Here is a 230,686-nt window from a genome sequence, read left to right as displayed (position 1 = left end):
CGCCCGCCGGAAACTGTCGCCGCGCTGGGCACAGTCGTGGAACTGATCGAAACTGGTGCCGACGGGGGCCAGCAACGCGGAGGCTCCAATCACGCTATCCAACTTGCCCAGTCCAGCCAGACGGCGCTCAAAACTGGTCAGCCAGTGCTCATCTTTCTCAGGGTTCATCATCAGTAAGAAGGTGCCGCCGAAGGCGCTGATGACGCCGTACTGACGCCGCCGATGCTGAAGCCGCACCACGTTGTGAGGATCAGGGCGACGGCGGTCACGAGGGAAGAAAAGCCAAACTCTCTTTGAATCACTAGGTTCTCCGTGGGATACAAACCAGAATTATTATTCTGCAGTTTGATCATTGATGCCGTGGTGGGGCACCTTTCAAGCTCCCGTACACCTTGCTCCGCTGAGGAAAGATCGAGATCTCGGGTGAACTGCATCCTGAAACCTGAAAACCAGTTCACCGGATACATCACGCTGGCGCGGGCGGCTCCTGCACAGGCGGCTCCTCTTTAGTCTTGATCAGGCTAACGATGACACCGCCGGCCAGCAGACTGAGGGTCACGCCCAAGCTGATAGCTGGGTCGAGCTTGCCCCAGATTTGCGAATAGAAGATTTTGAGGCCGATGAACACCAGCACCAGCGACAGTGCGGGCTGAAGGTACTTGAAGCGGTGAACCGCTGCCGCCAGCGCGAAGTACAGCGCTCGCAGGCCCAGGATGGCGAAGATATTGGAGGTGTAGACGATAAATGGATCCTGTGTAATGGCGAAGATGGCCGGAATCGAGTCCACTGCGAAGACTACGTCGGCAGTTTCTACCATGACCAGCGCCAGTAGGAGTGGCGTGGCGAAGGTCTTGATCTTGCCGCCTACGTCCTTCTTGACGATGAAGCGCTCGCCGTGCAGCTCCTCGGTGATCCGCAGTCGCTTTTTCATCCAGATCAGCAGTTTGTTGCTGGAAAAATCATGCTCCGCGTCGCCGTCTTTAAGCATTTTGATGCCGGTGAACAGCAAGAACGCGCCGAAGATCCACAGCACCCAGTCGAACTGCGTGACCAGCGCCGCGCCCAAGCCAATCATGATTGCCCGCAGCACGATCACGCCCAGGATGCCCCACAGCAGCACCCGCCGTTGCAGTTTAAGCGGAATGGCGAAGAAGGCGAATATCAGACTGATCACGAACACATTGTCCAGTGCCAGCGCCTTCTCCAGCGCGAAGCCGGTGTAAAAAGCCATGCCGGATTCGCGGCCCAGTGTCAACCACACCCACACACCGTAGATCAGCGCGATGGCGACATAAAAGGCCGAGAGTTTGAGGCTCTGGCCCACGCCCATCACGCCCTCGTCGTCCGGGGCCAAATTGGCCTTACGGCGTTTCTCCAGCACCCCCAAGTCGAAGGCCATTAGGGCGATCACCACTGCCAGGAACATCACCCACATCCAGGCAGGCTTACCCAACCACTCCGTTGCCGTTAGAAAAGATAGATCCATGTTGTCTCCTTGCACCGAAGACGCCCTGTTCAGGGAGAGAGCCGGGAGCGCAAAAAACGACCCGGCACGCCTTCGCGTGCCGAGTCTCGCCTTTTATGAAATGCACCGGGATGATTAGTCCGTATTGACGACACATTTCCCTGCTTTTGCAGGTAGCTACTCCCTCGTTACTCGACAGTGTAACTGAGCAAGTGACGTAAAACATGAGTTCAATCTTCATTTACGGCGCGTGCATGAGTGGAAAGCACTCAAGGGAACCGAGATTCCACTGGTCACGTCAGGCGATCAGGAGAATCCAACGCCAGTCAAACCCCAACTTTTGCATGACGCTTGCCTGCTTCATGCCCGCTAAGCTGCTTGACAGATGATCGACTGGATCCAAAACTTGGTGGATAGCCTGGGCTACCTGGGCATCGTGCTCCTGATGATCCTGGAAAACGTGCTTCCGCCAATCCCCAGTGAACTGATCCTGCCCTCGGCGGGCTTCGCGGCTTCGCGCGGTGACCTGAGTTTTGCGGGCGTGGTGCTGGCAGCCACCCTGGGCAGCGTGGTTGGCACGCTGCCGCTATATTTCATCGGACGGATCTTCAGCGAGGAGTGGCTGGTGGCTTGGGCTGACAGACACGGCAAATGGCTGGCCCTGAGCGGGAAGGACGTTCGCAAGGCTGACGACTGGTTTGACCGTCACGGCCCCAGAGCGGTGCTGTTCGGGCGTATGGTGCCCGGCATCCGCAGTCTGCTCAGCCTTCCGGCAGGCATGAGCGAGATGGCGCTGCCCACATTCTTGCTGTACAGCGCGATTGGCTCGGCATTGTGGGCCAGCCTGCTGACCGGGGCGGGCTACCTGCTGGGAGACCATTACGAGAAAGTGAGCGAGTACATTGGCTCAGCCTCCACCATGATCGTGGGTGGACTGCTGCTTGCCGTCGCGGTGTGGTTTGCTCGGCGCAGACAGCAGAGATTGTTTGTCCGGGGCAAACCCGGCACACGAGAGCAGTGAAACAGCCAGTCCTGCTGAGCGGTCAACACCTTGATGAAGTGCACCAGCGCACTTGGGACCTCAGGCAGATGGTAACGTGCATATTCCTGAACTGGTCACAGGATTGATCGGTGTAGTGTTTATTGCGGCTTGCATCTGATCGAGCCTGCGCGCGAACAAGCGCGAACGGCGCGAGGGCAAATCTCAACCCAACCGAACGCAGAACGGGTTAGGTTGTGGGGGAGGCATTCGCTTCCCCCACAACCCCTTTTAGTTTGATCCGCTTGAAGACACGAAGCCCCGTCAACGCCAATGCTTTTGCTTCCCACCTGTCCCGCAATTCATACGGATGAACTGACGTTCGTTCTAGTCCTGATCCTCGGCGATGCTGGCATCCTCACCCTGCGCGACCTTCTTCACCACTCCCAGCGTAAACAGGAACAGCAACGTCGCTCCTGTGGCCAGTACATACAGGTGCAGGCCACAGGCTACACCCACACCCGCCGTTGCCAGCAGACCCGCCGCCGTGGTCAATCCTTTGGCTTTCCGCCCCCGATCCGAGAAGATCGCCCCCGCGCCCAGGAAGCTGATCCCGCTGACCACCGCACCCAGCAGGCCGATCATGTCAAAGCGCACCCCGTCATCATCGTTGCCAAACGAGGTGATCAGTGTTTCGGCCAGCACCACGAAGAGGGCCGCACTCATGCCCACCAGCATGTGCGTTCGCAGGCCCGCGCTGCGGCCCATACGTTCCCGTTCCCAGCCAATCGCGCCACTCAGGACAAAGGCCACCAGCAGGCCCTGCATCAACTTCAGTTCGTTCCACAGAGATTCCATGCCAAGTAGTGTAAGCAGGCCTACCGGGATGGATGATCCCAGGCTGTGCTGCGGAAGGGTTCATTAACGCTTGCTAGGGTGAACCTCCTGATGACCTTGCCACCTCTGCCGCACGCGCTCCTCCGTTTTTTTGCTCTGGTCAGGGATGTGGTGCGTTGAGTGGCGGTCTAGTGGCCTTACTCGACGATGTGGCCGCACTCGCCAAGCTGGCCGCTGCCTCCATTGATGACATCGGTGCGGCGGCCAGCAAGGCAGGCGTCAAGGCCATTGGTGTCGTCATCGACGACACGGCGGTAACGCCGCGCTACGTCACGGGCTTCACCCCGGACCGTGAGCTGCCGATCATCTGGCGCATCGCTAAAGGGTCCCTCAAGAACAAGATCGTTTTCATCCTGCCCGCCGCGTTGTTGCTGAGCCAGTTCCTGCCGTGGGCGCTGAATCCGTTGCTGATGGTGGGTGGGGCCTACCTGTGCTTCGAGGGAGCTGAGAAGCTGTACGAGGCAATCTCGGGACATCATGAGATTGAGGGCGAGCAGGTCATCAAGCTGACCAGCACCGCCCACGAAGAAAAGATGGTTTCGGGCGCAATCCGCACCGATTTCATCCTCTCGGCGGAGATCATGGCGATCTCGCTGGCGGAAGTGGCGGCGCAACCCTTCCTTTCCCGCGCCCTGATTCTGGTTGTCGTGGCGCTGATGATCACGGTGCTGGTCTACGGCGTGGTGGGATTGATCGTCAAGACCGATGATTTCGGCGTGCGCCTGGCGTCCAGTAGCTCCAGTGCAGCGCAGGCCATCGGGCGTGGGCTGGTCAAGGGGATGCCCGTGGTGATGTCGGCGCTGTCGGTGATCGGCACGGCGGCCATGTTGTGGGTGGGCGGTCACATTATCGTCGACGGGCTGGATAAGTTTGGGCTGACTTGGCCCGCGCATACGCTGCACGATCTGGCCCTGGCGGCGGGTCAGGCCATTCCCCTCGCACAGGGCGTGGTGCAGTGGTTGGTGGAAACGCTGGGGTCCGCCCTGGTGGGCGTGCTGCTGGGCGGAATCATCGTGGCGGCCATGCATCTGCGGCCAAAAAAAGTTGCAGCACACTGAGGGCCAGTGATCCAGCACCATGGGTTTTTGCCAGGCCCAGAAGTTCGCAGACCATTCCTCGAACCGTTGTCTAGCACTGATTCCTGCTCCAATCCGGTTCCAGATGATGGAGAATAAATCCAGGTAATCTCAACGGCCTTCACAAGCCGCTCAAGCTGAAGCTGCCTGAGCCGCCTGGTGGTGAGGTCTATTAGAGCATTTTTCAAAAAAGACGCTTTTTTTTGACCGAGCGGGCAGGCCCGAGAGGTGCCGCTTTGCCCAAGACAGCGGGCAGGCCCGGTAGGTGAGGCCAAGCGTCGTCATCGGCGCTGCTCTGGTCAAGAAGCCGTTCTGCCCAAGAACCAACGGGAGTGGATTTGAGAGGATGGCTGAGCGTGCTTTTTGCCCAGCCATCTGTTCAGACAAATCCTCTAAAACCCCAGCGCCTCGCTGGACTGTGGCGGCAGCGTGCCGTACTGCTCGGCCCGCAACACGATGTCCTGCGCCCATTTGGTGTGGGTGGCGGGTTCGCACATCCGGCCATTCATCTTGAAGACGGCGGGCGCACCCGGTTCAAGGATGGCGTGGGCTTCAGCCAGGTCAGCTTCGGCCACGCGGTATCCGGCCAGCACGGTCTCAAGCTGCACCGGATGAATGATGGTTTTACCGCTCAGACCGTATTCAATGTCTTGCTGCACCTCACGTGCCAGGGTCGCCAGATCGTCGTAGACCTCGTACACCGGGCTGGAAAGCGCGAAGCCGTAAGGCTTAAACACCCCGATAAGCATGCTGATGACCCGCTCCAGTGGCCCCTCGTACAACGTGCGGCCGGGACTGCGGCGCACGCCCAGCGCGTTCATCAGGTCGTTGCCGCCGATTCGCAGCGCCAGAATCTGGGGCGGCCAACCTTCCTGAAACATCAGATCGCGCAGCAGTGACATGCGGTGTTCGCTGAGCGCTTCGCGGGTCTCCAAGGTCGGCATGACCAGCAGTTCGGGCCGATCTGAGAGCAGCGCCATATAAGCGCCCAAGTTGCCGTCATGCACTTTGGGCAGCACCAAGCCGCGCACGCCGCGCAGATCAAAGCCCAGGATGTCTTTGAGCACGCTCACGTCGCGCACCCGGATAAACCGCTGCGGCCCCGGCTGGCCGACTAAGGTGGGCAGCGCCGCTTCCAGATTGTGCAGGGCGGCGGGCACGTCTTCCTCGCGGATGGCGTCCTCGGTGCAGTAAATCAGGCTCCCTAGGTCGGGATAGCGGATGGTACCCAAGCTGAAGAGGTCAGGGCGGGTGGCGGGCGTGTACAGCGCCGGGCCGAGGTGGGGGCGGATCATCCTGTGGAGGCTCCGGGGGCGATGATGGCAGCGGCCAAGTAAGGCAGCGCCGGGTGAACGCTCACGGGAATGTGCTGCTGGGCGGCGAGTTCACGTAAATGTACGGTGTCTGGATGCTCGAAATCGCGCAGCAGCAGCTGGGTCGGGCAACGACGCAGGAAAACGCGGGTGGCCTCACCGACGCTGGGCTTGACCAGATTTGGATCAGACACGCCGAGGCTTTGGGCAAGTTCCAGCACCTGTCTGGCCGGAGAAACGGGTCTGTCTGCCAGCCGGGGAAGTTCAACTCCGTCCTCCTGCGCGGCCAGCGCCAGAGCTTCTAATGCGTCGACATACTCCTGGCTCACATCACAGCCGGCCAACTCGCTCTCTAGCCTTGCGCCGTGAAACCCGCCCTGACCTCGTAAAAAAGTGCGCGAGAGCAGTCCGCTGACGGTAGCGTTCAGCGCCGCGTGGGGCAGCAGCAAATCGTCATAGGTGGCGGTGATGTCAGAGACTCCGGCGGGGTCACTCAGCATGGCCAACGACCAGGCGAGGTCAGCGGGCAGCGAATCTGTCAGGGTTTGGGCGACGGCTCCCTTGCCGCTCCAGCCGTCAATAAAAATCAAATGGGCCTGCGGGTGGGTGCGGCGGATGAAGGCCAGCGCCGCACCGTCCAGCCCCACACCCCGGATGATGCTCACGCCGTAATGCGGTGCCCTGCGCCCTGCATGCCTTGCCAATCGGCGCAGCACGCAGCCCACAGGCAGGCCAGCGCGGGCCAGTGAGATGTAGACCACGTTGGGGTGTTCAAGCAGCCGGGCGCTGAGGGCCGTCAGCAGCCCGCCGATTCGGGCACCGCTGCGGACTAGAGCCTGCTTGTAGGCCGTTATCTGAATCTCACTGGGTGCAGTTTCGGGCGTCAGCAGCGTGCCGTAACTGCGCCCAGCACGAATGAGCGCTTCCTTACGGGCAATGTCCACCAACTCCACTTCACCGCCTTCCAGCAAAATAGTCACGTCATTCGCGGCGAAGGTGGACGTGAGCCGACTTGGTAAATGGGTCAGGGTCATGGGCGCTCCTTGAAGGTGTGCAACAGAGTACTGAATCTGGTAACCGTCACCGCTGTACCAACCCAGCCGCCGCCGCCGCGTTGAGCAACTGACCCCGTGAAGGTGTCAGCGCGAAGTCGCACGCTTGCAAAAATCCCAGATCGCTCACGCTGTCGCCGAGGCCAAAGCTGAGCAGGGCATCGGGAAATATCTTCTCGCGCAAGTACCGCACTGCGCCCGCTTTGCCCGGTTCACGCGGCAACACACTGACATTATTGGCGTTGGCAATCACGCTGAAGGCCGGACTGGCAGCGGCCGCCCAGTGGTGTTGCATGGCGGCCAGCGCATTCGCGTCAGCACCGGGGTGCTTGGCCACCAGCATCATAGGCTGGCCGTGCGCGGTATGAAGCCGGACGGTGCAGCCCAGCGTACCGGCCAGGGCCAGTCCGGAAGCGTGATGCATCCGCAATTCCCCCTGAAGTTCCGGCAAGGCCGCGCCGACTTTGCTGGCCCAAGGCTGATGCACCGCGCCGCCGGGTTCCAGCATGGTCGCGCCGTGGTCGAGCACCTGCCACGACGAGAAGGGCAGCCTGACCCGCGACATGGCAGCAAGGTCGCGCCCCGTGACCGCAATGACGGCGATGCCCGGTTGACTCAGCCAGTCCAGGAGCGCCGCCTGCGCCGGGGTCTGAAACGAATGCGGCTCGCCCCGCGTGTCCACCGTTGCCGGAGTCAGCACGCCCTCGTCGCCGCGCAGTTTGCGCCGGGTCTGAAACAGGGTATCGTCGAGGTCAGCGAAGACCACGATGCGGCAGTGTTGATCCATTCGGGCCGTCATGTCAGCTTCACGGCCCGCGCCCGGTCGCCCAGCAACTTCAGCAGGGCCGGATCAGGCTGACACTGGCCCTCATAGCCAACCAAAATCACGTCATAGTCGTCCGGAACAACGTTATAGAGGTAATTGGGGATGCGGTCGCCCACATTGTCAGTGAAGGTCAAGCGGTGCTCAATCGCCAGGCCGTCCAGAACCGGACTCCGGGTGGTGGCGCTCCAATAGACATCGTGGCCCTGGGCTTCCAGGTCAAGGGCCAACTGCGCGGCGGGAAACTGATATTCACCGGTGCCCAACACCAAAAGGCGCTGACCGAGTTGGAGGGTCAATTCCTGAACATCTGGCCGAACAAGGTGGCCCAGCCGGGCGCTGTGCTGCGCCAGCAAGGCGGTTTTATCGGCTCCGTTGCCCGTCACCGCCGGAAGTGGAGGCGGCTGCCAGGCCGGATCGGGGGTGAAGGTATAGGTGCCGCGCAGCAGCGAGACAAACGAGGTCGGGACGCCCAGCGCTTCGGCCAGCGCCCCGCGTCTGGGGCACCAATCGGTCAAGCTGACCAGCACCACACGCTCAAGGTGCGGATGCAGGTGTCGCCACTCGGCGGCGAGGTTTTGCAGGGTCGTCCCGGTGGAGAGTTCGTCGTCAACCAGCACCAACTCGCGGGCACTGCGGGCCAATTTTCCGGGGTCATAGAGCAAGTGGGCGGGCGCGTGCGAGTGCGGCTCGTCAAAGCGCAGCAGCAGCGGAACGCTAATGCGGTAGCGGGTGGTGTGCTGAAAGCTAGCGGGCACGTCGGGGTGCTGAAGCATCCACTCGCGGGCCACACCCTCGCCCAGCGCAGTGGCGGTCTCGGCCAGCCCGATGAAATGGGGCCGGGTCAGCGGGGGCAGTTGGGTTGCCAGCGCCGCCCAGCTTCGGCGGGCCAGTGCTGGGCGAACCGGAAGATGTTTGCCCAGCACACGGCTGACAAACAAGAACCCACGCTTCGGGTTGCGCCGCACCGCGTAACGCAGCAGTTCATTCAGCGGCCATCCGGCCTGCTCCACCTCCAAGCTGAGCGTGCCGCTGGGCAGCGTGACTTGTTCTAGAAAAGTATTCACCCCTGCTCCAGCGCTGGGCCAGCTTCCAGCAACGCTGGGCTGACGATACGGGCGGTCTTAGATTCGGCGACCAGCACACCCGTTTCACCAAAATCGTACCTGATATTGCCGACTGCCGCGTCCAGCAATAACGTGATACCGCTCACGCCGCTGCCACCCATTGCCAGATCGGTGCCGCCGGAAGCACGGGTGTTGATCTCCAATACGTTGGCCACACCTGGCTGGTCTTTCGTCTAAAACTGAAGTCAAAGGACTTACTTACCCGAACACGAACCGGCGAAGGCGACATGACGACATTCTAAGGAGCGCGGAGAGAAGTGGGCAGTGGAGAAAGTAGGAAGCGGGATTTGAGGGCAGAACGGCTTTTTGACCAGAGCAGCGCCGATGACGACGCTTGGCCGTACCTACCGGGGCTTACCCGGCCGTGGGTCGGGCAGCGCTACGGTCTATTTCGACTCTCCGGCAACGGCCAGTATTACACCACCGTAGTGATGTACCGCATGGTGCTGAGCAGTGTTCTCGTTGGTCGGACCCAGTTGGATCCGAAGCAGATCACTCTCCTCATCAGCCAGCCGTGACAGGAGCGCTATGTTGAACCGGACCATCGTTCGCCTGTTAACGCTGAGTACAGTTCTGGGTGGGTTGGGCGCCGCTCAGGGTGGGCGAGGTTACGCTCCAGACGCTGCGACCGCGCATAATCAGCTGAGGCTGATGACGCTGCTCAGCCGTCATTTTCATGCGTGGGTCGTCCCCTGTCACTCAGCTGTTAGCGCCGATGCCCTATGTGAAATTCTCCTGTTACCTATGAAAGGCCGTCCAACTCTCCCATTGAGCCGTGGCCTGACTCGCCCGAGTGCATGGCATCTGTTGAAAAAAAACACTTGGCTGACCGTGTTGTTCTACTGAGGGTATCCTCATGCCCTTGTAATCGGAAAGATCTCCCTTCCTATTAGTGAGAGCTTGACGCTGATAAGCCCATCCCCCCTGTAACACTGACTTTGGGGATTTCTGCTGAATGCCTGTCTGATGATCATCCTGAACCGTGCAGGATTCAGTTTTATCTTGCCCATGAATATTGTTTTTTAGCAAGCTATTCCAACTTTACTTAGAAAGCTTGTTGGATTCTACGCCCAAGAAAGTAATTAGGCCAGCGTCTGGAGTTACTTCTGCGTAAATACTATTACTTATAGAAAAACTTCCAATACTATTTATTTTTCCCGACGTAGCTATCAGATTCCAGCTATTGCCTTCTTTTTTCCAATCACCGACAGTATAACCTAGGTTTTTTAATTTCTCTTTCCAAACAAGACGCATTTTGGAATGATTTATAAAGTAATAAGCTGAGCATCTTACCAGTGTGGTGGCATCTGGACGCAACTTAAGCAACTCTGGTACTAGCATCTGCTTTGCGAGTGGGACAACTCTGGACTCACAATCTGTCCGACGTTCCCCGCCTAGCTGAGAAGCTATTCTGTTTTGGTCTGTACTAAGTCTAGTCGCGTACACCGTAGAATTGGATAGAATTAAGCCTGTCAAAAAAACGACCGAGGAAAGTTTCATTCCTACCACGAAACCTCATTTACACTCACACTCTTCTGACATGTTAGGTCTGGGGTTCAGTCAATTCTGCGCAGGTGGAGTTAAGCCCCGATCATAGGAGGCATAACCATGACACTCCGAAAACGTTGTCGTCGATGTGGTCAGCAAAATAGGTCTGTGTCCGATTGATCTGTGTTGCAGCCAAAACTCGCAGTACCGTTTTCGACTGACTCTTCGAGCTCTTCCTAACAGCTCAGAATCTCAAATTTGCCCAGTTTCGCGCAAGTCCTAAGCTTTCGTTTCCTGCTTGGGTCGTCGGTGGGAGTGAACGACCTGAGCCAGGCAAACGCTCAACCCGCACGAGAGGAAGTCAAATTCGTCAGCCTGGCCGGTTGGGCGGGCATCGCCAATCCGATGACATCCGGCAAGCTGGCCGCCGCCGCCGCAATGCGCTTTTGGGAGGTGTGGGCGTAGATCTGGGTGGTGGCAATCGATTCGTGGCCAAGCAGATCCCGCACTTCGTCGAGGCTGCGTCCGTTTTCCACCAGTGCTGTTGCGAACGAGTGTCTGAGCTTGTGCGGGCTGACCTTCCTGACGTCCAGCCCAGCACGCAGCGCCACCGCGTCCATCATCTTCTCAATGGTTCTGGCCTGCATCGGCTGACCAGTGCGTTTCCCACTCAGCGGCGACCAGACCCAGGCCGCCGTGGGATGGCCGTACATCTTGCGCTGTCTGAGCCAGCGCATTAAAGCTGTCTGGGCCGTTGGGCTGAGTGGAACGCGCCGTTCCTTGTCGCCCTTGCCGACCACCCGAATGGCGGAAGGCTGACCACCCTGATACTCGATGCTCTCGAAGGTGAGCATCAGCATTTCCGAGATCCGCAAGCCGGTGCCGTAGAGAAAGGCAATGATCGCCCAGTTGCGCTCTCCCCGGCTCAGCGAGGCGTCATGGTGAGCGGTGCTCAGCAGCAAGGCCACCTCCTGAAGACTCAGCGCCCCCGGCAGGCGTTTGGGCAATTTAGGGCGCTTGAGTTCATCCGGGCCAGCTTGCACGCCGGGCATTCGCTGGACGTCTCTGAGGAACTTCCAGAACGAGCGCCATGAACTGACCAGCCGGTGGTGGCGGCGCGGCGCGGGGCCAAGCTGGGCCAGGAAACTTCGCAACTCGCGGGCACCGATGCTGACCCACTGCCAGTCCGGTTGGAAGTGGGGCCGGGCGGGCTGGTCGAGCCAGTTCATCAGGAGCCGGAGGTCTTTCGAATATTCCTTGACGGTGGCGGGGGAACGGCCCTCTTCACTGGTGAGGTAGTGGGTTCAGGCTTGAACGAATTCTTGGTTCGACATTTGATTGGCCTCCGGATGGCTGAAAGTCAGCCAGTGGAGATTAGTATGGCGGAAAATAATCTTTTTCCGTATATGAGGAATTGGACGGGGAAGTGGGGTTGGTGCCGCTCAGCACGGGAAAAGTCGGCTCTTCGGTGGGTTCCTTTGAACGGTAAGGATCGGGAGAAGTACGGAAAACTAAAGCGTTTTACGGAAAATATGGAGTTTTAGAGTTGCGGATGGCACTACAAATCCACCGACCAACACGACCGGAATACGCACTAATCTCCATCTGCGCATTCTTAGGTCACCCTCAGACCGTCTTTGGGTATGGCGATTGTCAGTCGGGTGTCACAGTCGTGCGCCTACTCTCAACTCGGGTAAGGTGCCAAGTGTCATCAGGACCGGAAGCAACCTCCCCGCTCACTGTTCAATTCCTGAGAGGTTTCCTTGTCCGTCTCACGGTTTGCCCAACTCAACCTCTCCCGTCTGCACCCAGCCTCGCTGTACGTGCGTTCGGCGGCGTTGCTGTTGCTGACCGTGTTGGCGCTTCTCAGCGTAGTGTCATTCGCCCGCGTGACTGGGCGTGTCGAGACTCAGCAGCGCGACGCCCAGCTCATCAATGTCGCGGGGCAGCAGCGCATGCTTTCTCAGCGCATCGCCCTGCTGGGGCAGCAGCTGGTGCTGTCCCAGACTAGCCAACGCCAAAGTCTGCGCGAAGACCTGTCTAAGGCGCTCAACCAGATGGCAGAAGCGCATAAGAAATTGATTGATGTCGACTCCTCGCTGTATCCGCCACAGACCCCTGCGCAGGACGTGAGAGACTTATATTTCGGGGCCTCGGCCCTCGACGGGCAGGTTCGGGCCTTCCTGCTGGCTGGCTGGAGACTTCAGCAGGCCCCGAATCGCCAGCTGACACAGCTCAACGCTGATCTCGTGACGCTGCAAATCGCCGCCCAGGGTTCACTGCTGCCCGCCCTCGATGTGGTCGTGACCATCGACGGGATTCATGTCCGGGAACGGCTGTTCCAGCTCGACAGCGTGGCACTGGGCTCGCTGCTGCTCACGCTGGTGACGCTCGGTGTGGTGGGCCTGGGCCTGCTATTTCCCATGATCAGGCGTCAGGAACAGGCGGTGGCCGACCTGGAACGCGAGCACAATTTCGTGCAGCAGGTGATGAACAACATGGGCCAGGGGCTGGGCATCACTGGCCCCGACCACCTGTACCGGTACGTCAATCCGGCTTACGCCCGGATGGTGGGGCGAACTCCAGAATCGATGATTGGCATGTCGTCGTTCGAGCTGATTGAGCCAGCCGAGCACAACGGGCTGATGGCCGCTAGAGCCGAGCGCCTCGCGGGCCGAGCGTCCCGGCAGAACATCACGTTTCGGCGTCCTGACGGCCAGAGCGTTCCGACCCTGACGGTGGTGGTTCCCTACGAGACCGGTGAGGGTGTCGGGGGGATCGCGGTCATCACCGATCTGAGCGAGCGGATCAGGGTCGAACAGCAGCTGCGCCAGCGGGATCGCCTGTATCACACGGTGGCCGCCAATTTTCCCGACGGCACCCTGATGCTGTTCGATTCATCGCTGCGCTACACCCTGGTGGACGGAACCGGTCTGAAATCAGTCGGCCTGAGCGCCGAATTGCTGGAAGGCAAGACGCCCAGTGAGGTGTATTCGCCCGAGGTCGCGGCGTTGATCGAAGCAGACTACCGTGCGGCGCTGCTAGGCCAGGTGACCGAACGCGAGATGGTCCGTGAGGGAGGCATTGATCTGATCCGGACACTCCCGCTGAGAACTGAACCGGATCCGGCGTCACCTCAGAGCGAGGCCGCCTCAGGCGAGGTGTTCGGAGGAATGTCGATTACCCAGGACATCACCCTGCGCCGACAGGCCGAGATCGACCTGAGCCGCGCTGCGACATACACGGCGGCCCTGCTGGAAGTTTCGAAGCTGGCGCAATCCGAAATGTCGCTGGAGAAAGTGGCCATTGATGCGGCTAGGGTGGTTGGCAAAGCTGGAGACGTTGATTGGGGCAGTCTGGTGGTCAAGGAAGGTGACCAGCTGAGGATCGTGGCGGCCTGGGACAAGACTGAAAAAACCCAGGAGATTGACCATTTTGCCGTGATTATGGAAGAGGGCTTGACCCGTGGGCAGGGCCTGATCTGGAAGGTGATGCAGGGGCAGGAGGGGCTGTTCATCGATGACTACTGTTCGCAGTCGGGAGCTCATGAACCCTTCGTGCAATTCGGCGTGCGCAGCGTCGCTTTCGTGCCGCTGACTACTCTCGGGGAGCAGCAGTTTCTGTACGTGGCTGTGCGACGCGGAGAACGGCGTCCCTGGACCACCGAGGATCAGGCCCTGTTTCAGGCTGCCGCCAGCAGCGTGCGAATCAATCTGGAACGCCAGCACTACCTGCTGGAGCTAGAACATGCCGCACTGATCGACTCGCTCACCGGGCTGGGCAACCGCCGCGCCTTCGAACAGGATTTGGCACGAGAACTGGAGCGCCGCCGCCGCAGCAAGGATCCGGTGGGTGTGCTGATGGTCGATGTGGACGGCCTGAAACAGCTCAACGACTGCGAAGGCCACGAGCGCGGCGACGCCCTGCTGGTGACCTTTGCCGGGACACTGAGTTCCAGCCTGCGCGCCGAGGACCGGGTCTATCGGCTGGGCGGCGACGAGTACGCCGCCATTCTGGTACGGGCCTCCTCTTCCGGGTGCGAGACTTTGATGCAACGGGTACGGAATGCAGTGGCCAAGACCCGGGTCGCTGGCTTTCCGGAGGTCGATGCCAGCGCGGGACTGGCCTTTGCCGAAGGTGACGACGATCAGGGCAGCGACCTGCTTAATCTAGCCGACGAGCGGATGTACTTGGAGAAGCAGGAGCACCGGCGGTTGAGGACGGCCGCTGCAATCAGATGACTGTCTCCAACATTTGAGAACCTTTATGCCCCAGACGAAGCCATCTCCTTGCTGTGATTCGGGCGGTTTGCAGCACCGTTTCGCTGGACTAAACGCCCGGCGGCCTTGCAGATCACCGAGACGGCGAGATACACAAGCGTTTGTTCGAGGCGCAGAGCGACAAAGTTTTAGAAGCGTTCCTCGCCTCCGCTATCGTCCATCTATCTCTCAGTGTATTGACCGGCAAGTCAAGTCAAGGACGCTCACTCTGAATTCAGGGTGAGCGTCCTTGACTTGGGTGTTAAGAATCAGGAACGTACGGTGTCGCGGGGATCAACATGAACCACGGGGGGCTGACGTTTAAACAGTCCCGCCAGCCCGAGCAAGCCCAGCAGTCCCCAGGGGAACTCGCGGGTATCGGCGCGGCCATTGTTGTTGGTATCGACCACGCCGTCCCCATTGGGGTCAAGCGGTGTGGTCGTCGTGGTTCCCGTGGTCGTGGTGTCGGTCGTTGCGCTCTGTGCCAAAGCTACGGGAGAAACGGACAGGATTAGTGACAACAGGAGAATTTTCTTCATAAGAGACTTCCTTTTAAAGCTCGCATTTCGATCATTGAGTTTCACACTCTTTCTGCTCAACCCATCTGCCTTATGCGTATGACAGAAATTTAAATGTCAGGACGGCGCAAATCATTTGATTTATTACAATTAAGATTCATGAAGACGAGCGGATAAGTGAGAGCACAACAAGAGATGAACGTTAGATTTACAGCGCCACTTTTATGGCACGGTGTCTGCTCTGGATATCCATTCACACGTCCAATCGCTTATCCCTCGTTCACCGAAGTGGTCGGCCCTGGTTCCGAGACGACGTGAGAAGTCACACTCGTGCACCAACGCGATTGGCCCTGCCACAATTGTCAATCAGCCTGTTCAGTCAAGTGAATGCCACCCAACCACCGCTGTATCTGCTCAGTCACCGCATCGGCGTTGGCATCTGTCAAGGCGTGCGGCGCTCCTGCCAGCTCAACTACCTGAAGATGAGGCCAGCCCCCGGTCAGCCGCTGCAAGGCTCCCGAAGACACCACCGGATCGCGAGCGCCGCCAATCAGCAGCACCGGGCAGCAGATCAGCACCAAGAATGGGAGCGCACTTTGGTGCTCAACCGCGCGTGCAAGCCGGTAGAAGCGTCGCCCCCCAGTCCGGAGGTAAGCAATCAGGGACAGCGGCAAAAAGGCCAGCCGTTCTCGGGGGATGTCCCGAACCAACCGCCGCATCTGCTTGAGGAGGCTGGGATTCTCGGGAATGCCGGTGGGTGCTACCGCGATCAACGCTCCCGCCAACTGGGGATACCGCACGGCGAGCTCGATGATTACTTCTCCACCTAGGGAATGACCAAGAAGCACCGGACGCTTGAGCTGCTGCGCCTCCAGCCACATCGCCAGGTGATCGGTCAACTGCTCGGTAATGACTGGATCGTTCCGGTGACCTCGGGAGAGCCCGTGCCCCGGAGGATCATAGAGCCAGACGGTGTGGTGCTGGGCGAGCAAGCGGGCGAGCCGAAGATACATCCATGAAGCGCAGCCGAGCCCCGGAACGATCACGATGGTCACTGGATGATTTCGCCCGTAAACCCGTGCGTGCGTACGCAGGCCCCGAACCGTGCAGTACACCGCCTGGCCCGTGGGCACCGACTGGCCTGTTGACGCCGCCCGTTTGCCTCTAACCATGCGGGAGTCCCGGTCCGATTTCAGACTGGATCTCCCGCACTTGAACACAAGGGCAGGGGACGCAGAGTCTCATGTCCACGGCGTCTTCAGCTGAGCAGCACCCGTGGTGCTGCTCATTCGATGATGATTTTGCTGGGATCGAAGTCCACCTTGGGAAACTGAGGATTCATATCGTTGAGGGTCTCCAGCAGAATATGCATGATCAAGTCGTTCCTGAACCACTTGTGGTTAGCGGGAATGATGTACCACGGGGCGGTGGCGGTACTGGTGGCGCTGAGCGTGTCCTGATAAGCCTTGGTGTAGTCGTCCCAGAGGGCACGCTCATCGAGGTCGTTCTGGCTGAACTTCCAGTGCTTTTCAGGATCGTCCAGCCGATCCTGGAAGCGCTTTTTCTGTTCATCCTTGCTGATGTTCAGATGAAGCTTCAGGATCCGGGTGCCACGGTTCTGGAGAGAAATCTCGAAGGCGCGGATCTCGTCATACCGGCGCTCGACTTCCTGCTTGTCCACCTCACCGTGAACCCGTGTCACCAGCACGTCCTCGTAGTAAGAGCGGTTGAAGACGCCGATCATTCCCGCGACTGGTGTGTGCGCGTGAACCCGCCAGAGGAAATCATGGCTCAGCTCCAGCGGGGTCGGCTCTTTGAACCCCGTGACATTGACGCCCTGCGGATTGAGCCCGGTGAAGACGTGCTTGATCGTCCCGTCTTTGCCGCCAGCATCGCGGGTCTGGAGTACCACCAGCAAGCTCTGCTTTTCTTCGGCGTGCAACCGTTCCTGAAGCTTGACCAGGTGCAGCTGAAGCTGAGGTTTGCGGACGGCGGCCTCTTCCTTGGTGACGCCTGTGGTCTCGTTGGGGTCGTACTCCTTGAGGCTCAACTTCTTGCCCTCACGAACCTGATATGACTCCGTTTTCATCGGCGCAGTGTAACACCGGATTCTATTTGGTCTCCTTTCACAGACATTTAACAACCTATAGAGCGGGTGGGCGGTTGCGTTGGAATGCGATTTGGCAATCACCGACAGAATCGGTGATGTTTGGATTGTGGTCTTGCGTCTGACAGCAGTGGGTCGGCCTCCAACTCCACGTGTCTACTCTCAGATCAGGGCGAGACCTCTTGCAGAAATCAAGTCGTCAGATCCTTCAAGGCCGCTGGTGTAAAGTAGCGAACTGCTCCTGGAAGCACCCTGGCTTTCAAGACCTCAACGTCTCCTTCAAGGGTTTCCCCATCATACTGCGCGGGTAAGGCTTGACTGGCCTGCACGCTGACCTCTGCGGCATCGAATGTTTCCAGACTGTCGCCGAGATCAGCGTTCCCCAGATGCAGTTTGGCCCGGAGACTACCGAGCAGCGTCGGAAGCAGGCTCGTAATATTGCTGCCCTTTAGGACGATTACCGTCAGCTTCCCGTCTGCGGGACTCACATCGCCAGTGATCGGCACCCGGTAATTGGCCATCCCGAAGTTAGCAACCATCACGCCCATCCCCTCGACCTGATGGTCTTTGCCGTCCAGCGTCAGCTTGAAGTGGGCGTGCTGGGGACGGAGCTGCTTCAAGGCGCTCGCTACGTAAGCGGCCACACCCAGGCGATCTTTGGTGTGTTCACTGTCGCGGATCATGGCTGCGTCGAGTCCCAGCCCTGCCAGCATGGCAAAACCGTGAACCTTGCCGTCCACCTCAAGCTCAGCCAGGTCAAGCACCACGGTCCGGCCGGATAGGAACAGGTCGGCCAGCTCACGCGGGTCTTTGGGCAGATCGAGATTCTGGGCGATCAGATTGGCTGTGCCCGCTGGATAGGGCAAATACGGCTTATTAAATGACCGGGCAGCGTAGGCCAGGCTGCTGACGGTTCCGTCCCCGCCCGCGCCGACCAGGGCGTCGAAGTTCTCTAAATCCCGGACATAGTCGTCCGGCGTCCCGTCAGCTGTGGTTTCACGGATTTCGACACGCACCTGGGCGTCTTTGAGGTACTGGGCGAACTGCTCGACGCCACTCTCTCCCTGACCGCTCTTTGGATTGACGATGATCAGGGCACTCTTGAAGGGCATTGAAGATTCAGAAGTCATAAAAGCAATTAAAACATGAGATGCTGATTCCAGTCGCCCGGAAGGTTCTGACAGATGAGTCGGGAGCCGTTCGCGCCCGTTGGCGCGGACGGGACGAACGACTCCCAACTGGATTGTTCTCGGGCATGCCGGTCTCCGTTGTGACCGGCAAGTGTCTCTTCGGCTGTCCCCCAGTCTCTAGATGAAGCGCCGAAGGTGACACAGCTTCACCCTGCAGGCACGGTGCGATCCGATTTCGAATTACGCCACTGGATATGATCCCAAAAACCGACGGCTTGAGTTCAACTCAACGGCCCGCCGGTTTTGCACTCTCAACCTGCTCGACGACCTGTTCTCACTCGGCGTCAAGGCAGCCCGAAACTTCACTGAGGACTGCGGAGAAAAGGAAAGTTCCTTCCTAAAACATTAGCGAGTGGTTTTGGGATCGGTTGCGGCAGTCTGATGGCCTTCTAAACGCACCTCTCCCGTTTTTGTCACGTCCAGAACCTCCCTGCCGACGGTTTCCGTGACTGTCTGGTTATCGGTCACGGTACGTTTGCCCACACCGATCTCCTCGGTGACGTACGCTTCCTTCCCGACGTTGGCACGCTCAGCTTCGAGGTCTACCTGGATGGTCTCACTGGCTGCGCCCAGCACCGTGCCCTCAGCAGCGGCGCGAACCTCGGTGACCGGATGACGCTCGATGACGATTTCCTCGCGCTGCAAAGCCACATTGACCTGCTCCTGACGGGTTTCGACGTGTTTGCTGATCTCCACGCTGCCAGCCACGAAGCGGTCTTTGTTCACGACCAAGCGCTCTTCGAGCAGCCGCAATCTATCTGGTGTGCGCTGCGCCTGCTGACGGTAGCTGGTCTGGGCCTCGTCCTGGATGACGGGGGGCGTGCCTTGCGCACCTGGCTGAGCAGCATGGAGGACGCGTTCACCGGTCGTCTCCGTCGTGTGCGCTCCGCGCAGCACGCGCTCATCGGCTTCCTGCGCTTCTGGGCCGTAACCCTCTTCGAAGCTATAGCTCCGCATGTGGCCAACCTGTTCATTGGTGAGCTGATCGAAATATACACCCTGGTCATCCAGTCGGGCGTTGCCGACTGGAATCAGCACCTGCTTAGCATTGGCGTCAACCAGAAAGTAGCGGATGAGGCCGGTGTCGTACTCGACCAACGCGTCCCGAACGGTGCCGATTTTCTCGCCGTTGCTGCCGTAGGCAATGTCACCGGTCGGATCGTAGACCCCATCAGCACTGGTGTTATCGCTCTGGTCGCGGGTCAGGTCGGAGAGGCGGACAAAATCATGTTCACTCATGGGAATCCTCCAAACAGCGACCGATCGTGCGGCGCTTTTGTGGCTGTAGTGTGCCGACTCTGAACGTCCTTGAGCTGAAGTGAAGGAGGAGCATTTCTATATTCAGCCTTAGCTTTACGATCATCTTCAGTCCAACCTCTTGACGCCTCCGGCAGGTTCGTGGCAGTGAGGCGGGTCTCCTAAGTTCCCTCGCTCCCGTGGAGAAGTAAACCTGCAAGCGGTACCGTCGGTTGAAGATACTGATGCAGTGCGTATGCAGATGGGAACGGTCAGTTCAGCGCATGCCGAGGTGCTTCGGCAGTCCATGAAAGCGTGACACCACTGGCGGCGACGCTCCGAGTTGCTGGGCCGCTTGAGTGCCGTAGCCTCAAAGCCCGCCGCAATTCACTTTGAGATCAAAGCCGAGTTCCTCAGCTTCAGCGCTGAAGGTGGTCGTCACATTGAAAGCCGTGACTGAGAGGCCACGCTGCTGGATTTGGTAAGTGGTGCATCGCTGCCCCTGTTCCTTCTCTCAGAACATACAGACGCTGATGAAGATTCGGCTCAGCGTGCGGCCTGGACGGTATGCCCGATGCTTGAGAGGTTGCGGTGAGAGGAGAATAGGTAGGCTGCATTCCGAGGTATGTTTGATGTGACCAAGGTGCGCTCAGTGAAAGATCTCGCCGACTCTTCCTCGCCCATTCCATCTGAAATTGCACCCTCCATGCCGATTCTCAGTTCTGACTCCCCTCTCCTCTCCCTGGACCAGATCCGGGCGCTGCTGGATACGAGCTGGTCCTGTCGGCGCAGCGCTCCGCAGGAATGTGTTCGCGTCTCACATCTCCTGTTGGAGCAGCCCTTAGACATCGCTGAATTGGCCCGTGCCACCCTTTATCTCGGGTATGGACTGACGAATCAGGGAAATTTCAATGGGGCGGAACCCGAACTTCAGCGGGCACTGCACCTCTACGTCGAACTGGCAGATCAGAAGGGCCAGTGCGACAGTCTGAACGTACTGGGGATCGTCAAGGCCCGCCGAGGCCGTCCCGTCGAAGCGCTGGAACTCTTCTTGCAGGTCAGGCAGCTGAGCGTGACCTTGAAAAATGTCGAAGGCGAGGCCAACGCGCTCCTCAACATCGGGGCGACCTACAACAACATGAGTGATCATCCCAATGCACTGCATTACCACCTTCTGGCTCTGGGACTGAGTCGGCAACATGCTCTGCCCTCCGTAGAACGGCGCACCCTTAACAATCTCAGTGTGTCCTACAATGGGATAGGGGGGCACGACGACGCGCTGGAGGCCGCCGTCGCTTGTCTGAAGGTGCACGATGAAGACGATCCCATGCTGGACGCCTTGGCGCTCCGGAATGCCGGGTACGCCCATTTTGGACTCAAGCAATTCCCGGAAGCTCAGGCCATGTATCTGCAAGCCCGCGTGCTGATGGAGCAAGCCGGAGACCAGGCCGAGATTTCCAGTCTCGATCTGCTCCTAGGGCGGGTAGAGCAGCAGCAGGGGAGACTGGAAGAGGCGCGGCACCTGTTTGAACGGAGTCTGGAGATCTCCCAGACCATTGGAGATGAGGGTGTAGAGATCGAAAGCCTGCTGCGTCTGGGCGAACTGCTGGGAACGTCGGGTCAGGTGCAGGATGCATTGAGCGCCCTGAACCGCGCACGTACCCTGGCTGAACACGGTCAACTCCGCAGTGAGCTGTGCGAAATTGATCTGGCGCTGTCAAAGCTTTACCGGCGGGCAGGGCGCTACCAGGAGGCGCTGACTCACCTTGAACAGCATCTCCAGCTCAATAAAGAGCTGTTCAGTGCCGCTTCCGATCAGCGGCTTCAGAGCTTGAGAGTACAGTTCGATCTGGAGCAAGCTGAGCACGAACGGCAGGCGGCGCAGCACCTGAACGCCAAGTTAGAGGAAACCAACCGTGATCTGCAGGCGGCCCAGGCCCAGACCGCCGAGTTACTCACGCGGCTTGAGCAGCACGCCAATGAAGACGCGCTGACCGGGCTGCCCAACCGCCGGGCCTTCGATGTCGCCCTGACCGGATTGTCGCCGGATCAGCAGCTCGGCATCGTGGTGTGCGACATCGATCACTTCAAGTCGGTGAATGACCGCTTCTCCCACCTGGTCGGTGATCAGGTGCTGCGTCAGGTGGGTGTGCTGCTCAAGAGCCAGTTGCGCCGGGGCGATCTACTCGCCCGCTACGGCGGTGAAGAGTTCGTGCTGCTGATGACCGAGGCCAATTCTCCAACAGCCCTGAAGGTCTGTGAGCGTCTGAGACGAACGATTGAGGCCGTCCTCCTGACGCCACAAGGTCACCCCCGTCAGTGCCTTGACTGAGCCTTGTACCAGCTGATCCAGAAGCTGCTGCTGGGACTCGGCGACCGCGAGAGTCAACAACAGCGCTTCGTGATCTGCTCGGCTCCACATTCACTCACGTTACTTTGCGGCTTGCCTGCTTGGATAAGTGACACGTGATCTCCATGAAGTCACCGTGGATGGTCGTGTTCCGAGTCGCCGGGTCACTTGAGAACCGCAATCTCAACGCACACCCTTGAATTCCAGCATCGGCGTATTTGCGGCAGCAGACTCGACAGGGTGGGTCACCGGGCGATCCAGATCTCGCATCCCTGTGAGACCAAAACCGAATTGATGTACGAACAGCGTTATACTCAGGGATGCGAAAGACCCTCTCCAGACTCGGCAACAGTGAAGCGCTCGTCATCACCAGGGAGATGAAGGAACTGACCGGCATCGGCAGTGAGGTGGAGATCGAGATTCAGGGCAACGCCATCGTCATCACGCCCGCCCAGACCGCCACCCTTCCCGCCCAGCTCGAGCGTCAGGCGAAGTTCGCGGCGGCCCGAGACCAGATCCTCACAGAATACGATGACCTCTTCCGGCGGCTGGCGGATGCCTGAAGGATTGACGCTCGCAGAAGTCATTGACCTTCACGAGCGTCAACTCACGCGCTACGGGGGCGGAGCGGGATTGCGGGAGCCTGGGCTGCTTGAAAGCGCATTGGCGCAGCCGACTCAGGAGATCTTCGGGCAGCGCCGATTCCCCAGCGTACCCGCTCAAGCGGCGGCTTACCTTTATTACGTCTCACGTGCTCACGCTTTCATCGATGCGAACAAACGAACCGCTTTGAGCTGCGCCCTAGTGTGGCTGGCCATGCATGATCTGCGCCTCACCCTGAGTCTGGATGACCTCTTCGACCTGACGCTGAACATCGCTCAGGGCCGGACGCCGTTGGAAGAGGCTGTTAGCCAGTTCGAGGTAGCAGCTCAGACGGTGGATTGAGCTGCATTTCAATGATCCGTTCCCGAACTCATACTTCTGAGCAGTACGTTTCTGACCTGAGTCGGTTGCCACCGTTTGCCCATGACCGTGCGGTGGCCTTCGAGATTGAGGCGCGAAGCAATTTTTTGCAACGACAGGCCCTGTGATCTGAGCAGCTGAATGTAGCCGCTGACCAGCCGGTACACCTCGATGGCCCGCTGCCGCCCGGCCTGTGAACCGCGCTGCCTCGCTTCTGAGGTGAGATTCCCTGGCGTGCCGAGTTTGACGCCCCGCATTTTGGCCGCCTGGAGTGCATCTCGGGTGCGCGTCGAGATCATCTTGGCTTCCTGTTCGGCCACGGCGGCAAGGATGTGAACCGTCAATGAATCCACTTCCGGCAGATCGACGGCCGTGAATTTGACCTTGCTCTCCATCAAGCCGGAGACGAAATGGACGTTTCTAGCAAGTCGGTCCAGTTTGGCGATCAGCAGTTCAGCCCCTTCCCGTCTGGCCTGCTCGAGGGCGCGGGCGAGTTCGGGCCTGTGACGCTTGTTGGTGCCAGTCTCAATTTCCGTGAATGAGGCAATCACTTCGTACCCACGTGACCGGGCGAACCGGGCGACATTGGCTTGCTGGGCTTCGAGGCCGAGACCGGAGGCGGCCTGTTTCTGGCGGGAGACGCGGTAATAGGCGATGGCGTGCATGAATTGGCCAAGTATAAAGGGTGTTGAATGGTCGTTTGTGTCCCTTTATGCCCCAGCTCAAGCCGCCGCTTGGATGGCCTCTGTACAAGACTGCCCAGCTCACCACATAAATTTACTCACCAAAAACATGTCGGGCAGTGTAGGTGTGCTCTGTGGCATTTTGAACAAAAAATAAATTTGCAAGAGCTGATTCCTATAGTTCACTCATTGAATACAGCTTCATCCGTGAGTATGACTCACCCAAAGAACCATCTGAAGTTGCCACTCGCGCTCAAACCCAAGACGCCATCTCACACGTCAGCAGTCACAGGAGACTTATGAAAAAGATCATCGCTATGCTCGCCGCCCTGACCCTCACCACCGCTCTGGCTGACGACGTCAGCACCACCGTCACCATCAATGCCAGCGTTGCCAACAGCTGCGTCTTCGACACCGCAGCCACCACCGCCGCCAGCTTCAATTACGTCGCGGCCACCGGCTCCTCTATCGTCGCCAACGGCACTGCCACTTTGTACTGCAACAAAGGCACCCTCGCCCTGTTGCCGACCGGCGCAGCCGTTCTGACCAGCCCCGTCACCCTCACCAAAACCGGCGGCGACACCCTCAGCGCCACCGTCACCCTCGGCACCAGCACCGACACTGTCCCCGTCACGGGCGGCACCTACGCAGGCGGCGACCGCCGTGTCTACAGCATCGTCCCCAGCGCCGCAGCCGACCAGTGGAGCGCTTCCTCGGGCAGCTACACCGGCAGCACCACCATCACCGTCACGTTCTAAATCCATTGCGCTGGGCTGTCGGCACTCCCCTTGCCCGCAGCCCGCATTTGGTTTCACTCTCTGAACACGGTCTCTGCCGACCCCGAGGAACAACATGCGCTTACACCTGATCTTGCCAACTGCCGCCCTGCTGCTCACCAGCCTCGCGTTCGCTGCGAATACCAGCACCCCCGTCCCCGTCAACAGCACTGTCCTCAACAGCTGCGTTTTCACCGGCGGCCCGGCCACCATCGCCATTCCCACCTACAAAGCGGCTGAGGCCCAACCGCAAAGCGGTCAGACCGATGTCTCGGTACTGTGCAATACCGGCACCCAGCCGTTCACCACTTACTGGGCCAACGAACCCGATCTGTCCCTGGCATTGACTGCCGGAAACGGTGACGTGCTCAACGTCGCTCTCGGCTACGGCGAAGATCCCACCACGCCCACCACTGGACCGAGCGGCGGCGACGTCTGGATCTACACGCTGACCGCCACCCCATTGCCTGGGCAGTACGGTGCCTCCAGCCAGAACAACTACACCAACACCGCCGATTACATCGTCGCCTTCTAAGCACCAACTCCCGAGGAGCGACATGAAAAAGTACGTTGCGTTTGCCTTCTTGACCCTCAGTCTAGCCGCTTGCGGTCAGCAAGCAGTCCAACCCGCCGCACAATTGAGTGCCATCCCGATAGGTCAAGGGGGTCAGACTTATAGCACCACCTCCGAAGCCCTGGAAGCTCAGGTCATGGCTGATCTGAACCGGCGCGGGTTCGGCGACACTCTGAGTGCCCAGGGCCTCGCGCCGCAGGTGTACCTCAACGTCCTGCCGGTGCCGACCAGCGACGACAGTGTGCGTGCGTATGTCAAGAGCAGCTTTACTAGCCCAGTCACCTGCTCGGTGACTTGGGGCGACGGCAGCACCTCGACCAGCGTGGCGTCTCCTACGGTAGGCCGCATCGAAACCAAGGATCACGCGTACGCGACGTTCGGCACGTACACCATCACCACCACCTGTGTGAACGGTGCAACCGTCGTCGGCACCCAGAGCGTCACTGTCCAAGCGGGTAAAAAAGCTACGGGTGTGATTATCGACTTCGAAAATCCCGTTGCGCCCCTACCAGCTCCTGGCTACCTGTTGTTCGCCAGCTACCAGGAAAAAGGCTTCACTTTCACTACCCAACAGCCTGATTCTTCCAGTCTGGTTGTTTTCGCACCGAATGGCCCTTTTAGTTATTATAACATTAATACACAGGGTCTGAGCAGTAACTATGGTCCGCCTGATGCAATAATAATAAAAGCTGCTAACAATGCGCCATTCAGTCTAATGAAGTTTGACTACCGCAAGTTACAATTCCTCAGGGGCGGAACGTTTGGAGTAACGGTTACTGGTTATAAGTCAAACAACACCATTGTTACCCTACATTCGACCACGAGCACCGACAACAACACCACAGTCACCCTCGACAGTAACTGGACTGACCTCACCCGAGTGGAACTTCTTAGTGATAGTGCATATTTGATCATCGACAACGTCAACGTCTCGAAATAATCAACTCCGTTTGAACAAGCGGCGCGGCACAGTTTGAATGCTGGCCGCGCCGCTTCTCAATCCCCAGAGGTCACCTCATGAAAAAGTACGTTGCGTTTGCCTTCTTGACCCTCGGCCTGGCCGCCTGCTCTCAGCAAGCGGTGCAACCCGCTCAATCTGCCGCACAATTCAGGACGCCGCCGATAGGTCAAGGGGGGCAGGCCTATAGCACCACGTCCGAGGCCCTGGAAGCTCAGGTCATGGCTGATCTGAACCGGCGCGGGTTTGGCGACACGCTGAGTGTCCAGGGCCTCGCGCCGCAGGTGTACCTCAACGTCCTGCCGGTGCCGACCAGCGACGACAGTGTGCGTGCGTATGTCAAGAGCAACTTTACTAGCCCGGTCACCTGCTCGGTCACCTGGGGCGACGGCAGCACCTCGACCAGCGTGGCGTCTCCTACGGTGGGCCGCATCGAAACCAAGGATCACGCCTACGCGACGTTTGGGACGTACACCATTACCACCAGCTGCGTAAACGGTGCAACCGTCGTCGGCACCCAGAGCGTCACTGTCCAGGCGGGTAAGAAAGCCACCGGCACGATTATCGACTTTGAAAATCCTGTGGTAAGCGACAATCAAGTTCAAATCTACTCCAGTGAATATCAAGAAAAAGGCTATAGTTTCACTATGAATGTGCCCGATGGCATTTATCAATTTGGAAAAGGATCGCCCTTTAATTTTTACACTTTTAATTCGAGTCAGACGCTTTGTAGCTGCGATAACACCACAAGCCTTATCATGATGGGAGTTGTTCCCTCTGACCTCTTTACTCTAACTTCCTTCGACTATAAGCGCCTAGAGTCAACATCAGCGAATTTTGTTCTGACGGGTTACAAATCGGATGGGAGTAGTCTCTCTGTAGCTCTCTCCGATTCTGGCGATCAAATGCAAACGTACCAACTCGGTTCAGCTTGGACCAATCTTACCAAGGTCACCTTTGGCAACGATACTGCTAATCGTAACTGGCTGCTGGTTGATAACATTCACGTCTCAAAATAAACAATTCCGTCTAAACGAGCGGCGCTGCACGGTGTGAATGATGACCGCGTCGCTTCTCAGTCACTGCCCTGATTTCAGAGGTCACATCATGAAAAAATATGTCGCGTTCGCCTTCTTGACCCTCAGCCTGGCCGCCTGCTCTCAGCAAGCAGTTCAACCCGCTCAGCCTGCCGCACAATTCAGGACGACCCCGATAGGTCAAGGGGGTCAGACTTATAGCACCACCTCCGAAGCCCTGGAAGCTCAGGTCATAGCCGATCTGAACCGGCGCGGGTTTGGCGACACCCTGAGTGCCCAGGGCCTCGCGCCGCAGGTGTACCTCAACGTCCTGCCGGTGCCGACCAGCGACGACAGTGTGCGTGCGTATGTCAAGAGCAGCTTTGCCAGCCCAGTCACCTGCTCGGTCACCTGGGGCGACGGCAGCGCCTCGACCAGCGTGGCGTCTCCTACGGTAGGCCGCATCGAAACCAAGGATCACGCGTACGCGACGTTTGGGACGTACACCATCACCACCAGCTGCGTAAACGGTGCAACAGTCGTCGGCACCCAGAGCGTCACTGTCCAAGCGGGTAAGAAAGTCACAGGTGTCACGCTCAATTTCGATACTCCGCCTGTGGCCAGTAGGGATGTTCGCTTCTATCAGTCTTATCAGGAGCAGGGCTACCAGATCTACGGAACGGGAAATCAAGATGTGGTTCAGCCTTCCAAAGATTTCGGGAATGGCTTTCACCCTCGGCCCAGCCAACCCATCGCCAATCTCGACGCTAGCGTGACGCTGCAACTCGCTTCCATCGATCAGGCCCCTTTCACGCTCAAGTCTTTCGATTTTGCTCCGGCCTTTGGCAACGAGGTCGGCTTCACACTTACTGGGTACAAAGCGGACGGGAACACTATCACCGCCTCGCTTGACAACCCGGACGTGGCGTATAAGACCATTACGCTGGACAGCAGTTGGACCAACCTCAAGCGCGTCACCTTCGGGAATGTTACCGGGTCTGCGAATTACGTTCTCGACAACATCAGCCTCTCGAAGTAACCCTTTACTCCAGCAGCCAGAGTCACGCACCAGGCGTTTCTCTGGCTGCTGGCATTTCCCGTCAGCTTCCCGTGAGACTGCCGTCGCTACAGTATTCTCAACGCCCCCACCATCCAAGGAGTTTTATGCCCCGACTGCACCCGCTCGCGCTCCTGATCAGCCTCACCTCCGCTGCCCTCGCCGCTCAATCCAGCACCACCATTCCCCTCAATGTCACCACCAGCAGCAGCTGCGTCTTCGATCAAGCCAACAGTGCGCCGACCATCGACCTGTATCCCGAGTACAAAGCGGGCAGTGTCACCAGTGGCCCCCAGGGACAGGTGTCCGTCTCGGTCTACTGCAACAAGAACACCCCCATCTCCCAGCGCACCCTCATCGGCACCACCTCCACTTCCACCCCCGGCGCACATGTCACTGCTGTCCTGACGCAGTTTTCACCCGGTACCACCGATCAGCTCAACGTCGAAGCCTGGTTTGTCACCGGTCCCAACTCACCTGTCATCAACGGAACGTACCGTGGTGCCACCCGCTCCGTTACGCTGGTCAATGCGGGCTGGCCCTCGGCACCGCAGTTCAACGCGTCCAGCGGGTTTTACACGGGTAGCGTGTCGCTGGTCATCAGCTTCTAACGTTCTTTCCTGGAGCCTCATGCGCCGACTCACCTTCATTTCCTGCCTGCTGTTCTCCAGCGCCCAAGCGGCCTGCGTGGTCGGTTCTGCCACGCTCAGCAGCCTGGGTACTTACACCTATCAAACCGACGCGGTCATGTCCGCTGAAGTGCCCCTGCAGTGTGATCCCACGGATCAGCCGACCCTGACCTTCAGCGCCGCTGGCGGTCAGTTCGATATGACCGCCCAGCGCTACGTGGGCGTCCTCAAAGCCGCGAATGGAGATCAGTTGCAGTACTTCATCCCTGACGTTGCTGGCACGTCCCTCGATCCTGCCAAAACGTCGTTCCGCTTCCAGATTACCGTGCCGCGCAACCAGTGGGGCGCGTCGAGCAGCACCTACACCGGTGCGCTGACCATCAACGTCACCTTCTAATCCGCCGCATCTGCACGCGTCACTTCCTGAGGAGTTCACCATGCCTGTTCGCCGTTTTCTCTTCGCTTCACTCCTGAGCCTGTTGACCCAGGCAGCGGCGGCCACCCTGAGTATCACGCCCGTCACACTGGAGATCAATCCGCAGCGCCAGCTGATGGCCGTCACGACCCTCACCAATCAGGGCACCACACCCATCGAATTCAATGCCGCCCTGATGCGCTGGACGCAGCAGGATGGCCAGGACGTGACCGTTCCCACCCGCGACGCCGCCGTCAATCCCGTCCGTTTCACCATCGCTCCTGGACGCTCTCAGGTGGTACGCATCGGTCTGCGGACCCGGCCCAGTGCGCTGCAGGTCACCTACCGCCTGTTGCTCCGGCAAATCGCGCAAAGTGCTCCTGCGCCCACGCCAGGAACCGATCAGGTGCAGGCGGCCATCGTGCCGACCTACGTGTTCAGCCTGCCGCTGTTCGTGACCCAGCCGAGCGCTCAGGAGAACGTCAAAGCAAGCCTCGAACGCACAGCTGGCGGCCTGACTCTGGTCCTGAACAACACAGGCACGGCCCACGCGACGTACCGCAACATGACCACTTTACTGAATAGTGAAGCGCTGAATCTCGGCAGCGTCTACGTCCTGCCTGGCTCGACCATGCGCGTTTCCCTGCCGCCCACGCTGAGCACTGCCAAGACGCTGGTGATTCACTCGACAGACCGCGCCCAGCAAGACCACATTGAGACGCTGGATGTCCCGACACCTTAACTGGACATTCCTGGCGCTGCTGACCAGCCTGGCCGCTGCGCAAAGTACGCCGCCCGCTGTTCTGCCGGTGGACGCGCCCTCAACGGCACTTCCAGCGGCCTGCCCGCCAGACGAATCGTTCGTGGAAGTCCGGGTCGCTGGCCGCTCCAGGGGCGGCTACTGGCTGCGCACTGGCGCGGCTGATCAGCGCACCTGGCTGCAACGCTCGGCCATTCGCAGTGGAGAAGAAGCTTACTTCGATGCTCAGCTGACCTGCGACGACATCGACCTTGTGCGGCTCCGATCCGAGTTGCCGCTGAAAATCGATCCCGAGCAACTCACCCTCAGCTTCGACCCCCTGCCCCAATTGCTGAGCACGGGAACCCTGGCACTGGCCGTCCCGCCCGTGCCGCGCTTACCGTCTATTCCCCTGTTCAACCTGGAATACCATTTCGGGGCCAGCGGAAATGTCTTAGCCGGGGCGTTCAGAGGAGCGCAGTTCGACACCCGCGCCGAATACCTGAAGGGCAACTTCTCCAGCTTCATCGGGATACGGCAGCTCTATACGACCACGCTGCAATCTGGGCCACTGGGCCTGTACAGCCGCGTGCGCTACCAACCGAGTGGAGACCGGTACGCGCAACTGATCTACAACCTGCCCAGCACCCTCAACTTCTGGTCTGGGCCACTGCAAGGCGCTCAGGGCATGATCCGTGGGGGAAACGTTCGCTACTGGCCGTCACTGAGCTTCGTGCTCCCCCTGGGCTCGGACGTGCGGGTCAGCGTGGACGGAACGGAACTCGCCCACGCCCAGGTCGTGCCGGGCACCATCACGCTGCATGACATTCCTCTGCGCCAGAGCAAAGGATCCATTCTGGTCAGCATCGAGGACGAAACCGGAACACGTTTTATCTCACAGGACTACAGTTACGCGCCGGAACTGCTCGCGCCGGGTGGGTATACCGTCACAGCAGAAGGCGGCGCACTGGCCGGTCAAGCTTACGTGGGGAGCGCTTTGCAGTATGGCCTCACGCCAAGTGTCACCGTGGAAGCGGAAGCGGGCCTCAAAGCCGGACAGGGCATCGCCAACGCCTGGGTGGTGCTCGCCCCGCCGCAACAACACCTGCGGTTTGGAGTGGGGATCGACACCACCGGATCCGCACCGGTCACGGCCCTCAAAGCGCAGTACATCTTCATAACCGGCGCATTCAACGTCGGTCTGTCCACCCAGGTTCCCCTCGGAGACCTGAGCGGTACGCAGGTGGACGCCGCGCTGCGGTACGCCTCGGCACCCTTGAACGTGAATCTCAGCGGCGGGTACAATCTTGCTCTGAACGGCTGGTACGCCCAGGTCGACGGCAGCGTCCGGGCTGGACCTCACCTGAACGTCCTCCCGTTCGCTGCGGTCACGACACGCGGAAGCCGTTTCGGCGTCGGTGTGAGTTGGACGCCACAGCCGAATATTCAGGCTCAGGCTGGCGTGAGTGGCAGCCCGGGCAACCCGCTGGGCTTCGGTGCAGCCATCAGCGACCAGCTCACGCCCTCCAGCCGCGTGAGCGCCAGTACGGATCTGCGCAATCTGGCACTCGATTACCAGTTTCGTGGACATACCGAAGTGGAGGTCGGTGCCAGCACCAGCGGCAACGTGAACGCACAACTGCAAGGCCGCGCGACGCTGGTGGCCGGTAAACTCTCCTTCAGTGCCAATAAGGGCAGCCGCCGGTTTGTACTGCTCAAAACTGGCATTCCTGATCTCGGCATCTCCGCCGAAGGAGCGTATCAGGGCCGGACCAACGCTGCGGGAGACCTGGTGCTCTCGCTGGAGTCCGGCTCCGGCAGTCAGGTGCAACTTGACCTGACCACCCTGCCCATTGAAATTGCGGTGGAGTCTGAGACGCTCAATCTCACGCTCCCCACCGAAGGGGCAACAGTCATCGACTGGCGGGAGAACTTCACCCGGTCACGTTTTGTGACGTTTGGACTGGACGCTCAGCATCTCGCGGCGGGTGGACAGGTGCGCTGGGACGGGCAAGACCCCATCGACCTCGACGATCAAGGCGAAGGCCTCCTGCCTGTGCTGAATCAGTTCGTCACGGGAACGCTCACCTTCGCCGATGGCCGGGAATGCGCCGTGCGGATCAGCACTGCGTCACAGGTCTTCTGCACGCCTGCAGCCCCTTGAGGAAGCTTGTGAGAGGAGTGCCAGTGTCAGCAATGGGTCTTAGACCTTGAGCCCGGCGGGAAAATGGCTGGGTTTTTTGCCGTGTTCATCGCAGTTTTGAGCTTCCAATCTGACGTCAGGTTGAGGTATACCCTAGGTTGACAGCAGCGTTACTGCAAGTTTAGAGGCAGCCAGAAGTTGCAGCGGTGGTCATTGGAAAACAGAAGGCTTGGCTGCACCCCGTCTGGCCTGAAGACCTGCACATTGTTCTGGGCCGGATCAAAGGCCTTCCAGTTCGTCGAGGCTGGTTCACCGGTCTTGATGAATGCCACCCACGCCGCGCTGAAGGCATCTGAGAGCTGGCGCTGCGCGGGGGTGAAGTCGGCGGAATTGGCCAAACCGTCCACCTTGCTCTGAAAGGCGTAGGCCAGGCTACTGGAGTGATGTGCGCCAAGACTCGGCAAATCCACTGGGGTTTTGACGATGGTAACAGCGTTCGGATCGTTGAACTCGAAGGCGTAGACAGGAACATATTTCGACAGTGCGGCGTCTACCCGCAGGGCTGGGCAACTGAACACTGCGTCCGTAAACATGGTGGCAAAAGCAAGCGCGGGTGTGCCGAAGCTACGGTACGGGTACTGCCTCAGCACCTTGACCGTGTTCGCGGCCCCCACAGTCAGCCCCGTACCGCCCCAGTACACCACTGGGCTGATTGGCTTTCCATCTGGCGAAGCGACCGAAACGAATAGCCGTCCCTCGTCGTGGTTGGTGCCGTTCATGACCGGCACGCGGTTGAATTGCCCGGTTTCAAAGGCCGCGCGCAAGGTCAGGGGCAGCACCGCCGAGGCGTAGACCGGAGACCACACCAGATTAGGCGCAGGACGCAGCCCCGGCACTTTGGTGTTCAGCAGCTTCTCCACTGGTGCGGCGCGTAGGCAGGCCAGATCAGCGGCCTTGCAGCCCAGATTCGCGGCGTACTTCTGGTTGCGGCCCTGCGCGTCGGCTAGGGTCACGCTATTGCCGGGACTGGTGCACAGCCCACTCTGAATGATCACGCCCCGAAACAGTCCGGCTGAGGTGGGCGAGGCCAGGTGCGCACAGTTGCTCATCCCGCCCGCCGATTCCCCTGCGATGGTCACTTTGGCCGGATCACCGCCGAAAGCTGCGATGTTGCTTTGCACCCACTTCAGTGCCGCTTGCTGATCCAACAGACCATAATTGCCGGACTGACCATCGCCCGCCTCAGCCCCCAACGCGGGGAGCGACAGCCAACCCAGTGCGCCCAGACGGTAGTTGATCGTGACCACCACGATGTTGTTCTTCTCAGCCAACACGCTGCCGTCGTACCCGCTGCTCGATCCAGCCGTAAAGGCACCACCGTGAATCCAGACCATCACGGGCAACTTGCTGTCTGGCGCGGCACCGTTGGGCGTGTACACGTTTAGAGAGAGGCAGTCCTCCTGACCCTTGACGGTGCCAGGGGTTTCACCAGGTAGGAGGAACAGCGCCAGCACAGCCTGGGGGCACTGGCTACCGAACTTCGTGGCGTCGCGCGGCGTGTTCCAAGCGGCGGCAGGTTGAGGCGGCTTCCAACGCAAGTCACCTATGGGCGGCGCGGCGTAAGGAATACCTAGGAAGATGCGAACCTCGGCTTGCTGGCCGACAACGGCACCTTGTTGTGTCTGCACGGTGACGGGCTGTTGCGCGTGGGCCATTGAAAAAGAGGCAAGGGCCGACAGAACCAACGTTTGAAGCGGACGGATCATGAATCGGACCTCCAGGTCAAGGGGCGGCGCTCTACGTGAGACGGGAGAATTCTCCCGCCAGTATAGATCGCCCACCATCTGCCCTTCTTCAGTTTTCTAGCCTCAATTCACCGGACGCGCCAGCGTCAGTACCTTGCCGGACGTGGTGGTCAGTTTCAGCATCGAGCCAGCCACTTGGTAACCCGTCACTTCCGAGAGGTCTTTTAGGAACGTCTGTTCCTGTTCGGCCAGTGCGGGATCGGTGCAAGCGCGGCGGGTGGTTGCCAGCGGCCCAAAGGTCAGTTGGCCGTCCATCACGTTGTAGGTGCCCATCAGGCTATTGCACCCCGTGGTGCCGCTGACGTGCCCGTCCTCAGCGAAGGTTACGGTCAGAGGCTCATTGCTCTGGCCACCTACCAGTCGCCAAGTGGCCTTGAGGCGCGATTCCATGACGCTTCCCATTTGATAGACCGCCTTCGACGTACCAGAGGTCAGGATCAGCGTGTCGCCCACCCGCACGAAGGCACGGGCCTGCGCGAGGACGTCCAGGTAACGCTGCTCCAGGATCATCTGTGTTTCGGGACACAGCTTGCGCGTGGCCGCGATGGGGCCGAGTTTCAGGGTGCCGCCCATCTGAAGATTGTTGCCGAAGAGGCCGGACGTGCTGAAGACATTACACCCGGTAGAACCGGAAACCTGCGTGCCCTCAGCGGTAGAAATACTGGTGCCCAGCAGCTTCAGCGTGGGCGCATCCAGGCCGCCCGTGGAGATGGTGCCAAGAGTGTCAGTCAGGCGGATGAGCGTCCAAGTGCCGTCGGCGATCTGTGCAGCAGAGGCGTTGGTCAATGTTAGGGCCGCGCAGAGGGCCAAGATAGTTCGGTTCATAGGGTCTCCAGCTTCATGCAAAACATGTCGGCGATATTCTGTCCCACTGAACTGATGGGGGCGTGACTGTGCGCAACGGGGTGGGTAAATTTGTTTTGACCCCGCGAGGCTCTAAAGAGAATAGGCGTCAGCCGCACCTTACCTTTCGGTAAGTGGACTTACCAGCGGGTTTGGGACAACTGTCAACAGCGTTTCTCAAGAATGAGTGACCATGAGGCCAAGGTTGGTTAGCTGCTTGGGCTCGAACACAGGTAAACCCAAGCCGTCATGCAGACGAGGCAGGTGTTCGTCTTTGCTGATGAGGGCGTCCGCACCGGAGGCCATTCTCGCCGTCCCTCACAACCGGCGCGCGAGATAATCGGCCATCAGACGGTAACTGCGGGTCTTTCCAGCAATGTCGCCCGCGCCGTGCCCCTCGTCAGCAAACTCGACATACTCGAAATCGCGTCCTTCCTTGCGTCCGTTCGCCGTCAGTGCATCGCGGAAACCGCGTGCCTGATTGACCGGGCAGCGCGGATCGTTGGTGCCGTGCATCATCAGCAGGTGCGCCTTCAAATCGGCGGCGTGGGTGATGGCGCTGCGGTCACGCCACAGTTCGGCGTTCTCCACTGGGTCACCCATCATAGTCCGGAAGTAGTACCCCAGTTGCGGCATCACGCGGGAGTTGTCCTCGTACAGTTGAGGCAAGTTGGTGATGCCCACAATAGGCACGCCCACCTTGAACAGCTCCGGCTGCTTTACCACGGCCATGTAGCTGAGGTAGCCGCCGTAACTGCCGCCGAAGATACCCAGGCGCTTCCCGTCCACTTCCGGCAAAGACTTCAGGTACTCGGCCCCGGCGGCGATATCGGCCAGATCGCGCCCACCCCAGTCCATCAAGTTGGCGTCGCGCCAAGTTACGCCGTACCCGCTGCTACCGCGAACATTGGGACACAACACCAGGTAGCCCCGGTCCGCCAGAAACTGCGCCTGTGCATCGAAGCCCCGGAAGAACTGCGCGGTGGGACCGCCGTGGGCGTGGATCAGGGCTGGGTACTGCTTGCCCTTCTCAAGCTCACGCGGGCGGTAGAGGATGGCGGGCACTTCGAGTCCGTCCGCCGCCGGATACCGGAGGTACTCGCCCGGCACGAAGTCGGTGGGATTCACATCACCGTACTCGGCGGGCAAGAGCACCTCGAAGGTGTCGTCGGCGAGATTGTACAGCAGCACTTCCAGCCGGGTCGTGGACGTGATGAACTGAAACAGCATCCTGCCGTCTCGGGTGAATTGCGTTCCCAGTGCCAGGCCGGGCGGCAATTTCAGCGTACGCGCCCTTCCTGTCGCCGTGTCGTAGAGCACGGGCGTCAGTGGTACTGTCCATATTGCGAATGGCGCTGAGCCAGCGGCCATCCGGCGAAAAACGCCCCATGTCTTCCTCGATGCCCTCCTGCTGGGGAGTCAGCCACTGCACCTCGCCCGTTTCTACAGTCAGCAGCCCCACCCGGTGGGTTCCGTCCGCGTCGCTGCTGGCGGCCACGCGTTTTCCGTCTGGATGCCACTCGCCCACGCTGTCCTGACTGCCTTCACGCACACGCAGAATGCGGCGCAAACCAGAGCCGTCGGCATTCATGACGTAACCGTCGGTGTTGCGGAGGTCTGTGCTCTTGTTGGTGGTCAGGGTTAGCCACGCACCGTCCGGACTCCAGGCGGCGGCTTGAGTGGCGTTGGGAAGCGTGGTTAATGCTGTCCAGGACGCCTCCCCTTCCTTCGACAGGTTGTAAACATGCACGTTCATCTGCCCACCGCGCGTGCTGTTGACCAGCAACCTCTGGCCGTCCGGGTGGGCGTCCACGGCGTAATCCATACTCTGTGGCGCGTGCTGAAGGACGCTTACGTCGCCAGAAGCCAGATTCAAGTCAAACAGCGCCTGCCGCTCGTCACCGTTGTGATCCCGACTAAATAGCAGGCGCGAGTCGTCTGCCGACCACACAAAGCCCGCCCGAACTGCCTTGGGAGCCTGACCGTCTGTGACCTGACGGCGCTCACGGGTGGCGAGATCGAGCGTATACAGCTCGAAATGACCTGTCCAGTCGGCGTAGAAGGCCACCTGATCGCCGCTGTGAGAGATGTTGAGCGCCGCGACTGTAGGCAGGGCCGCCAGGGCTTCCAGGGAGAGGCGTTCTTGCATAGGGTCAGTCTTCCACAAAGGTCTACAAGACGCGAAGCCCTGACGTTCTTCAGGTTGCACCGTAATCCACGGACTGGCCTGGAGAACACCGACACGGTGAACTGCGAACGGCTGCACATCTCTGCCGCTGAGTATGCCCTCACTTCTTAGAAACCATGGAGCCTGTAGAGGATTCGAAGGTGATGGTGGACGAGTTTCCAGGCCTGGCGATTGGATGCATTTGTCAATATAAGGTGTACCCCAGACTTACATTTTACTGGATCAGGTTAAACTCATCCTCCACGAAACTCTTGCGATTTCACCCCTTTCCTTCGAATCATCAGTTAGTCTGCGTTGATGACGCGGTTGCGGCCCTCGCGTTTGGCCCGGTACAGCGCCAAGTCTGCGGCCCGAACCAGTCCCGCAAGCTCCCGGCCGTGCTGCGGAAACGTCGCCACTCCCATCGAAGCACTCACACCCTCCAGAATTTTGCCCTGATTCATGATCTTCAACCTGGTGATCGCTTCCCGTATCTGCTCGGCCCGGTCGAACGTCTGCTGCTGGGTGGCTCCGGTCAGCAGCAGCGTGAACTCCTCCCCGCCGTACCGGCACGCCACATCCTCCGCCCGGATGCTCTCTTTGAGCAGGCCACCCAACGCCTTGAGCAGTGCGTCCCCAGCCTCGTGCCCATGGGTGTCGTTGAATGTCTTGAAGCGGTCGACGTCAAGCATGATGATGCCGATACACTCGCTTTTGCGCTCCGCCCGCCGTAACTCACGCTCGAACGTCTCTTCCAGGTAGCGTCGGTTGAACAGCCCCGTCAGCGGATCGCGAATCGACTGCTGCCGCAGCGTCTCGCGCAGACGCAGGTTCACCATCGCGAGTGCAACCGTCTCCGCCACCGTCTGAGCCAGGCGTTCCTGCCGTTTCGAGAAGCCCGCTTCATTCCCTTCGAGGTACAGCAGGCCGACCGTTTCACCTTGAGCCAACATCGGCACACACAGCGTCGCTCCGGTGGCCCGGTGATGCTGACAGGTCAGTCCACCGCCCGCTGAAGCGAACAGTCGGCCGCGTCTCAATCCCCAGCATTCTTCGGGTCCGAACAGGAAGGCGCTCGTGGACTGACCATTCCAGGCCACCAGTTCCTCCAGACCGTTCTTTGAAGCGCCATATGCGTAGAGTTTCCCCGGTATGCCGGGGAACAGCTGAGCAGCATGCTGGGCGACCACCTGCTCGACTTCGTGGAAGGTGAAACACGCCTGCAGCATCTCACTCATCTCGCTCAGGACCTTAGCTTCACCGTTGCGCAGTTCGAGTTCCTGTACCTGCACCTGAAGTTCCTGGCTGAGCCGCTGAAGGTCGCCTGTCCGCTCTTCGACACGGCGCTCCAGATCGTCACGTGCCGCCCGCAGGGCAACTTCTGCCTGCTTGATATCCGTGATGTCCTCGACCACCTTGATGAAGTACTGCGCTTCACCGTTGCTGTCGCGCATCAGCGAGCCAGTGATGTTCACCCACACCAGACCGCCACCCTTGCGGTAAAAGCGTTTGCGCATCGAATAGGTGCGGATGTTCCCCGACCGGAGCTGATCAACGTACTCCAGATCCTCTTCCAGGTCGTCTTTGTGGGTCATCTCCGGGAAGGACAGGGTCAGCAGTTCTTCGCGCGAGTACCCGACAATGTCACACAGCCGATCATTGACACTCTGCCAGCGGCCATTGAGACCCACGTGTGCGATTCCGACCGCCGCCTGTTCGAATGTGGTCCTGAAGCGCGCTTCACTCTCGAGCAGTGTCTGTTCAGTCTGGAGGCGTTCGGTGACGTCCCGGATCACCGAGGTGAGGAGCCGCTGCCCCCGGACCACCACCTCCGAGGTGGTTTCTTCGACCGGGAAACTCGTTCCGTCCGCGCGCTCAGCGAACATCCGGTGCCCCGCCGTTCCGACCATGCTGGACGCCGCGAGTTGATTGTCTGGTAGCGGGGAAGGCCGGAAATGCTCCGGGGACTGCCCGAGCGCTTCAAAAGCGCTCAGCCCGAACATCTGCTCGGCGGCCGCGTTGAACACCACGATCAGGCCCTGCTCATCGGAGGTGATGACCGCGTCCGTCACCGTGCCGATGATGCCCGCGAGCCGCGCCTCTCCGTCCTGGGCCGCCGAGAACAGCTGAGCGTTCTCGATGATGCCCGCAGCACGCCTGGCCAGTTCCGCGGCGAGTTCCAAGTCCTCTGGCCCGTACGCCTTCTCGGCATTCGACGAGGCCAGGGCCATCGCGCCAATCACCCGGCCACGGGTCGTGAGCGGAACAGTCATCAGTGACTCCAGCCTCATGGCCCGCAAAATCTCGCGTTTGCCGACGTCCGGAATAGCGTCGATCACGGTCACCGCTACGGCCCCCACCAGCGAAGAACGCCCGGTACGGTAAACCTGCACCACGCCATGCTGATCGTTCATGTTCAACGGGTAGTTGTCCATCAAGGCGTTCAGCAGCGGCAGGTGATCAGGGTCGCGGTGAACGGCAGTTGTCAGCTGAAGGTGACCCGTTTCGTCTGCCAGGAAAATCGTGACCCAATTGGCCACGTTCTCGACCGCCAGCTGACCCAGGCGCTGGAGGGTGCCGTGAATGTCGAGGGAGGAGGACAGTAGGGCGCTCGCCGCTGCCAGGAACGCCAGACGCTCACGGGATTCTTCGATCACCGCCCTGCCCCGCACCCGTTCCAGCGCCTGGGCACACTGCAACGCGAACGCCAGCATGAACGCCTGCGCCTGCTGGCCGAACGTCTGCTCCGTCTGGAAACTCAGCACCAGAACGCCCAGTGCCCGCTCTTCGACCAGCAGCGGTAGAGAGGCCAGACTCTGCGTCCGTGCCGAACGAATCTCCGCACGCCCGACATACCGCTGATCGAGCGCTTCACCGAGCAGGAACACCGGTTTGCCTGTCCGCACCGCTTCGCAGGGCGGGAAATTCTCAGCCAGCGGAACATATTTCGCGGTCGCCCGTAAGGTCTCGGGATACCCGACATCGCCCACCAGCTCCAGGTTCTCCCCGGACAGGTCCAACTCGAATACGGCCCCCAGGTACGCGCCCATCGTCGAGACGGCCTGCAACAGCGTGACCTCGATGACTTCGTCCGGGGTCGTACACCTCGCCAGGGCCGTACTGACCTGCTGCAACTGCATCATCCGGTTGAGTTCCGTGGTGTCTTTGATGTGAATCACCAGATTGTCTTCCACTGGTGTGAGGAACAGCCGGAACCACCCAGCCAGCGCGACGTTATGGAGTTCGTACTCCACGGTCCGCTGTTCGCTGCGGGCCGTCTGACACGCCTGATCCCACTGCGCTGACAGGAATTGCCCGAACTCCTGGGCAATGTCGCAGCCGAGCACCGATTCTGGGCTTCTACGCACCAGATTGGCCGCCAGCGCATTCGCGTACAGCACCCGTCCATCAGCGTCCAGCACAAAAAGCGCGGAGGGCACGCTGACCAGCAGCGTTTCCAAGGTCCTGGGAGGCAAAACAGGGGACAACGAAGTCATGGACATTCCTTCAGTCGTCACTCGACCATGCTGCAAACGTCGGTGGAGAGGGTGGGCGATGGACTGGACAGCTCAGCATCTCAAGGAAGTGGCTCCGGGCGTCCGAACAGGTAGCCCTGGAAGTAAGTGCATCCCACCTTCAGCAGGAGGTCCGCCTGCTCAGGTGTCTCGACGCCCTCCGCCACCGTTGGGAGTCCAAGGGCGTTGACGAGCGTCACGATCCCGCGCACCACCTCCAGCGCTCTCTTCCCAGCAGGCGTGTCCTCGCCGATCGGCGCAGTGAAGCTCCGGTCGATCTTCACCACCTGCACCGGCAGATTCGTCAACGCCGCCAAGCTGCTGTAGCCGTTCCCGAAATCGTCGAGGGCTGTTTGCACCCCCAGCGCGTTGATCTCCTTTAAGACGGCGGCGAAGCGTGGTTCCAGCAGGCTGCTCTCCGTGAGTTCCAGCAGGACTCGCTGGGGCTCGACACTGCTCTCCATCAGAATCCACCGCAGATGCTCCATGAAGTCCAGTTGCCGGATCTCCAGGGCACTGATATTCACCGAGACCTTCTGAAGCTGCCCTGTTTTTACAGCATTGACTGCCTGCCGCAGCACCCAGCGGCCGATCGGTACGATCAGCCCAGAGGTCTCGGCCAGTGGGATGAAATCCAGCGGGCTGACGATTCCGGAAGGCCTGATCCAGCGCAGAAGCGCCTCATGCGCCACCACAGCCTGACTCCCGGCCTGCACGATCGGCTGAAAGTACAGCCGCAACTCATCTTGTTCGAGTGCCCGGTGCAGCGCGGTCAGGCGCTCCACCTGAAGGGTGGTCCGCTGATCCTCTTGCCGCTGAAAGGCCGCGTGGCCTCCCCCAGCCCGCTTGACCCGGTACATGGCCGCGTCCGCATGGCCCAGCAGGGCGTCCAGTTCCTTTGCGTCGTCCGGATACACGCTCAAGCCCAGACTCCAGTGGACGAACACCTCCTGACCTCCCAGCAGGAACGGAACCGCGAAACTGTCTTCCAAGCGCTTGGTCACCAGAGCGATGTCCGCGACCGAGCGAACATCAGCGAGCAGCAGCACGAACTCGTCTCCGCTCATCCGGGCCACCACGTCGCTGGTCGCCGTGGCTTCTTTCAAGCGGCGCGCGATGTCCTTGAGAAGACGGTCCCCCTCAGCATGCCCGAAGGTATCGTTGATCAGCTTGAAGCGGTCGAGATCCAGGAGGCCCACCACCACCTTCTCCCCGGAGACGTCGGCACGCCTGCAAGCTTCAGTGAGTTGCTGGCGGAACTGCACCCGGTTCGGGAGACCTGTGAGCGCGTCATTCATCGCCATTTGGCTCAGCTCATGCAGGGCCTGGCGCAACTTCAGCTCGGCCATCGCCATCTGCGCGAAGGACGCGAGGAGCTCCTGTTCTTTCTCGCTAAACGCCCGAGGTTCCGTTCCGATGACGCAGAAGGTGCCGAGCTTGTGCCCATCGAGCGTAATCAGGGGCGCACCTGCGTAAGACCGGATGTGTGGCTCACCCAGCACGTTGGGATACGTGCGAAATTGCTCGTGCTGGGTGGCGTCGGGAATGATCATCACGCCGTCCTGGGCAATGGCGACCGAACAGAACGACTCGCTACGCGGCCCCTCTGACATTGCAAGGCCATGGTTGGCCTTGAACCACTGCCGGTCCTCATCAACGAAAGTAATCTGGGCCATGGGCATGTCGAAGACGCGGACGGCCAGCTCCACCAGATGGTCGAACTGCGGCTCCGGGGGCGTGTCGAGGACGGCAAAGCGGTGGAGGGCAGCCAGCCGTAACTGTTCATCAGTGGAAAGGGCGACCTCCGTGGAGCCGGTGGGATCTGTACCACGGGTGGGAATCATAAGGCACCCTATTGGATGTTACTTTATACTTTCCTTACATTAAAATGGACTCATCCAGACCCGACTTGAGCATGCAGTTAGTCTCTGCTATTACCGATGTTGCAAGAACCAACCTTGTGAAAGGTCGGTTCAGTGCGGCGCGGTGTTCCTCGAATCGGGTCGCTGGGCGGTATCCCAGGCCGGAATGGCGGTGAGCTGCCGAAGGCATCTGGCGACATGCTCGCTGCTGGCGCGCGAATTCCCAGTGGCACCGAGTTCGCGCGTGAGGTTGGCCAGATACTGCGCGTCATCCGCGCACTCCTCCTGCGCCCAGAGCTGCGCCCTAACCGGGCCCTCCTCTCAACAGTACGCAGACCTTGCCCGAGAACCGGCGGGGCTTCACGGTGCGCTCTGCTCAAGCATCTGAACGAAGATCTGCACCACTGCCGGATCGAAGTGAGTGCCCGCACTGCTCTGGATGTGTTCAATGGCCCGCGCTCTACTCCAGGCCTGGCGGTACGGTCGGTCACTGGTCAGCGCGTCGTAGACATCCACCACCGCAAACGCCCTGGCCGCTCTGGGGATGGCCTCCCCTTTCAAGCCCAGCGGGTAGCCGCTGCCGTCCCACTTCTCGTGGTGGTACTCCGGGATGTCCAGTGCCGGGCGCAGGAACTTGATCGGCGAGAGCAGATCCACCGCATAACGCGGGTGCTGTTTCATCTCCACCCACTCCTCGTCGGTGAGCTTGCCAGGCTTGAGTAACACCGCGTCCCGGATGCCCATCTTGCCGATGTCGTGCAGCAGCGCCCCCCGGCGAACATGAACCAACTGCTCGGGTGAAGCGTCCAGACGCTGACACAGCGCCACCGTCATCTCGGTGACGCGCCTGGAGTGGCCCTCGGTTTCTCGGTCGCGCAGGTCCAGCGCCCGCGCCCAGCCTTCGATGGTCTCGTCGTAGGCCAGACGCAACTCCAGATTGCTGCGTTCCAGCTCTTCAAACAGCCGCGCGTTGTCCACGGCGATGGCCGCCTGACCCACCAGGGTCTCGAGCATCTCCAGCCATGGGGGAGAGATGGGCAACGCTTGGCGGTTCAGTACCTCGATGACGCCCAACACCTGATTCTTGGCGATCTGCGGCGCAGCGTAGTATGCCGTGAGGCCTTCTTGCTCAATCACTTCGCGCCAGTCGGGTAACACCAGGACGCTGTCGAGGTCCGGCACGCTGAGCGGTTGTCGGCTCAGCGCCACCTGACCGGCCAGTCCCACACCGAGCTTCACGGCTGTGCCCTGCAGGATGCTGGCGCTGAATCCCCGAGTGGCGGCGTAGTCAAGATTTAAGGTCTCAAAGTTGAACAGGAGCGCGGTGGCCGCGTCCACACCGAGTTGCTGACAGATGTTGTCGAGAATCAAGCCCAGGGTGATACTCGGATCGGCACTCGACGCAATCGACTGGTCGATCGTGCGCAGGCTAGTGACGTAGTCGACCTGCCGCATCAGGTCTTGGTTGAGCGCCTGAATCTCGCGCTCCGCCGCCTGACGTGCGGTGATGTCCTGCGCGACCTTGGAGATGCCGATGACCCGGCCAGCCACATCAAGGATCGGCGACACCGTAACGAACACCGGGATGCGGTGACCATCTTTGGCGATCCGGACCGACTCGAAGGGTTCGACGCGATGACCCTGCCCGGCCCGTCTCAGCATCTCGAGTTGCTCAGCGTGAAGCTCCGGCGGGACGACCAGGGTCATCGGCTGGCCGAAGGCTTCAGCCGCCGTGTAGCCGTAGAGCTCTTCGGCCCCCGCGTTCCAGGAGCGGATGGTGCTGTCCAGCGTCACACCCAGGATGGCGTCGTGGCTGGCGTTGACGATGGCCGCCAGGAACGCCTGATCTTCCTCAGCGGCCCGGCGCTCGGTGACGTCGCGCGCCACGCAGTACGTCAACGGCTCGTCGGGCAGGCTCACAGCTGCCCATTCCAGCCAAACCACACGTCCATCCTTGTGGAGGTAGCGGTTCTGAAAGCTGGTCGTCGGCTGCCCTGCGGTGATCTGGTCGTCCTCCTGCACCGTGATGGCCCGGTCATCTGGATGGACGAAGTCGAGGTAACTGCGTCCGATCAACTCCTCAGGTGTGTAGCCGAGGATCTGCTGGCAGGCCGCGCTCATGGTGACAAAGCGACCCTCGGCGTCAATCGAGTTGATCAGGTCGAGGGACAGGTCGAGCGTCCGTTGCAGCTGGGTCGCGATCTGGCGGTGGCGCTCCTCGCTGTCTGCCAGAACCTGCTTCGATTGCTTTTCCAGGGTGATGTCGCGCATCAGCATCACCGTGCAGGCTTCCCCACCGATCATCACCGGCACGATGGACACGAGCGTATCGGACACCGCGCCGGACTTCCCGCGGAACTGCACTTCACGGTTGACGACCTTCCCCTCTGCCTGAAGCGTTCGCCCGACATCGTCGCGTTCCAGCGGGTTGACCCAGACGTCAAGATGAGACGGCGTGCGCCCGATCATCTCCTCGCGGCTAAAGCCGCTCCGACGCAAAAACTCGGCGTTGGCGTCGATGCATTGGCCAGTACTGACCTGGAAGACGACAATGGCGACTGGAGAAGCGTCAAAGACCTTGGCGAAGCGCTCCTCGCTGGCTTGGAGCTGATCCCTGACCCGCTTTTCCTCGGTGACGTCTCGGATCAGCGTCGTTGCACAGGCTTCCCCCGCGATCATTACTGGAACCACCGATATGACGGTGTCGGCCACCGCGCCAGACTTCAAGCGGAACTGCACCTCACGGTTGAGAACCTTGCCCTCCTCCATAAGGCTGCGTCCCACAGCTTCAAGGTCGAGGGGACTGACCCAGAAGCCCAGATCAAGCGCGGTGCGTCCGATTACTTCCTCGCGGGTGTAGCCACCCTGACGCAGAAATTCGGCGTTGACATCAAGGTACTGGCCGGTGCTGAGATTCGAGACCGTCATGACGATTGGGGAGGCCTCAAAGACCTTGGCGTAGCGCTCCTCGCTGACCCGGAGCTGATCTCTGGCCCACTTTTCCTGGGTAACGTCGCGCACGAAACCGATCACGCAGGCTTCACCGGCCACCTCCATCGGAGTAATCGACAGCACCCCGTAGACCTCCTCTCCGGTCTTGCTGAGGAAGAGAATCTCCCGGTTGACAGCCGTGAGAACGCCGTCGACCATACTCCAGGCGACCTCACGGTTCGCCGAGTTGTCCCACAAACCGAGGTCTTGAGAAGAACGGCCCAGGAACTCCGCGCGGGTGTAGCCGCTCTGACGCGAGAACTCAGCATTGACCTCGATGAAGTGATTGTCGCTTTGGCGGGTGATGAAAATGGCGATTGGACTCGTCTCGAAGACCTTGGAGAAACGCTCCTCGCTGATCTGATGCTCCCGCTGCGCTTCCCGGCTCTCGGTCACATCCCGCACGAACATCGAGACGCCGTCCTCGCCCGGATAAATGGTGATGTCCGTCTGCTTGCCCATGGCCGAGTAATCCAAGACCTGTTGGACGCTCTGGGTTTTCTGGGCCTGCTGGAGGGCCAGGCCAAGCGGCGAATGGGTGGACAGCGGCGACAAATCGAACAGGTTCTGGCCGAGGGTCTCACTGGGTTGACGGGCGGTCATGTTCGACATCGCCTCGTTGACGTACGTGACGTTCCAGTTCTGGTCAAACGACACGAAGCCGTCGGTGATGCGCTCCAGGGTGGACGTGAGTTGCTGCTTGGTGCGCTCTTCTTGCTGCCTAGCCTGCTCACGCGCGGTGACGTCGTTTTGGAAGCCCACGAAGTGGGTGACGGTGCCTGCCACGTCACGGATGGGACTGATGGTCAACTCGTTGTAGAACAACGTTCCGTCTTTGCGGTAGTTGCGCAGCACTGTGGTGACGTCCTGCCCCTGTGCCAGGGCGAGACTGATCTCACGCCGGGCGTCCTGATCGCGATCCTGGCCTTGCAAGAAGCGGCAGTTGCGCCCGATGATCTCGGCAGCCGGGTAGCCGCTGAGCCGCTCGAAGGCGGGATTGACGAAAATGATCGGTAGATCGGGATGCCGTGCATCGCTGATGACGACGCCGATAACGCTCACCGCGAAAGCTTGGCGCAGGAGCTGGGAGTCAGGTACGCCGAACTGGTCGATGGCTGGTTCCTCCATTATCAGCGTGACTTGAGGCAAATTCTACAAGCGAGATGAGTCATATGAATGTCATCGGTCTGGTTGTTTTTCCTCGACCGGGCTCATGATAGACGGCGTGCGAGGTTGTTCTGAAGATCAAGTCACTCTCACCACGAACATGGACTGGGCCTGCCCCGTTTTCGCGTAGTTGAAGTTAAGCGGCTGTAGCTTGGCGTTCGAAGTCGGCGGGTGTCAAGTAGCCGAGTGTGGAGTGACGGCGCTGGCGGTTGTAGAACACTTCAATGAACTCGAAGATGGCGTGTCTGGCATCGGCGCGGGTTTCGAAGATCGTATCCTCGATCAGCTCCCTGAAAAGGGAGCTGAAAAAGCTCTCCACAACAGCATTGTCCCAACATTCTCCTTTTCGGTTCATGCTGCACCGCGCCTGAGTCTGGATCAGGGCGGCTTGAAAAACGTGGCTGATATATTGGCTGCCTTGGTCGCTGTGGTGGAAGCCGGGCGGTGGATCACGACGCTGAACGGCCATCTGTAAGGCAGCTAGGGCAGGGTGGCGGGCATCTGGGCGTCCATGGCGTAACCAACGACTGCTCGTGAACACAGGTCGAGTGTGACCGCGAGATACAGCCAGCCTTCCTTCGTGGGAATGTAGGTCAAATCAGCGGCCCAGACCTGATTGAGCTGCTCAACGTTGAACTGACGATCCAGCAGGTTGGGAGCAACCGGGTCATGGTGATTGCTGTCGGTGGTACGGACCAAACGACGCTTGCCTTTCGCGCGGAGACCGTCTACCCGCATCAGTCGGGCAACGCGCTTTCTGGATACTGCGACTCCGTTGGCGTGCAGTTCTGCGTGAATGCGTGGGGCTCCGTAGCGCTCTTTGCGATGGTGATGAATCTCGCGGATGCGCTGCTGGTGATTGGAGATGGGCCTTCTTCGCCAACTGTGATACCCGCTCACGGAAACCTCCAACACCCGGCAGCGGGCAGGCGTGCTCAAGCGCGTCCGTTCTGCCCAAGAACATGATGTCCAAACGGAACTGGGTGCGGTGCTCGTGGATAAACATGAATCTCAGCGTGTAGTTTCTTTGGCAAAGAAGCGGGCAAGCCCCATACGGGAGGAGTGGCGTCCATCTGGGCGTCCGTTCACGACGAGGGTGCTGTTCTGCCCAAGACAGACCGTGGCTTTTTTTAGTATTTCCCGCTCCTGGCGCAGAATTTCGACTTCCTTGCGAAGCCGACGCAGCTCCTGTTGATCCGCACTCAAGACCTGTTGACCCTGACCAGGGAACGCCGCCTGGCCGTCCTTCTGCTCCGCCGTTGTCCACTTGCGAAGCAGAGAGACATGGATCCCCAGATCTCGGGCGGTGCCGGAAATAGTGCGACTCGTGCGGGCGAGCTGCACAGCATCGCGTTTGAATTCGGTGGTATGGACTTTTCGGGTCGTCATGATGGTGCCTCCTATTGTCGAGGCTTATCTCCATCTACGCAAAACTGGGTCACCCTCAGGGCATCATTCCCCCTGTATACAGACTTTTGTCCGGATCTCAATCCGAGTACGTTGACTTTCCCGCTTGAACATGATTCAATTCATTTGAACGTTCAAATGAGCCAAGTAAGGAGGTGTCCATGACACGTGCCACACTTCGGGATGTTGCCGCCCACGCGGGAGTCTCCTATCAGACGGTTTCCAATGTCCTCAACGACCATCCCTCGATCCGCCCCACAACCCGTCAGCGCGTGTTGGATGCCATCCGTACCCTGGACTACTACCCCAACCAAGCAGCCAAGGCACTGCGTGAGTCACGTGTAACCACGCTTTGCTGCGCTTTCTACGGCCACTCGGCCAGTGACATCAGTGATCCGTACCGCAACCTCATCCAGTCGGCATTCGTGGCACAGAGCAATCAAAGCGGTTACGACATGACCACGGCCTTTCTCAGTCATGGGCAGCCCCAGAGTTTTCAGACGCTCAAGAGCAATTTTTTGCAGCAGCGCTTCGCGGGTGCGCTGGTGGTGGGATCCAACCTCACGTCCCAGGAGGTGCAGATGTTTCGGGACTGGAAGATGCCGACAGTATTCTTCGATCATACGGTTCCGGCCCTCGATATGCCCAGCGTGACCGCCGATTACGCGCAGGGGATGGTGCAATTGGTCACCCACCTGGCCCAGCAGGGCCGCCGCCGCCTGGCCCTAATTATCCCCAAGGACGATCAGGGCAGCACCGCCGCCGCGCGCCGCGAGAGCTTCACGCAGGCCGCTGAGCAGCATGGCCTGGCTCATCAGGTGGTGCAGGGCGACTGGTCATACGATTCGGGCAAGGCTGCCTTTGAAGCCCTACATGCCGGTTCTTTCGCGCCGGACGCGGTGCTGGCGGGCAATGACCGGATGGCGGCTGGAGCACTCAGGGCGGCCCACCGCTTGAACGTCGATGTTCCTGGCGACGTTACGATCAGCGGCTTTGACGATTTCGAGTTCGCACTGTTCACCGCACCGACCCTCACAACCGTCCACGTGCCGTACGGCGAGATGGCCAGAAAAGCGGTGGAGCTGCTCCTGACGGAAATCAGCCCCGGTTCTAGCCAGGCGGTGCAGTTGAGTTTGCCCACTCAGTTGATCATCCGTGAATCGGCCTGAGCATTTTTTGCATCGTTTTTTGAACGTTCAAAAGGAGTTGCCATGACGACCCAGACCACCACCCAGCTGCTTGTGGCCACCGCCCGGCCCAAAAAGCCCCAGCGCCAGGCCTGGATCGGCTACCTCTTTATCCTGCCCGCCATCATCGGCTTCGTGGTGTTCTACCTGTATCCGGCGCTGCGCGGTCTCCAGATCAGCTTCACCGACTGGAACCTGCTGAGCGATCCCAAGAACGTGGGCCTGGCCAATTATGACGAGGCCCTCCACGATCCCAAGTTCTGGTCGGCGCTGTGGATCACCGTCAAGTACGTCCTGTGGAACATCCCGCTCCAGACGCTGCTCTCCATTTTGCTGGCTGTGGCGATGGACCGGCTGGTCAAGAGCATGTTCATCAAGGGCCTGATCATCTTGCCGTACCTGCTCTCCAGCGTGCTGGTGGCCATGATCTTTTTATGGATGCTCGATCCGCTGCTGGGCATCATCAACCAATGGCTCGACGCCACGCCCATCGGCAAGCAGGCGTTCTTTACTTCCACTGATCAGGCCATTCCCACCATCGCGCTGATCAATGTCTGGAAGTACATGGGCTTCAACGCGCTGCTGTTTTACGCCGGACTCCAGGCCATTCCGCGCACCGTTTACGAGGCGGCGTCCATCGACGGAGCCACGGAATGGACGGTGTTCTGGAAAATCACGCTGCCGCTCTTGAGACCCGTGTCGGTGTTCGTGCTGGTGACTTCGCTGATCGGCTCGTTTCAGATCTTCGACACGGTGGCCGTGACCACCCAGGGCGGCCCGGTGGACTCCACCAAGGTGCTGGTCTACTACATCTACCAGAACGCCTTCTCCTTCTTCCGAATGGGCTACGCCACCGCCATGAGCATGCTGCTCTTCGGCCTGCTGGTCGTCTTCACCTTGCTGCAACTGAAGTTTTTGCGGGCCAACGAATCCGATCTGGACTGATGAACGTCCCGCCTTCCCCGACTTCAGTTGCACAGGAGACGTTATGACTACTTTGCCCAGTACCGACCCTATCCCGGCCTCCCGCAAACCCTTTCCCTTTGGCCGTGCCCTCGCCTGGGCCGGACTGCTCCTGATCGTCCTCATCTCTGTGTTTCCAATCTTCATCGTCCTCAAAACGGCGCTGACCAGCAACAAACAGCTTTACGCCGAGGCCGCCTCGCTGTGGCCTTCAAAGCCGACGCTCATCAACTTCGAGCGGGTGCTGGGCATGGTTTCGCCCGAACAAGCGCAGGCGGCGGGCGGGTCGGGTAGCTCGGTCAGCTTTCTGACCTCCACCAAGAACAGCGTGATCTTCACGGCCCTGATCGTGGTGTTCCAGACCCTCTTTTCGTCAATGGCCGCCTACGCCTTTGCGCGGCTCAAGTTTCCGGGGCGCGACACCATTTTCACCGCCTTCCTGATCGCGCTGATGATTCCCGGCATCGTGCTCTCCATCCCCAACTTCATCACCATCAAGAATCTGGGCTGGCTCAACTCGATGCCCGGCATGGTGGCCCCCTTCTTCCTGATGTCTCCGTTCGCGGTGTTCTTCCTGCGCCAGTTCTTTCTGTCGCTGCCCAAGGAAACCGAGGAAGCCGCCTTCCTGGACGGCGCGAGTCCATTCACCATCTTCTGGCGCATCACCCTGCCGATGAGCCAGGGACCGATCATCACCCTCGCCATTCTGACCACCATCGGCATGTGGAACGAGTTTCTCTGGCCCTTCCTGATCGCCAAAGACGAGGCGTCCTACACCCTGCCCGTCGCCCTGCAAGTCTTCAAGACCCAGACGCCCCAGGGCACGCCGGACTGGACGGGCCTGATGGCCGGGACCTTTATCGCTATCATCCCGGTTTTTCTGCTGCTGATCGCGCTGGGCCGCCGTGTGGTGGAGTCGCTGGCCTTCAGCGGCACCAAATGAGGTCTGCGCCTCTGTCGTCCCCCCTGCTCCCCTGCCTTCCTTGCTCCGCCCTGCGGCCCTCCGCTTCTCACCCAAGGAGAACCACCATGAAAAAAATGCTCTCATTGACCGCTGCCCTCTCCCTCCTCGCTGGCCCGCTCGCCAGTGGCGCTCAGGCGGCCACCACCCTCCAGTACTGGCTGTGGGACAGCAACCAGCAGCCTGTCTACCAGCAGTGCGCCACCGCCTTTACCAAGGCCAACCCCGACATCAGCGTCAAGATCACCCAGAAAGGCTGGGGCGATTACTGGACGGCCATTACCACCGGCTTCGTCTCGGGCACCGCGCCGGACGTGTTCACCGATCACCTGGCCTACTTTCCCGACTTCGCCACCAACAACCAGCTCGTCGACCTGGCTCCCCTGATCGCCAAGGACAACATCACCACCAAGTACTACCCCGGCCTCAAGGAGCTGTGGGCCAAAGGCGGCAAGCAGTACGGTCTGCCCAAGGACTGGGACACCGTGGGCATTTTTTATAACGCCGACCTGCTGGCCAAAGCGGGCCTGAAACCCGCCGACCTCGCCAACCTGACCTGGAACCCCACGGACGGCGGCACCTGGCAGTCCACCATCGCCAAGCTGACCAAGGACAAGAGCGGCGTTGCTGGCACGTCAGCCAAGTTTGACAAGAAAAACGTGGCGCAGTACGGCTACGAAACCGGCTACGGCGCGGGCTTCAACGGCCAGACCGAGTGGTCCTTCTACGCCGCCACCACCGGCTGGAAGTACAACAACGGGCTGTTCGGCAACAAGTTCTACTACGACGACTCGCGCCTCGCGTCCACGATTCAGTGGCTGGCCGATCTCAACCTCAAGCACGGCCTGATTCCCAGCTTTCAGGACGTGACCGCCAGCGGCGGCGACTCGCTTTTCCGGGCAGGTAAGGTCGCCATGGTCACCACCGGCTCGTGGCTGATCAACGACTACACCTCTACTCTTCCCTTCAAGGTCGGCATCGCGCCGCTGCCCAAGGGCGTCAACGGCAAGCGCATGAGCATGTTCAACGGCCTGGCCGACAGCATCTGGGTCGGCAGCAAGAACCAGGACGCCGCCTGGAAGTGGGTCAAGTACATGGCCTCCCCGGCTTGCCAGAACGTCGTCGGCAAGACCGGCGCGGTCTTCCCAGCCATTCCCGCCGCCGCCGCCATGTCCATCGCCTCACACAAGGCCAAAGGCGTGGACGCCACGCCCTTCATCAATCAGGCCAAAGCGCCGGGCGGCACCTTCTTCTTCCCGATTTCCGACAACACTGCCAAGATCAACGACATCCTGACCAGCGCCATGCAGAGTGTCTTCCTCGGCAAGACCAAAGCCGCCGACTCGCTCAAGGACGCCAACGCCAAGGTCAACGCGCTGTTCAAATAAGCCCTCAACGAAGGCTGAACAATTTCATTTCGTTCAGCCTTCTTTTCAGTCTAAAATATTGAACGTTCAAATTCACTTCTCGAGGGGAATACCATGACCAATCCCAAAATCGCGTTTATCGGTGCAGGCAGCACCGTCTTTGCCAAGAATCTGCTCGGCGACATCCTCAGCTTTCCCGAACTCGGCGGGGCCGATATTCGCCTCTTCGATATCAACCAGGAGCGCCTCGACGTGACCGAGCAGGTGGCTGGACGGGTCGCTAGGACGGTGGGCGCAAACCCCCGCGTCACCGCCACCACCGACCGTGAACGTGCCCTGGACGGAGCCGATTTCGTCATCAACATGATTCAGGTGGGCGGCTACAAGCCCGCCACTGTCACCGACTTCGAGATTCCCAAGCAGTACGGCCTGCGCCAGACCATCGCCGACACGCTCGGCATCGGCGGCATCATGCGGGCCTTGAGAACCGTGCCGGTGCTGCTCGACATGAGCCGCGACATGGAGCGGCTGTGCCCCGACACCCTGCACCTCAACTATGTCAACCCCATGGCCATGAACATCTGGGGCCTGGCCCGCCAGACGAAGATCAAAACCGTCGGACTGTGCCACAGCGTCCAGCACACTGCTGAGGAACTCGCCCACGACCTGGGTATCCCGGTCGAGGAGATCGATTACCTGGCCGCTGGCATCAATCACATGGCCTTTTATCTCAAGTTTGAGCACCAGGGCCAGAGCCTGTATCCCCGACTGATGGAACTGGCCAACTCAGGCCAGATACCGGAAGGCAACCGGGTGCGCTACGAGATGCTGCGGCGGCTGGGCTACTTCGTGACCGAGAGCAGCGAGCACTTTGCCGAGTACGTGCCGTACTTCATCAAGGCGGGCCGTGAGGACCTGATTGAGCGCTTCAATGTGCCGCTCGACGAGTACCCCCGGCGCTGCGAGTCGAACCTCGACGGCTGGGCCGAACTCAAAACGACGCTTGAAGACCCCGAGGCACCGCTGGAGGTCAAGCGCAGCGTGGAGTACGGCTCACTGATCGTTCACAGCATGGTGACCGGGCAGCCCCGGGTGGTCTACGGCAACGTGATGAACAGCCCCAATGCATTGCAGGGCGGCGGTGCGGGCAAACTGATCAGCAACCTGCCCGACGAATGCTGCGTGGAGTTGCCGTGCCTGGTCGACCGTCAGGGTGTGCAGCCGACCCGCATCGGAACCTTGCCGCCGCAACTCGCCGCACTGATGCAGACCAACATCAACGTGCAGGCGCTGACGGTGGAAGCGCTGGTGACCGGCAACCGCGAGCACATTTACCACGCGGCGATGCTCGACCCACACACCGCCGCCGAGCTGGATTTGGATCAGATCTGGGCACTGACCGATGAGTTGCTCAAGCAGCACGGCGATTTCGTGCCCAGCCAGTTGCAGGCGGCGGACTGAGGGAGAGGTCGGGTGTAGAGGCTGGGAATTTTTCCGGTTGTGTTGCCTTAACTTGCCCCGCGGCAGATGGAGGGCAGGGGTGGCCTGAGGTTCAGGCCACCCCTGCCGCGACGGTTAACCACGTCTGGAACGCTCGTTGCTGATTGCTTCTTGGGCAGAACGGACGCCCTTGAGGACGCCTGCCCGCTTCTTCTCACTGCGGCACAAACGCTGGTACGGGAATGACGGTGGAGATTGGTGATCCGGGCATGCAAAATCAGGAATTCTTGAGCGCGTTTCTGTCGTCTGAAGCCCTGATGACTTCGCTCTTGTCGTCGTGTGGACCGGTGTTCTTGCTCAATAATATTGTTGCACCGGGCTGTGGAGATGACGTGCTGATGGTCGACGTCAGTCAGGCCCGGAAGCTCCCGGATGGCCGCCCCGTAACTCTGGAGCTGATCAGTATGAATGACCTCTGGAACGTCGTATTCACCGAGCAGACGAATCAAAAATGTCTTTGCGGCCTCGGTATCGCGGTGACGCTGGAGGAGGATGTCGAGCACGAAACCGTACTCGTCTACTGCTTTCCAGAGTCAGTGTCGGACGCCGTCGACCGTCGTGCAAACCTCGTCTATATACCATCGGGAACCCCGGCGGGGTTCCCGATGGCGAAGATGTTCAGCGAAGAGGGGACCAAACTTAATGCACCACTCGCGGAGGGTCTCATGACTGACCTGGATGCCGCGCTGGTGCAGCAATTCCTGGACGTCCCGGTAACTCAAAGGAAAGCGATGGTAAAGCCACACGGCGTGCTGGATGATAGACATCGGGAAGCGGTGGCGGTAGGGCGTTCCATCGGTCACGCTGATCAGCCTACCCAAATCCGATTAAGGCAACACAACCGTTTTGACGAATACGGCGGGATCAAAGGGCTTGGAAAGAAAGGCGTCTCCCCTGGACTGGCGGTGCTCGACGGTGTGCTGCTGGACCATGCTGCTCATGACGAGAACGTTCGTGGCTGACCGGTTGACATGGTTGAGAAGGTCCAAGCCGTGCCCACCTGGGAGGTTGAGGTCAAGAACGATCACGCCCGGAGTAAAGCGGCTCAGGGCGGACTCGGCTTCGGGAAGATCGGCGCACTCGAGGACCTCAAGACCGACTCGGTTGAGCAAGAAGCGTTGGAGGGTGCGGGCGGCGGTGAGATCTTCGACCAGCATCACGGTTCCAGGCAGAGGTTGAGGGGAGGACGTGATGTACATACTGTAGTGTCCTCTGGAGGCTCTATCAGAACACTGACCGTTCTGCTGACAGCCTGATAACAAGCTAACTGTGACGTGCCCGGCAGCTCGTAGACCAGTGTGAGGAGGGCGCACGCCGTATCTTGACTGGGTGAAAGGGCTGTAGGCGATCACCACAACGTCCACTTTTTTACCTTGCTCCCGTCGACTTCGCCAGGCTCCAGCCGCCTCCCCTCCAGACGGCAAACGCGGGGCCAGCCCCACCAGCAGATGACTTCCCTGTTCCTTCCTCTTCCCTGGAGTCTCTGCGATGCCCGAAAAGCACATCCACCCAGAAACGCCCTCCGTCAGTCTGGAGCACCTGCCAGGCGACACCGCCATTCACCCAGCGCCCCCCCTGGCGGTGGTCGGCATCGGGGGATCAGCGGGCGCACTCGACGGTTACGAGCGCTTTTTTCTGGGGCTGCCACCCGTCACGGGCCTGGCCTTTGTGGTGGTGCCGCATCTCGATCCTGGGCACCGAGGACTGATGCCGGACATTCTGAGGCGCTGCACCAGCCTGCCCGTGCTTCAGATCGAGGACGGCATGGTCCTCCAGGGCGACCAGGTCTACATCATTCCACCTGGGTTCAGTCTGTCCATCCTGAACGGCGTCTTGCAACTCGGCGACCTGGCGGACGTCAAGGGCAGTGTGATCGACACTTTTTTTGCCGCGCTGGCCGCCGATCAGCGCGAACACACGGTGGGTATCGTGCTCTCAGGTATGGGCACCGACGGAACGCGGGGCATCCAGGCCATCAAACGCTGGGGCGGACAGGTTCTGGTGCAGGACCCGAGCACGGCTGAATACGCTTCGATGCCCAGCAGCGCCGTCGCCACCCACCTCGCGGACGCCGTGTTGCCGCCCGACGACCTCGCGGCGCGACTGCTGAGTCTGACCCAGCAAACCTTGAGTCTGAACGCTGGGGCTCTGTTGAATGACAGTGACCCGGCAAGTGCGCCGCTCCAGACGATCCTGCGGTTGGTGCAGCAGCGCACGGGCCACGATTTCAGCCGCTACAAGCGCCCGACCCTCATTCGCCGGATCGAGCGCCGCATGCTGGGCTGGCGCATACAGGACGTGTCTCAGTACCTCAAGTTGCTGGAGGAGATGCCCAACGAGACCGAAGCGCTGTTCCAGGACTTCACCATCAACGTCACCAGCTTCTTCCGGGACACCGAGGCCTACGCGGAGCTGAAGGAGCATCTGCGCACCTACCTCCAGGCGAATAAAGAGCCGCAAGGTACCCTGCGGGTCTGGGTCACCGCCTGCTCGACGGGCGAGGAAGCCTACTCGGTCGCCATCGTGCTGCACGAATTGACCGAGGAGATCAGCGAGGATCAGCAGATCCGGGTGCAGATCTTCGCCACCGACATCGACCGGGCGGCCATCGACCAGGCACGCCGTGGCCTGTATTCCAGGGAGATCGCTTACGTCATCTCGCCGGAGCGCCTCCGCCGCTACTTCTCGGTCAAAGGCGACCAGTATCAGGTGCGGGCAGATATCCGTGAGAGCGTTGTTTTCGCCACCCACAACACCTTCGGCGATCCGCCCTTCACGCGCCTGGATCTGCTGTGCTGCCGCAACATGCTGATCTACATAGGTCCTGCCTTGCAGACCCAGATCCTGGCGCTGTTTCGCTACGCGCTGCGGCCCCAGGGGCTGCTGTTCCTGGGAACCAGCGAGTCGATTGGTGCCCAGCAAGATCACTTCGGCACCCTCAGCCAGCACTGGAAGATTTACCAGCGCGGGGAGGGTAAGGCGGCGTTGCCGCCAGTGAGTCACACGGCAGTCTCCACTCAGCTCAATCAGGAGGGCGTGGGCCAGGCCGGGCAGCAGTCCAGACAGGACAGGAGTCACCGCCCGGACACAGCTCAGAAGGCCCAGAAGGTGCTGCTGGCCGAGTACGCACCGCCCGCCGTGGTGACCGATAACCAGGGCGAGGTGCATTACGTTCATGGACGCACGGGCCGCTATCTGGAGCTGTCGCCGGGCCGGGGGATGAACAACGTGTTCGAAATGGCGCAGGGGGAGCTGCGCTACGAACTCCCGGCGGCGGTGCGTCAAGCCCTGACCGAACGCCGAAAAGTGGTTCGCAGTCAGTTGCATGTGGAGGTCGAAGGCTTTACCCAGACGCTTGATCTGATCGTGACTCCGCTGACCGGGCCGTCCTCGGGGCTGGTCATGATCGTTTTTCAGGAACGTCTGGACACTCAAGGCAGTGTCAGCCAGGGTGCCAGCCCGTCCCGTCCCGAAAAGACCGATCAGGTGGTGGCGCTAGAGTCGGAACTGCACCACAGCCGGGAGACCCTGCAAGCCACCGTCGAAGAGATGGCGGTCAGCCTGGAGGAGGTCAGGAGCACCAACGAGGAACTTCAGAGCACCAACGAGGAACTCCAGAGCGGCAACGAGGAACTGATGACCTCGAAGGAGGAACTCCAGTCGCTCAACGAGGAGTTGACCGCCATCAATGCCGAGCACCAGCTGGTGATCCGTGATCTGGCGCTGGCCAACGACGACACCAAGAATCTGCTGGAGGGGGCAGGCACCGCCACCGTCTTCCTGGACAACGACTTGAAGATCAGGCGCTTTACGCCGTTCATCAGCGCCATCATTCCTTTGACGCTGTCGGATGTGGGTCGGCCCATCACCGACTTTCACTTCAACCTGCGCTACGACCACCTGATCCGGGACGTGAAGCGGGTGCTGAAGACGCTGGAACCCTTCGAGATGCAGGTTCAGACCTCTGGGGCCGCCAGAGACGGTGGCGGCCAGACAGATGGGGCAGGTGGGGCAGACGGGGGCCGGTGGTATCTGATGCGCCTCAGTCTCTACCGGACGACTGACAATTACATCGGCGGCGTGGTCGTGGCCTTCACCAACATCGACCTGATCAGGTTCCAGGGGACGACGCCGGACGTGTGACAGGGACGGCCTGGGTGGCTGGAGCCTGATCCGGGCCGCTGACCAGGTGGCGTGAGGAGCCATGCCGCGTGGGGCGAACTTTCAAGGGCGACCCACAGCACCGCCTTCACCGCTCCTTGCTCACGTCGTGGTCGAGCTGCTCGGCACTCAAGCTCCTGTTATCCACGATGTCCTGGAAGATCAGTCGCGTGCGGGCCTCCATCTCTGCGGCTTTGCGGCTGTATTCCTGGGCCAGCCAGGTATTCCCAGCCGCCGCGAAGTTCTGGCTGGTGTTCTCCAGCAGCATACTGGCTTCCTCCAGCGCCCGCATGGTGCGCCACAGTTTATTCTCGATGGCCTCGGTGACGCTCACCAGCAAGCTGTCCCCGGTGTAGGCGTGGCCGGTGTGGCAGCGGTAACGGGTGAATCCCCCTTCCTTGATCTCCACCAGAATGCCTCCGCATTCCGGACAGGTCTGCGGCGTGACCTTCCCGAAGGCCATCACCCCTTTGCGGAAGGCGTGGGCACTGCTGGCAATGCTGACCTCGACCTCCACCCGCTGGCGGTCTTCGTCACTGGCCATGGTCTCCCCGGGCTCCTTCATCGGCGCAGCGACAAGTTGAATCAGTAACGCCGCGAGGTCGTTCGCACACACCGTGTGGTCCACCTTGACCTGACTGACGGCGCTCTTCGGCATCGAGTCGTACTCGGCGTCCTGGGGATCTTGCACCACAGCCACGCCGCCGAAGTGCTTGATGGTCCACAGCCCCGAGGTGCCGTCGTCGAGCAGTCCAGAGAGCACCACGCCGATCACGTTGGGACCCTCGCTGTACGCCGCCGAGCGGAACAGCGTATCGACGGCGGGACGAACACGGTTCTCCTTGGGACCCTTGGTCACGTTGAACTGGCCATTCTCGATGAGCAGGTGGTGATCCGGGGACGCGCAGTAAATCCGCCCCGGCAGAATTGGGTCGCCATTAGCAGGCTGTGACGCTGGCAGCGGCCCAGCCCGGCCCAGAATCTCTGCGAGGTAGCTGGGGGCGTAAGCTGGGATGTGCATGACGATGCAGATGGCCGCCGGGAAGTCGGCGGGCAACCCGGCAGCCAGGGCGGTCAGTGGCGGCAGGCCGCCCGCAGAGGCACCGATGACCACCAGTCGAAAAGGAAGCATGGCTACAGAATGCACTGAGCGGAGGTCAGTTCCATACCGTCTTCCTGAAGCCGTACCCAGGACAGCGAAAGACTTCAGGCTGGCTGCGGAGAAAAGTTCCCCCTCTGTGTCCAGCGCTGGGCCTTCGGCGGTCACCACTTCATCACAGTTCACATCCTTCATCTGACCTAAAGTTCAGTCACCTTCAGCCCAGCGTGGCTCATCTCGCTCCTCGTGTGAAGTAGGTTCAGCGGATCGTCCCATCCTCCAGAGGGTGCTGCCGTCTGAATGACCAGATCAGGAGCCTCCTTGCTTACATTTGATGACCTCCAGCAGCGCTTCAATCATCAGGAACAGGAACTGCATATTCACCAGGCCGAGCTGGAACAGCAAAACGAGGTGCTGCGGCAGATCAATCTGGAGCTGGAGCAGGCCCGCAACCGCTACGCCGACCTGTTTGAATTCGCGCCGGTGGGCTATGTGGTCTGTGACCAGGGCGGCCTGATCCAGCAGATCAACCAGACTGGGTGCCTGCAACTGGGTGCCGCGGGCGGCGACTTGGTGGGGCGGCAGTTCTCACTCTTCATCGGGGACGGCCAGCACGTCGCCTTCGCCGAACTGCTCCGCAGCGCACTTCAATCAGCTGAAGACGCCGAACATCACCGGATGGACGTCAGGATGCCTCGCCAGGGTGGTCACGCCTGGGACGCGCTGCTGGAATGTACCGGGCTGGCGGGGCCGTCGACTCGCCTGGTCCGGCTGGCCCTCACGGACATCACAGCGCTGAAAACGGCGCAGCGCGAGACCGAGCGGCGCACCCGGCAGACCGAGCAACTCAGTGAGGAATTGCAGACCTTCCTGCATTCCATGACGCACGACCTGAGCGCCCCCATGCGGCAGGTGAGCGGGTTCGCCGAGTTGCTGGGCCGGACCCTCCAGGCCCCCGATGAGCACAGCGCCCGTCTTCTAAAGGATCTGCTGCGAGCGGCCTCACGTATGAATGAGCTGATGACCTCGCTGACCCTCTTTTTCCGGACGGGCCAGCCGTTCAGCCGTCACCAGACCGTGGACCTCAACCGGCTGGTCGATCAGGTGTTTGCCGAACTGGGGCCTGAGCGGGCGGGTCGGCAGGTAAGACTCACCCACGACGCTCTGCCCACCCTTCAGGCCGATCCGCTGAGCTTGCAGATGATTTTTGGCAACCTGCTCTCGAACGCCGTCAAATTTACCCGTCCCTGCCCCGAGGCCCGGATTCATGTGGGTGTGCAGGAGCAGGAGGGGACATTTTTATTCAGCGTCCGCGACAACGGTGTGGGCTTTGATGCCCGGCAGTCTGGGCGGATGTTCGGCGTGTTTGAGCGGCTGCACAGCGAACGGGACTTCGAGGGTCAGGGCTTGGGACTGGCGCTGGCCCGGCGGATCGTGCAGCGCTTGCAGGGCCGGATCTGGGCGGAGAGTGTGGCGGGCGCGGGTTCAGTGTTCTGGGTGCAGCTGCCCCGCGAACTGGTGGCTGTGCCGGGTGGTTCAGAAGTCAGCTGGTGAGCGCGGCATTCGCCCGCAAATACGCCTCAATCTCTTCGGGAGGCAGCGCAGCCGAGAACAGCCAGCCCTGGGCGACCTTGATTCCGAGTTCCAGCAGGTTCTGCTGGTGCGCCTGCGTTTCGACGCCCTCGGCCACCACCGTCAGTCCCAGCGCCTCGCCGATCAGCACGGTGGCCCGGATCAGGCGAGCGTTCTCGCCAAGCGCCGCCACAAAGGAGCGGTCGATCTTGAGCATCCTCACCGGAAAGCGGTGCAGGGCGCTGAGTGACGAAAATCCCATCCCAAAGTCGTCGAGCACCAGTTCCACCTGGGCCAGACGCAGGGCGTTCAGGGTGGCCGGGTCGCTGGCCTCGTGGGAGGTCAGGACCCGTTCGGTGATCTCGATCAGCACCCGCCACGCGGCTGGGCAGGCGTGCTCCGTGAGCTGATCCGTGACCTGGCGAATCTGCTCCAACTGACGGGCTGAGACGTTGACGTTCATCCAGAGCGGCTGGACTCCAGTTCGGTCCAGGTGCCAGTGCGCGGCCTCACGCTGGGCCTCCATCAACACCCAGCGGTCGATCTGGCCGACCAACTCCAGCTCCTCGGCCAGCGGGATGAACACGCCGGGCAGCAGCAGGCCCCGCTGCGGATGCTGCCAGCGCACCAGGGCTTCGAGGCCCAGCACCTGACCGCTGGCCAGCGCCACGATCGGCTGGTAATGCACGACCAGTTCACGGCGCTCCAGGGCAAGTCGCAACTGGGCTTCGAGTTCCAGCCGTTCCCTGGCTTCCTCCCGCATGGAGGACACGAACACGGCTGACCTGGCTTTCCCGCCCCGTTTGGCTTGATACAGGGCCAGATCCACATCGCTGATGACCTCCTGGGCCGTGTGGTAGCCGTCCCTCACCAGCAGAATGCCAACGCTGACCGTCAAGCGCAGCTCCTGGCCCTCCAGCACGAACGGTTCCTGCACCGCCGCGTCCAGCCGGGCGATAACGCTGGAGACGCTGCTCGGGTCGGTGACGTTGTGCAGCAGGACAGCGAACTCGTCCCCTCCCAGCCGGGACAGGTGATCCTCGGGCCGGGTCATCCCGTGCAGACGCCTGGAAAGTTCAATGAGCACCTGATCCCCAACCGGGTGGCCCAGGCTGTCATTGATGACCTTGAAGTGGTCGATATCGAAGAACAGCACGGCAAAATCCCGACCATGCTGGTGCAGGCTGTCCAGTGCGCCTTCGAGTGCGTCCGCGAAGGCCGCCCGGTTGGGCAGGCCAGTCAGGAAATCGTGACTGGCCTGGTGGTGTAAGCGGGCATTGAGGTCGAGCAGTGTCTGGGTACCCTGGCTCACCCGCTCTTCGAGCGTGGCATTCAGGTGTTCCAGGTGGGCTTGAGCCTGCGAGAGGGGCGTGATGTCCATCAGCGCGATCAGGACGCCGGGCTGATCACGCACCGAGGTGGGCAGGGTCAGTCCCTGAAGCTGCACCTCAAGGCGTGCGCCGCCCCGCCGCTCGAGTGTGAACAGGTGTGTCCGCGAGGAGTGAACCTGCTTCAAAGCATCCAGAACGTCCCTGAACTCGGCCCGCTGCTCTGGAGCGATGAACAGACCAAAGGGCCGCGTGAGAAGCTGACCCCGCTGAAAGTCGAGCAGCTGACTGCCTGCCAGGTTGACGTCCAGAATGTCTCCAGCGGCGTTCAGAGTGAAGTAGGCGGAGGGCGCGTGTTTATACAGGGTGCGGTAGTGCTGGCGTTCAAATTCGAGGGCGGTGACGCTGTGCCCAAGCTCTTCGTTTTGCAACTCGATCTCGGCCTGCTGGACGCGCAATTCATGAATGAGCGCTGCGGCTTGCCAGCCTTCCCAGGTTTCGAGCGGCTTCAGGCTGAACAGGCGGCGCTCGGCCTCGCTCCGCAGCGCACGCGCTTCAGGAGAGGAATGCTCCGGCGTCACCGGACTCTCCATGAGCGGATCACTGAGGCACGAATGTTCAGCGGGTCGCCGGACGCGCAGATGGGGGGGACATGCTGCATAGTATCCCTGAATTCAATCAAGGGGCGTGTGAGCGCTCCCAAGGCGGTCCATGCACTCAGCAGATGCCTGCCGATGGTGGTCTAGATCAACACCTTCCGGAGTAGTGACGACCGAATCTGTGTGACATGTCCGAGGCTCAATCCGTCACGAAACTGTTTTTCCCCTGGTGTTTGGCAGCGTACATGCAGCGGTCCGCACGTTCCAGCAAGGCAGCTGCATGCTCGCCAGCGACGTGCTGGACGAAACCGAGACTGGCGTGGACGGTCACGGTCGCGGCGTCCAGCACGAATGGCCGCTGAAACGCGGCCAGCGTGCGGGATCCGATCCGTTCAAGAACATCTCGGGACGCGGTTTGCCTTAGCAGCAGCACGAACTCGTCCCCGGCCAGCCGCGCGACCAGATCGGCTCCCCGGACGACGCCCCTCAAGCGTGCAGCCACCTGGATCAGCAATTCATCTCCGGCCTTGTGACCGTAAGAGTCATTGACTGACTTGAAATCGTCCAGATCCACGAAGCCCAGCGCGAGGTGACCTTGCCGGTCGACCAGACCAAGCTCGCGTTCCAGCTCATGCATGAACTGCGCCCGGTTGGGCAGGCCGGTGAGCACATCGGTGAAGGCGCGTTGCTCCAGTTGCTTTTGAAGGTCGATGCGTTCGGTCACGTCGGTCTGAACACCGATGAAATGCGTCAAGGTTCCTTGGGCATTGTGGATCGGTCCGATATTGAGGGCATTCCAGAAGGGCATTCCGCTTTTCTTGTAATTCAGAACCACGAGTTCAGTCGCTGCTCCGGCGTCGAAGGCCGTCCTCATCTGATGGATGGCCTCAGGATCGGTGCCCTCACCCTGAAGGAAGCGGCAGTTGTGGCCTACGATTTCGCTGCGGGTGTAGCCGGTCAGCTGTTCAAACGCCGGGTTGCAGTAGACAATGGGGCGTCCCTTGACGTTGGCACTGATGACAATTCCATTGGTGGCGTTGGTCAGCGCGACGACGAGCATCGACAACCATGCAGGCTGATCACTCGGTAGGAGATGGGCGGTGAAGAGGAAAGGCGCTTGCGCGTCTGGATTGGGACCTTGGAGATCAATGGGACGCAACAACTCGCCCTCAGGTGACGGCGTGCTTGGCATACTTGAGACTAGGTCGAGCCGCCTGACATGTTTATCACGCCCGTGAGGCGAGGTGCGCGGATTGAACTTGGGGATTGACGATACGTGATCAAGCCCTTCACCCTACGCGCAGTGGTGACCCGTGTACGCGCTTTGCTGCACCGTGCTGGCATGCGGCGAACTGTTTTTGGATCTGCGTCTTCACCCTGAAACTGCTGGAAGCCCGCCATCACTGAGAAATTTTCAGTTCACAGGTCTTTTTTCGGTTATGTTGCCTTAATCGGCGTGGGGTAAGCTGACCGGCCATGAACAACCCGAAGCCCTACCGCCACCGGTTCCCCATGACCATCATTCAACACGCTGTCTGGCTGTACCACCGCTTCCCACTCAGCTACAGAGACGTTCAAGAATTGCTGCACCAGCGCAGCATCCAGGTTAGCCACGAGACAATCCGCGAATGGTGTATCAAGTTCGGTTCTCTCTTCGCGGCAGACCTTCGTCACCGTGAACCCCGCCGGGGTTCGCGGTGGTATCTGGATGAGATGTGCACGACGGTGGATGGCGTTCGACACTGGCTTTGGAGGGCTGTGGACGAATACGGCTTCGTACTCGACATCTTGCTCCAGCGACACCGAGACACGGAGGCGGCAAAGACCTTCCTGACAAGGTTATTGTGTGAATATGACGTCCCAGAGGTCATTCATACCGATCAGCTGCGCAGTTACGGGGCGGCCATCCGGGAGATCCCGAGCCTGGCCGACGTGGATCACCAAGAGGTGATCTCCACCGCCAAGTGTAACAACGTTATTGAGCAGGAACATCGATCCACACGACGACAAGAGCGCAGTCAGCAGGGGTTCAGACGACGAAAATGCGCTCAGGAATTCCTGAGTTTGCACGCCCGGATGACTAATCTCCACCATCATTCCCGCACCAGTGTTTGCGCCGCAGTGAGAAAAAGCAATCAGAAACGGGCGTTCCAGATGTGGTCAACCGTCGCGGCAGGGGTGGCCTGAAGTTCAGGCCACCCCTGCCCTCCGACTGCCGTGGGCCAAGTTAAGGCAACATAACCCCTTCAAGTGCAGGGACTGTCAGGGAAACACACCGATTCGTTTGAACTGCACGGAATGCCGGGGGCAGCAGCGCACCCGCAAGTCAGGGCAGCAGTTCTTCGCAGAGTGCGCTGGTTGCAGGACGTCGACGCTTTACTTCACCAACGGTTGGTCGCGGCTCAGAGTGTCTAGACCTCTGGGAAACAGCGGCAGCTGTGCCCCAGATATGGGAGCCACAAGCTGATTCTGGACACTCAAGCCCAGCAGCCGCACTGCTCGGCCCGCCAGCAGTTCAGGCGTCAGCAGTTCGTAGGCCAGAGTAAGCACCTTCGCCGCGTCTAACAGCGGCGCAGCACTGGTCACTCGGCGCGTCAAAACAGTTCGGTCGGCGAACTTGATTTTCAGCACCAAGCTGCGCCCGTGGTAATCGGCCCTCGTCAGACGCGGCATCAGCAGCTCGACCAGACCCGGTAGAGCGGCCTGCGCCTCGGCGAACACGCTCAGATCATCTTCGAAGGTGCGCTCCACACCGACACTTTTGCGTTCCCGGTCAGGATCGACGGGCCGCTCGTCGATTCCGTGGCTGATCCGGTGAAAGTGTGCGCCTTGAGCACCGAACCAGTGGGTCAGGTCACTCAGGGATTGGCGTTTGAGATCGGCTCCAGTGAACAGTCGGCGGTCATGCATTCGGCTTTTGGTGGCTGGGCCGACGCCGTGAAACGCTTCAACTGGCAGAGCGGCGATCAGGGCGTCCGCTTGCTCAGGTCGAATGACAGTCAGGCCGTCGGGCTTGTGCATATCCGAAGCGAGCTTTGCCAGAAACTTGTTGAAGCTCACCCCAGCTGAGGCGGTCAGCCGAGCCTCGCGCTGGATGTCGGCTTTGATCGCTCTGGCAATCAGCGTGCCGGACGGGTGCTGGCTGACGTCCAGATACGCTTCGTCCAGCGAGAGCGGCTCCACCAAGTCGGTGTACTGGAAAAACACGGCGCGGATCACGTCCGAGACTTGCTTGTAGACGTCCATGCGGGGTGGCACCAGCGTCAAGTGGGGACATTTTTGCAGCGCCAGGCTGGTGGGCATGGCGCTGCGAACACCGTACTGGCGGGCTTCGTAACTGGCCGTCAAGACGACGCCGCGTTTGCTCTGGTGGGCAACCGCGACGGCTAGACCGATCAGCTTGGGCTGATCGCGCACCTCGACGCTGGCGTAGAAGGCGTCCATATCGATGTGAACGATGCGCCGCACCCCGCCATTATCGGGTGGGACGAGTCAGCGCGTCAGTGAGCCTGCTTGCGGCTTGACGCTGATCTGCCCACTTTTCCAGGCGACGTGGTCACGGCTGCCCCAGTGGCCCCAGAACTCCTGTGGCACTTTGCCGGGGATGTCGTAACGAAGGTACAGGTAACCCGCCTCGGTGTCCTGCTGGCCCGCGTTGACCTCGGCGCGGCTGAGTATGGGCTTGTCCGACACCTGGAAGTGTGGGTCTTTGGCGAGAAGGCCTTGCACAAGTGTAAGGAGTTGCTGATCCTTTTCGCTCGGTGCGGCACTACTGCCGTCGGCCTGGATTACGGTTAAGGTCACGTCGATCATTTCTTAATCCCTCGGTAGCCTGCGGACTGCGCAGCTGACGCACTGGTAAAGCAACTCTTGGCCTTGGTGCGCTGATAGTTGCCGTCGCCGGTGGGCAGGTGATAGATACCCGCTGAGCTGACCTTGATAGGCGCAGTAGTGGGACAACTCCCGTCGGCATTCGGCGTGGTGGTCCCGGTGGCAGTGCCACTGCCCTGAGCGGTGCTGCTGATTGGCACTGGAGCGGGAGTCGGTAGGGTCGGGACGTGCGTGATGGGTGCGTTGCCGTTAACAATGGGCTGTGCGCCCCCCGGCAAGGGGCCGACGTACTTGACGTAGGCGGTCGTCCAGTTGCTGGCGATGGCCTGCTGCGCTTCTTGCATGGTGATCTTGCCGCCGCACGCGAGGGCGTGGAGCTTGTTCTCCAGCGAGTCTTTGACGTGAGCGTTGAGCGGTTGGGTTTTGTAGCTTTCGGGGTAGAGGTTTTTGATGCTGTTGGAGCCGCCGAGTTCGAGACTGATGATGTGGTCGACCTCGTACTCGCCGGACTCGCGTGAGGCAATTCCGTAGGAGCGATAGACCTGCTCTTTGAGGGGTTGCGGAACGTTCCGCACCGTCTTGGTGTATCCCGAGACGCAGATGATGGCGGTGTCGGACGTCAGGACATCGCCCGGCGATAATCTAGGATCGGGCAGGATGGGCGCGTTCTGGTTGTAAGCGAAGCCAACGCCCAGACTTGCCAGTGCGAGGGTCAGCAGGAGCGGTTTCATGAAGTGAGTCTGGCAGACTGGGTTGACGGGAGACTGAAGCTGTTCAAGGATCAGGCTGTTCGCCTACGGAACTACGACTCCGCTCGCTAGATAATAAAGCTATGTCGGTTCTGTCTGCATCTAACTCGGTTGCCCAGTCTACACAGCTCGTTTGGTTCAAAAAGGATTTGCGAATCAGCGATCACGCCCCGCTGGTACACGCCGCCGCCCGCGGGCCAGTCGTACCGCTGTACATTTACGAACCGGAGCAATTCACGCACGAGGAATTCGCCGGACACCACCTGACCTACCTCAATGCCTGCTTGCAGGAGTTAAACGAGCGGCTGCGCGAACTCGGCACGCCGCTCATCGTGCGGGTGGGTGAGGCGGTCAGCGTGCTGGAAGCGCTGCGCGAAGAAGTCGGCATCGGCAGTATCTGGGCACACGAAGAAACCGGCAACGCTGTGAGCTACACCCGTGACCGACGGGTACGGGCTTGGGCACGGGAGCGTGGCATTCCCTTTCACGAGTTGCCGCAAAACGGCGTGGTGCGCCGGATGACCAACCGCGACGGCTGGGCTGACACCTGGGAGGAGCGCTTGGGGTCGCACCCGCTGCCGCCGCCCGCCCGATTGCGCGGCACGGCTGTCACTACACATGACTTGCGAACCCACACAGAGCTTAGCGTCGTGCCCAGCCAACAAACGATCCTGCCCGGCGGCGAACAGGCAGCCCGCACTACCTTGGACAGCTTCCTAGCGGTGCGCGGCGTGAACTACATGCGCGAGATGAGCAGCCCGCTGAGTGCAGAGACCGCCTGTTCGCGGCTGAGCGCTCCGCTGGCCTTCGGTACTCTGTCGCTCAGGGAGACGCTGCATGCCACCCGGCAGCGTTTGGCCGCCGTCAGCGGTGATGCGGCAGCCGACCCGCGCTGGGTCAGGTCACTCAGGAGCTACGAGAGCCGCCTGCACTGGCACTGCCATTTCATCCAGCGGCTGGAATCTGAACCAGAGATGGAATTTCAAAATCTCAATCGGGCCTTTGACGGCCTGCGCGAACAGGATTGGAACCCTGAGTTTTTTGACCGCTGGGCACACGGGCAAACCGGCTTCCCACTGATCGATGCCTGCATGCGGATGCTGAAAGCCACCGGTTGGCTCAACTTCCGGATGCGGGCCATGCTGGTGAGTTTCGCCTCACAGCACCTATGGCTGCATTGGCGGCCCACCGGTGTATTTCTGGCACGGCAGTGGCTGGATAATGAACCTGGCATCCACTGGTCACAGATGCAGATGCAGAGCGCGGTGGTGGGCATCAACCGCGTCCGCATCTACTCGCCCACCCGTCAAGCCAAGCAGCAAGACCCGTCAGGGGAGTTCATCCGCCGTTGGGTGCCGGAACTGCAGGACGCACCGATAGATTTCATTCACGCCCCTTGGGAGTGGAGCGGGTCGAGCCGCTTGAACTACCCTGCCCCAATCGTGGACGAAGGTAAAGCGGCGCGGGCCGCCAAAGCCAAAATTATGGCGGCCCGTAGTCAAGCGCATTTCGAACTGGAATCAAAGCGGGTCTACGCCCTGCACGGCAGCCGCAAGAAGGCAGTCATGCGGGCGGAGCGGGTAGCGCGAGGCTTGCCGCCCAAGCCCATCAAGGTGACGTCCAAACCGCCGAAACCCATGCTGGTCAGTGCCGCTCAGCCCGCCCTCTTCGGCAGCGCTCAAATCGGCGCAAAGCCTATCCACATTGCGGGCCTGCCGGGCTCTTGGCGGGACGCGCTCGCCGCCGAGTTCTGCGCACCGTACTTCCATACTCTCAAGGACTTCTTGGTGCGTGAGCGGGCCGAGCATACGGTCTACCCACCCGCGCCAGATGTATTCAATGCCCTACGGCTGACCCCATTGGAGGAGGTGAAGGTACTGATTCTGGGACAAGATCCCTACCACGGACACGGCCAAGCTCAGGGCCTGTCATTCAGCGTGCGGCCCGGCGTGCAGGTGCCGCCGAGCTTGCAGAACATCTACAAGGAGCTTCACGACGACCTTGGCATCCAACCTCCCCGAAACGGTGATTTGACGCCTTGGGCCACTCAGGGCGTGCTGCTACTCAATGCCGTGCTGACGGTGCGGGCAGGCCAACCCAACAGTCACGCAAGTCAAGGCTGGGAGCCGCTGAGCGACGCGGTGATTCGGGCGGTGAACGCCCAGCCGCAGCGGGTGGTGTTCGTATTGTGGGGCGCGTATGCCCGCAAGAAGGCAAAGCTCATCACCGCCCCGCAGCACGTCATTTTGCAGTCCGCTCACCCTTCGCCGTACAGCGCTGAGCGTTTCTTTGGTACTCGCCCGTTCTCGCGGGCCAATGCCGCACTTGAGGAGGCCGGACGCGAGTCGGTGGCGTGGCCTCTCTGAGTAGGTCGCGCTGGCCTCGGTTCTCAGCTTATGACTTGGAGCTGGAACACAAATTCCCGCTGAGAGGTTCAATGTTGCTCGCTAGCATCTGTCTATTTGGGGTAGGCTCAGATCCTCTCTAGCGGGTTCACTCCATCTGTCCTTGAGCTGAGCATCATAGAGTAATAGGCTTTACTTCCACGAACGGGCTTGGTTGCCATGCTGGAAGGCGTGATTTCCCTCAAACATCTGTTGCTCACCAGCAGCCTCGCCCTGAGCCTGGCTGCTGCCCAGACTGCTCCGTCCACCCCCCAACCGATCACGCCGCCGGAACCTGCGGCCACCGCCACTGTGACCCGCCTGGAGCCGGTGGCACTGGAATTTAGTGCCAACCAACTCAGCCGCCTCAAAGTGCCTGCCGGATTTCAGCTCAAGGTCATGGCAACGGGCCTGGGCAACGCCCGCAGCCTCCTTGTGATGCCGGACGGCGGCATCTACCTCAGCCGCATGAAACAGGGCGACGTGTGGTACCTCAAAGACGTGAACGGCGACGGCCAGATCGAGAACGTGGAACGCAAACAGGTGGCCCGCAACATGAGTTCGGTGCACGCCATGTCGGTGCGCGGCGGCAAATTATACGTGGCCGCCGAGAAGACCATCTGGGTGATGGACATGGCCAAGGACGGCAGTTTGAATGTGCCGCACGTGTTCGCAGACGGCTTTCCCGATGCCGGGCAGCACGGCGCGCGCGGAATGCACTGGGGACCCGACGGCTACCTCTACGCCGCGTTCGGCAGCACCAACAACGATTCGCGCACGCCCAACCCTGAAGAAGCGACCATGCTGCGCATCAGCCCTGACGGCAAGAGCCGCGAGATCTATTCCAGCGGCCTGCGCCACACCATCGGCTTCGGCTGGCATCCGGTGACCGGCGTGCTCTACGGCTTCGACCAGGGCAGCGACTGGCACGGCGATAACATTCCGCCGGAAGAGCTGAACGTGATTGAGCGCGGCAAGGATTACGGCTGGCCTTTTTGCTACGGCGACAAGAACCCCGATCCTTACGTGAACCTGAGCGGCATGCCCGGCAAGGTCACCAAGGGCGAGTACTGCGCCCAGACCCAGGGCAGCCTGCTCAATTACACCGCCCACGCGGCGGCCATCGACGCAACTTTTTACACCGCCAGTCAATTTCCTGCCGACTACAAAAACAGCATGTTCGTGGCGTACCGGGGTTCCTGGAACCGCAGCGAGCCGAGCGGCTACCAGATCGCCCACGTGGCGTTCAGCAACAACCAGCCCACCACCATCACCCCATTCGTTTCGGGCTTCGTATACCAGGACGGCGACGCCTGGAAACAGTTCGGGCGGGTGGCGGGCGTGGCCCAGTACACCGACGGCTCGCTGCTGTTTACCGATGACCAGAGCGGCGTACTTTACCGCGTGCTCTACACCGGAGGCCAGAAGTGAACGGGACTGCGATAAAACGCGCCGCCTTGATCGCTCTGCTGGCCCTCGGGCTCGCCTCGGCGGGCGGAGCCGGGATGAGCATGAACATGCCAGCTGCCCCCGCGCCGCTGAGCGCCACCGCCGCGCTGAGGGATTCGGCAGGTCAGGTTCTGGGACAGGCCACCTTCAAACAGACGGGCATGAACGTGCAGATGACGGTGACGGTCAGCGGACTGACGCCCGGCCAGCACGGTATGCACATCCATGAGTACGGACGCTGCACCCCCGGCGTGGACGCCGCCACCAACACGGTCGTGGCCTTCGGCGGCGCGGGCGGGCACTTCGACCCCGGCATGAGCCGCAACCATGACAGCCCCGCAGCGGACGACAAGTACGGTCACGGCGGCGACCTGCCGATGATCACGGTGGGCGCAGACGGCAACGGCTCGGCCAGCTTCATGACCCAGAAAGTCAGCCTCACCAGCATGACGGGGATACTCAACCGCTCCATTGTTGTTCACGCCATGGCCGACGATTACAAATCCGATCCGTCCGGTATGAGCGGGGCGCGCGAACGCTGCGGAATCATTACACGTGACAATTTTGCCGCCCGCGATTACCTGCTACCGGGGGCCCAAGACTTTCCCGAGGGCATTGCTTACGACGCGGCGCGCGGCCTGATTTTCACCGGCAGCGCGGCCAACGGCGACATCTACGCCGTGAATGCCCAGAGCGGCCAGACCAGTCTCTTTTCCAGAGGCGGCGCGCTGGGACGGGCCTCGGCGTTGGGCATGAAAGTGGACACGCAGGGCCGACTGTGGGTGGCGGGCGGCGCGACTGGCGCGGTCAGCGTGCTCTCTCCCGACGGCTCGCCGGTTGCCACGCTGATGACGCCGCCCAGCCCCAATCCGTACCTCAACGACCTCGCCGCTGCGCCCGACGGCAGCGTCTACGTGACCGACTCGACCCGGCCCATGCTGTGGCGCGTCAGGGATATGAAGATCGAGCCCTGGTTGGATCTGGGGCAGACGCCGATCAAGTACGGCCCCGGCATCAACCTCAACGGCATCGTGGCGACCCCGAATGGGCGCTACCTGCTGACGGTGCAGCTCAATACCGGCGAGTTGTGGCGCATCGATACCCGCAGCAAGGCCGTAACCCGGGTCATGGGCGGCCTGATGCATGGCGACGGTCTGCTGCTCGACGGACGCACCCTGTACGTGGCCCGCAACGCCGATCAGGTGGTGAGTAAGGTGCAGCTCAGCGCTGACTACGCCAGCGGTCAGATGATACTCGAGGAACCGGCACGGGGTCTGCGTTATCCCAGCACCCTGATCATGGTGGGCGGCGATCTGGTCAGCACCCAGAGCCAGCTCGACAAACTGACGGGCGGCACGCCGGAAACGCCCTTCAAGCTGACACGCTTCAGGAAATTCTAGCCGCTGGATCGGGAGCAGGATGACCGGCGTCCTGCCCTTTGCTCTGTACCAGCGTCGCGAAACGATCTTGCTCCGATTTTGTAGCGCTTGCACGCTTTGCAGAAAAGATCTGCCAATGAGGGACTGCACTCCGCTGGTAGGTGCTGCAGCACGCGGGCCTGTTTTGCCGCTGTACATTTATGAGCTGGAGCAACTGGCCCATGACCTCACTGTCACGCTAAGGGGATAAAGTTCGTCCTCACAGGAAGGCCGTGAAGGGGCCTCCAAATGTTCTTGAGGGCTAAAGTACCCGTCCGATTTGGCATTCTGCAACTTCCTGAGATACGTCGTTGTCCTACACCGTAACATGCAGGCGCGTGGTATCCAGCGAAACGTAGGCCAGAAGCAGCCCCATCTGCATGAAATCCTTCGGTACACCCAAGTGCCAGAGTGTTTCCGTGCGGCGTTAATAGCCCTGTCAGCAGTGAAGACCTTGAGGAGGCTGTAGGTGGCCGAGCCGTAATGCCAGTTGAAGGAATGGTCTGCTGCGTCAAGGATGGAGAGTACAAGTTCTTGCGCCGAGCGCCGAGAGGCACCCGCCGCACTTTGCTGCCCTTGCCGTAGATGACCAGCGTCTTGCTCTACATATCGCTCACCTTGACGGCTGGCGCTTCGCTGACGCGCAGGAAAATCAGGGTGGCGAGCGTCGCGCAGCAGTGTGGGAGAACGAGATCGACTTCGGCGAGGTGCGGTAGTTTCTTAACGATGCCCGGGGTGGGATCACTCGTGACATAGACTTCCCCGAACGGCTGAGCTTCGGTAGCTTCACGTTCAAAGGTTCAAGGCACTTATTTTGCTCCTTTCCAGAGAAGTGGCTTGACTCGTGGAGTGTTGGGTCGTTCAGACGATCTGATTGCTTTTCAGGCATAATCGTCCTTATGCCTGAAAGAATACCCGAAGATCAAAACTTGACCCTCGACCTCTACCGAGGCGATTTGCTGGCCCTCACCAAACTCTGGACCGGTCTCCACGACGACGAACTCAAAAGGCGAGCCGTCAAAGCCGCTGGAGAAAAAGACATCACCGCCCTCGTCTCCCTCACCACCGCTTACTTGGGTCACGCGGGCGGCAGCGGCGTCCTCACCAGTCCCCACACGGTACTTGCTTACGAACGCGGCGTCCGGCAGTTCCTGACGTGGGCCACAAATCAAGCCGTAGGACTTCTGCGCCCCGGACGCCACGACGCTCAGAGTTACGTCAATGCGTTGCTCGCGGCGGGCCGTGCGCCATCAGGCGTTTCGCTCCGGGTCGCCGCCGCTTCTTGCCTGTACCGAGCGCTGCGCTGGGCTGGGGCCACTGAAGCCAGACCCTTTGAAGACGTGCGCGTCCCCAAAGACCCAACCCCAGGGCTGGTCAAGCGCCCGCCCTACACTGAGGACGACCTCCACGACGTCTTAAAGGTAGCGGACGGGCAAGCCCGGTTTCTGATCTTGCTTATCAGTCACGCTGGCCTCCGCATCAGTGAAGCCTTAGCCCTCAAATGGCCCGATATCGACGAAGCCGCTCGGCGCTTAACCGTCACCTCCGGCAAAGGCCGCAAAGCCAGAATCGTCGCCATGAGCACCTCACTCGCCCGCGCCAGCCGCGACTACCGGGCCATCTACGGTCCCGGCGGCACCGAACAAACCGACGGCCAACGCACCACAACACTCGATCACGTCTTCCGCTTCTCCGATACCGAAACAGCCCGCTATCACATCGTCAAAGCCTTCAAACTCGGCGGCGTCAAATTCAGAGGCTTCCATCCCGGACGCAAGTACGCCGGAACGAAACTCCTCACTCAGATCAAAGACTTCGGACGGGTCGCCGCGCACCTTGGTCATGAGAGTGTGGACACCACTCGCAAAGGCTACGCCGCACTTCCAGTGGACGATCTCAAGTCTGATTTGTCGGGTTGGTAAGAGCCGACTCAGCGACAGAACGGCTGCTTTAGAAAAGAGGATTGTCTGACCTGAACGCAAGCGAACCTAACGCAAAAAACTTGCACTGAGACGATAAAATCGCTATTCTACCTATGTCCCGTTTGGGACGCGGTGCATGAAAACTGGGGCAGAGGGGTCAACTCTATCGCGCGTAAAAAGCGCCTAGAGTTCACAGCTCTAGGCGCTTGAAGGGGGTGATATTCCTATGAATCAACGTCATAAGAATACGCCAAACCGCCGCAAAAAGCCAATCAAACCTGAACTCATCGTCAAGATCATCTTGGCCCTGAGTTCGCTGATGATGGGCTTAGCGGCACTCCTGACAGCCCTGAGACACTAAACCCTCGCGCCCAGTCTGCACCGTTGACCCCGCCCTCACCTTGAGAGCGGGGTCTTTCTATAATCGGTCGGATGATCTTCTCAACCACAGGTGCCTCAATATGCCAAAGCAAAAGACATTGATCCGGTGAGCGACCTGCATTTCATGGGCCTCGGCGGCACCGATGAAGTCGGAGCCAGCTCGTATCTGTATGTCCTCAAAGAAGGCAATCTGCTGATTGACGCGGGCGTGCGCCCCGGACGACTCGGTGACGCCGCCCTCCCCGACTTTACCCCACTCGCGGATCTCAAGCCTTCAGCGATGATCCTCACCCACGCCCACCTCGATCATTTAGGCGCACTTCCCGTCGTCACTTCCCGTTTCCCAAAGATGCTGGTCTACTGCACTCAAGCCACCGCCCGCATTGCCAATCTGGTGCTCGGTGACACGCTCAAGATCAGCACCCAGCAAGGCGTCCCACTCTTTAGCGCCGGTCAAATGATGCAGGCGCTCGAACGCCTGCGGATCATTCCTTACTTTGAAACCATCACCGATCATGGCTACAGTTTCATGCTCATTCCCAGCGGGCATTTAATCGGGGCCGCCAGCGTCCTGATCAGTAGTGGTGGGCGTGAGGTGTTCCACACGGGCGATGTCAGCAATATTGCCACTCCGGTCGTCAACGCCGCCCACATGCCCGCCGAACCCATTTCAGTCAGCGCCGTGGTCAGTGAAAGCACTTACGGCGATACCTTACTCCCTAGCCGTAAAGAGCAGGTCAAAACCTTTGTCACGGCGATTGGTCAAACCTTGCGCGGTGGCGGTCGGGTACTGATCCCCTCGTTCGCGTTGGGCCGCGCTCAGGAAATCACCCAGGTCTTATTGGGGGCCATGACCAGCGGCCTCATTCCAAAGGTGCCGCTGTACTTAGATGGTCTGACACGCGGGATTACTGAACTCTACGAGGACATGCTCGACGAACTTCCGGACGGCCTGAACAACTTCAAGCGCAGCAGCGGACAACCCGCCTTTCTACGTGAGCCGCTTCATCTGGTCAAAGATCGGTGCGAGCGCGAGCGGATCATCCACTCAGATCGCCCCGCTGTCGTGATCGCCTCCAGCGGAATGCTGCACGCCGGAGCGAGTCCGCAGTATGCCCGTGCTTGGCTCCCCAGCGCTGACAATGCACTGTTTGTGGTGGGGTATCAAGACGCTGAAAGTCCAGGACGGCGGCTCTTGGAGTTACAGCAAGGCGGGGAGGTGATGCTGCCCAACGACAAAGGGAATTTGGAACCCGTCTCGGCGTACTCACGGGTAGAACGCTTTTATCTCTCCGCCCACGCTGATCGAGGCGGCTTGATCGGACTGATCAGCCGTTATCCAGCGGGCCGCATGATCTTGACTCACGGCGAAGTCTCGGCACGAAACAACCTCGCGGGCTATCTGAATACCAAGATGGACGTCAGTCTGCCCAAAGCCGGTGATTTGGTCGCCCTGAAGGACGGTGGGCATCGGCGCGGGGCCTTTATTCAGGCCAGCACCAAGAAGTTAGCCGCCACCAAAGAGCGCCACGCCCGCGCCAAAGTAGAGATCAGCTATGACGCTGAGCATCACGTCCTGGTGGTGGAATTGCCAGACAAGCTCAGCGGCGAGTTGTTTCAGAGCGGTGAATATTCGCTCGAAGTTCTCAAGGGCAAACTCACCAAGATCAAATTGGTGCAGCGAGACACAGACACGGATCAAGCCGGCGTAGAGATTGACCCGCCGATTGAAGCCGAGCTTTCGTGACATGACCTTTGACACGCAGGCCCAGCGGCACGCGGCCAGAGCGCGGCTGCTGAGCTGGCTGCTCAAACCGGCAGATGATTTCGGCGCGGCGCTGCATTGGTTGGCGCAGGTGGATCAAGTGTGCAATGAGACTGAAGTGGCTTGTCGGGTGTGGCAGGCGAATGCTCTTTCCCTGAATCAGCGGGAGGCGTCTGGGCGTGAGGTGCGGGCGCTGCTGGGTTTAGCGCAACAACTCCGTGAGCAGTGGAGGGTGAGGGCTAGAGCGTGGCGGACAGAAGCCTTGACGGGCAACGAGCATGCTTGGCACCTCTGGTTGAACTTGATCCTCTCTGGGCCACTCGACACCCCTTCCCCTGAGCGCACGCGGCAACTTGATGCGCTCTGGCGGGCTTATCAGCGTCGGCAACCCTAATCCATTTGCCAGGCTCTGCCTCTCGTGTTGGAGGTTGACCCGGTCAAAGTCAGACCTCGCCGCTCAGCATTTGCGGGAGGAGAGCCCTGCGCCTGCGAGATCGAAGTACCGGGCGTGGTGACTCAGTTCGCCATTGCGGGGAAGCACCATGCTTTGGTCAGGCCCGTGACCTCCCTTCACTTGGCCCCCATCTTGCGAGCACGGCCAGCGAAATCTTCGTTGTATGGCGCGGAAATTGCCACCCGGCCTTCTCCCTTCTCCATCAGATGCAACATATTCCTTCCTCCTGTGCTCAAAGAATATTGGGGGTGTGCGTCATTCAAAGACGCGCCTAGATGGGCCACACGTCAGCCCTGTACTTGCCCAGAGTGCGGGAGATTCAGAGATGGATTCACTTCGGCGGTCGTCAAGGTCCGTGCCAATGCCAAAAGATATGCCAATCTATGAAAGATCTCATGCCACTGCGTGCTTTGCTGGGTGAAAAAGAACTGGTCAGCATCGACTTACCGCCTGACACCTTTGAGGCGTTGCGGGGTCAGCCAGGCCTGCGGATGGCGTGCTGCGAGACCAGCGCTGTTCCGAAGCGCAGTGTCCTGGGCTTACCCTTCTTTGCCCATGCCAAAGTTGGTGAGTGCAGCAGCGCCCCTGAAACGGCGTTCCATCCCCAGGGCAAAGCCATCATGTTGCGCGCTGCTCGGGCTGCTGGGTGGGACGCTAGGGTAGAAGCGAGTGGCCGCACCCCCTCGGGAGAGCGGTGGCGATCGGATGTCCTGTGCCTTCAGGGCAAGAAGTGGGTGGCCTTCGAGCTTCAACACAGTGGCATCACCTTGGCGACACTGGCTGCTCGGCAAGCCCGCTACCGAGCAAGCCATGTGCGGTGCTTTTGGTTCATGATTACGCACGAACACCGTCTCGCTCAGGCACAACCCTGGCAACACGACACGCCTGCACTTTATTTAAACGATCAGCATCATGTTCCTGCGCTCAATCTGAATCTGGGTCAGACGGTAGAGGCAGCGCTGGGCGGCCAGCTGGCTTTATTCCCCCAGGTGGGGCGCGTGGTGCAGCTCACGATCATTGCCCAGGAGACGTCTTGTTACCGGTCCGATTGCAGGGGACGCAGTGGGGTTCTGGAGGCCGTGTTGGTGTCGCCACCAGGTCTGCCGGAGTTGGCTGTCATAGTGCCGGGAACCACGACTGGCCTCGCAGCATGGGTTCACTCGGTCCTGCCGCAGTCTGATTCGGGAAACATGCGGCGCTTTACTGAATGGCCGACAAATAGCACCCGCCTCTACAATTGTCCTGGGTGTGGTCGTATTGGCTCAATGTCCCGGTTTCAGTCGAAGCTTGATAGTTGGCGAAGAGAAGCCGAGCGGAGCGGAATTGGTCAGCCAGATGTCCGTTGGATGTTTACCTGGCCCAAAGGGCGCGTGGTGACGGTTAATCAAGTGCTCAACCAAGAGCAGCATGCCTGGTTGATACAGGAAGTGGGTCAGCGCTGGATACTTCAGAATCTGCTCGACTGATGACGGGTTTTCCAATACGCATGCAGAGGCTAGAACCTGAGCTTGGATTACTGAGATATTTGTGTGTTGAGCCGAGTCGTGGGAAGCTGGGCTTGTCACACCCTCGAGCCAACAAGCCCGTTGAGATCTTTGATCTTCCAAGATCGGACTGCAAATATGGCCGGCTCGAGTCCCTTCGTTCAGGTGCAACAGTATTCAAGGCCATCAAGCCTGCACACAAAATTTCGCCGACCGAACGGGGCTAGTGACGATGCTTTCCCTTTGTAGGAGGGGTTTATGTTTGTGCTTGGACTCGATGTCGGCCTTAGTGACCTGTACGCCCGTCTGCTCGACGTTCCTACGCAAGGGGTGCCCGTGGCGCTCGGGGACGTCCGTGTGTTCTGCAACTCGCCTGAAGGCCATCAGGCGCTGTGCGCGTGGCTGGAACTGCACAGGGCTGTTCCAGCCCTGACGGCGGTGGTGATGGAGTCCACCGGCGTGTACTGGGAGCGCATCGCGGTGTGCCTCCATACCGCTGGATTTGCCGTGAGCGTCGTCAATGCTGCACAGATCAAGTACTTTGCTAAAAGTATGCTTCGACGCGGCAAAACGGACAAGATGGATGCCGAGTTGATTGCCCGCTATGGGGCCACCATGCGTCCAGCGTGCTGGACGCCCACCGATGCCTGTGTCGAATCCCTCCGTGCCCTGATTCACGAGCGAGATGCGGTGGTCGAGCTGATCACGCTGGAGAAAGGTCGGCACCATGCACTCGACCACCGCCATACGGTGCAGGACGTGGTCGTACGGTTGTGCGATGAACGCCTAGCATTGCTCACTCAGCAGCGTGATCAACTCAACACAGCCATCCAGGACACCATTGCGCTTCCGGGTCGACTGCACGTTCAGATCGAGCTGCTGGCATCCGTGCCAGGCATCGGGCAGTTGACAGCAGCGGTGCTGCTGTCAGAAACCGGACATCTGGACGAGATGCACCGCTCGGAGCAGTGGACCGCCTACGCTGGCTTATCACCTGTTCCACGTCAATCCGGAGCGATGGTTGGGCGTTGTCGTATCTCTAAGATCGGGAATGCGCGTCTCAGACGCGCGATGTACATGTCGGCTGTGACAGTCTCGCGCCTATCAAACCCACTCGGAGCGTATTACCGACGCTTGGTTGAGCAGGGCAAACCGAAGAAGATGGCGTTGATCGCGCTGGCACGCAAACTCCTGCGGATCTGCTTTGCCGTCTTGAAGACCGCCCAGCCGTTTGACCCGGCCTATCAGCGTCCTCTGAAGGCGGCTTGACAGCCTATGATCAACACAGTATTTGCGGTTTACGAAAAAGCTGTCCAGCACAGCTTTGCCCCTCAAAATGAGGGTATGAACCCAAAGCAAACACGTGCTGGACAGCTTTAAAATCAAGTTGATCAAGCGCCAGATGTACAGGCGGGGATCATTTGAAACGCTCCGCCAACGTGTTTTGTTCGCGAGCTGACATGCTGCACGGAATCAACGGAAGAACCGCAAAACTGGGTCACCCTCAATATCCAAGACGCCCTCTAAGAACACGTGGGTTCACGTATCAAAGCATTCCTGGACGAAGTGTTCATGTTGAGCGACCAGGGAAGGTGCTGATTAAGGCAGACAGATCCGTATTCCCTGGCCTTCCAGTCTCCAGTTCCCGCAGCACTGCCTGCACACCTGGATCGTGTCCTGCCCGTAGGAGGCCTGCCACATCTGTCCATTGATCAAGGACAGATCCTGAGGTGGCCAGGTGCTTCTTGGATCCTCCCGCCCTCTGCCAGACGCGTGCTGGTCCGTCGCCAACGATTTGAGCCGTCAACTCTGGGAAGGCTCTCCACCAGGTCGCTTCTTCCAGCTTGTGATGAAGCCGGGCAGCAAGACGCACCTGTTCCGTAGGGGACAATCTGACGCGGAAGAGCCATAAAGCTCTGTCACCCATCTGCGCGAGCAGTCCCGTTCGCTGTTGTCCGTTGTTCCACTGAGGGAGATCCTCGACCAGGTCAACAACATCTCGGGAGAAGGCTTCACCGAACACGCGTGTCAACATTCCCACCTCATCGCCTGCCAACACGCGTCCATGGTCGCGCAGCAGGCGCCTGGCCGTTGCAGGCGATATGGCTGCGCCCTTCAAGCGGGCCTGGAGCGCTCTGAGCAACTTCGGGAACGTGGGGCCTGGATCCTTTGCGCTCCTCAGGAACGCCGCGACCGTTTCGTCATGGAAGCCCGCTGGCAGAGCGTCCCAAAGCTGTGTCAGCCCTGAGTACCCGAGAAGATTCGCCTCAGCGGTACGACTTAAACGCTGCAGCAGCATGCCTGGTACAGATTGACCCGAGATCACGACATCCAGCAGGTTTCGCATCACGACCGTCGGCTGAGGGACTTCAACAAAAGGATCGATCAGATGCTCGAGCGCAGCCGCCCAGACCTCCAGCCAACCGGCCTGACCGATGTCCAGGCCCGCCATCAACGTGTGGTCTGATGCCACTGCGTGTGCAGCAACGGTGTGTGCTGCTGTTGAGGTTGTTGTGACAGCCCAGCCCAGGAACGCTTCGTCTCCGATCACACCGCGCGCGACCTCGAGGGTTGCGGACAGTTGGGGGGAGGGCGTATGCGCCAGAATGGCGTCCAGAGCCCCGGCCCCCTGCTTGGCCGCCAGGGCCGCATGTAGTTGCCACAGCTGCCGTCGTCGGGCCACGTCCTGAAGCTCATGGGCGTCTTCGATGTCACTCCTTCCAACGACACTGGCGAGTACAGGGTCCCACGCTCTGGGCAGAACCTCAAAAATCCAGCGGGCCTCCACTTCATGGCTCCACCAAGCGATCAAGCGTCTCGCCAGAGCAGCATCAGCTGTCAGGCCAGCAACGCCTTTTCGTACCGCTACCTCGAACCATCCAGCTGGGTGTGCGGCGAGGCGGAGCACCTTCACGATGTCTGCTTCGCCCGGCGCACGCTGCGTGATCCAGACTTGGATCGCCTCTGGGAGCCCTTTCAGACGTGGTAACTCCTGAAGAGGCAGCAGAGCGTCTGGCGCCGCATCAGGAAGCAGCCGGATAATGCTCTGCCGCAGGGCCTCTACGGTGGCAGACTGGAAATCGGGCCGCAGGGAAAGAGCGGGCAGGAACCTCAGGGCGTAGGCAGCATCGATGATACTTCCGTGCTGCTCAAGACGTTCCAAGGCAGAGGCGACAGCGTGAGCACGATGCAAGTCGCGGATACTTCCTGTCATTGCGTGAACGACACCATCCGCGGGTCCCGGAGTGACCTGAATCAGTGCCTCAAGCACGGGAATCGCGGGCATGTTGACATCAGCATGGAAAGTCCGTAACGACCACTCAGGCGTCTGCCACACAGGCCCAACCTGCGCAAGCACAATCACATCCGGCGGCTCATGGGCGTCGGGGAGTACCTGTGGCGTCAGATAGGGGCGGAAGCTGAGCATGCTGCGCGCTTCCGGCCACAACAATGCCCACAGAGAGGGCAGTCGGTCGTGCCACAGCTCAACCGACGGCACCACGATGCGCTTCCCCCTTGTCGAGACGAACAACGCGGCGACCTCAGCCCCCTCTTCGAGCGAGAGAAGCTCACCCTGCTCCGGTTCAGGCAGCTCGAGCGGCTCACCTGTCGAGGCATCGAACGCTGCTGACTCGCGGAGCAGGGTGAGCAGGGGACGCAGATCAGCGAGTTCGCCAAACAAGGTCTGCGGCGCGGAGAGCAGGCGCGTGATCACGCTCCCCGCCCGCTTCGCCTGGGGCTCTGGTTGTGTGAACGTCAGGACATAGCGGCCGCCGATTGGACGAGCAGCGAAGTAAGGTGTCCACTCGCCCTGCTCCGCGTAGTGGGGGGTAAGGTCCGTGAAGCGCTTGAGCTGCGCGTCATCTGTGGACGTGAGGTTGGATGGAGTGAGACTGCCACGCAACCACCCATGACCGCCTTGGCTCCGGTACCCGTAGACCGCCCAATCAAGCACCATGGGCCCGGTCCAGAAGCCAGGCAATCGGTAGGGTCAGGTCCGGGCTCCGGTCACCGTTTCGAGTGACCACATACCCTTGACGGCTGGGATCGGCGTCCACGAACCTTTCGTCGTGGCCGTCCGTACCCGGCTGCAAGCGGCGTTCTGTGGCGCTCAGACCGAACACCTCCACGTCGACTGCCGACCAGGTTCCCTTCAGGAACATGTGGAGCAAAGGGTAGCGGTCGGCCAACATCTGTGGGGGCGAGAGGCGGCCATCGGGATCGACCTCATCCCAGCAGCTCAGGACCACAGCCAGCGGCCAGCGCACCCTCGCCTGCCGTGCCCAGCCACGGGCGAAGAGCATCAATTGCAGTACCTCGACGTACTGGGCGTCTGGGGCCAAGACGGTGGCCGCGGGTTGCTGCGTATCTGTCCCCGGGGTGCGTTCAGTGACCCCACTATTCGTCGCACGCACCCCGGGTGCCTCACTCTCAAGCGAGGGACGGATCATCAGGAGCGCACCATCTGCTCCAGTCGTGCGCTGGACCCACGACTTGGACAGGTGGCGTGCGTCAACGACAACGTCCTTGAATGCCTCTCCAGCAAACTCCGGCCACAGCATGTCGATGGCCCGCTCAGAGCCGTCCACCAACGGCAGGCTGATCGTCTCCTGCGTATCGTAGGCAGTTCGCACGGGGTAGCGTCCCTGCTGCAGGGCCTCCTGAGCTGCCTGCAACGCCTTGAAGCTTTCCGGGGTGTCCCGGAGTCGCAGGGCCGTGCTCACGTCTGGGTTCTCGAACCTCCCGAGGAGCTGCGCGCCATAGACGGTCTTTCCCGCATCACTCACTCCCAGCAACAAGACCTCACTCATGCGCCTTCCTTTATGAACCTCGCCAGACGAGCCTCCCGGTCACCTGATGCCGACACGTGAACCCTTGGTGCAAGGATGGCCTCAAGGATGGCTGCGACGCTCTCTAGAACGCCGGTGCCTGCCTCGCTGCCCTGCTCGAACGTGGACACAGTTTCAAAGGAAGAGTGATTCGGGAATCGGGATTCCAAGGCGTCCATGACGTCTTGGATCTCCTGCCGTCTTTGTGTGCCGACTGGGATGGCATCCGATTTGGTGTAGACGGCAACGAGTTTGGCAGGAGGGCCGTGGCGCTCGGCATTCGCGAGCCGCCCCGCCAAGCGTTGAAGCGTGCCACGTGCGATCAGTCGCTGAGGCCCCGACAGTTGCGTGGGATCGATGCACAGCAGAATGCCGTCCGCATGTCGTAAAGTGTCGCGCGCGCCTTGCGCCGCTTCAGCGCTTGCGTCTTGCGCCCACTCCTTGAACCATTCCCCGGGCGTATCCGCAATCAACAGATCCAGGAGGCGGTCGTCCTGACCGCGGAATGCCAAGTGCAGGTAGCCAGGTTCACGGCGGTCACCACTGGTCCGTGGCGGATACGCCGGCGGCACGGGTCCCTGCCACGTCAGAAAGCGGGCGAGCTCGGCCCAACCATTCAATGTGTAGGAACCAGCAAAGTCACGTCCACCGAGAGGCTCACGCCTGATCCGGTCGTAGAGGGAGGTTAGGAAGCTGGTTTTCCCAGCATCTGGCAACCCTGCCAGGGCAATCACGATAGGACGAGTGCCTCCCTGTAACATCCTGGCTGTATGGGGCGTCAGGGTGTGGCCGGTCCATGTGGGGTACAGCACCCCATCCTCCGGAAGGCCGATCTGGGGTTGCGCCTTCATGGCTCGTTTCAGCGCCGGCGCGTACGTGGGGCAAGCTTCCAGCGCCAACCCGCGCATGCAAGCGCCCTCATGCGCGTTGCAGGCGAGTTCACTGCACTCAGGCAAGGAGGTCCGTGCCTGGCCAGGGCCGCTCATTTAATGAAAGCCTTGATTTGCCAGTTGCGGAACATCCAGACGGCCAGTTCTGTCGGCGTGAGCTGGGTCGTCCCTGGCACACCGACCCGGGCGTCCCAGTCGACGGCTTCTCTTGTGTCACCAGCCTGGAATGCCTCAAGCAGCAGCACACGGCCATCCGCCTGTGGCTCAGACGTTGGGGCTGATTCCAGGACACCATCGTCTGCAAGCTGCTGCATCACTTCCGCTAGTGAGCCTTGAGCGTCTCCGCCTGCTTTATTGGCCAGGTACCAGGCTTCGATCAACACTGCCTCCAGCTCATCAGTCGCCGGGACGGAGACGATCATGGCCAGGTCGTGTGCCATCTGTACGGCTGCTGTCAGCGGAGTGAGCGTTCGGTAGGCCCGCTGTAGGGGTTGGCTGTAGCGGGCTTGCATCCACCACATCACGTTCAGGCGCCTTTCGGCGAGGCCAGTGGCGGCCGCGGCCTGTTGGCTGACAGCCGCTACTCGTGCTGCGTCCTTGAGGACGGGACCTAGCGTCCCCTCGATAAGGTTCAGCGTGTTTTGGAACAGGGACGTCACACCCTTGGCGGCTTCGTTGCCGAAGTGCTCCGCCCACGCTTCGTTCACCGTTGGTTCTGTAATGGACAGGTAACTCCCTGAAAGACTGACCACGGCAAGTGTGTTGCTAGCTGCGTCGGACAGGGCAGTTGCGAGTGCCGGCTGCGCATTCGCTGGGAGGCTGAGCTTCAGGGCCTCGACCTTGGTCACGGCCTTACGAGGCGCTACCCCTTCGCCGTCCCATATCGCCTTCGCGTAAGACTCATAAATTTGCCTGAGGTCACGCAGGACCCGGGCTCGCAAGTCCGCCTCGATGCCTTCGACCTGACGCTCGAGAGGATCACGCAAGGCGAGGTACAGGACGCTCCCAGCCTTGGGGTCTCCCTGAGCGGCCTGCATAAGTGCCAGAATCCCCACGGCACGTAGGTACGGGAGGCCGCCGCCTTTGACCTCTGAGGTCAAGGTTTCCCACTCTGCCGTCAGTGCCTCGCGCACTGGCGTGAGCGCAGATAAGCTGCCTTCTGGAATAAAGGCACTGAGGGCTAGAGAAACGATCAGCCTCCTGTCCTGCGTGACAGCCTTCTCTAACGATGCGGCGGCTTTGCGCAGGTAGCCCAGTCGTTCCTTATTTACCTCGATGCGCCCCATGACGCCTGTAAAAATGTCGTCAAGAAGGTTTGTCTCAGTCGATCGCGACGAATTCAATTTTGCGTCTCCCCCGTGAGGTATCGGGTCAGGAGTGTGAAGCCGAGGGTGGTCGCCTGTGTGCCGACGTTGGTGAGAACCGTTTGGGCTGACTCGAGCCACCCGCTTTTCGCCTTGTCCGCCTTATCTGCCTCCACGATGAGGGCGGCTTGCCCTTCCGGTCTTGCAAGCACCGGCGCCAGCAGTTCCTCAGCACGTTCGGCCTGAATGCCGGGCAAGGCCGTCACTTCTTGGAGCACCATGCCGACCTGCTGGCGTAAACCCTCCGGGAGCTGGGCCCGCAGATCAGCGAGGAGGGTCTCATTGCGAGGCAAGCGTTCGAGAGCCGCCAACGTCAGATTCACGCGCACGATCGCGCCGTCGTCGGCCTTGCCCACCAAATCCGTCCAGCGGTCCAGCGAATTGTCCTGATCGTGCAGTTCTCCGGGATCTCCACCTGCGCCTTGCCAAAGGTTTCGAGCTGCGTTATAGGTTCCGAAGCGTGCTGCGAGGAGACGCACGAGGTCACGATTCGAGGGCATAGAAGTATTCTAGCCGCGCCAAGTGCCCTCAGGTTGGCTACAGCGCTTCGCTTCAGTCGGCGGCGACAGGCACGCCCATGGTCAGGTCGAGGCTGCTCACCCGTGCCGTGAGCGCTGCTTCGAAGCGTTCCCTGATGCGGTGGAGGTCATATCACCCGTGGGTGTAGTGCAGTGGCTCGTCTGCCAGCGGTATCGCAGTCTCCCGGCGCGACATTCCGTGCGACCGAAGCTGGATGCCGGGCCCCACATGGGCAGTACCACCGGCAAGGATTTGAGTTCTCCGGCGCACAGCGTCTGGCTGGTCAGAATGAGGTGGTCATCGTCATGGACGGCTCGGACCTCCGCAAACCCCACAGTCAGGCGCTCGAACATCTCTCGACGGTCCGCTCGCTGGACGGTCATCTGGTCTCGGGCTATCCGACCCTGAAAGCCATTGGCCTGACGCCCGATGGGCGTCGGACGTTGCTCTACCACACGCTCTACAGCCCTCAAGCGCCAGGCTTTACCAGCGCCAATACGGTGATCATCAACGCCATCAAGCGCATTGTGCAGGCGCTGCGGGCCGCAGGGGTCGGGCAGATCGTCTTCGTGCTGGACCGGGGCTTTGACGACCTCAAGCTGATCCGGCTGCTGGTGCGGCTCAAGGTTCAATTTGTGATTCGGGTCAAGCATGCCCAGCGCACCACCCGGTTGACTCCGACCAGCCTTGAACTCCCCCTGATTGATGCCGCCGGTCACGCCAGCGTGCAAGACCAGTTCGAGATGAAGCGGCCCGTCGTGACCGACGGCAAGGTCAAGTGGCGCAAGACGCCCGCACAGGTCCGCAGCCGTGAAATGTTCATCGATGGTGGACGCCTGAAGCTCAACGTGGTCAGACTAGAGTTCAGCGTGCCACTCAAGAACGACCAGGAGCAAGGTTGGCTGCTGCTCACCAACACCCCCACCGATGCGGTGGGGGCTGCTGGAGCTGTCGTGCGGCTCTATCTACAACGCTGGAGCATTGAAGAGGTCTTCTCGTGGATCAAATCCGCGCTCGGCTGGGAACAGGTCCAAATACTCGACTTTGACGCCTTGAGAACCCTGGTCGCGCTGGCCTGGATTGCGGCCTCGTTCGTATTCGATCTCAGCGAGTCGTTTGATGACACACAACTTCAACTGCTGGCTCATCTGGGCGGCTATGTCCCCCACAAAAACAGACCGCCAGGCAAGAAGATCCTGCTCCTGGGGCTGCTCCGACTCGCCAATGCATATTTGGTCGCCCATTCACAGCCAAAAGATGCGCTGCCTGATCACGTTGACGCTCTCCTACACAGCCTTTTTACCCGCCGCTGACTTTTGTCCGGTTCCCAACCAGAGTGCCGCCGCATCTCAGGGTCTGCTGGTCTTGCGCTTGCAAGACCAGCGTGCTGTTCAACTGCACCCACGGCACGGGTTTCTGGACCCATGATCGGTGGGTACGGTCCTATCTCGGACCGTACCGGGCCAGATTGGTGAAGTTGTGCTGCCCCGGAAGGACCAGCCAGAGGGTCAAGAGCAGCCGAAGGTAGACCTGCTGAGTGCGGCGGAGTCCAGTATGGCTGAGGGCAGCCGCGAGAATCTGGTTGGGAGTCGTTCGTTTGGTGCGCACACACTGACGAGAACGCCTTCCGTCTCATTTGTCAAAAACTTCCGGACTACTGACCGAGTAACGCCCGCATATTCCAGTCAATGCGGCAGTAAGTATTAACGGTGCGGTAACGCTCGATGGTGCAGGCTGACAATCAGCGCCATTCAGCGTGACAGCTTACCTTTACTGTTTTTTGACATATGGCTTTGAGGATAGAGGAGATGGACTGATGCATCCCCAGGATTTGACCTTCGTGCATTTTCCGCTGGCTGCTCTGATCTGGCCACTTCAGCCGTCTACCCTGGTTGACCTGCCAGTCTCCAACGAGGTATGCACGAATGCGGCATTCCAGCGCGAATTCTGCCTTGAATCGCTGCCAGATCTCGCCCTACCGGATGGTGCTCATCTGATGCGCCTGAATACCCGCACAGGCACGCAGCGGGTGTGCCGGGTGCAGTTATGCGTTCTACCGGATGGCCGCCGCCTAGGTGTCATCGAGGATCTGCACGTGGAGTGAACCCAAAGCGCAGGACCAGCAGGCAAGTCACTTCTAGGCTGGATGATAGCGGGCGGCGAACTCGGCAGGTGGGACGTAGCCGAGACTGGAATGCAGGCGTTCTTGGTTGTAAAGCTTACCGATGAAGTGGTTCACATGGCGCTGTGCATCGTCCAGATCAGCATAATCTTGAAGATCAACCTCCTCTGTTTTGAGAGTTTTGTAGAAACTTTCCATGCGAGCGTTGTCGTAGGGATTGCCTCTTCTGGACATACTTGGCGTGATACCCATCGCCCGCAGGCGGGCGATATAGAGCCGGCTGGCATATTGGACACCTTGATCAGAGTGATGAAGGAGTCCAGGTGCTGGATTGCGAGCAGCAAGCGCGTTATTCAGCGCGGCCAGTGATAGGTCGGCGTCGATAAACTTTGACATTGACCAGCCCACGATCTCACGCGTGAAACTGTCCAGCACGCATGCCAAGTAGACGAAACCCTGCTTCACCCTCACATACGTCAGATCAGCTTGCCAGACCTGATCTGGTTGGGTTGGAATCACTTGTGGGAGCAGATTGGGGAAGCGTTTCTCGCTGTGAGTGGAATCGGTGGTGCGCTGGTAACGCCGCTTGGGTCGACACAATAAGCGATGTTCCCGCATGACCCGCAGAACGCGTTTGTGATTGATGGACTGCCCGCTGCGTGCCAGTTCGCGAGTGACCCGCCGATACCCATAGCCGTTCCACTTCAGCACCACTGCTTCAATGTCAGTAGCGAGTCGTTGATCTTGGTCGATGACTGCGCGGTTTCGTTGACGGAGGTACCACGACCGACTGACCGCATGCAGCTCACACAGGCGACGCACCGACACCGTGGGATGCGCGTGTCGCGCATCCGAGATCATTTGGTGCCTTTGTTCAAGCGGTACGTCGCCAGCGATTTTTTCAAGATGGTGTTTTCTAAGGCAAGTTGGCCGCAATACCGCTCCAGCTCAGCAATCCGCAGCTCGGCGCTGCGATCTGTGGCCACGCCGTCGGTGAAGGCGGCTTCTCCGCGCGCCTCGACCTCTTTGCGCCAACGGTGGATCAGGCTGGGCACTAAACCATGTTCCCGGCTGAGTTGAGCGGTCGTTCGCTGGCTTGAATTGATTTGGTTGACGACCTGAAGCTTGAATTCACGGCTGTGATTGCGTCCTGGCATGAATGCTCCTTCGCGCTGTGATCAGCCTAACGGCTGGTCGGGGCAAAGTGGCTTGGCCGTTGGTCCTCTCTAGGGGGTTCATTCCAACGCCTATCATCTCGATGCCCTGACCCAGTTGAATGACCGCCGGGCATTACTGCTCGACGCTGGACGGCCGTTTGAAATCCGCTCACTGGTGCTGCTGGATATTGACGGCTTCAAAGCCGTCAATGATGCACTCGGCCATGCAGCAGGTGATGCAGCACTGTGCATGCTGGCTCGCCTGCTGGAAAGTGCTGCTCACCGCTGGGGTGCGCGCGCCTATCGGCTTGGCGGTGACGAGTTCGTGCTACTGAGCAGTCTGCCGCTGAATGCCCAGCAGCTCATACCGGTGCAGGCTCACTTCAAGCAGGCACTCAGGACACTGGGCAGCGTGGAGAACGGCAGTTTCTCATATGGGCTGGCGCAGGCTCCATTCGATGGCCAGACTCTCACAGCCCTCTTGCGCCAGGCCGACACACACCTGAGCACTCACAAGACCCGCAGATGCGGCGAGGGAACCGGGCCGCTCAGGCAACTGCTCGGCTTGCCTCTTGACGCTGCTGGGCAGGAACACGGCGGTCGAAGGTGCGGCGCGTGAAATCGAGCCACCGCTCCACCGAGTATGCAAGTCAGAAGCATGCCTTCTCTTCTCGCCAGATCTGCTTTTTCGTGAGCAACCTTAAGGCCAAGAAATACCGTTCCAGACGAATTTTTCAAGAGTTAACGCTGCGGTAACGCCATTCAAAATAAGATTTCTGTGAACCAAGGGAGGGAACAATGAAAAAATTGACTGCAAGTCTTCTGATGCTCCTGGGATCGCTCGCACTGGCCGAAACCCGTACGGCCAGCACCCAGGTCACACTGACCGTATTGCCAGACTGCTCAATCAGCGCCACCGACATGGACCTGGGTGTGTACAACGCCCGCACCGGTGCGGCAGGCACCGCCACCGTGCGCGTCAAGTGCAACATCAACGCCGACGTGACGTTTGCGCCTAACCGAGCCGACAACAGCAAACGGGTCTTGAATGGTCCAGGCGGCAGCCAGATTCCTTACCGGCTGCAAGAAATCCTACCGCCAGATCAAAACGACATCGGCTTCGACAACCCTTTTGCCAATGTCGATTTCAGCAACACCGACACCACCGGCAGCTTCACAGTCAAATCCACCTCGCAAGGATCGTCCTTTTTGCTGCGCGGCACGGTTGCACCAGGACTTTGGAAACCTGCCGGGCAGTACACCGACCTGATCACGTTCACTATGACCTACACACCCTGAACGACCGCTGAACTCTGACCCTTCGCCTTCATTCCGCCTTTACAAGGAGAATCACTATGAAACTGCACACCCTATTCATTGCCGCTGCCCTCGCCGCCTCCGCCGCCCTCGCAGACACCAAGACTGCCAGCAGCCAAGTCAGCCTATCGGTGCTGCCTGACTGCACCATTAGCGCCACCGACATCGATCTGGGCGTCTACAACTTTCGCACTGGGGCTAGCGGCTCGGGCACGGTGCGGGTCAAGTGCAACGTGTCGGACGCGCAGCTGGTGTTCGGAACCACACCGCCTTCGGATAGTGCCGCGTTCGGCAGTGGCACCTCTATGACCGTCAACCGCACGCTAACTGGCCCAAGCGCAGCTACTATTCCCTATCAAGCCAAATTCAGCTTCGCTCCCAATGTCCCTGGTCAGCAGCTCATCAATTTTGAAGGGGTCTCGGTTAAAGGTGTCGGCTCTTTGGGCTATCTGGGCCTTCACAATGATCTCAACAACATTGATCTCCCTGTCGTGGCCACCGTAGCTCCCGGTCTGTGGAAACCTGCCGGACAGTACACTGACCTGATCGTCTACACCCTGAATTACAACATGCCCACCTTCTAAGCTGTTTCAGGAAACCCATCATGCTGACTCGCCGATTTGCCCACCCAATTGCTTTGCTGGCGCTGCTGCCCTCCCTAGCGCTCGCCACCATGCTGCCGGACCCCACCAGCACGCCCGTCACGGCCCAGTACCTGCCCTCATGTGGCCTGAGCGCTACTGATCTGGATTTTGGGATTTACAACAGTCGCGTGGGAGCGTCGGGCATGGCCACCGTCCAGGTCACCTGCAACACCAGTTACAGCGTGACGTACAGCGGCTTCAGCGGGCAGCTCAAGCGGGGTGGCGAACGAATCGGCTACACCCTTACAGCCCAGAAAGTCGGCGGCCTGGGCGCGGCCCTCACCCTCAAGGCCAACTGCCTGGGCCTGTGCGACCTGGTCCAAACCAGCAGCGCCCTGACCGGCAACGGCAGCGCCCTGTATGACCGCTACACCCTGGTCGGCGCGGTGCCTGCTTTGCAAACGGCCCCGGCAGGAACTTATAGCGACACCGTGACATTCACTCTGAATTACAACCCGGAATAATCGACTTGTTTTAAAAGCCTGATTGCCCCGAACCTGCCGAACTGAAACGTGACCACCTGAACAATGCTATCGCTGCCTGGAGCTTCCCGCTCAGCGGCCCACCGACCCTGTGACCCGGCTTCTCCGGGTGACGTCCTTCCCTTTTGGCAATGGTTGTCGCTTGCTCCTGGAGACCACATGAACCCGTTACGCGCCTGCCTCGCTTTGACCCTGGCCCTCAGCCTCGCCGCCTGTAACATGGCCAGCACACCGCCCAGCCCGGCGGCCTCAACCCCAGCCACCGCCGAAAAGGCCCCAACTCAGAGCCATCCCCTCATCACCGCCCAGTCGCTAAATGTGCCACCCGAAGCGCAGACGCTGGTCAACAGCCTGGTCTCTCAAGGCCAGTCAGTCCAGGACGTGGCAGCAACGGTGCAAACCCAGTTTCACTTGAGCGCCTCGCTGCTGGCCCAAGCCCTGAGTACGGCCCACCTCAGTGATCAGGACATCGTCTCGGCCCTCAAGGCCCAGGCCTTCAGCTTGCTGGACGCGGGGGGAGCGTTGCAGTCGGTTCTGGGCAAGAATGCCACTGACGCCTTGGCGCTGCTCAAATCGGTGGCTTACCTGAATCTCAATACGCCTGCCCAATGGCCCGCCATCAGCGATATGCTGCGCCAGATCTATAAGTACAAGCCCGACGACTTCGTGTCGCTACTCAAATCTAGCCGCCTGCTCAGGTCGGTGGTCAGCTTCGATCTGTGGAACAATCTCGGCCTGACACTGGGCGGCACTTTTGGTCAATCACCTGTGGCAGCGTTGCAAACCATTAAGAATTCAGGCTTCTACACCATCACCGACCCCAATGCGGTGAAGGGCTTTGGCTATTTTCTGCATGACGGCCTGAAACTGAGCGCAGACAAAGCAGTGGCCGCGCTGGTGCAATCCGGCGTGGTGCAGCTCGGTGATTCGGCCACCTATCTCAACGTGGCGACGACCCTTAAGGATGTATTCGGCAGCAGCGCCGCGCAGGTCGCCCAAGCGTTTAAGGGAGCCGGATATGCCGTGGTGGACACCGCCAACGTGCTCAAGGCCCTCTTTTCATCTACCGCCTCAGACGCGGCCAGCGCCCTCAAGGCAGCGGGCTACAGCGTGGTGGACGTGGCGCTGGGCCTGAAAACTATCTTTGAGCAGACGGCCAGCCAAGCGGCTAGCACCCTGAAAGGGGTGGGCTACAACATCGCGGATGTGGCGTTGGGCCTGAGAACCACTTTCGCCCAAACCGCCAATCAAGTTGGCAGCATCCTTAAAGACACCTTTTCAGCGGGGGCCAGCGCGGTGGCCGGAGCGCTTCAAAGTGCGGGTTACGCTATTGATGACGTGGCTAGCACCTTGAAGAACGTCTTTTCGTCCAGTGCCAAGGATGTCGCCAGCATCCTTAAGAATCTGAAATACGACATCAAAGGCATTGCCCGCACCCTCAAGTCAGTGTTCAACTCGTCGGCCTTGCAGGTCGCAGGCTTCTTCAAAGACTTGGGCTATACCTACGTCGATATCGGCTACGCTCTCAAGGACGCCTTCTCGTCCAGCGCCAACGATGTGGCGGGCATCTTCAAGAGCCTGGGTGTCAGTATCACCGACATCGGCAACACCCTGAAGAACGTCTTCTCGTCTAGCGCTTCACAAGTAACGGGCATCTTCAAGAACCTGGGCTACAACATTCAAGATATCGCCAGCACCCTCAAGTTGGTCTTCAACTCTTCGGCCTTCCAAGTAGCGGGATTTTTCAAAGATTTGGGTTACGGCTATGTTGAGATCGGTAATACACTTAAAAATGTTTTCTCTTCCTCTGCCTCGCAGGTGGCGGGATTTTTCAAAGACCTGGGTTACGGCTATGTTGAGATCGGCAATACGCTCAAGAATGTTTTCTCTTCCTCTGCCTCGCAGGTGGCCAGCATCTTCAAAGGTCTGGGCTACAGCTTTGATCAGATCGGCAGCACCCTCAAAAACGTCTTTGGCAGCAGCACCAGTACCGTGGCAAGCATCTTCAAAGGGCTGGGAGCCAATGCGACGGACGTTGCCAACACCCTCAAAAATGTCTTCAGCAGCAGCGCCAACGATGTGGCGAGCGTGCTCAGATACGCTTTTGGCAGCGGCGCGTCCGAAGTGGCGGGCGTGCTGAAAAATGTCTTCTCAGCCAGTGCAAACACGGTGGCTAGCACCCTCAAGAGCGTCTTCGGCAGCGGGGCCAGCGACGTTGCCAGCGCTCTCAAGTCAGCGGGATACGCTCTCAAGGACATCGCTTCGACTATTGAAAGTGTCTTCTACAAGTCAGCCAACGATGTGGCGGCCATCTTCAGCGACGTGCTCAAGGTGTCGACAGATGAGATCAAGAGCACTTTCAGCTCGCTCGGTCAGGACATCGGCGATTTTCTCAAGAACATCGGCGACACCATCAAAGACGGTTTTTGCAGCATCTTCCATTGCTGAGCGCTTGCTCATCCTGAACTGAGCCGGGCCAGTATCCCCATGTGAGGGCTGGCCCTCAACACAGACAGCCTCAACGCATACCCAGCCAATGGCCTCCTACACTGGAACCTTATGAAACAATACCTGAACCCTGTTCTCCGTCTGACGCTGGGCGCTTTCCTTCTCCTCAGCAGTGCGGCCCTAAGTGCCCAGGCCGCCTCGCTGCAAATCAGCCCCACCAGCCTGCGCTTCGATTTGCCGCAGCCCCGCGCCGGATCGCTGACGCTGAGTAACCCCTCGAGTGAGCCAGTGACAGTCAGCGTAGAACTATCTCGCTGGACACAGACGGGAGGCGAGGATCAGTTTGCGCCGACCCAGGACGTACTGGTCAATCCGGCGCGGTTCGTGGTGCCGCCCAACGGCTCGCAGATTATCCGGGTGGGCTGGCGCAGCAAGGCGCTGCCCGGCAGTGAGCAGGCCTATCGGATGACGGTGCAAAATGTGCCGGGGCCGTCATCAGCGGGTGAGGGGATCAAGGTGCAGGTGGTCTTGAAGATGAACGTGCCGCTGCTTTTCACCTTGCCCACTGCCCAGCCGAAGGTGAGCTGGACATTGACGCGCCAGAGCGACCAGGTACAGCTCAGCGTTCAGAACAGCGGCGCACATTTTGCCAGTTTCAACAATGTGACGCTGATCAGCGGCGATTACAAGGCCAGCGTCGGATCGTTCGCGGTGCTGGCGGGAGGCCTGCTCAGCTTCACGTTACCTAGCGCAGTAGCGGCGCTGACGGGCGGCACTGCTGCCCAGATCAACTACGATGCTCAGGATAAGAGCAAGGTGGGAGAACGTGAAACGCTCACGCTGGCGCTGCCTTAGTCTGTTGCTGGGGCTGACACTGGGGCAGGCCAGTGCCCAACAGACCAGCACTCAACAGGCCCAGGGCGAATTGCCGGTCCAATCGGCCACCTGTCCCGCTGTGGACGAGACGCTGATCAGCTTGCAAGTCGGCGACGACAACCGGGGTGATGCCACCGCGCTGATCAGCGGCGCGGGCATTCTGATTTCAGAAGGTGGTCTTCTGCCCGAGGAAGCGACCTACATTGCCGAGACGCTACTCTGCGCAGGTAATTCATATGTCCGGCTCAAACCCCAGGTCGGGGTGGTGTTCTCACCAGGCAACCAGCAGATCGTGGTGACACCTGCGCCCTTGCTGTTGGGCCAGCATGATTATGATCTGGCGACAGGCAGTCTCAGCCCCAGTACCCGTCTGCCGGTGCTACGCCTGACCTATCAGGTAGGAGGGCGTATCGGTTTACAACTTGCCACCGCACAGACCGAGATCAGCCCTGAGGTGCGGCTGGGCAAGGCTACGGCGGCGCTGCGACTACGCGGCCAGTACGATTCATCCCAGCCTCAAAGCACCGCTGCGCAGTTGGGTTTCCGGGCCAGTTATCCGCTCACGCGGGCGCTGGACGCCGAAGTTCTCTACCAGGAAGATAGGAGCGTGACCAGCAGTGTCAGCGGCGCAGCCAGCGGCTTTAGCGGCCTTCGCCTAACTTACCACCCAGCACAGGTCCCACAGCTCAAGAGCCTCACCTTTTTACTACCGACCCGCAACACTCTAGAAATCTACGACAACGGTTTCCTGATTCAGAGCGTGGACGCCCTGCCAGGTCGGGTGAATCTGCAAAACATCCCGCTGCACTATCAGAAAGGCGAAATCAGCGTGCGGGCAGTCAGCGGCGCACGCGAGGTGGCCCACATAAGTTACGATCTCGGCAGCGCACCCGTTTCAACGGGGCCACAGCTCCTGGCCGAGGGCGGCTGGCTGGATCAGCACGCTTACGTGGGCACCCAGCTCAACTGGGCGATTAATCCGCACTGGGCTATGACGGGCGCGGCGAGCTGGCAGGACCAAGTCGGTGCGCAACTCAGCGCGGGCGTGAGTGCCAGCTTCGATCCCGTGTCGCTGAATGCCAGCATCAGCGCTGTACTGGATGCCCAGAACAAATTGCAGGCAGCCCTCAACGCCGGGATCAATTACACGCTGGGCGACTACGGGGTGGGCGGCGTAGTCAGTCTGCCGCTGGACAACCTCAAGGCTTTTCAAGTCAGCTTCACGTCCAGCCTCAACCGAAGTGGCGTCAACGTGACATCCAGCTTCGGCTATCAGAACAGCAGCCAGCAGTTCAGCGGAGCACTCAGCGCCGGATGGCAGGTCAGCCAGCAGCTCGCCCTTCAGAACTTCGTCAGCGTAACCGGCGAGAGCAGCCGCTTTGGAATCCGCGCCACTTACACCCCCGGCCCCAACGATACGCTGAGGACCGAGGCGTCGGCCAGACCATCGGTCAGCTATACCCACGCCTTCAACGACGCCACCTCCGTAAAGCTGACCACCGACTTCAGCGGCGCGCAACTGGAATACCGCTCCCAGTCGCTTGTCGACGCTTACCTACTGGCCGACACCAGCGGGATGGCTGTGCTCAACGTGCGTGGGGCACTGACGCTGGTGGCTGGGCAGCTCTCGGCAGGGCTGAACAACGCGGGCAATATCTTGGTGGTCCATACCGGCGTGCCGAACCTGCGGATCAGCCTCAACGGGCAGCCGCAAGGCCGCACCGACGCGGCGGGCGATGTAGTGCTCAGTGGCGTGGACGCGGATGTGCCGCAACTCATCCGCTTTAATCTGGATGATTTACCGCTGGAGGTCAGCGTGAAAAACAATGAATTCAGTGTGCGGGTAGTTGAAGCGGGCGTCTACGAGCTGGACTTGCGTGACCAGTTCACCGTCTCACGCCTTATAACCTTCAAATGGAAGAACGGTCAGCCCGCCGCTGAGGGCCGCCTTGTCGTTGGGCGCAAGACGTATCTGCTTGACGCAGACGGCTCGGCTTTCGTGGATAGCGCCAACCGCGACCTTCCTGCCGAATTGCAGTTCGGCGACGAGAAATGCAACGTGTTGCTGCGGCAGCTCAGTGAGGTTACATGTCAGCCCTAAGCCGCTTAATCTCGCCCGGAGCGCTGCGCCGCTGTCTGCTGCTCAGCTTGCTGTTCGGCGGCGCAGCACAGGCCCAGGAGGCGCAGTCACCGCCGTACACCTGCACGGTGGTGCTACCCGCTGGCCTGGATTTTGGCCCTTACCGTTTCTCGCAGGGCGTCACCCTGGCCAGCGGCCTAGTGGTGACATGCAGCGCCGCTGCAGTGGGGGCCGGGCCGCTGCATGTCTCGCTGAGTTCCAATCTTTACGTCGGTGGTCAGTTGCCCGCGCTCACGCTTGGAAGTGAGCGCCTGAGCTACATGCTCGCCATCGGTCCCGGCAAACTGCCGTTCGGCCCCACCGGATTTCCGCTGACTTTCGATTTTTCGCGCAGCCGTAGTCCGGCACCGCTGAGTGTGCCGCTACTGGGCCAGATTCCTGCTGGGCAATGGAAGCCCGCCGGGACGTATCAGGGAAATCTGGAAGTGACGCTGAATTTCTTACCCTGATTTGATCTGCCAGGGACCAAAGTAGCACTGTGCCTGAGTAAAGTTTCTTGTACCAGGAAGATGCTTGCAAATGGATCATCCTGAATATGACTAATCGGTTATTTAGATAAATGTGAAAAACTTATCATAGCGAAGGCGTGTATTTGTGAAATTATCAACCTGTGCAACTTCTGCTGCTGGGAGGATTCTGGTGGACGTCACTGGATGAAGCGGAGCGCCAGCTCCTCACGCCGAATCTTAACGCCTGGGTATGCGCCATCCTGGCAACCAGCGAACAACCCGTCACCCGTGAATATCTGGCTGACCTGCTGTGGCCCGAACTTAATGCTGGTGCCTCGGCCAACTCGCTGCGCCAGCGCCTGCACCGGCTCAAGCAGACGCCGTTAATCGCTGGTCTCAATGTGGGACCAAAACTCCTCAAGTGGACCGGCGACTCGGACGTGGCCGCCTTTCGCCGCTGCTGCACGTCAGGCGACTGGCTGGGGGCACTGACGCTTTATGGGGGGCCTCTCCTTCAGGGAGTGCCCTTCGCGGCTCACCAGCCGCTCGAAGACTGGCTGGAGCCGCAGCGCACCAAGCTGCACGGCGCGTACCGGCATGCACTGTGGCAGCGCACCAGAGAGCTTCAGGCCAGCGGCGAGCGTCAGGCCGTGGTGGCACTGCTGCACCAGGCCACCCAACTCGACCCGGACGCCTCAGATGTGGTGGCCGAACTGGCCCGCAGTTATCTGATCCTGCGCGAGCCGCTCAAGGCGACTCAGGCCATCGGGCAGCACCAGGCTCACTTGGAGCGCGAACTCGGAGAAGGATTGCCCGCTGACTTGGAAACCCTGCTAGCCGAAGCGCGGGGTGCGCTGGGCACTGCCGACGCGCCGACCTTGTGGGGTTTACCCACTTTCCTGACCAGTTTTGTGGGCCGCCAGATCGAGCAGCAGACGGCTCTTGCCCGCCTCACTGCCGGTCCGGCGCACCGCTGGTTGACCATTGCCGGTGCGGGCGGCGTGGGTAAGACCCGGCTGGCCACCGAACTGGCGCGTGTCTACGCTGAGCAGACCCGACACGGCGTGTACTTCTTCTCGCTCGCCCCACTATCCGAGGAAAGCCAAGTCGTTGAGGCGATCTTGCAAGCGTTCGGTGAACCACTCGAAGGACAATTACCACCGCGAACCCGCTTGTTCCGGGCCTTGGAGAGGCGCGAGGTGTTGCTGGTGCTGGACAACTTCGAGCACTTGAGTGGGATAGCAGATCTGCTGCCCGCCCTGCTCTCAGCCTGCCCGCAGGTGCGGCTTCTGATCACCTCGCGCCAGCGTCTACATTTTCAAGCCGAGGAGGTGCTACGGCTGGGACCATTGGGAGGCGAGCAAACAAATGCCCCGGACACCAGTAGCGTGCAACTTTTCATCGACCGGGCCAGCCGGGCCGACTTGTCCTTCGACACGGCGGGATCACAAAGCACCATCAGTCGTATCGTCGAGCGTTGTGAGGGGCTGCCGCTGGCCATCGAACTGGCCGCCGCCTGGATCGGCGAGTACAGCCCCGAAGTGGTCCTGAGTCAGATGCAGCAGAGCTGGGACTTTCTGCAGACCTCGCTACGCGATATCTCCGAGCGCCACCGTTCGCTGCGGGCCGTGTTTGAGTACTCCTGGCAGGTGCTCCCGCTAGGATTGCGGGCCGCTTACACCTACCTGGCTATATTCCGCTCACCGTTCAGCGCTGCTGCCGCCGCTGCGTTGGGCGTGAGCGAACCGGAATTGCATCTGCTTGAACAGCGCTCGCTGATCAATGCGGCCAGCGGCGGGCTGTTCGTCTGGCACGAGAACCTGCGCACGTATGCGCTGGAGCAGCTCGGCGATCAACTCACTGGGAAGCTCGATTTACACCTGGATTATTTTCTGATGCTGGCCGAGGTGGCGGCCCCGCAACTCAAGGGCCGCGAGCAGGCCCGCATTCTCAGCGAGCTGGCCGCCGTCTACCCGGACCTTCGCAGTGCGCTAGCTTACGCCGTGCGGGCTGGGCAGATCGGACGCGGACTACGGCTTTCCGGGGCGCTGCATTGGTTCTGGTACGTACGCGGCTTTCTGGAGGAAGGCCTGAGTTGGCTCGATCTGTTTCTGGATAAGGCCGAGCATCAGTCGCACCTCAATGACTCAGCCGCTTACGCCCTGGCCCTACGCTGCGCTGGTGGCCTCTCCAAAGACCGGAGCTTGTTCGAGATTGCAGCGCAGCGCTTTGTTGGAGCCATGCAGCTTTACCGCTCCTTGAATGACCTCACTGGGCAAGCCCATACCGCCCACATGCAGGGCGTGCTAGAGCGTGATCTGGGGCATTACCCGGCGGCCCGGCAAGCCTTTGGTGAAGCCATCAGCTTGCGAGAGCAGGAAGGTGACCAGCAAGGGCTAGCAACCACTCTCAACGATCTGGGTATTCTCAGCGCCTACGAGGGTGACCGGGCCGCCGCCCGCTCCTTCTTTGAGCGCAGTCTGGTGCTCAAGCGCGAGGTGGGGGATATCCAGGGAGTGGCCTACGCCCTGAACAACATTACGAATGTCATTGATGATCTGGACGAGATTTTAACGCTGAATGCTGAGAGCCTGCGGCTCAAACTGGAACTAGGCGACGTGCAGGGCAGCGCGGTGAGCTACGTCAACTACGCTCATAACTTCATTGAGCTCGGGCGTCTGGACGAGGCGGCGGCGCAGTACATTCAGGCGCTGCGGCTGTTTCGTCAGCTGGGCAGTTTCAGCGCTGCCGCCGAGCTCCTCGGCTCGGTGGCCCACGTTGCCCTGGAATATCACCAGTTTGTTGCAGCGTTGGAATTCGCCGATGCGGCGTTGCATATGGAAACCGTGACAGGTGTGAAGATGCTTACTTCTGTCCGCGCAGGAGCTGTAGAGGTTCGTCGACGGGCACTGGAACACGTGACTGTACGTCCACTTCCCGAATGGGCCGCTGATCCGGCCCACGCGCTGGAAATGGCATTGCGGTTTCTGGAGGAGAACCTGACGACCAAATCTACGGGCCTAGGCCAACTCTATGGCCTGGCGAGAACAAGCGCCTGACGGTCTGACGTAGCCCTCCAGAGTCAGAGGGTGACACTGACCGGTATCACGTGCATCTATTCTGAGTTGCGTGTTCGGAAGTCAGACAGCGGCGCAGTGCTCCGTGGTTCTGACAAGTTGTTGGCGTAGGGTGAGGCTGTGCTGACCGACCAGAAGCTTTCAGGGTACCGATTCCCGCTTTCGGTCATAGGCCATGCCGTCTGGCTTTACCAGCGTTATGCCCTGAGTTATCAGGATGTCGAAGAGCTGCTGTTTGAGCAGGGCATCGAGTGTCCCGCGAATCTATCCGCACCTGGTGCATCAATTTCAGTGGTGAATTCGCTCAAAACTTGCGCCATCGGGACGAGATGCACGTGGTCGTGGTGGGGTGACCCATTGGCTGTGGAGGGCTGTCGACGAACACGGAACCGTGCTCGACGTATTCCTCCAGCGGCACCGAGACACTTCAGCGGCGACGTCGTTTTTCCAACGTCTGGCGGGTGAATATGACGTCCCAGAAACAATCTGCACTGACAAGCTGGCACGCTATGGGGCGGCTATCCGTGAGCTTCCGTTACTGGACGACATCGATCATCGGTAGGTGATCTCGACAGCCCGGTGTAACAATTTGATTGAACAGCGGGCAGGTGTCCATCCGGGCGTATCGTCGTGAACGGAGCGGCCAGGCCCCATACGGGTGCCGTTCTGGACAAGAACACCCGTGTGGGGCCATTCCTCCCATTCTGCCCAAGACAATCTCATCGTCTTACACGACGTCAGGAACGGAGTCAACTGGGATTCCGGCAGGTCAAACGGGCCCAAGGTTTTCTCGACCTACACGCCAGAATCGCTAATCTTCACGGCTCTGCCCGCTCAACCATCATTGCCAATGACCGACGATCTTCCCTGAGTGCCGCGCTGCAAAGCTGGAAGGCCGTTGTGTAGCAGGTGGCCTGAAGTTCAGGCCACCTGCTACCGTTGCTCCTCGGGTCTACCTTGTCGGCAACAACTTGCCAGAACCCTTTGGGTAGTTCAGTTGTAGATGCGCTTGAGTTGCACCGTGTACCGGGCCAATTCGTGCGGTGTGCCGACGACCTGCGCCGCATTCACCCTCAGTTGCAGCACACCCTGGTCGTAAGGATCGAACTTCAAGTACTGATTGGCGAGCAAAATCACTCGCCGCCAATCCCCCGACGCTTCAAACCGGGTGAGCTGCACGCGCAGCTCCAACGTGAAGGTCAACCAGAGTTCTTCGCGGATCTCCTGCACCCACGCGCTATCTTGGATGCTGGGCATGAACTCACCCCGGTACAGCGCCAACATCCGCGCCGCCTCACCCCGGTCTGCCGCTTGCCGGAAAGCTGAGACGTCCAGCTCACAGTGAACCAGCCTCCCGAGTCGGTAGACCGGAGCGTTCTTCAAGCCGGTGAAGACCACCACCTCCCGGCCCAGCTGTTCACGTAACTCAGCGATCGCGCTCCGGATATACCCACTGCCGGTCTTGGGGTCCTTATCTGGGTAAAGGGCCAGTTGAATCTCAGCGCGGGTTTTGCCTGGATGCAGATGCAGGTACGCCAGCAGCAGCGCACTTCCTTTCAGCGAGAGCGGCACCTCGGTGTGGTCTTTGAAGACGCTGACGCGGCCTAAAGTGCTGATCTGCAACGACATCAAGCTGTCTTCTGGCAGGCGCGGCGAGCCGATCAGGTGCGCTAAGTTATCCAGTACTGGCTCTAACAGCGGAGCCGTTTCTGGTTCCAGCAGCGCGTAATGCACCAGTTCTTGCAGCTCGTCGAAGTCGGGCTGGAATGCCGTATGAAGCTTGAGGCGCAGCATCTCGAACAGCGCTTCCCTGAAGTGCGTAACGGCCAGTTCGCTGCGCTGATCACTGAGCGCGGCGGCCCCGGCGTGCATCAGCACTCGAATCAATTCCGGGGCACGGCCCTGCTGACGCAGCTGCTGCGCGGCCCGGTGAAGGGCATCTTCCGCTTCTTTTGGTTGATGGCGTCGGCGCAGCAGCATGCCGAACGCAGCCCAGAGTTCTGCGGGCCACTGCTCTTGAGGCGTGCCAAACTCCGCTAACGTCCGCAACCCTTCCCCGAAGCGTTCCAGGGCGCTGTAGCGTTCGGCCAGCTTCGCAGTAGCCCAGACGCTCAGTTCGTAATCTTCGAGCGCCCCGGCTCGCAGGGCCACTTCCTCCAGATGCTCGGTGTAGCGCTCAAACTTGCCTGTCAGGCGCTGCAACTCACAGCGGGCAATGAGCGCGAGGGTATGCTCCCGCACAGCGTCGGTGTAACGCAGCGCTCGTCCCACCAGTTCTAGCGTCGCTTCCGCACCGAGGTAGTCTCCTTGCTGAATCTGCAATTCCAGCAGGCCGTGCAAAGCGGTCAGGCGCGGCTGCGGGAGCGGCTGTTCAGGGAGTTGACGCAACGCTTCTTGGAAGAGGTGTTTAGCTCGGCTGTGATTGCCAGTCCGTAAATATGTCTGCGCCAGCGAACTGGTGACTCGCGCCGTGAGTTCAGCGTCGCCAAACGCGATGTATCCGTACCACGCCCGCTCCAGGCGTTTGATGCCCGCTTCAATATCACCGTGCTGGAGTTCAGTTACCCCCCACCACCGCAAGCAGCGCAGACTCAGTTCACCGTGCAAATCTGGGTGTACCGAAGCGAAATGACGGCAAGCCTCTTCGAATCGGCCAGCGAAACGCAAGTAATTTCCGTACTCGACGCTCGCTTCTGAATCGCCTTGCAGGTGGGCCTGAAGAAGCGGCAGCTCCGCCAGTTGAGCTTCGCCGCTGCGGAGGTACGCCAGGCCCAAGAGTCGCCACGTAACCGGGGTGTCGGCTGCGCTTTCAAGGGCTGCAATCACCGCCTGGTATTGACCGAGTTCGAGTTGACTTTGAAGCTGTTCCACGGCGCTTTTTCCTCGTGCTTGCAGCACAGCGTTTATTGTAAGTCCATGAATAATACCCTGTCTGCCCGGAAAGTCATGATCATGGCCCTCGCTGGACTGATGCTCAGCGGCGCAGCGAGTGCTGGCCTGATTCTCCCAGGGAACTCTGGCGTCCTGTCTGCGCCGCACGTCGGCAAGTGAGCGTCCCCGCGCCCACGCCCGTTCCGCACCCTGCGCCGATGCAGCCTTGCCCTTTGCCACTGCCTGAAACGCGGCGTTCAGCTGTACGGACTTTACCAAGCTCCTTCGGTGTGCTGTAAACCCCCCCCCCAGTTCCCCCAGCATCTCCCACTCCAAGCCCGGCAGAAATGCCGGGTTTTTGATGGTCCGTGACCAGCAGCCTGACATACTGAAGGGGCGGCCTGAACGCTGCGCCGAGGAGAAACGTGTTTCCAGACGACGACCTGCTGATGCCCAAGACGTTCCCGCTTGCTCAAGAGCGCGGGCCGGTCAGGCCAGCAGCGTTGACGAACGCGGCGCTGCTCATGAGCGAGCAGCCCACGGCGCTGTTCTTACTCGACCAGTCCGGGCGGATTCAGAGCGTCGGCGGCGCGTGGAACGCTGTGACGGAAACGGTTCCTGAAGACATCATTGGCACCCCACTCTCGCTGCTGCTGCGCCTGCCGGTGGACGCCTACCCGCAGGGCATGCTCAGCGCGAGTGGCCAGACCACGCAGGCGTGGGTCAACACCCGGACCGGACAGCGCCGGATCTTCGCGTCGTGGCGGCATCACGGTGACGTGATCGCCGGGCATTTTGAACGGTTCGGTAGCGGTTACCTCGAGCGGGCCAGTTCAGAAGGGCAGCGTCTCCAGAGTGCCCTGGATGAAGCTGTCTACTGCATGGGCACCACCCTCGATACTGGGAGTGATGATCATGTTAGGCGGATGGTGCAGCTCTCGACTCGCCTGGCTGAGATTTTGCAGCTCAGTCCCGATGAGATCAAAGCCGTGCGCTGGGGCGCGGCCCTGCATGACGTGGGAAAGTCCCGCATTCCGGTTGAGATTCTCCAGAAACCCGGCCCGCTCAACGCCGATGAAATCAAGCTCATCCAGCAGCACCCGGCCTGGGGCGTTGAGATTTTGCAACCGCTGACGTTCCTCACGGACGGTGTCCTAGCAGCGGTGCTCCATCACCATGAGCGTTTCGGCGGTGGCGGCTACCCCACCGGCCTTGCTGGAGCAGCGATTCCGATCACCGCCCGCATCGTCGCGGTCGCCGATGTCTTCGATGCCCTGATCAGCTCCAGACCCTACAAAAAAGCTTGGACCTCTCAGGCGGCCACCGAGTACTTGATCGCTGGAACTGGCACGCAGTTTGATCCGGAGCTGGTGCGGGCTTTCACCACTGAGGTTCTCGGCTTCCCAGCTTGCAAACACTGCACTTGATGAGTTGCGAGATCTCCCGCGAATGTTTTGGGCAAAACGGCACCCTCGCTGTGAACGTACGCCCGGATGAACGTCACTCCTCCCGGATGGTATGGGGCCTGCCCGCTCCGCCCGGTCTATCTGAAGATGTCTGTTGTTGTCTTTGGTACACCGTTCCCAGTCTGATCCTCAGTTCGTGAATCAGCGTCGCCTTTTTGTGACCGTCCTGAAGATAAGCTCCGAACTGCTCTACCTCAACTCAATTGGGAATCGTTTTCTAGATGTTGCGGATGCTCTTTTTAGCAAAAGCGGTTCCTTTGCACCGGCACTCATCACAACCCAACAGAAGCAGGCGGCCGTTGAAGGACCAGCAGCGGTTAAGGCAGGGTAAGTGGGACCCTCAGAGTTACAGTGAGCAGCTATAACGCGAATGCTCGACGTGAGGGAAATTTGGTCGTTCAGGCGATTCGAGGGAATTTGGAACCTGTCTCGGCGTACTCGCGGGTAGAGCGCTTCTACCTCTCCGCCCACGCGGATCGGGGCGGCCTCATTGGACTGATCAGCCGTTATCCAGCGGGCCGCGTGATCTTGACTCACGGCGAAGTCTCGGCACGAAACAACCTCGCGGGCTACCTCAATACCAAAATGGATGTCAGTCTGCCCAAAGCCGGTGATTTGGTCGCCCTGAAGGACGGTGGGCATCGGCGCGGGGCCTTTATTCAGGCCAGCACCAAGAAGTTAGCCGCCACCAAAGAGCGCCACGCCCGCGCCAAAGTAGAGATCAGCTATGACGCTGAACATCACGTCCTGGTGGTGGAATTGCCAGACAAGCTCAGCGGTGAGCTGTTTCAAAGCGGTGAATATTCGCTCGAAGTCCTCAAGGGCAAACTCACCAAGATCAAACTCGTACAGCGAGACGCAGACACGGATCAAGCCGGCGTAGAGCATGACCCGCCCATTGAAGCGGAACGTTCGTGACATGACCTTTGACACGCAGGCCCAACGGCACGCGGCCAGAGCGCGGCTGCTGAGTTGGCTGCTCAAACCGGCGGATGACTTCGGCGCGGCCCTGCATTGGTTGGCGCAGGTGGATCAGGTGTGTGCTGAGACTGAAGTGGCTTGTCGGGAGTGGCAAGCGAATGCCCTTAGCCTGAGTCAGCGGGAGGCGTCTGGGCGTGACGTGCGCGTGCTGCTGAGTTTAGCGCAGCAACTCCGCGAGCAGTGGGTGGTGCGGGCCGGAGCATGGCGGACAGAAGCCTCGACGGGGAACGAGGACGCCTGGCACATCTGGTTGAGCTTGATCATGTCGGGGCCACTCGGCACCCCTTCCCCTGAGCGCACGCGGCAACTTGATGCGCTCTGGCGGGCTTATCAGCGGTCTGCAAAAATCGACAGTGGCACGGTCATAGAAGAATGAGTGTGCGTCGGCTCTAAGCTGGAGCGTGTTTGCTAGCAGCGTATGCCATCGCTGCCGCAGGATAAACGCGTCGCAGGCTGGCATCCACCTCGTTGAGCATGTAGATCTTCCCACCAGATGGGCACACCCGTGAAGTCACGTTCTTTCTTTGCGGCCTTGATTGACAGGAGATCAAGATCCCGGCGGTGGACTTCGCCCCCCTCAGGCGTGAATACGGCGTCCGGGGCTACAGCGCGAACCTGCGGTTCTCCACCGCCACGGAAACGGACGCGCCCGTTGGGAGGGCAAGCACGGTGACTACCATGATCAGTCTTACATCCCTTCAGCGCGTTCCCTGAGAGATCAACGTGCCGGAGTAGGGCGAGGTTCCAGCGATGATCAGGATGCCGAGGCGGTCGCGGCCATCTTGCTTGAACGTCCAGATGGAACTTGATGCCGTGGACACGTTCGCCTGGGTTACCAGCGTCCAGCCCGCCTGACGAAGCTGCGCGGCGTAGTGGTTTATCACCTCCTGACGGCTGAGTTTGGTTTCGATCCGCGCGTTCTGGGTTATGCCATCACTGCTGTTGCCCGTTCCAGATAAGTTCACGGTGCTACCTTTGGGCGCACTGAGCTTGGGCAATGTCAGAAAGCCCGGCGGCAGCGGTGGGGGCGCAGCCAGGTAAGGAATGGTCTGCTTGACGTTCTCGTCCTCTTGTCGACTGAGGCTAACCTGAGTCACAGCGCCGACCACCTGCGTCGACACCCGCAAGATCTGTGGCGGCGTCGTGCGGTAGAATGTAGTCTGGGTGATCTGGGCACTCTGCTGAAAGCCGCCCTGCGCTTCATACGGCGACAGCGTTCCGGTGGCCTGCTTCCAGGTTGGGCCCAGCGTCGCGGCGAAGCTCTTGACGACCTGGCCCGGCGGTAGGGACGAGTCGAAGTAGACCGTGGTGTTCCCGCCTGGTCCACGGCCAGGTAAACCAGGGTAGGTGACGGTGCCGATCACCCGACTGCCTGGAGGAAGGGCCTTGAGCAGGTCGGCGGGTGCGCCGCCAAGCTGGACAACCGGCCCCTCCTGACCGCCGCCTGTGACGCGCTGGAGCAGCTCCTGAGCTGACGGGTCCAGCGTGGAAGCGAACTGCGCCTGGGCAATACCAAGGAGCAGCGCTCCAGCCAGAACCAGCTGTTTGAGTGACATGCTTGATGATGCCGGGGCGGTGCTGACGGGTGGTGAGAAGTTCAACTCGGCCTCGTAAGGAAAAGTTCTTCCAGGCATGCGGAAAACTGTCACCAGGCGATTTCAATACCAAGCCGCGCTCAAAGTCTCCAATCTTGCCTGCCATCCTTCGAATTGAAGTCGAGCGTTGGCATCGTCATCTCTACCCATGGCTGTCCAGGGTACCGAGGTGTACGTGGGCAGTCCAGGAAGGCTCAGAGCGTGTCCATCCCGTGGATGCCACAGATGTTGCGCAGGCAGGTTCGCCTGCTTGCGGCGCTCCTCAACGCGTCTACTCAACGCCGTGGCCTGCCACGCCTGATCCTGCTCGCCGCTGACCAGCAACACCGCCCCGTCGATACGCTCGACCGGAATCGTGGCCGCCGCAACCTCTTGGGGAGAGGCCGCTGCAACGGCCTCCCAGTGCGCCGGGGTCATGCTGAAAGGGCCTGGTTCCGCGAACAGAGCATCCCAGTCGGTCCGGTAAGCGAGGTAAGGCAGCGGCTGATCGTCCAGAGACCACGACGACATCGCCTGTCCAGCGGGGAATGTGCCCGTGCGGTCAATGCCCTCAAAGATTAAGCCACTCGGCGAGAAGGCGGCGACAGCGCCAATGGCGTCTGGAAAGGTGGCGACGATGAGAAGAGCGGCTTCACCGCCTTTGGACGCCCCGGTAATCCCGACGCGCCGCCCTGCCACTTCCGGCTGCGCTTGCAGGAAGGCCAGAGCCCGCTGAAAGTACTCCAGCGGAATGTTGATCAGCTGATTGGGCAACTCCGTGTCTGGAACGCCGAAGTAGGCGAGACTGAAGACCATGAAGCCCTCGGAGGCCAGGTGAGCGCCCTCCGTGTCGTACAATCCACCCTCCGAGCCGCCCAGGCGGATACACGCTCTCCGCAATGTTTGGGCGCTGGGCGGGCGAAACAGGGTGCCCACCAATTCCCGCTCGCGGACAGACGCTTTATGCAGGTCTGGACTACACATCAGTCGGTGTGTAGAGGTCTGGGAAAGCAGCGCACCGCCCAATGTCACGGAGACTGTAACGTCATAACCGCCAGGGGATGGCTCGAAGTAAGCGGGCGACAGGTCCGGGCGGGGCCGCAGGCTACACAGCAGTCCGCCGGGGTCAATGCCACGGTAGCTGCCGCTGAGGGGGGCTTGCCGACCTAAGTTCAGATGACCATCGGGCGTGGTTATGAACGTTACTGATGACCGCCAGCGCTCTCCGTACTGGTCAACCGCATGGGCCATGACCTGAACCTCATTGGACGGAGTCCACCAAGGCATCTCCATAGATCAGCTTGCTCTTTTCGGGCACCAACGTTGAAGCAGAACCGAGATTTGGGGGTCACGTCAAAACCGCTTCAGCAGCTATCGACCTAGCTTAAGTACAAGTTGTGAAAATCTTCTGCATCCTCCTTCAGAACACCACCAACCCTTTTGCACATTTCTACTAGCTTCTTTGCGGTATTTAAGTTTTCTGATGACTTCCATGAGACGTCTTTCTGGTAGAGGCGAGAAATCGCCGTCATCAAGTTTGAGAGCGTATTAAAATCTAAATACTTGAGGTGGTTGATCATTGGAAAAGCCAACGAATTTATTTCACTCGACGCTTCAGAGTCAGCAAATTTTCCTGATAGCCCACGCAGAAGGTAAATATTGTCTGATTCTGCAAATTGGTCAACGATTTCTTGCAGCTCTCTAGCATCATCCAGATTTGCTAGGGCAAGCATGATCTCCCCACACTGCTCATCAAATTTTCTGACTTCTCCGATATTTATCGAATTCATATAAATGCCTTTCCTTCTAAAACTTCAATATCAACACGGGCGCTTCCCATTCCTTTGGGAAGATTGGCATCCTGAAAAGTTTTTCTGTAGATAGCAGAAACCCCACCTGTTGATTGGAAATAGATGATTCGCGCTTCGGCTTTTGTAAAAGCGTCAACTCTTAAAGCGAGTTCACGTTTACCCAGTTGTGATTTCATAGCCGCCAAAGCAGCAACTGCTTCTACCGCTGTTGGTGGGGTCGGCTGTGTCCATGCCCATGAGAGTTCGCCGTTAGGGAAGCGGGCCATGTCGCTTCCTTGGACTTGAAGTCGTCCACGGTGTTGCTGCGCTTTATTGTCTTGAGTTGTCGTCGTAGCAACACTGATGGGCGGCGCTTGCGTCTCCGTTCTTGACCGTTTCGCCATCATGACAACATTTCCAACCGTAGCAACTGCTGCATCCACATTGCCCTGAGCAGCATTCCAAGCAGAGCGCTGAGTTTCAGTCGAGGACGACATCAGATGACCGATTAACAACAAGCCCCCTGCGGCCAGCCACACAAAGGGCAAGGCCACATCATCGGCCACGCCGATCACGGTCACGTCATCACCAATGAGCACCGCGCTTCCGCCGCCACCCACAATACCTGCCGCCGCCATCACTGAACTTCCTTGTCCGGCAACCCTTTCAGCTCGGCGAACCGCGCTATTGGCCGCAGCAAGGCTTTGTTCAACTTGGTGACGCTGGACTGGCGTGATCTTGCCCGCTTGAACAAGCGCTTTGTATTCGGTCAAGACGCGGCGAAGTTGAGCGAGCTTGGCTTGATCAACGGCGGGGCTGGCTGTCGTTGGAGCGGCCTGCCGCTGTACTGGGCGCTGCATGGTGTTGGCCGCACTGGTTGGCTTGACTGCATTCTTCTGAGGTTTGGCTTCAGATTGATTGGCCGTTTGAGCGTGTTGTTTGCCAAACTGCCTCGCTTCAGCTTCTAAACCTGCATCGGGATCAATGCCCGTTCCGACTTGACCTTTGGCTTGCTGCACCGTATGAGCAACTTCGTGCGCCAGCAGTTCAAGCTTGTTAACCGGATCAAATTCACCGGACTGAAAGTAAACGTCTTTGCCACTGGTAAATGCCACCGCGTGCATTTGTTTAGCAATGAGGTCGGCTTCGCCGTCGGTATGCAGCCGCACGGCGGTGAGGTCGTGGTTGAGGCCGAGTTCCAATTGCTTGCGAACCGCTGCTGGAAGCGGTTGACCGCCGCCTCTGCGAGCTTCAATCCGTGCTACGGCGTCGCCTTGCTGGGCGGCGTGTTGCTGCTCGGTTTGCTGAAGTTGGCGCTGGACGGCGGCGTGATGGGTGAGCAAAGCGTGGTCGCTGTGTTCTTTGGCTTGGCGCTGCTCGACTTGCCGTTGCGCGTCGATGGCTTTCTCGGCAGCTCGGTGGGTGGCGTCATCGGGGGCACGTTGCAGCATCACGGCTTGCAGAGGGGCGGCTTCTAGTCCTTGAGCTTTGAAGCGCTGCACGACTTGGTTGGCCACGTCCACTCGCGTAGCAGGTGGCAGATACCTTGCATGACTGGTCAGGGCTGAGCCGATAGTGTTGCTGGCCGTTTCGGTCAGAGCTTGGCGCTGAACCGGCGTCAAGTGAGGTACAGCAGCTTCTGGGGCAGGAATGGAGCGCTGCAACTGATGTTCGGGCTTGGGTTCGAGTCCGTTCAGCTTCAGAACGGTTTGGCTTTCCTGCATGGCTCGCCGCTGCACCGCTAAGCGCTGGGTGACTTGTTGAGTGGCCACTTGGTCAGCGCGGCTGAGTTGGGCGGCCTCTATTACCGGCTGTGCAGCTTGGCGCTGGGCCGTTACACCTGTCATCACGCTTTGGGGCGTCATCTGGTAGGCAGCGGGGACGGTGGGCGCTGCTTTGGTCGCTAAAGCCGCTTGCCTCACTCTCTCAAATTGAGCAGGCGCAGGCTGGGGGGCACGCCGTATCGGCTGAAATACCGCTGTACTTTTGGCTTGAGTCGCTTCCGGCAACTTGGACTTGGTGCGGCGCTCGTACTCAGACATACGGTCAGTTTAGCGCCTGCGCACGGCTAAGGTCATGGGGCAGGTAGGCCCATTGCGCTCCTGTTCGGGCGACCCAGAGCAGGGCATTGAGGACGCCTCGGATGGGTATTTCCGCTGTCTAGCATCTTTTGGGCTGAGTAAGAGGTAAGGAAGCAAGAAGAGATACGTGTCGTCGTCGACATTGCTGGGATAGCCGCGTTGGGTCATCCGGTCATTCTGCTGTGCACCGAGTCTGTACTCAGAACTTCAAACCGGTGCTTGGCAGCTTCTAGATTTGCTGCGCTAGCCGGAAAGTCCGAATTCGTCACCAGTATCGATCTTGAAATGACCCCTGTTTCGTCACGAGAAGGCGATATTACTTAACATGACTTCATTGTAAAACCGCCAAAATGAAGTAAAGTGATTTATTGGACAGTTAAATTGATAGGAACATTTGGAGTTAAACATTCTAACCATAGCTGGTCAAGCCAACACAATCCATAAACTAGGAACCGAGGCCAGCGCGACCTACTTAGGTAGACCACGCAACCGACCCGCGTCCGGCCTCTTCAAGCGCAGCATTGGCCCGCGAGAACGGGCGAGTACCAAAGAAACGCTCAGCGCTGTACGGAGAAGGGTGAGCGGACTGCAAAATGATGTGCTGCGGCCCAGTAATCAAGTTGGCCTTCTTACGGGCATACGCACCCCACAGCACAAAGACCACACGCTGCGTCTGAGCGTTCACCGCCCGGATGACCGCGTCGGTCAGCGGCTCCCAGCCTTGACCCGCGTGGCTATTGGGTTGGCCCGCCCGAACCGTCAGCACGGCGTTGAGCAGCAGCACGCCCTGAGCAGTCCAAGGGGTCAAATCACCGTTTCGGGGAGGCTGGATACTGAGGTCGTCCTGAAGCTCCTTGTAGATGTTCTGTAAGCTCGGTGGCACCCGCACGCCAGGCCGCACGCTGAACGACAGGCCCTGAGCTTGGCCGTGTCCGTGGTAGGGATCTTGTCCCAGAATCAGCACCTTCACCTCTTCTAGTGGGGTCAGCCGTAGGGCATTGAATACATCCGGCGCGGGCGGGTAAACGGTGTGCTCGGCCCGCTCGCGCACCAAGAAGTCCTTGAGGGCCTGGAAGTACGGTGCGGCGAACTCGGCGGCAAGCGCATTTCGCCAAGAGTCCGGCAGACCGGCAATCTGGATGGGCTTACCGCCGGTCTGAGCGCTGCTGAATAAGGCGGGCTGATTGGCGCTCACCAGCACAGGTTTTGGCGGTTTGGACGTTGCCTTTATCGGTTTGGGTGGCAAGCCTCGCGCCACTCGCTCGGCCCGCATGACTGCCTTCTTGCGGCTGCCGTGCAGGGCGTAGACCCGCCGCGATTCAGGCTCAAACTGGGGCTGGGTACGGGCTGCCATAATTTTGGCTTTGGCGGCCCGCGCCGCTTTACCTTCATCCACGATGGGAGCCGGGTAGTTCAGGCGGCTCGCCCCGCTCCACTCCCAAGGCGCATGGATGAAATCTATCGGCGCGTCCCGCAACTCTGGCACCCAGCGGCGGATGAACTCACCTGCTGGGTCTTGCTGCTTTGCCTGGCGGGTGGGCGAGTAGATGCGGACGCGGTTGATGCCCACCACCGCGCTCTGCATCTGCATCTGCGACCAATGGATGCCGGGTTCGTTGTCGAGCCACTGCCGTGCCAGAAACACTCCAGTAGGCCGCCAGTGCAGCCACAGGTGCTGCGAGGCGAAACTCACCAGCATGGCCCGCATCCTGAAATTGAGCCAGCCGGTGGCCGTCAGCATCCGCATACAGGCGTCAATCAGGGGGAAGCCGGTTTGCCCGTGTGCCCAGCGGTCAAAAAACTCAGGGTTCCAATCATGCTCGCGCAAGCCGTCAAAGGCCCGATTGAGATTGTGAAATTCCATCTCCGGCTCGGATTCCAGCCGCTGCATAAAGTGGCAGTGCCAATGCAGGCGGCTCTCGTAACTCCTGAGTGATCTGACCCAGCGTGGATCGGCTGCCGTGTCTCCGCTGACGGCGGCTAAGCGTTGCCGGGTAGCGTGCAGCGTTTCCCTGAGCGACAACGTACCGAAAGCCAGCGGAGCGCTCAGCCGTGAGCAGGCGGTCTCTGCACTCAGCGGGCTGCTCATCTCGCGCATGTAATTGACGCCGCGCACCGTCAGGAAGCTGCCGAGCGTATCGCGGGCGGCCTGCTCGCCGCCAGGAATGACAATTTGCTGGCCAGGCGCTACACCAAGCTCGGCGTGGGTGCGCAGGCTCTGCGAAAACAGGGCAGTGCCGCTGAGTGTGGCGGGCGGCAGCAGCGGGTGCGACCCCAAGCGCTCCTCCCAAGTATCAGCCCAACCGTCGCAGTTGGTCATGCGGCGCACCACCCCGTTTTGCGGCAACTCGTGAAAGGGAATGCCACGCTCCCGCGACCAAGTCCGCACCTGCCGGTCACGGTCGTAGCTCACAGCATTGCCGGTTTCCTCATGTGCCCAGATGCCGCCGATGCCGACTTCCTCCCGCAGCGCTTCCATCACACTGACCGCCTCACCCACCCGCACGATGAGCGGCGTGCCGAGTTGCCGCAGGTGCTGATCGAGTTCTTGCAAACAGCTGTTGAGATAGGTCAAATGATGACCAGCAAATTCCTCGTGCGTGAATTGCTCCGGTTCATAAATGTATAGCGGCACAACTGGCCCGCGTGCAGCGGCGTGAACCAGCGGGGCGTGATCGCTGATTCGCAAATCCTTTTTAAACCAAACGATCTGGGCATGCTGGGCAACCGAGTTAGATGCAGACAGAACCGACACAGCTTTATTGTCTAGTAAGCGGGATAGCAGTTCCGTAGGCGAACAGCCTGATCCTTGAACAGCTTCAGCCATACGTCAACCCGATCTGCCAGACTCACCTCATGAAACTGCTCCTGCTGACCCTCGCGTTGGCGAGTTTAGGCGTTGGCTTCGCCTACAACCAGAAAGCCCCCGTCCTGCCGGATCCCAAGCTCTCTCCCGGCGACGTTCTGACCTCAGACACGGCCATCATCTGCGTCTCCGGCTACACCAAGACCGTCCGCAACGTTCCGCAGAGCCTCAAAGAGCAGGTGTACAAGGAATACGGCATCACCTCCCGTGAGTCTGGCGAGTACGAGATCGACCACATCGTCTCGCTGGAACTCGGCGGCTCCAACAGTGTCCGCAATCTGTTCCCCGAATCGTTCAAGACCATGCCGCTCAATGCCCACGTCAAAGACTCGCTGGAGAACAAGCTGCACGACTTGGCCTGCAGCGGCAAGATCACCATGCAGGAAGCGCAAACAGCGATCGCGTCCAACTGGACGGCGGCGTATGTCAAATACGTTGGTCCACTGCCCGGCGGCGCGCAGGTCATTGGGAGCACCGCCTTGACGGTGAAGGTACCGGTGCTCCCGACGCCTTCACCCGTCCCAATGCAGAACACCGCACAGGGGAGCGGCAGCGCGGCGGATTCGGCGCTGCCCAATGCGGACGGCAGTTGCCCCAACACGTCACCGATCAAAGTCAGTAAAGCAGGCATCTACCATCTGCCCACTGGCGACGGCAATTACCAGCGCACCAAAGCCAAATCTTGCTTTGCGAGTGCAGCGGCGGCGCAGACAGCAGGCTACCGGGGGATCAAATGAGTGATATCCAGATGACCGTGATCAAGCCCGACGGCAGCAACGCTGCGCCGAGCGAAAAGGACCAGCAGCTTCTTGTTCAGGTGCAGGCTTTGCTCAACGCGGACCCGCACTTCCAAGCGCTCCAGAACCCGACACTCAGCCGCGCTGAGGTCAATGCGGTGCAGCAGGAGAGCGAGCCGGGCTACCTGTACCTGCGCTACAGCATTTCCGGCAAAGTGCCGCAGGAGTTCTGGGGGCACTGGGGAAGCCGAGACCATGTCGCTTTCAAAAGCGGACAGGTCACGGTGAAATCAGTATCCCCACTGGTGAGCGGACAGATCTGATACAGCATTCTCTTTTCTGATTCTCAGGTGGTCGTAAGCGGTTCGCCCGTGACAGCTCAACACGAGGAGAGGACCTTGTGCTGAGCTGTCACCAGTTTTCACTCTACCTTCAACTGTTCTCCATCCGGCTTTAACTTTACTGGAGCGTATGGATTCTGTTGGAAACATTCTTTACTCTGATCTCCGGTCTCCAGAAGGCATGCCCGCCACACCAACATGAACGGTGAGCAGACCAATCCTTATGAGGAGTGAAACTTGAATCATCGCTGTACCTGCCACGCTATCCAGCCGGCCGCGCCGTCTCCCATCACCTCACTTGCTATTCACTCGTCATCCCATTCCCTCCGGCAGCGCCTGAACATTTTGCTTCATACCCATGACATTGGTATGTACCCCGGCGATGCAGACGACGTTCGGATTGTGGCCCCTGATTTCCCCCGTCTCGTTCATCTGGTCGGCGGCCTGACCGAAGATGACCGCCTCGCACTTCGCGCAGTGCCCTGTACCGCTGCAGGCCCGCTGATCTGGGACATGCATCCTCTGCACATCTGGGCAGAGCGACTCGACAGCCACTGGTTCGAATCTGCAACCCAAAATCTGGTGTTTTACGGGCAACCGATCGTCGAGGTGCGTACCGGAGAGGTGGTGGCCTACGAGGCCCTCGTCCGCGCACGCCTGGGTCAGGAACTGATCGGGGCCGGACCGTTGCTGAAGGCCGCTGTGGCTCACGATCAGTTGCGCGCCTTCGACGCCCTGGCAAGAACGACTGCGATTCGGCAGCTCTACGGAAAACTGGAATCCTCGCAGTCCTTGTTCATCAACTTTTCTCCTGGCGTCATCTACAACCCGGACATCTGCCTGCAGACGACCTTCCAGGCCTGCCGTGAGGTGGGCGCAGATTTCTCCCGGCTGGTGTTCGAAATCACCGAAGGTGAGGATTTCCCGGATTTGCAGCTCCTACGATCGATTCTTGAGCGCTACCGCAGAGAAGGAGCCCGGGTCGCCTTGGATGATCTGGGCTCCGGGAGGACCAGCCTGTCGTACCTCGCCGAATTGAAGCCGGACATCGTCAAGCTCGACCGTGCACTGATCCAGGGCCTTGAACACTCGACCCCAGCGTTCAGGCTGGTCCGGTCACTGGTCGAGTACGCGCACGATCTCGGCATTCAGGTGGTGGCCGAAGGCATTGAGGAACCCGAGGAACTCGCCGCGGTACGGGAGACGGGAGTGGATCTGGTCCAGGGATACTACCTGGGACGCCCGGCTGAACTGCTGTCTGGCCTTTCCCTGAAAGCCACCGACTGGTGGAGCGCTCAGGTATGACTGGTGTATTCGACCTGAACGTGGAGGACGACCCGGCCTTACTGCGGCTGATCCTTGCTCAGGTGCACCTGGGTGTGGTGGTGACCAATGCTCGCAGACGCATCGTTTACGTCAACAGCACGTTCACTCAGGAAACCGGCTATACGCTCGCTGAGGTGGCTGGAAGATCATGCAGTTTACTGCAAGGCCCAGGCACTGACCCCGCCGACGTCCAGGCCATCCGCGACGCGCTCAACGCGCAGGCACCAGTGCAGCGGACACTCCTGAACTATAGAAAGAATGGTCAAGAACTGCTGTACCGGGTGAACATCACGCCTGTGTTCCAGGACGGTGTGCTGCGGTGTTTCATTGGCATTCAGCAGGACGTGACGCTGTTGCATCAGGTGCAGCAGGCGCTGGAACGCGCGGCGCTGACCGATAGCCTGACGGGTTTGAGCAACCGCCGGGCCTTCGATGTGAAGCTCGATGAAAATCAGAAAGCACACAAGCCGTTTGCGTTGATCGTGGCGGATCTCAACAACCTCAAGCAGGTCAATGACCGGCAAGGACACATCGCCGGTGACGAGTTGATCCAACGGCTGGCCCGGCATCTGGAAGACCTGTGCGACCCGGGCGACCGGGCGTTTCGGCTCGGAGGTGACGAATTCGTTGTCCTGATCAACTGTGAAGGACCAACCGTTCTGGAGGCCCGAGTCACGAAATGGCAGATGAAACTTGCTGAGCTGCAGCGAAGCGTGCCGCTGAGTGTCGGGATGGCGTGCTTTCCTGACGACCATCCCGATGTCTGGGGCGTATTCCGTGAAGCAGACCGACGTATGTACCTTCACAAGGCCAGTACTCAGGGGGCGCTGTCAACTCAACCGCGGTAGGTTGGTCGTTCGTGACTCCGACCACTCCCGTTTTCTCGTTACGGCTCTGGCAACTTGGCAGTTCAGCCGGGTCTTGGGCTGATTCCTTCTCCGATTGAGCGCGAGAACAATGGTGCGGGTGTGCTGGTGGAGATTCAGACCGTCCAAAACGGTCTGAATCTCCTTGTAGCGGGTTCCCGGAACACTCACCTGACGTTCCTAGGCCACTCCTTCCGTTCACAACGAGGTTGGTCCTTGCCTCACCTTTACCTCGCTTTCGCCGTGACCTGGGCAGGACGATCTCGATGATGTTCTGCTCGGTGTCGCAGGCGGTGAGGGCCTCGGTGATCTCCTGAAGGTAAGCCGAGAGCTGGTTCGCAGCTCCCAGATCGGTGCCTGACAGCGAGGCCATGCTTCACCTGACTTTTCGCTGCAGATGTTGCTCCCACATTCTTGAGGTGCTTCAGGAATGGCCGCTTGAACAACGGTTCTCCCCTGACAGCTTGGGTATGGCTGTCATGGTCTGAGCGAACTGTTCTTGGGCAGGGTAAAGCCGAAGGTGGCACCCTCGCCCACCTGGCTCTCGGCGAAGACCTCACCGCCGTGCTTGAGGATCAGCCGCCGGATACTCGTCAGCCCCACACCTGTTCCGCTCACTTCCTGCACGCTGTGCAGCCGCTGAAACAGGTTAAACTGTCGGTCCTGATACTTGGGATCAAAACCCAGGCCGTTGTCCTGCACGAACACGCTCCACGCCTCCCCCTAGTCCTCGGCCCAGACTCTGATGACCGCGGGATCACGGCTGCGGGTGAATTTTACGGCATTCTCAGTGAGCTGAGTCAGCACAGCGCTGCGGGCGTCCCTGTTGGGCGCGTCGTCGCCTTCAACGCCGCCCGTCCGGCTCAGAATTGCAGGCGAGCCTCATTAAGCAGGCGTCTGAATGCGTTTTGCAGCGCCGGATCAGCGGGCCAGGCATAACCACTCAGGAGCCGGCGTTTGAGAACCTTTATGCCTCACTGTCCAGCTCGCAGTCTCAGCCGGTGCCGGTGCCCGCTGTGTTGCTCGGCTGGCTGCTGAGACTGCTGAGGGGCTAAGAAACGAGCAAACTTCAGCCCTTTGAGCTGGCTACTTGATATGGACTGCGCTGGGATTGACTACCGTGTAGGCGTCGTCTCCAAAATGGCCACTGAGTTCCAGAATCAGCGCTGGGGCAGGGTGGGCGGCGTCCCAGTAGGCGACTGGGGCCGTGGCAATGGTGCGGTAAGGATCCAGTGCGGCCTGAAACTCCCTGACATTGGAATACAGTTTGAACGGCTGCTTGACGTCACTCACCTGAAACGCAACGCTCCCTGTTTGAGCCTGGTTGACATTACTGTTCAAGATGACATATCCATCCTGTGGGCCATTACTCGATCCTTGCGAAGTCCAATAGGTCAGCTCCGGGAGCACCAGCGCATACACGCCCCCTTTCTTAAATTGTCCAGTGAAGCCCAGTGCTTTTCCGGCGACCTCATTCGAAGCAAGACCCCAGCTGATGCCGTCACCCCTAAAAGCGATGTCTCCGATGAGCGTACTGGTGTACAGATTACTCACGACCCGCTGATCATCCGTCTCAAATTGGATATCAGCTTTGCCAGCTCTCAAGGTGAGATTTTTCCAACCCAGAATCCGCAAATCTGCACCGGAGCTGAGGATGCCACCAATGAGGGTGTTGGTGCTGAGATAAGTTCTATTCCCTTGCACCAGAACCGTTCCCGGCCATTTCGTGATGCTGAGCGGATAATGGGCACGCGGCGCACCTGGCACCGTGATCACGGCATTGTCTGGTTTGCCGACGAGTTCCCCACCCGACTTCTCGATGGCCGCCTTGAGCTGTTCAAAATCCAGATAGCTGCTTTCCCCAGTATTCGGGAAACTACCGTAAATGCCCTTCACCTGTGCCAAGCTCTGCGGCACCGTCGTCATTAGCGTTGTCGCCAGCAGGAGGGTCAGTGCCCCGGCCTTGCTCAGGGCGGGGAAGGTATGCACGCCCAGCATCCCGCTGCTGACCCGTTCGGGCGTGCCGAGTTCGCGCAGCGTCTGGCGCTCGGCTTCCTCTGCACTCAGCCCGCCCAGCCGGAACTCGGCCACCCGCTCGTTAATATGGCCCTGCAATTCGGTTCGTAGTTCGTGCCGCCCCCGGCCCCACAGTCCCCGCGTGGCCGCTTTCAAGTACCGCTCGGTCTGTTTCATTGAATGCCTCCCAGTTGCCATAACTTGCCGAGTTGCTGTGTGAACGTCTTGAACTCCTGTCGCCGCGCCTCCAGTTCCTGGCCGCCGCTCTCGGTCAGGGCGTAGACCTTTACTGGGCTGCCGCTTCGGGGTGCACTCTGAAACTCGCCGCGCACAAAACCGGCTTTTTCCAGGCGGTGCAGAGCCGGGTACAGGCTGCCTACCTTCAGATCAAAGTAGCCGTCTGTGCGCTCCTGCGCTTGCTTACTGATTTCCAGACCGTATTTCGGTTGGCCCTGGATGATGCTCAGTAGGATCAGATCGAGGTGGCCACGCAGCAGATTGGCGTCGGGCGAATCGGGTGCAGGTCTGGACATGGGTGGGTCTCCTTATATCGAAACGCTCTATCGAGTTCCTATATATTGAGCCCCAGAACCAAGATTGTCAATGGATCTGGTCAGTTCACAGGCCAGTTCGCGACTTAGGAGTGCTAGACGTGGAGGAACTTGACTTCTTATACCTTGTGTGGCTATATATAGCCACACAAGGTAGTAAAGGAGCACTATGGATCAGAACACCCTGCGCGGCCACCTCGACCTGATTCTCCTCGCCAGCCTCGAGCACGCCCCGCTTTACGGCGTTCAGCTCATCCAGCACGTCCACGCGCTCACCGTCGGTCACTTCCACTTCAAGGAAGGCACGCTCTATCCCGCCCTTCACCGTCTTGAGAAGCAGGGTCTTCTAACTGCCGACCTCCAACCCAGTCCGACCGGCGGCCCCCCCCGCAAGTACTACCACCTGACGCCAGCCGGCCGCACGGATCTCGCCCGCCGACAGCAGAACTGGCAGGCCTTCGCCGCCGCTATGCAGCCGTTCGGCGGTCAGGCATGAGCCGCGCCACCGACCGCTACCTCCGGCAGGCCACACGCGGCCTTACCGGTTCGGCTCGCAACGCTGTCCGAGCTGAACTGTCAAGCCACCTCTATGAACGCATGCGCCAGCACCAGGCGTTCGGACTGAGCGAAGAGGCAGCCGAAGCCCGAGTGCTTGCCGAACTCGGCGCGCCAGCCACCGTCAATCGCGGATTGCTGCAGGTTCATACCGTTCCGTGGCTCACGCCGCTGGGCCTGCTCGGCATGCTCGGTGCCACCCTGATCCTCACCCTCCCTCACACCCAGGCGCAGGTCGAGGGTCCAGCCTCGTCAATCCCAGAGCTCAGCTTGCAGTACGTCGAGGTCAAGAGTCTCAAGGCTCAACTCCAAAAGGAAGGGGTCAGCGTGCAAGGGCCCGTCGATCACTGGACCTTGACCTTCCCGAACGGCAAGCGCCCGGTCACGATCTACCCGAATCTCCCGATCTCCGGCCTGCTCCCCACGTTGTATCCGAACACCACCAACCACAAGACCTACCTGGATGCCAACCTGCTGATCAAAGCAGCCGACGACGCAGGCCTCTCCGTGCAGTTGGAAGGCTGGACCAATCCCATCCTTCACCTGGGTGCAGTGGCGCTCCAGCTGGGCACCCCAGTCGCGCCAACCGACGCTTATAACATCTATGCTCAGTTCATCGGGCCCTTCGTCGTGGAGGTACTCGGGAATCAGCCGGACCGCTTCTATATGAGCAATCTGCGCTGGTATCCCTCTGCCATCCGCAGCCACTATCTGCTAAATGGCGTAGGCCGATCTGGGGAAGTGTATGCTCTGGTGACCACCCACAAAGAACAGGGCCATCTGGTCTTCGATTTCGATGTGGCTCCGACTGACGCTCAAGGGAAGCTCACCTTTAATCTGCAATATGGGCTGAACCGCTTGCAACTCGTCCCGAATATGACGGCGTTCCAGCAGCTGAAAGGACGCGATGAGCGGGGCACGGCAGCGGCAGTGCTCCTGCGGCTTCCGAATGACAGCAGAAACGGAACACGCTATGTCGTGCAGCCCCTCCACCAAGTGGTGGAGAGCTTAGTCGAATAGCCCGCCTCTGGTACAAATAGGGTCTTAGACCTTGATTGGGGCGTGTCTAAAAAATCTAAAACCAACCCTAACCTGACACAAGAACACCTGAGAGTGGCCCAGTTTTGCGTAGATGGAGATAAGCCTCGACAATAGGAGGCCCATCATGACAAACCGCAGAATCCATACCGCTGACTTCAAACGAGACGCCGTGCAGCTTGCCCGAACGAACGGCAACGTCTCCAGTACCGCCCGCGACCTGAGCGTCAGTGTTTCGCTCATCCGTAAATGGATGAGCGCTGAGCAAGAGGTTGGCCATGCCGCATTCCCCGGTCATGGTCAGCAACTACTGACCGCCGACCAACAAGAGATTCGCAGGCTCCGCAAGGAAGTTGAAGTCCTGCGCCAAGAACGTGAAATCCTGAAAAAAGCGACGGCCTTCTTTGCCAAAGAAACTACGTACTGAGATTCCGCTTCATTCATGACTACCGATCCCAGTACCGCTTGGACATCATGTGTCGGGTGCTGGAGGTTTCAGTGAGCGGCTACCACAGTTGGCGAAGAAGGCCCATCTCCAATCAGCAGCAACAGGACGCGCTGCTGAAGCAGCGCATCCACGATGTCTACCACCACCGCAAGGCACGCTACGGTGCCCCACGGATTCATGCGGAGCTGAAAGCCGAAGGATTGTCGGTCTCCAAGAAGAGGATTGCCCGTTTGATGCGTATTGGTGGGCTGCGAGCTAAAGGAAAGCACCGCTCAGTACGCACGACCAACCGTAATCACAGCGATCCAGTCTGCCCAAACCTGCTTGATCGCCAGTTCAACGTCCAGCAGCCCAACCAGATCTGGGCCGCCGATTTGACCTACATTCCCACGAAAGAAGGCTGGCTCTACTTGGCTGTCACCCTCGATCTGTTTTCCCGAACGGTAGTGGGGTATGCAATGGATGCGTACATGCCTGCAACGCTGCCAGTGGCAGCGTTGCACATGGCTGTCCAGCGCCGAAATCCACCACCAGGTTTGCTGCATCACAGCGACCAAGGAAGTCAGTATACGAGCCATCTGTTTCAATCTGCACTCGCACAGATTCAGGCGAAGTGCAGTATGAGCCGCAAAGGGGAATGCTGGGATAACGCCGTTGTGGAGAGCTTTTTCAGCTCCCTGAAACGGGAGCTGTTCGAGGAGACGATCTTCGAGACCCGAGCAGTTGCCAGACAAGCCATTTTCGAGTTCATTGAGGTCTTTTATAACCGTCAGCGCCGCCACTCGTCTCTAGGCTACTTGACACCCGCTGACTTCGAACGCCAAGCTACAGCCGCTTAACCTCAACTACGCAAAATCGGGGCAAGCCCAACCTTTAGCTTAACAGTCAGATTAAGGTATACCCTAACTGGACAGATATTCCGGTCAACGGACGCCAGTCATCAAGTAATATTGAATCTATGGGTCCACTTGAACTGATTTTGATACTTGTCGTGGTTGTTGTTCTGCTCGGTGGGCTTTTCTTAGTACTCCGGGTTATCAGCCGGGTTTGGAGCGGTGGACAATCTCAGCGAGTGCATGACCTCGAGCAACGAGTGCAAGACCTGGAACGGCCTCGCTAAGAACAGGGCACAGACACCTGATCTGCTCAGAAGTGTTACACCCACGAACGCTCCGTTGACCGGTGTAACGGTGCGGCTTCGTGTCGCTCCTTTACCATCCATGACCGTTCTTGGAAGCACCTCAAAGCTAAGATTTGGAGTGCAATTGGACTAAACCGACGGCAGGGGCAACCTCATGCGCTTCGCCTACCAGCCGAATGATTAACCTGACAGAACCGTTCCGAGTGCGGGTGCAGTGCCGATTAGCTAGGGCGGGACAGCGATCACCAAGAACTAGCGAGATCCCCTTTCATCCGCCGATGGCAACACTACCGCTTAAGCGCTTTCAGCGAGGCGTTGAGTTGCCGAAATTGCTCTACGCTTAGACCCAGTGCTTCGGCCTGCTGACGCTCCTTTTCTGCGCTAGGTACACTAGGGAGAGTATGACGCATCTGGTCGAAGCGTTGAATATGCTCAACGTCGCTGTCACTGATGGGCACACCGTTTATGCCGTAAATAGTCATACGCATCCATCCAATCTATTCCAACTTAAGGCGATTTGTATCTGATTACCGGGTAGGGACGGGGTGAGTTGCTCCCAAAAACCCGTTCTGCTTCAACCTTGGTGCTCGAAGGCAAACAGGATTCTGCTTCGCAGGGTGCAGAAGCCTGCCCGGCCACACATCTGCCACTTAAACCACGTACAAGAGCTGGCACATGTTGTTCGAGCTGATGGTCGTCTTGACCCGCTATTTCGAGCTAAAGCACGTGCGTCTGGTCGTTTGGTTTGGTTAGGTGAGCCACCAGGGATCGCTCGTGCCCCTGTCATTTAGCACTCACAGCTTTTGGTGCTAAAACGGGCGACGTGAAAAACGTTGTACTGGGAGACCGTCGTCTGAATCAGCCAAAAACATCAACTGTATCTTGACCCAGTCTGGCGCACACTCTAGATATGCCTTGGTTTCGGTTCTTGTACAGAGTTGGAAAGGCAATCAAAGATATATCGCTGCCCCCGACAGTAGAGGTGCTGGAGCTGCCCGACGCTGACGCGGCGCGGCAGTATGCCGTAGCACTGCGAGACCGGCACATGCGTGAGCGTGGCGCAGCTTGGATTTGGTACAAAGAAGTAGAAGGGCTATAAAGGTGCTCGACCGACCGACTCAGGTCCGAAATGTGCTGCTGCGCCTTCATTGACGTCAACTGCATAGAAAAGCAATCACTGCAATAAAACTTTTTCGTGCCTCCTCAGTACGAGATCAAACCTCGTGCCGAGGAGGCACGAATTCAGAGTCGTATTATTACTTCTCACATGCAGATGAAACAGAAGTTTTCCTGGTTTGTAACGATCCTGCTGTTTGGGTCTTCTGCCCCAGCCATCAAGAACACGCCTACATTCACGCCCACAGCCTGTCAATTCGGTACGGCAATGCCTGCGATCGGCGGCCGTACGCTGGTCTGCGGTGTGCTTGATGTCCCCGCTCATTACGCTGACCCCTTGGGTCCACATTATGCGTTGCCAGTAGGCGTTTACCGCGCGCCAGCAGCGTCTCGAATGCTTGACCCCACCATCATTCTCAACGGTGGACCGGGCCAGCGTACAGCGTCGCTTGCGCCGGTGTTAACCACCTTGGCCGCTGTCTTGGCACCTCATCGCGATTTGATCGTATTTGACCAGCGTGGGGTAGGAGAGGTGCGCCCAAACTTGGCCTGCCCCGAAGCCGTGCTTCACATGAGTCAGAATTTTACACGTACAGTCAATCAAGGTACTGAGCAGCTTACGCAGGACATCCAGGCCTGTTTTAAGCGTTCCCAAACCCAAGGTGTCCAGCTGGATAGCTTCAACTCCCAAGAAAGTGCCGACGATGTGGCCGCACTCGCCCAGGCACTTGGCGCAACCAAAATCAACCTTTACGGTGGATCCTACGGTTCCCGCTTAGCCCAGGAGGTGATGAGGCGTCATCCTGACCTCCTTCGAGCGATTATTCTCGACGGCGTGGTCACGACCAATGTCAACTATCTTCAAAATCGTCTGAGCACCGCAGACGCTGCATTGCGCGCTCACCTGACGTACTGCAAGAGCGATCCCGCTTGCAACCGTGCCTACCCTCAACTGAGCGAGCGCTTAGAAGCTCTGGCGTCCAGGCTGGACCATCATCCCCCGCAGATTGCTGTACAGGACGTGAAGTCTAACCACCCACTTCAGATTCCGCTGAACACCGCGAACTTCGGTAACCTGCTCACCTTGTTTCTTTACTCAACTGCGCTGACACCCTCCTTGCCGGCATTTATCGACACTGTAGATAAGGGCCATTACGAGTCGCTTCCTGGGTTGTTCGAAGTGCTCCAAGCGCTCGGGGCGCTGAACACCCTAGGAATGCAATTTGCTGTTGGATGTAACGAGGTTGTGCCCTACGGTCAACCTAAGGACCAGGTGTCGACAGGCGCGACTCGCGTCATGACAGCAGTGTTTGACAAGGCCCTTGGGATGTACTCGGCCGCCTGCGTAGGCTTCACATGGGCCCGTCTGCCGGCAACGTTGCGCCAACCTGTAGATAGCAACGTACCGACCCTGATGTTATCGGGCCTGTTCGATCCAGTAACACCTCCAGCTTATGCACGAGAGGTCGCTGCTCACCTCTCGCAGGCACAACTTGTGGAATTTGTAGATGGTGCTCACGGACAACTTGACTTGAGCGGGTCCCACGCCTGTGCCAATGACCTGATGACATCGTTTATCACCGACCCCCTGACTCGTGTCAAGCCTGACTGTGCCTCCATACCACGGCCGTTCACGCTTCCTTACAGTCCGTAAAGGACTCATGCTGCAAATTGACCGTGCCATGCAGGCTGATCACGCACCAGGGCATTGAGAGTGTGGGCCTGACAAATTTTATGAGCGTGGACGAAAAACGAGCTGCCAGCCAAATTCCATTGTTCTTCGAGGATCGGCTGATAGCATTTTCGTCCACTCGACGGCCCAGGATCAGGTGATGGTGACGCCGGTCGATGTGCACCATGCTCAGCAGATGCAGGTGGCGGAAACGCTGTATGCGCAACTGACCGCAGCTGGGATAGAGGTGCTGTTGGACGACCATTCGAGAACCTTTATGCCTCACTGCCCAGCCCGGAGCCTCAGCTAGTACCAGTGCCTGTTGGGCCGCTCAGGTGGCTGCTGATGTTGCTGAATGGCTAAGAAACGAGCAAATCAGCACTTTGAGCTGGCTACTTAATGTGGACCGCGCTGGGATTGACCACCGTGTAGGCGTCGTCTCCGAAGTGCCCGCTGAGTTCGAGAATCAGCGCGGGGGCGGGGTGGGCAGCATCCCAGTGAGCGACAGGTGCAGTGGCAATGGTGTGGTATGGGTCCAGTGCGACTTGAAAATTCCTGACGCTGGAATAAAGTTTGAACGGCTGCTTTAAGTCATTCACTTGAAACGCAATGCTCCCTGTTTGAGCTTGGTTGACGCTGCTGCTCAAGATGATATATCCATCTTGCGTACTGTTGTTCGATCCTTGCGAAGTCCAATAGGTTAGCTTCGGTAGCACGAGCGCATACACATTACCTTTCTTGAATTGCCCTGTGAAATTAAGGGACTTTTCTATGGTTTTATTTAAATCAAGGCTCCATGCGATGCCATCGGTGTTAAAAGTCTTATCCCAGTTGAACGTCCTGGTGTACAGATCTCTGGCGACACGCTGATCGTCGGTTTCCAATTGAATATTGGCTTTTCCCGCTCTCAAGGTGGGATTTTCCCAACCTACGATCCGTAAATCTGCACCAGAACTGAGGAGGCCCCTGACAAGAAGACCGGTATTGAAATAGGTCTTGTTCCCCTGCACTAACACTGCGTCCGACCATTTGAACAAGTTGAGCGGGTAATGGGCACGCGCCGCACCTGGCACCGTGAGAACAGCGCTGTCTGGCTTGCCTTTGAGTTCCCCACCCGCCCTCTCGATGGCTGCCTTCAACTGTTCGAAGTCCAAGTAACTGTTTGGCCCAGTATTTTGGAAACTGCCGTAAATGCCCTTCACCTGTGCCAAGCTTTGCGGCACCGTCGTCATTAGCGTTGTCGCCAGCAGGAGTGACAGTGCTCCCGCCTTGCCCAGCGCGGGGAAGGTATACACGCCCAGCATCCCGCTACTAACCCGTTCGGGCGTGCCGAGTTCGCGCAAGGTCTGGCGTTCAGCTTCCTCCAGGCTCAGGCCACCCAGCCGAAATTCTTGAATGCGCTCATTAACGTGGCCCTGCAACTCGGTTCGCAGATCGCGCCGTGCTCGGCCCCACAGCCCCCGCGTGGCCTGTCTCAAATACCGTTCGGTCTGTTTCATTTAGATGCCTCCCAGTTGCCACAACTTGCCGAGTTGCTGTGTGAACGTCTTAAACTCCCGCCGCCGCGCCTCCAACTCCTGACCGCCACTCTCAGTCAGGGTGTAGACCTTCACTGGGCTGCCACTACGTGGGGCAGTCTGAAACTCGCTACGCACGAAGCCAGCTTTTTCTAATCGGTGCAGTGCTGGGTACAGGCTGCCCACCTTCAGATCAAAGTAGCCGTCTGTGCGCTCCTGCGCCTGCTTGCTAATCTCCAGACCGTATTTGGGTTGGCCCTGGATGATGCTGAGCAAGATCAGATCGAGGTGGCCGCGCAGCAAATTGGCGTCGGGTGAGTCGGGCGATGAACTGGGCATGGGTAGACCTCCTTATGTCGAAACACTCTATCGCGTTCCTATATATTGCATTCGCCTGTTCCAAATGTCAAACGACTTCTCACCCGTAATCATCAGCACCAAGGGCTGCTTAGCCTGTTACACCTCTTGAAAAGAACAGGGTTTCAGGCCCAAAATCTCCCTGGCATAAGCGGCCTTATGCCTCAAAGAATAGACGAAGAGAGGCCTCTGATCCTCGACCTGGACCGTGGCGATCTCCTGGCCCTCACCAAACGCTGGACCGGTCTCCACGATAACGAGCTTCGGCCCACGCAAGAGCGGCGAGATCTACGGCGATACACTGCGGGATGTCCCAGATTGAACTTCGCCCCCATGGCCCCAGCAGCTTTACCGTCACCATCGATGGCAAGCGCCACCCCGTGTTTTGGAGCGTTGAGGAACTTGGGGAGGACCGATTCCGCTTCGTTCCGGTCTTCGCGGTGGGTGGTCACCAGCCGTTCGAGCTGCAAGGTGAACTGGTGCGACAGCCAAGGCGGGCACAGTACGTATTCTGGGAAGGCGGCGAAATCAAAGAAGTCATGGTCAACGTCCAGGGGAATATTTAGAGGCAATATTCAGAAAACCCCCACCCAAGACAGCGGGGGTTTTGCTGAAGTGGCGACTCAGCCCTGCTTCAGTCGATGACCACCTTGTTCTTACCACCTCGTTTGGCGTTGTACATCAATTGGTCCGCTCGCGCCAGCAGCGCTGTGGACGTCTCATCCGGTGTATGCCGCACAAATCCCAGGCTGGCCCCCATTAAGACTGGCCCGCCCTGCAAGGCGTAAGCGGACTGAAAGACCTCCAGTGCCCGCTGGGCCACAATCGCGAGTGCTTCGTCACTCTCGACGCCCGGCAGCAGCATCACAAATTCGTCCCCTGCCAGGCGGGCCACAATGTCCATGCCGCGCACCGCGCGCTTGAGTCGCTGGCCGACCTGGATCAGAAGCGCGTCGCCCGCATCGTGGCCGAGGGTGTCGTTGATGTTCTTGAAGCCGTCGAGATCGATGAACCCCACCGCGAACTTTCCCTGGGCAACTGGGTCAGTTGCCGCGCGTTCAAGTTCGCGCATAAAGTGCGCCCGGTTCGGTAAGCCGGTCAGCGCGTCGGTCAGGACTTGGGCTTCAAGTTGACGTTGCGTTTGAACGCGCTCAGTCACGTCGGTTTGAACACCGATGAAGTGCGTGACCTGGCCTTCCTCGTGCCGCAGGGGGCCGATGTTGAGCGCATTCCAGAACGGCGTGCCGTCTTTCTTATAGTTCAGGATGACGAGGTCAACGGGCTCGCCTGCGGCGAACGCCGTGCGCATCTGCGCCCTTGCTTTGGGATCGGTGTCTTCGCCTTGGAGGAAGCGGCAGTTGTGACCGAGGATCTCCTCGTTCGAGTAGCCCGTAAGCTGCCTGAAGGCGGCGTTGCAGTACACGATGGGCAACTCCGGGGTGTTCAAGGAGATCACGATGCCGTTGGTGGCACTGTCCAGCGCAAAGGCAAGCAAGCGCAGCCAGGACGTTTCGTCCTTGGGATCAAGGTAAGCCGTGTACGGAATGGATGGAAGCGCAGGCTTCATAGAAAGCGCTGAACCACGCGGACAGTCATCCAGTAGCGGATGAAGACGTCCATCTGCTCGACGAACGCTGCAAAACTGGGCACCTTCATCATGTACGAACTCGCATATAAGGCATACGCTGCTGAGACATCGTGTGCTTCTCCAGAGGTGGCCAACATGACGACCGGGATGAGGCGAAGCCTGGCATCGGCTTTCAGCAGGTTCAGGACCTCAAAGCCGGTCATCTCGGGCATGTTGATGTCGAGCAGGATCACATCCGGCAGGACTGCGTCGGGTTGCTGCATCGCTTCTATAGCGCTCATCCCAGTCAAGTACCCGGTGAGGGTCGTAGGATGATCAAAGGCGGCAAAGCTTTCCTCTGCGAGCAAGATTTCTGCAGGGTTATCGTCGATCAATACAACCTGTAAGGGCCTACGCATTTGCACTCCTCAGCACGCTCCATATCCAGCACCCTCACGTTATCAGGCTGGTTGACTGCTCAGAGCTTCCTGCGCTCCCGTTAGGCTGTTCTCGCAGCGAGGGCGTTGACGTCGGCGGTCAAGCCGTGCTGTTCGAGCAGCTCGACGACCATGGCCGCGCGTTCCAGTATCGGGTGCGAAGCGGGCGAACGCGGGTCGCTTGTCCGGGTGATCTCTAGGACTTCGATGCGTTCATCTTCTTGGAGGGCGTCCAGCCAGCTGGCGGGGAAGTCGCGCAGCAGGATTTCGGTACCGCCACTGACGGTGCTGGTCCAGTGTTTAACGCTACCACCAGCGCCGATCTCGCCGGTGAGGATGCTGACGCCCTCACCGGGGCGTGCGCCGCTGTCTCTGCCGCGTGCCACGGCGATCTCGTAACCGAGCAGCAAGGCAGGCGCAGCCGCTTGGCTCCACCCCGCATCGTCGTGGACCTTGACGCGCACGGACATGCAGCGTGGCTCGTCTGTGGTAGCGGGCGCAACGCCAAAGACCTCCACAGCCGCCGCAACCGCTGCCGCATGGGTGCCTTCGGGGAAGCACCAGGCTTTACGCAGGCCCGTGACCTCCCTCCACTTCGCCCCCATCTTGCGAGCGCGATCAGCAAAATCCTCGGTGTAGGGCGCAAAAATCGCCACCCGGCCTTCTCCCTTCTCAATCAGATGCAACATAGTCCTTCCTTTAGAGCGAGAATTTTGACGCACGCTGGCCGCATATGCTCAGTATTCCTCAATACAGTAGTCCGGAAGGTTTTGACAAATGAGACGGAAGGCGTTCTCGTCAGTGTGTGCGCACCAAACGAACGACTCCCGACCAGATTCTCGCGGCTGCCCTCAGCCATACTGGACTCCGCCGCACTACCTTCGGCTGCTCTTGACCCTCTGGCTGGTCCTTCCGGGGCGGCACAACTTCACCAATCTGGCCCGGTACGGTCCGATCTCGGACCGTACCCACCGATCATGGGCCCAGAAACCCGTGCCGTGGGTGCAGTTGAACAGCACGCTGGTCTTGCAAGCGCAAGACCAACAGACCCTGAGATGCGGCGGCATTCTGGGCGTCGACGCCGTGTTCATCCCGAAGTATGGGAATCACACCCCTGATCTCGCCTCGTACTGGTCCGGGTGTCAGGGCCAGTCGGTGCGGGGTCTAGAAGGCACCTGCGTCACCTGGATTGATCCTGCCACCCATCAACCCATTCCGCTGTCCATCACGCAAACCCCCGCAACGCTGCCTGTCGGTCAGAGCCGGGTCGACTTTTACGCCACCGTCACCCTCAACACCATCGCGCAGCTCCCTGACCAGCTCAAGAAGCAGGTCCAGGCGGTCGTGGGAGACGCGTACTACGCCAAACTGAACTTCGTTGCTCGCGTGGTGGACGAAGGGCAATTGCCCTTCATCGGCAAGATGCGCAAGGACGCCAACCTCAAGCACCTCTTCACGGGACCCCGGACCGGCAAGCCGGGTCGACCTCGGCAGTACGATGGCAAGGTCAGTCTCTGCGACTTCTCCCGCTGGGACGCGATCCCCTGGGCGGACGAGTCCATGGTGTATACCGTGGTCGCTTACTCGGTCAGTTTGAAACGTCAGGTCCGGGTCGTCACCGTGGTCTGGCCAGGGTCAAGCTCACGCCGGATGGAGGTGCTGTTCAGCACCTCCACCACCATGACAGCAGCGACGATCATCGCCCTCTACCGTGCGCGGTTCTCGATGGAGTTCCCGTTCCGAGATGCGAAGCAGTTTGCTGGGCTCAGCGGCTGTCAGTCGCGGCAGGTAGAAGCCCTGCATTCCCACTGGAATATGGCCTTGATGGCGGTCTCGGCAACTCGGTTGAGTCAGTTGAAACACCAGCGGGCCAGCCCGCTGGTGTTCAGCATGGAAGACGAGAAACGCCGCGCCTACAACGCGTTTTTCGCGGAGAGAATTTTGAGCATCTTGACGCAGGAGCAGACAGAGCAGAAATGCGAAGATCTGCTCGCCGACCTGCTCTCACTCGGCGTCAAGGCTGCCTGAAACCTTCCGGACTACTGCAAAACAGACTATCCAGGAAAGGTCGGATGGCTTGGTAGAGTTGGGAGACGTCTCCGAAGGCATTTTCCCATTCCGGAGACGTCTTCTCATCAAATTTGTCAGGCTGTCAGCCCTCGGCAGTGTGCTCGTGTTTGCCAGCTGGCATGTCAGTCCCCAGTGTCAACCAGACTGAACTCCTCCTGCACAACACCCTGGTAAGATCGGTCACAACATATCATCTAAAGTCCAGTGCTGAGTCCAGCGAGCATCAATCTCGTCACTGACATTCTGATAGCGGATATCGGTGGACAACCGCAGACGACAGGGATCGGTGTTGGCTGTTGCCGCGTGAATCATGTAGGGGCTGTGGAGCATCACATCGCCCGATTCGTAATCAGCGTACAACCAGCGGCTGCTAAAGCGCTCGGCCATGTCCGGCAGGTCCTTACTGACCCAGCCACCTTTTGTCATGTTGCGGTTGTAGGCGCTGATCCGCTCTTCTGGTGAGAGCGCAGCATTCATGGCAGAAAAATCTGCTTCCATCTGGCGACCCACTCGGTCTGAGCCTTCCAGATACACCAGACCGCCCATGTGAGCCGGAATATCCCCGATGGGAATCCAGGCAGTGACGACCCGGTCGGTCCCGCCGCGCAGATAGATCAGGTCATAGTGGGCAGGGGTTCCGTTCGGCTCTCCCGGGCGGGTGAAACGGATGATTTTTCGCTTGTGCAAATACGACATGCCACCGAGAAAGCAGTCCATGAAGCGGTAGAGGTTAGGATGAAGACAAAACGCTTCGTAAGCCGCGGTCCGGACGAGTTCCATGAGCCGCTTGTGCGAGCGCTGTGTCTGCTCCTCGTCCGAGAACAGGCCGTCCACGGGATCAGAGCCGGGTTTCAGCAGACCGGTGTCCTGCATGGCGCTGAAGAAGTGGTGGCGGAACGCGAAGACCTCATCGCGGGGCAGGAGTTGCTTGAGCCACAGGTAGCCAGCGTCTTGATAGTGGCGTTGCAGTTCATCCATCGGGCTGAATGGATCACTCGCGTGGAGTGGGGCCAGTCGGTGGGGAGCCGAACTCAGGACCTGCCCATAACTCTGCAACTGCGAGAGAATGTTCGTCATCTTCAGTCTCCAATACGCTGTGGAACTTGATGAATGTCAGATTGATGCATTCAGCTTATGGCCGGTCTGAACTCTGCATCACAGAGAAATCCCTTAGCCTGGACGCTTCACTTATTGATAACGGGCTTGACTCTTTCAGATCTGATCCCAGGTAGATGATTGGCGACAACACTTAGGAAACTGTGGTGGGCCGGGATGACCACCGAGCTTTATCCAGAGGTCTTCAGCCCGATTTGGGCGAATGATCCTTGAGTCGCCAGCACAAACTCTGCAAACAAGCTGTTGGCCCACGCGAACCAAGGTCGGGTGAAATGGGTCGGATAGTCGGGATGAAAGCTTTCGTGCATGTAGTGTGTACCAGCTGTAGTCGCGGTCAAGGTGGCTAATAAGCGGTGTCGCTCGTCAGGCTCGGTCGAGGTAAGTCCCTGCATGGACAACGCAATTGGCCAGATCAGTCCGCCCGGTGTATGTGGACTGCCTACTCCTGCTGCATGTCGGCCCGAAAAATAATAAGGATTGTCTGCGCTGAGAATAAATTGCCGGGTGCGGCGGTAGAGAGGATCATCTGCTGAGCGGTAACCCAGGTACGGAATAGAGAGCAGGCTCGGTACATTGGCGTCATCCATCAGCAGGTGGTGGCCGAATCCATCCGTTTCATAGGCGTAAATTTGGCCATACGCAGGATGCTGGATGACACCGTACGTTTGGATGCCCTGTTCTATTTCATCACGGAGCGCTGCGGCAGATTCTGCCAAGGCAGCGTCCCCTAGGACAGCCCGCGCCATCTCTGTCAATTGGCCCAGCACTACCACTGCAAACATATTGGCTGGAATCAGGTAGCCGTACGTACAGGCATCGTCACTGGGGCGAAAGCCTGACCACACCATCCCAGTATAAGTGACTGGTGTGCCGCGTCCGCTATTCACTAGGGTGTCGCTTGGCAAGAGGGGATCAGGGCGCTCAAAGGTGTAGGAGGACTCCTCAAGGTGACGCTGTTCGGTACGCATGACCTGTACCACCACGTGGAGCATCTTCCGCACTGCTGTAGTGAAAATTGTTTCATCATTGGTAGTCTGCCAATAGCGGTACAGCAGCGACACTGGATAACACAGGGAATCCAGTTCAAACTTCCGTTCCCACACCCACGCTCCCTTCCGGGGGCGGTCGCCTGAGTGACCACTGCCGTCCGGCTCGGCATTAAAGGCGTTAGCATAGGGGTCAATCAGCAAATATCTCGCTTGCCGTTCAATCAACCCAGAAATCAAGCGGCGCAGCCCCGCATCATTGGCCGCTAAGGGCAGGTAAGGGCTGACTTGTGCTGAGGAATCTCGTAGCCACATGGCCGGGATATCACCCGTAAACACGAAACTGGTGCCGTCATCCAGCAGGCGAACCGTGGTTTCCAACGTATTGGGAAAGCAGTGAGCGAAGGTCTGGGCAAGATCAGGTCGGTCGCAAAGGCGAGCTTGCATTTCGGCTTGCAGGTGATGAATAGAGGTATACATCATGAACAGGCTCCTCGACAAAAAGGCACAAAGAGAGCGTAGACCAGGGTAGCTCACCGTTGTAGAGCTTCTCCTGGCAGTCTCCCAGTCAGGTGTTAAGACAGTAGGCTCTGGCGCTCCAGCGTAGCTAGAGCTTCGAGCAGCATGAGACCACTTTGCTGTCCACTCAACGACACACGATCCTGAGGACGCTCGTCCCAGGACAGACCCATCAGATCGGTGTCTAAGTCTCGCCCAGCCTTCCAGAGCACGTCCGCATTGTGCTGCAAGATTGCAACCAGATCCGGGCGGGGGACGACCTGCACCAGAAGAGCGAGGTAGCGCACGAAGATACCTTTGAACAGGCCCCCGTCGCCATCACCCTCGTAAGGCAGCAGGCCGCTGGCTGCATCAATCAGGCGGATGAGGGCCGCGTCTGCCGTGCGGAGCGCATCTTGCAGGTACGTCTGCTCACCCGTGGCCTCAAACAGCGCCAGTCCTGCGCCTAGATAGGCACCCTGGTTATAGGTGAAATGCCATTCATCTTCGAGTCGACCGTCGCCCAAGCGGTTCATGCCGTCCCAGACGAAGCCTGTTGCAATATCAACTAAATGCGTTTTATTCCAGGTATAGATGCGCCTCGCCCAGTCGAGGTCTGCCGCGCGGCCCAGCACCTTATAGAGCCGGGCCGCCAAAATCGCTGCCGGGGCATTGGCTGGCGTGTTCTTGTAATCCAACTGATCCTTTTTCCAGGCGATGCCGCCGCCGCAGTGATCATTCCAACCACCCTGTATGTCGGACCACAACTCCTGTGCTCCTTCCAGGTATCGATTTTCACCCGTGGCTTCGTAAGCCCGCAGCAGAGCCAGCGCCATCCACTGCATATCGTCGTACCAGTTGTGTAGGAGGGTGCCGCCGTTGAGGGTACGCGCTCCTTCAAACGCTTCTCCGATCCGTTGGGTGTAACGGGGGTCGTTGGTGCGGATCAGGCCATCGACCAGAACGTCAATGGTATGGGCATGCCACCAGTAGACGTAAGGGGCGTTGCAGGTGCCGTCGTCGCAGGGTGCGTATTGATTCATGATCCGTTGCGCCGGGTTCCAGAACTGGGTGGAGAGCATCTGCTGAGCCATCTCCGCCCGGTCAGCCCAGAAGGATAGGTCAAGAGGATCAGTCATAGATTGACTCACCGACTCACGACCACGTTGTCAAGATTGAGGTAATTGTTGCTCCCTTTTGCACCATCGAAAATGACTGAGAGAGTGTTGGTGCCGCTGTTGAGGTTGACCCCAGACACTGTGACAGTCTGATAGCTTTCCCAATTCCCAGTGGATGGGAAATTCTGGTTATTGACTACCCCCGCACCATTGACGTAGAGATAACGGCTGGCGTTGCCTGCTGCCGCTGCATAACGCAGGGTCAAGGTGTACGTCCCCGCCGTAGGTACCGTGATCGGCAGATCCACCCATTGACCGCCAGTATTCCAGCCCGCCACATAGCCGCTGCCGGTATAGCCCGCATATGCACTTTCAGAGTTGAGGTTATGCAGCGTTCCGTTCTCAGCTTCCAGGGTCGTCGAGAAGGACGATGTACTCGATACATTCAGACGATCCAGATTGAGATAATTGGTGCTCCCTGTGCCGGAATTGTAGCCAAGCGAAACGACATTGGTGCCAGCCATGAGGTTGACATTCGTTGTGGCCGTGGCCCAGGTGCCCCAGCCCCCAGTGCCGCTGAAGTTTACATTGTTCCCCGATCCACCGTTCACTTTCAGCTGCCGGGTGGCATTGCCAGCACCGGCGGCATAGCGGAAGTCGAGGCGGTACGTGCCGGCGCTCGCAACGTTGACGGGGATATCAACAGATGTACCGTCGCTGTTCCACCCCGCCAAGTATCCTCGCCCGCTGTATCCCGCTTGAGTATTTTCATTGTTGATGCCGTTGCGACGGGCATTTTCGGCCTCGTAGGCCCCTGTACCCACGACCACACCTGTCAACCCGTCCGGGGGCGTAAGTTGCAAGACAGACGCCCCCGCTGCCGCCGCAACGCTCTGGATGTAACCGCTGCCTGGCGTCTGGGTCCAGTCGGGACCGATGATACCGTCGGACATGCGCCGATGGTTCCAAGCTTGGGTTCCATTCTTTTGTAAAAAGCCCAAATACTGCGGCTGATTTCCCACCACCCGCAGCGTGTTGAGGTTCCGGGCAAAGATCATCTTGAAGGCGGGTGTATCGTCTTCACCTTCATATAAAAGAGTACCGTCCAGGGTCATGCGGTTGACCACCCAATCGGCGGCCGCTTTAGCGTCATTGAGGTAACTCACCTGATTGGTTTCCCGGTACATCTCTAGTGCCGCTCCCAGAAAAGTTCCAAAGTTATACGTGTATTCCCAGGTGGCCACGGTACCGTTTCCGCTGCCGCTGACATTGTCGTACACCAAACCGCCTCCAGCGTACAAGCGGCTGCGCACCCAGGAAAAAAGGTTTTGTGCTTTGGTCGCGTAGGAGGGATCGTTGAGCGCCCGCTTAAGCCGCATGGCAATGATCGCAGCAGTGGCGTTGGTGGCTACATTTTTTTGCATCAGGAAATTGATGCGGTTCCACCAGATTCCGCCGCCGTAATCGCTGGTGTAGGCACCCGAATTGTAAATAAAGTCAAACATCTCCTTGGCCCTTGTCCGGTAGCGTACATCTCCGGTGAGTTCGTAGGCCCGGATGCTGCCGAGCGCCCACCACCCGATATCGTCGTTAAAAGCATTGTCTGACCAATTGGGATACGTAGCGAAGAAGCCGTCGTAGATGTCCGAGATCATCTGTCGGTAGGTGGTTGAGCCAGTGCGCTCGTATGCGTCCATCACTGTTTCCCACAGCTGTGCTTCCCACCAATAGTCGGTGTAAAGTCCGCCATTGGGACCTGAGTTATGGCTGTGAATCTGGCGGTCAGAGTTGGTGTAAAAGTATTTTTTGGTGGGATCCCAAAAGACATTCACAAAAGCATTCATGGCGGCGTCTGCATTGGCCGTGGTGGCCTGAGCCTCTAGGCGTGTTGTGTGGGCTGGCACTCCAGAGACCTGCCCATGAGATTCTGATGCTGGTAACACAGAAGCGGTATTACAAGAGACGAGAAGAGCTGGTATCAACAACAAAGTTAACCAAGAGGTAGGACGCATCAGGATAACTCCTTTTATATAAATTTCAACGGCCAGACAGCGAAAGATTGTGTGTTGAGACGATGTATCCTCCGTATCGTGGCACCATGAAGTCGCTTCAGGGCACGTAATGCAAAAAGCCAACGTTCAAGCTCCAAGGCATAAGTAAAATGCAGGCGACTTCAACCTTTAGCTCCAGTAAACGAAATGGACTGGGTAAAGTAGCGTTGGGCGAACAAGAACACGATGAGTACAGGCAGCGAAACCACGACGCTGGCCGCCATCAACGGACCGTAATCGGTCTGATGGTTGAAGCTGAACGCTTGCAGCCCCATCTGCACCGTGGACATCTTTGGGTCATTGAAGACAATCAAGGCCCATAGGAACACATTCCAGCCTGCCTGGAACGTGAAGATACCAAGGGTCGCCAGAGCAGGGCCACACAACGGCAAGTAGATGCTCCAGAAAATACGGAACTCGCTCGCTCCGTCCACGCGGGCGGCGTCCATCAGGTCATCGGGCAGCGTGCGAAAGAACTGGCGCATGAAAAACACGGCGAACGCTCCTGCCGCCCCCGGTAGCACGATGGCCCAGTAGGAATTGAGCAGCCCCTGCCCCCCGTGCCCCAACAGGTCGTTCCCGCCCACCAGTGGAAAGGACTTCAGGATAATAAAACTCGGAATCAGGGTCACGACCCCTGGAATCAGGAGTGAAGCGAGCTTCATCTTGAACAGGCCCTCACGGCCCCGGAAGCGCATCCGGGCAAAAGCGTACCCGGCGAGGCTGCCCAGCACCAGATTGGCCAGCACGCCCAGGAGCGCCATCACCGTGGAGTTCCAGAAGTAGCGACTGAACGGCACTAAAGTAAACGCCTTGACGTAATGCTCGAAGGTAAAGCGCTGCGGAATCCAGCGAATAGGTTCACTGAAAATATCGGTATCAGGTTTGAAGGAGGTGACGACCATCCAGTAAAATGGCAACGCCATGACGACGGCGACCCCCACCAGAAGGGCGTAAAACAGGCTCTCGCGCAGCACCACCCACGGCGTCCATCGAAGGTTACGGTTCATCACGCTCCTCAGCCCAGTCCAGAATCGCGGTTCAGGCGCATGCTGATCAACGAAACACACAAAATGGCCACAGCCAACACAAACGCCTGTGCGCTGGCGTAACCCATTCTGAGTTGGGTAAAGCCGTTGCTGTAAATTTGATACACCGCCGTTGTGGTGGCATAACCGGGGCCGCCCTGCGTCATCACATAAGCCTGATCGAACAGTTGGAACGCGCCGATCAACGACATGAACACCACAAAAAAAGTGGTGGTGCGCAGGGCCGGAACGGTGATGTAGCAAAACTGCTGCCACGGACTGGCTCCATCGAGCGCCGCCGCTTCGTACAAAAAGGTCGGCACGCCACTTAGCCCCGCGAGGTAGATGATGATGTTGCTGCCCAGTCCTTGCCAGAGCGTCACGATCACGATGGCGTACATGGCGCTGTCGCTGCTGGCCAGCCAATTGGGACCCCGAATACCCACAACATCCAGCGCCTGATTCACGACCCCATAATCTTTCTGGAACATCCACGTCCAGACAGTTGCTGCCGCAATGCTGGACGTGACGGCAGGCAGGTAAAAGAGTGTGCGAAACAGGGCCATGCCAGGCCGCTTGCGGTTGAGTGCCAGTCCCAGCGAGAGGGAGAGCGCGATCATTAGGGGCACGTACAACAGCGCGTAGTAAGCCACATTCAGCACGCCACGCCGAAACAGATCGTCGGTGAGTAACCGCTCGTAGTTGGCGAGTCCCACCCACTTGATCGGACTGAGAATGTCGTAATTGGTAAAACTGAGGAAAAGGGCGAATACGGCAGGCAGGAGGGTGAAAATCAGGAACAAACCCATCGCCGGAGTGATAAAGGCGTAAGCCATCCGCGATTCGTGACGCAGCAGCCGGGAACGATAAGGTGGAGCGGGGACCGCACGCGTGGGCGCGACCGGAGGGTTTCGCAACATGGATGCACCTCGGAGCAAAGAGAAGAACGCCTAAAGTCATCTCCGTCAGAGCGACGAAAATAGCGGGGCAGTCGCAGGTCAGGCGGAATTCAGGCTGGCGGCGAGCCGGTCGAGCGGCCTTGCACCAGCTCAAAGGCCACATGCCTGCGGGTGGCGTCTGATTCACCGCGCAGGCGGGCCAGAATCTGCTCGACCGCCAGACGACCCATTTCCAGTTCGTTCTGGTGAATGTGGGTGAGGTCTGGCAATCCATGCGGCGAGGTCAGGGGAACATGAGGAACGTCAAAGCAGGCCACCGACATGTCATTTGGAATTCTTTTTCCTAATGCCTGGAGGGTCGAACCGAGTTCGAGTGCCAGGTTGTATTCGGCACAAACGAAAGCGGTCGCGTCCATGCTCCGCACGAAGGCTTCCAGCAACGTCTGGTCGGCAGCGATATTGTCGGGCCGGAACTGGGTTGGCAAGGTGGAAATCAAGTTACTCAGCACCAGTTCGGGGCGGGAAAGCAGACCGTGTTTGGAGAGCGCCGAACTCCAACCTGCAAAGCGTTCTTCGAGGGCACTGGTGTTTTCGACGGGCGGAGAGACGAAAGCGATCTCGCGGTGGCCGAGATCAATGAGATGCTCGGTCAAGGCGGCGGCGGCGGCGTGATTGTCGGTCACCACCGCCTGCGCCGGAATCCCTTTGAGATACCGATCGACCAGTACCAATGGAAATTTATCCAGCACGATTTTGAGCAGCACCGGGTTGTAATGCTCGCCGTGGACCGGAAAGACAATCAAACCGTCGACGCCCCGCGCCACCAGCCCTGCAATCGCGCGTTCCTCATTTTCCCTCAGGCCGTACGTGCGCTTGAGAATCAGATCGAGCCCCTTCTGGGTGCAACTTTGCTCAACCGAATAGACCAGTTGAAGGCCATAGCTGTCATTGAAGTCGGGCAAGACCAACCCGATCAGCCCAGACCGAACCCCCGGCACAGTCGGCACGGCCTCGGCGAGATCGGGATTGATGCCCAGACCCACGCCGATCCGCGCCAGATCAGGCAAGTCGTCCACCACAAAGGTGCCCCGGCCCTGAGCGCGCTTGACCACACTGGCCTGCGCCAGCACTTCTAGCGCCCGCCGGGACGTGATGCGGCTCACCTCAAAGCTCTGGGCGAGGGCATGCTCGGACGGCACACGGTCACCGGGACGAAGACGGCCTGCTTTGATGTCGTCGAGCATGCTGGCGACAATACGCTCGTAGAGGTGGGGGGTCACACTCAACATAACGTACTCCACTCCATGCTCAGACGCGTCATGAATCTGGCCTCAAGTCTTCCGGAGCCGGGTTGAGCGCGGCCATCTGTTCAAAGAGCATGACGCCGGAGAGAGCGGCAGTCAGCTCTAGGGGAAACTGCGGCAGTGCCTGCCACGACCGTCCAGACAGACCGGAAGCGGCGTCACGGTACGTCCAGGCGGCGTTTGCGTTCGTTGTCAACCAGCGCCGAATGGATTCGTTTCCGGTCACCTGCACCAGTTGAGCGAGGTAGCGCACTAGAATACCTTTGAAGAGTCCCGCGTCGCCGCCGCCCTCGTCAGGCATCACCTGTGTGACCGGATCGGCTAACTGGGTCAGGGCCGCCCCGGCAGTGCGGTGCGCCGCCGCCAGATATTCGGGTTTCTCTGTGATGTGATGCAATTCAAGCGCTGCTCCTACCACGACACCCTGACAGTAGGTGAAGGTCCAGTCACGGTCGGTGGTTGCGTCACCTAGCCGGTTCATGCCGTCCCACACGAAGCCGGACACGGGGTTGATCAGATGGGCTTCCAGCCAACCGAAAATGCGCTGTGCCCAGGCGAGGTCGGACGCATCACCGAAGCGCGTGTACAGCCGGGCCGCCAGGATCACTGCGGGCGCGTTGGCGGGTGTATTCTTGTAGTCCAGTTGCGGTTTGCGCCAGGCGATGCCGCCGCCGCAATGCTCGTTCCAGCCGCCCTGAATATCAGCCCACAGGGTCAGCGCGGCGTGCTTGAAGACCGGATTCTGACTGGCATCCCACGCCCGCAGCGCCGCCAGGGCCAGCCATTCCATATCGTCGTAATAGTCATTGGTCAGGCTGGCGTTTTGCATCTGGATGCTGCCCAACAAACGCGCCGCTCGCTGGAGATGCAGAGCATTTCCGTCACGCCTAAAAGCGTCGATGAGACTGTCGAGTGCGTGGGCTTGCCACCAGTAATGAAACGGGTCGCTGGGCAGGTCATGCTCAGCGTGAACGACCGGCACGCGGATCTTGAAGAGGCCGGTCGGCTCATCCCAGTAGTGGAGCATCAGGTCGTCGAAAGCTTGCTGGGCGCGGTCAGTCGTCAGTGTCGTTGGAACGCGGAGCGGTACACTCATTTCAAATCTCCAAGCGTCAGACGATCCAGGTTCAGCCATCCCCGGCTGTTCATTTCGCCGTCAAACGAGATCCGGATTCGGCTGGAGCCAGCAGGCAGCTCGATCGCGATGTCCAAGTCACGCCAGGTAGCCCAGTCGGGAGTGGGAGGAAGGGTCAGCTTTCGGGACGCGCCGTTGACCGTCAACGTCCGCCTCGCCTCGCCGCCGCCTGCGCTATAGCGCAGCTTGAGGAGATAGCGGCGTGCCTGCGGGACGTTCACGTGAAATTCCACGAACTGCCCACTTTGAAAGAAGGTGTTGACGTAGCCGCGCCCCGAAAACCCATCAGCCACAGCGCTGGACTTCACGCCCTCGAGAACGCTGTTTTCTGCCTCGTAGCGTCCATCACCAACCACGATTCGGGCGGGCAGGGACGGTGAGGCGAGTTGAAGGGCTGCCACCCCAGTGCCAGCGGCCAAACTCTCGATCACATCGCCTTCGTGCGGCGCTGACCAGTCTGGGCCGATCAGTCCGTCGGCAGCTCGGCGCTGGTTCCAGACCTGGGTCGCTTGATCCCGTAGACTCTGGCGGTAACGTTCCTGGACGGCGGCGTCCAGTCCCGGCGTCTGGGAGAGCGTGTGTAGCGCACGCAACAAGACGCCCTTGAAGCCGCCACCATCTCCAGTGCCCTCGTTTAAAAAAATACCTGCATTGGTCAGGTTGTCCAGTGCCCAATCGGTAGAGTCGGTGGCCCTCTGGAGCAATTTGGCCCGCTCTGTCGGGTCGAGACTGACTTCCCTCAAGGCCAGGGCCGCCAGCACGAAGTTGCCAACGTTATAGGTGAAATCCCAGCGCCGTAGCTCTCCGTTTTCGATATTGTCGTAGACACGCGCCTGACCGTCCGTCAAGTGGCTGTCCACAAAAGCGTAGAGTTGCTGCGCCCGCATCAAATAATGCTGTTCGCCTGTGGCCTGATACAAGCGCACTGCCGTGACGACCAACGGTCCGTTGGTAGCCACGTTTTTCTGATTGCTGCCGCTGCGCCGCCAGAGAACACCACCCCCCGAAGCGTCCGTCCAGTACGGCCAGATCGAATCGAAGAGGGTGGCAGCCTGCTGGAGATAGCGGGGATTGCCTGTTAAACGGTAGGCGCGCATGGAAGCCTGCGCCCACCAACCGAGGTCATCGTTGAAATCATTGCGCCAGTCTGGGTAGGCCCTCACGAAGCCGGTGTAGACGTCGTCAATCAGACTGCGATACATCGTATTCCCCGGTTCCCGCTCAGCGGCGTCCAGCACCAGATCCCACAGTTGAGCTTCCCACCAGAAGTCGGTGTATTTACCGCCTACTGGGCCGCTGCCGCTGGGCCTGGCAAACGGAGCGCTGCGGTTCCAGGCCAGAAAGTAACCTTGGTCAGCGTCCCAGTACGCCTTCAAGAAATCCTGCATGGCCCGGTCTGGATCCGGGGCAGTGAGGACCGCCGGTGAAGGCACCGCCCGACCCGAGGGGGACGCGAGGAGAGTGAGCGGCAGTGTGAGTAAAAGTAAGGCGGTACGTCGCATGCTCCCCCAATATTCAGACATATCCAGCAGGTGTGAGAAAAGTGCTTTATTAAAATGGGCACATCGAGAGACTCTAGTTGCTGGCGTTGTCCTCCAGAATCCGGTCTCCAGCAATCTGGGCTTTTTGCAGCGTCGTCTTCGCGTCCTGTTTGCCTTCGAGAAACAACTGGATGTTGGGAATCAAAGCCTGACCTTCCATCGGCGGATACCCGGCAACGGCAGGCCGGATGGTAGCGAATTTCAGTGTGTCCGTGATGGGTTTCCAGAAAGCGTCTTTTTGAAAGTAGGCATTGTTGACGGCAATGAGGTTGCCAGGAATGTTGTTACTGGTCTTGCCCCAGGTCAGCGCATTGGCCGAGTTGTTCAGCCACCACTTCATGAATTCCCAGCCCGCATCTTTGTTCTTGGAGGCCTGGGTAAGCGCCAGGCCAAAGCCTCCCATCACTGCGCCCCGCGCCCCGGTGGGTCCGGCGGGCGGCGGCACAATGCCGAAATCCAGCTCCTTGCCGTATTTTTTGTAGGCATTGATGTTCCAGGGTCCGTTGTAGCCCATCGCGATTTTGCCGGTCACAAATGGATCCTGGGCGTTGCCTTCTCCCCGGCCAAAGCCCGTTTCGTACACCTTGTCTTTGTTCAGCAAGGTGTCCCAGAATTCGAGCACCTGTAGACCTGCCGGACTGTTGAAGGCCGTTTTCTTGCCGTCGGGGGTCAGCATGCTGCCGCCAGCTTGCTTGAGCCACATGCTGAAAAGACCAACATCGTCGAGGGCAAAGCCGGAGACCAGCAGCTTCCCGTTGGCGTCGCGCTTGGTGAGCTTGATGGCAGCGGCCCGCAATTCAGCCCATGTTTTGGGAGGTTGAACGCCCGCCGCTTTCAAAAGTTTCTTGTTGTAGAACACGGCTCGGGCGTCCACCGTGAGTGGGAGGCCGTAAATGTTGTTGCCCACGCTCAGTTCTCGCAGGGCCTCGCTGTAAAACCGCTTGGGATCGATCTTGTCACGTGTTAGATAGCTGTTGATAGGTGCCAGGACATTTTTGGGCGCGTACAGCGCAGTTTCGAAGCGGTCCCAGATCATGACGTCGGGGGCGTTGCCCGCTGCTGAGGCCGTGAGAAACTTGGTCACTGCATCTTGCTGCACCACATACTTCACCCGGATCTTGTTTTGCGAGGCATTGAACGCGTTGACCATGGTGAGGATCTGCTGCTCTCCCTCGCCTGACCAACTTCCCCAGAACACCACGTCGGTCGGACCGGAAGCTTGAGCGCTCACGAAACGTGTGGCTCCCGCCGCCAATACTAGGGCTGCGGTCACAGAAACAAGTGCCTTTGTGCGGTTGATCTTCATAACTGCCTCCGAGAGAATTCGACGGGCCGGAATGCACGTAACCCAGTTGAACATCTCTACCGCATGCCCAAATTGGGTGTCGGCTTTGCCGGATGCGTACTACTAAGGCGCATCAAAGGGAGAGTTTGGGTCTCTTGAGTGTAATGAGATGAATTGGCATAAGTCAATATAACAACTTCAGATATAAGTAGTACAACTTTTTGAAATAGAGCATCCCGCACGTAGACGAAAGAATAGAGGGTGCACAGTACGGTTCTGGCAAGTTTGTGTGTTGAGCTGAGCTGTGGGAAACTCAGTTCGTCACTCCCACTCGAACCAATAAGCCTGCTGGCAAGTTCGATCTTCAAAGATCGTCCAACAAATCCTGGCTGGCTCGAGATCCTTTCGATCAGGCGCAACAGTATCTGAGGCCATCCAAGCCTGCATACAAAATCCCGCCGACCGGATTCGGGTGGTGACCAGCTCTTTTCCTTTTCGGGGGTTTTTTATGTTTGTGCTAGGTCTCGATGTCGGCAAAAGCGAACTGTACGCCTGCTGCGTATTCTGGTGTGATCAGCACCCAATGGCTCTCCCGCAAGCCGCGTGCAACTGGCCGGAAATGCCCGTCAGGCCAGGAGGATGCGAGTCCGCAGGAGATCGAACTTGGCCCGTCCGTACATCTGCCGTTTCAGCAGCTTGCTGCCTAAAACCTTCCGGACTACTGTCAATAGACAACACCCGACTTGTTGACCGTCGGCGAATTCGATGAGACCGTTGCGCGGGTTCTTGCGGGCGATGATTCGCACAGTGCAGGATTCGGCTCGGCGGTCATCGAGGCCCGTGTCGGGGCGGGGCCGATACCGATCATCGTCGCCGAGCCGAATCCAGGTGAATTTAGTTGACGATAGCGTTGGTTTGGGAAGATTCAGGTTGAGGTTGGGGCGACGAGAAGATCAGCAAAAGCGCCTCGTCAGCACGGGCCATCACCTTGTCCATGGTGAGGTTGACGTGCTCGGCATTGCTGAGCAACGCAGCGACGAGCACGGCTTTCAGTTCGGGATTTGCCGCGATCACGCGGCGGCACGTGCGCTGACCGTCCGCTTCGGCATACGCCTCAGCACGATCACGCACTAACAATTGCGGTTCACCCTGAGCGGGAGACCACTCCACCACCTTGAACAACGGAACAAACTCCCCTCCATTTTTGAGCACGTCGCCCAGCTGATAAAACAAACCTTCTGGCCCAACGCTACTGACCTGAACCCGACCATCCTTTCCTTCGTGCAGCAATCCCAGCTTTTTGCCCTCCAACCAGCACACCGTCAGCTGACGCTTCTCCGTATGCACCGTCGCTTCGAGATCAAAATCAGGACGCTCCCAATCCCGCTGATCCCGCTCACCCTGATGGAACGGTTCAAAGTGTATGGCGTTGATCTCGAAGTCCTGCTCAGTCAGCCCCGCACGGATGAGCGCATCACGGAATTCGTCCCGCTCTTCTTGAATAAGCTGTGCGGTGCCTTCCTGATCCTTTTGTTCCAGGGCTTCAGCAGCAGCATGAAGGAGCTGCGTCAATTCGGTGGGTCGGGTTACTTTCATGGTATTCTCCAGGGCGAAGGGGCGAAGGGTCGTGAAGCCAGGCGGCATGGCGTGCCGGACTTTAGGATGGCCGGGGTCAGGGTGGAACGGGGTCATGTCGGCTTGCGCGAGCCTCAAACGTGCAAGCTCAGCACTTCATTTGGCTGGAGCGCAAGTGGTCGTTGAGGGCGTGTTGCAGTCCGGCGGCGCTGGTGCGGATCTCTAGGCTTTGCGAGCCGCGTTTGCCGGTCAGGACGATGGCGGCGGGTTTCAAGGCGAGCAGTTGGCTGTCTCTCTCGCTGAGTTCTGGTGGCTGGACGCTGGTGACGTAAACGGCATTGATGCGCTTGCCATTGATCCGCATGGGCGGGAGTTTCTGCCCGGTATGTAGGGCAAGCTCGGCCCAGGCTCGGGCTTCTGCGGCCATCTCCTTGACGCGGGTCAAGAAAAGCCGCGCGAAGTACACTTCGGTGCCGAATCGGCTGTGCTCCAGCCGCTCCGGGTCGTCCTGTGGCAGCCCCAGGGCGTCACAGATGGCCCGGTTCACGTCGGTGTTGTAGAACAACCCGGCGGCTTCGGCGGTGCGGGCGAGATTCACTAGGGTCGCTCGCCTCGGATCGCTGATCGGGTCGATGCCGCGCTCAGCCAGGGGTTCCCAGGCGTCCGAGATGACCGAAAACCCCCCCTGGGGCGCGCACGGCCCACTGAAGCCGGGGATCACGTCACTCGGACGCGGCAGGGTATCCGGGTCGATGCGGTGCATGGTGGAGCCGGGGCCGAACAAAAAGGTCGGGAAGCTGCTCCAGGGGCGAATGGGGCGGGTATCGTTCAGCTGGGCTAAGACAAGGGTCATGGGGTCTCCTGAGCGGACGGATTTGGTGCCGTGTTATGGAAACGCCCTCGCTGAGTCGTGCCCAGCGGGGGCGTTTGGGAGAGGGGTTTTCCCGATGGGACAGCAGTGGGTTGAGGTGTTCAGCGCCAGTGGTCGCTGTCTCGGTGGGCAATCGCCTCGGCATCGTAGGCGCTCTCGTAAGCGTCCTCATCTGCACGCATTTCGGCCTCGTCGTCCAAGCGAAGTTCACGCGCTTCAGGCGTTTCCGGCGCTCTGGGATCGAAGTTCGCGGCACGCTCGTACATGGCTTTCTTGCGGGCCGCCTCGCGTTTCAGGAAGGCGTTTATCTCCAGGTATCCCACGCTTGCTCCTTTTGGATCTGCGTTGCGCCGCACCCGCCTGGCGGGTGAAGGGCCGGGCGAGTTCAGTACCGGGCGTCGCGTTCGTACCAGCGTTCCTGTTCTTGTTCGGCGAGGCGCTCGTCACGTGCTTCAGCCTCGTCTTCCAGGCGCGCTTCGCGTTCGAATGGCGTTTCGCCTTGATCGAGTTGGGCGAGGGCGTGCGCTTCGGCGAGGCACTGCGCGCGGGCCGTGCGGGGTGGTCTGGTCATGATCGTCATGCCGCCCCGTTCTCCGCCCGTTCTCCGCCCGTCGTGTGGGCGGAGGAAGGGTCTGCCCACACGTCATCGTTCTCAGGCTGCTCAACGACAACCCAAAAAGGCCCCCCCTGCATCCGCTTCGGTGGTCATGCAGGGGGGGCTTTCGTTGAGGACTTGTGGTGTAAATGACCTGCGACTTGCGCAGAATGAAACGTCCCGTCGTCCCCTGATCGGGCACCCGCCCCCGCAGCGCCGTGATGCGTGAGGGCAAGCAACCTGACCGCGCCTGCGCTTTTTTTGTTCTTCCTTGAGCGTGGTCCTGGGTCAAGAGCAGCGTTTCTCCAAACTTCTGTTATGATTCACTCACCCCGGAGGTCACCGAGCAATCGACCAACGGGAAACCCCCCGCGCAGGTTAGTAGCCTGTTGTTCGCAGAGGGTGTCCAGTCCGTAAAACCCAAATTGTTTCCTACCTGGCGAGGTAGGAGGCTTTCGCCTACACCCCCACTTTACTCGTGGGAGCGTCTCCGGTCAACTGCCCGGAGAGGGTTTGGCATACCCCAGGCATTTGCCCGGAGACCCACCGTGAGTACCGAACCCACGCTCGACGTCCGTCTTGCCCAGGCCCGCGAGCAACTCAAGCACTGCACCAGCGCCTACGACATCGCCCAAGTCACACTTGATCTGCTCGGCATTGACCGTTGCGAGGCGTACCAGGCCCTGCCTTCCATGAAGGGCCGCACCCTTCGGCGGGTCATCTCCGCCTTGCCTGTGGTGGCTGTCCCGGATGCTGTCCACATGTATTTGACGGTCGTACAAAAACAAAAAGGACAACTACATGTGGACAGTAACCATTTGACCCTCCCAGACGTGGAGCGCATCGCCGCCGAGACCTTCCTGCCCGTGGAACTGCAACCCGTTGTCGCGGCAGCGGTGGCGGCACGGGTCAGCCCGACGACGGCCTTAAAAGCAGTCGTGAAGTACCGTAATCCCGTCGAACTGGTCACCCAGCGCCTGCGAGACATGAAACGCCTCGCGCAGCACCGGATCATCACCAACCCCGGCGGCTTCTTCACCCACCTGATGCGCCAGAACAAGGACGTCGAGCTGCCCGGCATCGAGCTGGCCAAAGAGGCTGTCCCGCGTGCGCCGAAGGAACAGAAAGCGCCGGTCAAACCGCTGGAAGTCGGGGACATCGTCAAGCTCTACAACGCCCTGTGCCGGGTGATTCGGGTGGGTGCGGCCCGCAGTGATATCGAGCATCCGGACGGGTACGAGATGGGCGAGAGCAACGAACGGCTGCTGGTCTGCCGAAGCCTGGTGACCTGAGCGCACACCACTGGGGAGGTTAGGGCCGCCCGTTGACGTGCGGCCTCAAGAGCGCGTCAGGGCTGATCGAGCGTCAGGGGGAGGTCTTCCAACGCGCGAAGAATCTGCTGCAACGTGGCTGAAGAGAGATCGAACCTTGTGCGGGTCGCCCGGGCGGTATCGAGCCACGCCCCACGGCGTAATCCGGCCAACGACGTTTTCGAAACGTGCACGCCCTGAGCGCCCAGCAGCTCAATTACGGTCATTAACGGGTATGGGATGGCCCGCAACTGAGCTTGCAAGCGGCGATAGAGCGCGAAGGAGACGTCCCAATCCGACGCGGGCGGCCCCCCCCGGCGCACGCTCAACGTGACAGGCAGCAGTCGCTCGCGCTCAATCACCCGCAAGGCTTCAAGAACCTGATTCAATCGCACATCACCGATGACGAATCGCTGCCTCGTCTTGACGCCGAACATGCAGCGAATCGCCGCCCCACTCGCCAACATCCGCAGCACCTCAAGTGCAATCTCGACCCCTTGCGCTGCCAAGGCTGTGACCAATTGAGGCCGAGTATGCGGAAACGCATCGATCAACACATACACCTCGACCAGCGACCTGACCCGCTGATCGAACGCGGCGACGGAAAGATAGGTCGAAGAGCGCTGAACACCTGTTGAACGTCCCTCGTCTTGATCCGCAGGACTCAGGGCCACAGTCAACGCCTGGAGCGCACCGATCAGGTCATCTAACCGGCGAAGGCTGAGACTGTTTCTGGTCTGACCCGACAAGATCTGTTGCCGAAACCACCCGCTCCTCACCCCCGACAACCGGGTTTCCCCCAGCGGTACACCCCGTTCGGTCAGGGCGATGTTCAGCTGTTGCCGGGTATACGGGAGGGATTGGATGAGTTGCTGCGCGTGTTCGAGTTTCGCGGCACGGACTTCCCGATCAACTTGCGTCAACGTCACGCCACCCCGCTTTGGTGAGGCCGCTTGCGCCCCAGCAGACGGTGTGTGGCCTGTCGCCATGCTGATGTCTGCGGGCGGCTTGGACGGGGTCGGCATCGTCCAGGCCGTCGTCTTGGTGCGGAGCTTGAGCAGCTTGAGCAACGCTGGCTTGTTCGCGGGCAAATCATCCAGCAGCCGCAAGAGCTTGTGGTGACGTTCGTGGTGTGCCTGCCACAGCACGCCACGTCCCGCTGGACTGGGTGGTGCTGAAGATGACTTGGCATCCTTGTTCAAGACGCGCTCCTCGTGCCTGCGTTTTGGCTCAGTGCGGCGCGAAGGCGCAAGCCGATGGCGTCCTCAATCGGCCACAGACCGCGCGTCCCAACAGACGCAATCGGCTCAACCGGCGTGACAGCTGAAAGAACCCAATGGTACTGTCCCGGCGCAGCCCACGGGGACGGATTGACGATGTGGTGTGCAATCCAGTCCAGATGCTGCCGGAAGTCGTGGGCTTGCACGGCGTTGCCGTCCAATTTTCTGGGTGGCTGGCCGCCGTGAATGGCGAGCAGCATGCCGACCTCGCCACCCCACTCTTGAGGATGCCACGTGCGGTTCTCGACGTCTTTCCCAAGTTGCTGGATGCACAGCGGCCAGGGCTGATTGAGGGTCAGCCCAAAGAGGGGTGGGGTCAGGCAGTCCATGGTCCGTTCAGGGCGCTCAGGCGGCAGCACGTGTTGGCGAGTTTCGTCTTCCAATCCCTTGAGCTTGAGTGGTCGTGCAGTCATGCCTTCAGTGTGTCGGGGGTCATGGCCGAACCAGCATCCCCCCCCATTTCTTCTCATCGGGGGGCAAACGGAGGGGGGAAGTTGACCCCATCAAGGTCAGACCTTGCCGCTCAGCATTTGCGGGAGGAGAGCCTCGCGCCTGCGAGATCGAAGTACCGGGCGTGATGACTCAGTTCGCCATGTCGCAAGAGTTGCCATAGCAGATCCAGCGCGTGCGTCGCCACCATCCATCCCACGAACAGAGCCTGCTTACTCAGTGCCTCAATCGCTGAGCAGCTCGGCGTGTCATCCTCCGGCATCGTGGTGTCCATCAGTTCCGGATGCAATTGGGTCGCGCACAGCAGGCCGCGTTTGAGTTCGCTCCCCGCCCGCCGGGGCGTGCCGAGGATGACCTGGCCGCTTTTCAAGTCGTTGCCGCAATCCAGCCAGTATTTCCACAGGTGAAAGCCCTTTGAGAACGCCGCGCGGTGCAAACTTGATCGTGCAGCCCTCGTGTCGACGCAACTGATCACGATGTCCCATGTCTCTTTGCCGTGAACGCTTGCGAAGCGCTGTGGGACGGCCATCCAGTTGAGGCTGCACGCCAGGGTGAGATACACGAAGAGTTCAGAGATGCCAAAAGCTCAGCTACCACAGACCCCGGCACTCGGTTTCTACTGGCCAGCGTCTCTGCGGCCATTAGAGGGGTAATGACCAGCGGTTGACGCCGCAGTCCAACCACTATTCCTGTTGGGGAGACAACCTGAGATATGGCAAGCCCTGACTGCACTAGGGCCTGAAGAGCGGGCAGGTGGGCCGCCCGGCCCCAACTTCGGTCAGGATTGTCACCGATCACGCCCATGCAAACAGGGGTGTTCATAGAGATCCTCCAAAGTGGGCGCGAGAACGGAATAACCGACCTTCACCCTAATTCACGGTCGTAGCGGAAGCCCTGCCCATTTGATCAACACGCTTGACTGTTCGTCCGGGATACCACCGCCTGATGCAAATGACTCACTCAGCGCCGTTTTCGGGACTCTGGGGACTCAACTTCCTGGCCCGGTGGCGAGCTGTGGGGAAGGGTTCGTCAGGCATGTGCGGCCCATAGCTCGTAAAGCGGCCACCGACTTTCTCAGATGCGCCGTGTTCCAGATGGTAAAGGTTGCCACCAACAGATTGATGCCGCTGACTCGGTGACTCAGGGTCTCGGTGGAACGGCCAGGTAGTCCGCCGGGGCGGTGGCGTGCGAGTCCGTTATCCTTGCAGTAGGAGGTGGGCATGCACTTCGTGTTAGAAAGTCTGGAGTCGGGTTCCCCCCTGGTTGAAGCGGTCTGGGCGGGCCAGAGTAAGCGGCCTGGTTCCTTCACCTCACTCGCGACGAGTCGATCCGAACTGATTATCACCCGTTCCCGAGGAAGGGCGAGCGTCGTGCTGCGTGGGCCGGAGAGCTAGGCGACCGTCGCGGACGTCCCACAGGACGCAGAGTTCTTCGGCATCACCTTCCGTCTGGGCGTCTTCCTCCCCTCGCTGCCTCCCACACATCTGCTGGATCGGCACGCCACTCTGTCCACCACGGGGGAGTCGTTCTGGCTGCATGACAGAGCGCTTCCCATTCCAGGTGCAGGGGACGCCGACGCCTTTGTCGAACGTCTGGTCCGCCTGGGACTCCTGCGCTCTGAACCCATCGTCGAATCTCTCCTGAGCAACGAACTGATTGAGCGCTCAGCCACCGTCCGCACCTTACAACGCCGTTTTTTAAAAGCCACCGGGCTTTCTCAGCGTGCAGTCCTCTCCATTGAGCGGGCGCGGGAGGCGGTGGCGCGGCTTCAACTGGGCAGCTCCATTCCGGATGTCGTTCACGATCTGGGGTACACTGACCAGCCGCACCTGACTAGGACGCTCCGGCACCTGACGGGCCGCACCCCCGCACGCATCGTTCGCGAGGTCTGGGCGCACTCACCCCTTAGCGTCCGGGAACTGGAGTCGTAAGATCCGAGCCGAGGCAGATTGCGCACGCGGAGAGTCGGCTTATCGTGCTGCGGCCCGTCCCATCTACTGGTGGAGCAGCGGCGTCAGTACGGACGCCGTGTCGTTTCGATACAAGACGTCAGTGGGACATTTTTTTATACTTTTGCCGTGGTGCAGGGTCTGTCCTGAGGGACATGGCCGGAGCAAAGGAGAATAAACTATGCGTAGGATTGTCGCGGTGGAGTATTTGAGTCTGGACGGCATCATGAGCAACCCCATGTGGACGGCTCCCTATTTCAGCGAGGAGCTTGGCACACTGCAAGACACGTGGATCACCGGGAGCGACTCGCTCCTGCTCGGACGGGTGACGTACGAGGGCATGTCGACGGCGTGGATAGCGAACACCGACGGCAGTACGTTTACTGAGCGCATCAACGCCTTGCCCAAGCACGTCGCCACCCGCACACTGACCGACCTCGCGTGGAACGCAACGCCCCTCTCACACGATATTGTCGAGGAAGTCCGAGCACTCAAGCAGGGCGAAGGCGCAAACGTTTTGATCTACGGCAGCGGCGAACTGGTGCGCTCATTGCTGGAGCACCACTTGATCGACGAGTTTCATCTGATCGTCTGTCCGGTTGTGGTGGGTGAGGGGCGTCGGCTGTTCTCGGAAGACAGCCGGGCCGCGTTGCACTTGGCCAGCACCCACGCGACCACCACCGGAGTGATAGTGCTAAGTTACCGAACCGAACAGCCCAGCAATCCAGATAAATGAGTCGGGGCGGAAGTGAAGTTGCTACGGTTTGGTGGCTCTTACATGCTTTCGGTGCAACGCGTCTGGATGTGCTGATATAGAGCATGGTGACCCTTCCCAAGTGGTGGACTGCTCTGTTGTTCCCAGATCGGCCCCTGGAGATCATCGCCGTCACTTCCAATGCTGAGCAGCTTCTGGTGACCGCCGAGACCTCTGGAGACTCGACACCGTGTCCGTCTTGCCAGACCGTTTCCCGCAGTCTCCACAGCCACTGCGCGCGAACGTTAGCAGATTTACCCTGCCTTGGACATACTGTCCACCTTCAGCTCCGTGTCTAAAAATTCCGTTGTCGAGAGAAAATCTGTCTACGACAGGTTTTCTGCGAACGACTTCCCGGCATCGCCATGCGGTCTGCTCGCATGACTGAGCGCCTCACCATCACTCTTCAGGACTCAGCACTTCAGGGCGGGGCAAGCGTCAGTCAGCGTATCGGTCGGGCCTGGGGCATCCAGCGTTCCTGCACCACCTCTCTCCGGGTCATGCAGCGCATGACCCCCACTCAGCCCCCGCATTCACTCAAGCGCGTTGGAGTCGATGATTTTGCCTTTAGATGGGGCACACATTACGGCACACTCGTCATTGACCTGGACGCTAGCAAGCCAGTTGACGTGCTACCTGACTGGACAGCGACGACCCTGGCCAGCTGGCTTCGGGATCATCCCGAGATTGAAGTGGTGGCTCGAGATCGGTCCACCGAATATGCACGGGGGTCAGCGGAGGTGCGCCACAGGCTCAGCAGATCCTGGATCGCTGGCATTTGGTGAAAAACCTGCGTGAAGCGCTGGAACGTCAAGTTCAACGACATCGTGAGTACATGTCTCTGGCGCTCGGGCTGGAGGGAAAGCACGGTGTGCTCTCCCTCCAGTCTACCTCAGCAGAACGGTCAAGCCAGGAGGCCACGGCACGCAGACAAGCGCAATATGCCGAACTCTATGCACTGTCCCAGCAGGGTCAAAGCATTGCCGCGATCGTCCGAACCGCAGGCGTCCGTCGAGCCACGGTTCACCGCGCTATTCGCTGTCAAGGGCAGATGGATCGGAGGCGGCATGCCCGACCTTCAGGCATCCTGACGCCGTTTCAAACACTGTTGACAGCGCGCTGGGAGGCGGGCTGTCAGAATGCCAGTCAGCTCTATCGTGACCTCGTTCAAGCCGGCTACGTGGGTTCAAAGCGCCGAGTCAGTCTCTGGGTTCAAGAGCGGCGTGAAGTCCCTGCACCGACGACGCCCGGTTCATTCAAAACGGGCTCAGCGTCAGGGTCGCTGCCGTTTCGCGCCATCACAAGGCGCATGGTTGACCCACTGATTGCGGTCCCTAAATTTGAGCGCAAGAATCGGATGGTCTGACCAGAGCGTCTGGGTCTACCCTGCGACCAGGAGGCCAACCCTGTGTCAGATCCTGCATCCCCATCTCCTTACGATCAGCGGTGGCAGCTCGTCCTGGGCCGTGAGGCCACCCACGACGGCCAGTTCGTGTACGCCGTCCAGACCACCGGCATTTACTGCCGTCCGTCGTGTACTTCCCGGCGTCCAAAGCGCAGCAACGTCGAGTTCTTCGAGACGGGTGTTTCGGCCCGCGCGGCAGGATTTCGGCCCTGCCGACGGTGTCTTCCGGATGAGGTGGACGCCCGGAAGCAGGCCGTCGCCCAGGTACAACATCTACTTTGACGAGCGACGCGAATTGTTGAACGACAGCGCGGTGGTGCCACAATCGATTTTGTTTGCGACCTTAGCCTGAGGTCTCCGAACCCAGCATTTCCCGACGCTGAGGAGCTGCTGGCCACCCCGCAGCGTGACAGGCTTTCCATTCACTGACAGAGTCCTCCATCGCTAGAAAATCTCAGTCAAGCCCACAAAGGCCATCTGGGACAGCCTTCATTGACCAGACTTTCGAGCTCGGCATCCTACGGTTCGCTCGCAGTGTGCGGACAGCATTGACGCGTCCTCTACTCTGTGATACAAGCTAGTGGTACTACGTAATACATTATACCTGGCAAACCGGTCAGGAAGGGAGGGATTACCCTGGACAACCTGACGGAGATGTTGAAAGGCGTCCTCGAGGGCTGTGTGCTTGAGATTATCAGCCGTGGTGAAACCTACGGCTACGAAATCGCCTCTTCTCTGCGAACACTCGGCTTCGCAGATGTGGTGGAAGGCACCGTCTACACCATTTTGCTGCGGCTCGAAAAGAACAAGCTCGTCACCATTGAGAAAAGGCCATCCACCATCGGTCCGCCCAGACGGTTCTACTCGCTGAACGAGGCGGGACAGGCCGAACTCGCGGCGTTCTGGGCGAAATGGGCGTTTCTCTCCCTCAAGATCAACGAACTCAAGGAGAACCATGATGGAAAACTTCCTGAAGAGAATTCTCGGAGACAAGAAGGAATGGAAGGGCATGGAGGCGCGCGCTGAGGTGTTGCCCGGCGACTACCGGATCGTGTACGGCGAGATGCAGAAATACATGTGGAGGCTCACGGGCGGCGACGGTCTGGATATCGTGGCGATTCTGAAAGACCTGCTTGGACTGTTTGAAACCGGCGCGGCAGACGGCAAACGCGCACTGGAAGTCACCGGCGAGGATGTGGCCGCGTTCTGCGACGAACTCCTGCGAAACGCCAATACCTACACCGAGAACTGGCGTGAGGCGCTGAACCGCGATGTGATGAACAAGCTTCAAAGCGAGGAGAAGAAGAAATGACCAACATTGCTATACAGACGAACGGCCTGAAGAAGGCTTTCAAAGAAACACGCGTCCTGAACGGTGTCGATCTCGAAGTGCGGCGCGGCGAGATCTTTGCCCTGCTCGGCTCGAACGGCGCGGGCAAGACCACGGTAGTCAACATCCTCTCAACGCTGCTCAACCCCGACAGCGGCACGGCCAGCGTCTGCGGCTTCGACACGCAGCGCCAGCCGGAGCGCGTGCGCGAGGTGATCAGCCTGACCGGGCAGTTTGCCGCTGTAGACGGCATTCTGACGGGGCGGGAGAATCTGGTGTTCATCGCCAGACTGCGGGCCGTGCCCGACCCGGCCCAGGTGGCCGACCGACTACTTGGGCAGTTCGGGTTGAAGGGTGCGGCGGAGAAGCGGGCAGACACCTATTCCGGCGGCATGACCCGCAGGCTCGATATCGCCATGAGCCTGATCGGCACACCTGCTGTCATCTTCCTCGACGAGCCGACCACCGGCCTTGACCCGGAAGGACGGCTCGAAGTCTGGACCACCATCAAGACGCTCGCCCAAGGCGGCACGACGATTCTGTTGACCACGCAATACCTCGACGAGGCCGAACAGCTCGCGGACCGAATTGCGATCCTGCACGAAGGGAGAATTATCGCGGGCGGCACTTTCAGCGAACTCAAACGGCTTTTCCCGCCTGCAAAAGTCGAGTACATCGAAAAACAACCGACGCTGGAGGAGATTTTTCTGGCCATCGTCGGCAACAAAGACGTTAGTAACAAAAAACTGGAGGTCGCAAGGTGACTACATTACGAGACACGGGCATCCTGGTCGGACGCTCCATGCGCCACATCCAGCGCAGCCCGGACACTATCATCACGGTTGCCATCATGCCGATCATGATCATGCTGCTGTTCGTCTATGTGTACGGTGGCGCGATCAAGACCAGCACCGGCACTGGCAACTACGTGAACTACATGCTGCCCGGTATCCTGCTGATCGCGGTCGCCAGCGGCGTCGCTTACACCGCCTACCGGATCTTCCTCGACATGCAGAAGGGAATCGTCGCCCGGCTCCACTCGATGCCGGTTTCACGCTCAGCGGTGCTGTGGGGGCATGTGCTGACTTCGCTGGTGTCCAACGCGGTCTCACTGGTCGTCATCGTTCTGGTGGCCCTGGTCATGGGCTTCCGGTCCAGCGCAGACCTGGGCGCCTGGCTCGCGGCGGCAGGCATCCTCGCGCTGTTCACCCTGGCCCTGACCTGGCTGGCGGTGATTGCCGGACTGACGGCGAAGTCCATCGAAGGTGCCTCTGCATTCTCCTACCCGCTGATTTTCCTGCCGCTCATCAGCTCGGCGTTCGTCCCAACCGACACTATGCCCACCCTGGTCCGCGCCTTCGCGGAACACCAGCCGGTCACCGCCATCGTCAATACGCTCCGTGCCCTCCTGGGCGGCCAGCCGGTGGGGAGTAGCATCTGGACTGCGCTCGCCTGGTGCACAGGAATAACCGTCCTCGCGTACGTCTTTGCCATGAGAGCCTACAAACGGGTCCCGTAACCAGACCTTGGGATTGCCACGAAAAAGTGGACCTGAAGCCTCATGGGAGGAGGCGCCCTACGGATAAAAACAAGCTGGAAGCCTTTTCGGATGGGGTCATCGCCATCATTATCACCATCATGGTGCTCGAACTTAAAGTCCCGCACGGCTCAAGCTGGGAATAATTGAGGCCGTTGTTGTCCGTTTTCTTGAGTTACGTACTCAGTTTCGTGTTCGTGGGCATCTACTGGAACAACCATCACCACTTTCTCAAGACCGCTGAGCGGGTCGACGGAAAGGTGCTGTGGGCCAATCTGCACCTGCTGTTCTGGATGTCTCTGATTCCCTTTGTGAGCGGCTGGATGGGTGAAAACAACTTCACTTTCCTGCCAGTGGCGATTTATGGTGTAGTGATGGTGATGAGCGCATTGGCCTACACCTTGCTGGTTTTTAGACTGATTTCGCTGCACAGCCCAGACTCCAAGCTGGCCAGCGCCGTCACCAGCGCCGGCAACATCAAAGGTCGGGTCTCGCTGGTGTTATACCTCTGTGCCATTCCGCTGGCATTCTGGAACGCCGGTGCAGCGGCTCTGCTGTACGTGGTGGTGGCCGCACTGTGGTTTGTCCCAGACCACCACACCGAGAAGCTGCTGGCCAACTAAACGACCCTGCACTAAAAGCGCAGGGGTTTGGTTGCGACTGAAAGTCGCCGTCAATCTGCGAGCAGAAACGTATCCTGGTCTTGGTTGGAACTGGTGCGATGATGCTCAAGATAGTCCTGCACCATTTCTTCGGTGATATTTCCAGTGCTCCAAGCGCCGTACCCAACGCCCCAAAAATGCTGCCCCCAGTACCGCTTTTCCAAATGCGGATACTCCCGTTGCAGTATCCGCGAGGTCCGGCCTTTCATCCGCTTCACCAAATCGCTGACTGAGATGGATGGTGGATACTCGACGTGCATATGGACATGATCCTGGCTCACCACGCCTTTCAGAATACGCATGTCCTCAGCATCACAAATTTGGATCAGGAGTTCACGGCATCTCGGCTTCACTTCACCAACCAAGACGTGGTAGCGATATTTCGTCGCCCAGCGGCCAGGCCCCTGCTGGGGGTCCGTTCTGGCCAAGAGCACGATATGCGCCTGAGGTGCTCCCAAAAACCGATCCGGGTCAGGATGGAGTCTCCGGCGGGCGGCGAGTTGAGGCAAACTGCGCTGCGAATGCTCCTGGAGCGAGATTTCCCAGTGCCGAGTGCGGCCTGATGTCATTATAGTCGATCCTCCACTTCTCAATCTTCTCAGCGGCGTCATCCAACGACAGAAACCAGTGGGTATTCAGGCACTCGTCCCGGAAACTGCCATTAAATGATTCGATGTATCCGTTGTCTTGAGGGCGTCCTGGACGGGAAAAATCAAGGGTGACTTGGCGCTGATACGCCCACAGGTCTAGCGCTTTGCTGATGAACTCACTCCCATTGTCGACTCGGATCTTGCCAGGGGCCCCACGGCCCCTGGCGGCCTCGGTCACCACTTCGACCACCCGCTCGGCTTTGATACTTTGATCGACGTGGATTGCCAGGCACTCCCGTGTGAAAATGTCGATCAAGGTCAGGGATCGAAAGCGTTTACCATTAAATAGTGCGTCTGAGACGAAATCCATCGCCCAGACCTGGTTGGCCTGGATAGGTTCTTCTCGCGTCGCGCGATGCGCGGCACATACCCGGCGTCGAGGTCGCTTCATCCGCAGATTGAGCCCAGCTTGTTTGTAGAGCCGGTAAATTCGTTTGTGATTGATCTTCCAGCCTTCACGGGCCATCAAGACATGAATACGCCGGTAGCCATATCGTACCCGCGTCTGGGAGATCTCGGTCATCCGCTTCAGGATGACTGGCTCCTGAGTGTCCACCAGCGGTTGATACCGCTGGACGGAACGCCACACCTTGAGCACCCGACACGCTCGCCGCTCGCTGATCCGATACGCCCGCCGCAGATGAGTGACTAAAACGCGCTGCTGGACGGGCTTTAGAGCTTTTTTGCAATCACATCTTGGAGCATGGCTTTGTCCAGACTCAGGTCGGCGACCAACGCTTTGAGCTTGCGGTTCTCCTCTTCGAGCTGCTTCAGACGGCGTAACTCACTCAGACCCAGACCGCTATACTTCTTTTTCCAGTTGAAGAACGTCGATTCAGCGACGCCCATTTTCCGACAGACTTCACCGATAGTAACACCGGTTTCTACTTGTTTGAGCGCGAAGCTGATCTGTTCATCGGTGAACTTTTTTCCCTTCATGCTGACCTCCGGGGACGTCGTCCCTCAGTGTGCCAGATACTCCATTCTCATATGGCTCGGTTTTCCGGGAGCACGTCAGGAACGGAGCAGGTTGGTGGACTGGGTGATAAAGGAAGACGCCATCAGCTCAGGCTACCTGAACTTTTTGGCCAGCGGAATACTTCCGAGAGTTCCACCACCAGGCCGCGTGTCACTTGCGCCCGCATCACCGACTGGGGAGCGCTGCACCGACGTGAATGGTTTCCTGCTCCCTCATCCCTCGGGAATTCTGGAGAAGCGCGCAAGATCGGTGGAGGTACCATGAGACGGGGCGACGATACTTGCTCCCAGAGATTAGATAGATAAGCCAAGGCCGGGTTGCCAGGCGGTGCGTGGCTAATGAGAATGCCCTCCAGTCTGACGTCGCCGCTCTGGGCCAGCCGCCCCGGATCCTCTTCTGAGCGCTCAGTCAGCGCTAATATGAGCGCCTTGCCGCTCAGCCCATCGGCCATCAACCGGCGCAGCGTCAGCAGACTCAACAGATGCAGCGTCCATACCGGGCCTCACGGCCTTCGCGGCGCGGGCAGCAACCCCTCCGGTGAGTCGGGCATTGACCTCGTCCTTGGGACGTGGGGCCCGGTCGAGCGGCAACACCTCAGCCAGCCGCTGATTGGCTTCCTCGATGCCACCTCCCCAGTCCTGCGAAATCCCCAACATGCAGGCAGGGGAGCAGAGGAGAGCGGGTCTCTCCTGGCTTTCACCCTCTCCCGTGTTCTAACAGCTGTGCACCTCCGAGCGCGGCGGAAGAGAATGCGTCCTCTCAGTTTGCTGCCATTTCCAACCGGCTTTGGAATGCCCGGCGCAGCGCCACGAGCGCGTCCAGGCTTTTCCAGAGCACGCTGCGCCAGGCGTCCTGGTTGGGCAGCAGGTGCGTCACCTCGATATTGACGTGCGTTTCGAGAACGATCAGACGGCCCACCCGGACCTGCTGCTGGGCGTAAGCAACCGCTTCATGCACCAGCAACCGGGACAGGTTGCCTGGGATGAAGAAGAGCGGCAGATGCACCAACTGAAACGCTTGGGCATCCGCTGTGTGGGTGGCCAGCACGTACAGTTCATCCTCATGCCTGAACAACACGTCGGCTTCCTCATCCAACCAGGGCTCCAGACCCTCTTCGATCAGAAAGGACATCGCGGCGGTGGCGTAGCTGTTCCAGAGGACATGCGTTTCGGGGCTGTAAGGCAGCAAGTCATCCATGGGCGTCTCCTGAAGCTGTTGGCGGAGAAAGGGTAATGGGCCGAAACGTCATGATTGGTGTGTGGCACTGATGACTCAGCAGAGGTCACAGGGACAAGACGTACCTTTTGTGCTGCGCTTATCCGCATCAAATTGAGCGGGCACCTTTCAACCCCGGTGCCCGCTCTTGTCTGGTGTTGCCGGCCTCGCAGCCTGGCGGTGACGCTGCCGAGGCGCTCCAAGCCTCGTCCCCGGAGGGAAAACCTCAAAAGTCCAGGATTCGGCCGAGTCCTCACGCCTTCACCCTGCGGCCTGCTGAAACTCAGACCTGATCCTTCATCCCTCAGTCCTCAAGCCTGAGCACTGAGTCCTTCCGTGGTCCGCGCCGCAGCGCGGTAAACGTTTCAGGAGGGTTCAACACCCGGAGTCCGGGGGAGCTGTTTCGCAGCGTCTTCGCGCGGACGGCAACGCCGTTCAGATTACACGCTGGCTGGCACCTCGATGAAGGTCGTGGCATTGCGCTCGTCAATGATCCGGTCCACGCTCGAGGCGAACTCAGCAGCCTGATCGCGCAGCTCAAGCAACTGGGTCGCCAGATCCAGCGGATCGTCGATGACGGGTTCGTGACGGCTCCAGAACAGTGTGGTGAGACTGTCAGCGTCCAGTCCGGCGTTTTCACTCCGACCTGCGTCATTGCCGAGCAGACTCTGAAGCTGCACCTGCAACTGACCCTCGAGTTTGAAGCGCAGACTGGTCTGCTCCCGTACGGCCTGACCGTACTGCTCGCCGAGTAGATTCAGGAGCTGCTGATCGCTGCTCTTGCCCAGAGTTTCGGCCCGCTTGCGCTCCACGGCGGCGGCCAGGGTCATCGTTTCGCCCGCGATTTCCACTGAGGTGGTGGCGTTGGCCTGCACCAGAGCGGCCTTGATCTGGCTGCGGCGCACACTGAGTGCCCGCAGCGAGGTGAACGATGAGCGGGCGCGCTCAGCGAAGGCGGCCTCGCTGAGCCCACCCGGCTGACTCTGAGTGGGCGGGCGCACCCGGACCGCCTGCACCTCGCCGAGCCGCGTGCCGATCTTGTGCTCCAGCAGTTTGAGTTCCTTGAGGGCGTGCGTCAGGCTCATGCGCTGAACGCTGCCGTTGCGGACTGAGTCACGGCGATCTGGCGCAGGGCGGGCAGCGGACGTGCGGGCAGGGCGGTCACGTTTGGTCATGCAGTCTCCGGCTTTTGAACGGAAGCGGAAGCGCACCATAACGCTCAGCGTGAAGCCGCGTCATCCGCCACACGGCCTACCCCACCGGGTGGGTCGAAGCGCAAGATACCCGGTGGGGTCCAAGGGTGACCACTGATGTACTCGGCGAATGTGCTGCTTCAAAGGCTGCTCAGACTGGCGTCATGGCGTTTCTATCTGCGTCGACCCACTCCTGATCGCGTTAAGAAAGTCCCGCTGGCACATTCCCCGGATCCCATACAGGTGGGTGATACTGCACATCTGACTGGTGGACTGGGCGGGTTGCTTCTTGTACAAGATGCCCGTGTGCTTGAGAGCAAGGATTGAGAGAGGTCACGTAGCCCCAGCTCACGGCTGTACTGCCAGCATTTCGGCCACTCCCTTGCCTCCTCAATTTCAACTCAACAACGGGTGCAGTTTTTGCTCAGCAACGAGCGCCAGTGCATGCATCCCACGCGATGTACTCACATACAAAAGTCTCGCTTCATATTCCACCTCCGGGTCATAATGACCCGCATCTGCCCCAGCGACAATGCAGCCGTCGAACTCCAGCCCTTTGGCCAGATTCACCGGCATCACCACCACCTGACCCTGATACCGCGCCTGCTCATTGACAATCGCCTGCGCGTCCACATCGTGATACTGCAAGTCCGCAGCCAGCTGCTCAGCCTCGCTCACCCGCCGCGTCACCACCGCGATATTGACGTGCCCTGCCTGCTGCATGGCTTTCACCGCCTGAGCGCACAGCGCGGCCACCGTGTCTCCGGTCAGGCGAAGCACCGCTTCCCCATCCCGGTCTACGCCCACCACCGCTCCAGTGCGGTTGTACGTCTGCGCGACCTTTGACGACAATGCTGTGATCTGCCGGGTCGAGCGGTACGTTCTAGACAGCGTCATCAGCCTCGCTGACCCCAATGCCGCCTGCATCTCCCCGAAATCCGCCACGCCCTTGTACCCGTGAATGCCTTGATTCTTGTCACCCAGCGCGGTGATGTGACCTGGGCGGGCCGCGCGGGTCAGCAGGGCATACAGCAGCGGCGAATAGTCCTGCGCCTCATCCAGCGCCAGATGATCATAAGGTTCCAGTTCACGGCCCACCCGCCTGCCCAGGCCGTCCAGCAGCGCCGCCATCGCCAGCATGACCGGCAGTTCCGTGACATCCGCGTAAGACCGCCTTGGCTTGGACACCGCTGCCAGCGGGTCACTCAACAGCACTTGGATCGTCCGTTCCGGCAGTATCCCCGCTGCTGCCTGCCGCAGTACCGCCTCGTCACTCAGCAACTGCCGGGCACTCAACACCGGTAAAAGGCCCGTCACGATCTTGCCGGTGAGTTGTGTGATGTCCGCACGCAGTTGCCGCCGCACGGTCGCCCGCTCGTCTTCGTCCAACCGGACTTGCGCGAAGAGTGCTTCCTCGATCTGATGGCGGATCGCGCTCCGCAGTCCTTCCAGCGGATCGCGGGCCAGCACCCCCTCGACCAGCGCTTGCAAGGCAGGTGTATCCAGCGTTAAGGTCGCTGTGCCCCGTCCCGGCAAGCTCACCTCAGCACGGTACTTCAGTTGGGTGGTGTTCGCTCTGACCCGCTGGTGGAGGTACTGCCGGACGACCCGCAGCATGCTCAGATCGCCGAGCGCTCTGGCCCTGCGCCACGCCGCTTTCCTGCGGGCTTTGCTGGTATCCGTCAGGAGCAGCGTCAGGGTGCGGTCTACGACCTCCAGCTTCTCCAGCCCCAGAAAGGACGTTGCCCACGCTTCGGGCGTCGTGACGGTAACGCCTTCCAGATGCAAACTCGGCAGAATCCGCGCCGAGTAACGTGCCAGCACCTGATTCGGCATCAGCACCATGCAGGCCTCCGGACGGGCGCGGTGCTCGCGGCGTTCCGGGTGCAGCAGCCATGCCAGCCGGTGGTACAGCATGGTCGTCTTTCCGCTCCCCGCCGGTCCCTGGATGCACAGATGCTCCCCTGCACTCGCGCGAAGAATCTCGTTTTGCTCCGGCTGTAACGTCTCGACGACATTGCGCATGCCTGCGGTGGCCGCCTCGGACAGCCGTTTGAGCAGCACCGCTTCGCGTCCCCCCGTCTCGCCGGTCGCCGCGTCATAAAGGTCGGTCACGCCATGCAAGGCCTTGTCCCGCACGTCCAATTGCCGCCGCCGGAGGATCGTGCCAGTCAAGCCACGTGGCGTCTGCCAGTTCAGTGTTTGTGCGTAGAACAGCCCGCCCACTTCGGATTCCCAGGACAGGACCGAATGCGGCCCCTTCAGATCTTTGAAGGCATGATTGCCGACGTACAGCGCTTGCGTCTTCCCAGCGATCCGCACGGTCAACGCCCCAAAAAAGGGCTGGGAAACATGAGGGCTGAGCATAGCAGCGTGCTCTTCGGCGGTGTCCTGCATGACCATGCTCGTTTCGAGATCCGCGCCATTGGTTCGGTCGCGGTCTTCCCAAGCATCGATCTGCCGGAGCATGGCGCTGACGGTGCCTGACAGGTGGCTCGCTTCCGCTTCAAAGTCGGGGTGGATGGTGGGCGGTGGGGCAAGCCTGGTCATGCCAGGCCCGCCGTCGAACGCAGGCCTTCGTGCAGCAACGTGTCAATGTGGCTGTCACTATGGGTTTTGTCGTGCAAATACATGATGAGCAGCTTAATGCAGTTGCCTAAGGTGTCGTGTGGGAGGGCGTCGTGCTCCCAGGTGACGTTGAGGTGGCCGTGGATGAGGTGGCCGCGCAGATGACACAGGGCCGTGATGATCTGCTGCTGCGTGGGCGCTGACGGTCTGCTTTGGAGGCTGAGGGCGGCGTCGATGAAGCTTAGTGCTTCGTTGTCCAGATCGAGCGTGATACTCAGGGCGGATGGGGCGGGGCAGGGTTGAGTCGCGGGCATGCTGTTCCTTTGGGCGCGGATTAGGCGCTGTGCTCAAAGCGCTGTGAGCACTGGATGGCGAGTTGATGCAGGATCTGACGGGGGTTGTAGCCGCCGGGCAAACTGACCGCAGGGATGCCTAATGCCCAAGCCCGGTTGCGAATGCTGCCGTGCGCGTGGGCCGCCCAGCGCAGCGCAAACACCACAGCAGCCACGTTGGGATTTCGCAAGTGAGCGTCCATTTGCAGGCCGTGATCGTACTGACCACTGGAAATCCAGTCCACGTCCTTGAGACCGAGCCCTTCAATCAGCCGTCGTTTGCTGTTCGGCTTAGGAATACCGCAGAGCAGAACCAAGGTCTTGCCCGCAAGGGCGTTCAGCACGCTGGCCTCCGCTCCGTTTTGCGCAGTGAGACGCACGGGAATCAGCGTCGCCAAATCGTCATCAAGCGCTTCCTCTTCGTCTTCGGCTGCTTTCGTGTGCTCGATGGTCGCCGTGTCCCAAGTTGTCCCCATCACCTCTTCAAAATGGACTTCAGGTAAGGTGTGCCGCTGCGGATCAGTCAACCAGCTGAGGCGCTCTTCCCAGGCGATTTGCTCGTCGCCTTCTGGCCCAGTGTTAGAAAACAGCCACGCCACGACAGGGCAACCTTCTTGTCGCCAGAGTTGCTTGAGCAGCTCTTCCATCAGCCGTTTCGCTCGGCTGATGGGCACGCCCATCCGCACCGCTTTTCGGAGCGGCCCGATGCCAGTGGCGGCGGCCGCAAGCAGTTCACGCCGATCTACAGGTTGGACGCCTTGCTGTTCTTGCAGCCGAACGAGTGCGGTGGCAGCCAGAAGCGCATGGCGAATCAGGGGTAAAGCGCTGAAGAACGTGACCAGATCTTCGGTTGGCCGCTTGGTAAACACTTGTTCGTCGAGGCGATGCATCAGCGTGTCAACGTCCTGGTGCCATTGCCAAGGGGGGCCACTCAACGCCGCTTGGGTGAAGATGAGTTGCATGACCAGCCGCTGACTGGGGAGGTGTTCGTCGAGCAGCAGCACGCTTTCAGGAACGGTGACGCTGCTCTGGTGGGAGACGGCGGTGAGCCATTGCAGGGACTTGGTGTTGAGTCGGCGCAGCTTGGCCCAGTCGCGTTTGGGAATGACGCCCTGGGGTAAGAGGGGAAGCCGCTGCGTCTTGGCGTTTTGGCGGCGAGCGTAGGCCAAGAGGTCGTCTTGGAGGTGTTTGGTGGCTTGGCGCAGGGGATGGCGTGCCCCAAGTCCATCACGCCCGATGCGCCAGGCGCGGGCGGCGGCAAGAATCGTCTGTGCATGCGGCACATTGCCCGGCAGGAAATGAGGATGCAGTCGCAACCGGACGCACTGCTGCAAGTCGCTCAGTGCTTCTTGTTCCTCCGGCGAGGTGGGCTGAGCGCACAGCACTCGCCGCATGGCTATGAGCGTCTGGTCGCTCACATCAGAAAAAGTGCGCCCTTGCTCCAGTGCCGCGCTCAGCGCCTTGACGTCGCGGCCTGCCGGGTCGACTAAGAAAATCTCGTCTACCGAAACGCTCAACAGTGCGCCGTGCGGTGTGGTCTGGAAAAAGGTACTCAGCGCCATGCGGCACTCCGGGACAAAACAAGCCGCTTGTTCAACGACCTCGGCACTACTCAGGTGAGGCTGGCCACAAGTCTGAACGTCTGTCGCCAGTACCCCGATGTCCTCATTACTACTCCCACTGATGACTTCTTGCACAAAAAGTGTGAAGACCGTCTCCGCCAACACGTTCAGCGGCGGAATCTGCGTCAAACTACCGGGGCAATGCTGATTGAGCAGCTGAGCCGCCAGCAGCAGCAGACCCACATCCAGTTCCAACTCTAACCCCGGCTCACTATCCAATAAAAACACTCGCCACGCCGATTGCTCCGCTTCGCTCAAGCGCTCCTCGCTCCTCGGCGTTTCGCTCGCGCTGATCAGATTCAATCGACGCAACAGCAGGCGGCTGATGGTGCGTTGCCACACTGGAACCTCAGCAGGCCACACGAATGGCACTTGGGCCTGGTCGTTTTGTTCGCTGATCTCCAAGCTCATTTCACTGCCCGTTTTGAGCTTTTCTTGGTTGCTGTAGGCCCAGTAGTCGTTCGTTTTTTGCTGCTGACTGCCCCACTGGTGCGTTTGGGAGTAGGCGATTTAGCCTTGGGCGAGGTAAAAGTGCCGCTCATCAGCGCCGCGACCGTCTGCGCCGTCAGGTCTTCGGGCAGCACGTTGTCCGGCAAAGCTACACCTTGACCACTGACCACCAGCCCCGCAATGCCACCGCGTACTTCCAAGACCGCGTTCAGTTGCGGCAAGGCGTAACGCGGGGCGGTGAGTTTGGCCGCATGGATCGCCGGATGAAGGGTGCCTTTCCAGATGGTGTCCAAATACGCCACGCGGCTGAGTTGTCCGCTAGCAATCTTGTCCAGATCCCCTTCCATCTGGGCCGTGAATTCCGCATTGACCAGTTGCGGCACTTGCTTCATCAGGTAACTGGCCACCAGTAAGCCGAGCGGCGTGACGTGCAGTTGCCGGTTTCGCAGCGCCACGTAGTTGCGTTTTTGCAACGTCTCCAAGGTCGCGCCATACGTGCTGGGTCGCCCAATCCCCGCTTTCTCCATGACTTGCACAAATTTGCCTTCGGTGAAGCGTCCCGGCGCACTGCTTTTCTTCTCTTCCGCTTTGGCGTCTTTGAGGGCAAAGCGCTCGCCCACCTGCAATTTAGGTAAAGTCTGTTCCTCTTCGCTGCTGTCCTGATCGTCATACAAGGCCGTGAAGCCTTTCTCCGTCAGCACCACGCCGGAGGCGTGCAGCGTGACCACCCCTGCCGTCAACGTCACGGCGGTCTTCTCCCCCACCGCGTCCCGCATCTGAGAGGCCAGCGTGCGTTCGTACACCAGACGGTACAGGGCGAGTTCGTCACCACTCAGCCCAGTCTGTTCTGGGAGTGCGAATTTTCCCGCCGGGCGAATCGCTTCGTGAGCTTCCTGCGCGTTCTGATTTTTGGTGGCGTACTGACGGCCCTCTTTGGGTAAAGCAGACGGCCCAAAACGCGTGGCGACTGCTTCTCGGGCCAGCCCAATCGCTTCATCCGAGAGATGGGGACTGTCCGTGCGGATATACGTGATCAGCCCTTGTTCATAGAGCGTCTGGGCCAGTTTGGTGACCTGGGCCGCGCCAAGTTTGAGTTTGGCGTTGGCGGCCTGTTGCAGTCCTGAAGTCGTCAGCGGCGGCGGTGGACGGCGAACGACTGGACTCAGCGTGACAGCACTGACGACGGCTTGTTGACGGTTGAGGTACTCCACCAACTGCGCGGCCTTTTCTTGATCGAGTTGCGTGACATTCAGACCCGGCTTGAGTTGGCCTGAAGCCGTAAAACTGGCGGCCGTGGCCAGCGCTACGCCTCTGATCGCCGTGACCTGGGCTTTGAAGGCGGGTTGACTTTTCACCGTCACCCCCACCCGCCAGAAGGCCGAAGGAACGAAACTCAGCCGCGACTGTTCACGCTGCGAGAGCAGCATCAGGGCTGCCGACTGGACCCGGCCTGCCGACTGCGGGCCGCCCACCGCTTTCCACAGCAGCGGACTGACGCCGTATCCAGCCAAGCGGTCGAGAACGCGCCGGGTTTCCTGAGCGGCGACCAGGTTGAAATCGATGGTTCTGGGGTGGGCGACGGCCTGCCGAATGGCCCGCTCGGTGATTTCTTGATACGTGACTCGCAGAGCGTCCTTGCCCAGTCCCAGGAGCACGCTCAGGTGCCAAGCGATGCTCTCGCCTTCCCGGTCCGGGTCAGCGGCGAGGTAGACCGCGTCAGCAGATTTGGCCGCGTCTCGCAAATCCCGGATGGTCTGGGCTTTGTCCTTGCGGGCCACGTAGATCGGGGCGTAGTTGTTGTCCACGTCAATGCCGAGTTTGGCAAATGGGGCGTCTTTGTACTTGTCGGGCAGGGTGTCGTCTTTGGTGGGCAGGTCACGGACGTGACCGAGGCAGGCGCGGACTTGCCAGCCTGCGCCGAGGTAGCTCTGGATCTTCCTGGCCTTGGCAGGAGACTCGACGATCAGCAGTTTCACCTTCGACCTCGCTTACAGCGGTACATACGGGCCAGAAGAACAAGCAGCGGGAGGGCCAGTACCCCTAACCAGGCGCGTGGCTGTGAGCGGGAACGGCGGGGTCTGAAGCCGGATTGGGGCCCGTGGAGTGGAAGAAACATGCTGACCTACCTTGTCGGGGAGCGGAGCTCAGAAGGTTCGCCTCTGAGTGAATCGGGATGACGTTATTCTATAGGCAACAAAATGAATCGGCGGGAAAGATCTGGGGATGTTAGTTAGTTTCGCTGGCGTTAAAGGTCAACGCCTTGCCCTTCAGAACAGGGAACTGACGATGCCCACGACGGGGCCAACGAGCTGAACGATGTCGCTCGGCAAGGTGTATTCCAGCTGCCCAGAAGCGTCAAGGAAGGTACTTTCCAGCACACCGCCCATCCGTAAGGTGCGGTACCTGCAACGTCTCAGCAGGCGGCCCGATCCAAGCAAGGTGGCGCGTGAGGTCGCGGAGCGTGATGTGCGAGCCGCTGTACGTCAGAAAATGTAGAACGGCAGGTGGCCTTACGTGGAGCGAATAAGCGTTTCAGCATTGACGCGCCTGAGCAGTGGTGGATTCGTGATTCAAGAACCGGATGGCTTCCCCGAGAACGCGGCGCAGGTGACAATGGAACAAGGCAAGCGTCGTATTCAGGCCGTCGTCAAGTTCAGCGTGGTCGGGCTGAAGGCTCAGGCGTCCAGCGTTGTGAGGCGTGAGGATCAGGATGGTGTTGGGCTGCTGGAGGAACTGCCAAGCGATGACGTCGCGTTTGTGCTGGATGACGACCGCGCTGTTGACGGCCAGGTGCGTGAGGATCAGCAGCCGCCGGGCCGCGAAGTGACCGTCCGCTTGCGCGGCGACGCGGCGTAAGGTGCCGTCCTCGTTGTGCTGGGTGTAGGTCAGCGAGGTTGAGCTGTACGCGATTGACACAGAAGTGGACTTTTTGAAGTGGAGGGGCCGGGAACCGTTCATCCCTCTCAGCATGGACGGGGGGAAGGTGGGACTTCATATCGAGCGTTAAGACTTGATTAAGAAATGGGTGGCTGTGCTTACTCGGCCTGTCCTGTCAGCACCGTGACCGGGCGGGCCATGAACAACACCTCACGCCGAGGATCAATCTCCTCAATAAAGACGTGGTCGTAGTGGCCATCCTCAGCATGGCGCTGAACCCCGTGGCGCAACTGCTCTTGCTGCGCTTCGCTCAGGGGCGTGGTGCTGTTGATGTGGTGGACGGTAGAGGTGTTCCTGCTTGGGCATACGGGTTCCTTCAGGCCACCGCCGCGCAGGCAGGTGGCCTCTTCTCTTGTCTGGTGTGGGTCAGTCAGCGGCGTTTTGCTGCACGGCATTCAGTGCGTAAGCCGTCAGCTTCTTCCCTCCGCCCCGAAAGGTCAGCAGCGTCACGTACTGAATGCCGCCGTCCTCGCCTTCCTTCACGTGCGGGAGGTCGGTGGGCCGAGCGCCACGCGAATACTTCACGATTTTCGGCAGGCTCATCTTCTTGTTCTCGACGGCTTCCAACTCCCGGCGCTTGTAACTCTGGCCTCTATGCATGATGCACGCCTCACCTTCTTTGTTGATGTACGGGTGAGCGCCAATCAGGGCAAAGTCAAAGTCATCCGCATTGGCCAGGGGAAGCGAATGCCCGCCGCTCGGTACCTCTCCACTGGTGTAGCCGAGCTTGCCGTACTGCCGCACGGTCGGGAGGATGCTCGCAGCGTTTTCGACAGCGACACTGATCGCTGTGCCGATGGGCGATGTCAGGTGAATCTGGATCATGATGGTTCTCCTTTGGTTGAGAGCGGAAGAAAGGGTTGTCAGACGCGGTCAATCGTCGTCGTCAATGTTCAACTCGTTGAGTTCGTCTTCTGCTTGCGGCTCCTCGTTGTCTTCTTGGTGGTCGTTGTGAATGTCCCAGTCCTGTCCATGCAGGTCTTCTTCGGTTCGTTCGTCGTCCATCTCGTTCTCCTTCAATTCAGTTCGTCCGGCGGCGTCAGGTTCCGGGCGATGTTGTTGATCGCGCGGGCCACATTGGCGGCCACCGCGTCGTCCAGTCCGAACAGCCCGATGCGGTTGCGACTGAAACGGTGAATGTGCGCCAAACGCATCAACTCCTGGTACGCTTCGCCCTTCTTTTGGTAGGCGCGGCGCAGATACGTCAGGTGCAGTTCACCCAGTTGCTCAGGCCGCACCCGTTGCCAGCCTGCTTTGGGCTTGGGCTGGCTGGTACAGAACGGGCCGCCCAGCAGCGTGCCGGGCCGCACGTTAATCTCCAGATGCACGTCTGCTTCGACGTAAGACGGAATCTGGATAGGCGGTGGATTCGGAAACTTCAGCTCATGGACTTGTGTCATGCAGGAAGCTGCACGCCGCCGATAGGCGGGGTGAGGGAAGAAACGCTCCCTCCCTCCCCCAACCCGTCAGCTCAGTTCAGGCGGCGTGTGCCCGGTCCCGGATGGCCTGTGCGCCCAAGGCCACGGCGGCGATGTCCAGCAGCCGTGCGCGGAACTTTTCGGACTGCTGGGCTTTGGTGCTGGCCTCCACCGTGGCCGCGTCGTCACTCAGCACCGCCACTTGAATGACACTCAGGTGCTCGCCGTCCGACTTGACCATGAAGTGCATCACCACGCTGCCCGTGACCAGCAGTGACCGGACCAGGTACTTGTCCGGCTCCGGGTGCAGCCGCACGTCGCCGTTCTGGACGCTGACCGTCACGACCGCTTGGGGGTCTTTGGGCAGCGGATTGACCCGACGGGCATCCAGCACATGCACCGCAACCGACACGCCCATGCTCAGGGTCGGCACGCTGAACGCCGCCGCTTCGACGAACTGCGTGGCGTCCTGAGACACCTGGAAGTCATTGCCTTTCGTGACATCCCACAGCGACAATGCCGCGCCCGACCCATCGTCAAACAGGAGGCTCACCACCTGGTCTTTGATGTCGGTAATGCTGCCCCACTCGCCGTCGTGCTTCAGCCGCATGCCCCGGTGCAGCGGCAGCACCCCCACCCAGTGAATGGTGCCCTGGTAATGGATCAGCCGCGCGAAATCCCACTCGCCGAGCATCTTGACCTCCTGCACCATGCGCTCGTACACCTCCTTGCTTTTGCTCAAGAGCGCGTGATCGTTGGCCGTCCAACCTTTCTCACGGGCGCAGGCACGCTCCCGGATGCTGTGGACGTGCTGCCGGGCCATGAACAGGCGGCTGAGCACGTCCAGTTTGCGTTTCAGGCCCGCCCTGCCGGTCAGTTCAGCGAGTTCCTGCTTGCGCTCCAGGATTTCTTTGCGAGTGCGCTCCGGATCGTCACTCATCAGCAGCGCCATCTCCTCGCCGTTGAAGTCCGCGCCGGTGTTGCTGAGTTCGTCCACGTCCTGCCAGAGCTGCGCCAGCCAGCTCTTCTTGCCGCTCATGATCGTGTACGTGATGCTGTCGAAGCTGCCGCGCATCAGCAGGTACACGTTGCGGACCTTGCTGGCCGTATTGCCCTGCCGTGCAGCCCGACCCACCCGCTGGCGAATCTCTTCGTAATTCCAGGGCATGTCCGCGTTGATGGTCAGCGTCGTGCCGTACTGCAAGTTGAAGCCCTGCCCCAGCACGTCCGTCCCCAGAATCAAGGTCAGGTCACCGAAGTTGAAATCATCCTCCAGATCCTGGCGCTCGACGCTGGATTTGTGGGTGTGGCTGCTGACGATGGCAATCTCCTGCGCGGGATACCCGGCGGCCACCAGAACAGCTTTGAGGCGATCAAAGCTGCCTTCGCGCTCCCCGATGCTGAGGAAGACGATGCCCTTGCCGCGCTGGGCACGGTTCTCCAGGGCCAGCGCGGCGATCTTCTCGAACCTCGGGTTGCGGCCTCCGACGCTTTTGAGCATCGGGTCCACCGTCAGTTTCCGCATCTCCCAGAGGATACTGAAGGGGTGGTTTGGCCCTTTTGCCCTGGCGTCTGCGTTCCGAGCACGCTCGCGCAGCACTTTGTAGAGATCTTGCTGCTCGTCGCTCATGTCGATCATCACTTCTTCCACCACCGCTGAGGGCACTTGCAACGGCGAACCATCCCGCATGACCACCTGTGGGTCACCGTAAGTGCGGGAGATGACGTGCGCGAAGATGATGCTCTTGAGTTCCTTGAGTCGCCGGAAGCCCACCACGCACGGCTTGACGTCCACACTGCCGTCCATGCCGGTCACGATCTGCGGCTCAATACGCAGGTACTGCTCCATCAGCGCTTCTTGTGTCGGCAGCCCGTACCCGGACAGGGCGTCGGTGACCTGGGACATCATGCTGTACGCTTCCATCGGACTGTTCTTTACCCAGGAGGCCGTGAAGCCGTAGGTGTACCCACCGCGCTCGCGGATGAAGCGTCCCTTGTGCAGTGCGTCCAGGGCACGCTGGCTCTCCCCTCCTCCACCCAAAAAGCGTGGCGTCTCACCAAACGTCGTCGGTGACGCGAAAAGATTTTTTAGACCGTGCGCCTCATCGGCTGCCACGAAATCGCAGCCGAGCAGCTCGAAACTCAGCTCGCCCGGCGCAGCAATTTTGGTGCGGGCAATCATCGCGCCGTACACCCCGAGTTGCTTGACCAGTTCGGCGTGCTTGCCTCTGGCAGGGCGGCCCGTTTCCATGCGGTCCTGGGTTTCCAGGTTGCGCTGGTACTGCGGGTCGGTGCGGATCAGGCGGTCACGGGTTTCTCTGAGCATCGGGATGCTGGTGTAACTTTCGCGGCTCATGATGATCAGGTCCACGTTCCCGGCGCTCAGCAACGCGATCTTCTGACGCTTGGTTTCTGGGCTGTCCTGCACCCACCGCTCAATGCGCTTGCCACTGGCATCCAGCATTGGTGAGCCGTCCCGTTTCGTTTTGTACAGGATGTTGCCAGCTTTGTCTCTGGCGACGCTCATTCCGACGGTCACGACCCGCCAGCCGGGCAGCGCTTCGGCGGCGTTGGTGGCCCAGTTGCTGACCAGTCCGGCGGGCACACTGATGATCGGGCGGCTGATCTTCCTGCACGCCTTCAAGTACGCAATGAGCAGCAAGCACGTTAATGTTTTGCCGAGCCCGACGTCGTAATTGTTGATCATGCCGTCCACGGCGGCCATCGCCCGCACGTCCATCGCCTGAAACGGGTGGGGGGCTTTGCCTTTCCAGTCCGGCAGGTTCAGGGGCCGGGTGCTGCCTTCGGGCCGCAGCACCGCGCCTCGCGCATGGGTGTAGGCCTCCTCGATGATCTGCACGAATTCGCTTTGCATCAGCCACGCGCCAAAGTGCGACATGAACTGCTCTTCGGTGCTGGCCGCTTCGCTCACCGCCAGGGCCCGCTCAGCTTTGTACTGCTCGCGGCTCAGTTCCTTGGCGTTGCGAACCTGCGTGACTTCGGTTTTGTGGTTGAGGTACGCTTCGAGCGCTCTGGCTTTGTTGGCGTTGACCTGGTTGCGTGCCCGCAGGCCGTTCTCCCCCGCCCCGCCGCGCAGCCGGAAGCGCACCGCGCCGTTCTCCCGCCGTACCGCGAACAGGGGCTTGCCGTCCTGGCGGCTGGCGAGGTAATCGTTGACCCAGTGTTCCAGCACCACGTCCGGAATGATGGCGTCGCGGGGGCTGAGCCGCAGATCACTCAGGGACACGCGCTTGACTTTGCTGATGAACAAGTCCGCCTGGTGCAGCAGGGCCACACGGCGGTGCCCGCTTGCCTGCTCGGCCTGGCGGTGGGCCTGTTCCGCTTTCTCGAAGGCGTGCCCGACGTAATACGCACCCGGTTCTATCCACAGTTCGCCGTTGAAGGCGTAATGGGCGGCGAGATGCACGGCAGCTTCGTGTTCGCTGCACCCGGCGTAGTCCATCAGGGTGTCTTCGGTGAGGGCCAGCAGGTCACTGAGTTGCTCGGCAATCCCCGCCAGATCATGGGCCGTGATCGGGAGCCGGGCGGGCGCTTCTTTCTTGAGCTGCACCGCGCCCTGTTCGTCCAGGTGGGCGAGGAGCACGGCGAACAGGCTGTAGCGGGAAATGAGACGCGAAAAGCGGGCGCGATCGTAGCCGCCGTGCAGGGCGCGGTACTGCTGATCGAGCACCAGGGTGTGCGTGCGGCGCTTGCTGGCTTCCGGGCGGCTTAAGGCTCTGGCTTCCAAGTACGCTTGGAGTGCCTGGGCGACTTGCACGGCAGCGGCGACTTTGGGGGCGGCGAAATCATCCGTGACGACCCATTCCCCGAGGGTGAAGACGTACCGCCGGTCCGCGCTGAGGGTGCCTTCGCGGATGGCGTGCAGGGGCGCACCGTGAGCGGCTTGCTCAGCTCGTTTGGCGGCCTCGTCCCCTTGTTGGTCGCAGGGTAATGCTCCAGAAAATCCTTCAAGCGGCGTTGCGAGCCTTTGCCGTCTCAAGCAGCTTAGCCCAGGGACAGGCATAGCCCAAGGCGGAGTGCAGTCGAATGCAGTTGTACCAGCCCAAAAATCTGTCGGCTCCATCCCGTAACTCCTGAATATTGCGGAACTCCTCGCGGAAGACGAACTCGTATTTCAGCGTACGGTTGGTGCGCTCTAAGATTCCCATCCCGCCCCGCTGAGAGACCTTGGCCCGCACCCAGCCACCGAGGGCTTGACAGGCATCCTGAAAAGCGCCGGACGTGAAGTCCGAGCCGCCATCGGTCATGATCAGGATCTCGTCGTGGATGCCTTGAGCACGGAGCGTTGCGATACCCGCCCTGAGTGCGGTCACCGCGCTCAGGGCGGAGAGACTCCGAATCACGTGAATGTGCAGGACGGTGCGGGTGTCGACGTCGAACACCAGATACGCCCAACACACGCCATCCGCGAGGGTGAAGCGTGTGGCGTCCATCTGGATCCGGCGGCCCGCTGGCCACAGCGTCTCGTGTGCGGCTGGAACAGCTTTTTTTCGACTTTTTCGGGGCAGTGGTGGATTGAGGTTCAGGGCACCCAGCGCCAAGCGCACCGTGTGCTGACCGAGCAGACTGAACGTTGAAAGCTCGCTGGCCGCCGAGCGCAGCACCTGATGAACCCGCCGATAACCGTAGGTCGGGTGAGCGAGTGCCACTGTACGCACCTGTTCGAGGACGCGCTGCTGCTCGATGTCGCGTTCCTGCTGACGGAGAATCTGCTGGCGAGCATCCCGCAGCGTCCAGGCAGGAACACCCGCTTCGCACGCGAAGCGGGCCAGACTTAGCTGTGGTTGGTCTCTGAGCAGCTCTTCGTAGATCACGAGAAGCTCAGCCGGACTCAAAGACCCCGTGCTTTTTTTGCGATGTGCAGCGCCAATTCCTTCTCGCCCACCAGCACCTTCAGGCGTTCATTCTCGCGTTCCAGTTCACCGTGACGGTCATCCGTGTGGTCCCCAGCCAAGCGGCCACGACCTGCTTCCAAGAATTGAGCTTTCCAGGTGTGAATCAGGCTTTCATTGACACCATGCTGCCGGGCCGCCTCTGCCACATTGAGCTGGCCGCCGAGCACAGACAGCACGATCTGCTCTTTGGTATCGGTCGGCCACTTCTTTCGCTGTTTTCCCATAATTTCCCTCCAGTGTGCCCTACCCTCGCAAGTGGGCGGACGTTTTTGGAAGGATTTCCTGGAGCATTACCCAGATCGTTTCGATAACGGTCTTGAAGACCACTGGCTGGCTTTTCATACCGCAGGCCACTTGATCGTGGAACTGGCTGAGGCCGCCCTGCTTGAGCGGGCCTTCCAGCAGGGGGTTGCCGTACCGCCCGACACTGAGCTTGGTGTTGGCGCACAAGCAGTAGGCGCTGTACGTGAAGCGGAGCTTGTGGGTCCAGTTGCCGTCACTGCTGGAGGTCTCGATGAGGCTGCTGCCCTGTTTGAAGTGGCGCAGGAGCTGGCGGTGCCACAAGTCACTGGCGTACTCGAACAGCACATCGGTCACTTGCTCGGCACTCAGGGTGCTCAAGGCTTCAGCCACGCCGTGATCGTGACGGCGCAAGATCAGCAGCGCCGTGGTGACGCCCGCTCCAGCGTCTTTGAAGGCCCCAGTAGGGATGACGGCGGCATGGATGGGCAGGGCCTGCTTGAGCAGCGCTTCACGCCAGCTCTGGTGAGACGCGCCGTGCAGCAGGGCGATGGGGATCAGGACGCTCACCAGCCCGGTCTGGAATTGGGTGCGGGCCAGGATCTGCTGCATGAAGTAGCGCTCGCTGCGGGATTCGCCCTGCTCGTGCAGGTCACGGGTTTCGCCTCTAGAACCGTAGGGGGGGTTGGCGATGACGACGTCGAAGAGCGCCTCGCTGCTGCGTTTGGCGTACCGCTCGAACGGCATGCTGTGGACAGCGGCGTGAGGGTGCAGGAGTTGGGCGGCTTTGGCAGCGGTGGGATCGTATTCCACGCCCGTCAGGAGGACGCCTGCGGGGGCATGGGTGAGCAGGCTGCCGTTGCCGCAGCTGGGTTCGAGGGCGCGGATCGGTTTCTTTTCGTCGTCCAGCTTCAGGTATGGGGTGACGGCGTCCCACAGCAAGGCCCCGAGGCGGGCGGGGGTGTAGAACTGGTTGGCGCTCTCTCCGATCCCGCCGCCGCCGCTGTACGCCCGCAGCAGCGCAAGGTCAGGGAGAGGCGCGAGAAGGGTCTGCTTTGCGGCAGCGTTGGCGGTGAAGCGGGCGGTGTCGCTGGAGCCGCTGACTTCAACGCCGTACAGCGCGTGGGCCGCTTCAGGTGCAGCGGTCGGGGTGGAGCGGACGTCGTGGTCATCCTGGGCGAAGAGGTTGCCGTTGAGGGCCAGGGCATTCTTGGGCAGCCCGCGCACTTTGCTCAGCCGCACTCGGGGGAAAGGGTTGGCTTCGTTGAGGCCGAAGAGGGCGAGCAGGCCAGTCACTGCCAAGAGCGCAAAGGAATTTAACATACCCGCGCTGCACGCCGGTGCGCGGCAGCGCTCGGCGTGAGGGTCAAAAAGGCTGAGACACACTGGTGGTGTTCGGGCGGGGCGTCCTCAGCCAAATTTCGCTGAACCTGCTACTTCAGCAACTCAAGCAAGCTCTTCAACACGTCTTCTTTTTGGTTCTGAGCGGTCGCGCGGCTGAGACCACTGGCCAGTTCGGCGGCCATCAACTGCCCGGATTGGCACCGCTCCGCCAGCCGCTCAAATTGCTGAGCGCTGAGCGCGGACTTGAGGAGGAGTTTGAGCGTGGCTTTGCTTTCTTCCCACTGCACTTGCGGCTCCAATTGCAGCAGCATCTGGTGGCGTTGCCGGTACGCTTCTTCCGCTTTGGCCTCTTCTTCGAACGGACGCCGCTGGGGGCTGACGGATACCCTCACAGGAGCAGTCGCCGCTTCAGGCAGCACGTATTTGTCCGGGTTGGTCAGGATATCCGCTACCAATCCGCCGGGACTGCGAACCTGGTTGGTCTTCTGGCGCTGCTGGACGTAGCGGACGGCCAACTCCACTTGTTTAGGGTGGGCGGCGGCGAGTTGCTCAGCCCGAACGGCACTCACGCCAACGTCGCGCAGCAAGCGCACCAGACTGGGGTCGGCGCTGCCAGCACTGCGGAAATGATAGTTCAGTACCTGGGCGCTGCCCCGGCCTTCAACTTCAATGCTGTCAAGGTAGTTGTTCGCCTGCAATTCTTCATGCGCGGCTCCCAGAACCCGCCTGATTTTGTCTGTTTCGGTACTCGTGATGCCGCAGGCCGTCGCCCAGTCCGTCAATGCCACCCGTAACGGACGCCCATCTTCATGCCGGTGAGCCTGCTGAAGCCGGTACAACGCGCGGGCGGTGGGTTGCTCCAAGCTGGCGAGCAGTTCACGGTTCAGGGTGTGGGTAAAGCCCGCCCGGATACTTTGTGCATACGGCTCAGACAGTTGAATCACCAGTTTCCCGGCAGGCACGAGTTCGTCCAGTTCACGGGAGGCTTTCTTTGCCCCGGCACTCCAGAACCGGATGCGGGCGATCAAACTCAGGGTTTCGTTGAGGTACAGTCCCCAGGGACTCTCTGGCTGGTAATGGGCCTTCTGAACGATGAAACCGACCCGCCACAGCCGCATTAGACTTTCACGCAGTTTGAGGTAGTTGGTGCCCTTATCGGTCATCAGGCACGCTTCGCGCAGCTCGTAAGCACTGACCGTCAGGGTGTCGTCACTCGGACAGCCTTGCAAGTGGAACAGCGTCTCAATCGCAATCTGGGTGTCAGTGTCAATACCTCTGGGCCGTCCAAAATCTGCTGCGAAGCCGTCGAGGTGATAAGGGACTCCGTCCACCATGAACTGGCTCGTCCACCGCTTGGAACTTGACTGCTGGGGATCCAGCCGGGACTGCACACTCACCAGGCCGAGCTTGGCAATGAAGTGCTCGTCAGTGAAGTTCTGAACGGGAAAGATTCGCTTGCTCACGGCTCCTCCTGGCTGACCTTGAAGTGTTGTTTTTAAAGATCTTTATAAAGATTAAAAGAAAACAACAACAAGGCAAAGGACTTAACCTCGTCTGGAACAGCATTTTATAGCGTCTTTCCCCCAAAGGGGTCGGGGAAAGACGCTGATTTCCCCCAAAAAGGTCGGGCTTTGTGGGACGTCTTCCACCAAAGGGGTCGTTGATTCTGGGGAATGAAGTCCGGGGAGGCAAAAGGAGAGTTTTTTATGCTCTGGGCGCAGCTGCCGAGCTGCTTCCCCCAAAGGGGTCGGGCGAAGCGTGAATGGCTGTTCCGCCAAAGGGGTCGGGACTTTGCCCCAAAGAGGTCGGAACACCTGAAGGTCGTACTAGACGCCCATTTGTTATTTCCCCCCAAAGAGGTCGGATGGGACGAGCGTTTGAAATGGCAACACGCTATCTGGAATCCAGCGCTCTTTCCCCCAAAGAGGTCGGGGAATTGACAATCCCACTGATGAATCAGTGGGATTCTTGAGCAACGCATGGGCTAGAAATCCCTACGTTGACGCTCAAAGGGCCTGCCCGGCCCAAAATGTTGACAGCCGCGTTATGGTCAGCGTTCATGGTATGCCCGCAACTCCGGCACACGAAACGGGACTGACTCACTCGGTTGGCCTTCTCGGTGTGCCCACACTTGCTGCACGCTTGCGACGTATAGCGCGGGTCAACCGCTATCACTCGTTTTCCGGCGCATTCTGCCTTGAAAGCGAGTATCTGGAAGAACTGACTCCACCCAACATCATGGATACTGCGGGCCAGATTCCCGCGTCCCATCCCACCGACGTTGAGGTTTTCGTGTGCAATCAGGTCATTTTCATTGACCAGTTTGCGGGCTGCTTTGTGATGAAAGTCCAGACGTTGACGCGCCACCTTGCGGTGCAGCTTCGCAACTCGCTTCACCGCTTTTCTGCGCGTGTTGCTGCGATTGCTCGGTTTGCGGGCAACGGCACGTTGCGCGACTCGCAGTTTCTTCATGGCGTTCTGAAAGTGACGGGGGTTGTCTACAAACTCCCCATCGGAGGTGATTAAGAAATGCGTTGTCCCCACGTCAATCCCGACGCTTTGCCCCGTGCTGGGCGTCAGCCGAGATTCAACCTGACAGATGTAGCTGACGTACCATTCGCCGCAATCGTGAATCAACGTAGCGGTTTTCAGCTTGCCTTCCAGCGGTCTACTCAACCGGATACGAACGTTCCCAATTTTGGAGAAGTACGCCGTGCGTCCATCCTGAGCCACCGTGAAGCCCGACTGCGGGTAGGTAAAGGAATCGTAGCGGTCACGTCCCTGGAAGCGTGGGAAGCCTGCTTTCTGGCCCGCTTTGACCCTGCGGAAAAACGCCTGATACGCCTTGTCCAGCCGCTTCAAAACATCTTGCAGCACCTGAGAGTAGACGCCTTTGTATTCCGGCAACGCCTCTTTGACCTCACCCAGTTTATTGGCCTGGTCGTAATAGTTCAGCGTCTCTTTCTTTTTCTTGTACGCTCCAATTCTTTCCTCCAGTCCAGCGTTATACAGGTTGCGACAAAGGCGCAACTGATTGAACAGCTCAGTTTCTTGCGCTTTGGTAGGGCAAAGACGGTATCTGAAGGCTTTAAGCATTCAATCCCTCGTCTTCTGTTCTGCGATGTACTTCTGAATGACTTCTGCGCTGACGTTGCCCGCCGTGCTAGCCCAGAAAGAGCGAGTCCACAGCGACGGGAGCGTGTTCAAGCTTGGGTATTCCTGCCTGAGAATCCGGCTGGTGTACCCCTTGAGGGCGTGCATGACCTGACTGGGCGAAACATCCGGCCCCGTGCTGATGAACAGGTGAACGTGGTCTGGCATGACTTCCAGCGCCACAATCTCCCAACCCAGCGCGGCGCACTTCTCGCCCAGCAGCACTTTCAAACGATCAGCCACGCCATTCACCAACACCTTGCGCCGCCGTTTCGGGCAGAACACGAAGTGGTAGCGCAGATGCGTCACCGAAGTTTGTTTGTGGAGGTTGGCGTTAGGCACAAACACAGTCTAGCGGTTCGGCGTGTCTGTTGCAAGCTACAACAGACACCGAGTAGACTTTCGGTCAGGCGCTCGGCTTTAGCTTCCCGCCCTGCGGGTGGCTGGGCCATCCATCCCACGGCTAAAGCCCTCATCGTTACCCACAAGTGGCGCAAACTGAAGAATGGACACCAATTGGTTGGATGCCCGGCAATGGGCGGAGGAGCAATGGAGTTCTCTCGACCTTGGGGATAGACGGCGAACAAAGCGAGCTGTCAGCTTAGGGGCGGCACTGGCACGGTTTCCAGAGGGCTCCCTGCCGCAGCAATGTGGTTGCTGGAGCGATGTCAAAGCGGCCTATCGACTGCTTGACGAAGAGCGCTTGAGTCATGAATTGCTATCAGCCGTTCACTGGCAACATACCCGACGGGCAGCGCAGTCTGCGCTGCCCGTCCTCTTCATTCAGGACACAACTGAGCTCGATTTCAGCCCACACGTCGCCACGACTGGTTTGGGTCATATCGGTGACACACGCGGGCGCGGATTTCTGATGCATTCAGCGCTTGCAGTCACACCGACATCCAGTGGAGCCAGCGTCCTCGGCCTAGCGTGGCAGCATGTCTGGACGAGGACAGAGCGACACAAAGGACATGAAACCCGTACAGAACGTGCAGGACGACATACGGAATACGATGTCTGGGCTGATACTGTACAGGCGATCGGCGGTGTGCCCCCTGGTTGTACTTGGATCAGTGTGGGGGATCGTGGCAGTGACGTGTTCAGTTACCTACGGATCGCACGGAGCCTCCAGTGGCAAGTGGTCATGCGGGTGGCCCAAAACCGCTGCGTTGAAACCAATGAAGGTTCACAGCGTCTTATGGAGTGGATGCGGGCAAAACCACCGGTCACGACCACACTGCTGAAGTATCGAGACCCCAAAACCCACGTCGTCACGCCTGTTCAGCTCGGTATCGCCTTTGACACCTGCCAACTGTGTGCGCCCAGAAATGGCCCTGAGCGGGGGTTCCCCGCTCAACGGGTATGGTGCGTTCGTGCCTTTGACCTCGCAACTTCGGGCGATGCCGTGGAGTGGCTTCTGGTCAGCACGCTTCCGTGCCTCACGGTGGAAGCTGCTCTGGAGCGCCTCTCCTGGTATTCGTTACGCTGGAACATCGAGGAATATCACAAATGCCTCAAATCAGGCTGCCGAATGGAAGCCCGGCAACTCCGTTCTGGGAAGCGTCTTCACAGGTTGCTGGGCTTCCTCGCCATCGTCGCTGTGCGTTTATTGTGGCTCCGGAATGCTTCACGTGAAGATGGGGATCAACTGGCTCGCCAGTTGATCCCTGAACCACTCTGCCGAGTAGTCGCCTATCGACTTCATCAACCTGCAACATCCCTAACCTTACGTGTCTTTTGGCGTGCTGTAGCAAATTTAGGAGGGTTTCTGGCACGTAAGAGTGACGGAGAACCAGGTTGGCAGACGTTGTGGAGAGGTTGGATGCGATTGCTTGATCTTACCTGGTGCCCCCCTGCCCCCTCACCCTAATTTGTGGGTAACGATGAGGGCTAAAGCCGGTGGGTTTTCCGCCCAGACCCTTTTCTATAGAAGCGCTTTTAATGCTATGGGCGCTGAGTAAGGTCGGTTCAGATTCAGGAACATTCAGCGTTGATCTGACTTGGCTGCCTGCTTGGCTCGTTGAAGGGCGAGTTGGCTCGGATGGTCGGATGGGTCGGCGGTCACGAAGACAGGCGTCGTACGCGTGGACGCTGGCGACAGTTTTCAACCGAACCGGATGTTTGGGCGTGGGGTTTGCTCATTCGCGGTTGGGATTCAGGCGCTGGATCTTCTGCGCTCGTTGGTGAGGCAACGCTTGAGCGTCAAGGCGATGTCATCAAGGGCCAGGACAGGGACGGCGGTGCCGAAGAGTGATTTCCAGGTTTCGGTGGCTCCCAGCCCTTCACCGATGAGCAGCGGGAAGAGGGTGGGTGGGGTGGTGCGTTCGCGGCGCAGGGCGTCCATCAGGGCCGTGCAGCGCTGAATGTCTCTGCTTTTGAGGTTGCCGTCGCAGATGATGCCGATGACTTCTTTGTGGGTCGGTGGTGGGCGGTAGGCGCGGGCGAGTTCCAGCGCCGGAGCGAGGTTCGTGCCACCACTGGCCCGGAGGTGAGCGAGCTGCTGAGCTTGAGTCCAAGGGGTGTGCAGGGGCACCACTTCTTGAGCATCAAAGTTGAAGGTAATGACCCGCACATCGCTGCGGGCCAGGAACGCCGCGCGGCACAGCAGGAGGGCGGCCTGATGCGCGGCAGCCAGCCGTGGGCCGTCCATGCTTCCGGACGTGTCGACGAGGAGTTGCAAGACGAACGGGGCAGGTTTTTCCTCTCCCACGCGGCGCTGGAAGTACCGCTCGGCTCCGGTCACGTAGCGGTCGTAGCGGAATCGGCCTTTCGAGCGGCTGCGCTGTTGGTGGGCGGGTGTGCCTTGCGGCGCGAGAACGCTGCTCAGACGGCGGGCGTGGGCTTCGAGTTCAAACACCGCACTGTCAGGCCAGAGGTCTTCTTCCGGCGCACTGGGCAGCGGCAGGCCGTCCCCCGCCCCGCCTGCTGGACTGGCCCAGTCCTTCCCTGCTGATGGGTTCGTTTCTGCCTCACCTTTGCCTTGACCTCGCGTGTTCCCTGTGCCCAGCGTGTCCTGAGTACCGGACGGATCGCCTGGCTCGTCTGGCGTGCTCCCAGCTGTTGCGGGATCGTTAGACGTCGGGCCGTGATCGTCACTGGAGGGGCCGCCTCGTCCCGCCTGGTCGCCTTCATCCGTTGCAGGGGCGTTGGCGCTGTCCTCACCGTCGCTGGAGGGGCTGCGCTGTGCGTCTTGAGCCTCGGTGTCCGCAGGATCGTCAGCCGTCGTGTCCCCATCACTGGACGAGCCGCCTTGTGCGGCCTGGTCGTCTTCATCCGTGGCGGGATCGCCCTGCTCTGAGCCGCCCCTTCCCTGAGTATTCGGCTCACCCTGCTCGTCCGGAGCACCCTCCTCTCCTGCACCGGCGTCTGAGCGATCACTCTTTTGATCGGACGAACCCTCTGGCCCATCCTGAGCACCCTCGCGCTGTGCGTCATTGCCGGAATGGTCTTGTGGCGCTGCGCGAGGTGGTGCAGGGGGGGTTGACCCGGTTTCGGTCATGCCTGCGCCATCGGCACTCAGCGCGGCTCTGGGCATCTCACTGCTCGCAGCAGCTTCAAGGAGCGCATTCAGAATCTGCTGGGCGATCCCCGCAACCTCCCCAGCTTGCGCGTCCCAGGCCGCCTCGACCAGCGGACGAATGCAAGTCATCCAGCGCTCCTCGTCTTCAGGCTTGACGAGAAACGGCAGATCCTGACGGTCATGTGCCCAGCGCCAGACCAGGCAGGCGTTGAGCAGATCAAGCTCACCACCTGGCCCGTTGAGCATCATGGCGTCACCCAGGAAGGCAAAGTCGCTCAGCAACTCCGGGTGCCTGCGGACGACCAGGCGCTCCATGCGCTCGTCTTCCAGGGCATTCCACACCCACCCGAGGCGCGGCTGAGCAGGCTTGGGGGCACTGAACGCCACGTGGCCCGCTTCGTGCGCCACGATAACGCGCAGCAGCATCACGCGCCGCGCATGATCCGTGCCCGGATCAAACCGCACCTCGGCGTCGGGAATGGGCATCAGGGCCGGGTTGATGATCAGGCGACGAGATTCAGGGATGACGCCGGCAATGAGGTCGCCGCTTCGGAATTCGCAGGTGAAGTTCATGCGGCGGCTGATCAGCGCGAAAAGTTGGGTGACGTACTTGCGCCACCGGGGCTGTTGGTGCCAGGCGGGCGTGGTGACTTGCTTGGGCAGGGTGAGCATGTCGCCTTTCCTCCCCGTCAGGGGGAGGGAAAAGTGGTCCTGTCCGGGCGGCTTACCCGCCGCAGGCCAGCACCTCTTCAATGACGCGGTTTCTGAGCATGTTCACGGCGGCCTCGTCGAGTTGCCCGGCCATGTCACGCGGGCAGCAGTGCGGGAAGATCACCACCGGCAAGGCACATTCGAGCGCTACCAACCGAGACAGGCCGTCCTCCTCCATGATGCTCAGCGTTTCCTTGATCAGCGCCAGAGTCTTGCGGGCGTCGGCTGGACGGATCAGCAGCCCGCCGTCTACATCGGCTCCCTCGCGGGTAATGAGTTCGATCTGGTACGCCAGGTCAGCCAGTTCACGGTCCCCACCCACCCGTTCGTACAGGGCGCGGGCAACCTGCTCATCGGGGTAGAGGAATTCGATGACCATGTCGATACGGGACAGCAGCGCCGCGTCGATGCGGTCCGCCGTCTGGAGGTGATCTTCGCCGAGGTTGGTGGTCATCAGCCAGGTGAGGTTCGCGGCGGGGCAGCACAGGTGCTCGCCGTTGGGCAGCGGGAGCAGGTAGAAGCGCTCGCCCACCAGGCTGCTTTCCGGCAGGCCGATCTTGAGCGCTTCATCACGGCTGACGCTGTCGAGTGCTCCGATCAGGACGTTGAGCGCTTCCGGCTGGTAACGCAGGATCTCGTCGATGAGCAGCACGGTCTTTCCGGTTTGGGCGAGGACGAAGGCGCGGCTGATCGGACCGTCCACCCATTGCGGGCCGTTCGCGGTGGGGTAGACGCCGCCGAGGAAGTCGCGGTCTTCAACGCCGGGCGCACCTTTGGCCAGGACGAGCTGCACGTTGTTCTCAACGGCGCAGCGTTTGGCGGTTTCGGTTTTGAAGGTGCCGACGAGGAGGGCTGCACCGCCGCGTTTGATGAGGCGATTCAGGCGGCTGATGGGCGTGAGTTGCGGGGTCTGTGGACGTGGAGGGTGGATGAGGGTGGCAAGGTTGACTTCACGCGCGGTACGGGCCAACTCCAGCTGCTGGGTGCCGAAGTCCTGGCAGCAGGATCTGAGGCGACCCTCTTGCAGATCGAGGCGCACTTCGGCGTCGATGGTGTCACACAGCCGCCAGAGCGCTTCACGCACCGGCACGGAAAGGGTGGCACTGGGCAGGGGCATGCCGGTCATGGGGTAATGCAGATTGCCCGTGCTGGTCAAGATTTTGATGAAGTGACGCAGGGCAACGCGGGTATACGGCAGGAAGTCAGTGGTGAGCGCTTCGGTCATCGCCATCAGCGCAACGGTGGACGGCAAGGTCGTGAGCAGCGTGGTAGAGAACCAGATGCGGTGACCAGAGGCAGCGAGATCACTGATCATCAGGTGGGAACTGGTGTTACTGAGACTGAGCATCACGCCGGGCTTGTGGTCGAGGCGCACTTCGCCGCGAAGCAGTTGGGCGACGGCGCTACTGATGCTGGGGTTCGGATGGGAGGCCTGATCGGGGCGCAGTTCACTGCGGCAACGCGGTGGAAGTTCATGGTGGGGATGGAAGAATTCGAACGGGCTAGTGTGGGAGAAACCATTGTCGAGGGCGGCGATGATGCGGTTCTGGTCGGTGGTGTGCGTCATGCCGCACGGTCTGCCCGGTGTCGTAACCGGGCGAGGGGTGAGGTCAGTTGAGCCAGGCGGCGTGCCCAAAAACCCCGCCAAACCCACCGTCGCCCCATCTGGGTTGTTGCTGGTGCTGGTATGGTTCAGTTTTATGGACAAAGCTGATTAGAGTCCCGTTTCATGGTGAGTGTAGTGCCGTGGTCGAAGGTTGAGTTGCCGAGTGAAGTGCAGCAAACTCGTCGGGCGTCCGATACTGCAACGAAGAATGCGGCCGAATGCCGTTGTAAAAGGCACGCCAGACGTCAATAACCAGTCTTCACTGTTCTGGGTGCGCGTGACCTCGGCGTAGGTGTAGTCACTCGCGCCCAACGTGGCGACAAAGACCTGGCCCGGGTGAACCCCCCAGTCCTAGGATCGGTGAGGGCTAAGGTCAAGCCAGCGTAATCGACGAACAGCTTTTCGTCCGCCTGGTGAACCTGTCGCATCGAGAGGCCAGCCTGCGCCTTCCACTGGCAGTACTGTTCGGCAAAAGTTGAGTACTGGACGCTGCCGGGGTACTGACGATGATGTTCCTCCCACAACAACTGCCGCGTCACCCCTTTTCGGCGCAGTTCGCGGTCGATCTTTGCCCAGTCGGGTCTTTCGAGCATTCCTGGCGTTGTTCGGTCCACGGGACCGAACAACGCCGCTTCGAGTTGCAGGTCATCGAGATCGGGCGGAAGTGGCCAGGTCAACCCCGCATCCTGCGCACGTCGAACGTATTTCCGCATTTCGGGCCACCCTGACGCTCTGACTTACCTGTTGGTCGCTGTAGCCCAGATCCAGCTTGAGTCGAAGGACTTCTCGGATATTTCGCATGGCAACACGCTTCTTGGTCATCCTTCAGGATGACGGTGGAGTCTCGTGGGCCGGGAGAAGCTGCTGATCAGCAGAACAGGGTGGCGTAGACGTCCGGAATCGACTGGCGCATTACCTCGGAATCACGTGGCGCGTACGGTCAGAATACGCACCGCGAGAGCAGGCCATGATTTAACTGTCACTTAATGCACAGTCTGCCCGAAGTTCAGGTGTTTTGTGACGTGGTGGTTTAGGCAGCTTGTAGGTAGGGATGAAGAGGAAGAATCTCAGTCTCAATTAGCGGGTGTGAGTCTCAAATAGCGATTGTGGTGCCACTCACTTCAGCCGCCGTTAAACCCAGTTTGAGAGAATTGCAGGGATTGGTGTGAGGTGCGAACTGGGAAGCGGCCTGATGCCTCAATGCTTTGGATGTATGGCAGGGGGTTTGAAAGCCATAGCCTTGAAGGTCGGTAGGCCAGCGAAAGGACAACTTAAATCGTGTCTAGGGGTAGGGCTTGATCGGCGCTTCGTTTCAAAAACGGTGGGCTGCACTCTCACTTCCACTGTGTCCAAGCACGATTCGGCTCCGTGCGGCGGGCTTTGCCGTCTTGAGCGCTGGGTATTTTCTAATCTATTTTAGTGCTGATTTTCCCCTTTAGCACGGCAAAATATGATCTGGCCAGCAAATGTTTGATTGTCCAAGCGAATTCAGGTATAAGCTTCGATTGAATTCAGCCTGCTTCAGTATCCTCATTACCCAGAAACTCAGATAAGATGGCTAAGTATTCTTTGAGCTTCACTTTCTGAAGATACTGCTCGTCAATCTCACCACCAAGTGCTAATGGAGGTAAGAATGCATAGCATTCATCGCAATTAAGTTCACCAAAGCGCTCAAGTGCGATTTTGAATAGATGATGGAAGTGGGAATCATTCAAGTAATCTTCTTCTGCTAAAGACCTGTTGAGATAACCATTCAAGCTTATATTACTACCGCCATTTGTTACAACACTTATTTCACCATAGTCAGTAGAATCAAAGTAAAAAACATCTCCGAAGGCAGTTCTCATAAATGGGTAAGTCGTCTCTGCCTTGATATAGCCTTCCGTTCTAGCTAAGTAGTTAAACCAAGGTTGATAATCTTCCTTCGTTTCAATGGGATCGAGTACCCATAAAAAACCTTGATCTAAGCTTGACAATCCGTAAGTATCAAATAACTGCTTAAGTTCCGCATGGATAGTCTCTGGTAAATCTATTTTATGATGAGCGTAAGATTTTCGGCTATCTAAGTAAAGTGAGTTGAATTTCGATAAGTCGAGAGTCATATCCTGCTCCTTAAGTTTTGATAACAGTGAGGCTGATAGGAGTCAACTTCGTCATTGGATAATTCTTTGTGCTTATATTCTTACGGATATGCCCCTCTAAACCGGATAAGCGATCTTTCTGTAACCAAGAACCGCCAATGGAAAAATCTACACGAGCATCTCCGTAAGCATCTAATCCCTTGCCAGCCAATTGCGAAGGCAAACCACTTGCGACTTGATCAAGACTGTGAAGAACAGTTAGACAACCTAAGATACTTTTTGCCGCAGATTTGGTTTTTCCTGCATCCATATTACTTGAAGCATTACTAAGTGTATCCATACCGTCACTTATTTTCAAGAGTTGTCTGCTGAGCTTGGCCTTTTCATCAGCCTTTTTCGTATTTTTCAACTTGTCGACAGTTGAAAGGCGAACCATTTCCATCAGTGATTGAATCTTGTTGACTTTAAGAGCGACAATCGCAGAACCATTGGGGTCAGATAGAAAATCTTGCAATTCTTTGGCGGCTTGAGCTTTGGCTTGTGACATAGCAGGCTTTTCGTGATAGTCATCGCGCCCGTTCTGACTCTTAACGCTCAGTTTACGTTCCACTTTTTCCTGTGGCACTACAAAATTAAACTGTGCTCGCCGTTTGAAAAATTCTTCGGCTGACATTCCTCTGAGTACGGCTTGCGAAATGCCGAGTTGTCGCTTGTATTCTGCAAAATCCAACGATGGTTTGCACTCAAATGTAACCGTGTGTGGAGGTAAGACGCTGCCTTGACGCGCTGTGCCCGATTCGGCCAAATCAAATAGCTTTTGAGCGATGGGTGCAAGCTGAGCAGTGTACTGTGCCGAAAGCTTGGTGAGGAAAATCTTGGGGTCTGTTTTTGCTTTGGAGGGCTTCCCTGTCGCTGCTGACGCCGCTTTTTTCAATTCGGCAATCCCCTGAGTCACCACCGCTTGGCCTTGAGCGAGATGGGTATCAGCTTCATTTTTCTTGCTCGCATTGCGCTCAAGAGCTTCGGTGTGAGCATAGTGGAGTTGAACGCGGGCTTCCCGTGGCGTGCTGGCCAACATCAGCGTTGGGGTGTTACTCTTAAAGTCTACCCAAACGCTGTGCTGCTCTTTTTTGGTTTTGAAACTCTTTTTGCCAAAAATGCCAGAAATGAATGCTTTAGCCTTCTGTGCAGTATTAGCGACCCCAACTTTGAGCTTTCCAATCAGTCCTTTAGCCTTAAGCACCACTTTATCGACGACTCTATCCAAGCGAGCTTTGACTTTCGCGAAGGTGTTTTTGATCTTGCCGCCCAAATTGCCGATCCCCACCAATTTCGCCACGAAACCCAATGCCAGCGGTATAGCACCCGATAAGCTGCGTTCCACCAAGTTGGCCGCACCGCCGATATTGCCCGCCGCAATTGCCCCCACGCTGCTCAAGGCGTCCATAATCACGCCTGCAATCTGGCTGCCTTGCTGAATCACGAACTGCACGCTTTGAAATGCCCCGACAATTGCCGTTAAAAACCCGCCGCCCGGAATGAGCATCCCCACCACTTTCTTGATGCCTGCCAAGATCAGCGAATTTTGCACTTCGCTTTTAATCCCCGCTAAGACTTCGCTCCCCACTCCACCTTGTTGACCCTTCACATCAGGGTCTTTGTGAAGTCCCCCTTGCAAGGTTTTGATGAGCTGAACGCTACCCTCAGCCAATTTGACTTTCTGCTCGCCCACCGCTTTGACCAAACGCCCACGAAAGTTCTGATAGGTCAAGCCCATGATCGTCAAAGCGGTCATGAAAATGCCGGGCAAGTCCAATTTGGGCGGCAGTGACACCCCTGTTGCGCCGGTCAACCAAGTGCCAACGCCGTTTTGGAAGTGTTTGGGAGCATTGCTCCCAAACTGTCCGAAGCCTTTCTTGAGTGCCGCCAACAGATTGCTGGCAAATTTGGCTGGGTTTTTCAGTACCTGCACAATCATGTCACCGCTGCTCCGCAGGGCTGCCACCACTTTTTGTCCGACTGGCCCCAGTCCGGCGGCGATGGCCGTCAAAACGATGTCAGCAATGCGTTTGGCGCTGCCAGTGATGATGCCTTTGAGGGTACTGACGCGCCCCATCACGGCGGCTTTGGCTTTGTCAATGCTCAAACTCTTGATGGCGTCACCGATATCACCCATCAAGTCACCGAGCCGCAGTTTGCCCAACTCGCCTTTGAACCACGCCCACGCTTTGGGTATAGCTTTGCTTTCCTTAACCGCTTTAATGATGTCTTTGAGCGGCCCCGGCACCCAATTGGCCAAGGTATCTAGCAACGCGTTGGGGTCTTGCGCCATCGCCTTGCCCGTCACTAAGTCTTTACCAAAAGTCATACAGAGCTGCTTGTAACCGGGAATGATGGTGAGTCCCTTGGCGAGTAGGTCTTTGCCTTTGTCGGCAGCCCACTCTGCCCCTTTTTTGACGAGGTTGACCGGGTTCAGATCAGACAGGCCAAAGCGCTGGAGCGTACCGCTTTCCTGCCGCTGCATACTGGCAAACGGATGATGGAGCGCAGCTTGAACCGTACCCGCTTGCACCCGTTGTAAAGCAGCCGCCTTGGTGTAAACCCCCGGTGCATATGGATTGGTAGGCAAGGCTTTGTTTTGCGGCACGGCCTTCTTTGCGGACTGCGGCGCTTTACTTTGAATCGGTTGAGCGCCGAACGTATGCGCCATTTGTTTGCCCATTTGCTGCGCCTGCGCTTCCAAGCCCGCATCAGGATCAATGCCCTTGCCGACTTGCCCGCTGGCTTGCTGCTTCACGTGCGTGACTTCGTGGGCAATCAACTCTAGGCCGCTTTGGGTATTGGGGCTAAACTTGCCGCTTTGAAAGTAAATATCCGAACCCGTGGTAAACGCAACCGCTTGAACGCTTTTGGCCAACTTGTCCGCTTCGCTGTCGTCGTGAATCCTGACCTTGCTCAAATTATGATTGAGTCCGGCTTCCAAATGGCGTTGTACCGTTTCCGGCAGCGGGTTTCCGCTGCCGCGCCGAGCCTGAATGCGTTCCATCACCGGCTGTTCGGCTTGGTTATTCAGGTCGGTCAGTTGACGTTGTAGTGCGTGAATGTTCAGGGCTGTTTGATCTTGTTCGTCTTGCTCTTTGAGGCCTTGCAACGCCTCATCCATTGCCCGCTGCAAGCTGGGCCGCTCCGAAGCAGGGATTTGACTCATGACCACACGGGGAATACCACTGGTCTGGATTTGACGCTGCAAGGTGGCGATTTGCAAACCGTAGTCGGCGTAGCGCTGGACAGCAGGGCCACGGTCTGCTTTGAAGCCCTGTGCCAACTGACTGCCGACGGATCGCAGCACGCCAACGTGCTGGTCTCGGTGTTGAACACTCATCCAGCGAGGTTGACCGGGTTTGGCTGGATCGGCCACGCGCTGCACTTCAAGTTGGGCAGCTTGTACCCACTGCGCCGGAGTGCTGGGCCTTTGGGTTAAAGGCGCTGGGCCTGCTTGACGCTGCAAAGCCGCTTCAAAAGCACCGCTCGGTAATGTGGCTTGCCCGTCGCTAATTTGCCGCTGCAAGCTGACCTGCTGCTGTAATACGCCTTGCATGGCTTCACGTTGCAGACTCAGGGCGCTCAACACCGAAGCGGCTTGCTGTTGACGTTGCAAACTAGGCCGTGAAAGCTGATTGCCCAAACTTCTTTGAATCTGGCCGAGTTTGATTTGCTGATGGCTTTCGCGGAGCGGCAATTGAGCTTGAGTAGCGCTTTTACGCTGAACGGCTTGAATGCCTGCTGCTTTGGAACGGGCTGCTCGTTGCGGTAAAGCGCTGGATACCGATTGCACAAAGCGCTGCACTGTCGTTGAATCGAAAATCGTTTCCGCTTGGAACGGCACCAAATGGCGCGAGCGTTCTTCTTCAATCTGGCGCTGAAGTTGAAATTTGACTTGCTGCTGAGCGGTGCGCTTGGCTTGGCGCTGGATGGCGGCGGTTCGCTGCTCAGGTGTTTGCGCTTGTTGGCGCTGCAACGAGGGGGATTTAGCCGGTGCTTTGGACTCGGTAGGCTTGGCAACCGTAGGAGAAGGGCGGTGCGTTTGCTCGTATTCCGGCATGAGATAGTTTAGCTGACGGTAAGAATGAGGTTCCTCCCGTCGTCGGTCCAGTCCAGTTGAATTCCAAATCTTATCTTGAGGTCTCTGGTTCAAACGAAGGTGCTGTGTTAAAGTAAATCTCTCATGAAGACGCTTGTGGTTCCTGCGAGCTCTAAGAAATGAATCGTCCATTTCGCTTGATGCTGATAGACGACAACTACGCGGATTGTCTGCTGGCTGAAGAAGCGTTGAACTACCCTGGTCTGGAATGTGAATTCACCTTTAGTGACTCAGGCCCAGCTGTCCTCGCGAGCTTCAAGGCTGGCGCTCAACTCCCTGATCTGCTGTTGTTGGATGTCAACATGCCAGAGATGAACGGCTTTGAGATCCTGAAGGTGATTAAGACGACATCCGAACTGTGGCACTTACCGGTAGGGATGTTGAGCACGTCGAAAAGGCCGAAAGACATCACCGAGGCGTACGATCTACAGGCCAATTTTTATATAGTGAAGTCCCTCGAGTTTTCAGGGTTCCAGCGCCAGTTGTCTGCCTTGTTGAGCTTCTGGCGGAGCGCCATGTTGCCCAGCCCTAAAAGCCATAAGTCCGCAAAAGCCGTCCCCGCACCGGCCTGAGCCGAGCGGGGGCGCTTTTTTGTTGCTGAGATCTCCACCGCCCAAAGGCAATAACAGCGCCGTTTCTATGAATGTCGAGAGCATCGTTGAATCTACCGAAGACGAATAGCGGTGACCTGAGGGCAATCGGGCGGACCGAAGCTCTTTTGGAACGGATTCCCACAAAATGATCAGCAATGACGTGGCAACTCAGTATGGTGGGGCGAGTCTCATGCGCTTTCCTAGCGTGGATACGCTTGCTCCGGCTTGCAGGTGAGGAGCGCGGTCAGGTCAATTCAACGGGAGTACGCTGAAGTTCCTGACCCGTGAACTGCGCTGCGCGAAAGGGCGAGATGATTAACCTGTCCGGCGCGGCAGGGTGCCCACTGATCTCTGGGACGCATCACCGGAAATGACCGAGATGGTGCCGCCGGATTCCAAGATGGCGAACTGCACTTTCTCTACCTCAGTGACGCCTTGGTTTCTGAGTTGCTGTTCTAGAGACTGCATTGAAACGCGCACGCGGCGCATGACGCGGTGCTGGTACTGACCGTGTTCGATTAGCACCACCGGCGGGTTGTCCACCAGGTCATGCCAGGGGCGAAACCGAGCGCTGAAGAAAGAGATCAGCCATTGCAGTCCGGCTAAGCACAGCAGCGCCAGTGCGCCGCCGATCAGGTTCTTACCCATAATGGCGCTGGCCACCAGCGAACCGGCGGTGACGTTAATCAGAAAATCAAAGGAGGTGAACGACGCGAACGTGCGCGAACCGAAAGCGCGGGCGATGAAGATCACCAACGCGAACAGGAGGAGGACGGACAGGGCCACCCGCAGGAAGAACTCAGCAGACCACCCATCTTGCGGAGTGAGGAGCGTGTGCAGCACCGTCATAAGGGTGTTCATGCGCCACTGTACCTGATGATCTGAAACTGAACGCGCAGGACTGGTTCAAGGACACCGGCTCAGGGTGCATTACAGATCACACCGTCAAGACCAACGCCCCCGCCCTAGCTGATGCCAGTGGCGGGGGCCTTTTTTGATTCTTCACTCGCTCAGGTAATCTTCTGGCTCGATGCCTTCCAGCACCAAGCTGATCTGCTCGCCAATCTCCGCCCGCAGTCCCTCCGCTTCCTGCTTGTCCGGCTTCCAGTTCTCGAAGCGAATCTCCGCTTGGCGCGACACGGCCACCCTCATCTCAAAGTCCGGATGCTTGTCTCCTGCCCAGATCTCTAAACCTTCTTGCAGGAACGCTGCCAGCCTCTCACCGTCCCATTCGCGGGTGCGGGACTCGGTTTTGCTGGTCTTGATCTTGACCGGTGCAGGCGGAACAAAACGAACAAGGACATTTCTGGACATGGCGTAATGGTAGCAGGCGTACACGCCTGCCCGACTCCAGCCCAAACCCTCAACCAGCTTACGTATAAAAAGGGAACAGGATAAAAATCCTATTCCCAATTGAACTGTGATTCGGCGAAGTGAGCTCAGGGGGTGTCGAGTGCTGTAGCAACGCTCTCAAGGTACGCTGGGAGGGCATCGTAGGGATTGGGCAGGGTATCGTCCGTGAAGTAGACAGCACCTACACGGGTATAAAGGCTTGCCAGACTGCCGTTTGTTGTGGGATTGGTCGCTCCGTTGTAAAAGATAGCGGCTGACATTCCTCCGTCCCGGTTGCATGTGGACGTGAAGTAGTTCGGGTCAAGTGTGCTTGCGCTACCTTCCTTCGTCACGACGAAATCGGCTGCCTTGCCATCGAAGTACGTTGCTGGAGCGCAGGTTCCAGGATTCAGAACGGTCAAATCCAGCTTCTTGGTGGTACGGACGTACCTATACAAATCCCGGAAGTACGCGAGATTGTTCTTGACCGGTGTCAGCGCCGTATTGTCGCCAGCTTGATCAAAGAAGATGCCCTGAATTTCAGGAAAGTACTGGAGCCACTGATTGACTTTGGCTTTGGCATCTGCCGCAGAAATACTGCCGTAGCCCGTATCCACATAGCCGACCAAGAAGACACCTTCTTGAATCATGGACGGAATGACTGCTCTCAAGGCGGCCCGTGAGGTTGCCAGATTTAAATCTGTGTTGAGGATCGCAGTCACGAAAAGGTCGGGATGGGCGGCCTGAAGAGCAGCAACCCTGTTAAAAGGTGCAGCGGACGGATACATGTACATGGGGATCAAAAGAGATGGCTTGGATGGGCCACTCAGATCCTGCTTGGTCAGTGTCGCTGCACTGGGCTGAGAAGTCGACTGGCTGCAGGAGGAGAGGAATAGCGTGGCGGATAGCGCGGTAATAATCCATTTCATGAATGCTCCTTGTGGGAAGAGTTGAATCGAGGGATAATCCTCCCCAAAAAATGTGAACTAAGTAACATTAAGGCTGAAGCATGTGAAAGTCAACGGGAGATGAAATGGGCGGACTTCAGATCACTTTCCGTGCGTCGATCCTAAGCATCAGGTCAGCCTCCTCTTCGCACTGGCCACTCGGGTGCAAGATGCTGAGGTTCATTCCTCTCTCCAGGCCCGCAGCAGCAAGCCTTTGGCTTCGTCGACTTTCACATCGAGGGTGCCGCCCATAACCTCGTGCAGCAGGGACGACGTGCGGCTCCAGCGCCCGGCCACCCGTCTTCGCATTTGGGATGACTTGGCGAGCGCAGGGGGGCTGCCACTCGCTAAGGGTCACGACGTCCTCGATATCAAGCATTGTGCGAGCTGGGCTTTAGTTGGACAGTCTTTCAGACGATGAGGAGGCCAAGGTAGACAGCAGCCCACGTTTCAAACGCGCACTGTCAAAGGGATGCCGCTTGGCGCGTTTATCGCTTTGACAGTGCTGACAAGATGATGCCGACCATGTTACTACCGCCCGTAACATGGTCGACCTCGAGGTTTTACCGGCGGCGGTAAGATTCTGATTACTCGCGTTTCAAACGGAAGTATTCGTCCGCAATCTCGTCCCACTTTCCCGGCGAAGGTAACAGCATCTACCGGTCACGGATTGGTCAAGAACTTCATTTTTTGCTTCAGACTCGCCCTACCTCCAGTCACCGTCGAGAGATCCAAAGGAACCGGCGAACCACCTGGGGTGCTAACCGTCATGGTATGCGGGCAAGCACTGACGTTCCACAAAGCTTTGATCGCCCCTGCGGATGACTGACCAACCACGAGGCTCGCCACGTCGCGGGTATGAAGCGAACGGCAATCTGGTGGTGCCACGGCGTCCGGGTCAGTCTGGGAAGCAGTAAGGAGCAGTACTTGCCTCGCAGCGCTATGTCTAAGAGCTGTTTACAGCTTTGCCGCACGGCGGCGAGTTTTGGGGAAGTGCCATTCTGCACCCTGACGCTGGCCTGTTCGACGATGTACCCCCACTGCTGGATTACACGCGACCATAACCCATGCTCACGCTTTACACGCTCTTAACACCCCTGCCCCACGCTGAAGTCATGAAACCCTTTGCACTGCTTCTGACCCTCAACCTCCTGCCCCTAGCCCATGCTCAGATGACCATGCCTGGTATGAACCACGGAGCCACCATGAATGGCCGCCTGGAAACCTTGAAGGGCAAAGCCTTTGACCGTACCTTCCTCTCGATGATGATCGTTCACCATCAGGGCGCAGTGGACATGAGCAAAACCGTCCTGAATACCCTCAAGGACGCCCAAGTCAAACGCTGGACGGTGGAGATCATTAGTGCTCAACAGAAAGAGATTGGCGAAATGAACACTTGGCTGGGAACTCTCGGCGGCGTGGACAAGAGCGTCCAGACTGAGATGACAGGCGAAATGAAAAACATGGTCACTGCACTCAAGACCAACAAAGACAGCGACCGTGGATTGGTGGAGGGCATGCTGCCGCACCACGCCAGCGCCATCGATATGGCAAGTCTGGCTTTGCAAAAGAGCAGTGACAGCCGCGTGCTGGGTCTGGCCCACGACATCATTCGCAGCCAGGCCGACGAGATGTACGCTTACCGGCAGTGGCTGATCAAGCGCGGATTCTAGAATTCAAAGTGTGTAGGGGAGGGGTATGGCCCGTGTTCTGATCGTGGACGATGACCCAGCCATCCTCGAAATCTTGCACGCTTATCTGAGTGGCGAGGGCTATGAGGTGTTGCAGGCGGCGGACGGTCAGTATGCCCGCGAGTTGTTGCCACGCGCAGACCTGGCCGTGCTGGACTGGATGCTGCCAGGGGTCAGCGGGCTGGAACTGGCCCGCGAGGCACGTAGCGCGGGTCTGGATTTACCCCTGTTAATGCTGACCGCACGCGGGGAAGAAGAGGACAAACTTCGCAGCCTGGATCTGGGCGTCGATGATTATGTGGTCAAACCGTTCAGTCCACGCGAGGTGGTGGCCCGCGTTCGCGCCCTGCTCAGACGTGCGGGTGTGCGTCATGAAATTCGCAGCGGCGAACTGGAGCTGGACCTGCGAACCCGCCGTGCCACGCTGGGCGGTCGAAGCTTGGAACTGTCCAAACTGGAATATGACCTGCTCAGCACCTTCGCGCAGCATCCGGGGCTGGTCTGGACCCGTGAGCGCCTGCTGGAACGGGTCTGGGGCGATGACTTTCCCAGCACGGCGCGGGTGGTGGACGTACATGTCACCGGCCTGCGCCGCAAACTGGGCGACGACGCCGACGCTCCCCGCTTCATTGAAACGGTGCGTGGGGTGGGCTACCGCTTCATGGACGCCCAAGAGGGAGGTGAGGACGGCTGAAACTCTATGCCCGCCTGTTTCTGTCTCACTTGTTGGTGATCTGCATCGCGCTGGGCGCGGTGCTGCTGATCAGCGAAACGCTGGCCTCAGCGTTTATCCGCCACCACGTCGAGCAAATGGTCACGCTGATCGGCCCGGACAGCGCGTCTCTGCGCCCAGATCTGGAGCGCGGCGTGCGGCGCACCCTGAATTCGGCGCTACTGGTCTCGCTGCCGCTGGCGCTGGTGGTAGCAGCCCTCACTGCGCTGCTCTCGGCGCGGCGGGTGGTGAAATCGGTAGAACTCCTGCGCGATGGCAGCCACGCCATTGCGACAGGCAATTACGAACGAAGGCTTCCAGAAGAAGGCCGGGACGAGTTGACCGATGTGGCGCGGCACTTTAACCGCATGGCCGCTGCGCTCCAGCAGGTAGAACAGGGCCGGGTGGAACTGATCTCCAACGTGGCCCACGAACTCAGGACGCCCCTCTCAGCCTTGCGCGGCTATGCCGAGGCCATGAACGACGGCGTGATGACCCCGGAAGCAGTATCGGGGGCCATCCTGCGTGAAACGGCGGCAATGGAACGGCTGGCCCAGGATTTGAGCGTGGTGTCGCGGGTGGAAGCCGGCGCAGTGGAACTGCATCCCAGCGACTTTGCCCCAAGCGCCCTTCTGATAGACGCTTACGAGCGATTTTTGGGGGTGTATGAGGAGCGCGGCGTGTCGCTGGTGCGCCTTGAAGGTAAAACATTACCGCTCGTTACGGCGGACTTTGAGCGGGCTTCACAGATTCTTGCCAATTTGTTGGGCAACGCCCTGCGGCACACGCCAAGCGGGGGCCAGGTTGCGCTAGGGGCCGAACACCGTGGCGGCGATGTGCTGTTCACGGTGGCAGATACGGGAAGCGGCATTTTGCCTGAACACCAGAGCCGCATCTTTGAGCGCTTCTACCGGGTTGACCCAGCCCGCACGCGTGGCGACGGCAGCGGCGTGGGACTCACCATCGCCCGTGGTCTGGCGACCCGCATGGGCGGAAGCCTGACGGTGAGATCGAGTCAGGCGGGCAGCATTTTTACCCTGGCACTGCTGGCGGCCCATTCTCACTGAGAAACCGCCAGCCCCTGGGTTTACTTCTTGCTTTCCAAGTCCTTGACAAGCGCCTTCATCTCGGCGATTTCACGTACTTGGGCTTTGATGATGCCGTCGGCGAGTTTGCGCACACGGGGATCGGTAATGTTGGCCCGCTCGCTGGTCAGGATGGCAATGGAGTGATGCGGAATCATGGCTTTCATCCAAGCCACATCCCCCACCGTGGCCTGTGAGCGCACCAGCCAGAGCGACCCAGCAAACACGGCGATGCTACCGAGCAGAATGCCGAGGTTGGTTCGGCTGCTCCTATACATATTCAGCATGTACCCGAGCATGATCACGGCCATCACCGCGCCCATGTAAAGCGCCATCCACATGCGCGTCTGACTGAAATAGATGTGATCCAGTTCATAGGTGTTCAAATACATCAGGCCGTACATGATGACGGTGGAGGTGGCGATCATGGCCGCAAAGCGTCCATAGCTGCCGCCCATCTTCTCCACCGGTTTGTGACTTGAGTCTTGAGATGCAGGTGGGCGGTTCATAGGTTCGTTCATGGCCTACTCCTTGACAGAAAAAACCGCCTGCCAGAAAACTTGCGCCAGCAGACGGCAGCGAACTTCATAAAGATGAAATGACAAAGCTCAGGTGCTCAGGCCGTCCAGCATTTTCTGGCAGGCCTGCTCACAGCGGCGGCAGGACTCGGCACAGATCGCGCAGTGCTTCATGTCCATCTTCTCGGCATGGCCCTGACACTCGTCGCCGCACGCTTTGCAAGCGGCCAGACACGCCTGAAGCTGAGCGCGGATGACAGCCATCTCGGGTTGAGTCTGGCGCACCAAGACGCGCCCGGTGGTGGTGCAGATGTCGGCGCAATCGGAATTCAGGCGAATGCAGTGCATCAGGTGTCCGGCATGTTCGGTCTCACCCAAACAGGCGTCAGCGCAGGACGTACAAATCTGAGCGCACTCAAAGCAGGCGTCGATGCACTCGGTCAGAGCGTCCAGATCAAAGGGTGATTTGCTGATCTGCGGATGGGTCTGCAACATGCGGGAAAGGGCGAAACTGGCGTTCTGGGTCATGAGATTACCTCCAGGAAATGGGCGGAAAGTGGATGCACTTTGAATGCTCGCTTCCCATTGTGCGTGGCAGCGTGTTAAGCCCTTGTAAAGCGGCGCGTTCCCTCAATGCTGGCTTAAGACGGCGCAGACTGAGTAGACGCGGGGATGGCCCGTACAAACTTCACGTGGTTCAGTGACAGCGCATTTAGGGCGACGATCACGGTACTGCAGGGCCGCCCACTCCGGACGCAGCAAGATGCCTCGGCAGCAGAGGGGATGGCGAGTAAGTTTTATCCGGCGGCCCGGAACAAGTTCTGCTTGATCTTGTGCGGCGGCCTTTGTTCGAGCCACTCTTGAGGGCGGCGATTTCTCAACCTTCCAGCAGGTGAGGAACAGGCAGTCTACCGTTCATTCCGGCAAGCCCACGAGAATTCAGTACCACACTGCACGGCAAAGGGGACTCCCTGTTGGTGTACAACACCGAAGTCCCCTTTGCTGAAAGCGCTTAGGTCTTGCAGGTAGAGATTAGGCGCGGAACAGACCACCATGCGAGCGCAGCACGTCGCTGATCTGAGTCACCTGCGCGTCGTCAGCGTCAACAGCGACCAGAATATCGCCGCGTCCGACAGCTTCGCCGTAATAATGGGCATCATCTGCCGAGTAGCCAGCATCAGCCAGCGCCCCAGACAGCCCACCCAGCGCGGTGCCAGCAGCGGCCCCTACAGCAGCACTCGCGCCTGCGGTTCCCAGAGCCGACACCAGAGCGCCCGCACCAATCAGCGGTCCGACACCAGGAATGGCCAGTGCCGCCAGACCAACCAAGACTCCTACGCCCGCACCCGCGACCGCTCCCTTTGTCGTACCTTCCGTCACGTCACCAGGCGGCTTGCCTTCGAGGTGTCCTCCATGAGAGCGCAAAATGGATAGGTGAGCATCGGTGAATCCGTGCGTGCGCAGATCGTCGACTGCGCTCTGAGCTTGCTGTTCGGTCGAAAAAGCAGCGGTAATCCTTGTCATGGCGAAACCTCCTGAGGGTTAAATTGTATCTTCCGCTCATATCTCAACATGTCTTGCAGCGGAGACGGTGAGAAGAGTCTCAAAAGAAATTCAGAAAATGGAGGGAGAGCTAACATCGAATTCGCCAAAGCCTCAATTCGATAGATCCGCTTCGACCTGATACACCTCGTCTTCCTCCCCGGCAACCCACAACCCGTCTGGACTGAGGGCCCAAACCAGAAGGCACTCGGCGTGCCTGCCGCAAGCCATGCGGGCCTGGCTGGCCATCTCGAACCAGCCAAGGTCTTCAATGATCTCGCCGGTGATCGTGTCAATGAGCTGAACGCGGGGCATGGGCTGAGGATAAAGCAAGCGAAAACCACCCGGTGAGGGGCGGCGGCGTAGGCGTACAAGCGAGGATCAGGCCGTAGACTCGGCAAGCCGGCCCACCTCATCCAGCAGCACGTTCAGCGCCGCGTCGATCTGACGGCTCAGCACCTCGCCTTCGGCGTACCACTCCGGCGATCCAAACTTGCTGCTGAGAACCGGCACGGCGTCTCGCTGTTTTACCGCCAGTTCTTTGAATGCGTCGCCTCCCGCTTCGAAGTGAATCTTCCAGTCTCTGGGCTGGGCCTCGACGCGGGCCAGATAACCCGCCGCCTCAACTGGGGCCAGCTGGGGCGCGAGACTGGTCAGCAGGCCGTGGATCTGTGCACGACCCGCTGAGGACTGCGAGAGGGTGCGGAGACGGGCGAACGGGGAGACCACGCCGCCGCCCAGTCTCCGACCATCAGGCCCATCTGCCCGTAGGCGTACTCGCGTACCAGATCGCGCTCAGCGGTGCTCAGGGCAGCAAGGCTGGTCACGGCGCGGCCCAGCACTTCGCTTGCGGTCTGGTCGTGGGCGCGATAGCCCAGGCGGCCCAATTCGCGGTGCAGTTGGCAGGCGACGGCGTTCCCAATCGGGACTGCAACTTCCACCGGCTCGGGCGCAGCCACAAACAGGATGCGGCCCCAGCTCTGAGCGGCAGCCAGCAGCACCGCGAAAGCAGCCTTGCTGATGGTGGTCAGCAGTTCGCTCGGGTAGTGCGCCACCGTGATCGTGTAGACCTCGACCAGATCCGCGCCCGTCACCACGTAGGTGTTGTTGACGTAATTGAAAGAGTTCTGGAATTCGTAAGTGCCGTTGGTCGGGGTGAAGGTGTTAGCTCAGTACCCGACAGTTTTCGAGAGGACTTGAAACTCATCGTCCAGTACGTCAAAACAGAATGCGTCTCCCTCTCTTCTGACGTCATTACAGGTCTGCTTCGTCTCTCATTTCCCCGAATACCGCAAAAACCAGGTGGATGTGCTGGCTCTGCTCGTCCTGGCGCTGATTCAGGCCAAAGATGTGCGCCACGCTGCACTGGCCGAGCGTTGCTGCGGCAACGCTCAGACAGCCTCGGTCATTCGCAGAATTGAACGCTTCTTTGACGGGCATCCGATATGCTCTCAAGATGTTGCCCGTCTGGTGCTGGCCTTGTTGCCCGACTCCAAGCGCCGTGAATTCATCGTTGATCGCACAAACTGGAAGTTGGGCCTGACGGACGTCAACGCTCTGGTGCTGGCCGTCAACTGGCGGGGCGTGGCGGTTCCGCTGCTCTTTGAGCTGTTACCGCACGGCGGTAACAGCGATACCGACACCCGCTTGATCTTGCTAGACCAGGCACTGACTCTGCTTGGCTGTTGCGAAGTTGCCACCATCTATGGAGATCGAGAATTCATTGGTCAGGTGTGGATTGAGGGTCTGGCGGCCAAAGGATTGCCCATCACTGTTCGGCTGCGGATGGATACTCGTATCGACGGCCTACCCGCGAGCGACTGGCTCAGCGACCACCAGCCCAATACCAAAGGAATTGTGCTAGACGATGCGGTGGTCTACGGCTTGCCAATGAACGTGGTGCTAACTAGAACGGATCAGGGGGAACCCCTGATCGTGGCAAGCAATGCCATGGCGGCCAGCCGAATATTGAGGGGGTACCGCAAACGCTGGAAGATTGAGACGGGCCAACGCGATTACGGTGATACATCTTGAACCTCCGGCTTATTCAGCATAGATGTTGCCTTGTTGACCCACCGGCGATGTTCCCGAACACTCGCTGGTTCAGCTCGAAGGTCGTGCAGCCGCTGGACTTCGGCATCGTCTGCCCAGACGCGCCATGGCTGACCGGGTTTAGGCTGTTCACCCTTGACAATTTCACGCCGCACCCACGTGTACAGGGTCACCACGGGCATCTTCAGTGCCTGTGCCAGCCCATCCAGCGTCCACCAGTCCCCCGTACGCGGGGGACGCCTCGGTCGGACAGCCCGGCCATCTCTGCCCTGAGAAAACTGTAGTCCCAGACGTTGGGCGAGATCACGAACCTGGGCTGTATTCCAAGTGGTCCGACGCTTGGGTGGACGCAGCCCGGCCGCATTCAGCTCGTCGGCCACGTCCAGCGCTGTTCTTTTTTGTGCCACCCCGGCCTTCACTCGTTGGCATACCTCTGCGTAGGTACTGACTTGGTCAAGCCGGGCAACGGGCCGGATCAGCTGACCTTCTGTCACATGCTGGCCCTGCCACTCGATGCGCACTTCCATCCGCTCGTTGTTGGCCGTGCCCCAGAGAGTGATCTGCTTGATCACCAGCCGTAATATCTCCTTCCGGTCCTGCAGCGTTGTGGTCGATGCTGACCACAACGCGGGCAATGCTGTCGATAGGCTCTGTACCTGGAGGATTTCGTCCATGGTCAACTGCCGAGGTTGCAGATGCAGGTGTCGCTCGTACTCCTCTTTCAAGGTACGCTCGGCCTCAAGGGCTTGTTCCCAGGCGCGTTCCAGGGAACGCGCGACGAGACGATGCTCTGGCTCGACCCCCTGATATTGACGGGCCGCACGGTCTGCGTCATAGTGCGCCCGCTCCAGGCGAGCGTGCCAGTGTTGATCCAGCGCTTCACGGTCCCGATTTAACGTGGACTGCGCTTCCAGCGAGAGCGCCACGCTGGCGGGCGTCAAAGCGTCGAGCAGCTGGGTCACGACCCAGCTGTCCACGGTTGTACCCGTACAGCTGAAGCAGGATGGGCCCGCGTAATCCGTGACCTGCCGGATGCAGCTGTAGCGCAGTGCAGATCCCGTAGGCATGGTCTGGTACGACACCACCATGCGGTGTCCGCAATGCCCACAGATCAGCAGGCCGCTGAGGAGTCCAGTGCCCCGTTTCGGGGCACCGGACAACGACGCGACATTGCGATTCGCTCCCATACGAGCGACATGCTCTTGGTACTGATCCCAGCTGATATAGGCGGGAACATGATCTTTCAGCAGGACATGCCACTGATCCGGCGGGAGGGTCACCCGTCCCGTCGAGCTGCGCCCAGCGAGCTTTTTCCTGGGGTCGACCTGCCGCCGTCCATACGCGTATACACCGGCGTACATCGGGTTGTGTAGCAGATTCTGTAAGGTCATCCGGTTCGGCCGACGCCATGTCAACAGACCTCCACCGGCGCGCGTCCGCGAGCGGACGCCCAACTGAATCCGTGCCTCAACCAGGTATTGAAGCAGTGCATGCAGGGTGCCCAACTCTTCAAATTTCCGGAAGATCAGTCGGATCACCTGCTGCACCTGCTCGTCCGGATCCATCTGAATCTGCCCGTAGGCGTCACGAATGTAGCCAGTCGGCATAGGCGTACCCAGCGCCCCTCGACGTGCCTTGTTGAGTTTGCCCTGATGCATGCGGTTCTTGAGAATGTGCAGTTCCGCTTCGCTCATGGTGCCTTTCAGGCCGAGCAACAGCCGGTCATTGTAGTCGGCGGGACTGTAGATGCCATCTGCATCCCCAATCAACGTCTGGAACAGTGCGCATACCTCCAGCAGATGGTGCCAGTCGCGGTTCGAGCGAGCCAGACGGCTCATCTCGATGCCGAGGATCAGACCGACGTGACCGAGACTCACCTCGGTCACCAGACGGGTGAAGCCTGGACGACCCGTCGCGGTCGTTCCAGATTTCCCCTGGTCATCGTCGATGACCAGCACGCGCTCCGGATCCCAGCCCAGGTTGGCGGCGTGATGGACGAGCGCGTACTGCAGCCGGGTCGATTCCTGATGGTGCTGGAGTTGGGCCAGCGTAGACTGGCGTACGTAGACGATGGCCAGCCGATCGAGGTGGTTCACCTCAATCTTGTGATGCCGCCGCAGGTCAGTGGGCACGGTCATGCGGTTCCTGCGTCTTGTCCAGATCGGTGGGCCGCAGCTGCCGTTCCAACAGCCGAACCAACACCTGTAGAAGGCGCTGTTGACGCGCTGGGGATAGACTCAGCCAGAGGGTGGACGGGGGGGGAGATCGGGTCCGGGCATAGGTGACCGTCCTGTACAGGAGCCGCAGCTTTGCTGCGGTGGATGAAGCGAGCGAGCCGAACGAGGCTGTCCGCCCCGATGATAGGCCTAGTGGCTTCTATCTTTACAGCTGTACTGGTGTTGGGACGTGGAATGCCTCTTCAGGGCGCTGAAAAGCAAAGGCTTCAAGTTAGAAAACACGCACATGATCCTTCGGAGTCATGTGGCACGGTTATTGTGTCTCTTGACTCTGGCCTATCTCTGGAGCGTCCTGGTTGGCATCAACCAGGACAGAGCACTCAAAAAACATGGACGTCCCGCCTGGAGCGTCGTGACTCTGGGGCTCCGCGCACTCGTCCGAGCCTGCTCCCGACAAGTAAGTGCTTTGACAGACGAGTTTCTGAACCTCCTTCAACTCTGGACACCGCACCAGAAAGCTGAAGGAGAAAGTGTCGGGTACTGAGAGGTGTTAGTGTTCATGTTGCTCCTTTCGGTCTTGCGCTGTAGGGGAGTCAGTAAGGACGCTTTCTCTTAGTGGGGTAAGGCGTCCTTTTCTGCTGATTGGAGTGAACCCAAAGCGCAGGACCAGCAGGCAAGTCACTTCTAGGCTGGATGATAGCGGGCGGCGAACTCGGCAGGTGGGACGTAGCCGAGACTGGAATGCAGGCGTTCTTGGTTGTAAAGCTTACCGATGAAGTGGTTCACATGGCGCTGTGCATCGTCCAGATCAGCATAATCTTGAAGATCAACCTCCTCTGTTTTGAGAGTTTTGTAGAAACTTTCCATGCGAGCGTTGTCGTAGGGATTGCCTCTTCTGGACATACTTGGCGTGATACCCATCGCCCGCAGGCGGGCGATATAGAGCCGGCTGGCATATTGGACACCTTGATCAGAGTGATGAAGGAGTCCAGGTGCTGGATTGCGAGCAGCAAGCGCGTTATTCAGCGCGGCCAGTGATAGGTCGGCGTCGATAAACTTTGACATTGACCAGCCCACGATCTCACGCGTGAAACTGTCCAGCACGCATGCCAAGTAGACGAAACCCTGCTTCACCCTCACATACGTCAGATCAGCTTGCCAGACCTGATCTGGTTGGGTTGGAATCACTTGTGGGAGCAGATTGGGGAAGCGTTTCTCGCTGTGAGTGGAATCGGTGGTGCGCTGGTAACGCCGCTTGGGTCGACACAATAAGCGATGTTCCCGCATGACCCGCAGAACGCGTTTGTGATTGATGGACTGCCCGCTGCGTGCCAGTTCGCGAGTGACCCGCCGATACCCATAGCCGTTCCACTTCAGCACCACTGCTTCAATGTCAGTAGCGAGTCGTTGATCTTGGTCGATGACTGCGCGGTTTCGTTGACGGAGGTACCACGACCGACTGACCGCATGCAGCTCACACAGGCGACGCACCGACACCGTGGGATGCGCGTGTCGCGCATCCGAGATCATTTGGTGCCTTTGTTCAAGCGGTACGTCGCCAGCGATTTTTTCAAGATGGTGTTTTCTAAGGCAAGTTGGCCGCAATACCGCTCCAGCTCAGCAATCCGCAGCTCGGCGCTGCGATCTGTGGCCACGCCGTCGGTGAAGGCGGCTTCTCCGCGCGCCTCGACCTCTTTGCGCCAACGGTGGATCAGGCTGGGCACTAAACCATGTTCCCGGCTGAGTTGAGCGGTCGTTCGCTGGCTTGAATTGATTTGGTTGACGACCTGAAGCTTGAATTCACGGCTGTGATTGCGTCCTGGCATGAATGCTCCTTCGCGCTGTGATCAGCCTAACGGCTGGTCGGGGCAAAGTGGCTTGGCCGTTGGTCCTCTCTAGGGGGTTCATTCCAGATCTGACAAACTGGAATCATTTCATCAAGCAAAGTTGGGGTGTTGTACTCTGGCCAGCACGCCTTAGGGCGGCTTTGGCGCAAGTCTTGTTGTTTGCTGGTTTCCCAGCTTCCATCGTCGGTGTGCGCTTCGTGCTTCGCCCAGCTATGGAAAATCTCTATCTGCACAGTTCGCTGGATCGTGTTTTCCGAGGCAAGTCCACGGTTTATTGCCAGCTGCCACAGGAAAGGCCCCCGCAGGGGCCAGCGCCAGGGCGGTCAGGCGGCCTGAACGCTCCGCGCCCACTGCCGGATACGCAGGCTGTCCTCGCGGGCAGCAGTGTAATTGGCCAACTTCTCGGCCTGCTCCACTTCATCTGCCCCCTTGCGCCGGGCGTTCAGCTCGCTGATCCGCAGGGCCGTCACGACGTCGAACAGCCGATCCCAGGCGGTGTTGGCTACGTCTACCTCGCCGCGTAGCGCTGCCGCCTGCACGCGATCCAGCAGCGCCACCCGCTGCGCGACCTTCGCCGCGTAGGTGTTGCGCTCGATACTGGCGTACTCGGCCGCCGCGTCGTGCTCGTCGGCCACGGCATCCTGCTCACCAGCGTCGATGCCCTGGGCACGCAGGGCGAGCGCCACGCGGCCCCAAGCTTCCGGGGTCAAGTAAATCGGGGCGGCGGCTTTGCGCGGGGCTTTGTCGGCCAGCTCAGCGGCGGCGTCAGCCACTGGGGGCAGCGGGGTGAGGAGCGGCAGGTTGACGGGAGCCTCAACCTGCGCTTCCTCGGTCGGCTCCGGCTCGACCGGTGCAGCTTCGACCAGTTCGGTCTCCACCGGCGCGGCATCGATCAGGGCTTGCGTCTCAGCCTGGAGGCGCAGGATCTTCTTGCGGCGGGCGGCGGCAGCGGCGTTCCCACCTTCACCGAGGGCGAGTTGCTCGGCCACGATGCTGAGAAGCTCGCGCGCTTCGGTGAAGCGGTCTTGCTGGGCAGCTTCGAGAGCTTCGGTGGCGGCGGTGACGGCGGTGGCCAGGGCGGTCTTCAAGGTGTCATTCATACACGTGTTCTAGCTTCCGTGCGCGGCGGGTTGGTGTGTCGTTCCTGTGCAGACCGCGTCTCTCTCAGGTAGCAAAAAACGCCCCCGAAGGGGCGTCTGGCGAAGTGGAAATTCAGTGGAGCTTGGGCGCACGGTTGGCGATGTTGGACATGGTTTCGAGCACCTCCAGCGCCACCGACTCGTTGTCCTGAGCCACATTCCGGATGCGGGCACACAGGAAGGTGCGGGGCAGGCGGCGGGCCTGATTCAGGCGCTGCTGGGCGTGTTCGTAATTCCGGACGGCGCTGATCAGCAGGGCCGGTGTGAACTCTGCCTACCACTCGATGCCTCCGAGGATCTCGTGGGTGGCAGTGTACTCGGCTTTGAGCTGGCGGTAGAAGCGCTTAGGGTAGCCGCCGCCCTTGCGCTCGAGCAGGGTGGCCGAGGGGCGGATCATGGCGGGGGCGGTGGCGCGGAGTAGGCCGCGTTGGCGGTCGGACAGGGTGGTTTGCATACCCGTGTTCTAGCTTGGGTGCGCAGGGCGTTGGTGTGTCGTTGCTGTAGGGCTTGCGTGTGTCACAGACAGCAAAAACCGCCCAATTACGGGCGGTCAGCAGGGCGAACCGGGCAGCTCAGGCCCAGGTCATGAAGTATTCGGAGAATAGGGCATCGAACGCCTCGGCGACCGCGTAGTAGGCGTTGTCCAAGCCGTCCAGGGCCTCGTACCCGTGATCGCTGAGGTCGTGATGCTTGGCGTCGTAGCCGTCGTCATTCACGATGATCTGGGTGGCCCGGTCGATCAGGGCGGCGACGGCCTTCACCAGCTCGGTCTGCTCCATCCGCGCCAACGCCCTGTTCAGCGTGGCCAGATCGTCATCGTAATACCCATTTCCAAACCACTGCGAGAAGCCGCCGTTGCAGACCTGGCCGTGGAAGGCCTGCACCGCCAGAGCGTGCCTGTTGCGCTGGGAGAGGCTGTCGACAAACTCGGCGAAGTCCAGGCGGCTTTCGTTGCAGGGCCGCAGCTGCGCGCAGATGTAGTCGTCGAATTGGGCGGTGAAGGTGGCGGCGGCGGTCGGGGCGGGCTGGAGGGTTTCGCTCATACTCGTGTTCTAGCTTGCGTGCCGAGGGTGTTGGTGTGCCGTTTGTGTTGCGCCAGGACAGTAAAAATGGCCCCGAAGGGGCACTAGAATTGGGGGGCGGTCAGCTCTCCCAGTAGACGCTGACGATGTGCAGCCCGGAGGAATCTAGGCCGAGGTCAATGCGGCTGCACAGGCCGTGTCGGGCCAGGAGGGCGGCGCGGCAGACTGCATTGGCCACACACGGCTCGACGGTCATCTGGGCTTCGTTGCCCTCGTCATCGGCCACGTGGATGGTGTGCTTTCCGTCCCAGTGGGGCGGCAGTTCCAGAGCAACGAAGTCGAGGGTGGTTGCGGCGGGCCGGGCGGAGTTGGCAGTTTCGTTCATACGTGTGTTCTAGCTTCCGTGTGCGGCGTGAAGGTGTGCGCGTCGTGTTCGTATCGGACAGCGAAACGTCCCCGGAGCGGCGCTGGAAGCTGGGGAGTTCAGCTCTCCCAGTACACCGTATGACCTGAGACAAGGAACCAGAACATGCGCCAAAGAGACGCCTGCAGCGAGGAAGGGTCACGCAGGAGTCTGAGATAGATCAAGACCTCCTCCGCACCTAATACTGAACGCCCATTATCCCGCAATTCACCGAACCCGTGTCTCCATCAGCGTATTTTTTCCTGGATGCTGCCCGCCGTACTCGTCGCTTGGATTAAACAGCGCACAACGCTCCAGCGACAGACAACCGCAACGGATGCACCCGCCCAAATCGTCGCGCAGCCGGGTCAGCGTAGCAATGCGGGTGTCAAGTTCGGCACGCCAGCTCTTCGAGAGACGTTCCCAGTCTGCAGCCGTCGGAGTGCGTCCGGCAGGCAGGCTAGCCAGTGCCAGACGAATGTCGGCCAGCGGTAAGCCCACATGCACGGCGGCGCGGATAAAGGACAGCCGCCGCACCGTGTCGCGCGGATAGCGGCGTTGGTTGCCTGTGGTGCGGGTGCTGATGATCAGGCCCTTACGCTCGTAAAAGTGCAGCGCGGAGACGTTCAGGCCGCTGCGTTCGGCCAGTTGGGCGGGAGTCCAGTGGGAAGCGGGTAGAGACATAAGGCACCTCCAAGGGGTTGACCTCAACTTTACTTGAGGTTCTAAGCTGAAGAACACCAAGACCAAGGAGAAGCCATGAAACTGATCTTGAGCCTGTCTACCCACCGTCCTAGCCGATGACCAACGCACGTTCGCCCCCCAACAGGACACCCATGCAAATTGGCAATCTGACCTTCTTGATCACTGACCTGGACGTCCAGCACGCTGTCGATACAGCAACACCTGGCCGGCACCGGCTCCCCAGTGAGCGGCCTACTGCGCCCGCGACGTTTGAAGTCACCTTTCAATTACGAAGTTCACGAACAGGTTACATCTGTCTAAACTAAATGAGATTATATCTAAGGTACGCGACCCAATAGGCACTCATATTTACCTTCCGATGAAGACTGAGCCGAAAAGTTTTAATCAGCCATTCTATTTATTTAAGGAGTCATTATGTCTACTTCTGTTTTTATCCGTCACGTAACACAGCCTGGAGAAAGAGAAACAGTTCACTCCATATGGGAGCGTCACATGGCACCAAATATCACAACAAATGGTGATCACGAAGCTTATTTTTACTGCTTTGATGATAATAATCAGGACGTTATTGTGGTTTATCAGCAGTATACAAATGCTGAGTCCGCAGCAAGTTTCTTACAGACGCCTGCTTACCTGGCATATCTACAGGAAGTAGAACCTTACCTGATGGGACCGGCAGAAGTAACAGCCGCTTCACCCATCTGGGTTAAAAAAACATCCTAGAACCTAGGGTGACCTGAGACCAGCAATTGAAACCTGCGCCAAGCTCAGAAGTTGCACCCGCATTCAGGGCAGCCGGGCGTGACCAAGATGGACGTAGCCACCATCGGGGTGGTTGAGAACCGAGAGTTCCAAGAGCTTGGCGTCGTATCCGGCAGCCTCGGCGGCGTAGCGCCACCCCAAGCAGAGCCTATCTGCCCCGCTGAGGTCGATGTCCTGAACGCCCCACTCGGCAAGGCGGGCCAGCAGCTCGGGCAGCGTGCCGATGAAACTCTTGGTGAGCACCTCATACCCAACCTCAGTCAGGGCGCAGGCCTCCGCTACGGTGGCCACGAAGTAGGACTCAATTTCAGGCTCGTTCAGCACGATCAGGTAGGTCTTGCCGCAGGCGCTCAGGCGGCGCTGCAAGCTCCTAGCTTTGGAGATGCCGACTGAGGTTCCCCCCGTCGTCGGTCCAGTCCAGTTGCACTCCAAATCTTATCTTGAGGTGCTCCCAAAAACCGATCCGGGTCAGGATGGAGTCTCCGGCGGGCGGCGAGTTGAGGCAAACTGCGCTGCGAATGCTCCTGGAGCGAGATTTCCCAGTGCCGAGTGCGGCCTGATGTCATTATAGTCGATCCTCCACTTCTCAATCTTCTCAGCGGCGTCATCCAACGACAGAAACCAGTGGGTATTCAGGCACTCGTCCCGGAAACTGCCATTAAATGATTCGATGTATCCGTTGTCTTGAGGGCGTCCTGGACGGGAAAAATCAAGGGTGACTTGGCGCTGATACGCCCACAGGTCTAGCGCTTTGCTGATGAACTCACTCCCATTGTCGACTCGGATCTTGCCAGGGGCCCCACGGCCCCTGGCGGCCTCGGTCACCACTTCGACCACCCGCTCGGCTTTGATACTTTGATCGACGTGGATTGCCAGGCACTCCCGTGTGAAAATGTCGATCAAGGTCAGGGATCGAAAGCGTTTACCATTAAATAGTGCGTCTGAGACGAAATCCATCGCCCAGACCTGGTTGGCCTGGATAGGTTCTTCTCGCGTCGCGCGATGCGCGGCACATACCCGGCGTCGAGGTCGCTTCATCCGCAGATTGAGCCCAGCTTGTTTGTAGAGCCGGTAAATTCGTTTGTGATTGATCTTCCAGCCTTCACGGGCCATCAAGACATGAATACGCCGGTAGCCATATCGTACCCGCGTCTGGGAGATCTCGGTCATCCGCTTCAGGATGACTGGCTCCTGAGTGTCCACCAGCGGTTGATACCGCTGGACGGAACGCCACACCTTGAGCACCCGACACGCTCGCCGCTCGCTGATCCGATACGCCCGCCGCAGATGAGTGACTAAAACGCGCTGCTGGACGGGCTTTAGAGCTTTTTTGCAATCACATCTTGGAGCATGGCTTTGTCCAGACTCAGGTCGGCGACCAACGCTTTGAGCTTGCGGTTCTCCTCTTCGAGCTGCTTCAGACGGCGTAACTCACTCAGACCCAGACCGCTATACTTCTTTTTCCAGTTGAAGAACGTCGATTCAGCGACGCCCATTTTCCGACAGACTTCACCGATAGTAACACCGGTTTCTACTTGTTTGAGCGCGAAGCTGATCTGTTCATCGGTGAACTTTTTTCCCTTCATGCTGACCTCCGGGGACGTCGTCCCTCAGTGTGCCAGATACTCCATTCTCATATGGCTCGGTTTTCCGGGAGCACGTCACGTCGGCTTGCCAAGCTGGCCGAGTTGGGCGGTCTGCCGCCCGTGGGCGTCCGCAACGATGAGTGGCTGTACATGCTTCAGGAAGAAACCCGCCAGTCGCTAAGCATTGAGGGATACTTCGCTACCGATGCCCAACTCAAGGCGGTGCTGGGGGGGCGGCGCAGCGGGCCGGAAATCCTGAACTACTTCCGAGCGGCGCAGGGGTTGTACGATCTGGCTTTACAGCACCACCGGGAAGGCGAAGTGGTCGTAAGTCTTGCCATGATCCGCCACATCCACAGCGAGCTGTTCCGCGAACTCGATGAGCGGCGTGGTTTGTTTCGCACCGGCGGTATCCAGATCAGCGGAGCAAAGGTGCGCCCGCCCGAACATGATGCGGAGACGTACATGCGGACTTGGCTGGAGCTTCTTCCCATTATCTTGGCCCGGTTCACAGCGCTGGAGGCACTGGCACGTCTGCATGTGTTGTTCGAGGCCATTCACCCCTTCCGGGACGGTAATGGGCGTGCGGGACGCATCTTGCTCAATTATGTCGCCATCAGTCTGGGGTGGCCGCCGATCATCATCAAGGGGACGGAGGCCAGTGATAGAGAACGGTATTACGCCGCATTGGAAGCTGGAGACCGGGGCTTTCATACCATTTTTCCCACGCCGAACCGCATCACTCTGGAGCGGGCGCTGGACGAGGGCGACTTTGGTCCTATGCAAGATCTGCTGGCAGACGGCGTGTTGCCGCAACTGGACATTTTGCTGGCAGCGGCTGTGGGCGCTGCGTCTCCATTGCAGCCCCTGAGTGAGCTGGCCCAAGGCTTTGGGGTTCAGGAAGCCACTTTGCGTCAGTGGGTCACGCGGGGACAGCTGGTGGCGGTCAAGCGTGGGCGCAAGCTCTACAGTCATCCCCTGCTGCGGCTGCGGGACGCAAAGGAGGAACCCAATGACGGCTTCTAGTGACGCCCTACCCCTCCACACTCGTCCCATGATGCCCTTGGATCTGAACTTCATCGTGCTGAGCGTAACCTTACGGGCCCTGGAGAGAGTTGACCTGCCCCCTTTCCCCGGTTCAAAACTGGAAGGGGCTTTTGGGCGTGCCCTGTACACAGCCACACTGCGAGACTTGCCAAGGCTGCCCGCTCCAAACCATCTGTCCGTATGGACTGACATATGCTCCCCGGCGACCCCAGACGCTGGCCGTGGCCTCGCTGGCCACACCACCCCGTCCAGTGGTTTTCCGGGTGGCTTACGGCGAAGATCAGAAGCTAGAACCCGGCGAAACGTTGACCTTCGGCATGGTGGTGATCGGCCAAGCTGCAGCGCAACTGGCGTATTTGCTTGCGGCGCTGCGCGAGGTGGGTCAGCGCGGCCTTGGGCGGACGCGTGGTCGCCTTGAGATGACCGAGGTTCGCAGTGTCCAGCCTTATACCGGAGAACAGACCTTGCTCCTCCAAGGCGCAGAACTGGGCGTCAATCTCTCTCCTATCGTGCTGGGGCTTGCCAATTTTCCACCTTTGGCGCACGGGAGTGTTTGTCTGCATTTGCGTTCGCCACTTCATCTCAAAGTGGATGGTCAGATGGCGCAGCACCTGCATTTCCCGGTCTTGGTGAGGGCTTTGCAACGGCGCGTGAGCAATCTGGAACAAATGTACGGAGGTGGCCGGAGTGTTGGAAGTGATTTCTCTCAGTTACCGCTGATGGCCCGCGATATTGAAACGGTTGCGCAGCACACGCACCAGGTTTCGCAGCTGCGCAAAGGCAGCCGGCCCGATCAGAAGGCCAGTATGGATGGCCTGATCGGCACCGTAGAGTACCGAGGTGACCTGTCACCCTTCACAGCCCTGTTGCGCTACGGAGAGCAGCTCGGTGTAGGGAAGTGGGCGCATTTCGGGGCGGGGCTGTACACACTCGATTCGGCACTGTGACCGTGACCCGTAAACGCAGCCAGGGCCAGCGGTTGCTGCGCCACATCCGGCTCCTCAGCGAGGAGGGACCGATGACCACCGCAGAGTTGGCAAGGCACCTGGACTGCCAACTGCAGGAAGTGCAGCGTGATCGCCGCTTGCTGCGTGCCGAGGGCCACGTTATCTGGCAGACCGAAGAGCGGCCCATCCGCTACGGCCTCCAGCATCCGTGGCGGGCGACAATCAGCAGCCCTGAACCCGTGCGTGCCGTGATTACCCACGCTCTGTTACGGCTCCTGCACCACCATGCCCCCACCCCCAGCCGGGTCTACCACGAGGCGCTGATTCACCTGACCGAGCAGTTACCTCTACGGTTGCAGGCGGTCTTGCGCCGTACCTTGGCGTCTCCCCAAGGCAGCACGCCCAGAATCCTAGAAACGGTGGCCGCCGCTTGGTGTTATGGAGAGGCCGTCGAATTTCTCTATCAGAAACCGACAGAAAGCGTGCCGAAGTGGAGCGTGGCCGATATCGCCTTTATGGAGATCAACCGCAGTAACCTCGATTGGTACGTGTTCGCTCGGCGGCAGGGTGAGACAAAGGTCAAGACGTTTCACCTCTCCCGCTTTCAAGATGCCCGGCGACTGACTGCTCAGCTCAGTCCTGATCTCGATTTCGATCCTCAGGCTGAACTGGACGGCGCATGGGGAATCATTGGTGGTCAGCAGCACTGCGAGATCTGTCTGCGTTTCACACCGGAAGCCACGCCATACGTGCACTACCGCCGCTGGCCGGGCCAGCTTGAAGGAGAGCGGCAAGATAATGGCTGCTACGTCCTGCGTCTCAATGCCCCACTTGATCGCCATAACCTCCCAGTGGAGGTCATGGCGTGGATTCGTGGGTGGGGGCCAAGAGTAGAGGTGATCTCTCCTGGCTGGCTCCGGCAGCAATGGTTGGCCGAAGCAAGAGAAGTGGGCGAACGCTACGGGCTGTGAGCACAACAGTCCTCGTCAGTCTAAATTCGGTGCCCACGCAGCTCAGGAGGGATTGGGCGCACAGGTGGCCACTTCAGTGTTCGCTGCAACGATCAGAGAACACCTTCTCTTGCCGTCTTGGGAAACCATGATTGCTTGGCGATCGTATAATGACACCAGCAAAAAACCGGTCCCCAGACTGTCCGTGTAATTGATCTCAGCGTTCTCGAAGCGAATCTCTGCATTGACGGCCAAGCTCTTGTCTGCCCAGCGGAACGTTACAAAACGTGAGCGCACGAATTTGCTGCGCCAGTCCAGTCGGTAGCTACCGGGGCTGGGAAAGTTGAGTCGCTCAGCGTCAGATTTAAGAGTGACATCAAACGGGAGAGTGTCCGCATCAATACGGATAGTGACGGCTCGGCTTGAAGTCACGCTGAAGATCAAGCGTCCCGAAGCATCGGTCACGCCTTTGAACTGACCGTCTGCAAAAACTTTCAGCGTCGGTAGCCCGGTTTCAAGAATCACAAAGGCCCCATACAAGTTGCCTTGGCTGAACTGAATCCCACTTGGTAATAGGTAGGTGGTGCCCTGCACAGCAACGTTGCCCCAGCCGTCGGTACTGAGCGACGCGTCGACCTTCACTTTATCGGCATAGTGCAAGTTGAGCGACGCGCCGCCTGTCTTGGCCGAAACGCTGAGCTGAGTCGTGGGATTCAGCTGGTACTGGGCCGTCAGAGAACCAGTGGCACCGCCGCTGCTGATGCTCCCACTGCTTCTGAGAGTCAGGGCCTTGTCCGGGTGATAGTCCACAGATAATCCAACGCGCAGGGCGTCTCGGCGCACTGTCAAAGCAGGACTCAAGGTCAGTGCAGGCAAGACGCGGAGATTGCCTTGTAATGTCGAAGTTAGGTTGGAAGGGCCACCGATCATAGATATGCCCCACTGCACGTCATAGTTCTGCGCCCTGTAGGCAAGTGAGGTAGCGAACCGTGTCTGGGTCACGTCATTGGCTGGCACGGCCGCCGATGCGGTGACCGTGAAAGGCGCAGCGAGCAGCCAAGCGCTTCCCACGACGCTGAACGGCTGATTCTGCTGGGAGTCGTACGCCATCCCGACGCTGAACGACCGCGTAGGGTTTGGACTGATTACCGTTCTGACCTGTGCCTGGAAGGCTGTTCCGATGACCCGACCAGTGCCTTCTACATTCACCAGCGGAGACAGGCTATATCGTCCCCTGGTGCCAAGGTAAGGGGTGGTGTTCAAGAACCCCGCGTCGAGCGAGAGCTCATAACTGCCTGGTGGTTTGCCGGGGAACAGATAATCCTGAACGACGGTGCGGGTACCGGTCTCGTCCCGGATCTCCACCTCGATCCGGCCTTGGTTGTTGTGCAGCGGCAGATCGCGTAGCGTTACTGGTCCTGCCATCACGTCATATTCTGCGATCAGGAGGCCGTCAACACGGACACGTAGGTGCGCCTGGAACGGCAGATCAATGGTTAACGCTGGCCAGACTTGCAGCGGCATATTCGACAGCTGTAACCGGGCTCCGGTGAAGAGGAATGCATTTAAGCTGGAGAATGCAGTAGAAGCAGCGTATGAAACGTCGCCCGTGTAGCCGACGTTGTAGGCCAACTGAACAGAAGACGTCGCGGAGACATTCAACCCCACCTGCGCGGAGGGCACCCACCGGATACGGCTTGCCGTGACGTCTGCTGCCGTGCCTACGGACGCAGACCATGGCCCATTGACGTAATGGGCGCGGACTGCTCCACGAAAACTGGGGGAGGTACTCAAGTTGCCCGACATCCCCGCCGCATAATCGACGGAGAACAGCGGTGTGGTCGCCGCTGACGGCTCAAGCGGCTCTACCACCGTGAGCGAATGGCCCGCCAGTGCCCGAGGGGCGGGCTGGAAAGTGAGCGTGAGCCGTTCGGTGTTGATTGTTGGGGAGAAGCTAGGAAGGAGGTGGACGTACCGTGCGAGACCGCAGTCAACCTCGGCGTCAAAGTATGCCTTCTCTTCCGGACGCAATGCTTTGGGATCCAGCCAGACGTCCTGTCCCACCAGGTGAGTGAGGAAGGTGCCACGGTTGGTGGCACCGACGTGGATCTCGAGCAAGGTCTCATCCGCCGTGCAGACCTGCGTTCCATTGGATGACATAGAAATGGACGGGAGAGCAGGGGTAGGAGGGGCTGCAGCGCTCTGAGCGGCTGCCAGGTTTGCGAGCAGACCTAGCGTGAGGCTAAGGAGTCTGGAGGCCAAGCCGCTCATGCTTCTCCTGACCTTGATCGGTATATGAGACAGACAGGCCGTCTTGGGGGTAGTCATGCAGTGGCAATGGCAGTGTCACGGTCGAACCGGCAAGCACATACGTCCCGCCGACCGGAACCTTTTCGCCTCCGTGTGTGACACTGCTGTTCCTGAGCGATGCGGCTGCTGTGCCGTCATTTGTCCAGCGGAGAACCAAGCCATCTGGGGTTTGTTCCAGTCGCGGGCGCAGGTGGGCGACCGCGCCAGGCACCGTCACGAACAAGGGCAAACTGAAGGCGTAGCGCGTCGTGATACTGCCGCTGACTGTGGCGGCGTTAGCAGTGGAGATCAGAGGAGTGGACTTTGGCGTTCCAGTTAGCACCACCCGGTAGGTGGCCTCGGGTAAGCTGCCGCGCGTGCGCAATCCGACGCGGATGGTCTGGGTGCGGCCAGGTTCCAAGACGAAGCGGGGCGGGTTGGTCAGCACCTCCGGCGTCAGTTCGAGTACGTCCTTGCCGTCTTGCTGGCTCCAGCGCATGACCTCAACTGTAAACTCGACCGGAACGGTGTCTTTGTTCTGAACGCTGGTTGAAGCGTTCAGGGTTCGGATTGGATTGATATTCAGCAGGGTGGGGGTAAAGACCAGGTTCACGGCCTGAACATGTCCGAATGACAGGAGGCTCAGGGTGAAACAGATACCGACGCGTCGGAAGGGATTCATCAAAACCTCGGTGCGGTGTGCCAGCAAACAGAGGCGCGGTGTCATCGCCGCGCCTCAAAGGGGATGGAGGTTAGAAGTCGACGCTGACGGTAACGATACCTGCATAGTCAGCGTTAGGGACAGTCCACTGGTCGGTACGTGCCGAGGCACTGACAGTGTAGACGCGGCTGTCTGAGCCGTAATACTGGCTGCCGGGATCACCGGCGTAAGCCTCGACTGCCGAAACGGCAAGGTCGACACTGAGAACTGCACTACTGCCGTCCACACGGTTGAGCACGTCGGGCTTGGTCACAGTGACGGTAGGCGACTGGGCGTTGATACTTCCGAAGTTGCAATGGAGCGTCCCGGTCGAGCCGCCCATCTGGTCGCTGACCCCGTTGGCCGCAGTGTAATGGAACGTCAGCGGAACGGCGTCGCCCTCAAAAACGCAGCTGGGATCCACAGTTGCCGTTACTGGGATTTCTTGGGTCACGTTACCTGCCATGGCGGTGGAAGCAAGTGAAATCAGGGCGGCGCTGATAAAAAGAAGTTTCTTCATATTCATCTCCTTAGAACTGTTGGCTGATTCGATTTTTTACTCATGAGAGAGAAAGGGGACACTGAGCGTTCATGTCCGGTAGGTAAGGTCATCTTGGCTGTTCGGGATGTAGAGGGTATTTGATCTGTTCGGATGCCGGGTTCCGAAAAGTCGAAGTGGGGAGGCAGCCAGCGGGCGCTCCTACCGTAACCTGCTTAAGCTGATCAGCAAGTAAATATGCGTTGGGCTTTGAGGAAAGCGTGGGATCCTCACATGGGCATCGTAAAAGCCCCTGCGTTATTGGAGCGTTATGCCGTTGGGGGGGGTGCGAGGGCGTCCAGAAAGCCAGGAGGGGACAGAGCGATAAGTTGACGGTACAGGTCGTTGGCTTGTGTGCTCCACGCTGGATCTGTGACTGACAGGGCCCGCGCCGTGTGGTACTGCACGTCCAGCATTCCGCCTGCTTGGGCGAGTTGGACGGCTTCCAGCAGGTCGAACTTGGCGTCTGCTGCGCTGCGTAACGGTGCCCGGAGGAGTAAGCCTCGCGCCAGCAATTCCTCCATCTGGCACGTACGGGCTTGCCGGACCATCTCGTCGGCGAGGTTGGCGGCCTGCTCGTCCCTGCCTCCCAGAGTGGCCACCAGTACCAGCGCCTGATTGGCTACTATTTGCGTCAGCGGCACCTGAATGTGAACCGACAAGTCGCGTACGCGCTGAGCCCCGTGTTCCGCCTCAGCGCGTTGTCCCAAAAGCGCGTGAGCCGAGGTGAGGCCACTGAGCGCCAAAGAGAGCCGCACCGGATCACCAACCTCTTGAGCGAGGACAACGGCCTGGGTCAGCAGCGCTGCCGCCTCCTTATACTGTCCGGCGTAAATTGCCAGCAGACCACGTCGGTGCCACAGATCTACAAGGGGCGGTGGGTATGCGCCGAGCACCGGCTCAGCCGCGTCCAGTTCTTGCAACGCCTTGCTGTAACGGCCCTGACTGATGGATACCAGCGCTTGGTGAATCTGCCGAACCCCCACATCGAACGGCGAGCCCGGAGGGGTCATCGGCAGGGCCAGGATCGCCTCGGCTTCCGCGAGCCGTCCCAGCGCCCAATATGTCCAGCCCAGATTTCCGGCGTACCATGCCGGGTCAGGTTGGCGCGCCGCTGATGGGGTGACCAGCTGGAAGGACTCGTATAACTGGGCCGCTTCATCCAGCCGTCCGGCCATCCAGAGGAGCAGCGCATGCTCATTGGTAATCTCGGTTCGCCCCGGTGCGAGGATCTGCGCCGTGAGAATCGCGTCTTCCGCCGCCGCGTACTGTCCAGCGCGCAGATGTACCGCGAACCGGACGCGCCACAACTCAGCCTGCTCGGGCTGCGTCAGGATGCTGCTGGCCAGATCGGTAGCCCGGATGATCTGACCCAGGGCGTCGTCCAGTCGGCCACACAACCGGTAGAGTTCTGCTAGAGCAGCGGATACCTCCACTTCCCGGTGGGCGTTCGGGGCGGCGAGTAGTGCGGCGAGCATCGCCTGCTCTGCTCCTGGCGGATCATGGCCGCGTAGGGCCATTCCAAGACCGTACTGAGCGTCTGCGACGCTGCCCTGCCCTCCAGTAGTGAGGGCATGCCGGAAGTCCAAGGCGGCGTCCGCCCAGGCACCACGGCCCAGCGCCACCCAACCGGCCCTGACCCAGTGAGGTGCGGCGCTGGACGGCTGACCGGCGGCCTCCCAGTGAAGTGCCAGGTGTTCAGGTGCAGTGGCCTTTGGGTAAGACCCACTCCGGTTTTGTAGGTGCGAGGCAATGCTGGCGTGCAGGAGCGCCCGTACCGGAAGCGGCACACCCTGGCGAGCTGCCTGCGCGATCATGTCGTGCGCGAAGCTCGAGCCGCTCATGATCTGCGCGGCCTCCAGTTCTGCCCAAGGTTGCACGAGATCGAGCGGGTGAAGGTCCATTACCTGAGCCGCGAGTTGCGCGTCGAACTCTGAGCCGGCCACAGCGGCTACGCGGGCCAGTCGCAGTGCCGGAACCGAAACACGCTCCAAGCGGCGGCGCAGCAGCGGTTCCAGTTGCGGCGGCAACGGCAGCGCCTGTGGATTGCGCTCATACGCTGCAAAGTCACCGGCATCCATCAGACTGCGCAACGTCTCCAGCACAAACAGTGGGTTTCCTCCAGTGTGCCGCCAGAGTGCTTCCATCATGGACGACTCCGCCACCGACCCTGACTCGGCTCCACGATGCTTCAAGAAGGCACGGGTGAGAGTACCGACCCCCAATTCATGCAGGGGTTGAAGATTGATGTTCAGGGCTGCCCCGCCGTCCATCAGCCGCTCGAGGGTCTCCAGCCGCGAAAACGAGAGTTCGCCTTGCCGGAATGTGATGCCCACCCGCACGCCCAGCGCTCGCCATTCAGGCTGCGAGAAGATGAACATCCATGCTTCCCAGCTGCGCTCATCCGTCCACTGATGATCATCCAGCAAAAGACTGCCAGCCCCGCCCGTGCCGCTTCCTTCCTGCATGCTCAGCGCAAGCGGTAGAAGGGCGGTGACCAGCCGGGTCATCGCTTCTAGGAAGCGGCGTTGCGCCGCCGCTGAGCTCAGCAGTCCCGCCCTCGATTCCTCAGGCCACAGGTCTGGCAATAGGTGCGCGGCCTCGGCACGCACCCAATCTTCGAGCGGTTCGGACGTGGAAGCAGGGTAGAGCAGTGCAGCGTCCTGGTGTGCTTTTAGGAGTCTCCGTGCCAGCCGACCCAGTGCCAAGTAGGGCACAGTTTCGTCATTTGGACGTGATTCCAGACAGAGCGCCGCGCCGCGCGTACGCAAAATCTCCAGCAGCAGCCGTGTCTTCCCTATTCCTGGTGGGCCGCTCACCATAACGATTTGCCCTGCGTCTAGAGCCGCATTCAATCGCGCCGATTCCGCGTCACGGCCTATCAGCGGAGGCTGCCAGGGGGGCGGATTCTGCGCCTCGCCCGCCGCCCCAGCTTGCCGAATCCGGTCGGCCAGCACGAGTGTTTCTGGCAGTGGAGATACTCCCAATTCCTGTTTGAGAACCTCACGACAGGTGCGAAAGGCAGCCAACGCTGCGGCACGGTCTCCTAGACCTACGTGTAAAGTCATGATCAACCGGTACACAGGTTCGGATAGCGGGTCGAGTTCAAGCAGACGCGTTGCCACCCGCATAGCGCTGCTCAGATCTCCTCCATCCTGGTAGGTACGGCACCGTTTCCACAGAGCATCGTGGAGTAGTGTTTTGTGATGTTCCCTTTCGGCCAGCAACCACTCCTCGAACGCAGGACAGTCACTGAAATCCTTGTTGGCCAGTAGCTTGTCCTCTCCAGTCAGCCCTTCTAGATCACGTCCCTCAAGCGTGGCAAGTCTGAACTGTATGACGTCCGTGTGGACGTGGCTGGCCAGCGTTAGCAGCCCGTTATCCACTACCAGTTCTGTGCCGTAAGTGCGTAGTCGCCAAAGCGTCTGACGCAGGTTGGTGCGCGCTGATCTGTCAGGCACATTGGGCCACAGCAGATCCGCTACCTGCTCGCGTGTTACTTGACTTTCCAAGCACACATACGCCAAGACTCCCGCCGCTTTGCGCTCCAACTGCCGAACCCGGCCATCCACCACGAGTGATGGAACACCCAAGAGCTGTAGGGTGACATCAGGCGCGGTGAATTGCACCACCCCAGTATATGAGTATGAGTCCCGCCGAAGAAAGCTGATCTCCCACCTGAGAGCGGTGTTGCTGACTCTATTAAATTGAAAGGGTAAAGGGCTGAGACGGGTCTTTCTAGAGTTTTGTGGCCTTGCGATCACGTCCAGACGCACCTTTGTGGTTCACTTCAAAACGATCCAAGCGAGGCTAACGATTCTCTTCCCGGCGATATTGGCGCTGTCCAGAACGTAGGAGAACAGGGGCAGGCGGAGTGCGGGGCGTTTGGGCTTGCTCACGCGTCTACACGCTTCACAGAGGCAAAATCGCTGCTGTTTCTGGACACTCTGACGCTGCCGTTGCAGTCGTCGTAAAGCTCGATGAAGCTGTCCATGACGGCTTCAGCCTTGTAGTTCTCACTGAACCTCTTGGCCCACCTGAAATTGACTCGGGGCCGCGTGAATTGGGATGCTGACGGTTAAGCTTGATGCTTGGACTTCCCGGTCCAACAGGTCGCGCAGCATGGTCGGCACCTTGAAGCCCAGCCATGACGCTTCCGTCTGGGTCTGCCCCAGCAGTTCCTGCGCCCGTTTGAGCGGCACGCCGTACCAGTGGGCGCGGTCGGCGAGGCCGGCGGGACTGCCGATCAGCTCCGCGGGCATCCGTGCGCCGAAGATCCGGTGCAGCAGGTCTTTGGTGTCCCGGAAGACGTCCGCCGCCGCGCACAGAACCTGCTCAGGGCGGGGGACGGGACCGATTGCGGAACCAGTGGTGACCGATGATTCCAGGTGCTGTGGTTCTTCATTTTCCTGAGAGCGAGAGCCAGCAGGCGGGGCCAGTTCTCCCAACTTGTCCGCTTGCTGTGGACAGATTGTCTGGTTGTACCGCCTGATAGGCGCGTAGATTGACCAGTCGTGCGCGGCAACCGGGTAGATTATCCGGTGGTGGGAGATTCGGGCTGCAGGGCCGCCCTGGGAGCCTGAAGCCAGAGTTCGTCAGTGGTTCTCGATTCGTTCCGGCGGTGACGCTCCACCCGCGTCAAATACCCTTCTGCTTCCAGAACTCCAAGGTGACGGCGGACGCTGCGTTCATCTTGCCCAGTCATCACGGCCAGCGTGTCCACGCCGGGGAAAGCGCGGCCTTCGGCGTCGGCGAAGTTGGCGACCGCGACGAGGACGAATTTGCGGCCGGCGGGCTGGACGGGCTGGGTGTAGGCTCATTTCGTAGCATAGATGCTCACGCGCCGCTCCGGGGAAAAAGATTCTCGTCAGGTGAGTTGTCTAGATTCTCAGAGTGAAACTTTTTGTGTGGATTTTGGCGCTGGTGAAGTCCTTCAGCGCGCGTCATCCGCTTCCGAAGGTCATGACGGAGCCGCTGGACTCGCCGTTGCAATGCCTGGCGCTGGCCCGACTGAAGTACGGCGCTGCCGTGGATGAGTTCAGTGCGCTCTACACCCTGTATGCCAATGGCGAGCTGACGCCAGGGCAGTACTGGCAGGCGAAGAAAGTCCTGCTCGAACGCGAAGTTACCCGGCAGACCTTGCACAGCTAGTCTGAGGGCGTTCATTTCGCTGCCCCAGGCTAGCGCCGTAGCACGCGGAGCAGCAAGTCCCAACTGCTGCCACTGGGCCAGCTCCGGCGTGACAATGTCAGGGAGTTGATCGGAGTTGATGACGTTGTCGCTGGGCATCACGCGGGTCATTTCCTGAGCCTCCAGGCGAGCCGCTCGAGCACGCCAGCGAGCCTAAAAGCGGTTCGCTTGAGCAGGTCGGCGAGTCTGGGCGTGATGAGCCAGCCTGGCGTGCAGCTCTGGAGCGGCTCTGTGACCGGGTCGGGCCAGCCAAGCGCGGCAGCGATGCTGTGTGCTTCTGCCTGAGTCGCGGCCTAGTCAGGGCGAAGCGGTTCGGTGCGGCGACGCGCAGCACTGCACCGCTCTCCAACTGCATCACCACTGTTTGACCTCGCTGCCGAGCGGAGCACAACGCCTCTTGGCGGATGAGTTGGAGGGTCACACTGCTCCCAAGCTGCGTTGGGTGGATAGGCGAATTCGTAGAACGTCAGGGGAAGTCTGGGCATGGGTCATCTCCAAGTTGAGTGGGATGGGATGCTGCGGATTGGTGAGCAGCCCTCCTTCCATCATGTGGGGGTTGACGGTTGGTCGCCGCCTTACCAGGGCAGGTTCAGGAGTGGGGGATTGGAGATCGCGCGCCACTCACCGTTAGGCTGCTGGTCGGTGGCGTCGTCGAGGAGCCAATGGCCGAAGCCGTGGAGGGCAGCGGCGTCTTGGGCGAGCGCGAGAAGCTGGTCATCAGGGACATTCCTCGCGGGCCACACTTCCTGGCCTGCCGCGTCGTACACGCTGAGCTGTGCGGTAGAGGTGATGACGAAGCTGTGGGCGTTCTGGCCGTGGGTGCGGCGCAGTTCGCTTTTGAGGCTCAGGTGCTGGGCAGCTGAGGCGATGGTGGCGGTGAGATCCAGTGGGGTGCGGGTGCGTTTGGGTTTCATGCCGTTGTTGGTACGCGCCGCGTGAGGGTCAAAAAAAGAGGAGTCGGCTGAGCTGCCGTGCTCCTCTCCCCTCCCCTGCTGGGGTTCAGGTATCTGGGGTGAGGACAGGCAGGCGGGACTGTTGCGCTCTGCCGAGACTGTCCTGGTTGACTTGGCCGTTCTTGTTGCGGATGACGCTGAGGTTACTGATCGGCACGGCCATGATGTACGCCGCCGTGAAGGTGGGTGCAGGGGCGAGCAGGTCGAGGGTCTGGACGGTGTAGCTGGTGCGTTTGAGCTTGCGGGTCTGGCTGAAGTCGGCGGGAGCCGTCCACCAGTGGTATCCAGCACAGGGTTCCGCTGCGGCGTGGGGCTTGCCGCAGGGACAGGTGAAGTGCTGGGTGTGCGGAGCAAGGGCGGGAGCGTTGGTGACCTTACCGGTGGGGTGAATGAGGATCAGGGTGCTCTGCGCGGTGAGCTTATTAAAGTCAGCCGTCCGGGGAATCTTGCGGCTAATCCCGATAGCCCTGGCCTCTTCAATAAAGTCAGCAGGGTGCGGGTAATGAACTGCGCCGATCAGGTCGACGATGTGCCAGACCCCCGCACGTTCGATGAGACTGACCCCCTGGGCACTCAGGCCGAGCTGGGCAGGATTGACAGCTTGCGGGTGATCAATCAGGAAACGCTCGATGGGTGCGCTCTGGGAAGAGAAGCCGCATTCGGCGTAGATATGCCCTTCCTGCCGTCCGGGGCCGCACTGCCGCGCACCGCCCGCTGCTGGCGTGATGGCCAATTCAAGTAACGTGGTCATGGTTCGCTCTCCTGAAGATCAGTGTTGAGTGGGGCACGGTTTAGCTCCGGAGGCCGAGATTGATTCGGCCCGGCTGAGTTGGAAAGACACTGACCCGCGCGGCTTGCATGGGAACGGGCGTGGTCGGTGCAGGCACTGGGGCCGGGACTGGACGTTGAGGAACGAACGCGGTGGTAGGGCGCAGGGCGTCGAGCAGCGTGTCCAGATCGATGCCTGCATGCTGAGCGAGCCGCCGCACTTCGTTGATGAGGTCACCCAACGGGTCGGTCTGAATGCTGAGGAGCGGCAAGCCCGCAAACAAGTCATCCAGGCTCCCTTGCAGGTCATTCACACGGGCCGTCTGGGTGAGCTTGAGGTCCGCGCCGGTGAATTTCTCTCCGGCATCGAGTTTGCGTTCAGCGGCGAGGATGGCCTGCGGTAGGTAATCATCGCCGAGATTGGCCAGACGCTGCGCGACCCCTTCGGCAATGCTGACGCCGACATGGATCAGGATGGTTTCGGGGAGTTTGAGGAGCTTGAGGCGCTGTTTGATGGTCTGGGCGCTGATGTGGACGTGGTGGGCGAGGTCGGTGACGCTGACGAATTGGCCGTCATTGAGGGCGACTTGCCAGCTGCGGGCTTCATCGAGGGGGTTGCTGCTGCGGGCAGCATTCAGGATGGCGCTCGCGGCGGCGATCTGGCCACGCGTGCCGTCCGTGATGAGGGCCGGAACCTCAGCGATGCCGTACTTCAGGGCGCTGCTGATGCGCCGGTCACCATCCACGATCAGGTACGGCACCGCCGGGTTGCCACTTGGTTTCAGGAGAACGCTCTGCATCACACCGAGCTGCTGAATGCTCGGAATGACCTGCATGGTGTCCGGTGGAACGATCAGGTGAACGGCAACCTGGCGGGCTTCGGTGGTGAGCGGAGCGCTGAATAAGTGGCCTTGCAGTGTGGTCATGAATGATCCTCCTTGACCCTCCCCTCTTCCCAGCTTCGCTGGGGAGGGTGGCGAACCCAAGACGGCAACTTCTCCCAACTGGGAGAGGCAGAAAATGGCCAAGGTCTATTGACCCTGTATCGCTCCTACACTTGTGTATTTGTACACAGATTTGTAAATGTACAAACGCACATGTCAAGTTGACTACAACACGACGAGCGGGCAGGGCGAGATGGCAATGATTGCAGTGACCGGTCTGAAGAGCGGTATTGCCAAGCCAATAATGCTCATCCCTCGATCTCCGCCAGCAGCAGAATGATCACATTTTTCGTATCGCTCTTACACTTGTGTATTTGTACACAGATTTGTAAATGTACAAACGTACATGTCAAGTTGACTACAACACGACGAGCGGGCAGGGCGAGATGGCAATGATTGCAGTGACCGGTCTGAAGAGCGGTATTGCCAAGCCAATAATGCTCATCCCTCAATCTCTGCCAGCAGGAGAATGATCACGTTTTTCGTATCGCTCCTACACTTGTGTATTTGTACACAGATTTGTAAATGTACAAACGTACATGTCAAGTTGACTACAACACGACGAGCGGGCAGGGCGAGATGGCAATGATTGCAGTGACCGGTCTGAAGAGCGGTATTGCCAAGCCAATAATGCTCATCCCTCAATCTCTGCCAGCAGGAGAATGATCACGTTTTTCGTATCGCTCCTACACTTGTGTATTTGTACACAGATTTGTAAATGTACAAACACACATGTCAAGTTGACTACAGTACGACGAGCGGGCAGGGCGAGATGCCCAATGGAAGAGGCCATTCAGACCTGGGCAACGACGAAAAACAAGCCAGGCCGCCCTAGGGTTGGCCTATAGAAGGTGAGCGTTGCACAGCGAGGGCAGATCACGTTCTTGATACGTCTCTCTCACCAGCGCTCTGGCTACTGAGTCGTGACTAACCGGTTTTGTACCACAGAGAGTTAGTGCCGCTCCTCGCGTACAGCTCGTAACTGCTGAATCCAGGCTGATCGAGCAGCAGGATCACGGATGACGGCGCGCATGGCAGCCTCAAGCGCCTCATCAATGTTGACCCGCCGCACGTTCAGTTCATCTGCCACGTCCAGCAGCGCGCGGCTGAGTTCGCGGTGCAAGGCAACAGGAACGCGGCCAGCCAGTGACTTGATCTCATCGCGTCCCTGTACACCTCTAGAAGCCGTTGGTTTCGGCTCTGGTAGTTCTTCCTGCCGGGTTCGCTGTAAACCTTTGAGGGCACTCGCGAGGTCACTCATCGTCGGCTCCTCCCAATGAGGTCCACAGCTTCCAGAGTCACCCGCTCATAATCATGCCAGCACTTCATTGCGATCTCGGACTTCACGTCCTTTACCAGCATGGCCGCGTTTGCAGCGTCTCTGAAAGCCTCGCTAATCCGCACGCCAGCTTTCAGGACGGGAATACCGAGTTCGACCAGCCCTTTGCGGGCCTGGATGTCTTTCATGCCGCCAGGCCGCACCATGGTCAGAAGAGCAGCGTAATTCCCGCTGGTCACGCCACCTGAGCGCAGAATTTCAGCAGTTTGGGCCACACCGTCGAGACCATTGATGTCCGGTGTGGTGGGCAACAGGGTAAGGTCAGCGGTGCGAGCAAATTCCAGCAGCTCAGTGTTGTCCGGACCGCCTTCAGTATCAAGCACAATGGCGTCATATTCTCTTGCCCTGGCGAGTGCCGTCACTGGAGCGACAGTGTACGGCAGGTGGCCGCCACGTGCCCAGGCCGTTGAGGTACGAATCCGGTCTCCGTCGGCCAAGAGCACTCGCTGTCCCGCTAAGGCCAAGCACCCAGCTACGTGAATCGCCGTTGTTGTCTTAGCAATACCGCCCTTCAGACCGACCACTGCAATCACTACCATCTCACCCTGTCCGCTTATCATATTGTACCCAACTTAACATGTACGTTTGCACATTTATAGCCTCGTACACTTGTACACAAGTGTACGAGGGCAAGTGAATGCTGATGGTATGTATTGACCCCACCAGAAATAGAGTCCTGTATGGCAACGCGCTTTTCGGGTAGGTGCCATTGCGTTGCAGACTTAACACGGGATCAGACCTTCGCGGCTGCATGACGCATCTGCCGCACTGCCAACCTTGAATGCTCGGTTGAGCACCGCAACTTTGCGCTTATACGCTGAGAGCGTTTTCTCGCCGATGTCGAGCTTCTTGCCATCAGCCGTGGGCAAGTATCCTCGGTAGCCGCGCAGGTTGAAGTACAGCTCACCGAACACCTGGCCGTGCAGCAACACGTCATAGGGCATTTCGCGTTCGCACATGGCCTTGCGGTGTGGGGCGGGCCGCAGGGTGATCACGCTTTTCGTGGTGGTGCTCATCCCTCGACTTCCGTCACCATCAGGCCGCCCTCGACCCACTTCAGGCTGAAGGCTGGGGCGAGAATGGCCGCATTGAGGTACGTTAGCGCGTCGGGTTCCTCGGCGACCAGCTGCTCGTCATCCATACCGTGAAGGCCGAGGCTGCTGCGCCATCCCCAAATCTGGGCGGCTTCGCAGACAAGTTGCCTGCCTTTGGCCTGCCCGTGCAGGCGGTCGTGCTGGCAGCCAGGTATCCATTCGAGCGGTTGTGTGAAGGCCGGAAGCAGCAAATTCAC

The 230,686-nt window shown here is 59.5% G+C and carries 211 protein-coding genes and 9 pseudogenes (1 of these 220 cut by a window edge); 87 read left to right on the top strand and 133 right to left on the bottom strand.

The window, feature by feature from the left end:
• Positions 1–240 carry the 5' portion of a DUF475 domain-containing protein gene (locus EHF33_RS14760; RefSeq protein ID WP_241191375.1) on the bottom strand. The gene continues 39 nt to the left of window position 1, outside the view, so the window shows 240 of its 279 coding nt (coding positions 1–240); it begins with the start codon at positions 238–240; its stop codon lies off the left edge, out of view.
• 226 nt (positions 241–466) lie between these two features.
• Positions 467–1,486, bottom strand: coding sequence for a TerC family protein (locus tag EHF33_RS14755; RefSeq protein ID WP_124873540.1), 1,020 nt, complete (start codon positions 1,484–1,486; stop codon positions 467–469).
• A gap of 364 nt (positions 1,487–1,850) precedes the next feature.
• Between EHF33_RS14755 and EHF33_RS14750 the strand changes: the two genes are divergently transcribed.
• Positions 1,851–2,486 carry a DedA family protein gene (locus EHF33_RS14750; RefSeq protein ID WP_124873538.1) on the top strand — a complete coding sequence of 212 codons (636 nt, stop codon included), beginning with the start codon at positions 1,851–1,853 and terminating at the stop codon, positions 2,484–2,486.
• Positions 2,487–2,831: 345 nt separating this feature from the next.
• On the opposite strand, the gene EHF33_RS14745 is transcribed toward EHF33_RS14750, so the two are convergent.
• Positions 2,832–3,302 (bottom strand): MgtC/SapB family protein, encoded by a 471-nt coding sequence (locus tag EHF33_RS14745; RefSeq protein ID WP_124873536.1) that lies wholly within the window; start codon positions 3,300–3,302, stop codon positions 2,832–2,834.
• A 155-nt stretch (positions 3,303–3,457) separates the two neighbouring features.
• Here EHF33_RS14745 and EHF33_RS14740 point away from each other — a divergent pair, with 155 nt between their 5' ends.
• Positions 3,458–4,399 carry a DUF808 domain-containing protein gene (locus tag EHF33_RS14740; RefSeq protein WP_124873534.1) on the top strand — a complete coding sequence of 314 codons (942 nt, stop codon included), beginning with the start codon at positions 3,458–3,460 and terminating at the stop codon, positions 4,397–4,399.
• A gap of 410 nt (positions 4,400–4,809) precedes the next feature.
• Here the strand turns inward: EHF33_RS14740 and EHF33_RS14735 are convergent, their stop codons facing one another.
• Genes EHF33_RS14735 through EHF33_RS14715 form a run of 5 tightly spaced genes read right to left on the bottom strand, consistent with a single transcriptional unit; the run spans position 4,810 to position 8,887 of the window.
• Entirely contained in the window at positions 4,810–5,712 is a 903-nt protein-coding gene (locus tag EHF33_RS14735; RefSeq protein WP_124873532.1) for an HpcH/HpaI aldolase/citrate lyase family protein, read from the bottom strand.
• Entirely contained in the window at positions 5,709–6,764 is a 1,056-nt protein-coding gene (locus EHF33_RS14730) for a cysteine protease StiP domain-containing protein (protein ID WP_124873530.1), read from the bottom strand. The genes EHF33_RS14735 and EHF33_RS14730 overlap by 4 nt, the downstream gene beginning before the upstream one ends.
• Before the next feature lie 46 nt (positions 6,765–6,810).
• Positions 6,811–7,581, bottom strand: coding sequence for an HAD family hydrolase (locus tag EHF33_RS14725; protein ID WP_241191374.1), 771 nt, complete (start codon positions 7,579–7,581; stop codon positions 6,811–6,813).
• Entirely contained in the window at positions 7,578–8,672 is a 1,095-nt protein-coding gene (locus EHF33_RS14720; RefSeq protein ID WP_124873528.1) for a phosphoribosyltransferase domain-containing protein, read from the bottom strand. Before EHF33_RS14720 ends, EHF33_RS14725 begins: the two co-directional genes overlap by 4 nt.
• A complete protein-coding gene (locus EHF33_RS14715; RefSeq protein WP_124873526.1) occupies positions 8,669–8,887 on the bottom strand; it encodes a hypothetical protein in 219 nt (72 codons plus the stop codon). The genes EHF33_RS14720 and EHF33_RS14715 overlap by 4 nt, the downstream gene beginning before the upstream one ends.
• A 132-nt stretch (positions 8,888–9,019) precedes the next feature.
• Here EHF33_RS14715 and EHF33_RS14710 point away from each other — a divergent pair, with 132 nt between their 5' ends.
• A complete protein-coding gene (locus EHF33_RS14710; protein ID WP_124873524.1) occupies positions 9,020–9,250 on the top strand; it encodes a hypothetical protein in 231 nt (76 codons plus the stop codon).
• A gap of 1,311 nt (positions 9,251–10,561) precedes the next feature.
• Here the strand turns inward: EHF33_RS14710 and EHF33_RS14705 are convergent.
• On the bottom strand, positions 10,562–11,272 hold the full coding sequence (locus EHF33_RS14705) for a tyrosine-type recombinase/integrase (protein WP_241191384.1): 711 nt from the start codon (positions 11,270–11,272) through the stop codon (positions 10,562–10,564).
• Positions 11,273–11,296: 24 nt separating this feature from the next.
• A pseudogene (locus EHF33_RS21770) lies at positions 11,297–11,509 on the bottom strand (hypothetical protein); the annotation flags it as partial.
• Positions 11,510–11,983: 474 nt separating this feature from the next.
• Here EHF33_RS21770 and EHF33_RS14700 point away from each other — a divergent pair.
• A complete protein-coding gene (locus tag EHF33_RS14700) occupies positions 11,984–14,461 on the top strand; it encodes a diguanylate cyclase (RefSeq protein ID WP_124873522.1) in 2,478 nt (825 codons plus the stop codon).
• Positions 14,462–14,748: 287 nt separating this feature from the next.
• Here EHF33_RS14700 and EHF33_RS14695 read toward each other — a convergent pair whose 3' ends face one another.
• The 5 genes from EHF33_RS14695 to EHF33_RS14675 form a co-directional block, all read right to left on the bottom strand.
• Complete coding sequence (locus tag EHF33_RS14695; RefSeq protein ID WP_338135045.1) at positions 14,749–15,063, bottom strand: hypothetical protein; 315 nt, start codon at positions 15,061–15,063, stop codon at positions 14,749–14,751.
• A 296-nt stretch (positions 15,064–15,359) separates the two neighbouring features.
• Positions 15,360–16,052: an alpha/beta fold hydrolase gene (locus EHF33_RS14690; RefSeq protein ID WP_241191373.1), complete on the bottom strand. Its 693-nt coding sequence runs from the start codon at positions 16,050–16,052 to the stop codon at positions 15,360–15,362.
• Between the two features lie 230 nt (positions 16,053–16,282).
• Positions 16,283–17,086 carry a polyphosphate kinase 2 family protein gene (locus tag EHF33_RS14685; RefSeq protein ID WP_124873518.1) on the bottom strand — a complete coding sequence of 268 codons (804 nt, stop codon included), beginning with the start codon at positions 17,084–17,086 and terminating at the stop codon, positions 16,283–16,285.
• Between the two features lie 209 nt (positions 17,087–17,295).
• A complete protein-coding gene (locus EHF33_RS14680; RefSeq protein ID WP_124873516.1) occupies positions 17,296–18,234 on the bottom strand; it encodes a diacylglycerol/lipid kinase family protein in 939 nt (312 codons plus the stop codon).
• 405 nt (positions 18,235–18,639) lie between these two features.
• Positions 18,640–19,533, bottom strand: a complete 894-nt coding sequence (locus tag EHF33_RS14675) for a PRC and DUF2382 domain-containing protein (RefSeq protein ID WP_124873514.1) — start codon at positions 19,531–19,533, stop codon at positions 18,640–18,642.
• A gap of 826 nt (positions 19,534–20,359) precedes the next feature.
• Between EHF33_RS14675 and EHF33_RS14670 the strand changes: the two genes are divergently transcribed.
• The 3 genes from EHF33_RS14670 (at position 20,360) to EHF33_RS14660 (ending at position 22,825) form a co-directional block, all read left to right on the top strand.
• Positions 20,360–21,862: a GGDEF domain-containing protein gene (locus EHF33_RS14670; protein ID WP_164473537.1), complete on the top strand. Its 1,503-nt coding sequence runs from the start codon at positions 20,360–20,362 to the stop codon at positions 21,860–21,862.
• Between the two features lie 338 nt (positions 21,863–22,200).
• Positions 22,201–22,443, top strand: a complete 243-nt coding sequence (locus EHF33_RS14665; RefSeq protein WP_124873510.1) for an AbrB/MazE/SpoVT family DNA-binding domain-containing protein — start codon at positions 22,201–22,203, stop codon at positions 22,441–22,443.
• Positions 22,436–22,825: a type II toxin-antitoxin system death-on-curing family toxin gene (locus EHF33_RS14660; protein ID WP_241191372.1), complete on the top strand. Its 390-nt coding sequence runs from the start codon at positions 22,436–22,438 to the stop codon at positions 22,823–22,825. Before EHF33_RS14665 ends, EHF33_RS14660 begins: the two co-directional genes overlap by 8 nt.
• An 8-nt stretch (positions 22,826–22,833) precedes the next feature.
• Here EHF33_RS14660 and EHF33_RS14655 read toward each other — a convergent pair whose 3' ends face one another.
• Entirely contained in the window at positions 22,834–23,508 is a 675-nt protein-coding gene (locus EHF33_RS14655; protein ID WP_124873506.1) for a recombinase family protein, read from the bottom strand.
• 317 nt (positions 23,509–23,825) lie between these two features.
• Here EHF33_RS14655 and EHF33_RS21765 point away from each other — a divergent pair, with 317 nt between their 5' ends.
• The 9 genes from EHF33_RS21765 to EHF33_RS14610 all read left to right on the top strand — a co-directional run bounded on the left by EHF33_RS21765 (position 23,826) and on the right by EHF33_RS14610 (position 31,854).
• Entirely contained in the window at positions 23,826–24,284 is a 459-nt protein-coding gene (locus tag EHF33_RS21765) for a hypothetical protein (RefSeq protein WP_124873504.1), read from the top strand.
• A gap of 94 nt (positions 24,285–24,378) precedes the next feature.
• The gene (locus tag EHF33_RS14645) at positions 24,379–24,837 is read left to right on the top strand and encodes a hypothetical protein (protein WP_124873502.1); all 459 of its coding nucleotides are present in this window, start codon (positions 24,379–24,381) and stop codon (positions 24,835–24,837) included.
• Between the two features lie 22 nt (positions 24,838–24,859).
• A complete protein-coding gene (locus EHF33_RS14640) occupies positions 24,860–25,816 on the top strand; it encodes a hypothetical protein (protein ID WP_124873500.1) in 957 nt (318 codons plus the stop codon).
• Between the two features lie 77 nt (positions 25,817–25,893).
• Entirely contained in the window at positions 25,894–26,853 is a 960-nt protein-coding gene (locus EHF33_RS14635; RefSeq protein ID WP_124873498.1) for a hypothetical protein, read from the top strand.
• 88 nt (positions 26,854–26,941) lie between these two features.
• Positions 26,942–27,889 (top strand): hypothetical protein, encoded by a 948-nt coding sequence (locus tag EHF33_RS14630; RefSeq protein ID WP_124873496.1) that lies wholly within the window; start codon positions 26,942–26,944, stop codon positions 27,887–27,889.
• A 125-nt stretch (positions 27,890–28,014) separates the two neighbouring features.
• Complete coding sequence (locus EHF33_RS14625; protein ID WP_124873494.1) at positions 28,015–28,518, top strand: hypothetical protein; 504 nt, start codon at positions 28,015–28,017, stop codon at positions 28,516–28,518.
• A gap of 19 nt (positions 28,519–28,537) precedes the next feature.
• Positions 28,538–28,933, top strand: a complete 396-nt coding sequence (locus EHF33_RS14620) for a hypothetical protein (protein WP_124873492.1) — start codon at positions 28,538–28,540, stop codon at positions 28,931–28,933.
• A 40-nt stretch (positions 28,934–28,973) separates the two neighbouring features.
• Positions 28,974–29,693, top strand: coding sequence for a fimbrial biogenesis chaperone (locus EHF33_RS14615; protein ID WP_124873490.1), 720 nt, complete (start codon positions 28,974–28,976; stop codon positions 29,691–29,693).
• Positions 29,677–31,854 (top strand): fimbria/pilus outer membrane usher protein, encoded by a 2,178-nt coding sequence (locus EHF33_RS14610; RefSeq protein ID WP_124873488.1) that lies wholly within the window; start codon positions 29,677–29,679, stop codon positions 31,852–31,854. The genes EHF33_RS14615 and EHF33_RS14610 overlap by 17 nt, the downstream gene beginning before the upstream one ends.
• A gap of 149 nt (positions 31,855–32,003) precedes the next feature.
• Here the strand turns inward: EHF33_RS14610 and EHF33_RS14605 are convergent, their stop codons facing one another.
• From EHF33_RS14605 to EHF33_RS21915, 10 genes and pseudogenes are all read right to left on the bottom strand, one after another.
• Entirely contained in the window at positions 32,004–33,599 is a 1,596-nt protein-coding gene (locus EHF33_RS14605) for a carboxylesterase/lipase family protein (RefSeq protein ID WP_164473536.1), read from the bottom strand.
• Between the two features lie 102 nt (positions 33,600–33,701).
• Entirely contained in the window at positions 33,702–34,463 is a 762-nt protein-coding gene (locus EHF33_RS14600) for an META domain-containing protein (protein WP_124873484.1), read from the bottom strand.
• A 336-nt stretch (positions 34,464–34,799) separates the two neighbouring features.
• Positions 34,800–35,711 (bottom strand): alpha/beta hydrolase family protein, encoded by a 912-nt coding sequence (locus EHF33_RS21505; RefSeq protein ID WP_241191371.1) that lies wholly within the window; start codon positions 35,709–35,711, stop codon positions 34,800–34,802.
• Complete coding sequence (locus EHF33_RS21500; protein WP_241191370.1) at positions 35,611–36,630, bottom strand: TolB family protein; 1,020 nt, start codon at positions 36,628–36,630, stop codon at positions 35,611–35,613. The genes EHF33_RS21505 and EHF33_RS21500 overlap by 101 nt, the downstream gene beginning before the upstream one ends.
• A 323-nt stretch (positions 36,631–36,953) precedes the next feature.
• Entirely contained in the window at positions 36,954–40,145 is a 3,192-nt protein-coding gene (locus EHF33_RS14590; protein ID WP_164473535.1) for a PAS domain S-box protein, read from the bottom strand.
• A gap of 80 nt (positions 40,146–40,225) precedes the next feature.
• The gene (locus EHF33_RS14585) at positions 40,226–42,007 is read right to left on the bottom strand and encodes a putative bifunctional diguanylate cyclase/phosphodiesterase (protein WP_124873480.1); all 1,782 of its coding nucleotides are present in this window, start codon (positions 42,005–42,007) and stop codon (positions 40,226–40,228) included.
• 378 nt (positions 42,008–42,385) lie between these two features.
• Positions 42,386–46,144 (bottom strand): PAS domain S-box protein, encoded by a 3,759-nt coding sequence (locus EHF33_RS14580; RefSeq protein ID WP_124873478.1) that lies wholly within the window; start codon positions 46,142–46,144, stop codon positions 42,386–42,388.
• A gap of 175 nt (positions 46,145–46,319) precedes the next feature.
• On the bottom strand, positions 46,320–46,538 hold the full coding sequence (locus EHF33_RS21925) for an integrase core domain-containing protein (protein ID WP_420889971.1): 219 nt from the start codon (positions 46,536–46,538) through the stop codon (positions 46,320–46,322).
• Positions 46,539–46,577: 39 nt separating this feature from the next.
• Positions 46,578–47,083 (bottom strand): annotated as a pseudogene (locus tag EHF33_RS21920) (IS3 family transposase); the annotation flags it as partial.
• 111 nt (positions 47,084–47,194) lie between these two features.
• A complete protein-coding gene (locus EHF33_RS21915) occupies positions 47,195–47,572 on the bottom strand; it encodes a transposase (protein ID WP_420889965.1) in 378 nt (125 codons plus the stop codon).
• Positions 47,573–47,751: 179 nt separating this feature from the next.
• Here EHF33_RS21915 and EHF33_RS14570 point away from each other — a divergent pair, with 179 nt between their 5' ends.
• The 5 genes from EHF33_RS14570 (at position 47,752) to melA (ending at position 53,529) form a co-directional block, all read left to right on the top strand.
• A complete protein-coding gene (locus EHF33_RS14570; protein WP_124873476.1) occupies positions 47,752–48,759 on the top strand; it encodes a LacI family DNA-binding transcriptional regulator in 1,008 nt (335 codons plus the stop codon).
• Between the two features lie 42 nt (positions 48,760–48,801).
• Positions 48,802–49,722 carry a carbohydrate ABC transporter permease gene (locus tag EHF33_RS14565; protein ID WP_124873474.1) on the top strand — a complete coding sequence of 307 codons (921 nt, stop codon included), beginning with the start codon at positions 48,802–48,804 and terminating at the stop codon, positions 49,720–49,722.
• 43 nt (positions 49,723–49,765) lie between these two features.
• Positions 49,766–50,683, top strand: coding sequence for a carbohydrate ABC transporter permease (locus EHF33_RS14560; RefSeq protein ID WP_124873472.1), 918 nt, complete (start codon positions 49,766–49,768; stop codon positions 50,681–50,683).
• An 86-nt stretch (positions 50,684–50,769) separates the two neighbouring features.
• Complete coding sequence (locus tag EHF33_RS14555) at positions 50,770–52,089, top strand: ABC transporter substrate-binding protein (protein WP_124873470.1); 1,320 nt, start codon at positions 50,770–50,772, stop codon at positions 52,087–52,089.
• 93 nt (positions 52,090–52,182) lie between these two features.
• The gene (melA, locus tag EHF33_RS14550) at positions 52,183–53,529 is read left to right on the top strand and encodes an alpha-glucosidase/alpha-galactosidase (RefSeq protein WP_124873468.1); all 1,347 of its coding nucleotides are present in this window, start codon (positions 52,183–52,185) and stop codon (positions 53,527–53,529) included.
• Positions 53,530–53,699: 170 nt separating this feature from the next.
• Here the strand turns inward: melA and EHF33_RS14545 are convergent.
• A pseudogene (locus tag EHF33_RS14545) lies at positions 53,700–54,371 on the bottom strand (IS6 family transposase); the annotation flags it as partial.
• 24 nt (positions 54,372–54,395) lie between these two features.
• Entirely contained in the window at positions 54,396–54,680 is a 285-nt protein-coding gene (locus EHF33_RS21155; protein ID WP_420889970.1) for a response regulator, read from the bottom strand.
• On the opposite strand from EHF33_RS21155, the gene EHF33_RS21910 reads away from it, so the two are divergent.
• Together EHF33_RS21910 and EHF33_RS14535 are read left to right on the top strand one after the other, a co-directional pair.
• Complete coding sequence (locus EHF33_RS21910) at positions 54,561–54,824, top strand: hypothetical protein (protein WP_420889975.1); 264 nt, start codon at positions 54,561–54,563, stop codon at positions 54,822–54,824. The two genes, EHF33_RS21155 and EHF33_RS21910, sit on opposite strands and share 120 nt — an antisense overlap.
• Before the next feature lie 232 nt (positions 54,825–55,056).
• A complete protein-coding gene (locus tag EHF33_RS14535; protein WP_124873464.1) occupies positions 55,057–57,711 on the top strand; it encodes a CheR family methyltransferase in 2,655 nt (884 codons plus the stop codon).
• Positions 57,712–57,817: 106 nt separating this feature from the next.
• Here the strand turns inward: EHF33_RS14535 and EHF33_RS14530 are convergent, their stop codons facing one another.
• Complete coding sequence (locus EHF33_RS14530) at positions 57,818–58,861, bottom strand: chemotaxis protein CheB (protein WP_124873462.1); 1,044 nt, start codon at positions 58,859–58,861, stop codon at positions 57,818–57,820.
• A 288-nt stretch (positions 58,862–59,149) separates the two neighbouring features.
• Here EHF33_RS14530 and EHF33_RS14525 point away from each other — a divergent pair, with 288 nt between their 5' ends.
• A complete protein-coding gene (locus EHF33_RS14525; RefSeq protein WP_241191369.1) occupies positions 59,150–60,382 on the top strand; it encodes a sensor histidine kinase in 1,233 nt (410 codons plus the stop codon).
• On the opposite strand, the gene EHF33_RS21150 is transcribed toward EHF33_RS14525, so the two are convergent.
• The gene (locus tag EHF33_RS21150) at positions 60,372–62,309 is read right to left on the bottom strand and encodes a putative bifunctional diguanylate cyclase/phosphodiesterase (protein WP_241191368.1); all 1,938 of its coding nucleotides are present in this window, start codon (positions 62,307–62,309) and stop codon (positions 60,372–60,374) included. The genes EHF33_RS14525 and EHF33_RS21150 overlap by 11 nt on opposite strands.
• Before the next feature lie 217 nt (positions 62,310–62,526).
• Positions 62,527–63,387 (bottom strand): GGDEF domain-containing protein, encoded by an 861-nt coding sequence (locus EHF33_RS14515; RefSeq protein WP_124874056.1) that lies wholly within the window; start codon positions 63,385–63,387, stop codon positions 62,527–62,529.
• A gap of 416 nt (positions 63,388–63,803) precedes the next feature.
• Between EHF33_RS14515 and EHF33_RS14510 the strand changes: the two genes are divergently transcribed.
• Positions 63,804–64,514, top strand: a complete 711-nt coding sequence (locus tag EHF33_RS14510; protein WP_124873457.1) for an IS6 family transposase — start codon at positions 63,804–63,806, stop codon at positions 64,512–64,514.
• 189 nt (positions 64,515–64,703) lie between these two features.
• Here the strand turns inward: EHF33_RS14510 and dinB are convergent, their stop codons facing one another.
• From dinB to EHF33_RS14495, 3 genes are read right to left on the bottom strand one after another with little or no spacing between them, the layout of a single operon-like run.
• Entirely contained in the window at positions 64,704–65,795 is a 1,092-nt protein-coding gene (dinB, locus tag EHF33_RS14505) for a DNA polymerase IV (RefSeq protein WP_241191367.1), read from the bottom strand.
• A gap of 24 nt (positions 65,796–65,819) precedes the next feature.
• Complete coding sequence (locus EHF33_RS14500) at positions 65,820–66,131, bottom strand: hypothetical protein (RefSeq protein WP_124873455.1); 312 nt, start codon at positions 66,129–66,131, stop codon at positions 65,820–65,822.
• A 5-nt stretch (positions 66,132–66,136) separates the two neighbouring features.
• On the bottom strand, positions 66,137–66,889 hold the full coding sequence (locus tag EHF33_RS14495) for an HNH endonuclease signature motif containing protein (protein ID WP_124873453.1): 753 nt from the start codon (positions 66,887–66,889) through the stop codon (positions 66,137–66,139).
• A 101-nt stretch (positions 66,890–66,990) separates the two neighbouring features.
• On the opposite strand from EHF33_RS14495, the gene ung reads away from it, so the two are divergent.
• From ung to EHF33_RS14455, 9 genes are all read left to right on the top strand, one after another.
• Positions 66,991–69,273, top strand: a complete 2,283-nt coding sequence (ung, locus tag EHF33_RS14490; RefSeq protein ID WP_124873451.1) for a uracil-DNA glycosylase — start codon at positions 66,991–66,993, stop codon at positions 69,271–69,273.
• A 201-nt stretch (positions 69,274–69,474) separates the two neighbouring features.
• Positions 69,475–70,722, top strand: a complete 1,248-nt coding sequence (locus EHF33_RS14485; protein ID WP_420889969.1) for a PQQ-dependent sugar dehydrogenase — start codon at positions 69,475–69,477, stop codon at positions 70,720–70,722.
• 74 nt (positions 70,723–70,796) lie between these two features.
• Complete coding sequence (locus EHF33_RS14480) at positions 70,797–72,140, top strand: superoxide dismutase family protein (RefSeq protein WP_124874050.1); 1,344 nt, start codon at positions 70,797–70,799, stop codon at positions 72,138–72,140.
• A 917-nt stretch (positions 72,141–73,057) separates the two neighbouring features.
• Positions 73,058–74,080 carry a tyrosine-type recombinase/integrase gene (locus tag EHF33_RS14475; RefSeq protein ID WP_124873449.1) on the top strand — a complete coding sequence of 341 codons (1,023 nt, stop codon included), beginning with the start codon at positions 73,058–73,060 and terminating at the stop codon, positions 74,078–74,080.
• 226 nt (positions 74,081–74,306) lie between these two features.
• The gene (locus EHF33_RS21495) at positions 74,307–74,441 is read left to right on the top strand and encodes a solute carrier organic anion transporter (RefSeq protein ID WP_241191365.1); all 135 of its coding nucleotides are present in this window, start codon (positions 74,307–74,309) and stop codon (positions 74,439–74,441) included.
• 90 nt (positions 74,442–74,531) lie between these two features.
• Positions 74,532–76,208 carry an MBL fold metallo-hydrolase gene (locus EHF33_RS14470; protein ID WP_241191364.1) on the top strand — a complete coding sequence of 559 codons (1,677 nt, stop codon included), beginning with the start codon at positions 74,532–74,534 and terminating at the stop codon, positions 76,206–76,208.
• A 1-nt stretch (position 76,209) separates the two neighbouring features.
• Positions 76,210–76,620 carry a hypothetical protein gene (locus tag EHF33_RS14465; RefSeq protein ID WP_124873447.1) on the top strand — a complete coding sequence of 137 codons (411 nt, stop codon included), beginning with the start codon at positions 76,210–76,212 and terminating at the stop codon, positions 76,618–76,620.
• A 443-nt stretch (positions 76,621–77,063) separates the two neighbouring features.
• On the top strand, positions 77,064–78,146 hold the full coding sequence (locus EHF33_RS14460; protein WP_124873445.1) for a competence protein CoiA family protein: 1,083 nt from the start codon (positions 77,064–77,066) through the stop codon (positions 78,144–78,146).
• 276 nt (positions 78,147–78,422) lie between these two features.
• A complete protein-coding gene (locus EHF33_RS14455) occupies positions 78,423–79,433 on the top strand; it encodes an IS110 family RNA-guided transposase (protein WP_124873443.1) in 1,011 nt (336 codons plus the stop codon).
• Between the two features lie 301 nt (positions 79,434–79,734).
• On the opposite strand, the gene EHF33_RS14450 is transcribed toward EHF33_RS14455, so the two are convergent.
• From EHF33_RS14450 to EHF33_RS14430, 5 genes are all read right to left on the bottom strand, one after another.
• Complete coding sequence (locus EHF33_RS14450) at positions 79,735–82,122, bottom strand: GAP1-N1 domain-containing protein (RefSeq protein ID WP_241191363.1); 2,388 nt, start codon at positions 82,120–82,122, stop codon at positions 79,735–79,737.
• Positions 82,112–82,975: a TRAFAC clade GTPase domain-containing protein gene (locus tag EHF33_RS14445; protein ID WP_124873439.1), complete on the bottom strand. Its 864-nt coding sequence runs from the start codon at positions 82,973–82,975 to the stop codon at positions 82,112–82,114. The genes EHF33_RS14450 and EHF33_RS14445 overlap by 11 nt, the downstream gene beginning before the upstream one ends.
• Positions 82,972–83,901 carry a TRAFAC clade GTPase domain-containing protein gene (locus tag EHF33_RS14440; protein ID WP_124873437.1) on the bottom strand — a complete coding sequence of 310 codons (930 nt, stop codon included), beginning with the start codon at positions 83,899–83,901 and terminating at the stop codon, positions 82,972–82,974. Before EHF33_RS14440 ends, EHF33_RS14445 begins: the two co-directional genes overlap by 4 nt.
• 74 nt (positions 83,902–83,975) lie before the next feature.
• Positions 83,976–85,226 (bottom strand): GTPase-associated system all-helical protein GASH, encoded by a 1,251-nt coding sequence (locus tag EHF33_RS14435; protein ID WP_124873435.1) that lies wholly within the window; start codon positions 85,224–85,226, stop codon positions 83,976–83,978.
• Positions 85,223–85,747 carry an effector-associated domain EAD1-containing protein gene (locus EHF33_RS14430; protein WP_124873433.1) on the bottom strand — a complete coding sequence of 175 codons (525 nt, stop codon included), beginning with the start codon at positions 85,745–85,747 and terminating at the stop codon, positions 85,223–85,225. Before EHF33_RS14430 ends, EHF33_RS14435 begins: the two co-directional genes overlap by 4 nt.
• A 171-nt stretch (positions 85,748–85,918) precedes the next feature.
• Here EHF33_RS14430 and EHF33_RS14425 point away from each other — a divergent pair, with 171 nt between their 5' ends.
• Entirely contained in the window at positions 85,919–87,079 is a 1,161-nt protein-coding gene (locus EHF33_RS14425) for a transposase (protein WP_164473531.1), read from the top strand.
• Between the two features lie 503 nt (positions 87,080–87,582).
• Positions 87,583–87,870 carry a hypothetical protein gene (locus EHF33_RS14420; protein ID WP_124873429.1) on the top strand — a complete coding sequence of 96 codons (288 nt, stop codon included), beginning with the start codon at positions 87,583–87,585 and terminating at the stop codon, positions 87,868–87,870.
• A gap of 33 nt (positions 87,871–87,903) precedes the next feature.
• Here the strand turns inward: EHF33_RS14420 and EHF33_RS14415 are convergent, their stop codons facing one another.
• Together EHF33_RS14415 and EHF33_RS14410 are read right to left on the bottom strand one after the other, a co-directional pair.
• Entirely contained in the window at positions 87,904–88,749 is an 846-nt protein-coding gene (locus EHF33_RS14415) for an IS3 family transposase (protein WP_124867809.1), read from the bottom strand.
• Entirely contained in the window at positions 88,746–89,045 is a 300-nt protein-coding gene (locus EHF33_RS14410) for a transposase (protein WP_124867807.1), read from the bottom strand. Before EHF33_RS14410 ends, EHF33_RS14415 begins: the two co-directional genes overlap by 4 nt.
• A 106-nt stretch (positions 89,046–89,151) precedes the next feature.
• Between EHF33_RS14410 and EHF33_RS14405 the strand changes: the two genes are divergently transcribed.
• The 11 genes and pseudogenes from EHF33_RS14405 to EHF33_RS21905 all read left to right on the top strand — a co-directional run.
• Entirely contained in the window at positions 89,152–89,664 is a 513-nt protein-coding gene (locus EHF33_RS14405; protein WP_124873427.1) for a GGDEF domain-containing protein, read from the top strand.
• A 179-nt stretch (positions 89,665–89,843) separates the two neighbouring features.
• The gene (locus EHF33_RS14400) at positions 89,844–90,344 is read left to right on the top strand and encodes a spore coat protein U domain-containing protein (protein WP_124873425.1); all 501 of its coding nucleotides are present in this window, start codon (positions 89,844–89,846) and stop codon (positions 90,342–90,344) included.
• A gap of 56 nt (positions 90,345–90,400) precedes the next feature.
• A complete protein-coding gene (locus tag EHF33_RS14395) occupies positions 90,401–90,946 on the top strand; it encodes a spore coat protein U domain-containing protein (RefSeq protein WP_124873423.1) in 546 nt (181 codons plus the stop codon).
• A gap of 20 nt (positions 90,947–90,966) precedes the next feature.
• Positions 90,967–91,470, top strand: a complete 504-nt coding sequence (locus EHF33_RS14390; protein ID WP_124873421.1) for a spore coat protein U domain-containing protein — start codon at positions 90,967–90,969, stop codon at positions 91,468–91,470.
• A gap of 177 nt (positions 91,471–91,647) precedes the next feature.
• Entirely contained in the window at positions 91,648–93,936 is a 2,289-nt protein-coding gene (locus EHF33_RS14385) for a phage tail protein (RefSeq protein WP_124873419.1), read from the top strand.
• Positions 93,937–94,047: 111 nt separating this feature from the next.
• On the top strand, positions 94,048–94,791 hold the full coding sequence (locus tag EHF33_RS14380) for a fimbrial biogenesis chaperone (protein ID WP_124873417.1): 744 nt from the start codon (positions 94,048–94,050) through the stop codon (positions 94,789–94,791).
• Complete coding sequence (locus EHF33_RS14375; protein ID WP_124873415.1) at positions 94,763–96,913, top strand: fimbria/pilus outer membrane usher protein; 2,151 nt, start codon at positions 94,763–94,765, stop codon at positions 96,911–96,913. The genes EHF33_RS14380 and EHF33_RS14375 overlap by 29 nt, the downstream gene beginning before the upstream one ends.
• Complete coding sequence (locus EHF33_RS14370) at positions 96,901–97,401, top strand: spore coat protein U domain-containing protein (RefSeq protein WP_124873413.1); 501 nt, start codon at positions 96,901–96,903, stop codon at positions 97,399–97,401. The genes EHF33_RS14375 and EHF33_RS14370 overlap by 13 nt, the downstream gene beginning before the upstream one ends.
• Positions 97,402–97,562: 161 nt before the next feature.
• Positions 97,563–100,460, top strand: a complete 2,898-nt coding sequence (locus EHF33_RS14365) for an ATP-binding protein (protein WP_124873411.1) — start codon at positions 97,563–97,565, stop codon at positions 100,458–100,460.
• 138 nt (positions 100,461–100,598) lie between these two features.
• A pseudogene (locus EHF33_RS21490) lies at positions 100,599–101,037 on the top strand (IS6 family transposase); the annotation flags it as partial.
• A 155-nt stretch (positions 101,038–101,192) separates the two neighbouring features.
• Positions 101,193–101,327: pseudogene (locus EHF33_RS21905) on the top strand (IS6 family transposase); the annotation flags it as partial.
• Between the two features lie 144 nt (positions 101,328–101,471).
• On the opposite strand, the gene EHF33_RS14355 reads toward EHF33_RS21905, so the two are convergent.
• The gene (locus EHF33_RS14355) at positions 101,472–103,376 is read right to left on the bottom strand and encodes an SARP family transcriptional regulator (RefSeq protein ID WP_241191362.1); all 1,905 of its coding nucleotides are present in this window, start codon (positions 103,374–103,376) and stop codon (positions 101,472–101,474) included.
• 18 nt (positions 103,377–103,394) lie between these two features.
• Here EHF33_RS14355 and EHF33_RS21760 point away from each other — a divergent pair, with 18 nt between their 5' ends.
• The 5 genes from EHF33_RS21760 (at position 103,395) to EHF33_RS14335 (ending at position 106,172) form a co-directional block, all read left to right on the top strand.
• Positions 103,395–103,529 carry a hypothetical protein gene (locus EHF33_RS21760; protein ID WP_277425542.1) on the top strand — a complete coding sequence of 45 codons (135 nt, stop codon included), beginning with the start codon at positions 103,395–103,397 and terminating at the stop codon, positions 103,527–103,529.
• A gap of 245 nt (positions 103,530–103,774) precedes the next feature.
• Positions 103,775–104,776 carry an HD-GYP domain-containing protein gene (locus tag EHF33_RS14350; protein WP_124873409.1) on the top strand — a complete coding sequence of 334 codons (1,002 nt, stop codon included), beginning with the start codon at positions 103,775–103,777 and terminating at the stop codon, positions 104,774–104,776.
• Positions 104,777–104,951: 175 nt separating this feature from the next.
• Complete coding sequence (locus EHF33_RS14345; protein ID WP_124873407.1) at positions 104,952–105,146, top strand: hypothetical protein; 195 nt, start codon at positions 104,952–104,954, stop codon at positions 105,144–105,146.
• 86 nt (positions 105,147–105,232) lie between these two features.
• On the top strand, positions 105,233–105,733 hold the full coding sequence (locus EHF33_RS14340) for an MBL fold metallo-hydrolase RNA specificity domain-containing protein (protein WP_241191361.1): 501 nt from the start codon (positions 105,233–105,235) through the stop codon (positions 105,731–105,733).
• A gap of 1 nt (position 105,734) precedes the next feature.
• A complete protein-coding gene (locus EHF33_RS14335; protein ID WP_124873403.1) occupies positions 105,735–106,172 on the top strand; it encodes a hypothetical protein in 438 nt (145 codons plus the stop codon).
• A gap of 322 nt (positions 106,173–106,494) precedes the next feature.
• Here EHF33_RS14335 and EHF33_RS14330 read toward each other — a convergent pair whose 3' ends face one another.
• From EHF33_RS14330 to EHF33_RS21145, 4 genes are all read right to left on the bottom strand, one after another.
• Positions 106,495–107,352, bottom strand: coding sequence for a hypothetical protein (locus tag EHF33_RS14330; RefSeq protein WP_124873401.1), 858 nt, complete (start codon positions 107,350–107,352; stop codon positions 106,495–106,497).
• Between the two features lie 102 nt (positions 107,353–107,454).
• Positions 107,455–108,657 (bottom strand): acyl-CoA thioesterase/bile acid-CoA:amino acid N-acyltransferase family protein, encoded by a 1,203-nt coding sequence (locus EHF33_RS14325; protein ID WP_277425552.1) that lies wholly within the window; start codon positions 108,655–108,657, stop codon positions 107,455–107,457.
• Positions 108,658–108,749: 92 nt separating this feature from the next.
• Complete coding sequence (locus EHF33_RS14320) at positions 108,750–109,160, bottom strand: hypothetical protein (RefSeq protein WP_124873397.1); 411 nt, start codon at positions 109,158–109,160, stop codon at positions 108,750–108,752.
• Positions 109,157–110,503, bottom strand: coding sequence for an eCIS core domain-containing protein (locus EHF33_RS21145; protein WP_277425551.1), 1,347 nt, complete (start codon positions 110,501–110,503; stop codon positions 109,157–109,159). Before EHF33_RS21145 ends, EHF33_RS14320 begins: the two co-directional genes overlap by 4 nt.
• Between EHF33_RS21145 and EHF33_RS21140 the strand changes: the two genes are divergently transcribed.
• The gene (locus tag EHF33_RS21140) at positions 110,390–110,638 is read left to right on the top strand and encodes a hypothetical protein (RefSeq protein WP_164473526.1); all 249 of its coding nucleotides are present in this window, start codon (positions 110,390–110,392) and stop codon (positions 110,636–110,638) included. The genes EHF33_RS21145 and EHF33_RS21140 overlap by 114 nt on opposite strands.
• A gap of 282 nt (positions 110,639–110,920) precedes the next feature.
• Positions 110,921–111,067: a hypothetical protein gene (locus EHF33_RS21135; RefSeq protein WP_164473525.1), complete on the top strand. Its 147-nt coding sequence runs from the start codon at positions 110,921–110,923 to the stop codon at positions 111,065–111,067.
• Positions 111,068–111,233: 166 nt separating this feature from the next.
• On the opposite strand, the pseudogene EHF33_RS14310 reads toward EHF33_RS21135, so the two are convergent.
• Both EHF33_RS14310 and EHF33_RS14305 read right to left on the bottom strand, forming a co-directional pair.
• Positions 111,234–111,409: pseudogene (locus EHF33_RS14310) on the bottom strand (transposase); the annotation flags it as partial.
• A 304-nt stretch (positions 111,410–111,713) separates the two neighbouring features.
• The gene (locus EHF33_RS14305) at positions 111,714–113,996 is read right to left on the bottom strand and encodes a uracil-DNA glycosylase (protein ID WP_241191360.1); all 2,283 of its coding nucleotides are present in this window, start codon (positions 113,994–113,996) and stop codon (positions 111,714–111,716) included.
• Positions 113,997–114,097: 101 nt separating this feature from the next.
• Between EHF33_RS14305 and EHF33_RS14300 the strand changes: the two genes are divergently transcribed.
• The 4 genes from EHF33_RS14300 (at position 114,098) to EHF33_RS14285 (ending at position 117,359) form a co-directional block, all read left to right on the top strand.
• Positions 114,098–114,844, top strand: coding sequence for a sunset domain-containing protein (locus EHF33_RS14300; protein ID WP_124873391.1), 747 nt, complete (start codon positions 114,098–114,100; stop codon positions 114,842–114,844).
• Positions 114,841–115,167: a hypothetical protein gene (locus EHF33_RS14295; RefSeq protein WP_124873389.1), complete on the top strand. Its 327-nt coding sequence runs from the start codon at positions 114,841–114,843 to the stop codon at positions 115,165–115,167. Before EHF33_RS14300 ends, EHF33_RS14295 begins: the two co-directional genes overlap by 4 nt.
• 255 nt (positions 115,168–115,422) lie before the next feature.
• The gene (locus tag EHF33_RS14290; protein WP_241191359.1) at positions 115,423–116,490 is read left to right on the top strand and encodes an EAL domain-containing protein; all 1,068 of its coding nucleotides are present in this window, start codon (positions 115,423–115,425) and stop codon (positions 116,488–116,490) included.
• Positions 116,487–117,359, top strand: coding sequence for a GGDEF domain-containing protein (locus EHF33_RS14285; RefSeq protein ID WP_124873387.1), 873 nt, complete (start codon positions 116,487–116,489; stop codon positions 117,357–117,359). Before EHF33_RS14290 ends, EHF33_RS14285 begins: the two co-directional genes overlap by 4 nt.
• Positions 117,360–117,854: 495 nt before the next feature.
• On the opposite strand, the gene EHF33_RS21485 is transcribed toward EHF33_RS14285, so the two are convergent.
• The 3 genes from EHF33_RS21485 to EHF33_RS14270 all read right to left on the bottom strand — a co-directional run bounded on the left by EHF33_RS21485 (position 117,855) and on the right by EHF33_RS14270 (position 119,926).
• Positions 117,855–118,085 carry a sensor histidine kinase gene (locus EHF33_RS21485; RefSeq protein ID WP_338135044.1) on the bottom strand — a complete coding sequence of 77 codons (231 nt, stop codon included), beginning with the start codon at positions 118,083–118,085 and terminating at the stop codon, positions 117,855–117,857.
• 378 nt (positions 118,086–118,463) lie between these two features.
• The gene (locus EHF33_RS14275; protein ID WP_124873385.1) at positions 118,464–119,570 is read right to left on the bottom strand and encodes a permease prefix domain 1-containing protein; all 1,107 of its coding nucleotides are present in this window, start codon (positions 119,568–119,570) and stop codon (positions 118,464–118,466) included.
• A complete protein-coding gene (locus tag EHF33_RS14270; protein WP_124873383.1) occupies positions 119,567–119,926 on the bottom strand; it encodes a PadR family transcriptional regulator in 360 nt (119 codons plus the stop codon). The genes EHF33_RS14275 and EHF33_RS14270 overlap by 4 nt, the downstream gene beginning before the upstream one ends.
• Before the next feature lie 187 nt (positions 119,927–120,113).
• Here EHF33_RS14270 and EHF33_RS14265 point away from each other — a divergent pair, with 187 nt between their 5' ends.
• From EHF33_RS14265 to EHF33_RS14255, 3 genes are all read left to right on the top strand, one after another.
• Positions 120,114–120,440 (top strand): PadR family transcriptional regulator, encoded by a 327-nt coding sequence (locus EHF33_RS14265; RefSeq protein ID WP_124873381.1) that lies wholly within the window; start codon positions 120,114–120,116, stop codon positions 120,438–120,440.
• A complete protein-coding gene (locus tag EHF33_RS14260; RefSeq protein ID WP_124873379.1) occupies positions 120,437–121,519 on the top strand; it encodes a permease prefix domain 1-containing protein in 1,083 nt (360 codons plus the stop codon). Before EHF33_RS14265 ends, EHF33_RS14260 begins: the two co-directional genes overlap by 4 nt.
• Positions 121,520–121,664: 145 nt before the next feature.
• A protein-coding gene (locus EHF33_RS14255; protein ID WP_124867955.1) for an IS3 family transposase occupies positions 121,665–122,824 on the top strand; the annotation gives its coding sequence in 2 pieces (ribosomal slippage) (positions 121,665–121,932 and positions 121,932–122,824; 1,161 coding nt in all).
• A 589-nt stretch (positions 122,825–123,413) separates the two neighbouring features.
• On the opposite strand, the gene EHF33_RS14250 is transcribed toward EHF33_RS14255, so the two are convergent.
• Positions 123,414–123,614, bottom strand: coding sequence for a hypothetical protein (locus EHF33_RS14250; RefSeq protein WP_124873377.1), 201 nt, complete (start codon positions 123,612–123,614; stop codon positions 123,414–123,416).
• A gap of 779 nt (positions 123,615–124,393) precedes the next feature.
• Between EHF33_RS14250 and EHF33_RS14245 the strand changes: the two genes are divergently transcribed.
• Together EHF33_RS14245 and EHF33_RS14240 are read left to right on the top strand one after the other, a co-directional pair.
• Complete coding sequence (locus EHF33_RS14245; protein ID WP_124873376.1) at positions 124,394–125,896, top strand: alpha/beta hydrolase; 1,503 nt, start codon at positions 124,394–124,396, stop codon at positions 125,894–125,896.
• Between the two features lie 178 nt (positions 125,897–126,074).
• Positions 126,075–126,224, top strand: coding sequence for a hypothetical protein (locus EHF33_RS14240; protein WP_124873374.1), 150 nt, complete (start codon positions 126,075–126,077; stop codon positions 126,222–126,224).
• 82 nt (positions 126,225–126,306) lie between these two features.
• On the opposite strand, the gene EHF33_RS14235 is transcribed toward EHF33_RS14240, so the two are convergent.
• The gene (locus EHF33_RS14235; RefSeq protein ID WP_124873372.1) at positions 126,307–127,413 is read right to left on the bottom strand and encodes a permease prefix domain 1-containing protein; all 1,107 of its coding nucleotides are present in this window, start codon (positions 127,411–127,413) and stop codon (positions 126,307–126,309) included.
• Positions 127,414–127,770, bottom strand: coding sequence for a PadR family transcriptional regulator (locus EHF33_RS14230; RefSeq protein ID WP_124873370.1), 357 nt, complete (start codon positions 127,768–127,770; stop codon positions 127,414–127,416).
• Positions 127,771–128,096: 326 nt separating this feature from the next.
• Here EHF33_RS14230 and EHF33_RS14225 point away from each other — a divergent pair, with 326 nt between their 5' ends.
• A complete protein-coding gene (locus EHF33_RS14225; RefSeq protein WP_124873368.1) occupies positions 128,097–128,354 on the top strand; it encodes a hypothetical protein in 258 nt (85 codons plus the stop codon).
• Positions 128,355–128,422: 68 nt separating this feature from the next.
• Here the strand turns inward: EHF33_RS14225 and EHF33_RS14220 are convergent, their stop codons facing one another.
• From EHF33_RS14220 to EHF33_RS14210, 3 genes are all read right to left on the bottom strand, one after another.
• Positions 128,423–129,355 (bottom strand): diguanylate cyclase domain-containing protein, encoded by a 933-nt coding sequence (locus EHF33_RS14220; protein WP_124873367.1) that lies wholly within the window; start codon positions 129,353–129,355, stop codon positions 128,423–128,425.
• On the bottom strand, positions 129,352–129,774 hold the full coding sequence (locus tag EHF33_RS14215) for a response regulator (protein WP_124873365.1): 423 nt from the start codon (positions 129,772–129,774) through the stop codon (positions 129,352–129,354). Before EHF33_RS14215 ends, EHF33_RS14220 begins: the two co-directional genes overlap by 4 nt.
• 80 nt (positions 129,775–129,854) lie before the next feature.
• Positions 129,855–130,481: a hypothetical protein gene (locus EHF33_RS14210; RefSeq protein WP_124873363.1), complete on the bottom strand. Its 627-nt coding sequence runs from the start codon at positions 130,479–130,481 to the stop codon at positions 129,855–129,857.
• A 202-nt stretch (positions 130,482–130,683) separates the two neighbouring features.
• Between EHF33_RS14210 and EHF33_RS14205 the strand changes: the two genes are divergently transcribed.
• Entirely contained in the window at positions 130,684–131,820 is a 1,137-nt protein-coding gene (locus tag EHF33_RS14205; RefSeq protein WP_164473524.1) for a transposase, read from the top strand.
• 222 nt (positions 131,821–132,042) lie between these two features.
• On the opposite strand, the gene EHF33_RS14200 is transcribed toward EHF33_RS14205, so the two are convergent.
• The 10 genes from EHF33_RS14200 to EHF33_RS14155 all read right to left on the bottom strand — a co-directional run bounded on the left by EHF33_RS14200 (position 132,043) and on the right by EHF33_RS14155 (position 144,811).
• Positions 132,043–132,939: a phytanoyl-CoA dioxygenase family protein gene (locus EHF33_RS14200; RefSeq protein ID WP_124873360.1), complete on the bottom strand. Its 897-nt coding sequence runs from the start codon at positions 132,937–132,939 to the stop codon at positions 132,043–132,045.
• 209 nt (positions 132,940–133,148) lie between these two features.
• Positions 133,149–134,447, bottom strand: coding sequence for a glycoside hydrolase family 125 protein (locus EHF33_RS14195; protein WP_124873358.1), 1,299 nt, complete (start codon positions 134,445–134,447; stop codon positions 133,149–133,151).
• A 92-nt stretch (positions 134,448–134,539) separates the two neighbouring features.
• The gene (locus EHF33_RS14190) at positions 134,540–135,556 is read right to left on the bottom strand and encodes a glycoside hydrolase family 76 protein (RefSeq protein WP_277425550.1); all 1,017 of its coding nucleotides are present in this window, start codon (positions 135,554–135,556) and stop codon (positions 134,540–134,542) included.
• A 53-nt stretch (positions 135,557–135,609) separates the two neighbouring features.
• On the bottom strand, positions 135,610–137,424 hold the full coding sequence (locus EHF33_RS14185) for a glycoside hydrolase family 76 protein (RefSeq protein ID WP_164473523.1): 1,815 nt from the start codon (positions 137,422–137,424) through the stop codon (positions 135,610–135,612).
• Positions 137,425–137,753: 329 nt separating this feature from the next.
• Positions 137,754–138,641: a carbohydrate ABC transporter permease gene (locus EHF33_RS14180; protein WP_124873354.1), complete on the bottom strand. Its 888-nt coding sequence runs from the start codon at positions 138,639–138,641 to the stop codon at positions 137,754–137,756.
• Between the two features lie 8 nt (positions 138,642–138,649).
• The gene (locus EHF33_RS14175; RefSeq protein WP_124873352.1) at positions 138,650–139,579 is read right to left on the bottom strand and encodes a carbohydrate ABC transporter permease; all 930 of its coding nucleotides are present in this window, start codon (positions 139,577–139,579) and stop codon (positions 138,650–138,652) included.
• An 89-nt stretch (positions 139,580–139,668) separates the two neighbouring features.
• The gene (locus tag EHF33_RS14170) at positions 139,669–140,847 is read right to left on the bottom strand and encodes a GntR family transcriptional regulator (protein WP_124873350.1); all 1,179 of its coding nucleotides are present in this window, start codon (positions 140,845–140,847) and stop codon (positions 139,669–139,671) included.
• A gap of 28 nt (positions 140,848–140,875) precedes the next feature.
• Positions 140,876–141,958 (bottom strand): glycoside hydrolase family 76 protein, encoded by a 1,083-nt coding sequence (locus tag EHF33_RS14165; RefSeq protein ID WP_124873349.1) that lies wholly within the window; start codon positions 141,956–141,958, stop codon positions 140,876–140,878.
• Complete coding sequence (locus tag EHF33_RS14160) at positions 141,955–143,385, bottom strand: glycoside hydrolase family 76 protein (protein ID WP_164473522.1); 1,431 nt, start codon at positions 143,383–143,385, stop codon at positions 141,955–141,957. The genes EHF33_RS14165 and EHF33_RS14160 overlap by 4 nt, the downstream gene beginning before the upstream one ends.
• A gap of 187 nt (positions 143,386–143,572) precedes the next feature.
• Positions 143,573–144,811 carry an ABC transporter substrate-binding protein gene (locus EHF33_RS14155; RefSeq protein WP_241191356.1) on the bottom strand — a complete coding sequence of 413 codons (1,239 nt, stop codon included), beginning with the start codon at positions 144,809–144,811 and terminating at the stop codon, positions 143,573–143,575.
• A 755-nt stretch (positions 144,812–145,566) separates the two neighbouring features.
• On the opposite strand from EHF33_RS14155, the gene EHF33_RS21130 reads away from it, so the two are divergent.
• Positions 145,567–145,725: a hypothetical protein gene (locus EHF33_RS21130; RefSeq protein ID WP_164473521.1), complete on the top strand. Its 159-nt coding sequence runs from the start codon at positions 145,567–145,569 to the stop codon at positions 145,723–145,725.
• On the opposite strand, the gene EHF33_RS14150 is transcribed toward EHF33_RS21130, so the two are convergent.
• The 4 genes from EHF33_RS14150 to EHF33_RS14135 all read right to left on the bottom strand — a co-directional run bounded on the left by EHF33_RS14150 (position 145,718) and on the right by EHF33_RS14135 (position 147,849).
• On the bottom strand, positions 145,718–146,419 hold the full coding sequence (locus EHF33_RS14150; RefSeq protein ID WP_124873343.1) for a hypothetical protein: 702 nt from the start codon (positions 146,417–146,419) through the stop codon (positions 145,718–145,720). The genes EHF33_RS21130 and EHF33_RS14150 overlap by 8 nt on opposite strands.
• A gap of 127 nt (positions 146,420–146,546) precedes the next feature.
• Positions 146,547–147,251, bottom strand: coding sequence for a hypothetical protein (locus tag EHF33_RS14145; RefSeq protein WP_124873341.1), 705 nt, complete (start codon positions 147,249–147,251; stop codon positions 146,547–146,549).
• Positions 147,252–147,370: 119 nt separating this feature from the next.
• Positions 147,371–147,592: a hypothetical protein gene (locus tag EHF33_RS14140; RefSeq protein WP_124873339.1), complete on the bottom strand. Its 222-nt coding sequence runs from the start codon at positions 147,590–147,592 to the stop codon at positions 147,371–147,373.
• Positions 147,593–147,654: 62 nt separating this feature from the next.
• Positions 147,655–147,849, bottom strand: coding sequence for a hypothetical protein (locus tag EHF33_RS14135; RefSeq protein ID WP_124873337.1), 195 nt, complete (start codon positions 147,847–147,849; stop codon positions 147,655–147,657).
• Positions 147,850–148,412: 563 nt separating this feature from the next.
• On the opposite strand from EHF33_RS14135, the gene EHF33_RS14130 reads away from it, so the two are divergent.
• A complete protein-coding gene (locus EHF33_RS14130) occupies positions 148,413–149,156 on the top strand; it encodes a hypothetical protein (RefSeq protein WP_124873335.1) in 744 nt (247 codons plus the stop codon).
• A 56-nt stretch (positions 149,157–149,212) separates the two neighbouring features.
• Here EHF33_RS14130 and EHF33_RS14125 read toward each other — a convergent pair whose 3' ends face one another.
• From EHF33_RS14125 to EHF33_RS14115, 3 genes are all read right to left on the bottom strand, one after another.
• The gene (locus EHF33_RS14125) at positions 149,213–150,376 is read right to left on the bottom strand and encodes a hypothetical protein (protein WP_124873334.1); all 1,164 of its coding nucleotides are present in this window, start codon (positions 150,374–150,376) and stop codon (positions 149,213–149,215) included.
• Positions 150,373–150,867 carry a hypothetical protein gene (locus EHF33_RS14120; protein WP_124873332.1) on the bottom strand — a complete coding sequence of 165 codons (495 nt, stop codon included), beginning with the start codon at positions 150,865–150,867 and terminating at the stop codon, positions 150,373–150,375. Before EHF33_RS14120 ends, EHF33_RS14125 begins: the two co-directional genes overlap by 4 nt.
• 110 nt (positions 150,868–150,977) lie before the next feature.
• Positions 150,978–151,466, bottom strand: coding sequence for a ubiquitin-activating E1 family protein (locus tag EHF33_RS14115; RefSeq protein ID WP_164473520.1), 489 nt, complete (start codon positions 151,464–151,466; stop codon positions 150,978–150,980).
• A gap of 874 nt (positions 151,467–152,340) precedes the next feature.
• On the opposite strand from EHF33_RS14115, the gene EHF33_RS21825 reads away from it, so the two are divergent.
• The 9 genes and pseudogenes from EHF33_RS21825 (at position 152,341) to EHF33_RS14065 (ending at position 158,502) form a co-directional block, all read left to right on the top strand.
• On the top strand, positions 152,341–152,835 hold the full coding sequence (locus EHF33_RS21825; RefSeq protein ID WP_124873330.1) for a helix-turn-helix transcriptional regulator: 495 nt from the start codon (positions 152,341–152,343) through the stop codon (positions 152,833–152,835).
• 199 nt (positions 152,836–153,034) lie between these two features.
• The gene (locus EHF33_RS14105; protein WP_124873328.1) at positions 153,035–153,589 is read left to right on the top strand and encodes a dihydrofolate reductase family protein; all 555 of its coding nucleotides are present in this window, start codon (positions 153,035–153,037) and stop codon (positions 153,587–153,589) included.
• 383 nt (positions 153,590–153,972) lie between these two features.
• A pseudogene (locus EHF33_RS21900) lies at positions 153,973–154,973 on the top strand (transposase).
• 42 nt (positions 154,974–155,015) lie between these two features.
• Positions 155,016–155,294: an Ada metal-binding domain-containing protein gene (locus EHF33_RS14090; RefSeq protein ID WP_124873325.1), complete on the top strand. Its 279-nt coding sequence runs from the start codon at positions 155,016–155,018 to the stop codon at positions 155,292–155,294.
• Positions 155,295–155,666: 372 nt separating this feature from the next.
• Entirely contained in the window at positions 155,667–156,038 is a 372-nt protein-coding gene (locus tag EHF33_RS14085) for a PadR family transcriptional regulator (protein WP_124873323.1), read from the top strand.
• Positions 156,022–156,324 carry a DUF1048 domain-containing protein gene (locus EHF33_RS14080; protein WP_206431643.1) on the top strand — a complete coding sequence of 101 codons (303 nt, stop codon included), beginning with the start codon at positions 156,022–156,024 and terminating at the stop codon, positions 156,322–156,324. Before EHF33_RS14085 ends, EHF33_RS14080 begins: the two co-directional genes overlap by 17 nt.
• Positions 156,321–157,106 carry an ABC transporter ATP-binding protein gene (locus EHF33_RS14075; RefSeq protein WP_124873319.1) on the top strand — a complete coding sequence of 262 codons (786 nt, stop codon included), beginning with the start codon at positions 156,321–156,323 and terminating at the stop codon, positions 157,104–157,106. The genes EHF33_RS14080 and EHF33_RS14075 overlap by 4 nt, the downstream gene beginning before the upstream one ends.
• A complete protein-coding gene (locus EHF33_RS14070; RefSeq protein ID WP_124873318.1) occupies positions 157,103–157,861 on the top strand; it encodes an ABC transporter permease in 759 nt (252 codons plus the stop codon). The genes EHF33_RS14075 and EHF33_RS14070 overlap by 4 nt, the downstream gene beginning before the upstream one ends.
• Positions 157,798–158,502, top strand: a pseudogene (locus tag EHF33_RS14065) (TMEM175 family protein). The gene EHF33_RS14070 and the pseudogene EHF33_RS14065 overlap by 64 nt, the downstream one beginning before the upstream one ends.
• Positions 158,503–158,552: 50 nt before the next feature.
• Here EHF33_RS14065 and tnpA (EHF33_RS14060) read toward each other — a convergent pair.
• From tnpA (EHF33_RS14060) to tnpA (EHF33_RS13965), 21 genes are all read right to left on the bottom strand, one after another.
• Positions 158,553–158,978, bottom strand: coding sequence for an IS200/IS605 family transposase (gene tnpA, locus EHF33_RS14060; RefSeq protein ID WP_124874034.1), 426 nt, complete (start codon positions 158,976–158,978; stop codon positions 158,553–158,555).
• Between the two features lie 34 nt (positions 158,979–159,012).
• A protein-coding gene (locus tag EHF33_RS14055) for an IS3 family transposase (RefSeq protein WP_124873238.1) occupies positions 159,013–160,130 on the bottom strand; the annotation gives its coding sequence in 2 pieces (ribosomal slippage) (positions 159,013–159,878 and positions 159,878–160,130; 1,119 coding nt in all).
• Positions 160,131–160,574: 444 nt separating this feature from the next.
• A complete protein-coding gene (locus EHF33_RS14050; RefSeq protein ID WP_124873316.1) occupies positions 160,575–160,826 on the bottom strand; it encodes a hypothetical protein in 252 nt (83 codons plus the stop codon).
• A 103-nt stretch (positions 160,827–160,929) separates the two neighbouring features.
• Complete coding sequence (locus EHF33_RS14045; RefSeq protein WP_124873314.1) at positions 160,930–161,367, bottom strand: hypothetical protein; 438 nt, start codon at positions 161,365–161,367, stop codon at positions 160,930–160,932.
• Positions 161,368–161,825: 458 nt separating this feature from the next.
• Positions 161,826–162,560 carry a hypothetical protein gene (locus EHF33_RS14040; protein ID WP_124873312.1) on the bottom strand — a complete coding sequence of 245 codons (735 nt, stop codon included), beginning with the start codon at positions 162,558–162,560 and terminating at the stop codon, positions 161,826–161,828.
• Between the two features lie 414 nt (positions 162,561–162,974).
• On the bottom strand, positions 162,975–165,128 hold the full coding sequence (locus EHF33_RS14035) for a UvrD-helicase domain-containing protein (protein ID WP_124873310.1): 2,154 nt from the start codon (positions 165,126–165,128) through the stop codon (positions 162,975–162,977).
• A complete protein-coding gene (locus EHF33_RS14030) occupies positions 165,125–165,460 on the bottom strand; it encodes a hypothetical protein (RefSeq protein WP_124873308.1) in 336 nt (111 codons plus the stop codon). Before EHF33_RS14030 ends, EHF33_RS14035 begins: the two co-directional genes overlap by 4 nt.
• 20 nt (positions 165,461–165,480) lie before the next feature.
• Entirely contained in the window at positions 165,481–167,511 is a 2,031-nt protein-coding gene (locus EHF33_RS14025; protein WP_124873306.1) for a hypothetical protein, read from the bottom strand.
• Complete coding sequence (gene topA, locus EHF33_RS14020) at positions 167,508–169,526, bottom strand: type I DNA topoisomerase (RefSeq protein ID WP_124873304.1); 2,019 nt, start codon at positions 169,524–169,526, stop codon at positions 167,508–167,510. Before topA ends, EHF33_RS14025 begins: the two co-directional genes overlap by 4 nt.
• Positions 169,527–170,082: 556 nt before the next feature.
• A complete protein-coding gene (locus tag EHF33_RS14015) occupies positions 170,083–170,508 on the bottom strand; it encodes a hypothetical protein (protein ID WP_124873302.1) in 426 nt (141 codons plus the stop codon).
• A 77-nt stretch (positions 170,509–170,585) separates the two neighbouring features.
• Positions 170,586–170,882 (bottom strand): hypothetical protein, encoded by a 297-nt coding sequence (locus EHF33_RS14010; RefSeq protein WP_124873301.1) that lies wholly within the window; start codon positions 170,880–170,882, stop codon positions 170,586–170,588.
• On the bottom strand, positions 170,854–171,312 hold the full coding sequence (locus EHF33_RS14005) for a single-stranded DNA-binding protein (protein ID WP_124873299.1): 459 nt from the start codon (positions 171,310–171,312) through the stop codon (positions 170,854–170,856). The genes EHF33_RS14010 and EHF33_RS14005 overlap by 29 nt, the downstream gene beginning before the upstream one ends.
• A 48-nt stretch (positions 171,313–171,360) precedes the next feature.
• A complete protein-coding gene (locus tag EHF33_RS21755) occupies positions 171,361–171,492 on the bottom strand; it encodes a hypothetical protein (protein WP_277425541.1) in 132 nt (43 codons plus the stop codon).
• An 11-nt stretch (positions 171,493–171,503) separates the two neighbouring features.
• Positions 171,504–171,887: a hypothetical protein gene (locus EHF33_RS14000; RefSeq protein ID WP_124873297.1), complete on the bottom strand. Its 384-nt coding sequence runs from the start codon at positions 171,885–171,887 to the stop codon at positions 171,504–171,506.
• 76 nt (positions 171,888–171,963) lie between these two features.
• Positions 171,964–175,905: a helicase-related protein gene (locus tag EHF33_RS13995; RefSeq protein WP_164473518.1), complete on the bottom strand. Its 3,942-nt coding sequence runs from the start codon at positions 175,903–175,905 to the stop codon at positions 171,964–171,966.
• A complete protein-coding gene (locus EHF33_RS13990) occupies positions 175,874–176,740 on the bottom strand; it encodes an integrase core domain-containing protein (protein WP_241191355.1) in 867 nt (288 codons plus the stop codon). The genes EHF33_RS13995 and EHF33_RS13990 overlap by 32 nt, the downstream gene beginning before the upstream one ends.
• Positions 176,741–176,757: 17 nt before the next feature.
• Positions 176,758–177,045, bottom strand: coding sequence for a transposase (locus EHF33_RS13985; protein ID WP_124873294.1), 288 nt, complete (start codon positions 177,043–177,045; stop codon positions 176,758–176,760).
• 19 nt (positions 177,046–177,064) lie between these two features.
• The gene (locus EHF33_RS13980) at positions 177,065–178,384 is read right to left on the bottom strand and encodes an N-6 DNA methylase (RefSeq protein ID WP_124873292.1); all 1,320 of its coding nucleotides are present in this window, start codon (positions 178,382–178,384) and stop codon (positions 177,065–177,067) included.
• Positions 178,385–178,494: 110 nt separating this feature from the next.
• Positions 178,495–179,868, bottom strand: a complete 1,374-nt coding sequence (locus tag EHF33_RS13975; protein ID WP_124873290.1) for a replication initiator protein A — start codon at positions 179,866–179,868, stop codon at positions 178,495–178,497.
• A gap of 493 nt (positions 179,869–180,361) precedes the next feature.
• Complete coding sequence (locus tag EHF33_RS13970; protein ID WP_124873288.1) at positions 180,362–181,501, bottom strand: RNA-guided endonuclease InsQ/TnpB family protein; 1,140 nt, start codon at positions 181,499–181,501, stop codon at positions 180,362–180,364.
• Complete coding sequence (gene tnpA, locus EHF33_RS13965) at positions 181,502–181,900, bottom strand: IS200/IS605 family transposase (protein ID WP_124873286.1); 399 nt, start codon at positions 181,898–181,900, stop codon at positions 181,502–181,504.
• Positions 181,901–182,063: 163 nt separating this feature from the next.
• Here tnpA (EHF33_RS13965) and EHF33_RS21895 point away from each other — a divergent pair, with 163 nt between their 5' ends.
• Positions 182,064–183,428, top strand: a complete 1,365-nt coding sequence (locus tag EHF33_RS21895; protein ID WP_124873284.1) for an IS4 family transposase — start codon at positions 182,064–182,066, stop codon at positions 183,426–183,428.
• A gap of 285 nt (positions 183,429–183,713) precedes the next feature.
• On the opposite strand, the gene EHF33_RS13955 is transcribed toward EHF33_RS21895, so the two are convergent.
• From EHF33_RS13955 to EHF33_RS13935, 5 genes are all read right to left on the bottom strand, one after another.
• Positions 183,714–185,750, bottom strand: a complete 2,037-nt coding sequence (locus EHF33_RS13955; protein WP_124873282.1) for a VWA domain-containing protein — start codon at positions 185,748–185,750, stop codon at positions 183,714–183,716.
• Between the two features lie 52 nt (positions 185,751–185,802).
• A complete protein-coding gene (locus EHF33_RS13950; protein ID WP_124873281.1) occupies positions 185,803–187,356 on the bottom strand; it encodes an AAA family ATPase in 1,554 nt (517 codons plus the stop codon).
• Between the two features lie 160 nt (positions 187,357–187,516).
• Complete coding sequence (locus tag EHF33_RS13945) at positions 187,517–187,645, bottom strand: integrase core domain-containing protein (RefSeq protein WP_420889968.1); 129 nt, start codon at positions 187,643–187,645, stop codon at positions 187,517–187,519.
• Between the two features lie 1,261 nt (positions 187,646–188,906).
• On the bottom strand, positions 188,907–189,497 hold the full coding sequence (locus EHF33_RS13940) for a T6SS immunity protein Tdi1 domain-containing protein (protein WP_124873279.1): 591 nt from the start codon (positions 189,495–189,497) through the stop codon (positions 188,907–188,909).
• A gap of 10 nt (positions 189,498–189,507) precedes the next feature.
• A complete protein-coding gene (locus EHF33_RS13935) occupies positions 189,508–193,578 on the bottom strand; it encodes an eCIS core domain-containing protein (RefSeq protein ID WP_164473517.1) in 4,071 nt (1,356 codons plus the stop codon).
• A 158-nt stretch (positions 193,579–193,736) separates the two neighbouring features.
• Here EHF33_RS13935 and EHF33_RS13930 point away from each other — a divergent pair, with 158 nt between their 5' ends.
• Positions 193,737–194,189, top strand: a complete 453-nt coding sequence (locus EHF33_RS13930) for a response regulator (RefSeq protein WP_124873275.1) — start codon at positions 193,737–193,739, stop codon at positions 194,187–194,189.
• 336 nt (positions 194,190–194,525) lie between these two features.
• Here EHF33_RS13930 and EHF33_RS13925 read toward each other — a convergent pair whose 3' ends face one another.
• The 4 genes from EHF33_RS13925 to EHF33_RS21750 form a co-directional block, all read right to left on the bottom strand.
• Entirely contained in the window at positions 194,526–195,071 is a 546-nt protein-coding gene (locus EHF33_RS13925) for a DUF421 domain-containing protein (RefSeq protein ID WP_124873273.1), read from the bottom strand.
• 141 nt (positions 195,072–195,212) lie between these two features.
• Entirely contained in the window at positions 195,213–195,524 is a 312-nt protein-coding gene (locus EHF33_RS13920; RefSeq protein ID WP_124873271.1) for a hypothetical protein, read from the bottom strand.
• A gap of 125 nt (positions 195,525–195,649) precedes the next feature.
• Positions 195,650–196,471 carry a spherulation-specific family 4 protein gene (locus tag EHF33_RS13915; protein ID WP_124873270.1) on the bottom strand — a complete coding sequence of 274 codons (822 nt, stop codon included), beginning with the start codon at positions 196,469–196,471 and terminating at the stop codon, positions 195,650–195,652.
• Positions 196,472–196,669: 198 nt separating this feature from the next.
• The gene (locus tag EHF33_RS21750; protein ID WP_277425540.1) at positions 196,670–196,798 is read right to left on the bottom strand and encodes a hypothetical protein; all 129 of its coding nucleotides are present in this window, start codon (positions 196,796–196,798) and stop codon (positions 196,670–196,672) included.
• An 806-nt stretch (positions 196,799–197,604) separates the two neighbouring features.
• Here EHF33_RS21750 and EHF33_RS13910 point away from each other — a divergent pair.
• The 3 genes from EHF33_RS13910 to EHF33_RS13900 are packed head-to-tail and all read left to right on the top strand — an operon-like array spanning position 197,605 to position 199,959.
• Entirely contained in the window at positions 197,605–198,162 is a 558-nt protein-coding gene (locus tag EHF33_RS13910) for a DUF305 domain-containing protein (protein WP_241191354.1), read from the top strand.
• Between the two features lie 25 nt (positions 198,163–198,187).
• Entirely contained in the window at positions 198,188–198,874 is a 687-nt protein-coding gene (locus EHF33_RS13905; RefSeq protein ID WP_124873268.1) for a winged helix-turn-helix domain-containing protein, read from the top strand.
• Positions 198,875–198,909: 35 nt separating this feature from the next.
• A complete protein-coding gene (locus EHF33_RS13900) occupies positions 198,910–199,959 on the top strand; it encodes a sensor histidine kinase (protein WP_338135042.1) in 1,050 nt (349 codons plus the stop codon).
• A gap of 20 nt (positions 199,960–199,979) precedes the next feature.
• Here EHF33_RS13900 and EHF33_RS13895 read toward each other — a convergent pair whose 3' ends face one another.
• The 6 genes from EHF33_RS13895 to EHF33_RS13870 form a co-directional block, all read right to left on the bottom strand.
• On the bottom strand, positions 199,980–200,498 hold the full coding sequence (locus tag EHF33_RS13895) for a DUF305 domain-containing protein (protein WP_206431642.1): 519 nt from the start codon (positions 200,496–200,498) through the stop codon (positions 199,980–199,982).
• Between the two features lie 87 nt (positions 200,499–200,585).
• Positions 200,586–201,023 (bottom strand): four-helix bundle copper-binding protein, encoded by a 438-nt coding sequence (locus EHF33_RS13890; protein WP_124873264.1) that lies wholly within the window; start codon positions 201,021–201,023, stop codon positions 200,586–200,588.
• Between the two features lie 504 nt (positions 201,024–201,527).
• Positions 201,528–202,019: a hypothetical protein gene (locus tag EHF33_RS13885; protein WP_124873262.1), complete on the bottom strand. Its 492-nt coding sequence runs from the start codon at positions 202,017–202,019 to the stop codon at positions 201,528–201,530.
• A gap of 132 nt (positions 202,020–202,151) precedes the next feature.
• A complete protein-coding gene (locus EHF33_RS13880) occupies positions 202,152–202,352 on the bottom strand; it encodes a hypothetical protein (protein WP_124873260.1) in 201 nt (66 codons plus the stop codon).
• Between the two features lie 66 nt (positions 202,353–202,418).
• The gene (locus EHF33_RS13875; RefSeq protein ID WP_124873258.1) at positions 202,419–202,766 is read right to left on the bottom strand and encodes a hypothetical protein; all 348 of its coding nucleotides are present in this window, start codon (positions 202,764–202,766) and stop codon (positions 202,419–202,421) included.
• Positions 202,691–203,131, bottom strand: coding sequence for a hypothetical protein (locus EHF33_RS13870; RefSeq protein ID WP_124873256.1), 441 nt, complete (start codon positions 203,129–203,131; stop codon positions 202,691–202,693). The genes EHF33_RS13875 and EHF33_RS13870 overlap by 76 nt, the downstream gene beginning before the upstream one ends.
• Before the next feature lie 214 nt (positions 203,132–203,345).
• On the opposite strand from EHF33_RS13870, the gene EHF33_RS13865 reads away from it, so the two are divergent.
• Entirely contained in the window at positions 203,346–204,071 is a 726-nt protein-coding gene (locus EHF33_RS13865) for a hypothetical protein (protein WP_124873255.1), read from the top strand.
• Here the strand turns inward: EHF33_RS13865 and EHF33_RS13860 are convergent.
• The 8 genes from EHF33_RS13860 to soxR form a co-directional block, all read right to left on the bottom strand.
• On the bottom strand, positions 204,053–206,227 hold the full coding sequence (locus EHF33_RS13860) for a recombinase family protein (protein WP_124873253.1): 2,175 nt from the start codon (positions 206,225–206,227) through the stop codon (positions 204,053–204,055). The two genes, EHF33_RS13865 and EHF33_RS13860, sit on opposite strands and share 19 nt — an antisense overlap.
• A gap of 723 nt (positions 206,228–206,950) precedes the next feature.
• Positions 206,951–207,796: an IS3 family transposase gene (locus tag EHF33_RS13850; RefSeq protein WP_124867809.1), complete on the bottom strand. Its 846-nt coding sequence runs from the start codon at positions 207,794–207,796 to the stop codon at positions 206,951–206,953.
• Positions 207,793–208,092 carry a transposase gene (locus tag EHF33_RS13845; protein WP_124867807.1) on the bottom strand — a complete coding sequence of 100 codons (300 nt, stop codon included), beginning with the start codon at positions 208,090–208,092 and terminating at the stop codon, positions 207,793–207,795. Before EHF33_RS13845 ends, EHF33_RS13850 begins: the two co-directional genes overlap by 4 nt.
• A gap of 344 nt (positions 208,093–208,436) precedes the next feature.
• Entirely contained in the window at positions 208,437–209,213 is a 777-nt protein-coding gene (locus tag EHF33_RS13840; RefSeq protein ID WP_124873251.1) for a hypothetical protein, read from the bottom strand.
• Positions 209,214–209,526: 313 nt separating this feature from the next.
• A complete protein-coding gene (locus tag EHF33_RS13835; RefSeq protein ID WP_124873249.1) occupies positions 209,527–209,706 on the bottom strand; it encodes a hypothetical protein in 180 nt (59 codons plus the stop codon).
• Between the two features lie 118 nt (positions 209,707–209,824).
• The gene (locus EHF33_RS13830; protein ID WP_124873247.1) at positions 209,825–210,295 is read right to left on the bottom strand and encodes a DMP19 family protein; all 471 of its coding nucleotides are present in this window, start codon (positions 210,293–210,295) and stop codon (positions 209,825–209,827) included.
• A gap of 100 nt (positions 210,296–210,395) precedes the next feature.
• Complete coding sequence (locus tag EHF33_RS13825; RefSeq protein WP_124873245.1) at positions 210,396–210,659, bottom strand: hypothetical protein; 264 nt, start codon at positions 210,657–210,659, stop codon at positions 210,396–210,398.
• 246 nt (positions 210,660–210,905) lie between these two features.
• The gene (soxR, locus tag EHF33_RS13820) at positions 210,906–211,361 is read right to left on the bottom strand and encodes a redox-sensitive transcriptional activator SoxR (RefSeq protein ID WP_124873243.1); all 456 of its coding nucleotides are present in this window, start codon (positions 211,359–211,361) and stop codon (positions 210,906–210,908) included.
• Positions 211,362–211,796: 435 nt separating this feature from the next.
• Between soxR and EHF33_RS13815 the strand changes: the two genes are divergently transcribed.
• Positions 211,797–212,105 (top strand): putative quinol monooxygenase, encoded by a 309-nt coding sequence (locus tag EHF33_RS13815; protein WP_206431641.1) that lies wholly within the window; start codon positions 211,797–211,799, stop codon positions 212,103–212,105.
• A 63-nt stretch (positions 212,106–212,168) separates the two neighbouring features.
• Here EHF33_RS13815 and EHF33_RS13810 read toward each other — a convergent pair whose 3' ends face one another.
• The gene (locus tag EHF33_RS13810) at positions 212,169–212,510 is read right to left on the bottom strand and encodes a hypothetical protein (RefSeq protein ID WP_124873239.1); all 342 of its coding nucleotides are present in this window, start codon (positions 212,508–212,510) and stop codon (positions 212,169–212,171) included.
• A gap of 102 nt (positions 212,511–212,612) precedes the next feature.
• Positions 212,613–213,730 (bottom strand): IS3 family transposase gene (locus tag EHF33_RS13805; RefSeq protein ID WP_124873238.1). Its coding sequence is split into 2 segments (ribosomal slippage): positions 212,613–213,478 and positions 213,478–213,730, totalling 1,119 coding nucleotides; the frame shifts between segments, so codons are not numbered across the junction.
• A gap of 51 nt (positions 213,731–213,781) precedes the next feature.
• On the opposite strand from EHF33_RS13805, the gene EHF33_RS13800 reads away from it, so the two are divergent.
• The 3 genes from EHF33_RS13800 (at position 213,782) to EHF33_RS13790 (ending at position 216,695) form a co-directional block, all read left to right on the top strand.
• Complete coding sequence (locus EHF33_RS13800) at positions 213,782–214,756, top strand: Fic family protein (protein WP_124873236.1); 975 nt, start codon at positions 213,782–213,784, stop codon at positions 214,754–214,756.
• Between the two features lie 242 nt (positions 214,757–214,998).
• The gene (cas6, locus tag EHF33_RS13795; protein ID WP_241191353.1) at positions 214,999–215,724 is read left to right on the top strand and encodes a CRISPR system precrRNA processing endoribonuclease RAMP protein Cas6; all 726 of its coding nucleotides are present in this window, start codon (positions 214,999–215,001) and stop codon (positions 215,722–215,724) included.
• Positions 215,721–216,695 carry a helix-turn-helix transcriptional regulator gene (locus EHF33_RS13790; RefSeq protein ID WP_124873234.1) on the top strand — a complete coding sequence of 325 codons (975 nt, stop codon included), beginning with the start codon at positions 215,721–215,723 and terminating at the stop codon, positions 216,693–216,695. The genes cas6 and EHF33_RS13790 overlap by 4 nt, the downstream gene beginning before the upstream one ends.
• A 42-nt stretch (positions 216,696–216,737) precedes the next feature.
• Here the strand turns inward: EHF33_RS13790 and EHF33_RS13785 are convergent, their stop codons facing one another.
• The 6 genes and pseudogenes from EHF33_RS13785 to EHF33_RS21890 all read right to left on the bottom strand — a co-directional run.
• The gene (locus tag EHF33_RS13785) at positions 216,738–218,792 is read right to left on the bottom strand and encodes a hypothetical protein (RefSeq protein ID WP_124873233.1); all 2,055 of its coding nucleotides are present in this window, start codon (positions 218,790–218,792) and stop codon (positions 216,738–216,740) included.
• Positions 218,793–218,916: 124 nt separating this feature from the next.
• Positions 218,917–219,690: a fimbrial biogenesis chaperone gene (locus EHF33_RS13780; protein WP_124873231.1), complete on the bottom strand. Its 774-nt coding sequence runs from the start codon at positions 219,688–219,690 to the stop codon at positions 218,917–218,919.
• Positions 219,691–219,715: 25 nt separating this feature from the next.
• On the bottom strand, positions 219,716–220,183 hold the full coding sequence (locus EHF33_RS13775) for a hypothetical protein (protein WP_124873229.1): 468 nt from the start codon (positions 220,181–220,183) through the stop codon (positions 219,716–219,718).
• A gap of 287 nt (positions 220,184–220,470) precedes the next feature.
• A complete protein-coding gene (locus tag EHF33_RS13770) occupies positions 220,471–223,587 on the bottom strand; it encodes an ATP-binding protein (protein WP_277425549.1) in 3,117 nt (1,038 codons plus the stop codon).
• Between the two features lie 630 nt (positions 223,588–224,217).
• Entirely contained in the window at positions 224,218–224,463 is a 246-nt protein-coding gene (locus tag EHF33_RS13765) for a hypothetical protein (protein ID WP_124873225.1), read from the bottom strand.
• Positions 224,464–224,735: 272 nt separating this feature from the next.
• Positions 224,736–224,972, bottom strand: a pseudogene (locus tag EHF33_RS21890) (helix-turn-helix domain-containing protein); the annotation flags it as partial.
• A 122-nt stretch (positions 224,973–225,094) separates the two neighbouring features.
• Here EHF33_RS21890 and EHF33_RS13755 point away from each other — a divergent pair.
• Positions 225,095–225,352 (top strand): hypothetical protein, encoded by a 258-nt coding sequence (locus EHF33_RS13755; protein WP_124873223.1) that lies wholly within the window; start codon positions 225,095–225,097, stop codon positions 225,350–225,352.
• Between the two features lie 614 nt (positions 225,353–225,966).
• On the opposite strand, the gene EHF33_RS13750 is transcribed toward EHF33_RS13755, so the two are convergent.
• The 7 genes from EHF33_RS13750 to EHF33_RS21340 all read right to left on the bottom strand — a co-directional run bounded on the left by EHF33_RS13750 (position 225,967) and on the right by EHF33_RS21340 (position 230,686).
• Entirely contained in the window at positions 225,967–226,305 is a 339-nt protein-coding gene (locus EHF33_RS13750) for a hypothetical protein (RefSeq protein ID WP_124873221.1), read from the bottom strand.
• 85 nt (positions 226,306–226,390) lie between these two features.
• A complete protein-coding gene (locus tag EHF33_RS13745) occupies positions 226,391–227,095 on the bottom strand; it encodes a hypothetical protein (RefSeq protein WP_124873219.1) in 705 nt (234 codons plus the stop codon).
• Positions 227,096–227,135: 40 nt separating this feature from the next.
• A complete protein-coding gene (locus EHF33_RS13740; RefSeq protein WP_124873217.1) occupies positions 227,136–228,038 on the bottom strand; it encodes a ParB/RepB/Spo0J family partition protein in 903 nt (300 codons plus the stop codon).
• Positions 228,039–229,008: 970 nt separating this feature from the next.
• The gene (locus EHF33_RS13735; protein WP_124873216.1) at positions 229,009–229,317 is read right to left on the bottom strand and encodes a hypothetical protein; all 309 of its coding nucleotides are present in this window, start codon (positions 229,315–229,317) and stop codon (positions 229,009–229,011) included.
• Positions 229,314–229,934 (bottom strand): ParA family protein, encoded by a 621-nt coding sequence (locus tag EHF33_RS13730; RefSeq protein WP_241191351.1) that lies wholly within the window; start codon positions 229,932–229,934, stop codon positions 229,314–229,316. The genes EHF33_RS13735 and EHF33_RS13730 overlap by 4 nt, the downstream gene beginning before the upstream one ends.
• Positions 229,935–230,117: 183 nt before the next feature.
• The gene (locus EHF33_RS13725) at positions 230,118–230,411 is read right to left on the bottom strand and encodes a hypothetical protein (RefSeq protein WP_124873212.1); all 294 of its coding nucleotides are present in this window, start codon (positions 230,409–230,411) and stop codon (positions 230,118–230,120) included.
• Positions 230,408–230,686 (bottom strand): hypothetical protein, encoded by a 279-nt coding sequence (locus EHF33_RS21340; RefSeq protein WP_124874024.1) that lies wholly within the window; start codon positions 230,684–230,686, stop codon positions 230,408–230,410. The genes EHF33_RS13725 and EHF33_RS21340 overlap by 4 nt, the downstream gene beginning before the upstream one ends.

The sequence above is a fragment of the Deinococcus psychrotolerans genome (genome assembly GCF_003860465.1).
In the GTDB taxonomy this organism is placed as follows: Bacteria; Deinococcota; Deinococci; order Deinococcales; family Deinococcaceae; genus Deinococcus; species Deinococcus psychrotolerans.
The sequence above is the reverse complement of the archived record's forward strand: the minus strand, read 5'-3'. Positions and strand labels throughout refer to the sequence as shown.

Excerpts from the sequence above, each read along its gene's own strand:
- EHF33_RS14180 (WP_124873354.1), bottom strand. The coding sequence starts at position 138,641 with ATGAACCGTAACCTTCGATGGACGCCGTGGGTGGTGCTGCGCGAGAGC.
- EHF33_RS14440 (WP_124873437.1), bottom strand. The coding sequence starts at position 83,901 with ATGCGCGGGTTGGCGCTGGAAGCTTGCCCCACGTACGCGCCGGCGCTG.
- EHF33_RS13825 (WP_124873245.1), bottom strand. The coding sequence starts at position 210,659 with ATGAACGAAACTGCCAACTCCGCCCGGCCCGCCGCAACCACCCTCGAC.
- EHF33_RS14385 (WP_124873419.1), top strand. The coding sequence starts at position 91,648 with ATGAACCCGTTACGCGCCTGCCTCGCTTTGACCCTGGCCCTCAGCCTC.
- EHF33_RS14150 (WP_124873343.1), bottom strand. The coding sequence starts at position 146,419 with ATGAAAGTAACCCGACCCACCGAATTGACGCAGCTCCTTCATGCTGCT.
- EHF33_RS14630 (WP_124873496.1), top strand. The coding sequence starts at position 26,942 with ATGAAAAAATATGTCGCGTTCGCCTTCTTGACCCTCAGCCTGGCCGCC.
- EHF33_RS14600 (WP_124873484.1), bottom strand. The coding sequence starts at position 34,463 with ATGAACCGAACTATCTTGGCCCTCTGCGCGGCCCTAACATTGACCAAC.
- EHF33_RS14250 (WP_124873377.1), bottom strand. The coding sequence starts at position 123,614 with ATGCGTATGACTATTTACGGCATAAACGGTGTGCCCATCAGTGACAGC.
- EHF33_RS13735 (WP_124873216.1), bottom strand. The coding sequence starts at position 229,317 with ATGAGTGACCTCGCGAGTGCCCTCAAAGGTTTACAGCGAACCCGGCAG.
- EHF33_RS14615 (WP_124873490.1), top strand. The coding sequence starts at position 28,974 with ATGCCTGTTCGCCGTTTTCTCTTCGCTTCACTCCTGAGCCTGTTGACC.
- EHF33_RS14410 (WP_124867807.1), bottom strand. The coding sequence starts at position 89,045 with ATGCCAGGACGCAATCACAGCCGTGAATTCAAGCTTCAGGTCGTCAAC.
- EHF33_RS14745 (WP_124873536.1), bottom strand. The coding sequence starts at position 3,302 with ATGGAATCTCTGTGGAACGAACTGAAGTTGATGCAGGGCCTGCTGGTG.
- EHF33_RS14285 (WP_124873387.1), top strand. The coding sequence starts at position 116,487 with ATGACTGGTGTATTCGACCTGAACGTGGAGGACGACCCGGCCTTACTG.
- EHF33_RS14455 (WP_124873443.1), top strand. The coding sequence starts at position 78,423 with ATGTTTGTGCTTGGACTCGATGTCGGCCTTAGTGACCTGTACGCCCGT.
- EHF33_RS21915 (WP_420889965.1), bottom strand. The coding sequence starts at position 47,572 with ATGACGACCCGAAAAGTCCATACCACCGAATTCAAACGCGATGCTGTG.
- EHF33_RS14705 (WP_241191384.1), bottom strand. The coding sequence starts at position 11,272 with ATGCCCGGCGTGCAAGCTGGCCCGGATGAACTCAAGCGCCCTAAATTG.
- EHF33_RS14265 (WP_124873381.1), top strand. The coding sequence starts at position 120,114 with ATGGATCAGAACACCCTGCGCGGCCACCTCGACCTGATTCTCCTCGCC.
- EHF33_RS14080 (WP_206431643.1), top strand. The coding sequence starts at position 156,022 with ATGGAGGCGCGCGCTGAGGTGTTGCCCGGCGACTACCGGATCGTGTAC.
- EHF33_RS14515 (WP_124874056.1), bottom strand. The coding sequence starts at position 63,387 with ATGCTCGTCGTCGCGCTGACCAACGCCACCAATGGAATTGTCATCAGT.
- EHF33_RS14195 (WP_124873358.1), bottom strand. The coding sequence starts at position 134,447 with ATGATGTATACCTCTATTCATCACCTGCAAGCCGAAATGCAAGCTCGC.
- EHF33_RS13725 (WP_124873212.1), bottom strand. The coding sequence starts at position 230,411 with ATGAGCACCACCACGAAAAGCGTGATCACCCTGCGGCCCGCCCCACAC.
- EHF33_RS14685 (WP_124873518.1), bottom strand. The coding sequence starts at position 17,086 with ATGAAAACGGAGTCATATCAGGTTCGTGAGGGCAAGAAGTTGAGCCTC.
- EHF33_RS14330 (WP_124873401.1), bottom strand. The coding sequence starts at position 107,352 with ATGTCACTCAAACAGCTGGTTCTGGCTGGAGCGCTGCTCCTTGGTATT.
- EHF33_RS14220 (WP_124873367.1), bottom strand. The coding sequence starts at position 129,355 with ATGAAGCCTGCGCTTCCATCCATTCCGTACACGGCTTACCTTGATCCC.
- EHF33_RS21755 (WP_277425541.1), bottom strand. The coding sequence starts at position 171,492 with ATGGACGACGAACGAACCGAAGAAGACCTGCATGGACAGGACTGGGAC.
- EHF33_RS13895 (WP_206431642.1), bottom strand. The coding sequence starts at position 200,498 with ATGAACGAACCTATGAACCGCCCACCTGCATCTCAAGACTCAAGTCAC.
- EHF33_RS14730 (WP_124873530.1), bottom strand. The coding sequence starts at position 6,764 with ATGACCCTGACCCATTTACCAAGTCGGCTCACGTCCACCTTCGCCGCG.
- EHF33_RS21750 (WP_277425540.1), bottom strand. The coding sequence starts at position 196,798 with ATGCGAAGACGGGTGGCCGGGCGCTGGAGCCGCACGTCGTCCCTGCTG.
- EHF33_RS13980 (WP_124873292.1), bottom strand. The coding sequence starts at position 178,384 with ATGTTAAATTCCTTTGCGCTCTTGGCAGTGACTGGCCTGCTCGCCCTC.
- EHF33_RS14200 (WP_124873360.1), bottom strand. The coding sequence starts at position 132,939 with ATGACGAACATTCTCTCGCAGTTGCAGAGTTATGGGCAGGTCCTGAGT.
- EHF33_RS13930 (WP_124873275.1), top strand. The coding sequence starts at position 193,737 with ATGAATCGTCCATTTCGCTTGATGCTGATAGACGACAACTACGCGGAT.
- EHF33_RS13830 (WP_124873247.1), bottom strand. The coding sequence starts at position 210,295 with ATGAGCGAAACCCTCCAGCCCGCCCCGACCGCCGCCGCCACCTTCACC.
- EHF33_RS14645 (WP_124873502.1), top strand. The coding sequence starts at position 24,379 with ATGCGCTTACACCTGATCTTGCCAACTGCCGCCCTGCTGCTCACCAGC.
- EHF33_RS13880 (WP_124873260.1), bottom strand. The coding sequence starts at position 202,352 with ATGCCCCGCGTTCAGCTCATTGACACGATCACCGGCGAGATCATTGAA.
- EHF33_RS14620 (WP_124873492.1), top strand. The coding sequence starts at position 28,538 with ATGCGCCGACTCACCTTCATTTCCTGCCTGCTGTTCTCCAGCGCCCAA.
- EHF33_RS14210 (WP_124873363.1), bottom strand. The coding sequence starts at position 130,481 with ATGTTGCATCTGATTGAGAAGGGAGAAGGCCGGGTGGCGATTTTTGCG.
- melA (WP_124873468.1), top strand. The coding sequence starts at position 52,183 with ATGACCAATCCCAAAATCGCGTTTATCGGTGCAGGCAGCACCGTCTTT.
- EHF33_RS14400 (WP_124873425.1), top strand. The coding sequence starts at position 89,844 with ATGAAAAAATTGACTGCAAGTCTTCTGATGCTCCTGGGATCGCTCGCA.
- EHF33_RS14230 (WP_124873370.1), bottom strand. The coding sequence starts at position 127,770 with ATGCCCAGTTCATCGCCCGACTCACCCGACGCCAATTTGCTGCGCGGC.
- EHF33_RS13910 (WP_241191354.1), top strand. The coding sequence starts at position 197,605 with ATGAAACCCTTTGCACTGCTTCTGACCCTCAACCTCCTGCCCCTAGCC.
- EHF33_RS14190 (WP_277425550.1), bottom strand. The coding sequence starts at position 135,556 with ATGGCTCAGCAGATGCTCTCCACCCAGTTCTGGAACCCGGCGCAACGG.
- EHF33_RS14035 (WP_124873310.1), bottom strand. The coding sequence starts at position 165,128 with ATGACCAGGCTTGCCCCACCGCCCACCATCCACCCCGACTTTGAAGCG.
- EHF33_RS14635 (WP_124873498.1), top strand. The coding sequence starts at position 25,894 with ATGAAAAAGTACGTTGCGTTTGCCTTCTTGACCCTCGGCCTGGCCGCC.
- EHF33_RS14295 (WP_124873389.1), top strand. The coding sequence starts at position 114,841 with ATGAGTGATATCCAGATGACCGTGATCAAGCCCGACGGCAGCAACGCT.
- EHF33_RS14640 (WP_124873500.1), top strand. The coding sequence starts at position 24,860 with ATGAAAAAGTACGTTGCGTTTGCCTTCTTGACCCTCAGTCTAGCCGCT.
- EHF33_RS13740 (WP_124873217.1), bottom strand. The coding sequence starts at position 228,038 with ATGACCACACTGCAAGGCCACTTATTCAGCGCTCCGCTCACCACCGAA.
- EHF33_RS21505 (WP_241191371.1), bottom strand. The coding sequence starts at position 35,711 with ATGCTGTTTCAGTTCATCACGTCCACGACCCGGCTGGAAGTGCTGCTG.
- EHF33_RS14000 (WP_124873297.1), bottom strand. The coding sequence starts at position 171,887 with ATGACACAAGTCCATGAGCTGAAGTTTCCGAATCCACCGCCTATCCAG.
- EHF33_RS14275 (WP_124873385.1), bottom strand. The coding sequence starts at position 119,570 with ATGAAACAGACCGAGCGGTACTTGAAAGCGGCCACGCGGGGACTGTGG.
- EHF33_RS14215 (WP_124873365.1), bottom strand. The coding sequence starts at position 129,774 with ATGCGTAGGCCCTTACAGGTTGTATTGATCGACGATAACCCTGCAGAA.
- EHF33_RS14235 (WP_124873372.1), bottom strand. The coding sequence starts at position 127,413 with ATGAAACAGACCGAACGGTATTTGAGACAGGCCACGCGGGGGCTGTGG.
- EHF33_RS14465 (WP_124873447.1), top strand. The coding sequence starts at position 76,210 with ATGACCTTTGACACGCAGGCCCAGCGGCACGCGGCCAGAGCGCGGCTG.
- EHF33_RS14300 (WP_124873391.1), top strand. The coding sequence starts at position 114,098 with ATGAAACTGCTCCTGCTGACCCTCGCGTTGGCGAGTTTAGGCGTTGGC.
- EHF33_RS14240 (WP_124873374.1), top strand. The coding sequence starts at position 126,075 with ATGGTGACGCCGGTCGATGTGCACCATGCTCAGCAGATGCAGGTGGCG.
- EHF33_RS14580 (WP_124873478.1), bottom strand. The coding sequence starts at position 46,144 with ATGGAGGAACCAGCCATCGACCAGTTCGGCGTACCTGACTCCCAGCTC.
- EHF33_RS14675 (WP_124873514.1), bottom strand. The coding sequence starts at position 19,533 with ATGAGTGAACATGATTTTGTCCGCCTCTCCGACCTGACCCGCGACCAG.
- EHF33_RS14460 (WP_124873445.1), top strand. The coding sequence starts at position 77,064 with ATGAAAGATCTCATGCCACTGCGTGCTTTGCTGGGTGAAAAAGAACTG.
- EHF33_RS21925 (WP_420889971.1), bottom strand. The coding sequence starts at position 46,538 with ATGAACCGAAAAGGAGAATGTTGGGACAATGCTGTTGTGGAGAGCTTT.
- EHF33_RS14585 (WP_124873480.1), bottom strand. The coding sequence starts at position 42,007 with ATGATTCCCACCCGTGGTACAGATCCCACCGGCTCCACGGAGGTCGCC.
- soxR (WP_124873243.1), bottom strand. The coding sequence starts at position 211,361 with ATGTCTCTACCCGCTTCCCACTGGACTCCCGCCCAACTGGCCGAACGC.
- EHF33_RS14590 (WP_164473535.1), bottom strand. The coding sequence starts at position 40,145 with ATGACTTCGTTGTCCCCTGTTTTGCCTCCCAGGACCTTGGAAACGCTG.
- EHF33_RS14450 (WP_241191363.1), bottom strand. The coding sequence starts at position 82,122 with ATGGTGCTTGATTGGGCGGTCTACGGGTACCGGAGCCAAGGCGGTCAT.
- EHF33_RS14605 (WP_164473536.1), bottom strand. The coding sequence starts at position 33,599 with ATGATCCGTCCGCTTCAAACGTTGGTTCTGTCGGCCCTTGCCTCTTTT.
- EHF33_RS14160 (WP_164473522.1), bottom strand. The coding sequence starts at position 143,385 with ATGCAGGATTTCTTGAAGGCGTACTGGGACGCTGACCAAGGTTACTTT.
- EHF33_RS14135 (WP_124873337.1), bottom strand. The coding sequence starts at position 147,849 with ATGACGATCATGACCAGACCACCCCGCACGGCCCGCGCGCAGTGCCTC.
- EHF33_RS21495 (WP_241191365.1), top strand. The coding sequence starts at position 74,307 with ATGAATCAACGTCATAAGAATACGCCAAACCGCCGCAAAAAGCCAATC.
- EHF33_RS13940 (WP_124873279.1), bottom strand. The coding sequence starts at position 189,497 with ATGACTCTCGACTTATCGAAATTCAACTCACTTTACTTAGATAGCCGA.
- EHF33_RS14445 (WP_124873439.1), bottom strand. The coding sequence starts at position 82,975 with ATGAGTGAGGTCTTGTTGCTGGGAGTGAGTGATGCGGGAAAGACCGTC.
- EHF33_RS13845 (WP_124867807.1), bottom strand. The coding sequence starts at position 208,092 with ATGCCAGGACGCAATCACAGCCGTGAATTCAAGCTTCAGGTCGTCAAC.
- EHF33_RS13730 (WP_241191351.1), bottom strand. The coding sequence starts at position 229,934 with ATGGTAGTGATTGCAGTGGTCGGTCTGAAGGGCGGTATTGCTAAGACA.
- EHF33_RS14535 (WP_124873464.1), top strand. The coding sequence starts at position 55,057 with ATGCCCGAAAAGCACATCCACCCAGAAACGCCCTCCGTCAGTCTGGAG.
- EHF33_RS13750 (WP_124873221.1), bottom strand. The coding sequence starts at position 226,305 with ATGAAACCCAAACGCACCCGCACCCCACTGGATCTCACCGCCACCATC.
- EHF33_RS14270 (WP_124873383.1), bottom strand. The coding sequence starts at position 119,926 with ATGTCCAGACCTGCACCCGATTCGCCCGACGCCAATCTGCTGCGTGGC.
- EHF33_RS14225 (WP_124873368.1), top strand. The coding sequence starts at position 128,097 with ATGTCCCAGATTGAACTTCGCCCCCATGGCCCCAGCAGCTTTACCGTC.
- EHF33_RS14415 (WP_124867809.1), bottom strand. The coding sequence starts at position 88,749 with ATGATCTCGGATGCGCGACACGCGCATCCCACGGTGTCGGTGCGTCGC.
- EHF33_RS13860 (WP_124873253.1), bottom strand. The coding sequence starts at position 206,227 with ATGACCGTGCCCACTGACCTGCGGCGGCATCACAAGATTGAGGTGAAC.
- EHF33_RS14755 (WP_124873540.1), bottom strand. The coding sequence starts at position 1,486 with ATGGATCTATCTTTTCTAACGGCAACGGAGTGGTTGGGTAAGCCTGCC.
- EHF33_RS13920 (WP_124873271.1), bottom strand. The coding sequence starts at position 195,524 with ATGTCCAGAAATGTCCTTGTTCGTTTTGTTCCGCCTGCACCGGTCAAG.
- EHF33_RS14420 (WP_124873429.1), top strand. The coding sequence starts at position 87,583 with ATGCATCCCCAGGATTTGACCTTCGTGCATTTTCCGCTGGCTGCTCTG.
- EHF33_RS13840 (WP_124873251.1), bottom strand. The coding sequence starts at position 209,213 with ATGAATGACACCTTGAAGACCGCCCTGGCCACCGCCGTCACCGCCGCC.
- EHF33_RS14145 (WP_124873341.1), bottom strand. The coding sequence starts at position 147,251 with ATGACCCTTGTCTTAGCCCAGCTGAACGATACCCGCCCCATTCGCCCC.
- EHF33_RS14610 (WP_124873488.1), top strand. The coding sequence starts at position 29,677 with ATGTCCCGACACCTTAACTGGACATTCCTGGCGCTGCTGACCAGCCTG.
- EHF33_RS14750 (WP_124873538.1), top strand. The coding sequence starts at position 1,851 with ATGATCGACTGGATCCAAAACTTGGTGGATAGCCTGGGCTACCTGGGC.
- EHF33_RS14370 (WP_124873413.1), top strand. The coding sequence starts at position 96,901 with ATGTCAGCCCTAAGCCGCTTAATCTCGCCCGGAGCGCTGCGCCGCTGT.
- EHF33_RS14320 (WP_124873397.1), bottom strand. The coding sequence starts at position 109,160 with ATGAATTCGATAAATATCGGAGAAGTCAGAAAATTTGATGAGCAGTGT.
- EHF33_RS13885 (WP_124873262.1), bottom strand. The coding sequence starts at position 202,019 with ATGACAAGGATTACCGCTGCTTTTTCGACCGAACAGCAAGCTCAGAGC.
- EHF33_RS14015 (WP_124873302.1), bottom strand. The coding sequence starts at position 170,508 with ATGAACGGTTCCCGGCCCCTCCACTTCAAAAAGTCCACTTCTGTGTCA.
- EHF33_RS14475 (WP_124873449.1), top strand. The coding sequence starts at position 73,058 with ATGCCTGAAAGAATACCCGAAGATCAAAACTTGACCCTCGACCTCTAC.
- EHF33_RS14665 (WP_124873510.1), top strand. The coding sequence starts at position 22,201 with ATGCGAAAGACCCTCTCCAGACTCGGCAACAGTGAAGCGCTCGTCATC.
- EHF33_RS13745 (WP_124873219.1), bottom strand. The coding sequence starts at position 227,095 with ATGACCACGTTACTTGAATTGGCCATCACGCCAGCAGCGGGCGGTGCG.
- EHF33_RS13925 (WP_124873273.1), bottom strand. The coding sequence starts at position 195,071 with ATGAACACCCTTATGACGGTGCTGCACACGCTCCTCACTCCGCAAGAT.
- EHF33_RS14495 (WP_124873453.1), bottom strand. The coding sequence starts at position 66,889 with ATGAAACCGCTCCTGCTGACCCTCGCACTGGCAAGTCTGGGCGTTGGC.
- EHF33_RS14625 (WP_124873494.1), top strand. The coding sequence starts at position 28,015 with ATGCCCCGACTGCACCCGCTCGCGCTCCTGATCAGCCTCACCTCCGCT.
- EHF33_RS21500 (WP_241191370.1), bottom strand. The coding sequence starts at position 36,630 with ATGCAAGAACGCCTCTCCCTGGAAGCCCTGGCGGCCCTGCCTACAGTC.
- EHF33_RS14050 (WP_124873316.1), bottom strand. The coding sequence starts at position 160,826 with ATGTTGGGGATTTCGCAGGACTGGGGAGGTGGCATCGAGGAAGCCAAT.
- EHF33_RS14260 (WP_124873379.1), top strand. The coding sequence starts at position 120,437 with ATGAGCCGCGCCACCGACCGCTACCTCCGGCAGGCCACACGCGGCCTT.
- EHF33_RS14655 (WP_124873506.1), bottom strand. The coding sequence starts at position 23,508 with ATGCACGCCATCGCCTATTACCGCGTCTCCCGCCAGAAACAGGCCGCC.
- EHF33_RS13915 (WP_124873270.1), bottom strand. The coding sequence starts at position 196,471 with ATGAAATGGATTATTACCGCGCTATCCGCCACGCTATTCCTCTCCTCC.
- EHF33_RS13780 (WP_124873231.1), bottom strand. The coding sequence starts at position 219,690 with ATGACACCGCGCCTCTGTTTGCTGGCACACCGCACCGAGGTTTTGATG.
- EHF33_RS13970 (WP_124873288.1), bottom strand. The coding sequence starts at position 181,501 with ATGCTTAAAGCCTTCAGATACCGTCTTTGCCCTACCAAAGCGCAAGAA.
- EHF33_RS13985 (WP_124873294.1), bottom strand. The coding sequence starts at position 177,045 with ATGGGAAAACAGCGAAAGAAGTGGCCGACCGATACCAAAGAGCAGATC.
- EHF33_RS14175 (WP_124873352.1), bottom strand. The coding sequence starts at position 139,579 with ATGTTGCGAAACCCTCCGGTCGCGCCCACGCGTGCGGTCCCCGCTCCA.
- EHF33_RS13800 (WP_124873236.1), top strand. The coding sequence starts at position 213,782 with ATGGCTCGGTTTTCCGGGAGCACGTCACGTCGGCTTGCCAAGCTGGCC.
- EHF33_RS14170 (WP_124873350.1), bottom strand. The coding sequence starts at position 140,847 with ATGTTGAGTGTGACCCCCCACCTCTACGAGCGTATTGTCGCCAGCATG.
- EHF33_RS14735 (WP_124873532.1), bottom strand. The coding sequence starts at position 5,712 with ATGATCCGCCCCCACCTCGGCCCGGCGCTGTACACGCCCGCCACCCGC.
- EHF33_RS13815 (WP_206431641.1), top strand. The coding sequence starts at position 211,797 with ATGTCTACTTCTGTTTTTATCCGTCACGTAACACAGCCTGGAGAAAGA.
- EHF33_RS14075 (WP_124873319.1), top strand. The coding sequence starts at position 156,321 with ATGACCAACATTGCTATACAGACGAACGGCCTGAAGAAGGCTTTCAAA.
- EHF33_RS14380 (WP_124873417.1), top strand. The coding sequence starts at position 94,048 with ATGAAACAATACCTGAACCCTGTTCTCCGTCTGACGCTGGGCGCTTTC.
- EHF33_RS14025 (WP_124873306.1), bottom strand. The coding sequence starts at position 167,511 with ATGAGCTTGGAGATCAGCGAACAAAACGACCAGGCCCAAGTGCCATTC.
- ung (WP_124873451.1), top strand. The coding sequence starts at position 66,991 with ATGTCGGTTCTGTCTGCATCTAACTCGGTTGCCCAGTCTACACAGCTC.
- EHF33_RS14185 (WP_164473523.1), bottom strand. The coding sequence starts at position 137,424 with ATGAATGCTTTTGTGAATGTCTTTTGGGATCCCACCAAAAAATACTTT.
- EHF33_RS14725 (WP_241191374.1), bottom strand. The coding sequence starts at position 7,581 with ATGACGGCCCGAATGGATCAACACTGCCGCATCGTGGTCTTCGCTGAC.
- EHF33_RS13935 (WP_164473517.1), bottom strand. The coding sequence starts at position 193,578 with ATGCCGGAATACGAGCAAACGCACCGCCCTTCTCCTACGGTTGCCAAG.
- EHF33_RS14680 (WP_124873516.1), bottom strand. The coding sequence starts at position 18,234 with ATGACTTCTGAATCTTCAATGCCCTTCAAGAGTGCCCTGATCATCGTC.
- EHF33_RS14335 (WP_124873403.1), top strand. The coding sequence starts at position 105,735 with ATGACCTTTGACACGCAGGCCCAACGGCACGCGGCCAGAGCGCGGCTG.
- EHF33_RS13950 (WP_124873281.1), bottom strand. The coding sequence starts at position 187,356 with ATGACGCACACCACCGACCAGAACCGCATCATCGCCGCCCTCGACAAT.
- EHF33_RS13850 (WP_124867809.1), bottom strand. The coding sequence starts at position 207,796 with ATGATCTCGGATGCGCGACACGCGCATCCCACGGTGTCGGTGCGTCGC.
- EHF33_RS13890 (WP_124873264.1), bottom strand. The coding sequence starts at position 201,023 with ATGACCCAGAACGCCAGTTTCGCCCTTTCCCGCATGTTGCAGACCCAT.
- EHF33_RS14570 (WP_124873476.1), top strand. The coding sequence starts at position 47,752 with ATGACACGTGCCACACTTCGGGATGTTGCCGCCCACGCGGGAGTCTCC.
- EHF33_RS14530 (WP_124873462.1), bottom strand. The coding sequence starts at position 58,861 with ATGCTTCCTTTTCGACTGGTGGTCATCGGTGCCTCTGCGGGCGGCCTG.
- EHF33_RS21765 (WP_124873504.1), top strand. The coding sequence starts at position 23,826 with ATGAAAAAGATCATCGCTATGCTCGCCGCCCTGACCCTCACCACCGCT.
- EHF33_RS14165 (WP_124873349.1), bottom strand. The coding sequence starts at position 141,958 with ATGAGTGTACCGCTCCGCGTTCCAACGACACTGACGACTGACCGCGCC.
- EHF33_RS21895 (WP_124873284.1), top strand. The coding sequence starts at position 182,064 with ATGGACACCAATTGGTTGGATGCCCGGCAATGGGCGGAGGAGCAATGG.
- EHF33_RS14510 (WP_124873457.1), top strand. The coding sequence starts at position 63,804 with ATGAACAACCCGAAGCCCTACCGCCACCGGTTCCCCATGACCATCATT.
- EHF33_RS14325 (WP_277425552.1), bottom strand. The coding sequence starts at position 108,657 with ATGCCTTGGTGGACTCCGTCCAATGAGGTTCAGGTCATGGCCCATGCG.
- EHF33_RS13765 (WP_124873225.1), bottom strand. The coding sequence starts at position 224,463 with ATGCCCGCGGAGCTGATCGGCAGTCCCGCCGGCCTCGCCGACCGCGCC.
- EHF33_RS14045 (WP_124873314.1), bottom strand. The coding sequence starts at position 161,367 with ATGGATGACTTGCTGCCTTACAGCCCCGAAACGCATGTCCTCTGGAAC.
- EHF33_RS13775 (WP_124873229.1), bottom strand. The coding sequence starts at position 220,183 with ATGAAGAAACTTCTTTTTATCAGCGCCGCCCTGATTTCACTTGCTTCC.
- EHF33_RS13955 (WP_124873282.1), bottom strand. The coding sequence starts at position 185,750 with ATGCTCACCCTGCCCAAGCAAGTCACCACGCCCGCCTGGCACCAACAG.
- EHF33_RS14430 (WP_124873433.1), bottom strand. The coding sequence starts at position 85,747 with ATGCCCTCGAATCGTGACCTCGTGCGTCTCCTCGCAGCACGCTTCGGA.
- EHF33_RS14010 (WP_124873301.1), bottom strand. The coding sequence starts at position 170,882 with ATGCCGTGCAGCAAAACGCCGCTGACTGACCCACACCAGACAAGAGAA.
- EHF33_RS14105 (WP_124873328.1), top strand. The coding sequence starts at position 153,035 with ATGCGTAGGATTGTCGCGGTGGAGTATTTGAGTCTGGACGGCATCATG.
- EHF33_RS14480 (WP_124874050.1), top strand. The coding sequence starts at position 70,797 with ATGAGCATGAACATGCCAGCTGCCCCCGCGCCGCTGAGCGCCACCGCC.
- EHF33_RS14390 (WP_124873421.1), top strand. The coding sequence starts at position 90,967 with ATGCTGACTCGCCGATTTGCCCACCCAATTGCTTTGCTGGCGCTGCTG.
- EHF33_RS13905 (WP_124873268.1), top strand. The coding sequence starts at position 198,188 with ATGGCCCGTGTTCTGATCGTGGACGATGACCCAGCCATCCTCGAAATC.
- EHF33_RS14555 (WP_124873470.1), top strand. The coding sequence starts at position 50,770 with ATGAAAAAAATGCTCTCATTGACCGCTGCCCTCTCCCTCCTCGCTGGC.
- EHF33_RS14005 (WP_124873299.1), bottom strand. The coding sequence starts at position 171,312 with ATGATCCAGATTCACCTGACATCGCCCATCGGCACAGCGATCAGTGTC.
- EHF33_RS14395 (WP_124873423.1), top strand. The coding sequence starts at position 90,401 with ATGAAACTGCACACCCTATTCATTGCCGCTGCCCTCGCCGCCTCCGCC.
- EHF33_RS14030 (WP_124873308.1), bottom strand. The coding sequence starts at position 165,460 with ATGCCCGCGACTCAACCCTGCCCCGCCCCATCCGCCCTGAGTATCACG.
- EHF33_RS14565 (WP_124873474.1), top strand. The coding sequence starts at position 48,802 with ATGACGACCCAGACCACCACCCAGCTGCTTGTGGCCACCGCCCGGCCC.
- EHF33_RS21760 (WP_277425542.1), top strand. The coding sequence starts at position 103,395 with ATGAATAATACCCTGTCTGCCCGGAAAGTCATGATCATGGCCCTCGCT.
- EHF33_RS14560 (WP_124873472.1), top strand. The coding sequence starts at position 49,766 with ATGACTACTTTGCCCAGTACCGACCCTATCCCGGCCTCCCGCAAACCC.
- EHF33_RS14120 (WP_124873332.1), bottom strand. The coding sequence starts at position 150,867 with ATGACTGCACGACCACTCAAGCTCAAGGGATTGGAAGACGAAACTCGC.
- EHF33_RS13835 (WP_124873249.1), bottom strand. The coding sequence starts at position 209,706 with ATGCAAACCACCCTGTCCGACCGCCAACGCGGCCTACTCCGCGCCACC.
- EHF33_RS14085 (WP_124873323.1), top strand. The coding sequence starts at position 155,667 with ATGTTGAAAGGCGTCCTCGAGGGCTGTGTGCTTGAGATTATCAGCCGT.
- EHF33_RS14245 (WP_124873376.1), top strand. The coding sequence starts at position 124,394 with ATGCAGATGAAACAGAAGTTTTCCTGGTTTGTAACGATCCTGCTGTTT.
- EHF33_RS14040 (WP_124873312.1), bottom strand. The coding sequence starts at position 162,560 with ATGACCAAACGTGACCGCCCTGCCCGCACGTCCGCTGCCCGCCCTGCG.
- EHF33_RS14660 (WP_241191372.1), top strand. The coding sequence starts at position 22,436 with ATGCCTGAAGGATTGACGCTCGCAGAAGTCATTGACCTTCACGAGCGT.